The organism is Streptomyces sp. NPDC045287 (genome assembly GCF_056432325.1).
Genome location: NZ_JBWKJG010000002.1, coordinates 348102 through 578787 on the forward strand (window position 1 = coordinate 348102; position 230686 = coordinate 578787).

Annotated in this window: 190 protein-coding genes, 2 pseudogenes and 1 riboswitch (2 of these 193 only partly in view); of the genes and pseudogenes, 107 read left to right on the forward strand and 85 right to left on the reverse strand. The window is 73.9% G+C overall.

Features of this window, described 5'->3' with window-relative positions; all coding sequences use genetic code 11:
- The 3 genes from AC07D6_RS04750 to AC07D6_RS04760 form a co-directional block, all read left to right on the forward strand.
- Positions 1–1085, forward strand: partial view of a carboxylate-amine ligase gene (locus AC07D6_RS04750; RefSeq protein WP_479041973.1) — the 3' portion only. 79 nt of this gene lie to the left of the window's left edge; the window shows 1085 of its 1164 coding nt (coding positions 80–1164); its start codon lies beyond the left edge, outside the window; it ends in the stop codon at positions 1083–1085.
- Positions 1086–1283: 198 nt separating this feature from the next.
- Positions 1284–3071, forward strand: a complete 1788-nt coding sequence (locus AC07D6_RS04755) for an N-acetylglutaminylglutamine amidotransferase (protein WP_479041974.1) — start codon at positions 1284–1286, stop codon at positions 3069–3071.
- Positions 3044–5296, forward strand: coding sequence for a S9 family peptidase (locus AC07D6_RS04760; RefSeq protein WP_479041976.1), 2253 nt, complete (start codon positions 3044–3046; stop codon positions 5294–5296). The genes AC07D6_RS04755 and AC07D6_RS04760 overlap by 28 nt, the downstream gene beginning before the upstream one ends.
- 194 nt (positions 5297–5490) lie before the next feature.
- On the opposite strand, the gene AC07D6_RS04765 is transcribed toward AC07D6_RS04760, so the two are convergent.
- From AC07D6_RS04765 to AC07D6_RS04775, 3 genes are all read right to left on the reverse strand, one after another.
- Positions 5491–6231, reverse strand: a complete 741-nt coding sequence (locus AC07D6_RS04765) for a S1 family peptidase (protein WP_315877970.1) — start codon at positions 6229–6231, stop codon at positions 5491–5493.
- A gap of 954 nt (positions 6232–7185) precedes the next feature.
- Positions 7186–7914: a hypothetical protein gene (locus AC07D6_RS04770; protein WP_479041978.1), complete on the reverse strand. Its 729-nt coding sequence runs from the start codon at positions 7912–7914 to the stop codon at positions 7186–7188.
- Between the two features lie 249 nt (positions 7915–8163).
- Positions 8164–9246 carry an NADH:flavin oxidoreductase/NADH oxidase gene (locus tag AC07D6_RS04775; RefSeq protein ID WP_479041980.1) on the reverse strand — a complete coding sequence of 361 codons (1083 nt, stop codon included), beginning with the start codon at positions 9244–9246 and terminating at the stop codon, positions 8164–8166.
- 128 nt (positions 9247–9374) lie between these two features.
- On the opposite strand from AC07D6_RS04775, the gene AC07D6_RS04780 reads away from it, so the two are divergent.
- Positions 9375–9737, forward strand: coding sequence for an ArsR/SmtB family transcription factor (locus AC07D6_RS04780; RefSeq protein ID WP_315878006.1), 363 nt, complete (start codon positions 9375–9377; stop codon positions 9735–9737).
- A gap of 381 nt (positions 9738–10118) precedes the next feature.
- Positions 10119–10616, forward strand: coding sequence for an NUDIX hydrolase (locus AC07D6_RS04785; protein WP_315877967.1), 498 nt, complete (start codon positions 10119–10121; stop codon positions 10614–10616).
- On the opposite strand, the gene AC07D6_RS04790 is transcribed toward AC07D6_RS04785, so the two are convergent.
- Entirely contained in the window at positions 10613–12061 is a 1449-nt protein-coding gene (locus AC07D6_RS04790) for a sensor histidine kinase (protein WP_479041982.1), read from the reverse strand. The genes AC07D6_RS04785 and AC07D6_RS04790 overlap by 4 nt on opposite strands.
- Positions 12058–12723: a response regulator transcription factor gene (locus AC07D6_RS04795; protein WP_479041984.1), complete on the reverse strand. Its 666-nt coding sequence runs from the start codon at positions 12721–12723 to the stop codon at positions 12058–12060. The genes AC07D6_RS04790 and AC07D6_RS04795 overlap by 4 nt, the downstream gene beginning before the upstream one ends.
- Before the next feature lie 133 nt (positions 12724–12856).
- Here AC07D6_RS04795 and AC07D6_RS04800 point away from each other — a divergent pair, with 133 nt between their 5' ends.
- Complete coding sequence (locus AC07D6_RS04800) at positions 12857–13627, forward strand: PepSY domain-containing protein (protein WP_479041986.1); 771 nt, start codon at positions 12857–12859, stop codon at positions 13625–13627.
- A 221-nt stretch (positions 13628–13848) separates the two neighbouring features.
- Here AC07D6_RS04800 and AC07D6_RS04805 read toward each other — a convergent pair whose 3' ends face one another.
- The gene (locus tag AC07D6_RS04805; RefSeq protein ID WP_315877963.1) at positions 13849–15267 is read right to left on the reverse strand and encodes an MFS transporter; all 1419 of its coding nucleotides are present in this window, start codon (positions 15265–15267) and stop codon (positions 13849–13851) included.
- Positions 15268–15364: 97 nt separating this feature from the next.
- Here AC07D6_RS04805 and AC07D6_RS04810 point away from each other — a divergent pair.
- The 3 genes and pseudogenes from AC07D6_RS04810 to AC07D6_RS04820 all read left to right on the forward strand — a co-directional run.
- Positions 15365–15928, forward strand: a pseudogene (locus tag AC07D6_RS04810) (helix-turn-helix domain-containing protein); the annotation flags it as partial.
- Positions 15929–16239: 311 nt separating this feature from the next.
- Complete coding sequence (locus tag AC07D6_RS04815; RefSeq protein ID WP_479041988.1) at positions 16240–16737, forward strand: DUF2975 domain-containing protein; 498 nt, start codon at positions 16240–16242, stop codon at positions 16735–16737.
- Positions 16737–16958, forward strand: a complete 222-nt coding sequence (locus tag AC07D6_RS04820) for a helix-turn-helix domain-containing protein (protein WP_315877961.1) — start codon at positions 16737–16739, stop codon at positions 16956–16958. Before AC07D6_RS04815 ends, AC07D6_RS04820 begins: the two co-directional genes overlap by 1 nt.
- Before the next feature lie 490 nt (positions 16959–17448).
- Here AC07D6_RS04820 and AC07D6_RS04825 read toward each other — a convergent pair whose 3' ends face one another.
- The 7 genes from AC07D6_RS04825 to AC07D6_RS04855 all read right to left on the reverse strand — a co-directional run bounded on the left by AC07D6_RS04825 (position 17449) and on the right by AC07D6_RS04855 (position 25648).
- Entirely contained in the window at positions 17449–17688 is a 240-nt protein-coding gene (locus AC07D6_RS04825) for a hypothetical protein (protein ID WP_479041990.1), read from the reverse strand.
- Positions 17689–18351: 663 nt separating this feature from the next.
- On the reverse strand, positions 18352–20274 hold the full coding sequence (locus tag AC07D6_RS04830) for a protein-arginine deiminase domain-containing protein (RefSeq protein WP_479041992.1): 1923 nt from the start codon (positions 20272–20274) through the stop codon (positions 18352–18354).
- Between the two features lie 174 nt (positions 20275–20448).
- A complete protein-coding gene (locus AC07D6_RS04835) occupies positions 20449–20952 on the reverse strand; it encodes a metallophosphoesterase family protein (protein ID WP_315877958.1) in 504 nt (167 codons plus the stop codon).
- Between the two features lie 74 nt (positions 20953–21026).
- Positions 21027–22403 carry a GH1 family beta-glucosidase gene (locus AC07D6_RS04840; RefSeq protein ID WP_479041995.1) on the reverse strand — a complete coding sequence of 459 codons (1377 nt, stop codon included), beginning with the start codon at positions 22401–22403 and terminating at the stop codon, positions 21027–21029.
- Between the two features lie 50 nt (positions 22404–22453).
- Entirely contained in the window at positions 22454–23293 is an 840-nt protein-coding gene (locus AC07D6_RS04845) for a carbohydrate ABC transporter permease (RefSeq protein WP_315878005.1), read from the reverse strand.
- 28 nt (positions 23294–23321) lie between these two features.
- Complete coding sequence (locus tag AC07D6_RS04850) at positions 23322–24317, reverse strand: carbohydrate ABC transporter permease (protein WP_479042340.1); 996 nt, start codon at positions 24315–24317, stop codon at positions 23322–23324.
- A 14-nt stretch (positions 24318–24331) separates the two neighbouring features.
- Positions 24332–25648, reverse strand: coding sequence for an ABC transporter substrate-binding protein (locus AC07D6_RS04855; RefSeq protein ID WP_479041997.1), 1317 nt, complete (start codon positions 25646–25648; stop codon positions 24332–24334).
- 188 nt (positions 25649–25836) lie between these two features.
- Between AC07D6_RS04855 and AC07D6_RS04860 the strand changes: the two genes are divergently transcribed.
- Positions 25837–27159 carry an ROK family transcriptional regulator gene (locus AC07D6_RS04860; protein ID WP_479041999.1) on the forward strand — a complete coding sequence of 441 codons (1323 nt, stop codon included), beginning with the start codon at positions 25837–25839 and terminating at the stop codon, positions 27157–27159.
- A gap of 262 nt (positions 27160–27421) precedes the next feature.
- Here AC07D6_RS04860 and AC07D6_RS04865 read toward each other — a convergent pair whose 3' ends face one another.
- The 5 genes from AC07D6_RS04865 to AC07D6_RS04885 all read right to left on the reverse strand — a co-directional run bounded on the left by AC07D6_RS04865 (position 27422) and on the right by AC07D6_RS04885 (position 35958).
- On the reverse strand, positions 27422–29596 hold the full coding sequence (locus AC07D6_RS04865) for a discoidin domain-containing protein (protein ID WP_479042001.1): 2175 nt from the start codon (positions 29594–29596) through the stop codon (positions 27422–27424).
- A gap of 270 nt (positions 29597–29866) precedes the next feature.
- Positions 29867–32062, reverse strand: a complete 2196-nt coding sequence (locus AC07D6_RS04870; protein ID WP_479042003.1) for a discoidin domain-containing protein — start codon at positions 32060–32062, stop codon at positions 29867–29869.
- Positions 32063–32733: 671 nt separating this feature from the next.
- Positions 32734–33300: a DUF3558 family protein gene (locus tag AC07D6_RS04875; protein WP_315877952.1), complete on the reverse strand. Its 567-nt coding sequence runs from the start codon at positions 33298–33300 to the stop codon at positions 32734–32736.
- A 568-nt stretch (positions 33301–33868) separates the two neighbouring features.
- Entirely contained in the window at positions 33869–35359 is a 1491-nt protein-coding gene (locus AC07D6_RS04880; protein ID WP_479042342.1) for a SulP family inorganic anion transporter, read from the reverse strand.
- 5 nt (positions 35360–35364) lie between these two features.
- Positions 35365–35958, reverse strand: a complete 594-nt coding sequence (locus AC07D6_RS04885; RefSeq protein WP_479042005.1) for a carbonic anhydrase — start codon at positions 35956–35958, stop codon at positions 35365–35367.
- An 898-nt stretch (positions 35959–36856) separates the two neighbouring features.
- Between AC07D6_RS04885 and AC07D6_RS04890 the strand changes: the two genes are divergently transcribed.
- Together AC07D6_RS04890 and AC07D6_RS04895 are read left to right on the forward strand one after the other, a co-directional pair.
- Complete coding sequence (locus tag AC07D6_RS04890; RefSeq protein WP_479042007.1) at positions 36857–37696, forward strand: phosphotransferase; 840 nt, start codon at positions 36857–36859, stop codon at positions 37694–37696.
- Between the two features lie 1344 nt (positions 37697–39040).
- A complete protein-coding gene (locus AC07D6_RS04895; RefSeq protein WP_315877949.1) occupies positions 39041–39751 on the forward strand; it encodes a glycoside hydrolase family 11 protein in 711 nt (236 codons plus the stop codon).
- Positions 39752–40327: 576 nt separating this feature from the next.
- On the opposite strand, the gene AC07D6_RS04900 is transcribed toward AC07D6_RS04895, so the two are convergent.
- On the reverse strand, positions 40328–40549 hold the full coding sequence (locus tag AC07D6_RS04900; RefSeq protein WP_479042009.1) for a hypothetical protein: 222 nt from the start codon (positions 40547–40549) through the stop codon (positions 40328–40330).
- A gap of 157 nt (positions 40550–40706) precedes the next feature.
- Here AC07D6_RS04900 and AC07D6_RS04905 point away from each other — a divergent pair, with 157 nt between their 5' ends.
- Positions 40707–41633 carry an aminoglycoside phosphotransferase family protein gene (locus tag AC07D6_RS04905; RefSeq protein WP_479042011.1) on the forward strand — a complete coding sequence of 309 codons (927 nt, stop codon included), beginning with the start codon at positions 40707–40709 and terminating at the stop codon, positions 41631–41633.
- A gap of 269 nt (positions 41634–41902) precedes the next feature.
- Here AC07D6_RS04905 and AC07D6_RS04910 read toward each other — a convergent pair.
- Positions 41903–42046, reverse strand: a pseudogene (locus tag AC07D6_RS04910) (pirin family protein); the annotation flags it as partial.
- A 47-nt stretch (positions 42047–42093) separates the two neighbouring features.
- Here AC07D6_RS04910 and AC07D6_RS04915 point away from each other — a divergent pair.
- Positions 42094–42447: an SPDY domain-containing protein gene (locus AC07D6_RS04915; protein ID WP_479042013.1), complete on the forward strand. Its 354-nt coding sequence runs from the start codon at positions 42094–42096 to the stop codon at positions 42445–42447.
- A gap of 235 nt (positions 42448–42682) precedes the next feature.
- Here AC07D6_RS04915 and AC07D6_RS04920 read toward each other — a convergent pair whose 3' ends face one another.
- Together AC07D6_RS04920 and AC07D6_RS04925 are read right to left on the reverse strand one after the other, a co-directional pair.
- Complete coding sequence (locus AC07D6_RS04920; RefSeq protein ID WP_479042014.1) at positions 42683–43549, reverse strand: choice-of-anchor K domain-containing protein; 867 nt, start codon at positions 43547–43549, stop codon at positions 42683–42685.
- A 20-nt stretch (positions 43550–43569) separates the two neighbouring features.
- Positions 43570–44181 carry a hypothetical protein gene (locus AC07D6_RS04925; RefSeq protein WP_479042016.1) on the reverse strand — a complete coding sequence of 204 codons (612 nt, stop codon included), beginning with the start codon at positions 44179–44181 and terminating at the stop codon, positions 43570–43572.
- A 705-nt stretch (positions 44182–44886) separates the two neighbouring features.
- On the opposite strand from AC07D6_RS04925, the gene AC07D6_RS04930 reads away from it, so the two are divergent.
- From AC07D6_RS04930 to AC07D6_RS04955, 6 genes are all read left to right on the forward strand, one after another.
- The gene (locus AC07D6_RS04930) at positions 44887–46647 is read left to right on the forward strand and encodes an NHL repeat-containing protein (RefSeq protein WP_479042018.1); all 1761 of its coding nucleotides are present in this window, start codon (positions 44887–44889) and stop codon (positions 46645–46647) included.
- A 170-nt stretch (positions 46648–46817) separates the two neighbouring features.
- Complete coding sequence (locus tag AC07D6_RS04935; RefSeq protein WP_479042020.1) at positions 46818–47903, forward strand: hypothetical protein; 1086 nt, start codon at positions 46818–46820, stop codon at positions 47901–47903.
- The gene (locus AC07D6_RS04940; protein ID WP_479042022.1) at positions 47896–49548 is read left to right on the forward strand and encodes a polyprenyl synthetase family protein; all 1653 of its coding nucleotides are present in this window, start codon (positions 47896–47898) and stop codon (positions 49546–49548) included. The genes AC07D6_RS04935 and AC07D6_RS04940 overlap by 8 nt, the downstream gene beginning before the upstream one ends.
- A complete protein-coding gene (locus AC07D6_RS04945; RefSeq protein WP_479042024.1) occupies positions 49545–50258 on the forward strand; it encodes a hypothetical protein in 714 nt (237 codons plus the stop codon). The genes AC07D6_RS04940 and AC07D6_RS04945 overlap by 4 nt, the downstream gene beginning before the upstream one ends.
- Before the next feature lie 101 nt (positions 50259–50359).
- The gene (locus tag AC07D6_RS04950) at positions 50360–50830 is read left to right on the forward strand and encodes a hypothetical protein (RefSeq protein ID WP_479042026.1); all 471 of its coding nucleotides are present in this window, start codon (positions 50360–50362) and stop codon (positions 50828–50830) included.
- 169 nt (positions 50831–50999) lie between these two features.
- Entirely contained in the window at positions 51000–51332 is a 333-nt protein-coding gene (locus tag AC07D6_RS04955) for an integrase core domain-containing protein (RefSeq protein ID WP_479042028.1), read from the forward strand.
- A gap of 683 nt (positions 51333–52015) precedes the next feature.
- Here the strand turns inward: AC07D6_RS04955 and AC07D6_RS04960 are convergent.
- On the reverse strand, positions 52016–52999 hold the full coding sequence (locus AC07D6_RS04960; RefSeq protein ID WP_479042030.1) for a pirin family protein: 984 nt from the start codon (positions 52997–52999) through the stop codon (positions 52016–52018).
- A 467-nt stretch (positions 53000–53466) separates the two neighbouring features.
- Here AC07D6_RS04960 and AC07D6_RS04965 point away from each other — a divergent pair, with 467 nt between their 5' ends.
- Positions 53467–53589, forward strand: a complete 123-nt coding sequence (locus tag AC07D6_RS04965) for a hypothetical protein (RefSeq protein WP_479042032.1) — start codon at positions 53467–53469, stop codon at positions 53587–53589.
- A gap of 134 nt (positions 53590–53723) precedes the next feature.
- Positions 53724–54827, forward strand: a complete 1104-nt coding sequence (locus AC07D6_RS04970; protein ID WP_315877946.1) for an LLM class flavin-dependent oxidoreductase — start codon at positions 53724–53726, stop codon at positions 54825–54827.
- Between the two features lie 55 nt (positions 54828–54882).
- On the opposite strand, the gene AC07D6_RS04975 is transcribed toward AC07D6_RS04970, so the two are convergent.
- Complete coding sequence (locus tag AC07D6_RS04975; protein WP_479042034.1) at positions 54883–55401, reverse strand: NlpC/P60 family protein; 519 nt, start codon at positions 55399–55401, stop codon at positions 54883–54885.
- Positions 55402–55548: 147 nt separating this feature from the next.
- Between AC07D6_RS04975 and AC07D6_RS04980 the strand changes: the two genes are divergently transcribed.
- Positions 55549–56136: a TIGR03086 family metal-binding protein gene (locus tag AC07D6_RS04980; protein ID WP_479042036.1), complete on the forward strand. Its 588-nt coding sequence runs from the start codon at positions 55549–55551 to the stop codon at positions 56134–56136.
- Between the two features lie 175 nt (positions 56137–56311).
- Here AC07D6_RS04980 and AC07D6_RS04985 read toward each other — a convergent pair whose 3' ends face one another.
- Positions 56312–57820, reverse strand: coding sequence for an MFS transporter (locus tag AC07D6_RS04985; RefSeq protein WP_479042038.1), 1509 nt, complete (start codon positions 57818–57820; stop codon positions 56312–56314).
- A 226-nt stretch (positions 57821–58046) separates the two neighbouring features.
- Between AC07D6_RS04985 and lanKC the strand changes: the two genes are divergently transcribed.
- The 4 genes from lanKC to AC07D6_RS05005 all read left to right on the forward strand — a co-directional run bounded on the left by lanKC (position 58047) and on the right by AC07D6_RS05005 (position 64631).
- Positions 58047–60641 (forward strand): class III lanthionine synthetase LanKC, encoded by a 2595-nt coding sequence (gene lanKC, locus AC07D6_RS04990; protein WP_479042040.1) that lies wholly within the window; start codon positions 58047–58049, stop codon positions 60639–60641.
- 2 nt (positions 60642–60643) lie between these two features.
- Entirely contained in the window at positions 60644–60772 is a 129-nt protein-coding gene (ramS, locus tag AC07D6_RS04995) for a mycelium formation morphogenetic lantipeptide SapB (protein ID WP_058940762.1), read from the forward strand.
- A 290-nt stretch (positions 60773–61062) separates the two neighbouring features.
- Positions 61063–62817, forward strand: a complete 1755-nt coding sequence (locus tag AC07D6_RS05000; RefSeq protein WP_479042042.1) for an ABC transporter ATP-binding protein — start codon at positions 61063–61065, stop codon at positions 62815–62817.
- A complete protein-coding gene (locus AC07D6_RS05005; RefSeq protein ID WP_479042044.1) occupies positions 62814–64631 on the forward strand; it encodes an ATP-binding cassette domain-containing protein in 1818 nt (605 codons plus the stop codon). Before AC07D6_RS05000 ends, AC07D6_RS05005 begins: the two co-directional genes overlap by 4 nt.
- Positions 64632–64708: 77 nt before the next feature.
- Here the strand turns inward: AC07D6_RS05005 and AC07D6_RS05010 are convergent, their stop codons facing one another.
- Complete coding sequence (locus AC07D6_RS05010; protein ID WP_479042046.1) at positions 64709–65317, reverse strand: response regulator transcription factor; 609 nt, start codon at positions 65315–65317, stop codon at positions 64709–64711.
- Positions 65318–65726: 409 nt separating this feature from the next.
- Positions 65727–66236: a MarR family winged helix-turn-helix transcriptional regulator gene (locus AC07D6_RS05015; RefSeq protein ID WP_479042048.1), complete on the reverse strand. Its 510-nt coding sequence runs from the start codon at positions 66234–66236 to the stop codon at positions 65727–65729.
- Positions 66237–66656: 420 nt separating this feature from the next.
- On the opposite strand from AC07D6_RS05015, the gene AC07D6_RS05020 reads away from it, so the two are divergent.
- The 4 genes from AC07D6_RS05020 to AC07D6_RS05035 all read left to right on the forward strand — a co-directional run bounded on the left by AC07D6_RS05020 (position 66657) and on the right by AC07D6_RS05035 (position 76105).
- Complete coding sequence (locus tag AC07D6_RS05020; RefSeq protein WP_479042050.1) at positions 66657–70994, forward strand: HAMP domain-containing protein; 4338 nt, start codon at positions 66657–66659, stop codon at positions 70992–70994.
- Positions 70991–73477, forward strand: coding sequence for a SpoIIE family protein phosphatase (locus AC07D6_RS05025; RefSeq protein WP_479042052.1), 2487 nt, complete (start codon positions 70991–70993; stop codon positions 73475–73477). The genes AC07D6_RS05020 and AC07D6_RS05025 overlap by 4 nt, the downstream gene beginning before the upstream one ends.
- A gap of 347 nt (positions 73478–73824) precedes the next feature.
- Positions 73825–75012: a PP2C family protein-serine/threonine phosphatase gene (locus AC07D6_RS05030; protein WP_479042054.1), complete on the forward strand. Its 1188-nt coding sequence runs from the start codon at positions 73825–73827 to the stop codon at positions 75010–75012.
- 808 nt (positions 75013–75820) lie between these two features.
- Positions 75821–76105, forward strand: coding sequence for a hypothetical protein (locus AC07D6_RS05035; RefSeq protein WP_479042056.1), 285 nt, complete (start codon positions 75821–75823; stop codon positions 76103–76105).
- A gap of 165 nt (positions 76106–76270) precedes the next feature.
- On the opposite strand, the gene AC07D6_RS05040 is transcribed toward AC07D6_RS05035, so the two are convergent.
- Complete coding sequence (locus AC07D6_RS05040) at positions 76271–77887, reverse strand: family 20 glycosylhydrolase (RefSeq protein ID WP_479042058.1); 1617 nt, start codon at positions 77885–77887, stop codon at positions 76271–76273.
- A gap of 255 nt (positions 77888–78142) precedes the next feature.
- Here AC07D6_RS05040 and AC07D6_RS05045 point away from each other — a divergent pair, with 255 nt between their 5' ends.
- Both AC07D6_RS05045 and AC07D6_RS05050 read left to right on the forward strand, forming a co-directional pair.
- Positions 78143–79429: a glycoside hydrolase family 1 protein gene (locus AC07D6_RS05045; protein WP_479042061.1), complete on the forward strand. Its 1287-nt coding sequence runs from the start codon at positions 78143–78145 to the stop codon at positions 79427–79429.
- Positions 79430–79439: 10 nt separating this feature from the next.
- Positions 79440–80018, forward strand: coding sequence for a TetR/AcrR family transcriptional regulator (locus AC07D6_RS05050; protein WP_315877930.1), 579 nt, complete (start codon positions 79440–79442; stop codon positions 80016–80018).
- 93 nt (positions 80019–80111) lie between these two features.
- Here AC07D6_RS05050 and AC07D6_RS05055 read toward each other — a convergent pair whose 3' ends face one another.
- The gene (locus AC07D6_RS05055) at positions 80112–81335 is read right to left on the reverse strand and encodes a serine hydrolase domain-containing protein (RefSeq protein ID WP_479042063.1); all 1224 of its coding nucleotides are present in this window, start codon (positions 81333–81335) and stop codon (positions 80112–80114) included.
- Between the two features lies 1 nt (position 81336).
- Positions 81337–83628 carry a glycoside hydrolase family 3 C-terminal domain-containing protein gene (locus AC07D6_RS05060; RefSeq protein ID WP_479042065.1) on the reverse strand — a complete coding sequence of 764 codons (2292 nt, stop codon included), beginning with the start codon at positions 83626–83628 and terminating at the stop codon, positions 81337–81339.
- Positions 83629–83972: 344 nt separating this feature from the next.
- Here AC07D6_RS05060 and AC07D6_RS05065 point away from each other — a divergent pair, with 344 nt between their 5' ends.
- Entirely contained in the window at positions 83973–84947 is a 975-nt protein-coding gene (locus AC07D6_RS05065; RefSeq protein ID WP_315877927.1) for an SGNH/GDSL hydrolase family protein, read from the forward strand.
- On the opposite strand, the gene AC07D6_RS05070 is transcribed toward AC07D6_RS05065, so the two are convergent.
- Positions 84937–85596 (reverse strand): TetR/AcrR family transcriptional regulator, encoded by a 660-nt coding sequence (locus tag AC07D6_RS05070; RefSeq protein WP_479042067.1) that lies wholly within the window; start codon positions 85594–85596, stop codon positions 84937–84939. The two genes, AC07D6_RS05065 and AC07D6_RS05070, sit on opposite strands and share 11 nt — an antisense overlap.
- A 269-nt stretch (positions 85597–85865) precedes the next feature.
- Between AC07D6_RS05070 and AC07D6_RS05075 the strand changes: the two genes are divergently transcribed.
- The 5 genes from AC07D6_RS05075 to AC07D6_RS05095 all read left to right on the forward strand — a co-directional run bounded on the left by AC07D6_RS05075 (position 85866) and on the right by AC07D6_RS05095 (position 91482).
- Positions 85866–87395 carry an ABC transporter substrate-binding protein gene (locus AC07D6_RS05075; protein ID WP_315877925.1) on the forward strand — a complete coding sequence of 510 codons (1530 nt, stop codon included), beginning with the start codon at positions 85866–85868 and terminating at the stop codon, positions 87393–87395.
- 76 nt (positions 87396–87471) lie between these two features.
- Positions 87472–88413 carry an ABC transporter permease gene (locus AC07D6_RS05080; RefSeq protein WP_479042069.1) on the forward strand — a complete coding sequence of 314 codons (942 nt, stop codon included), beginning with the start codon at positions 87472–87474 and terminating at the stop codon, positions 88411–88413.
- Entirely contained in the window at positions 88410–90260 is a 1851-nt protein-coding gene (locus AC07D6_RS05085) for a dipeptide/oligopeptide/nickel ABC transporter permease/ATP-binding protein (protein WP_479042071.1), read from the forward strand. The genes AC07D6_RS05080 and AC07D6_RS05085 overlap by 4 nt, the downstream gene beginning before the upstream one ends.
- Complete coding sequence (locus AC07D6_RS05090; protein ID WP_315877922.1) at positions 90257–91138, forward strand: ABC transporter ATP-binding protein; 882 nt, start codon at positions 90257–90259, stop codon at positions 91136–91138. Before AC07D6_RS05085 ends, AC07D6_RS05090 begins: the two co-directional genes overlap by 4 nt.
- 68 nt (positions 91139–91206) lie before the next feature.
- Complete coding sequence (locus tag AC07D6_RS05095) at positions 91207–91482, forward strand: hypothetical protein (RefSeq protein ID WP_315877921.1); 276 nt, start codon at positions 91207–91209, stop codon at positions 91480–91482.
- A 147-nt stretch (positions 91483–91629) separates the two neighbouring features.
- Here the strand turns inward: AC07D6_RS05095 and AC07D6_RS05100 are convergent, their stop codons facing one another.
- From AC07D6_RS05100 to AC07D6_RS05135, 8 genes are all read right to left on the reverse strand, one after another.
- On the reverse strand, positions 91630–94635 hold the full coding sequence (locus AC07D6_RS05100) for a carbohydrate binding domain-containing protein (protein WP_479042073.1): 3006 nt from the start codon (positions 94633–94635) through the stop codon (positions 91630–91632).
- Between the two features lie 333 nt (positions 94636–94968).
- Positions 94969–95961 carry a phosphotransferase family protein gene (locus tag AC07D6_RS05105; RefSeq protein WP_479042075.1) on the reverse strand — a complete coding sequence of 331 codons (993 nt, stop codon included), beginning with the start codon at positions 95959–95961 and terminating at the stop codon, positions 94969–94971.
- Between the two features lie 105 nt (positions 95962–96066).
- Entirely contained in the window at positions 96067–96951 is an 885-nt protein-coding gene (locus AC07D6_RS05110; protein ID WP_479042076.1) for an LLM class flavin-dependent oxidoreductase, read from the reverse strand.
- 427 nt (positions 96952–97378) lie between these two features.
- Positions 97379–98707, reverse strand: a complete 1329-nt coding sequence (locus AC07D6_RS05115) for an APC family permease (protein ID WP_479042078.1) — start codon at positions 98705–98707, stop codon at positions 97379–97381.
- Between the two features lie 157 nt (positions 98708–98864).
- Positions 98865–99431 (reverse strand): VanZ family protein, encoded by a 567-nt coding sequence (locus AC07D6_RS05120; RefSeq protein ID WP_315877916.1) that lies wholly within the window; start codon positions 99429–99431, stop codon positions 98865–98867.
- 99 nt (positions 99432–99530) lie between these two features.
- Positions 99531–100751 (reverse strand): metal-dependent hydrolase family protein, encoded by a 1221-nt coding sequence (locus AC07D6_RS05125; RefSeq protein ID WP_479042080.1) that lies wholly within the window; start codon positions 100749–100751, stop codon positions 99531–99533.
- Positions 100752–100788: 37 nt separating this feature from the next.
- Complete coding sequence (locus AC07D6_RS05130) at positions 100789–102528, reverse strand: flavin monoamine oxidase family protein (protein ID WP_479042082.1); 1740 nt, start codon at positions 102526–102528, stop codon at positions 100789–100791.
- A 354-nt stretch (positions 102529–102882) separates the two neighbouring features.
- Positions 102883–103551 (reverse strand): hypothetical protein, encoded by a 669-nt coding sequence (locus AC07D6_RS05135; RefSeq protein ID WP_315877913.1) that lies wholly within the window; start codon positions 103549–103551, stop codon positions 102883–102885.
- A gap of 997 nt (positions 103552–104548) precedes the next feature.
- Between AC07D6_RS05135 and AC07D6_RS05140 the strand changes: the two genes are divergently transcribed.
- Entirely contained in the window at positions 104549–104953 is a 405-nt protein-coding gene (locus AC07D6_RS05140; RefSeq protein ID WP_479042084.1) for a response regulator transcription factor, read from the forward strand.
- Positions 104954–105111: 158 nt separating this feature from the next.
- Positions 105112–105525, forward strand: a complete 414-nt coding sequence (locus AC07D6_RS05145) for a hypothetical protein (RefSeq protein WP_479042086.1) — start codon at positions 105112–105114, stop codon at positions 105523–105525.
- A gap of 233 nt (positions 105526–105758) precedes the next feature.
- Here AC07D6_RS05145 and AC07D6_RS05150 read toward each other — a convergent pair whose 3' ends face one another.
- From AC07D6_RS05150 to AC07D6_RS05160, 3 genes are all read right to left on the reverse strand, one after another.
- Positions 105759–106808: an LLM class flavin-dependent oxidoreductase gene (locus AC07D6_RS05150; RefSeq protein ID WP_479042087.1), complete on the reverse strand. Its 1050-nt coding sequence runs from the start codon at positions 106806–106808 to the stop codon at positions 105759–105761.
- 76 nt (positions 106809–106884) lie between these two features.
- Positions 106885–107307 (reverse strand): DUF6003 family protein, encoded by a 423-nt coding sequence (locus AC07D6_RS05155; protein ID WP_479042089.1) that lies wholly within the window; start codon positions 107305–107307, stop codon positions 106885–106887.
- A 133-nt stretch (positions 107308–107440) separates the two neighbouring features.
- On the reverse strand, positions 107441–108688 hold the full coding sequence (locus AC07D6_RS05160; RefSeq protein WP_479042091.1) for an SLC13 family permease: 1248 nt from the start codon (positions 108686–108688) through the stop codon (positions 107441–107443).
- Positions 108689–108998: 310 nt separating this feature from the next.
- On the opposite strand from AC07D6_RS05160, the gene AC07D6_RS05165 reads away from it, so the two are divergent.
- On the forward strand, positions 108999–109448 hold the full coding sequence (locus tag AC07D6_RS05165) for an SRPBCC family protein (protein ID WP_315877908.1): 450 nt from the start codon (positions 108999–109001) through the stop codon (positions 109446–109448).
- A 110-nt stretch (positions 109449–109558) separates the two neighbouring features.
- On the opposite strand, the gene AC07D6_RS05170 is transcribed toward AC07D6_RS05165, so the two are convergent.
- Positions 109559–109816, reverse strand: coding sequence for an HU family DNA-binding protein (locus AC07D6_RS05170; protein ID WP_315877907.1), 258 nt, complete (start codon positions 109814–109816; stop codon positions 109559–109561).
- A 298-nt stretch (positions 109817–110114) separates the two neighbouring features.
- Between AC07D6_RS05170 and AC07D6_RS05175 the strand changes: the two genes are divergently transcribed.
- From AC07D6_RS05175 to AC07D6_RS05190, 4 genes are all read left to right on the forward strand, one after another.
- Positions 110115–110999 carry an alpha/beta fold hydrolase gene (locus tag AC07D6_RS05175; protein ID WP_479042093.1) on the forward strand — a complete coding sequence of 295 codons (885 nt, stop codon included), beginning with the start codon at positions 110115–110117 and terminating at the stop codon, positions 110997–110999.
- A 724-nt stretch (positions 111000–111723) separates the two neighbouring features.
- A complete protein-coding gene (locus AC07D6_RS05180; protein WP_479042095.1) occupies positions 111724–112821 on the forward strand; it encodes a helix-turn-helix domain-containing protein in 1098 nt (365 codons plus the stop codon).
- 125 nt (positions 112822–112946) lie between these two features.
- Positions 112947–113336 carry a hypothetical protein gene (locus tag AC07D6_RS05185; protein WP_479042097.1) on the forward strand — a complete coding sequence of 130 codons (390 nt, stop codon included), beginning with the start codon at positions 112947–112949 and terminating at the stop codon, positions 113334–113336.
- A gap of 168 nt (positions 113337–113504) precedes the next feature.
- Positions 113505–114320 (forward strand): SAM-dependent methyltransferase, encoded by an 816-nt coding sequence (locus AC07D6_RS05190; protein ID WP_315877903.1) that lies wholly within the window; start codon positions 113505–113507, stop codon positions 114318–114320.
- 40 nt (positions 114321–114360) lie between these two features.
- On the opposite strand, the gene AC07D6_RS05195 is transcribed toward AC07D6_RS05190, so the two are convergent.
- From AC07D6_RS05195 to AC07D6_RS05205, 3 genes are all read right to left on the reverse strand, one after another.
- On the reverse strand, positions 114361–115182 hold the full coding sequence (locus AC07D6_RS05195; RefSeq protein ID WP_315877902.1) for a helix-turn-helix domain-containing protein: 822 nt from the start codon (positions 115180–115182) through the stop codon (positions 114361–114363).
- Positions 115183–115392: 210 nt separating this feature from the next.
- Positions 115393–115629 (reverse strand): DUF397 domain-containing protein, encoded by a 237-nt coding sequence (locus AC07D6_RS05200; protein WP_315877901.1) that lies wholly within the window; start codon positions 115627–115629, stop codon positions 115393–115395.
- A gap of 1068 nt (positions 115630–116697) precedes the next feature.
- A complete protein-coding gene (locus tag AC07D6_RS05205) occupies positions 116698–118233 on the reverse strand; it encodes a hypothetical protein (RefSeq protein WP_315877900.1) in 1536 nt (511 codons plus the stop codon).
- Positions 118234–119074: 841 nt separating this feature from the next.
- Here AC07D6_RS05205 and AC07D6_RS05210 point away from each other — a divergent pair.
- The 10 genes from AC07D6_RS05210 to AC07D6_RS05255 all read left to right on the forward strand — a co-directional run bounded on the left by AC07D6_RS05210 (position 119075) and on the right by AC07D6_RS05255 (position 133069).
- The gene (locus AC07D6_RS05210; RefSeq protein WP_479042101.1) at positions 119075–120496 is read left to right on the forward strand and encodes a vanadium-dependent haloperoxidase; all 1422 of its coding nucleotides are present in this window, start codon (positions 119075–119077) and stop codon (positions 120494–120496) included.
- Positions 120497–120813: 317 nt separating this feature from the next.
- A complete protein-coding gene (locus tag AC07D6_RS05215; RefSeq protein ID WP_479042103.1) occupies positions 120814–121080 on the forward strand; it encodes a hypothetical protein in 267 nt (88 codons plus the stop codon).
- A 538-nt stretch (positions 121081–121618) separates the two neighbouring features.
- Positions 121619–122983 carry a hypothetical protein gene (locus AC07D6_RS05220; protein WP_479042105.1) on the forward strand — a complete coding sequence of 455 codons (1365 nt, stop codon included), beginning with the start codon at positions 121619–121621 and terminating at the stop codon, positions 122981–122983.
- A gap of 963 nt (positions 122984–123946) precedes the next feature.
- Positions 123947–126826, forward strand: a complete 2880-nt coding sequence (locus tag AC07D6_RS05225; RefSeq protein WP_479042107.1) for a beta-ketoacyl synthase N-terminal-like domain-containing protein — start codon at positions 123947–123949, stop codon at positions 126824–126826.
- Positions 126826–127986: an L-prolyl-[peptidyl-carrier protein] dehydrogenase gene (gene redW, locus AC07D6_RS05230; protein ID WP_315877895.1), complete on the forward strand. Its 1161-nt coding sequence runs from the start codon at positions 126826–126828 to the stop codon at positions 127984–127986. The genes AC07D6_RS05225 and redW overlap by 1 nt, the downstream gene beginning before the upstream one ends.
- 16 nt (positions 127987–128002) lie before the next feature.
- Positions 128003–128365, forward strand: coding sequence for a RedY protein (locus AC07D6_RS05235; protein ID WP_479042109.1), 363 nt, complete (start codon positions 128003–128005; stop codon positions 128363–128365).
- Entirely contained in the window at positions 128362–128622 is a 261-nt protein-coding gene (locus AC07D6_RS05240; RefSeq protein WP_479042110.1) for an acyl carrier protein, read from the forward strand. The genes AC07D6_RS05235 and AC07D6_RS05240 overlap by 4 nt, the downstream gene beginning before the upstream one ends.
- Positions 128619–130484 (forward strand): aminotransferase class I/II-fold pyridoxal phosphate-dependent enzyme, encoded by a 1866-nt coding sequence (locus tag AC07D6_RS05245; protein WP_479042112.1) that lies wholly within the window; start codon positions 128619–128621, stop codon positions 130482–130484. The genes AC07D6_RS05240 and AC07D6_RS05245 overlap by 4 nt, the downstream gene beginning before the upstream one ends.
- A gap of 28 nt (positions 130485–130512) precedes the next feature.
- Positions 130513–132129: a D-alanine--poly(phosphoribitol) ligase gene (locus tag AC07D6_RS05250; RefSeq protein ID WP_479042114.1), complete on the forward strand. Its 1617-nt coding sequence runs from the start codon at positions 130513–130515 to the stop codon at positions 132127–132129.
- Between the two features lie 232 nt (positions 132130–132361).
- Positions 132362–133069 carry a 4'-phosphopantetheinyl transferase family protein gene (locus AC07D6_RS05255; protein WP_479042116.1) on the forward strand — a complete coding sequence of 236 codons (708 nt, stop codon included), beginning with the start codon at positions 132362–132364 and terminating at the stop codon, positions 133067–133069.
- A 42-nt stretch (positions 133070–133111) separates the two neighbouring features.
- On the opposite strand, the gene AC07D6_RS05260 is transcribed toward AC07D6_RS05255, so the two are convergent.
- From AC07D6_RS05260 to AC07D6_RS05275, 4 genes are all read right to left on the reverse strand, one after another.
- Positions 133112–133867: a ZIP family metal transporter gene (locus tag AC07D6_RS05260; protein ID WP_479042117.1), complete on the reverse strand. Its 756-nt coding sequence runs from the start codon at positions 133865–133867 to the stop codon at positions 133112–133114.
- A 150-nt stretch (positions 133868–134017) separates the two neighbouring features.
- Complete coding sequence (locus AC07D6_RS05265; RefSeq protein WP_479042120.1) at positions 134018–134800, reverse strand: HD domain-containing protein; 783 nt, start codon at positions 134798–134800, stop codon at positions 134018–134020.
- 190 nt (positions 134801–134990) lie between these two features.
- Positions 134991–139610, reverse strand: coding sequence for a tetratricopeptide repeat protein (locus AC07D6_RS05270; RefSeq protein WP_479042122.1), 4620 nt, complete (start codon positions 139608–139610; stop codon positions 134991–134993).
- 51 nt (positions 139611–139661) lie between these two features.
- Complete coding sequence (locus AC07D6_RS05275) at positions 139662–140000, reverse strand: trypco2 family protein (protein WP_315877886.1); 339 nt, start codon at positions 139998–140000, stop codon at positions 139662–139664.
- A 1357-nt stretch (positions 140001–141357) separates the two neighbouring features.
- Between AC07D6_RS05275 and AC07D6_RS05280 the strand changes: the two genes are divergently transcribed.
- A complete protein-coding gene (locus AC07D6_RS05280) occupies positions 141358–142371 on the forward strand; it encodes an SGNH/GDSL hydrolase family protein (RefSeq protein ID WP_315877883.1) in 1014 nt (337 codons plus the stop codon).
- A 152-nt stretch (positions 142372–142523) separates the two neighbouring features.
- On the opposite strand, the gene AC07D6_RS05285 is transcribed toward AC07D6_RS05280, so the two are convergent.
- Together AC07D6_RS05285 and AC07D6_RS05290 are read right to left on the reverse strand one after the other, a co-directional pair.
- The gene (locus tag AC07D6_RS05285; RefSeq protein WP_479042125.1) at positions 142524–143468 is read right to left on the reverse strand and encodes an aminoglycoside phosphotransferase family protein; all 945 of its coding nucleotides are present in this window, start codon (positions 143466–143468) and stop codon (positions 142524–142526) included.
- A 230-nt stretch (positions 143469–143698) separates the two neighbouring features.
- Positions 143699–144670, reverse strand: coding sequence for a TIGR03557 family F420-dependent LLM class oxidoreductase (locus AC07D6_RS05290; protein ID WP_315877882.1), 972 nt, complete (start codon positions 144668–144670; stop codon positions 143699–143701).
- 220 nt (positions 144671–144890) lie between these two features.
- Here AC07D6_RS05290 and AC07D6_RS05295 point away from each other — a divergent pair, with 220 nt between their 5' ends.
- From AC07D6_RS05295 to AC07D6_RS05330, 8 genes are all read left to right on the forward strand, one after another.
- Entirely contained in the window at positions 144891–145355 is a 465-nt protein-coding gene (locus tag AC07D6_RS05295; protein ID WP_315877881.1) for an SRPBCC family protein, read from the forward strand.
- A 159-nt stretch (positions 145356–145514) separates the two neighbouring features.
- Complete coding sequence (locus AC07D6_RS05300; RefSeq protein WP_479042129.1) at positions 145515–145988, forward strand: MarR family winged helix-turn-helix transcriptional regulator; 474 nt, start codon at positions 145515–145517, stop codon at positions 145986–145988.
- 189 nt (positions 145989–146177) lie between these two features.
- A complete protein-coding gene (locus tag AC07D6_RS05305; protein ID WP_479042131.1) occupies positions 146178–147767 on the forward strand; it encodes an MFS transporter in 1590 nt (529 codons plus the stop codon).
- Positions 147768–147996: 229 nt separating this feature from the next.
- The gene (locus AC07D6_RS05310; protein ID WP_479042134.1) at positions 147997–149331 is read left to right on the forward strand and encodes a phytase; all 1335 of its coding nucleotides are present in this window, start codon (positions 147997–147999) and stop codon (positions 149329–149331) included.
- Between the two features lie 123 nt (positions 149332–149454).
- Entirely contained in the window at positions 149455–150024 is a 570-nt protein-coding gene (locus AC07D6_RS05315) for a GNAT family N-acetyltransferase (protein ID WP_315877877.1), read from the forward strand.
- Positions 150025–150155: 131 nt separating this feature from the next.
- The gene (locus tag AC07D6_RS05320; RefSeq protein WP_479042136.1) at positions 150156–150752 is read left to right on the forward strand and encodes a dihydrofolate reductase family protein; all 597 of its coding nucleotides are present in this window, start codon (positions 150156–150158) and stop codon (positions 150750–150752) included.
- A gap of 139 nt (positions 150753–150891) precedes the next feature.
- Positions 150892–151623 (forward strand): Type 1 glutamine amidotransferase-like domain-containing protein, encoded by a 732-nt coding sequence (locus tag AC07D6_RS05325; protein ID WP_479042139.1) that lies wholly within the window; start codon positions 150892–150894, stop codon positions 151621–151623.
- Between the two features lie 137 nt (positions 151624–151760).
- Positions 151761–152273: a putative immunity protein gene (locus AC07D6_RS05330; RefSeq protein WP_479042141.1), complete on the forward strand. Its 513-nt coding sequence runs from the start codon at positions 151761–151763 to the stop codon at positions 152271–152273.
- Positions 152274–152579: 306 nt separating this feature from the next.
- Here AC07D6_RS05330 and AC07D6_RS05335 read toward each other — a convergent pair whose 3' ends face one another.
- Complete coding sequence (locus AC07D6_RS05335) at positions 152580–153176, reverse strand: L,D-transpeptidase family protein (RefSeq protein ID WP_479042143.1); 597 nt, start codon at positions 153174–153176, stop codon at positions 152580–152582.
- 244 nt (positions 153177–153420) lie between these two features.
- Between AC07D6_RS05335 and AC07D6_RS05340 the strand changes: the two genes are divergently transcribed.
- Together AC07D6_RS05340 and AC07D6_RS05345 are read left to right on the forward strand one after the other, a co-directional pair.
- Positions 153421–154365 carry a peptidoglycan-binding protein gene (locus AC07D6_RS05340; protein ID WP_479042145.1) on the forward strand — a complete coding sequence of 315 codons (945 nt, stop codon included), beginning with the start codon at positions 153421–153423 and terminating at the stop codon, positions 154363–154365.
- Between the two features lie 326 nt (positions 154366–154691).
- Positions 154692–155201: a hypothetical protein gene (locus AC07D6_RS05345; RefSeq protein WP_315881675.1), complete on the forward strand. Its 510-nt coding sequence runs from the start codon at positions 154692–154694 to the stop codon at positions 155199–155201.
- A 28-nt stretch (positions 155202–155229) separates the two neighbouring features.
- Here the strand turns inward: AC07D6_RS05345 and AC07D6_RS05350 are convergent, their stop codons facing one another.
- Positions 155230–156027, reverse strand: coding sequence for an NAD(P)H-dependent oxidoreductase (locus tag AC07D6_RS05350; protein WP_479042147.1), 798 nt, complete (start codon positions 156025–156027; stop codon positions 155230–155232).
- A 98-nt stretch (positions 156028–156125) separates the two neighbouring features.
- Here AC07D6_RS05350 and AC07D6_RS05355 point away from each other — a divergent pair, with 98 nt between their 5' ends.
- On the forward strand, positions 156126–157106 hold the full coding sequence (locus AC07D6_RS05355) for a helix-turn-helix transcriptional regulator (RefSeq protein WP_479042149.1): 981 nt from the start codon (positions 156126–156128) through the stop codon (positions 157104–157106).
- A gap of 22 nt (positions 157107–157128) precedes the next feature.
- On the opposite strand, the gene AC07D6_RS05360 is transcribed toward AC07D6_RS05355, so the two are convergent.
- The gene (locus AC07D6_RS05360) at positions 157129–157620 is read right to left on the reverse strand and encodes a hypothetical protein (protein WP_479042152.1); all 492 of its coding nucleotides are present in this window, start codon (positions 157618–157620) and stop codon (positions 157129–157131) included.
- A 262-nt stretch (positions 157621–157882) separates the two neighbouring features.
- Between AC07D6_RS05360 and AC07D6_RS05365 the strand changes: the two genes are divergently transcribed.
- Positions 157883–158368 (forward strand): DUF6098 family protein, encoded by a 486-nt coding sequence (locus tag AC07D6_RS05365; RefSeq protein WP_479042155.1) that lies wholly within the window; start codon positions 157883–157885, stop codon positions 158366–158368.
- 85 nt (positions 158369–158453) lie between these two features.
- On the opposite strand, the gene AC07D6_RS05370 is transcribed toward AC07D6_RS05365, so the two are convergent.
- Both AC07D6_RS05370 and AC07D6_RS05375 read right to left on the reverse strand, forming a co-directional pair.
- Positions 158454–159284, reverse strand: a complete 831-nt coding sequence (locus AC07D6_RS05370; RefSeq protein ID WP_479042158.1) for an aldo/keto reductase — start codon at positions 159282–159284, stop codon at positions 158454–158456.
- Positions 159285–159561: 277 nt separating this feature from the next.
- Positions 159562–160608, reverse strand: coding sequence for a lactonase family protein (locus tag AC07D6_RS05375; RefSeq protein WP_479042161.1), 1047 nt, complete (start codon positions 160606–160608; stop codon positions 159562–159564).
- Positions 160609–160755: 147 nt separating this feature from the next.
- Here AC07D6_RS05375 and AC07D6_RS05380 point away from each other — a divergent pair, with 147 nt between their 5' ends.
- From AC07D6_RS05380 to AC07D6_RS05395, 4 genes are all read left to right on the forward strand, one after another.
- Positions 160756–161748, forward strand: coding sequence for an NAD-dependent epimerase/dehydratase family protein (locus AC07D6_RS05380; RefSeq protein ID WP_315881668.1), 993 nt, complete (start codon positions 160756–160758; stop codon positions 161746–161748).
- 617 nt (positions 161749–162365) lie between these two features.
- A riboswitch (cyclic di-AMP (ydaO/yuaA leader) is annotated at positions 162366–162527 on the forward strand.
- A 3-nt stretch (positions 162528–162530) separates the two neighbouring features.
- On the forward strand, positions 162531–163010 hold the full coding sequence (locus tag AC07D6_RS05385) for a C40 family peptidase (RefSeq protein WP_479042164.1): 480 nt from the start codon (positions 162531–162533) through the stop codon (positions 163008–163010).
- Positions 163011–163398: 388 nt separating this feature from the next.
- Complete coding sequence (locus tag AC07D6_RS05390) at positions 163399–163716, forward strand: alpha-amylase (RefSeq protein WP_315880909.1); 318 nt, start codon at positions 163399–163401, stop codon at positions 163714–163716.
- Positions 163717–163757: 41 nt separating this feature from the next.
- A complete protein-coding gene (locus AC07D6_RS05395; RefSeq protein ID WP_315880910.1) occupies positions 163758–164378 on the forward strand; it encodes an L-threonylcarbamoyladenylate synthase in 621 nt (206 codons plus the stop codon).
- Positions 164379–164791: 413 nt separating this feature from the next.
- Here the strand turns inward: AC07D6_RS05395 and AC07D6_RS05400 are convergent, their stop codons facing one another.
- Positions 164792–166111 carry a cation:proton antiporter gene (locus AC07D6_RS05400; RefSeq protein ID WP_315880911.1) on the reverse strand — a complete coding sequence of 440 codons (1320 nt, stop codon included), beginning with the start codon at positions 166109–166111 and terminating at the stop codon, positions 164792–164794.
- Between the two features lie 290 nt (positions 166112–166401).
- On the opposite strand from AC07D6_RS05400, the gene AC07D6_RS05405 reads away from it, so the two are divergent.
- The 10 genes from AC07D6_RS05405 to AC07D6_RS05450 all read left to right on the forward strand — a co-directional run bounded on the left by AC07D6_RS05405 (position 166402) and on the right by AC07D6_RS05450 (position 177763).
- Positions 166402–167088, forward strand: coding sequence for a lysophospholipid acyltransferase family protein (locus AC07D6_RS05405; RefSeq protein ID WP_479042167.1), 687 nt, complete (start codon positions 166402–166404; stop codon positions 167086–167088).
- A 648-nt stretch (positions 167089–167736) separates the two neighbouring features.
- Positions 167737–169170: a nitroreductase family protein gene (locus AC07D6_RS05410; protein ID WP_315880913.1), complete on the forward strand. Its 1434-nt coding sequence runs from the start codon at positions 167737–167739 to the stop codon at positions 169168–169170.
- A 5-nt stretch (positions 169171–169175) separates the two neighbouring features.
- The gene (locus AC07D6_RS05415; protein ID WP_479042172.1) at positions 169176–170615 is read left to right on the forward strand and encodes a class I adenylate-forming enzyme family protein; all 1440 of its coding nucleotides are present in this window, start codon (positions 169176–169178) and stop codon (positions 170613–170615) included.
- A 28-nt stretch (positions 170616–170643) separates the two neighbouring features.
- Entirely contained in the window at positions 170644–170907 is a 264-nt protein-coding gene (locus AC07D6_RS05420) for a phosphopantetheine-binding protein (protein WP_315880915.1), read from the forward strand.
- Positions 170900–171616 carry a dihydrodipicolinate reductase C-terminal domain-containing protein gene (locus AC07D6_RS05425; protein ID WP_479042175.1) on the forward strand — a complete coding sequence of 239 codons (717 nt, stop codon included), beginning with the start codon at positions 170900–170902 and terminating at the stop codon, positions 171614–171616. Before AC07D6_RS05420 ends, AC07D6_RS05425 begins: the two co-directional genes overlap by 8 nt.
- Positions 171613–172362 (forward strand): class II aldolase/adducin family protein, encoded by a 750-nt coding sequence (locus AC07D6_RS05430; protein WP_315880917.1) that lies wholly within the window; start codon positions 171613–171615, stop codon positions 172360–172362. Before AC07D6_RS05425 ends, AC07D6_RS05430 begins: the two co-directional genes overlap by 4 nt.
- 133 nt (positions 172363–172495) lie before the next feature.
- Positions 172496–173635 (forward strand): acyl-CoA dehydrogenase family protein, encoded by a 1140-nt coding sequence (locus AC07D6_RS05435; RefSeq protein ID WP_315880918.1) that lies wholly within the window; start codon positions 172496–172498, stop codon positions 173633–173635.
- A gap of 70 nt (positions 173636–173705) precedes the next feature.
- Positions 173706–175082, forward strand: coding sequence for a condensation domain-containing protein (locus tag AC07D6_RS05440; protein ID WP_479042179.1), 1377 nt, complete (start codon positions 173706–173708; stop codon positions 175080–175082).
- A gap of 2 nt (positions 175083–175084) precedes the next feature.
- Positions 175085–176239 carry a polysaccharide deacetylase family protein gene (locus tag AC07D6_RS05445; protein WP_479042181.1) on the forward strand — a complete coding sequence of 385 codons (1155 nt, stop codon included), beginning with the start codon at positions 175085–175087 and terminating at the stop codon, positions 176237–176239.
- 240 nt (positions 176240–176479) lie between these two features.
- A complete protein-coding gene (locus tag AC07D6_RS05450) occupies positions 176480–177763 on the forward strand; it encodes an MFS transporter (RefSeq protein WP_315880921.1) in 1284 nt (427 codons plus the stop codon).
- Between the two features lie 381 nt (positions 177764–178144).
- On the opposite strand, the gene AC07D6_RS05455 is transcribed toward AC07D6_RS05450, so the two are convergent.
- Both AC07D6_RS05455 and AC07D6_RS05460 read right to left on the reverse strand, forming a co-directional pair.
- Positions 178145–178738 carry a DinB family protein gene (locus tag AC07D6_RS05455; protein WP_479042183.1) on the reverse strand — a complete coding sequence of 198 codons (594 nt, stop codon included), beginning with the start codon at positions 178736–178738 and terminating at the stop codon, positions 178145–178147.
- A gap of 31 nt (positions 178739–178769) precedes the next feature.
- On the reverse strand, positions 178770–179861 hold the full coding sequence (locus tag AC07D6_RS05460) for a GNAT family N-acetyltransferase (protein WP_479042185.1): 1092 nt from the start codon (positions 179859–179861) through the stop codon (positions 178770–178772).
- Between the two features lie 238 nt (positions 179862–180099).
- Here AC07D6_RS05460 and AC07D6_RS05465 point away from each other — a divergent pair, with 238 nt between their 5' ends.
- Both AC07D6_RS05465 and AC07D6_RS05470 read left to right on the forward strand, forming a co-directional pair.
- A complete protein-coding gene (locus AC07D6_RS05465) occupies positions 180100–180669 on the forward strand; it encodes a TetR/AcrR family transcriptional regulator (RefSeq protein ID WP_479042188.1) in 570 nt (189 codons plus the stop codon).
- An 86-nt stretch (positions 180670–180755) separates the two neighbouring features.
- Positions 180756–181940 (forward strand): GDSL-type esterase/lipase family protein, encoded by a 1185-nt coding sequence (locus AC07D6_RS05470; RefSeq protein WP_479042190.1) that lies wholly within the window; start codon positions 180756–180758, stop codon positions 181938–181940.
- A gap of 589 nt (positions 181941–182529) precedes the next feature.
- Here AC07D6_RS05470 and AC07D6_RS05475 read toward each other — a convergent pair.
- Positions 182530–183117: a choice-of-anchor C family protein gene (locus AC07D6_RS05475; RefSeq protein WP_479042192.1), complete on the reverse strand. Its 588-nt coding sequence runs from the start codon at positions 183115–183117 to the stop codon at positions 182530–182532.
- A gap of 658 nt (positions 183118–183775) precedes the next feature.
- On the opposite strand from AC07D6_RS05475, the gene AC07D6_RS05480 reads away from it, so the two are divergent.
- Positions 183776–184165 carry a hypothetical protein gene (locus AC07D6_RS05480; protein ID WP_479042194.1) on the forward strand — a complete coding sequence of 130 codons (390 nt, stop codon included), beginning with the start codon at positions 183776–183778 and terminating at the stop codon, positions 184163–184165.
- Between the two features lie 114 nt (positions 184166–184279).
- Positions 184280–184753, forward strand: coding sequence for a hypothetical protein (locus AC07D6_RS05485; RefSeq protein WP_479042196.1), 474 nt, complete (start codon positions 184280–184282; stop codon positions 184751–184753).
- An 810-nt stretch (positions 184754–185563) separates the two neighbouring features.
- Here AC07D6_RS05485 and AC07D6_RS05490 read toward each other — a convergent pair.
- Both AC07D6_RS05490 and AC07D6_RS05495 read right to left on the reverse strand, forming a co-directional pair.
- Positions 185564–186862 carry an MFS transporter gene (locus AC07D6_RS05490; RefSeq protein ID WP_479042198.1) on the reverse strand — a complete coding sequence of 433 codons (1299 nt, stop codon included), beginning with the start codon at positions 186860–186862 and terminating at the stop codon, positions 185564–185566.
- 253 nt (positions 186863–187115) lie between these two features.
- The gene (locus tag AC07D6_RS05495) at positions 187116–187370 is read right to left on the reverse strand and encodes an EF-hand domain-containing protein (RefSeq protein ID WP_315880956.1); all 255 of its coding nucleotides are present in this window, start codon (positions 187368–187370) and stop codon (positions 187116–187118) included.
- A gap of 212 nt (positions 187371–187582) precedes the next feature.
- Here AC07D6_RS05495 and AC07D6_RS05500 point away from each other — a divergent pair, with 212 nt between their 5' ends.
- A complete protein-coding gene (locus tag AC07D6_RS05500; RefSeq protein WP_479042200.1) occupies positions 187583–188542 on the forward strand; it encodes a DUF389 domain-containing protein in 960 nt (319 codons plus the stop codon).
- A gap of 6 nt (positions 188543–188548) precedes the next feature.
- Here AC07D6_RS05500 and AC07D6_RS05505 read toward each other — a convergent pair whose 3' ends face one another.
- Positions 188549–189607: an aldo/keto reductase gene (locus AC07D6_RS05505; RefSeq protein ID WP_315880931.1), complete on the reverse strand. Its 1059-nt coding sequence runs from the start codon at positions 189605–189607 to the stop codon at positions 188549–188551.
- A 103-nt stretch (positions 189608–189710) separates the two neighbouring features.
- On the opposite strand from AC07D6_RS05505, the gene AC07D6_RS05510 reads away from it, so the two are divergent.
- On the forward strand, positions 189711–190328 hold the full coding sequence (locus tag AC07D6_RS05510; protein ID WP_479042203.1) for a TetR/AcrR family transcriptional regulator: 618 nt from the start codon (positions 189711–189713) through the stop codon (positions 190326–190328).
- Positions 190329–190622: 294 nt separating this feature from the next.
- Positions 190623–191207 carry a type 1 periplasmic-binding domain-containing protein gene (locus AC07D6_RS05515; protein WP_479042205.1) on the forward strand — a complete coding sequence of 195 codons (585 nt, stop codon included), beginning with the start codon at positions 190623–190625 and terminating at the stop codon, positions 191205–191207.
- A gap of 86 nt (positions 191208–191293) precedes the next feature.
- On the opposite strand, the gene AC07D6_RS05520 is transcribed toward AC07D6_RS05515, so the two are convergent.
- A complete protein-coding gene (locus AC07D6_RS05520; protein WP_479042207.1) occupies positions 191294–192457 on the reverse strand; it encodes a S8 family peptidase in 1164 nt (387 codons plus the stop codon).
- 442 nt (positions 192458–192899) lie between these two features.
- Between AC07D6_RS05520 and AC07D6_RS05525 the strand changes: the two genes are divergently transcribed.
- The 4 genes from AC07D6_RS05525 to metX all read left to right on the forward strand — a co-directional run bounded on the left by AC07D6_RS05525 (position 192900) and on the right by metX (position 197675).
- Positions 192900–193994 (forward strand): helix-turn-helix transcriptional regulator, encoded by a 1095-nt coding sequence (locus AC07D6_RS05525; protein WP_479042209.1) that lies wholly within the window; start codon positions 192900–192902, stop codon positions 193992–193994.
- A gap of 122 nt (positions 193995–194116) precedes the next feature.
- Positions 194117–194599 (forward strand): ATP-binding protein, encoded by a 483-nt coding sequence (locus AC07D6_RS05530; protein WP_315880957.1) that lies wholly within the window; start codon positions 194117–194119, stop codon positions 194597–194599.
- A 524-nt stretch (positions 194600–195123) separates the two neighbouring features.
- Positions 195124–196485 carry a bifunctional o-acetylhomoserine/o-acetylserine sulfhydrylase gene (locus AC07D6_RS05535; RefSeq protein ID WP_479042211.1) on the forward strand — a complete coding sequence of 454 codons (1362 nt, stop codon included), beginning with the start codon at positions 195124–195126 and terminating at the stop codon, positions 196483–196485.
- Positions 196482–197675 (forward strand): homoserine O-acetyltransferase MetX, encoded by a 1194-nt coding sequence (metX, locus tag AC07D6_RS05540; protein WP_479042346.1) that lies wholly within the window; start codon positions 196482–196484, stop codon positions 197673–197675. The genes AC07D6_RS05535 and metX overlap by 4 nt, the downstream gene beginning before the upstream one ends.
- 146 nt (positions 197676–197821) lie before the next feature.
- On the opposite strand, the gene AC07D6_RS05545 is transcribed toward metX, so the two are convergent.
- Positions 197822–198199: a hypothetical protein gene (locus AC07D6_RS05545; RefSeq protein ID WP_479042213.1), complete on the reverse strand. Its 378-nt coding sequence runs from the start codon at positions 198197–198199 to the stop codon at positions 197822–197824.
- An 805-nt stretch (positions 198200–199004) separates the two neighbouring features.
- Here AC07D6_RS05545 and AC07D6_RS05550 point away from each other — a divergent pair.
- A complete protein-coding gene (locus tag AC07D6_RS05550; protein ID WP_019330262.1) occupies positions 199005–199208 on the forward strand; it encodes a cold-shock protein in 204 nt (67 codons plus the stop codon).
- 559 nt (positions 199209–199767) lie between these two features.
- Here the strand turns inward: AC07D6_RS05550 and AC07D6_RS05555 are convergent.
- Positions 199768–200592 (reverse strand): PI-PLC domain-containing protein, encoded by an 825-nt coding sequence (locus AC07D6_RS05555; RefSeq protein WP_315880938.1) that lies wholly within the window; start codon positions 200590–200592, stop codon positions 199768–199770.
- Between the two features lie 375 nt (positions 200593–200967).
- On the opposite strand from AC07D6_RS05555, the gene AC07D6_RS05560 reads away from it, so the two are divergent.
- Positions 200968–201339 (forward strand): hypothetical protein, encoded by a 372-nt coding sequence (locus AC07D6_RS05560; protein WP_315880939.1) that lies wholly within the window; start codon positions 200968–200970, stop codon positions 201337–201339.
- A gap of 115 nt (positions 201340–201454) precedes the next feature.
- Here AC07D6_RS05560 and AC07D6_RS05565 read toward each other — a convergent pair whose 3' ends face one another.
- Together AC07D6_RS05565 and AC07D6_RS05570 are read right to left on the reverse strand one after the other, a co-directional pair.
- A complete protein-coding gene (locus AC07D6_RS05565) occupies positions 201455–201862 on the reverse strand; it encodes a hypothetical protein (protein ID WP_315880940.1) in 408 nt (135 codons plus the stop codon).
- Positions 201863–202017: 155 nt separating this feature from the next.
- Complete coding sequence (locus AC07D6_RS05570; RefSeq protein ID WP_479042216.1) at positions 202018–202362, reverse strand: alpha/beta fold hydrolase; 345 nt, start codon at positions 202360–202362, stop codon at positions 202018–202020.
- 201 nt (positions 202363–202563) lie between these two features.
- On the opposite strand from AC07D6_RS05570, the gene AC07D6_RS05575 reads away from it, so the two are divergent.
- Both AC07D6_RS05575 and AC07D6_RS05580 read left to right on the forward strand, forming a co-directional pair.
- Positions 202564–203328 (forward strand): CGNR zinc finger domain-containing protein, encoded by a 765-nt coding sequence (locus AC07D6_RS05575; RefSeq protein WP_479042349.1) that lies wholly within the window; start codon positions 202564–202566, stop codon positions 203326–203328.
- A gap of 70 nt (positions 203329–203398) precedes the next feature.
- Positions 203399–203677, forward strand: coding sequence for a hypothetical protein (locus tag AC07D6_RS05580; RefSeq protein WP_479042219.1), 279 nt, complete (start codon positions 203399–203401; stop codon positions 203675–203677).
- A gap of 579 nt (positions 203678–204256) precedes the next feature.
- Here AC07D6_RS05580 and AC07D6_RS05585 read toward each other — a convergent pair.
- Together AC07D6_RS05585 and AC07D6_RS05590 are read right to left on the reverse strand one after the other, a co-directional pair.
- The gene (locus AC07D6_RS05585; protein WP_479042221.1) at positions 204257–205039 is read right to left on the reverse strand and encodes a class II aldolase/adducin family protein; all 783 of its coding nucleotides are present in this window, start codon (positions 205037–205039) and stop codon (positions 204257–204259) included.
- An 80-nt stretch (positions 205040–205119) separates the two neighbouring features.
- On the reverse strand, positions 205120–206097 hold the full coding sequence (locus AC07D6_RS05590) for a phenylacetaldoxime dehydratase family protein (protein ID WP_315880945.1): 978 nt from the start codon (positions 206095–206097) through the stop codon (positions 205120–205122).
- 292 nt (positions 206098–206389) lie between these two features.
- Between AC07D6_RS05590 and AC07D6_RS05595 the strand changes: the two genes are divergently transcribed.
- Both AC07D6_RS05595 and AC07D6_RS05600 read left to right on the forward strand, forming a co-directional pair.
- Complete coding sequence (locus AC07D6_RS05595; protein ID WP_479042224.1) at positions 206390–207601, forward strand: ATP-grasp domain-containing protein; 1212 nt, start codon at positions 206390–206392, stop codon at positions 207599–207601.
- A 13-nt stretch (positions 207602–207614) separates the two neighbouring features.
- Positions 207615–209063, forward strand: coding sequence for an FAD/NAD(P)-binding protein (locus AC07D6_RS05600; RefSeq protein ID WP_479042226.1), 1449 nt, complete (start codon positions 207615–207617; stop codon positions 209061–209063).
- A 218-nt stretch (positions 209064–209281) separates the two neighbouring features.
- On the opposite strand, the gene AC07D6_RS05605 is transcribed toward AC07D6_RS05600, so the two are convergent.
- The 3 genes from AC07D6_RS05605 to AC07D6_RS05615 all read right to left on the reverse strand — a co-directional run bounded on the left by AC07D6_RS05605 (position 209282) and on the right by AC07D6_RS05615 (position 212379).
- A complete protein-coding gene (locus AC07D6_RS05605) occupies positions 209282–209941 on the reverse strand; it encodes a maltokinase N-terminal cap-like domain-containing protein (RefSeq protein WP_479042228.1) in 660 nt (219 codons plus the stop codon).
- Between the two features lie 116 nt (positions 209942–210057).
- Positions 210058–211695: a ribosomal protection-like ABC-F family protein gene (abc-f, locus tag AC07D6_RS05610; RefSeq protein WP_479042231.1), complete on the reverse strand. Its 1638-nt coding sequence runs from the start codon at positions 211693–211695 to the stop codon at positions 210058–210060.
- Between the two features lie 222 nt (positions 211696–211917).
- Entirely contained in the window at positions 211918–212379 is a 462-nt protein-coding gene (locus tag AC07D6_RS05615) for a cupin domain-containing protein (RefSeq protein ID WP_479042233.1), read from the reverse strand.
- 781 nt (positions 212380–213160) lie between these two features.
- Between AC07D6_RS05615 and AC07D6_RS05620 the strand changes: the two genes are divergently transcribed.
- From AC07D6_RS05620 to AC07D6_RS05635, 4 genes are all read left to right on the forward strand, one after another.
- On the forward strand, positions 213161–213475 hold the full coding sequence (locus AC07D6_RS05620) for a hypothetical protein (RefSeq protein ID WP_479042236.1): 315 nt from the start codon (positions 213161–213163) through the stop codon (positions 213473–213475).
- Between the two features lie 375 nt (positions 213476–213850).
- On the forward strand, positions 213851–214654 hold the full coding sequence (locus AC07D6_RS05625) for a pectate lyase (RefSeq protein WP_315880952.1): 804 nt from the start codon (positions 213851–213853) through the stop codon (positions 214652–214654).
- A gap of 249 nt (positions 214655–214903) precedes the next feature.
- Positions 214904–215038, forward strand: a complete 135-nt coding sequence (locus tag AC07D6_RS05630) for a hypothetical protein (protein ID WP_315880953.1) — start codon at positions 214904–214906, stop codon at positions 215036–215038.
- Positions 215035–216225: a phospholipase D-like domain-containing protein gene (locus AC07D6_RS05635; protein WP_479042240.1), complete on the forward strand. Its 1191-nt coding sequence runs from the start codon at positions 215035–215037 to the stop codon at positions 216223–216225. The genes AC07D6_RS05630 and AC07D6_RS05635 overlap by 4 nt, the downstream gene beginning before the upstream one ends.
- Positions 216226–216245: 20 nt before the next feature.
- Here AC07D6_RS05635 and AC07D6_RS05640 read toward each other — a convergent pair whose 3' ends face one another.
- Positions 216246–217097, reverse strand: coding sequence for an RNA polymerase sigma factor SigF (locus AC07D6_RS05640; protein ID WP_315880955.1), 852 nt, complete (start codon positions 217095–217097; stop codon positions 216246–216248).
- Positions 217098–217689: 592 nt separating this feature from the next.
- Between AC07D6_RS05640 and AC07D6_RS05645 the strand changes: the two genes are divergently transcribed.
- Both AC07D6_RS05645 and AC07D6_RS05650 read left to right on the forward strand, forming a co-directional pair.
- Positions 217690–218214, forward strand: a complete 525-nt coding sequence (locus AC07D6_RS05645; RefSeq protein ID WP_315881341.1) for a cysteine dioxygenase — start codon at positions 217690–217692, stop codon at positions 218212–218214.
- Positions 218211–218594 (forward strand): rhodanese-like domain-containing protein, encoded by a 384-nt coding sequence (locus AC07D6_RS05650; protein ID WP_315881342.1) that lies wholly within the window; start codon positions 218211–218213, stop codon positions 218592–218594. Before AC07D6_RS05645 ends, AC07D6_RS05650 begins: the two co-directional genes overlap by 4 nt.
- A 102-nt stretch (positions 218595–218696) precedes the next feature.
- On the opposite strand, the gene AC07D6_RS05655 is transcribed toward AC07D6_RS05650, so the two are convergent.
- From AC07D6_RS05655 to AC07D6_RS05700, 10 genes are all read right to left on the reverse strand, one after another.
- A complete protein-coding gene (locus AC07D6_RS05655; protein WP_479042245.1) occupies positions 218697–220382 on the reverse strand; it encodes a dipeptide ABC transporter ATP-binding protein in 1686 nt (561 codons plus the stop codon).
- Entirely contained in the window at positions 220379–221374 is a 996-nt protein-coding gene (locus tag AC07D6_RS05660; protein WP_479042248.1) for an ABC transporter permease, read from the reverse strand. Before AC07D6_RS05660 ends, AC07D6_RS05655 begins: the two co-directional genes overlap by 4 nt.
- Complete coding sequence (locus AC07D6_RS05665; protein ID WP_479042251.1) at positions 221371–222348, reverse strand: ABC transporter permease; 978 nt, start codon at positions 222346–222348, stop codon at positions 221371–221373. Before AC07D6_RS05665 ends, AC07D6_RS05660 begins: the two co-directional genes overlap by 4 nt.
- A complete protein-coding gene (locus AC07D6_RS05670) occupies positions 222348–224069 on the reverse strand; it encodes an ABC transporter substrate-binding protein (RefSeq protein ID WP_479042254.1) in 1722 nt (573 codons plus the stop codon). The genes AC07D6_RS05665 and AC07D6_RS05670 overlap by 1 nt, the downstream gene beginning before the upstream one ends.
- A 199-nt stretch (positions 224070–224268) precedes the next feature.
- The gene (locus AC07D6_RS05675; protein WP_479042257.1) at positions 224269–224361 is read right to left on the reverse strand and encodes an Ms4533A family Cys-rich leader peptide; all 93 of its coding nucleotides are present in this window, start codon (positions 224359–224361) and stop codon (positions 224269–224271) included.
- A 136-nt stretch (positions 224362–224497) separates the two neighbouring features.
- A complete protein-coding gene (locus tag AC07D6_RS05680; protein WP_479042260.1) occupies positions 224498–225430 on the reverse strand; it encodes a TauD/TfdA dioxygenase family protein in 933 nt (310 codons plus the stop codon).
- 146 nt (positions 225431–225576) lie between these two features.
- The gene (locus AC07D6_RS05685; protein ID WP_479042263.1) at positions 225577–226944 is read right to left on the reverse strand and encodes an LLM class flavin-dependent oxidoreductase; all 1368 of its coding nucleotides are present in this window, start codon (positions 226942–226944) and stop codon (positions 225577–225579) included.
- A 108-nt stretch (positions 226945–227052) separates the two neighbouring features.
- The gene (locus tag AC07D6_RS05690) at positions 227053–227970 is read right to left on the reverse strand and encodes an ABC transporter permease (RefSeq protein WP_479042265.1); all 918 of its coding nucleotides are present in this window, start codon (positions 227968–227970) and stop codon (positions 227053–227055) included.
- Positions 227967–228806: an ABC transporter ATP-binding protein gene (locus AC07D6_RS05695; RefSeq protein ID WP_479042267.1), complete on the reverse strand. Its 840-nt coding sequence runs from the start codon at positions 228804–228806 to the stop codon at positions 227967–227969. Before AC07D6_RS05695 ends, AC07D6_RS05690 begins: the two co-directional genes overlap by 4 nt.
- Positions 228807–228814: 8 nt before the next feature.
- A complete protein-coding gene (locus tag AC07D6_RS05700; RefSeq protein WP_479042270.1) occupies positions 228815–229888 on the reverse strand; it encodes an ABC transporter substrate-binding protein in 1074 nt (357 codons plus the stop codon).
- A gap of 663 nt (positions 229889–230551) precedes the next feature.
- Here AC07D6_RS05700 and AC07D6_RS05705 point away from each other — a divergent pair.
- Positions 230552–230686, forward strand: the 5' portion of a protein-coding gene (locus tag AC07D6_RS05705) for a hypothetical protein (RefSeq protein WP_479042273.1). 162 nt of this gene lie beyond the right edge of the window; 135 of the gene's 297 nt are visible here — the first part of the coding sequence; the start codon lies at positions 230552–230554; its stop codon lies beyond the right edge, outside the window.

Below are 230686 nucleotides of genomic sequence, written 5' to 3' on the forward strand. Positions count from 1 at the left end.
ACGTGCTCCAGGGCCTGCCGAAGCGGCGCTTCACCACGGAGCTGCTGCAGTCGATCGTCGAGTCGAACAGTGACGTCCACACCACGACGGACGCCCTCTGGGCCGACCTGATCCAGTCGCGGGCGCGGCTCGGCGGCAACGCCGCGGGCAACGGGCTGGCGGTGGTGGCGGCGGGCACCGTGCCGTTCGCGGGCAACGGCGCCGGCCGCGTGACGCCGGACCGCCGCTACCGGCACATGGTGTCGGAGTACCGGCAGATCGCCGACGAGCAGCTCATCTGCGGCACCCACGTGCACGTCGACGTCCCCGACCGCGACACCGCGGTCCGGATGATGTGCCTGATCTCGCCCTGGGCGCCCGTGCTGCTGGCGCTCTCCGCCAGCTCGCCCTTCTGGGCGGGCGCGGACACCGGCTACGCGAGCTGGCGCACCATGCTGTGGCAGCGCTGGCCCACCGCCGGCCCGGCGGGCTGCTTCTCCGACGCGGCCGCGTACGACGCCGCGGTCAACGAGTTGATCGCGTCCGGCGTGGTCACCGACCCGGGGATGATCTACTACGACCTCCGGCCCTCCGACCACCAGCCCACACTGGAGCTCCGCGTCTGCGACTCCTCCCCGAGCGCCGAGACGGTCGTCCTGATCGCGGCGGTCTTCCGGGCCCTGGTGATGCGGGCGACCGCGCGCATCGCCGCAGGCGGGTCCCCGCGGTGCGACGGCCGGCACGAGTGGCTGCGCGCGGCCACCTGGCGGGCGGCGCGCTCGGGCCTGGAGGGCGACCTGATCGACCCGGTGTCCCGCCGCCCGGCCCCCGCGGCCCGCGTCGTACGGACCATGCTGGCGCGTCTGCGCCCGGAGCTGGAGGAGTGCGGGGACTGGGAGACCGTGCGGGAGCTGACGGAGAAGGCCCTCGCCGACGGCAGCGCCGCACACCGGCTGCGCCGCGTCGCCGCCCGCGAGGACATGCTGGCCTGCGTCGACGAGCTGATCGCCCTGACGCGCGGCCCGGGCGGCCACGTGGCCCAGGCGGCCCCGAAGGCCGCCCGACAGAGCGTGCCCCGCGGTCCCGTGGAGCCCATCGGGGGCTGACCCGCGCCCGTGCCCGGCGGCGCCACGCGCCCCGGGCCGGGCCGTCCGCCACGGAACACGCATGAGAAACACGAGAAACACCAGAAGGAGGACCCACATGTGCGGCGACACCGCATTCGCCTGCCGCATGGACGCCCGCGCCTCACGGCCGCGCGGCGGCGAGGAGGACGAGGCGCTCCGCGCGGGAGGTGACACGCGATGTGCGGTCTGAGCGGCGAGATACGGTTCGACGGCGGACGCCCGGACCTGGACGCGGTACGGCGCATGAACGACCGGCTGGCACCGCGCGGCCCCGACGGCGAGGGCCTGTGGACACAGGGCCCCGTCGCCCTGGGCCACCGCCGGCTGAAGATCATCGACCTGTCCGACCGGGGCGCCCAGCCGATGTCCGACGGCGCGGACGGCCAGGTGACCGGCGTCTTCAACGGCTGCCTGTACAACTACCGGGAACTGCGGGCGGAACTGCGACGCCTGGGTCACCGCTTCGTGTCCACGTCGGACACGGAGGTGCTGATCAAGGCGTACCTCCAGTGGGGCACGGACTGCGTCGACCACTTCTACGGGATGTTCGCGTTCGCGCTCTTCGACCACCGCACCGGTCGGCTCGTCCTGGGCCGCGACCGGCTCGGCATCAAGCCCCTGTACCTGGCGACCGCCCCCGGACGGCTCCGGTTCGCCTCGTCCCTGCCGGCCCTCCTCGCCGCCGGCGGGGTGGACACCTCGATCGACCCGGTCGCCCTCCACCAGTACCTGACCTGGCACGCGACCGTCGCCGCGCCCCGCACGATCCTCACCGGCGTGAGCAAGCTCCCCCCGGCCACGGTCCGCGTGATCGAGCCGGACGGCACCCACCGCGACCACCGCTACTGGCAGCCGTCGTACACGCGCCGCCCGGAGCACGAGGGGATGAGCCCCGACGAATGGCGGGACGCCGTGCTGGAGGCGCTGCGCGTCGCCGTGCGGCGCCGCATGGTCGCCGACGTCCCCGTGGGCGTGCTGCTCTCCGGCGGCCTGGACTCCAGCCTGGTCGTGGCGCTCCTCGCCGACGAGGGGCAGCGCGACCTGGCGACGTTCAGCGTCGGCTTCGAGTCGGCCGGCGGCGAGGAGGGCGACGAGTTCCGCTACTCCCGGCTGATGGCCGAGCAGTTCGCCACCGACCACCACGAGCTGATGGTGCCCTCCACCGAGGTGTCGGACGCGCTGGACGCGGCCGTCGCGGCGATGTCCGAGCCCATGGTGAGCCATGACGTGATCGCCTTCCACCTGCTGTCGCGGCAGGTCGCCGAGCACGTCAAGGTGGTGCAGAGCGGCCAGGGCGCGGACGAGGTCTTCGCCGGCTACCACTGGTACCCGCGCCTCGCGGTGCCCGAGCGGAACAAGGCGCCGGAGGCGTACGCGGAGGCGTACTTCGACCGCACGCACGCCGATCTGGCCCGCATCGTCCAACCGCACCTGCTGCCCGACGAGGACGTGTCGCAGCGGTTCGTGCGCGACCACATGGCGGCGCCCGGCGCGCAGACCGCCCTCGACGCCGCCCTGCGGCTGGACACCCACGTCATGCTCGTCGACGACCCCGTCAAGCGCGTCGACAACATGACCATGGACTGGGGCCTGGAGGCCCGGGTACCGTTCCTCGACCACGAGCTGGTCGAGCTGGCCGCGGCCTGTCCGCCCGAGCTGAAGCTCGCCCACGGCGGCAAGGGCGTGCTCAAGGAGGCCGGCCGCAAGTTGCTGCCCGCCGAGGTGGTGGACCGGCCCAAGGGGTACTTCCCCGTACCCGCGATCAAGCACATGGCCGGTCCGGTCCTCGACCGGGTGCGCGACGCGCTGAGCGCCCCCGAGGCCGCGGCCCGCGGCGTCTTCCGCGAGGAGTACGTGGCGGAGCTCCTCGCCGCACCCGACGAGCACCGTACGAGGCGAGGGGCGAACGGCCTGTGGCAGGTAGCGCTGCTGGAGCTATGGCTGCAGAAGCACGGCATCAGCTGACGGGTCCCCGGAGGGACGGCCACGACATCCCAGTCGCGGCCCCCTCGGCCGTGCCCCTGGCACCGGCCGAAGGGGCCCGGGACGAACCGGTCAGGCTCACCGCCCACGGCTGCTGGTACCCGTCGGCCGACCCCTACGGGGCGCGGGTCGCGTTCATCTGCGACCGCGGCGGGGTGCCGCAGCTGTGGACCGGGCCGGTGGACGGCGAGGAGGCGCACCTCCTCGACGCCGGGCCCGACCCCGTGTCCGAGGTGTCGTGGTCGCCGGACGGCCGGTGGATCGCCTACACGACCCGGCCGGGCGGCGGCGAGCACTCCCGGGTGCTGTGCGTACGCCCCGACGGCACCGGGCGCCGCGTCCTCGCGGGCGCGGAGCCCGGCACCTCCGCCTACCTGGGGTGCTGGCTCCACGACGGCTCCGCCGTCGCGGTCACCGTCGCCGCGCCGGCCGTGACCGGCCCGGCGACGGCCGCCCCCGGCGCCGCCCCGCCCGGGGAGCCGGCCGAACCGGGGGAGCCGCAGACCGTGGGGCCGGCCGCGGGCTGGAGCGAACGCGACGGCCACGCCGTCCTGCTGGGCGGCACGCACCGCGGCGACGTCGACCCCGCCTTCCGCGCCCCCGGCGCCACCCCGTTCGGCGGGGCGCCGCTGCCGGGAACCGGGCACGCCGCACCGGGCGCGCCGTCCCCCGGGGCGCCCACGGTGCGGGCGGGCAACGGACTGGCGGCGTACCTGATCGACCCCGACGGGGTGGCGGCGCCCGTGCTGGTGGCCGTCGAGGGGACGGCCGCCACGCTGCGCGTCTGCGACGTCAGCCGCGACGGCCGGCTGGCGGTGCTGCGGCGCGGGCCCCGCAACCGGCGGGAGGCCGTCGTGGTCCGCCTGGCGGACCTCCGGGCGGCGGCGGCCGTACCGGTCGCCGACGGCGATCCGTGGGTCGGCGCGTTCTCACCGGACGGGAGCCGGCTCTGGCTCCGCAGCGACGCCGACCGGGAGTTCGCCGCCCTGCTGGGCGCGGACCTGGCGCCCGACGGGAGCATCGCCCGGCTGTCGGTGGCCGCCGAGCGCGCCGGTGTCGATCTGGAACTCCTCGCGGTGGCCCACGAGGGCCGCGGCGCCTTCCTGGCGTGGAACGACGGAGGGGTGAGCGAACTGGAGTTCCGGCCCCTTCCGGGGGCCGCCCCGAACGCCCCGGACGCCGCCGCTCCCGCGACGGAGGCGGGGCGGGCCGTACCGCTGCCCCACGAGGTCGCCACCCGGGTCGTGCCCGCCGGTACCGGCGGGGCGGCGATCGCCCTGAGCGGTTCGCGGCGGCGCCCCGGGATCTGGTGGCTGCCCGGGGCCGGGGCCCCGCTCATGACGTCGTGGTCCTCCCGCGACGAGGACGCGGTGCCGCCCGGCCGCCGCCCCACGCGGCCGGTCCGGCACCGGTTCACCGCGCGCGACGGGATGCCGCTGAGCGGCTGGTACTACCGCGCGCCGGGCCGGGCCCCCACCTGGCCGGCCCCCTGCGTCATCCACCTGCACGGCGGCCCCGAGGAGCAGGAACGCCCCGTGCTCGACCCGCTGTACCACGAGCTGCTGGGCCGCGGCTTCGACGTCTTCGCGCCGGACGTGCGCGGTTCGTCGGGCCACGGGCGGACCTTCGTGGACGCCGACCTCGGCACGGGCCGGTTCGCCGCGATCGAGGACGTCGCCGACTGCGCCGCGCACGCCGTGCTCGCCGGTCCGGCGGACCCGTCGCGGCTGGCGGTGATGGGCCGCTCGTACGGCGGATACCTCGTCATGGCTTCCCTGGTGTGGCACCCGGAGCTGTTCCGCACGGGCGTGGCCGTGTGCGGCATGTCCGACTTCCAGTCGTTCTTCGCCGGTACGGAGCCCTGGATCGCCGAGTCGGCCGCGCACAAGTACGGCCATCCGGAACGGGACCGCGACCTGCTGCGGTCGCTGTCGCCGCTGCACCGGGTGGACGCCCTGCGCGTGCCGGTGCTGGCAGTCCACGGCGAGTACGACACGAACGTGCCGCCCGGCGAGTCGGAGCAGTTCGTACGGGCGGCCAGGGAGCGGGGGATCGCCGCCGAGCTGCTGACGCTCCGCGACGAGGGCCACGAGTTCCAGCGGGCCGACAACAGGCGCCTGTTCCGTCGTACCGCGGCCGACTGGCTGGAACGCCACCTCATCGGTGGAGGCGCCGGGGCGGCGCCCTTCGGCCAGGGCGAGGACTGACCGGGACGGTCCCCGGCCGGTGCCCGCGCGGGGTCACGGGGCGCCTGCCCCGCGCTTCCCGCGGGCCGAGGCGGACCGACACGGCCCGGCACCGACGCGGCCGAGCCGTGCCGGTGCCGGGCCGGCGGGGCGCCGTGCGCCCCTGCCCCCCTCCTCCGCGCGGGCGGTCACCGCGCGGAGGAGGAGAGGGGCGGTCACACGCCCGCGATGCTCTGGATCCAGGAGCGGTACGCGGTCACGTTCGTGTACGCGGTGGTGGTCTGCCGGTCGCTGGTCGAGGCGACGCCGACCTGGACGCCGTTGGCCATCATCGGGCCGCCGGAGTCGCCGCCCGCCGTGATGCCGTCGCCGCGGCGGGCACAGATGGCCGAGCCGTTGTAGGCGTCGCGGCAGCCGCCGCTCACGATGACGTTGGCGACCTTCAGGTACTGCGACTGGCAGTTGGCCTCGGAGCCGCACTGGGACGTCGCTCCCCAGCCGTACACCTGGACGGTCTGGTTCACCGACACCGAGCCGGGCTGGCCGAGGCGGGCGTACGTGCCCGCCACCGAGCGGTCCAGCCTGACCAGGGACAGGTCCGAGGACGCGTGGTTGTGGATGCTCACACCGTTGGCCAGCGTGCCGCCGCTGCTCTGGTCGAGGCTGCCGATGCGGAAGGACAGGCCGCCGCCGCTCACGCAGTGCTTGGCGGTCAGGATCCAGGTCGGGGCGATGATCGTGGCGCTACAGGTCTGCCGGCCGTTGGAGAACAGCCGGGCCGCCCAGGGGGCGTTGCTGGCGTAACCGCCGCCGATGATGGGCTGGACGGAGGCGGCCTCGGACACCGAGGCCGGCGCACTGCCGGCAGTCGTCGTCTGCGCCGTCGCCGTGGGGGCGAGCCCCAGTACCGCCAGCGCGGCGGTCGCGAGCGCGGGTATCAGCCTGCTTGTTCGCACGTTGGTCTCCCTTGTGTGGGGGTTGTCGCGTCCTTCATGAGGACTCCGCTGCATAGGTATGCAGCTAGTGGGTGCGCGCGGCGGTCGGGTGAACCTGTCGCGTGCATGCCATGTGCGGCTGGGGCGAATCTGGCAGACGAGTCGCCGCTCACGCAAGGGGTCGGCGGCGGGAAGTGCCCCGGAGGTTCGGTGAGAGCAGGTAACGCTTCGTCAATTGCGCAAGTAAAACCGCCCTTTGCTGGGAGAGGGAAGGGGTCGGACGGGACGGTTCCGGCGAGGTGCCGCCCCTCCCGTGGTGCCGCCCGCAGATCGCCGCACCGGCGCGATGTGCTCGCTGGAGCCCTTCAGGAGGCCATTGGTGCAGCCGGCGGCGATGCGCGTAGACATGCGGTTTAGGGCATAGTAAAGAGAAAAGGAATGGTCTGGACCTTTATGCGGAGAAAGGCTGCTCCCGCCGGGAATCCGTAGGCCCGCCGCCATGGGCGGGCGGCCTCCGGCACACCGCGGGGCGCGGACGGAGGATGCCGGAGCGTCAGGGTCGGTCGGCGGGGTGAAGGTGCTGTTCGGGTACCTCCTCGCCCCCTCGCGCAGTCCGCGGAGCGGAGCGCGCTGCCCCAGCTGTACGCGGCCACGGCCCCGGACGTCTCGGGTGGCGACTTCCACGGGCCGCACGGCACGGCCGAACTGCGCGGCGGGCCCGCCCGGGTGCGGCTGTCGCCCGCGGCGGCCGACGGTGGGACCGGCCGCCGCCTGTGGGAGCTGTCGGAGCGCCTGACCGGCGTGCGGTTCGCGTTGCCCGCCGCGTCCCGAAGCTCCGTAGCGGAGTCCGGCGGCCCGGGGGAGCGGCGTCTCGGAGGGGGCGCCCCGGAGGGCGGCGGCCGGCGCGTCAGCCGGACGCGCGGCCCCGGTGACCCCGAGGGCCCGAAGGCGCGGGGGAAGACGCCGGTGAACGCGTCAGTCGACGGCGTCGCCGGGCGCCACCCGGTGCGCCTCCAGCTCCGGGGAGGCCAGCAGGTCGGTTATCAGCGCCTCCGACCCGCCGACGTACGTGCTCACCAGGTCCACGTCGCCCCCCAGGCACCAGGCGCGGTCCTCCGGCCACCACAGGTCGGGCAGCTCGGCGAACTCGTCCAGGGTCACCGGGGAGACGACTTCGGCCAGTGTTCCGGCGAGCAGCACCTCCTCCCGGCCGGGCGTCTGGAAGGACGGCACCGGGTCGAAGTCCCATCGTCCGTAGCCGTTCCACAGGCCGTACCAGCAACGGTCGGGCGTCCGCGTGTGCCGGGCGAGGACCGGGATGAGGGCCCGGGCCACATCGGGCGGAGTCGGCCCTTCCGCCGGATGCTCGTCCCAGACGCCGGGCAGGCCGGAACCGGAGGTGTCCCGGTGGTCGCGGTCCACCCCGATCAACTGGTGCCAGCGCGTGTCCGGCGCCACTTCGCGCCCGTACGCCGCGGCCACCGTCGACCACCGCACCGGCCGGTCGCCCAGGGAGGCGGGGTGCAGCACGCGGGCGTACGCGGCGAACCCGGCCGCGGCGACACCGGCCACCGTCCCGAACTCGCCCACCCCGGGACCGCCGGCGGCGAGCCAGCGGGCCGGACCGAGGTCCTCGGTCCGCACGCGCAGGCGTCCGTAGAGCTCGGGGGTGGGGTCGCGGTGCACCGGGGGGAAATCGTCCATCCGCACAGTGTGCACGGCCGGCGGCCCCTGCCCCACCCGGCGGCCGAACGGGGCGGGGGCACCCGCCCGAGACGGGACCGCGGACCGGGTCCTCCTCGCGGGTCCGCGGCCCGCTCCCGGGGTACGGCGTCTCCCGGGGTACGGGCATCTTCCGGGATACGGCGTCTCTCGGCGTACGGGCATTTCCCGGTACGGCGTCCCTCGGCGTACGGCGGCGTCCTGACGGCGCCGCGACGCCGTCGGCCGGGGTCAGACCGCGCGGTGGTACTGGTCCGGCACGTGCACGTCGCCACCGAGCGCGCGCGCCGCGTGCCGCGCCCAGGACGGGTTGCGCAGCAGCTCGCGGCCGAGCAGCACCGCGTCCGCCTCCCCGTTGGCGACGATCTTCTCCGCCTGCTCGGCCTCGGTGATCAGCCCGACCGCGGCGACCGGCAGCCCCGTCTCCGCCTTCACGCGCGCCGCGAACGGCACCTGGTAGCCCGGGCCGACCGGGATGCGCACGTGCGGCGCGTTTCCGCCGGTCGACACGTCGAGCAGGTCCACGCCGTGCTCCTTGAGCAGGGCGGCGAACCGCACCGTGTCGTCGGCCGTCCAGCCCTCCCCCTCCTCCAGCCAGTCGGTGGCCGAGATGCGGAAGAACACCGGCAGTTCCCCGGGCCACACCTCCCGCACCGCGTCGACGACCTCCAGGGCGAAGCGCGCGCGGTTCTCGAAGGAGCCGCCGTACGCGTCGGTCCGGCGGTTGCTGTGCGGGGAGAGGAACTCGCCGATCAGGTAGCCGTGCGCACCGTGGATCTCGACGACCTCGAAGCCCGCGTCGAGGGCGCGCCGCGCCGCCGCCGCGAACTGCCCGACGACCGCCCGGATCTGGTCCCGGGACAGCTCCTCGGGCACCGGGTGGCCCTCGTCGAAGGGCACCGCGCTCGGGGCGACCGGCTGCCATCCGTGCTCGTCCGCACCGACCGGGGCGCCGCCCTTCCACGGACGGTCGGTGGACGCCTTGCGCCCGGCGTGGGCGATCTGGAGGCCCGGGACCGTCCCCTGGCCCTTGAGGAAGCCGGTGATCCGGCGCAGTGCCTCGACCTGGGTGTCGTTCCAGATGCCGAGGTCGTACGGGCTGATCCGGCCCTCGGGGGAGACGGCGGTCGCCTCCAGCAGGATCAGGCCGGTACCGCCGGTGGCGCGGGCCGCGTAGTGGGCGAAGTGCCAGTCGTTCGCCACGCCCGCGTGCGGGCCGGTCGCCTCGGCGCTGTACTGGCACATCGGCGCCATCCAGACGCGGTTGGGGACGGTCAGCGACCGCAGGGTGCGGGGTTCGAACAGTGCGCTCACGGCGGACTCCATTCGGGCGGTACGGGTGTACGACTCGTACGGTAACCCTCGTAGTACGTCGTCTGTCAAAATACGAGGGACTTCGTACAATGGGGGCATCCGACGAGTCTGGAGCCCCCGTGACACCCGTGCCCCGCGCGTCCGCCGCGACCAGCCCGCGCGAGCTCGCGCACCCCGCGCGCGACGAGATCCGCCTCGAAGGCGTCCTCCACGCGCTCTCCGACCCGATGCGGCTGCGCGTGGTGCGCGAACTGGCCGCGGCGGACGCGGAGGTCGCCTGCTCGCACGTCGAGCTGCCCGTCACGAAGTCGACCTGCACCCACCACTTCCGCGTCCTGCGCGAGGCCGGCGTCATCCGCCAGACCTACCGCGGCACGGCCAAGATGAACGGCCTGCGCCGCGACGACCTGGACGCCCTCTTCCCGGGCCTCCTGGACGCCGTCCTCGCCGCCGCCGGGGCGCAGGCCGCCCGTCGTCCCACCGGCTCGTAGCGGGGCGGCGGGGGCGGGGAGCTGGGGAGCCCGGGCGGACCGGAGGGCGACGGGCCGTGCCCCGCACACCGCGCCGCCGCGCCGCGTCGTGCCGCCCCGCTACGACCGACCCCGTACGGCCCGGGGCCGGGAAACTGCTCGGGGTACGCCCCAGGACCCGGGCGGCAGCAGGAGCGGCGGGACGAGGACCGGGAAGGGGACGCGGAACCGGACCGGAAGGGCCCCGCCCCCTCGGCTCGCGATCCCGCGTGATCCCGTCAGGGCCTCGCGTACGGACGGGCGGCCTTCGCCGGAGACGCGCCGGGGGCCGGTGGCCGCGGCGGGCGAACCGGCCCGTCCGGCGGGGGCCGGCGGTCCCGCCCCGGGACCTACAGTGGGGCCATGTCACGCGACCAGCACCGCATCGCCGTCGACGGCGGCGTCGAGTTCCCCGTGCCCCGCGACGGCGAGACGTGGGCGGTGGGGGCGGTGATCGTCAACGGGGACGGCCGCGCCTTCGCCCAGAGGCGCGGCCCGGACCGGAGGCTCTTCCCCGACTGCTGGGACATCGTCGGCGGGCACGTGGAGCCGGGCGAGTCCCTGCTGGAGGCCCTGGCCCGGGAGGTGGCGGAGGAGACCGGCTGGCGGCCCCGCCGGATACGGCGCCTGCTCGGCGTCACCACCTGGACCGGCGACGACGGGGTGACGCGGCACGAGGCCGACTACCTCGTCGAGGTCGACGGCGACCTGGACCGCCCCGCCCTGGAGTGGCCCGAGCACACCGCCCACGCCTGGTTCGGCCCCGAAGACCTGCCCCGCCTCAAGGAGAACCGGGGCCCGGGCGAGTACCTGGTCCACGACCTGATCGCCCGGGTGCTGAGCGACCGTCCGCGCGCCTAGACCCGCCCCGGACCCGCCGCCCGGGGCAGGGACAGGACGAACCGCGCGCCCCCGCCCTCCTCCGCGCCGACGGTGATCGTGCCGCCGTGGCGACCGGCCACGTCACGGGCGATGGCCAGTCCGAGCCCGGCGCCGCCGTCGTCGCGGCTGCGGGCGTCGTCCAGGCGCACGAACCGTTCGAAGATCCGCTCGCGGTCCTCCTCCGGCACGCCCGCCCCGTCGTCGGACACGACGACCTCGACCCGGTCCGCCGTGCCCCGGACCGACGCGGTGACCGAAGCGGCCGCGTGCCGCTGCGCGTTGTCGAGGAGGTTGGCGAGGACCCTGCGCAGCTGACCGGGCGACCCGGTCACCTCGCAGCCCTCCCCGCGCACCGCCACGGTGACGGGGACGCGGTCGCCGCGGCGCTGCGCCACCTCCTCCCGGAGCAGCGCCGCCAGGTCCACGCGCCTCGTCGCGGGCCGTTCGCCGGCGTCCAGCCTCGCCAGCAGGAGCAGGTCGGTGGCGAGCTGCTGGAGGCGTTCGGTGTCCTCGACCGCGCCCCCCAGGTCGAGCAGCTCCGGGTGCGCCGCACCCACTTCCAGCTGGGTGCGCAACGACGCGATGGGGCTGCGCAGTTCGTGCGAGGCGTCCGCGACGAACCGGCGCTGCCGCTCCACGGAGGCTTCGAGCGCCGCGAGCGTCTCGTTCGTCGTGCGGGCCAGCCGCGCGACCTCGTCCCGCGAACCGGGCTCGGGCACCCGGTGGGAGAGGTCCTCGGACGCGGTGATCGCGGCCATCTCCCTGCGGATCGCCTCGACGGGCCGCAGCGCCCGGCGCGTGACCAACCACGTCACCGTTCCGACCACGCCGAGCAGCACCGGCAGCCCGACGAGCATCGCGGTGCGCACCGTCTCCACCGCGTTCCGCTCGGTCGCCAGCGGCGCCCCCGCGTGGACGGTGTAGGTCCGCTGTTCGCCGCCGGAGGCGACCTCCACCGCGGCGAACCGGTACGCGGCCCGCCGCCCGTCGACGGTGGCGCTGCCGGAGGTGAAGCGGGGCGGGTCGGCGGAGACCTCGCCGCGGGCCGGCGTGCCGTCGTCGTCCTCGTCCCGGTCCCCGCCGTCCTCGCCGTCGGGGGAGGACGCGGGCGACGGGACGGGCGTGACCGCCCCGCTCGACGTCCCGGAGATCGCCTCCAGGCCCTCGCTGACCGCGACCACGCGGCCGCCCTCCTCGACGACCTGGACCGGACGGTCACCGTCGTCGGGGAGGTCCAGCCGGTTCGGCGGCCGGTCGAGGGCGAGCTGGGCGGCGACCTCGCGCGCGGCGATCTCGGCCTGCAACCCTGCTTGGTCGAGCAGGTTCGAGCGGAGCACCTGGAGCAGCACCGCACCGGCCGCCACCAGCGCGACGGCGACGACGAGGGTGGCTCCGAGCGCCGCCCGGGCGCGGACCGACCTCATGGGGTCGCCACCAGCCGGTACCCGGCACCGCGAGCGGTCTGGATGCGGTGCGCGCCGAGCTTGCGGCGCAGGGCGGAGACGTAGACCTCGACGATGTTCGGATCGCCCTCGTACGCGAAGTCCCACACGTGCGCCATGATCTCCGGCTTGCCGACGACCTCGCCCGCGCGACGGGCCAGCTGTTCCAGTACGGCGAACTCCTTCGCCGTCAGCGCCACCTCGTCGTCGCCGAGGAACACCCGGCGGGCGGCCGTGTCGACGCGCAGGTCCCCGACGCCGAGCGCCGGCGAGGCCGCGCTCCGGCCGCGGCGCCGCAGCAGGGCCCTGACCCGGGCGACGAGCACCACGTACGAGAAGGGCTTGGTCAGGTAGTCGTCGGCGCCGGTGTCCAGGCCCTCCGCCTCGTCGTACTCGCCGTCCTTGGCGGTGAGCATCAGGATCGGCACGTCGTTCCCGGCGGCGCGCAGGGCCGCGCAGACTCGGTAGCCGTTCATGCCGGGGAGCATGATGTCGAGCACCAGGAGGTCGTACGCGGTCTCGGTGGCGAGGTGGAGCCCTTCGCGCCCGTCGTGGACGACGTCCACGGCGTAGCCCTCAGCCCTCAGCCCCCCGGCGAGGGACGCCGCGAGCCGCTTCTCGTCCTCCACGATCAACAACCTCATGGGCCCAGGGTGGCAGACCGAAGCTGAAGAGCCCTTCAGGTGGCTTCAGGCTGCCTTCAGCGTCCGGCGGCCAGAGTGGACACCGTCATCGGCGAACGGCACGAACCGTGTCCGGTACGGAGGAGGAACATCCATGAAGCGCAATCTCGTCATCGCCACGCTGGCGGCGGCCGCCCTGGTCGGCGGCGGTGCGTACACGGCCGTGGCGGCGGTCGGCGGCGACGCGACCCCGTCACTGCGGACGGCGGCGGAGGCGGTGGGAGTCCACGACGGAGACGACGCCGAAGACGCCGAAGACGCCGACAACACCGACAACACCGACGACGCCGAGGCCGACGACCGCGCTGACTCCGGTGACCGCGACGACTCCGGCGACGAGGCCGACCGTGACCACCGCGACGACGACCGCGACGACGACCGGGCGGTCCCGGCGGGTTCGGTCACGGCCGCGCAGGCGATCGCCGCCGCGCTGGAGTCCACGCCGGGCGTGGTGGCGTCGGCCGAGCTGGACGACGACGCCACCCACTGGGAGGTCGAGGTCCTGGGGAAGGGCGACCGGACGCACGAGCTGCGGGTGGACGCCTCGAAGGCGACCGTGACCTCCGGGGACGACCGGGACGACGACGGCACGGACGACGACCGGTCGGAGCGCGCCGCGCTGCGCGCGGCCGGGGTGAACGCCGCGCAGGCGACGGCCGAGGCGCTCAAGTCCCACGCCGGTGCCACGGTGACCTCGGTCGACTTCGACGACGACGGCGGGTGGAAGGTGGAGCTGCGGAACGCGGACGGGACGGAGAGGGAGACGACGGTCGACGCCGAGGTGCCGGGAGCGGCCGGATCGGCCGGGACGGCGCGCACCCCCGCCGCCGCGGACGACGAGGCGGATGACGCCGCGGACGACTGATCGCGTGCTCCCGGCGCCGGCCCCCGGCCCCCGGACGGCCGTCTCCGACCGCCGTCCCCGAGAAGGAACACCCTCTGCGGGGCGGGGCGGCGCCGCCCGCCCCGGGCCGCGCCGTACCGGCCGCGGCCCCCGTGGACGGACCGGTTCCGGCGAGGTCCCCGTACGGGCGGGTGTTCAGCCGGCCGGGCGGGACGGCGGGGCGTCGCGGTGGGCCGTGCGGCTCACCGCCCCGCCGGCGGTACGGGCCGGGGGGCGTCCTTCCCCGGCCGGGACGCGTGGGCCACGAGGAACAGGAGCACCCCGCAGGCGGCGACCAGGAACCAGCCCGGGCGGGACGCGTGGGCGAGCGCCTCCGGGCCGCTCCCCGCGACGAGGCCGCCGGCGGCGGCGACGCCGAGCGCGGCGCCGCACTGGCGCGCGGTGGACGTGATCGCTCCGGCCACGCCGGCACGGGCGGGAGGCAGGCCGTTCACCGCGGTGTTGGTGAGCGGGGCGTTGGCGAAGCCGAACCCGATGCCGATCAGCAGGTACGCCAGCAGGAGGAGCGGCACGCTCGTGTGCTGGTCGAGCCGGACCAGGCAGAGTCCGCCCACCGTGAGGAAGGCACCGGCCAGGAGGAGGGGCGGTCGCGGTCCGGTGCGGCCCACCAGGTGGCCGGACCAGGGCGCGCAGACGGTCGCCCCCACGGCCATGGGCAGGGTCGCCACCCCGGTGGCCAGTGCCGTCCAACCCCGGGCGTGCTGCAGGTAGAAGGTGTTGAGCAGCAGCGTCACGTTCAGCGCGACGAAGACCGCCACGGCGCCCAGGACCGCAGCGCTGAACGCCGGTCGACGGAAGAGGCGCGGGTCCATCAGCGGCTCGCGGCGGCGGGACCCGACCCACACGAACCCGGCCGCCGCCGCGAGGGCGAACGCGTACGCGGCGAGTGCCGCGGGCGACGTCCAGCCGATGTGCGGGCCCTCGATGAGCACCCCGACCGAGGCCCCGACGGCCACGGCCAGCAGGGCCTGCCCCGGAAGGTCGAGCCGCGGCGCCCGCCGGGCCCGGGACTCCGGTACGAACACCGCGCTGAGCACGAGGGCGACCGCGACGACCGGCACGTTGATCCAGAACACCGACCGCCAGCCGAACCCCGCGATGAGGGCGCCGCCCGCGACGGGACCGGCCGCCATGCTCAGCCCGAAGACCGACGCCCAGACGCCGATCGCCCGCGCCCGCTCCTTCGGGTCGGGCATCGCGTTCACCACGATCGCGAGGGCCACGGGGCTGAGCATCGACGCGCCGATTCCCTGGGCGGCCCGGGCCGCGACGAGCACGCCCACCGAAGGGGCCACCGCGCAGGCCAGCGAGGCCGCGCCGAACACGACCAGCCCCGCCCGGAACACCCGTCGCCGGCCCCACCGGTCCGCGAGCGCCCCGGAGGAGACCAGCAGGCCCGCCAGGACGAGGGTGTAGGCGTCCACGGTCCATTCGAGGGCGCGGGTCCCGGCTCCCAGGCCGCTCCCGATCGCCGGCAGGCCGACGTTGACGATGGTGGTGTCCAACCCCACCAGGAACATGCTCAGGCAGCAGACGGCCAGCACCGTCCAGCGTCTGCGCGCGCTGAGGAGGGGCTGAGCGGGGAGAGTCGTCGTGACCACGGTCCACCTCGTACGTCCGGGAGTATGTGCCCGGCCATGCTCGGACCGGGCGGCACCCGTCGCCCACCGGTCTTGCGGAAACCGCAAACTGGTCGCCATGGACGCGGAGATCGAACAGATAATTGACGGCATCGGGCCACGGCTGCGCACCCTGCGCAAGGACCGCGGGATCACGCTGGAGGCGCTCGCGGCGACGACGGGCATCTCGGTGAGCACCCTGTCCCGCCTGGAAACGGGCCGGCGGCGACCGACCCTGGACCTGCTCATCCCGCTCGCTCGCGCCCACCGCGTCGCGCTCGACCAGCTGGTCGCCGCGCCGGCCACCGGCGACCCCCGGGTGCACCTCACGCCCTTCCACCAGGGGCGCAAGGGCGTGGTGGTGCCCCTGACGCAGTACCCGGGCCGGGTGCAGGTCTACAAGCAGGTGTTGGCGCCCCGCGAGCCGAGGCTGGTGACCCACGACGGCCACGTGTGGTTCTACGTCCTCGCGGGCGAACTGCGGCTGCTCCTGGGGGAGGAGGAACTCACCCTCCGCCCGGGGGAGGTGGCCGAGTTCGACGCCAGGGAACCGCACTGGTTCGGCCCGGCGGGCACGGGGGTGGTGGAGATCCTGCACCTGTTCGGACCGCGGGGCGACCAGGCCGTCGTCCGTACGAGACCGTCCGCGCCGCCCGGTGCCGCCCCGGCGGACGAGGCGATCGAGGCAACCGAGGTGACGGAGGTGACGGATACAACAGACACGACGGATGCGACGGATACAACGGACACGACGGAGGTGACGGACACGACGGAGGTGACGGACACGACCCCATCGCCGGCCGTCTCCTGACGCCCGCGCCGGTCACGCCCGCGCCGGTCACGCGCGCACGCGGTCACGAGCCGGTACCGGATTCCCGCCCGGACGCCCCCAGCCTTGCTGCGCCTATCGAATATCGATAGATTTCCATCGCTGCTCGATCGAAGGAGAGATGAATGGGAAACCTACCGGTGTTCGCGCTGCGCGCCGTGCTCGTGGCGCTGCTCGCGGGGTCGCTGTTCGTGCAGTCGGTGATGGTGCCGCTGCTGGCCGTCGACTTGGAGGAGGTCGGCGGGGACCTCGGGCACCTGCGCGTCCCGATCGTCGTGATCGTGCTCCTGGGGATCGTGGCGGCCCAGGTCGTCCTGGTCTGCGTGTGGCGGCTGGTGACGATGGTGCGGCGCGGAACCGTGTTCTCCCACGCGGCCTTCCGGTACGTGCACATCGTGATCGGCGCGATGGTGGCGGCCGCCCTCCTGGTGTTCGCGCTGGGGGTCGTCCTGGCGCTGGGCGAGGCCGTCGCCCCCGGCGTGGTGCTGCTCGTCGGCGGGGTGGGCGTGGCCGTGCTGGGGGTGGCGCTCGTCGTGCTGGTGCTGCGGATGCTGCTCGCCCAGGCCGTCGCGCGCGACGCCGAGGCGGCGCGGATGCAGGCCGAGCTGGAAGAGGTCATCTGATGCCGATCGCCGTCGACATCGACGTGATGCTGGCCAAGCGGAAGATGTCCGTGGGCGAGCTCGCGGAACGCGTCGGCATCACCCCCGCCAACCTGGCGGTGCTCAAGAACGGTCGCGCCAAGGCGGTGCGCTTCGCGACGCTCGCCGCGCTCTGCGAAGCGCTCGACTGCCAGCCCGGGGACCTGCTGCGTTGGGAGGCCGGGGACGCGGCCGACGGCTGAGACCGTCGCCGGGGCACCGAGCACCAGGACGACACGCACCGTGTCGGCGCCCCCGACCCCGGGGTCGCACCGCTCAGCCGCTTCCGCCGGGCCGGGGCCGTCCTCGGCCCGGCCCCGTACCCCCGCGTCCCGCACCCGCGTCAGGGCGGTCGGGCGGCGCGGGCCCTCGCGGCCGGCCCGGAGGCAGCGGCCCGTCCCGTGCGCCCGGACCACGTCCGGCCCACCGCGGACATCACGTCCAGCGGAGGGCACGCCAACTCCCGTAGGACGGCGGGTCGTTCATCCGGGGGCGTCGCAGGGGGCCGGCCGCGGCGGGCGCCGCGCCGTGTCATGAGGACGACCTTCGGGGCAGGGCTCGTGGGGCCTCACGCCACGGGAGGAGCAAGCCGCTCGGGGCCCGTCCGCCCGCGCACGGGACACCGGCCGGCCCCCGCGGGAACCGGCCGGCGTCGTGCGTCGGGGACGGACCGCTCCCCGCCCCGCCCGCCGGTCAGTGGATGTGGTAGCGGCCCTGGGCGTGGACGTGCACCGTGGCCCTCTTCCCGGCGATGAGCTGCACGTACTTCGTCTGCCCCGTCCCGTTGCGCCACACCGTGGCGGTGTGGGCGCCGGGATTCAGCCAGCCGGAGCACTCGAAGTCGATGCCTCCCCCGAACGGCTCGGCGCAGAAGCGGACCTGCTTGCCGCCGGAGGAGACGAGGTCCACGTCGAGCCGCTGACCCGGGTGCACGGTGAGCTTGCCCGAGCAGCCCGTGTAGGCCGGGCCCCCGGTGATGAGGCAGTCGAGCGGGTGGGTCGCCGCCCGGGCCGGGGTGGCCGAGGCGAAGGCGCCCGGCCACGACGAGGACGGTGAGGGCCGCCAGCAGTCCCTTGTGCCGCCGTCCCGCCGGACGGGCGCGGCGTGCGGGCTTGGGCGACGTCGTGCTCGTGTTCATGCTTCTTCCTCCAGGTTTCTCCGGACCGGCCCGCCGGTGTCCGTACGCGGGCGCCGCGGGCACGGCGGCACGCACGTGCCCCGGGACGGGGCCGTCGTGTCTGTCGTGTGCGCCGGTGCCCGTGCCGCTCCGGAGGTGATCGGGCTCCGGCGGCCGTGCGGGAGGCTCCCCTCGGACGGGGGCCGGTGGGTGGACGAACCGCTGTGAGCGCGGCGAGCCCGTCGGGGCCGGCCGCCGTAGCGGTGACCACCATGGGAACAGGCCGCCGGGGCACCGGCAAGCGGGTCCCGCACGCTTCCCGCAGGACGGGATCCCGGAGCGTCCGACCTGCGGGGACACGTCCGTCCCGGGACGGGAGCAGGCCGGGGGACGGCCTCTGGCGGCCCGGTCCACGGCGGCCCCGGTCCACGGCGGACTCGCCGTGGAGCGGGGCGGAACGGGTGTGCGGACGGCCGGTCCTACCGCTTCCACCAGGCGGCGGAGGCGTCGCGCAGGGTGTTGGTGCCGCAGTGCACCTCGCCCATGCCGAGGTGGTACGTCTCCCAGTCGTCGATGTACGAGACCTTCAGCCCGGCGCGGGTGTACGCGGCGGTGACGGCGGCCGTGAAGAGGTCCTCGCCCCCGACGACCGGCCCCCACTGCTTCGGGGCCAGGTAGCGGTCCCGGCCCAACAGCACCCCGTTGACCGCGCCGGGCACGTACGCGCTCGTCATCACGGCCCGCCCCGGCCCCGCCGCGCGCCCGCCCCCGCGTGCGAGCCGCTTCTGCTGCCCGTACTCGCCGACCGCCTCCGGCACGTCCCCCGCGCCCAGGCGCGTCAGCCGCGGCACCCGCTCCCCGCGTTCGCCGTGTTCCGTACCGCGGGTGTACAGCGCGGGAACGCGTACGACCTCGGCGTCCGTCACGCCCGTCTCGCGCTTGAGGACCTCCAGGTTGGCCCTGATGCGCTGCGCGGCCATCGTGTTGTCGGCCACCAGCCACTTCGAGGCGAGCGCCTGGTCGATGGTCTCCCGGGGCGCGGGCAGGTCCTTGCTGCCGGGCACGGAGAACATCCGCGCCGTGCCGTGCCCGGCCCTCTGCGCGTCCCGCAGCAGCCGCAGCCCCGCCTCCGGGTCCGCGATGCCGATCCTCCAGCCGCGCGGCGTGCCCGGCGCCGGCAGGAACTGCACGAACTCGTCGACGTGCCCCACGTGCAGCCAGGACGTGTCCAGGAGCAACGGGTCCTGGAAGCCCTGGGCCCCCAGCAGTGCGCGCATGGCCCGCGCGGGCTTGGAGCCGTCGTCCTTGCGCTCGCCCATGACGATGCGCCCGGCGGGGAAGGAACGCCCGGCGTGAGTGTACGGCGGGACGGTCTCCAGGTTGCCCATCGAGTTCAGGGTCCACTCCTCCGACTCGCGGACCCCCGAGACCTGGACCACGCCGACGCCCCTGCCGCGCAGCCTCTCGAACAGCTCCCGGCCGGCCGCCCGGTCCGGCTGGGCCGAGCGCAGCATCACGCGGATCACCTGGCGGCGGCCACCGGGGCCGGCCATGCTCACGTACCCGGGCTCGACGAAGTCCTGCGCCCAGACGTCCTGGTACCTGTCGAAGGTGAACAGCGGGGCGGTGATGCCGGCGGCCGTCGCCTCCGCCGCCAGTCCCCGCACGAACGCCTGCTGTCGCCGCGCGTAGGCGTCCGTGCCCGCGACCCTGGTGACCAACAGTTGCTGGGCGGCCTGGAGGTGATGGTGGGTGAGCAGCGGGGCCACGCGGAGCGTGACGTCGTCCGAGGTGGTCGTGCCGCGGGAGGTGACGGTGAGGCGCAGGACGGCGCGACCGCCCCAGCGGGCGTGGTCGCGTACGACGTCGGTGGTCTCCACGCCGAACTCCGCACCGGCCCTGAGTTCCGCCGCCGTCAGGCGGGTGGCGGCGTCGACCCGCACCCACCCGCCGGCCCGCCTGAGGAACACCCGGGTGTTCCTGGCGCCGCCGACGACCCGCAGCGTGCCGCTCGCCGACGGGGACAGGCCCCTCATCGGCACGGAGCGCACCCGGGCCAGGTCGGCGGCGTCGGCGGCACCGTTCACCCTGGTGTCGGAGGCGTCGTTGCAGGCGGCGAGCTGCGCGTCCGACAGCGGCCTGCCGCCCGGGCCCGACGTCGGGCACCGCCTCGTGTCGTCGTCGATGTTGGGCAGGACGACCGCGCCCCGGGTCTGCGTCCAGGTGTCCTCCCCCGCGTTGTCCGTCGCCCCCGCGACGTCCACCCGCCCGTCCCGGTCCACGTCCGCCCGCAGGTCCGCCCGCGGCGGTTCGGCGGCGAGGACCGGCGTGGCCGGCGCCAGGATGGCCGCGATGACCGATACGGCGAGTGCCGCGCCTCGTATGTGGCTCGTCGTGCGCACCGTGTGCCCTTCGTGAGAGTCGATGTTCCGAGCCGGTAGAGGGCATCTGGCGCGCGTGCGTTGCGCGGGACGTGCGGGGGGCCGCGATTCGGCCGGATCCCGCCGTGGGGGCGTCACGGCGGGATCCGGGCGCGGCGGCGTGCGCGTGCCGCGCGCGGCGGGCGGGGCCCGGGCTCACACGGCGTGCGGCAGTCGGTGGAGGCGGACCTCGGCGAGTCGGCCGGCCGACAGCCGTGCCGTCATGTACGTGCGGTGCGGCTGGCGCCGCCGGTCGGTCGGCGAACCGGGGTTCAGCAGCCGCAACCGGTCGCCGGCCGGGGAGTCCCAGGGGATGTGGCTGTGGCCGAAGACGAGCACGTCCACGTCGGGGAACCGTTCGGCGCAGCGCCGCTCGCGCCCCCGCGCCGGGCCGGTCTCGTGCACCACGGCGAACCGCAGCCCCTCCAGTTCGGCGTACGCCACCTCCGGGAGCCGGGCCCGCAGGTCCGGGCCGTCGTTGTTGCCGTACACCGCGACCAGCCGCCGGGCACGCGCCCGCAGGAGGTCCAGCGTGGCCGTGTCCACCCAGTCGCCCGCGTGGAACACGACGTCCACGCGGGGCACCAGGTCGAGGAGTTCGCCGGGCAGCGCCTTGGCGCGCGCCGGCACGTGCGTGTCGGACATCAGCAGCAGTTCCACCCGGCCGACGGTAGCGGGCCGCCGGACCGCCGTCCGGAGGACGCGCGGCACCGGGCGCCGGCCACCGCCGCCCGTCACTTCCGCGGGGCTCCGGCCGGCGCGTGGGCCTGTCGGTGGGCACGGATGATGTCCGCGTACCGGCGGCCGCTCGACTTGACGGTGCGGGCCTGGGTCGCGTAGTCGACGTGGACGAGTCCGAAGCGCTTGTCGTAGCCGTAGGCCCACTCGAAGTTGTCGAGCAGGGACCAGGCGTAGTAGCCGGCGAGCGGGGCGCCCTTGCGCACGGCGCGGGCGCAGGCGCTCAGGTGCTGTTCCAGGTAGCGGGTCCGCTCGGGGTCGTCGACGGTGCCGTCGGGGCCGACGGCGTCGGGGAAGGCGGAGCCGTTCTCGGTGACGTACAGCCGCCGGACGCCGTAGTCGTCGGTCAGCCGCATCAGGAACGCCTCCAGGCCGTCGGCGTCGATCTGCCAGTCCATGCCGGTGCGGGGCACGCCGGGCAGGCGGACCTCGCGGGCGTGGGGGACGGGGCCGGCCGGGTCGTCGGCGACCGTGACGGGGAAGTAGTAGTTGAGGCCGTGCCAGTCGAGCGGGACGGCCATCGTCGCCGGGTCGCCGGGGCGCTCCGGCAGCGCGACGCCGTAGAGCTCGCGCATGTCGGCGGGGAAGCCCCGGCCGTACACCGGGTCGAGCCACCAGCGGTTGGTGTGGCCGTCCATGCGGGTGGCCGCCGCGATGTCCTCCGGCCGGGTGGAGGCGGGATCCACCGTCGAGTGGTTGGTCACGAGCCCGACCCGGGCGCCCGGCGCCGCCGCGCGGATCGCCTGCGCGGCCAGGCCGTGACCGAGGAGCAGGTGGTACGAGGCGTGCACGGCGGCGGTCAGGTCGGTGAGGCCGGGGGCCATCCTGCCCTCCAGGTGGCCGATCCACCCGGAGCACAGCGGTTCGTTCAAGGTGGCCCAACGGGTGACCCGGTCGCCCAGCCGCCCGGCGACGGCGGAGGCGTAGACGGCGAGGTGTTCGGCCGTGTCGCGGACGGTCCAGCCGCCGCGGTCCTGGAGGGCCTGGGGGAGGTCCCAGTGGTAGAGGGTGATGTTGGGCGTGATGCCGGCGTCGAGGAGGCCGTCGACGAGGCGGTCGTAGAAGTCGAGGCCGGCCGCGTTGACGGGCCCGTCGCCGCCGGGGACGACGCGGGGCCAGGCGACGGACATCCGGTAGGCGTCGGTGCCGAGCTCCTTCATGAGGGCGATGTCCCCGGGCCACCGGTGGTAGTGGTCGCAGGCGTCGTCGCCGTGGTCGCCGTTGTCGGTCCTTCCCGGCGTGTGGGAGAAGGTGTCCCAGATCGACGGTGCCCGGCCGTCCTCGGCGACGGCGCCCTCGATCTGGTAGGCGGATGTGGCCGTGCCCCAGACGAAGTCGGGGGGGAAGGCGGCGAGGTCTATCGGATCGGACACAGAGAACCTCTCTGGAGTGATCGGAGGGGAGGGGCGGGGAAGGCGGGCCGCTACTTGACGGCACCTGCGGTCAGGCCGGTGACGAGGTAGCGCTGCAGGAGGAGGAAGCCGGCGACGACGGGCAGGCTCACGACCAGGGAGGCGGCCATGACCTGGTTCCAGTAGACGTCGTTCTGCGTGGCGTAGCCCTGGAGGCCGACGGCGAGGGTGCGGGTCGTGTCGTTGGTCATGACGGAGGCGAAGAGGACCTCGCCCCACGCCGTCATGAAGGCGTACACGGCGACGGCCACGATGCCGGGGACCGCCGCGGGCACGATGACCCGGAAGAGGGCGCCGAGCGGCCCGCAGCCGTCCACCTTGGCCGCCTCGTCGAGGTCCCTGGGCACCGAGTCGAAGTACCCGATCAGCATCCAGATGGAGAAGGGCAAGGAGAAGGTGAGGTAGGTGAGGATCAGGCCGCCGCGGGAGCCGAAGAGGGCGATGCCGGTGGCGTTGCCGATGTTGACGTAGATGAGGAACAGCGGCAGCAGGAACAGGATGCCGGGGAACATCTGCGTCGAGAGCACCGTGACCGTGAAGACCCGCTTGCCGCGGAAGGAGTAGCGGCTGACCGCGTAGGCCGCGAACACGGCGATCGTGACGGAGCAGACGGTCGCCGCCCCGGCCACGACCAGGGAGTTCACGAAGTAGTCGGCCAGCGGAACGGTCTTCCAGATGTCGACGTACGGGCGGACGGTGAGGCCGGAGGGGATCCACTGGAACGCGCCCGACACGTCCTGGAGCGGCTTGAGCGAGCTGGAGGCCATGACGTACACCGGCAGCAGCACGAAGGCGGTGAGGAGCGTCAGGAAGATCCGCCGGCTCCACAGGAAGGAGCGCGGGGCGGCCATCGGGGAGCGGACCCGGCGCCGGGACCGACTAGGCATCGGTGGCCTTCCTTCCACGGGAGGTGATCAGGAGGTAGGCGCCCGTCACCACGAGCAGGAACAGCAGCAGGAGGACCGACATGGCGGAGCCCGCTCCGAAGTTCCAGGTCTGGAACGAGGACTGGTAGATGTGCAGGGAGACGAGGTCCGCGGACTCCGGCGCCGCCTTGCCGAAGAGGACGAAGGGGGTGTTGAAGTCGTTGAAGGTCCACAGGAACAGCACCAGCACGAGGACCTGGTTGACCGGGCGCAGCGCCGGCAGGGTGATGCGGCGGATCTGCTGCCAGGTCCCGGCCCCGTCGAGGGCGGCGGCTTCGTAGACCTCCCGGGGGATGTTCTGCAGCCCGGCCATGATGATCAGGAAGGCGAAGGGCCAGCCCTTCCACACCGACACCACGAGCAGGGTGACGAAGCTGTTGTCGCCGATCAGCCAGAACGGCGGGCTGTCGGTGAGGCCGAGCTGGTCGTGCAGGACGTGGTTGACCAGCCCGTTGTCGCGCTGGAACATGAACGCCCAGGTGATGACGGCGGCGTAGACGGGCAGGGCGTACGGGACGAGGAAGAGCGTGCGCAGGAAGCCCCGGCCGCGGAAGTCCTCCTGTAGGAAGAGGGCGGCGGCCGTCCCGAGCAACCAGCACGACCCGACCGAGAACAGGGTGAACAGGCACGTGGTGGTGAAGGACTTCAGCAGCGCCTCGCCCACGGGGGCGTTGAAGTCGACCGCGAGGGAGTAGTTGTCGAACCCGGCCCAGGGAGCGGCGCCCCAGTCGCGGATGTGGAACTGGGTGAGCTCCTTGAAGCTGACGACGATGCCGATCACCATCGGCACCAGGTGGACCAGGAGTTCGAGCAGCAGGGCGGGGAGCAGCAGGAGGTACGGCAGGCCGATGCGGCGCAGCCGCCCGGAGCGGCGCGTGCGCGGCGCCGCTCCGGGCGGGGCCTTCCGTGCCGTCCGCCCGTCTGCGCCGGGGGCAGCGGTGAGGGTCATCGAGGTGTCCGCGCTCACTTCCGGGGCATCTGCTGCTGGGCCTTTTCGAGCTTGGCCCGTACCGAATCGGTGGTCACCGGCCGGCCCGCGGCGGCGTCGGCGAAGAGTTCCTTGACGGCGGTGCCGACGACGGTCTCGAACTGCGATTCCTCGGGGACCTGGGGGAGTGCGGTGGCGCTGGTCGCCAGGGTCTCGCGCAGGACGGCGAAGGCCGGGGTGCTGAAGGCGGGGTCCTGCTGGGCGGTCTTGACCGGCGGGATGGAGCCGTACGCCTTGTTGAGGATGACCTGCTCCTCGTCGCTGGTCATGAACTTGACGAACTTCTTGGCGCCGTCGATGTTCTTGGTGTTCTTGAAGACGGCCATGTTGATGCCGGCGACCATGGAGTTGGTGGCGGTGCCCGGGCCGGGCTTGCCGGACCGCACCGGGGCGGGCGCCACCCCCCACTCGTCCTCGTCCATGCCCTGGGAAGCGAAGGTGGCCGACGCGGTCTGCCACAGGACCATGGCCGTCTTGTCCTTGGCGAAGTCGCTCAGGGACTGGTTCTGGGCGTACTCCGCGTTGCCCGGCGCGATGATCTTGTCCTTGGCCATCAGGTCGACGTACTGCTTCACGGCGGCCACGGCGCCGTCGGAGGTGAAGTCGGCCTTGCCGTCGGGGGTGAAGAAGTCCGCGCCGTGCTGCTTGCCGAGGACGAAGACCTGGTGGATGTTGTTGGAGGGGTTCGAGCCCTCGGCGCCCAGCCCCCACGTGCCGTTCCCGGACAGCCTCTTCCCCGTTTCGACCACCTCCGCCCAGGTGGCCGGCGGCTTGGTGATGCCGGCGTCGGCGAACATCTTCTTGTTGTAGTAGAGCGCGTAGGTCATGGAGTACAGCGGTACGGCGGCGGGGTCCTGGCCCGGGGCGCCGGTGGAGCCGAGGGCGGAGTCCGTGAACCGGTCCCTGCCGCCGATCGCCTCGAAGTTCTCCGCGTCCCAGGGCAGTAGGGCGCCGCTCGACTGGAGGGAGGCGCTCCACGTGTTGCCGATGTTGAGGACGTCGGGGCCCTGCCCGGAGGTGGTCGCGGTGAGGATGCGGTTGAGGAGGTCCCCCCACGGCACCACCTCCAGCTTCACCTCGATGCCGGTCTCCTTCTCGAACTTGTCGAGCTCGGGCTGGAGGACCTTCTTGTCGACCTCCAGGTTGGCGCCCTGGTTCGAGGCCCAGTACGTGAGCGTCTTCGGCCGCTCGTTGGAGCCCTCCGAGCCGGACGACCCCCCGCCGCAGGCCGCTGCGGTGAGGACGAGCGAGAGGGTGACGGCGCCGACGGCTGCGGCTCTGATTCTGCGCATGGCTCCAGGGGCCTTCCGGGGAGTTGACGGGCTTCGCCTGCGGGGAGGGGACCGGAGCGGCGTCCCCCGTTCGACCCCACGACCCGTCACGGCTTAATTTAGAGTGTGAGTTAATACTCAAGTGAAGTGTGCGTCAAGGGCCCTGTCCCAGGTAAGTTGCGGAAGGACAACGGAGACGAGGGGGCAGGGTGAAGGTGCGCAGCGGACGTACTGTGCGTGACCTGCGGCGGGAGAACCGCGCGTCGGTATTGCAACGGTTGTATTTCGACGGGCCCCTGAGTCGCCTCTCGCTCGGCCCGGCCACCGGCCTGAGCTCGGGCTCGGTGAGCAACGTGGTGGCCGAGCTGGTCGCCGAGGGCCTGGTGGAGGAGGCCGGCAGCGTCGGCTCGGCCGGCGGTCGCCCCCGAACGCTCCTGCGCGTCAGCGCGCACAGCGGCTACCTGATCGGCGTGGACATCGGTGAGACGCGCGTACGGATCGAGCTCTTCGACCTGGCCCTTTCCGAACTCGCGCGAGTGGAGAGGCCGTTGGAGACCGAGGAGCCGCGCCGCGTCGACCGCTACGACGTCGGTGCCGTCGTCGGCCACCTGCGCGAGGGCATCCCCGACGTCCTGAGCCGGGCCGGCATCCCGGCGGAACGGCTGCTGGGCGTCGGCATCGGGGTGCCGGGCATCGTCGCCGGGAGCGCCGAGGGCGGGGCCGTGGTGCACGGCCAGACCATCGGCTGGGACGCCGTCCCGCTGGAGCGGCTGCTGCGCGAGTCCCGGCTGCTGCCCGAGACCGTGCCGTACTGCATCGACAACGGTGCCAAGACGCTCGGCCAGGCGGAGATGTGGTTCGGTGCCGGACGGGGCGCGCAGAACGCGGTGGTGGTCCTCTTCGGCTCCGGTGTCGGCGCGTGCGTCGTCACCGACGACATGCGCTCCGGCCGGGCCGTGGAGTGGGGGCACCTGACCGTACGGGTCCGGGGCCGCCGCTGCCGCTGCGGCGCCCGGGGCTGCCTGGAGGCGTACGCCGGGGCGGAAGCGCTCTTGGAGCGCTGGTCCGAGGCGGGCGGGCGGCCACCGGCCGGCGCGGACGAGGAGACCGCGCTGACGGCCATGCTCGCCGCCGCCCACCCCGCCCCCGGAGCCGACGGAACGACGCCACCGGCCGATGCGACCGCTCTGGCCGTCCTGGAGGAGACCGCCGAGTACCTCGGCGCCGGCTTCTCCGCCCTGATCAACCTGTTCCAGCCCGAACGGATCCTGGTCGGCGGCTGGGCGGGCCTCCAGCTCGGCCGGCGCTTCCTCGACTCCGTGAGGACCCACGCCGCTTCGTACGCGCTGACGTACCCGGCCGACCGCGTGGAGATCGACCTGGGCACCCTCGGCCCGGACGCCGTCACGGTCGGAGCCGCGGTCCTGCCGCTCACCGCCTTCTTCGCCCGCGGCGGCCGGCGCGCCGAGGCGGACCCGCAGGAGCGCGGCCCCGCGTGGCAGGCGAGTCTGCGGGAACGGGCGGCGCGGTGAGGACCCCGGCCGGCGATCGCCTGCCGTTCGGCCGCCACCCCCCGGAGCTCCCGCCGATCTCCCCGCCGAGCCGGTGCGGCCCCCGCTCCGTGGACCGGGCGCGCTCCTCCTCCGGCCGGTGGCGCGGGGCGCGGGACCCCACCCCCATGGAGGCTCCCGGCCGTGCCGCGCCGCCTCGCGGAGGGCCCCCGGCCCGCGGACGGGTGGCGGTGACCCGGCAGGGGGTTGGGCGGCGCCCCCTGCCGGAGTCCCGGTGCGGCTGTCAGCTGTAGACGCCGAACTCGTGGAGCGAGTAACCCCAGCCCGTCCCACGGGCCGTCAGGTGGAGCCGGACGTACCGCGCGGTCGCCGCGACGTCGATGGTGTCGACGTCGCCGTTGCCGGTGGTCGTCGTGTGGACCGTGCGCCAGGCGTTTCCGTCGTCGGACAGCTGGACCTCGTAGGACTTGGCGTAGGCCGGGTCCCAGACCAGTTGGAGCGTGCGGAGGGTGGTGGGGGCGCCGAGGTCGACGCGGATCCACTGCGGATCGCTCCAGTCGCTGGCCCAGCGCGTGTCGGCCCTGCCGTCCGTCGCCTTGGCGGGCTCGCAGGGGCAGTCGCCGTACGACGCCTGGAAGGAGGAGGCGGTGGTCGGCTTGTTCAGCGCCACGTTGGTCCCGGAGACCGGCGGGGCGACGACCCGGACCGACCTGGTCTCGATGCCGGCGTTCCCGCGGCCGTCCTCGGCCCGGACGTACACCTTCCACACGCCCGGCTTCTCGGGCGCGGTGACGGCGAAGGTGCCGTTGCCGGTGGGCCGCCACCGGGCCTCGACGAGGCGCTTGTCGCCGCTCGCGTAGGTGCCGCTGAGGAAGACCTTGTACGCGACCGGGTCACCGTCCGGGTCACGCACGTCGGCACGCACGGTGAACTCACCGCCCGCGGGGGCCGAGGAGGCGGGGGTGACGGCCATGTTCGTGATGACCGGGGGCGTGTTGTCGCCGCCGGTCGACCCGGCGTACGCCTTCTTGACGGCGTAGTACGACAGGCGCTTGAGGCCGTCGGGCAGGAGGTTGAACCAGACGCCGCCGAAGTCGTGCTCGATGCCGTAGTGGAAGAGGGTGGCACCGAGCGCCACGCCCCGGTGGCCGGTGACGCAGTCCCACGCCTTGGCGTAGCCGTCGGCCTTCTGCACGTCGGTCGGTTCGTCGGGGACGCCGTTGGCGTCGTCGGGGACCTCCCACTCACCGGCGGGGCCGCCCTCGGTGATGAGGTAGGGCTTGGTGTACCCGCCCTGCCGCCAGTCCTCCTGGACGCCGCAGACGCCGCCGTAGGAGTTCACGGCGTACAGGTCGAGGTCCGGGGCGTTGCGCTCGTAGTACGGCCAGGCGCCGGTCCAGGCGTCGGTCGAGGTGACGGGGTGGTCCGGGTCGATGGAGTGGATCCGCTCGGCGACGTCGTTGACGAAGGAGGCGTAGGCGTTGCGCTGGGCCTCCAGCTCGGTGCCGCTGTAACAGTTCTGCAGGCCGAGCACCGATTCGTTGCCGACGTTCCACATCAGCGTGGCCGGGTGCGACTTGTAGGTCTCCACCCACTTCGCGAACTCCGTCAGCGCGGTGCTCTTGTACGCCGAGTCGGTCACGTAGTTCACGCAGCCGCCGCTGCCCGGGCCGCCGCCCGGCTGGAGCCAGAAGCCGTTGATCACCCGGATGCCGTTCGCCGCCGCCGCGTCCAGCAGCGGCTTGGTGGAGCCGTCCGTGCCCCAGGTGCGGATCGTGTTGGCGCCCATGGACTTCACGTCCGGCATGTACCGGGGCGCGTCGGCGATGGCCGGACCCCAGGTCAGCCCCTTGACCGTGTACGGCTGCCCGGCGACGGTGAGCCGCCAGTCCCCCTGGGAGCCGGTCACCCGGACCGGTCCTCCCACGGGGGGCGGGACGGTGCCGTCCGTGTTCCCGTAGACCTGGAACTCCCACAGGGAGTAGCCGTAGCCCCCGGACCGTTCCGTTCCCAGCACGCGCACGTAACGGCCGGAACCGGAGAGGGCGAGGTCGTCCGTGCCGCCGTCGCCGCCGGTCACGGCCCTCAGCGTCCGCCAGTCCGTGCCGTTGTCGGACGCCTGGACCTGGTAGCTCCTGCCGTACGCGGCTTCCCACGTCAGCACGGCGCGGCTGAGGTTCGCGACACGGCCGAGGTCGACCTGCAACCACTGCGGGTCGCTCCACCGGCTGGCCCAGCGGGTGCCCGTGAGGTCGCCGTCGACGGCCGCCGACGCGGCGTACGCGTCGCCCTCCTGTGACGAGGCGGTGGCGGGCCTGCCCTGCGACAGCAGGGTGTCCGCCGCCCGGGCGGGCGGGGCGGCGAGGCCGAGCGACGACGCCACCAGCGCGCCGAGGGCCAGCAGGGGCAGGCCGGTGCGGCGGTGGGCCGGTGCGGGTGGGGAGGGGGGTCTGGTCACATCTGCTCCTCGCGGGTGGGAGTGCTGGGCGGGGGGAGCGCTCTCCAGGGGTTCCCCGCCCCCCGTTCGGCGCGTGGCCGCGGCCTGCCGCCCGGTTCGGGACGGCCGGTCGCCCACGGGCACCACGGGGGTGGGGGACGCGCCCGGTCCGGGCACCGGGCCTCGGCCGGGGGAGCGGCCCCTCCGGGCCGGGCCCCGGGGATGCCACCCGGCTCGGAGGGGAGTCACCGCCGGGACGCCGGACCGTCCGGCCCGCCGGCGGACGGAGCGTCAGGGGAAGGACACGAGGGTGGACGGCACGGTCGAGGTTCCGGCGGGGACCGTGGACGCTCCGGTGTCGTTGATGACGTGGTTGTAGTGGCCCATCCCGCCGAGGGACACCACCAGCAGGCTGTGGAACCTCACGCCCGGCTTGACCGGGGTCTTGAAGCCGTGGTGCTGGCGGATGGACGGGTCCACGTTGTAGTTGCAGTAGCTGCCCAGGCCCCACGCCTCGTGGGTGTCGACCGAGTCGTCGACCTGGTAGGCGGCGTACCCCTGGGTGGAACCGTTCTGGATGGCGGCCTGGTTGGGTGCGTCGTACGCCTTCTCGTTCTGGTAGAAGATCGTGCGGCCGCGCTCGCCGTACCACTCGACGTCGTACTTGTTGAAGTGCTCGACGAACAGGCCGGTGGCCAGCACGTCGTCGCCGTTGACGCGGACGCCGTAGTCGGCGCGGTTGGTCTCCCAGCCGACGCCCTCGCCGTGGTCGGCGCGCCACACCCAGGTGTGGTCGATGATCGTGTCGTCGCTGTTGACGACCATGCTGGTGGTGGCCCTGCCCGCGCCGGCGCCGCCGATGCGGAGGTAGACGTCCTGGACGGTGGTGGGGTTGGCGGCGTGGTCGGCGGAGGCTCCCTGCGGGCCGACCTCCAGCAGCGTCGGGGAGTTGACCGGGCCGGCGTCGATGAGGAAACCGGCCAGCCGCACGCCGTCGACGTCGGCGACCCTCATCGCGGTCACCCCGTTGTCGGGGATGATCGTGGCCAGGCCGAGGCCCAGGACGATGGTGTTCGCCCGGTCGACGTTGATGGTCCGGTCCACGTGGTAGACGCCCGGGGTGAACAGCAGGTGCAGCCCCTGGGCGAGTGCGGCGTTCATCGTGGCCGCGGTCGTGCCCGGCTTGACGACGTAGAACCGGCTCAGCGGGATCGACTCGCCCTGCGGGGCGCCGTTCGCCCAGGTGGTGCCGCGCGCGTTGGTGCGCTTGGCCGGCGCGAAGACCTTGTACTCGCCGCCGTCCAGGTAGAGGAACGGCTTCTCGCGGGAGATGGGGGTGGTGTTCAGGGTGGTGTAGCGGGGCTCGGGGAAGCTGGTCGCCGGGGCGCCCTCGACGCCGGAGAAGACCTGGTTCCACACGGAGTTGGACCAGCCGCCGATGGCGCTGTCGCGGGTGTACCACTGCTGCTGCGAGTAGTTGCCGACCTGGCCGTCGATCTTCGAGTCGGCGATGTAGCCGCCGCTGGCCCAGCCGTAGCCGTTCGGCGCGAGGTTCAGCCCGCCCTTGACGTGCATGCGGCGGAAGGACGCGGCCTGCGAGACGGCCCACCGGTTGGTGCCGCTCACCGGGTTCAGCGCCAGGTTCTCCGCTGCCCGCCAGAAGTTCTGCGTGGCGTTGCCGTTGAACCAGCCCGCGTCGACCGTCACGTCGCCGTTGATGGTCGTGTCGCCGGGCCGCAGGCCGAGCCCCGCGATCTGGGTGTAGAAGCCTATCTGCGCGTTGAGGCCGTTGTACGTGCCCGGCTTGAAGAGGAACGCGTGCCGGCCGCTGCCGAACTGCGCGGACTCCTGCTGCCGGAACACCTCGTCCAGCTTGGCCTGGATGCCCGGCGTCGAAGGGTCGAAGACGTGCACGTTCGGGCCGAGGTCGCCCCCGCCGGGCAGTTGCGGGCCTCCGGTGCCGCTCTCGCCGTACACCTTGAACTCCCAGAGCGAATAGCCGTACTGGGTGCCGCGGGCGGTGCCGTACATCCGTAGGTAACGGGCCTCGCCCGCCACGGCGATGGTGTCCGCGCCGCCGTCGCCGGTGGTGGTCTGGTAGGCCGTCGACCAGTCGGAGCCGTTGGTGGAGAGCTCGACGCGGTAGCCCTTGCCGTACGCCGCCTCCCAGTCCAGGACGACCTGGCTCACCCGGGCGGTCGCGCCGAGGTCGACGCGGATCCACTGCGGGTCGGAGTGGGCGCTGGACCAGCGGGTGCCGGCGTTGCCGTCGACGGCGTCGGCGGCCGGGGTGCCGCCGTGCTCCTGGCTGGAGGCGGTGACCGGCTTGCCCTGGGACAGCAGTACGGGCGCGGCCTCGGCCTCCTGGGCGGGGGCGAAGGCGAGGAGGGTGGCGGCGAGAGCGGCGACCAGCGCGCCGACGACACCCCGGCGCACGGGTCTGCGGGGTGCCGGTGGCGCCACGGACGGTATGCCGGCTGAGGGCATGGGGGGCTCCTTGGGAAGGGGAAGGGGAACGAGGCGGGAGAGCGCTCTCCGAAACCTTGCCCGTAACGACATGGGTGGTCAAGGGATCTGTCACCACTTAACTTTCGTCTTTCATTAAGTGCCGGTCGAGAGCTCGGCCCTCCTCTCCGGGGCGGAGCGGGGGCTGCCGCGGCACTACGCGACGGTGGGCGGGGCGCCTCGGTGACCAGGTCGGCCCGCGCGTGCTCGACGGCCTTCGCGGCGGCCGGGCCCGCGATGGTGGCCCGGTGCCTCCTGTACGGCCACGCCACAGCCGCAGCCGGATCGGCGGGGACCCGAGACGCCGTAGGGCCGTCCGCGTCCCGGGGAACCCCGCGTACCCGGGCGGCGAGCCCCGCTCGGTCGCCCGGGCCCGGTTCCGCGACGCCTCCGGGCCGACCCCGGGTCAGGCGGCCGACCCGGTCGTCGCTTCGGGGCGCACCCGGTACGGCGCGACCGCGTCCGCCCCGGACGCCGGCGGGCAGCGCTTCACGACCACGAGATGCCCGTTCGCGGGCCCTCGAGAGCCGGCGTCTCGTGTGTCCGGGGCCAGGGGGCAGGGATCGACGACCGAGCGGCCCCACCGTCAGGACACAGCCCCACCCCGGTGCGCCGGGAACTCCGGCAGGACGAGAGGGGCGCCCCCTTCCCGATCAGGTCGACGGGTCGAGCCGTTGGAGCTTGGAGACGATCAGCTTGCTGAACGCGGTGGCGATCCCGCAGACGTCCTCGGGGGCGCGGGACGCGGTCCGCCTGACCACGGTGCTGAAGGAGCCGCTGGAGCCGGCGACGATGAAGTCCTCGTCGGAACCGACGGTGACGTTCTGGTAGCAGGACTCCTCGTCGGCGGTCTGGACGGCGGAGTAGCCGGCCACCTCGATCCGCCGAGCGCCCGGCTCGTTCGCCTTCCCCTTCCGCGCCGCGTCACGGGGATACGGAATCCAACTCACCTGGACACCTGTGGAGACCAGCCAGTAGCACGACTCGGCAGGGCCCTCGGACAGGTCGATCTCGCGACCGGGCAGCTCGATCCCGTAGGCGGCGCGCTCCTCGTCGCTGAGCAGGGCGCACGAGGACAGGGCGTACCTGCTCAGGGCTTGCGTCAGATCGCTCGGGCCGGGAGACGGGGCAGGGGACGATGACTCCGGGGGCGGGGGACCGGAAGAGGAGCAGCCGACCAGCAGGACCAGCATCGTGAGCAGGGCCGCCGTTGGGGCCACGCGTCGTTTCCCTGAACTGGGGGACATGCGCCGGAGGTTAGCGTCCGGGCAGGGGGAGGGGGTCCCGAACGGCCGAACCCGCCGTGTGTTCCCCCGGGGCCGGCCCTCGGAACGTACCGGAACGGGGACCGGCGGAAACTCGTCGACCTCGGTTCCGGCGCGGTGACGAGCACTCCACCGGGTACGGGACGCGCTCGCGGACGGCGCGCGAACACGCGTGGGCGATCCGGGGCGCCTGCGGTCACCGGGACTTCGCCGCGAGCGAGGAGGGGCCGCGGGGGTTCCCGGCCGCGCAGGCGCGGTCGCCGCCGGAGGGGCCGCCGGCCCCGCCCGACGGGGCGGGGGTGCGGCCGGTGAACGACCGGGTGCCGCTGCTCGGGGCCACGGCACGGCCAGGGGCCGTGGTTCGCCCGGAGGACGAACGACCGATCGCGCGCCGCGTACGTCCGGGTCGCCGCCGGGTCGCCGGGCACCGTCGTGCCGGAGGCGGCCCACGCCGCTTCCGCCGGCGCGGACAGGCGGGCCGGGCGGTACGAGGAGGCGCGTACCGCCCGGCCGCTGGGCGTCGTCAGACGTTCGCCGTGGCCTTCTCGGCAGCGGGCTTCAGCGGTTCGGTGGCCTCCACCGGTTGCGCACCGACCGCGCTGTGCCGCTGGGCCCAGTTCTCCAAGGCCGTGCGGCAGGCGTGGTCGAGGTGGTGCAGGCCGGACAGATCCAGCTCCGCGCGCCGGTCCGGCGGCAGGTTCTCCAGGCTGTCGAGGATCTTCGGCAGCCGCAGGAAGGTCGCGTTGCCCGTCAGGTGGACCTGGAGGGGGCCGGTGCCCTTGTCGACGACCTCCAGCTTGATGTGCGAGGCGTCCCAGGCGGCCTTGACCACGGCCAGCGCGAGGCCGATGAGCACCCCCTCGAACATGTTGACCGCGACGATCGACACGGCGGTGACGACCAGGATGAGCGCCTCGCCCTTGTATCCCCGCCACAGCGCCGCGATCTGGCGGAAGGGGATCAGCTTCCAGCCCGCGTGCACCAGGATGCCGGCGAGGGCGGGAAGCGGGATCAGGGCCAGGGCGGCCGGCATCGCGGCGGCGAACAGCAGCAGCCACACACCGTGCAGCACCCGCGACGCCTTGGTCTTCGCGCCCGCGCTGACGTTGGCCGAACTGCGGACGATCACCGCGGTCATCGGCAGCGCACCGAGCAGACCGCACACGGTGTTGCCCGCGCCCTGGGCGACCATCTCCTTGTCGTACTGCGTGCGCGGACCGTCGTGCAGCCGGTCCACGGCCGCCGCGCTGAACAGCGACTCGGCCGAGGCGATCAGCGCGAAGGCGACGATGGTGCCCCAGATGGCCGGGGTGGCCAGTTCGCCGAAGGCGTCGGCCCCGGGCGGCTGGATGACGCCGAGCAGACCCTCCACCTCCACCGTGGCGACCGGCAGGCTCAGGGCGAGGGTGGCGACCGTCGCCAGGACGACCGCGGCGAGGGCACCCGGCACGGACTGCGCCGCCTTCGGCAGCTTCTTCCACAGCACGACGACGGCGATGGTGCCCGCGCCGATCGCGAGCGAGGCCAGGGCCTCGGTGCTGCCGAGCGCGTCGGCGAACGCTCCGGGCAGGCCCGTGATCTTGCCGACGCCGGTCTCCGGGGCCTTCAGGCCCGCCGCCGCGTAGACCTGCCCGGCGATGATCACCAGGCCGATGCCGCAGAGCATGCCCTCGACGACCGAGACGGAGATCGCCCGGAACCAGCGGCCCACCTTGAGGAAGCCCATGGCGAGCTGGAGCACCCCGGCGACCAGCACGATCACGCCGAGCGTGCCCACGCCGAACTCGCTGACGGCCTCGAAGACGATCACGGTCAGACCCGCGGCCGGACCCGACACCTGGAGGCTGCTGCCGGGCATGAGGCCGGTGAGGATGCCGCCCACGATGCCGGTGACGAGTCCGAGCTCCGCCGGGACGCCGGAAGCGACCGCCACGCCGACGCACAGCGGCACGGCGACCAGGAAGACGACGATGGAGGCGAGGAAGTCCTGCCGTAAGTGGGGGAACTTGGACAGCACGGTCACCAGCTCCCCTGCAGCGCCTCGAACGAGCCGGACTCCGTGCGGTGTTCCCGCACGATCCCGGTGTGGACCTCGTAGTACCAACCGTGCAGGTGGAGTCCACCCGCCTTGAGGCCCTGCTCGACGCACGGGTAGGAGCGCAACCGCTCCAACTGCGCCAGCACGTGGTTCTGCACGGCCTCGGCGACCGTCGGATCGTGTCTGTCGGAGCACTTCGGCTCGTCCGCGGCGTGCGCGAGCCAGTCGCGCACGGCCGGGACGGTGGACAGGTCGTCACGGCGCACCACGGCGCCGACCGCGCCGCAGTGGGAGTGGCCGCACACCACGACGTGCTTGACGCCGAGCACCCGTACGGCGTACTCGATCGTGGCCTTCTCACCGGCGGGCGAGACGGAGCCGTACGGCGGGACGATGTTGCCCGCGGTGCGCAGCTCGAAGAGCTCGCCGGGCTTGGCGCCCGTGATCAGGGCCGGTACGACCCGGGAGTCGGAGCAGGTGATGAACAGGACTTCCGGTGACTGGCCCTCGGCGAGGTGGGCGAACTCCTCAGGGCGTTGTCCGAACATTCGGGCGTTGTCGATGAGGGGCTGCATGGTGTGGTGTCTCCTCCTGGCGCGCCGTGGGGTGCGCGTCGGACTTACAGGGCAGGGTGGGGGCTACTGCTCAGCAGCGGAACACCCGGGGAACGGCCGGCGGGTGGGCTGACACCCATCCCGACGTGCCGTGATACGCATGGCCGGCCCGCACGTGGCTCGGGTGTTCGCCACCGGGGCGGTCCGGACATGACTCGGGTGTCTGCCATCGGAGGCGGTCCGGTGCTTCGCGGACGCACCCGACGGCACCGTGCCGACGGCCGGTGTCCCGGCGACCGGTGGGGTCCCGGAAGGCGGCGGAGCCCTGTCGGGTGAGGGGCTCGTCGGCGCAGTACCTGTCCAGATGACTGGTTTCAGTGCGCTGGATGTGGGCTTCGACCTGACGCGCTGCACGCGTGGGCGCGGACGGCCCAGTGAGGGGGGAGGAACCGCAGGGTGGGACGGGGGCGGGAGCAAGACCGCTACCCGGGACGTCGCACCTCGCAGCACCCTCTCCCCTCAAGACAGTCCACCGCCCTTTACGTTCACCAAAGATCGGTCAACGGCAGGTCAAGAAAACCTTAACTCGGCAAAGCCGCTTGCCGTGTTAACGGGATGTTTCCAAGTGGAGGAAGCCTGAAAAGTAAAGTAAAGTTGGCGTGAATTTTTCTGACTTCAACATTTCATGACGGTCTGCCGGCAGGCTCGACGGAGTCGGCGGGCCAGAACCCGCCGGTCGCGCGTGGGCTGAGCGCCGTCGAGGTCGGGGACGGCCGGCGGTTTCGCCGCGGCCCGGTCGCAGACGCGCGGTGAGCCGTACCGGGATGCGTGGTGTCCCTGATGCCAGAGTCGCGGCCTGGCGAAGGGGAACGCATGAAGGGCCCCTCAGGGTCGGGCCGGTGCTCGTAGAGTCCGGTGGGTGGAGGACGTGACGGGGCTTCTCGATCCAGTGTGGGGTGCGGTCCGGCAGGAGGTGGTCGGCCTCGGGCTGTCGGGTGCGCGGGTCTTGCGGGTGCTCGACGCGGAGGGGCATCCGGTCGCCTTCGTCAAGCTGGTCGATGAACGGGCCCGCCACCTCGTCGACGACCTCGCGGCCGAGGCCGCCCGTCTCGCATGGCTGGGGCGGCTGGGTGTGCCGGTGCCCGAGGTGCTGGGCACCGGGGTGGACGAGGGAGAGTCCTGGCTCGCGACGCGGGCGCTGCCCGGTCGCCCGGCCTCCGATTCCTGGTCCGCCGGGGAACGAAACGCCGTGGTCGACCTCCTCGCCGGCGCCGCCCGCGAACTGCACGCCACGCCCGTGGACGAGGCCCCCTTCGACCGCTCCGCCTCGACCGTGCTCGTGGAGGCCCGGGCGCGGGTGGCCTCCGGGCTGGTCGACCGGTCGTGGGCCATCGCTGGCAAGAGGGGCCCTGCGGCCCGGACGGTCCTGGGAAAGCTGGAGGGCGCGGTCGCCGCCCTCGGCGACGGGCGGCTCGTGGTGTCCCATGGCGACTTCTGCCTGCCCAACGTGCTGGTCGCGGGATCCGATGCGGCGTTCGTGGACGTCGGCCGGGCCGGCCTCGCGGATCCGCACTCCGACCTGGCGGACATGGTGCGCAGCCTGCGCAGCCCGATGAACCCCCAGTTCGGTCCCGCCTCGGCGGACAGGTTCCTGGACGCCTACGGCCGCGACGGCATCGATCCCGAGCGGCTCCGGCTGCACGACCTGCTGGAGAGCTTCTTCTGGCCCGTCCCCGAGGCGCTCACCACCGAGAACTGACCGGACCACGAGCCGCCTCGTCCGAGCCGTCCCCACCCTCCGTCCGACCGGCTCAGACCGAGGGCGGAAAAGGGCCCAGGTCCTGTTTCCCCGTCTGTTCCCCCGCCGTCTCAGCGGGACGTCCGGAAGCGCCGGGGCGGGTAGCGGACCACCGGCGTGCCCCTCCACCTACCGATCGTTGCAGAACGAGGTCGTGGTGTCGGCGGGTGATCTGCGACGGTCCGGGAGGGGGCAGGCGGTCGGGAGTGTGCGGACCGTGTTCGTCCCGGCTCGCACAACCTGCGCAAGCGCTGGGCCGCCCTACCGGATGTCGAGATCGGTACGACGGCCTCGGTGATTGTGCGGGCACACGGGCGGAAAGTGGGCATCCGATGTTTTCGTGGGTGCGTGACGTGGGCCGTGTCGAGGTGTCGGGCAGCGCTGCTGATCTGCTGTTTCCCAGGCTCGTGCGAGAGCGCGGATGCGAGGCCCGACCTCGCATGGGCGGGAGTGCAACGCCTCGACGCTCATGTGACGCTCGACCTGATGGTACGTCAGGTGGATGGGCGCTGCTGGTCTGCCGGATGCCGGTACCTCGGCTCGGCCCGCCCTGTACCCGGCTGGTCGGGCCTTCGACGGGGCCGGCGGCCGTCGAGGGCGGGAGCGGGTAGGGCTGTTGAGGGCGGGGTGAGGTAGCCGCCAGGGGCCGGGAGAGTCGCGGCGAGGTGGGCGCCGAAGTCGATGCTCCATGTTGTGCCGCCGAGAGGCGGGACGACGGCGACGGCCTCGTCGGTGCCGTTCCTGGCGTGGCCGTTGTCGCGCCGCAACGTGGTCGACCTCACCTCCGGCACCAACCAGGCCACCGCGAAGCGACCGTCGCGGGGGTCGGCGGCGGTGCGGCGAAGGCCGGGGGGATGCCGTCCGGACGCGGTGGAGCGAGGTCGGACCTGCTGCGGCAGGGAGAAGGTGGCGTGTCCGGTGGGGGCCGCCGCAGTCGTCTCCACACCCGATCGAAAGTTTCGAAAGTCGCGCACACGCTTGCGTTACGTCCCTTCCCGATCTCATTCCAGCCCTCGCGACGGTTCGCGTGAGAGATGGCTTGACCAGCGAAGGCGTACTCGTTACGCCTTCTTCAGGCGAAGGAAACATTTCCGAAAGACTGTCGAAACCATTGACAGGAACATGGCACTTTTCGAAAACTGTGGCCACCGAACGACAGGAGACCGTCGTTCCCTTCGCGCCATGGCAGCGGGGACGGCGGTCGGTCGTTGCGGCACGGCGACGGGAGCCCCCCGCCGTGTTCCACGCAGGACCGCGGGCAGCAGAAGCCGCCCGCCCCCCCACCAGCCTTCATCGGGAGGACGCATGCAGCGGGACCAGATTCAGCAGAACCCCACTCCCCCCAGCGGCTTGAGCCGACGAGGCTTCCTCGGCGGCGCGGGCACCGTCGCGCTCGCCACCGCGTCCGGACTGCTGCTGCCCGGCACCGCCCACGCCGCCACCACCATCACCACCAACCAGACCGGCTACGACGGCATGTACTACTCGTTCTGGACCGACGGCGGCGGCTCCGTCTCCATGACGCTCAACGGCGGCGGCAGCTACAGCACCCGGTGGACCAACTGCGGCAACTTCGTCGCCGGCAAGGGCTGGAGCACCGGCGGACGCAGGACGGTCCGCTACACCGGCTACTTCAACCCGTCGGGCAACGGCTACGGCTGCCTCTACGGCTGGACGTCGAACCCGCTGGTGGAGTACTACATCGTCGACAACTGGGGCAGCTACCGGCCCACCGGCCAGTACAAGGGCACCGTTTACAGCGACGGCGGCACGTACGACATCTACAAGACGACGCGGTACAACGCCCCCTCCGTCGAGGGCACCCGCACCTTCGACCAGTACTGGAGCGTCCGGCAGTCGAAGGTGACCAGCGGCTCCGGCACCATCACCACCGGCAACCACTTCGACGCCTGGGCGCGCGCGGGCATGAACCTGGGCCAGTTCAGGTACTACATGATCATGGCCACGGAGGGCTACCAGAGCAGCGGAAGCTCGAACATCACGGTCAGCGGCTGACCCCTGCCCGGCGAACAACCGGCTGCGGGCCCCGCCCTCGTGGCGGGTCCCGCAGCCGTGACGAACCCGCCACCGCGGTGGGGCGCCCCCGGCCGCTGGGGGAGGGCCCACCGGTTCGACGACCAGCACCCCCACACGGCGACCCCATCGCCCGGGCACCTCCACGGGAGCTCTGGACGTACCACGGCCGCAGCAGTGGTGACGCTGACGGAGACGGCACTCCCGACACCGCTGGCGCCGAACCGGCCTCCCGCGGGAACCATGGCCGACAGGTTGTCACCACGGGGACCGTAAAACGTGTGGGTCTGTTCCGTAGTCGGTGGTGACGCGGTTCGAGGCCGATGCCTCCGTCACGGGGATCTACCGGATTCGCATCGCTCCGGAGCGGCGCAGGAGTCCGCCGCCCTTCCCTCGGGCGCGACAGAGCACGTCATCGTCCCTACCGGCATGGCGCGCGTCGGTGGGCTCACCGACCCGGACCTGATCGGCCCCGTCGTGCACGGCACTTGGGCCGCTGACGTTCCGCACCTGTACCAGGCACCCGCCGGAGACGTCGAGACCCTGCTTGATCGAGCGTCACTCCTTCCGGACCGCCCGCGGTGCCGGTCGCTCGGCGTCCTCGCCGTGAGGGCGGCCGTCGAACCCACCGGACACCTCCACCCGGCCGCACCCCGCCTCCCTCACCATCCGCCGCAGCCCCACCGCGCTGTACACGAACCACACCGGAGCGGCCCGCGTCACCCGCTCACCCCGGACCAGCACCCGGTCGCTGCGCAACCGCGCCCGGTCGTCCGGCACGGTGTCGCTCCGCCCCAGTAGGACATCGCCCCGCTGGCCTGTGATGAGCTGGTGCGGAACAACGGTGGTGAACGGCCGCAACGGCACCTCGGCCGTCCGCAGCCGGCGAGGCCGCCCACTTTCCCCCAGTCGATACGGCCGTTGAAGGAGACCCGATATGAGCACGGCGAGAGCGGTCGAGGTCCCCACGCCCCTGGCGGCGTCATACGCCAGAACCTTCGGGACGGAAGGCAGGGCCTGGATCGCCGCACTGCCCGCGCTCGCGGCAGACCTCCTGGAACGCTGGGAGCTGAAACGGGACGGCGAGGCCGGAGCCGGGGAAGCCTCGCTGGTACTGCCGGTGCTGCGCGAAGACGGCACGCGCGCGGTCCTCAAACTCCAGATGCCCAGGCAGGAGACCACCGCCGCGCTCATCGGGCTGCGCAGATGGAACGGTGAGGGGATGGTGCGGCTGCTCGACCACGATCCCGAGAGCAGCGCCATGCTGTTGGAGCGGCTGGACGGTGCCCGCACACTGACCTCGATCGAGGACGACGACGTCGCGATGACCATCCTCGCCCGGCTCCAGGCGCGGTTGGTCCGCGTCCCCGCGCCGCGGGAACTGCGGACCCTCGGTGACATCGCCACCGAGATGCTGCAGCGGGTTCCGCACGCGGTCACGGCTCTGACCGACCCCGCAGACCGGCAACTCCTGCGCGGCTGGGCGTCGGCCGTGGCCGAACTGGTCAACGAACCCGGCGACCGCATGCTGCACTGGGACCTGCACTACGACAACGTCCTCGCCGCGGAGCGCGAGCCGTGGCTCGCCATCGATCCCGAACCTCTCGCCGGAGACCCCGGCTTCGACCTGTGGCCGGCCTTGGACAGCCGATGGGACGACGTCGTCGCGAAGGGCGACCCTTCGCGCGTGGTGCGGCGCCGCTTCGACCTGCTCACCGAGGTCCTCGACCTGGACCGCGCCCGTGCGACCGGCTGGACGCTGGGACGGCTGCTGCAGAACTCGCTGTGGGACATCGACGACGGCGTGACCACGCTCGCACCGTCTTCCATCGCCATTGCGCAGTCCCTGCTGAACCGTTCCTGACCCCCGTTGAGAAGTGAAGACCCACGACCGGTGACCGCACCGTTCGCGCGTACGGCATCGCCGTCGCGCAGGCACCCGAGGACCGCCTGGGAGTGCCGTTCCGGCGGGGCCGGCGCGAAGGGGCTGTACGTCGTTCGAATCGCCGAGGCACGGGTCCGCACCCTCCTCGGGTCCCCCGCCCCGCCCGCGTCAGAGGTGATGGCAGCGGGAGGGGCGACGCGGACGTCCGTGTTCACCCCGGGGCATCGCCCCAGGTCGGTGCGGTTCCTGCGCGGCTTCAGGGGCACGGAGGGCAGTGTGGGGGCGGGCAGTGGGGAACCGTCGTAGCCGTGCACCGTGCCGAAGCGGGAGCCGTTCTCCCAGTCCTCGCGGGCCCGCACGATGTCCTCGTGGGACCGGCCGATGAAGTTCCACCGAGAACCGCCCGGACCCCGCGCACGGCTACGCCGGACCGCAGGCGGTGTTCGACGCGCTGGCCGGCCACGGCTGGGTTTGCGACATCGACAGCCCCACCGTCGTGTCCGACCCCCGCCTGTCCACCAGCGTGACCCTGAACGCCCTTCCCGAGGAGGGCATTCAGGACGGGGACCCCCGCGTTCTCGACCCCGACGCCGACGCCGACGTGACCGGTTGGCAGGCGTGGTGCGAACCCCGGATGGGCGGCGGCTTCCTGTGGGCCGCGACCTTCTCCGCAAGCGTCCCGCACGACCTCGTCGCCGCCTTCGCCGCCTCCCTGGCCTCCCCTACACCGGTCCTGCGCCACACCCTGTCCCAGGACAGCGAGGACCAGCTCACCCTTCGGCCGACTGTCTGATGCGCCGAGGCCGGATCCCCCGCTGCGTCCGGCTCATCGGACTACCCCTTTCCTGCCGGACGCCTGCTGCCTGCGGTGCGGCCACGCACTTTCTTCGACCGTGATGACGAGACCCCCACAAGTTTCTGATCAGTACTCGACCGTGGGACATCTCGTTCACCCTCGTCCGGATACCGTCAGGCACCGGTGCGGCCGAAGCGGCCGCACCGGTACCTGACGGGCCGACGAGGCCCGTTCACGGCGTGCCGGTCTTGTTGAACCCCTTGTCGAGGTAGGGCTGCTGGTCCACGACGAAGCCGTCGTCCGCGACCAGGCGGGCGATGCCGCCCTGGTCCCGCCAGACCTCCCCGGAGGAGCCGAAGGAGAAGCCGCCGAACTGCTGGTGGGTCTCGTTGGTGTAGACCCGGTAGCGCTGGCCGGGCTGGATGACCGTCCCCGGGGGGAAGGGGAAGGAGCGCCCGGTGGGTTTGCTCTCCACGGCCCATCCGGTCAGGTCCTGGGGCGCGGCACCCCGGTTGAAGACCTCGACGTATTCGTCGGGCTGGCCCGGGCCGGTGCCCAGGTAGCGCAGGTCGGAGATGATCACGTCGGGCTCGTCGAGCGTGAACATGCAGACGACTTCGGCGAAGTTGATGCCGCCTTCCGGGCTGCGGAACTGCCGGACGATCTGGCCGTTGCGCTTGAAACCGCTCAGGACCGCCCGGTACTGCTTGCCGTTGATCGTGAGGGGCTGGGGGTGGACGAAGGTCTGCAGGTCGACCAGGTCGTCGTCCGCGGGGCTGCTACCCGTGTTGTTGGGCGTTTCGTCGTGATGGAAGGTGAAGCCGAGGTCGGTCGTGCTGCCGTCCTCGAACATGACGCTGATGGTGAGCTGGACGTCGAACTGGCTCGGGTTGACGACGGTGGGGACGTTGCGGTGCACGAAGGTGCCGATGACGAACTCGGTGCCGTCGAGCTGGACGTCCGCGGCGGCGCCACGGAACTGGTACCCGCTCTGCGAGTTGTTGCTGCCCCACCTGATGTCCGCGGTGCCCAGGCCGTTGACCGGCGAGACGGCCGGATTGGTGGACGGGAAGACGCCGGAGGTGACGACGGTGGTCATGGTGTCCGACCCCTGCCCTCTCAGTCCTCGTCCTCGATGACCTCGGCCTTGAGCTTGGCCGGCGGCGCGGTGCCGATCTGGGCGGTGCCGTCGGTGCGGCGGCCGGGACCTGCGCCCTCGACGGCTTCGAGGCCGCAGGTGTAGGCGATGCAGTCCTTGTCCTCGTCGTTCGTGTTCAGGTGCACGTGGTAGGTGAAGGTCAGCGTGCGCCCGTCGTCGCTGACCGCGGCCCGGACGGGGGGCAGGTTGCCGCCTGTCGTCTGGTCCATGCGCTTGTACTGGGCGCCCACCACGCCGTTCCAGCGGAATCCGGTGGGGGCGGTGAAGACGTGTTCGCGTTCGCCGGCGTCGACGGTCTCGCTCCAGTTCGGCGTGCGGACGCAGATGTTGATGGAGGTGCCGAGGCCGCCGGGGGCGTCCTCGACGCCGCCTTCCTGCCACACCACGAGGTCCAGTTTCTGCGCCCGGCCCTGCTCGTACCCCCAGTCGTAGCCGTTCGCGTACTGGTCCTTCTCACCCCGTGTGCCGTCGCGCGGCGGGTCGGCGTACGGGCGTCCGGCGAGGGCGTCGGCGCGTCCCTGGTCCTCCCCCCGCTTGTAGGCTTCCTTCCTGGACTGCACGTCGGCGGTCATCTCCGCGTCCTCCTGGGGCTGTGGTCGAAGCGTGCGACGGAAAAGACGTCCTGGCGCGGGCCGCCCCGCGCGGCGGGTGGCGCCCCGCACCGCGTACCGTGCGGTTCGCCGAACGCGGGACGCCCTGGAAGCGGTGTCCGGAAGACGGAGGGCAGGACGCCGCCTGTGGCTTCGGGCGGGGCGTCGGACGGAAATGACGGCGTGCACCGGACCGTCATCCAGATCCATCGTTGGCCCGCGCCCAGGGGTGATATGCCGTCGTACCCCCGTTCACGAGTGCCGGATCGTTTCTGCGTCACTTGTTCGAGTGAAGTCGAGGCGTACGGGGTTCAAGGGCGCGGAGTGCGGCAGGTCCGTGTCCGGCTGAGGGCACCGGATCCCCTGCTGTCCGCTCCGGCGGGCCCCGTCGCCGTGCGTCCCTCGCGGCTCCTTCCGCTCGACTCCTTCCGCTTGGTTCCTCCCCCGTGTGGGTGGAGCGCTCGGTGCGCTGCTCCTGCGGGACTGACCCAGCCGGTATGCAGGGGAAATGCCAACGACCGCTCGGAAGGAGACGGACATGCGGGAGACCTGGCCGTGGAAGTGGGGGGCGCGGGGCACCATCGAGGTCCGGCCGTGCCCGTACCGGGCGGTGACGGCGTGACGGCGAAGGCCGCGGCGCGGCAGCGGAAACCTGTCCCCTCGGCCGCGGGCGGACCGTTGAACACCGTGGCGGGCAACGGCACCGCCGGATTCTCCGGGGACGGCGGGCCCGCACCGGAGGGGCGGTTGGCGTTCCCCGCAGACGTGGCGGTGGGGGGCGGGGCGGTCCTCGTCGCCGACCACGCCAACCACCGGGTCCGCCGGATCGACGGCTCCGGCACCCTGACGACGGTCGCCGGAGACGGGCTGCGGGGCTTCGCGGGGGACGGCGGGGACGCGGTGCGGGCCCGTCTGGGTTTTCCGTCCGCACTCGCGGTCGCCCCGGACGGAGGCGTGCTCGTCGCCGACGAGATGAACCACCGGGTCCGCCGGATCGCGCCCTCGGGGGCCATCGACACCATCGCGGGAGACGGCACCCGCGGCGGTGGCGACGGCGGCGGCAACGGCGACGGTGGCCCCGCCGTCCGTGCCCGGCTGGACGCCCCGTGCGCCCTGGCCGTGGACGGCGCCGGATCGCTGTACATCGGGGAAGCGGGCAGCCCCAGGGTGCGCAGGATCAGCGGCGACGGCGTCATCAGCACGGTCGTCGCGGCATCCGGACGTTCCGGCGGCTCCGGTGCGGCCGACGCAGGTGAGACGTTCCAGCCCGCGGGCCTGGCGGTCGACGCGGCCGGGCAGTTGTACATCGCCGACCCGGCGGGCCGACGGGTGCTGGTGCTGGGCACGGACGGGACGCTTCGGGTACTGGCGGGTCCGCCGGGCGGGGGCGGCGACGCCACGGCCGTCGACTGGAGCGCCCCGTGCGCGGTGGCGGTCGACGGCCAAGGGGCGGTCTACGTCGCCGACCTGAACGGACACCGGGTGTGGCGGCTGGCCGACGGAGTGGCCGGGGTCGTCGTAGGGCCGGACCCGGCGATCGACGAGACGGCCGGATCCGGTGCCGCGGCCGATGCCGCCGTCGATGCCGTCGCCGGTGTCGCGCTGGCCTATCCGTGTGGCCTGGCCGTGGATCCGGCCGGGCGGCTGCTCGTGGTGGACAACTTCCACCACCGGATCGTGGCTCTGCCCCTCACCACGGCTCCCTCCCCGACGGTCGAGCGGGAACCGGGCGAGAAGCCGCGACCGGAGCCAAAGCCGAAGCCGCGACCGAAACCGCGGCCGAAACCGAAACCGCGACCGGAGCCGACACCCGAATCGGAGCCGACACCGGAGCCAGAGCCGCGACCGGAACCGGAGCCGACACCTGAACGGAGACCGGAACCGGAGCCGACACCCGAACCGAAGCCGAAACCGGAGCCGAAACCGGAGCCGAAACCGGAGCCGACACCCGAACCGAAGCCGAAACCGGACCGTGGAACCGACACCGCGCAGGCCGGCGACGGCGCTGCCGAGGCCACGACCGCCGCGCGACTGCTGGTCCGCCAGGAGGTCGGCGTGGAGGCCCCGCGCGGCGGAAGTGAACTGCTGCACGTACGGGTCTCCTCCACCGACCCCTGGGCCCCGGGACGGGTGGAACACCACTTCACGGCCCCGACGGGATTCGTCTTCGACGGCCGGGTGACCTGCACGTACTACCGCGAGGACCGCACGGTGCTCCCCGGTGGGGAACCAGCGGTGACCGTGCGGGACGACGGCCGAACGCTGACCGTCACGGACGAGCCCCGCCTGAACGCTCCCGGCCACCCGGCGGCGGCCCTGGTCTACACGCTCGGCGTCCGGTCGCCGGCGGACGCCGAGCCGGGCCGGTACACCGACGGACGGGCGGTGATCTCGGGCCAGCCGGAAGTGCGCCTGAAGGCAAGCGTTCTCGGAGACGACGAGGAGTAGCGGGAGCACGCGCGGGGCCGTGAGCCGCCCATGGCGGGCCATCCGCCAGGGGCGGCTCTTGGCGTACGCACACTCCGCATGCGGGAGTAAAGGTTTCTGCACCCCCGAGTCACCCATTCGAAGGTTCACAGATCGCGACAAATCGGAATCAGTGGGTTAGCGTTCGAACCGTGTCCACGCCCACCCTCCCGAGGCTCGGGCTTCCGGGCCCCTTCCCGCGTGCCCCGCTCACCCATCCGCTCGACCGCAGATGGCTGCACTACGCGTTCCTGTCCCGGTGCGGTCGACAAGCCCTGATCGCCAACCTGTCCGTTCTGGGGTCCTCCAGCGGCACGGTCCTCGCGGACCCGGGCGCCCCGGCCACCGGCCGGCGCAGCGGCACCGGTACGGCGGCCGAGGGACAGCACATGGCGATCCTCCTCGTCTACCAGGAGGGGTACGGCTGGAGCGCGACGCAGTTCAACGCCGAGCAGCCCGAACTGCCCTGGTCGGCCTTCCGGCTACCGCATCCGCACGGTGAGCCCGGCGTGTTCCGGGTGGCGGCCCGGTCCGCGGCGCCGGCGATCGACGTACGGCTGACCCGGACCAGCAGACCGTGCACCTCGCAGTGCGCGCCGTTCGGTGAGGACGAGCACCTGCGGTGGCAGTCGGAGCCCGGCGTCCTGGGCACCGGCACCCTGCGGCACGACGACGGCACGACCACGGAGACGGACCTGCTGGGCTACCACGAACGAGTACGCGGCCGCTGGTCCTGGCCCACGCTCGGCGGCTGGGTGTTCGGGTTCGTCAACGACCCTTCCGGACCGGCCGATGCCGCCCCGCCCTCGGCGGTGGTCTTCACCCTGCTCCAGCCCGCGCGTCCGGCGGACGCGGCCAACGGGTCGGTGATGCTGTGGCACGAGGGACGCATGATCCGCCACTTCCCGCGGCGCAACCTGCAAGTCGCGGTCAGCGGCAGCCTGGACCGCGACCGGGTGGCGATGGTGCCACCGCTGGCGGACGTACTGGGCACCCCGCCGATGGCCGCGGTGCCCGGCCGGCTGCTGATCACCGCCCGGCTCGGTGACGACCGCCTCGTCCTCGACTTCCGTTCGGACACGGCGGGCCGCATCGCCAACCCGTCGGAGACGAGCCTGCACCCGTTCAGCGTGCACGAAACCCTCGGCCCGTGCACCGTGGAAGGCCGCATCGGCGGGCGCCGCATCGGGTTCCACACCAAGGGCATCGTGGAGTTCGCCGGTGGTGCCCGTGACTGAGACCCTGCCCGCGTTCACGGGCGCCCGGCTGCTGGACGAGACCGTCGCCGCCCTGTCCGACCGGGCGCCGGCCATCCTCGCCGCCGCCGCCGACCAACTGCGCGGCATCCGGCTCGGCCTGCACTTCAACGACGGCAGCCACGCCACCCTCACCGCACGGCACAGCCGGGTCCTCGTCACCCAGGACCGCTGCCCCGACCCCGATGTCGAGGTCGTCTTCGACAACCGGGCCATGAACCTGCTGTTCGACCTGCAGCGCCCACCCGTCGATCAGGTCCTCCCCGACAGCCTCGACGTCCGCGGCTCCCGCGACGACACCCTCGCCGTGTGGCGTGCCTTCACCCTGCTGTCCCAGCGCGCGGCCGGCCTGCGCAGCATGCAGGAACTCTGGGGCGCCTACCGCGAACAGGCCCCCCACCTGTGGGGCAGCGCGGCGCCCGCCGTCCCGCGGCCGGCTGCCGACCCGGTCGACTGGACGGCGCTGGACTTCCTCGCCCGACGCTCCCCCGAGGACCCACCCGCACCGCTCGCGCTGATCGGCGACACCACCGTCAGGGCGCCGCGGCTGCTGTGGGACGGCCGCACCAGCACCAGCTGGTCGCTGGAGGACACCGTCCGCGACGCGGACCTGATGGACACCATGCGCCGGTGCCGGGCCCGCACCAACGAGGAGATCGAACGGCTGCTGCCGGACCGCGAACCGCGCGCCGAGCTGTACGACCTCATGCGCTCCTACCCCACCCGGCAGGGCAAGGGCCTGCGGCCCACCCTGACCATCGCCACCTGTGCCGCCTTCGGCGGGCGCCCCGACGACGCCGTACGCGCCGCCGCCGCGCTGGAGCTGTTCCACAACGGCTTCCTCGTCCACGACGACATCGCCGACGAGTCCACTCACCGGCGCGGCCTGCCGACCATGCACGAGGAGCACGGCCCGGGTCTGGCGGTCAACGCCGGCGACGGCCTGAACCTGCTGGCCGTCGACGCCGTCCTGTCCAACCTCGAAACACTCGGCCTGGTCCGCACCCTCGGCCTCATTCACGAGGCGATGCACATGTGCCGGGAGTCCATCGAAGGCCAGGCCATGGAGCTGGGATGGATCCGCCACGAGGTCGTCCCCGAGACCGACGACGCCTACTTCACGATGAGCACGAAGAAGACCGGCTGGTACACCTGCATCAGCCCGTGCCGCATCGGAGCCGTCTGCGCCGGTGTCACCGACCCGGCCGTGCTGGGCCGGTTCGACGAGGCGTTCCGCCTGATCGGCATCGCCTTCCAGATCCAGGACGACATCCTGAACCTGGTCGGCGAGGAGGCCCTCTACGGCAAGGAACCCCTCGGCGACCTGCTCGAAGGCAAACGCACGGTGATGCTGATCCACCTCTTCCGCACCGCGCACACCCACGAGCGCCCCCGCCTCCTCGACGTCCTGCGGCAGCGCCGCACCGACAAGACCCAGCAGCACGCCGAGGAACTCCTCGCCGCCATGCGACGGCACGGTTCCATCGAGTACGCCACCGACCTCGCCGACCGGCTCGCCGCCGAAGGCATCGCCCGCTTCGAAGAGGACCTCCAGATCATCCCCGAGAACGAAGGCAAAGCCGTCCTGCGGCAGATCGCCCACTACGTCACCTCAAGGCCACTGTGACCACCACGACCCCACCCCCGCCGGTCGACCCGACCACCACCGGCCCGCTGACCCCGACCGACCACCGCGCCCTGGCCTTCCTCGGCCAGACCAACCACTGCCTGCGCCAGTGCCTGTGCACCCTGGCCCGGCACGGCGTCGCGCTGCGCCGCCACGCCCCCGAGCGCGCCCGACTGCTCCTCGACACGATCCGGCCCTGGCCCTTCTACAAAGGCGGCCAGTTCCTCTTCGACCTGATGGAGTGGGAAGACCTCATGGTCGACGGCGACCCCCCGCCCCTGATGCCCACCGAGCGGATCGTCTCCACCTGCTCCCTGCCCGTCCAGTGGATCGCCGCCGCCACCGCGGAGACCCCCGACGCGATGAGAATCGTCCCCGGCCAGCGCACCGCCGCCGCTCTCGGCCTCCCCCTGCGCCTGCTGGTCACCACCGCCCGCACCGCCTTCCTGGGGGCCGCGCAGGACCTCACCGACCTGCTCGGCGCACCCACCGTCCAGGACGGGACCCAGACCGGGACCGAAGCCGGGACCCAGGACGACACCGGACACGCCTCCGCTCCGGAACCCGGCGCGGAGGCCGATGCCGAGCTGCCCCCCTTGGAGGCGGGGTTCTACCTCTACGAGGACATCGCCCTCGGCGCCCTCACCGTCCTCGGCCCGCTCCTGGCCGACCACGCACCGACGACACCGCCCCACCCGCCCGGCCCATGACGTCCGTCACCGTCCCGGCGACCGTGAGCGGGCCCGGTCCCCGAGCCCGCGACCAGCGGGACCGCCCTCGCGGACACCACCCATCCACAGAAGGGAAAACCATGGCCACGCAGACCCAGGCCCCCGTCGAACCGGGATCCGAGAACAAGCTGTACGTCCTCCAGCAGGGCATCGTCGAGGACGCACCGGGAGGGGTGCCGGCCCACCTCAGCTTCGGCATCCTCAGCACCGTCCCGAACCCGGTGAACCCCGGCGACATCACCTTCACCCTGAAGGCACCCACGGGCTTCGCGTTCACCGGCTGGCTCTCCTGGTCCTACCACGACGCCAACACGCTCCAGGCGAAGGGCAACCTGAAGACCATCCAGGGCACCCTCGGCGACGGAGGCCGCACACTGACCTTCACCCACAACCCGTACCTGTCCACCAACCAGGAGGCCCTCGGCTACGCGGCCCAGGTCACCGCCGTCGACGGCGCGGCGCCGGGCCGCTACACCGACGGCCAACTCAAGGTGGGAGCCGCCAACCCGGTCAAGCTCAAGGGCCGCGTCCTCGACCCCGACGAGGACTGACGTCCCCCTGACGGACCGCCCCGTCGGCGGCTTCCGGCACCCGCCCGGCACCGCCGACGGGGCGTGTGGTGCACGCATCCCCCGTAAGGAGACCGTCTTCGTCCTGGACGCCCCGGAGATGGCCCTCTGGCCACGCGACCGCGGCCAACGGCCCGTTCAGCCAGGCGAGTTGATCCATCACTCCGGCGCCGGGGCGCAGTGCACATCGTTCAAGCCCGCCGAGCACCTGGACGCCGCCGGCATCGCGGCGAGCATCGGATCCGTCGGTGACGCGTACGACAACGCCCTGATGGAGTCCACGATCGGCCTGTTCAAAACCGAGTTGACCAAGCCGCAGCGGCCCTGGAAGGCGCTCTCCCAGGTCGAGTTGGCCACCGCCGAGTGGGTCGACTGGTGCAACCACCGAAGACTCCACGGTGAGACAGGCCACGTTCCGCCCGTCGAATACGAAGCCAACTACTACACCGAACTCACGGAACCCCAGGTCACAACCACAGTCTGAGATCTTTACCGAAACCGGGGCGGTTCAGCCGACCCGTCCGGAGGGGTTCGCCTGCTGCCTCGCCGACATGCCTGCGGCGTACTGGCCGCGCGCCGAACTGGTCCCGTCGGCGACGGCGCCGTCAAGCCACCGCTCGCCGTTGCCGGTACCACGGCCGCTCTCCACTCACGAACCCGCGGTGGCTGGCGCCGCGTCAGTGCGATGCACTCACAAACACGCCTTCGGCCAGGACCGGCAGCGAAGGGGAACTGGAGCACCGGCCATTGGGCAGGGGGTTGGAACGTGCTTACCGGCCTATCGTGTTGCCCTCATGAGGTCGATGGCGGTTTTGTATGCCTCCGACAATATTGTGGTCGAGGTGGGGACGGCGCCTGCCCGGCCTCTCGATGTCGTGGCGCTCGGACGCGTCACGCGGCGGAGTCGCCCCCGGTCGTCGCGCCGCCTTTCCCGCGGTGCCGGTCCGCGGCGGGCTGAGACGCGGGGCGCCCCCCGGCGTGCTACCTGACGCCCCATCAGGAAAGTCGGCATTGGGTCGGCATTGGGTCTGCCAGACGCTGCTACACGTGGCCCTACGTTCGGATCACCGAGGCGCGGGTCCGTACGCTCCCCGGGTCTCCCGCCCCACCCGCGTCAGGGGCGGTGGCGGCGGGAGGGGCGATATGGACGTCCGTGTTCACCCCGGGTCATCGCTCCAGGTCGGTGCGGTTCCTGCGTGGCTTCAGGGGCACGGAGGGCAGTGTGGGAGCGGGCAGCGGGGGGCCGTCGTAGCCGTGCACCGTGCCGAAGCGGGAGCCGTTCTCCCAGTCCTCGCGGGCCCGCACGATGTCCTCGTGGGACCGGCCGATGAAGTTCCACCACATGACGATCTCCTCCCGGAACGGCGGCCCGCCCAGGAGGATCAGCCGCGCGGCCCCGGGGGCCTCGTTCGTGAGGGTCAGCGTCGTACGGCCGGGGGCGGCGTAGCCCAGTTCGGTCGGCCGCAGGAGCGTTCCGTCGAGACGGACGTCGCCGGCGTCGACGAGTACGCCGTGCTCGAACGCGGCGTCGACGTCCAGGACGACCGTGGCGCCCGGGGCCACGGACAGTTCGGCGCCCAGCAAGGGGGTGAAGGTGCGCACCGGCGAGGTGGCGCCCGCGAGCGTGCCGAGGAAGACGCGGGCCTCGCCGCCGTCCAGTGCTACCGGGGCGGGCACGTGGTGCTGGAAGTCACGGGCCGCGTCGCGGTGCCGTTCGGGCAGCGCCACCCACAGTTGCACGCCGTGCAGCAGCGTGGTGCGGGGCGTCGACACCTCCGAGTGGCTGATCCCGTGGCCGCCGGTCATCAGGTTCAGCTCCCCGGGCCTGACGAAGGCGTGGCTGCCGAGGCTGTCACGGTGCTCGATCTCGCCGGTGAAGAGCCAGCTCACCGTCTGCAGGCCGGTGTGCGGGTGGGGGGCGACGTCCATGCCGCCGGTTTGCGCGACGTCGTCCGGGCCGTAGTGGTCGGCGAAGCACCACGCCCCGATGAGCGTGCGGGCACGCTGGGGAAGGGTGCGCCGTACCGTCATCGCGCGCGGGCCGCCGAGGGGCACGCTGCGTGCCGTCAGGACCTCCACGCCGGGCCGTGGCGGTTCGGCCGCCTCCGCCCCGCAGACCAGCTCGGCGGGGCGCGTTTCCGTGTTGCTCACCGTCGGATTCCTCCCGCACCAAAGAATGTTCGATTTTCAACATCTACGTGATGATGATAGGACCCATCATGGCCGTTGGCGCGACGAAGGGGACGGACGTGGGGCAGGAGGCGGGGGTGGGGGCGGCGAGGGCCGGCCTGGCCGGCGCGGCACCGGGCCGGATCCTGGTCGGGTCCGTCGGCCTCGGGGTGTCGCGGCTCGAAGGGCGCGCGTGCCGCCTCCGTCCGCACATCCGCACGAGCCCGCACGTCCGCACATCGGTACGAGCCCGCGCATCCGCACGTTCGTGCGCCTCCGTACCTCCGCGCCGGCCCGCGCGTCCGTGCGGGTGCGCGGGCGCGTCGCCCGTCGGGCGCGGCCTCGGCCCCGCCCACCTCGCGGAAGTGCGCCGCGCTCGCTCCGGCGGAGACCGAGACGCCCCCGGCGCGCGCGGCGCGCGGAGCCCCGTGCGCGCCGGGACGGGATCCGTGCCGACGGGCGAGGGGATACCGGCCGTGATCTGGGCGGCGATCGCCGCCGACGCCTCCCACCGGCTCTCCGCCCCGGGCGGGCGGCTCCTACGCCTGGCTGCCGCGGGCGCGGCCCCGTGACAGGCTGGACCGTGGCGCGGCCTGGGGATCGCGTCAGGCGACCGCTCTGACCTGCGCGGAAGGGTGGGGAATCGGCGGGGGAGCCGTACCGTTGAGGCTTGTAGTTGAATTTACAACTAAAGGAAGTGGTCCACATGCAGTTCGGCATCTTCACGGTCGGCGACGTGACGCCCGACCCGACCAACGGGCGCACCCCGACCGAGCACGAGCGGATCAAGGCCACGATCGCCATAGCCCGCAAGGCCGAGGAGGTGGGGTTGGACGTGTTCGCGACCGGCGAGCACCACAACCCGCCCTTCGTGCCGTCCTCTCCCACCACGCTTCTCGGGTACCTCGCCGCCGTCACCGACCGGATCACCCTGTCCACCTCGACGACGCTGATCACCACCAACGACCCCGTGAAGATCGCCGAGGACTACGCCTACCTGCAGCACATCGCCGACGGCCGCGTCGACCTGATGATGGGCCGCGGCAACACCGCCCCGGTCTACCCGTGGTTCGGCAAGGACATCCGGCAGGGCATCCCGCTGGCGATCGAGAACTACGCGCTCCTCCACCGGCTCTGGCGGGAGGACGTGGTGGACTGGGAGGGCAGGTTCCGCACGCCGCTGCAGGGCTTCACCGCCACTCCGCGCCCGCTGGACGGCGTCCCGCCGTTCGTGTGGCACGGCTCGATCCGCTCCCCGGAGATCGCCGAACAGGCCGCCTACTACGGTGACGGCTTCTTCCACAACAACATCTTCTGGCCCATGTCCCACACGAAGCAGATGGTCGAGCTGTACCGGCAGCGGTTCGCGCACCACGGCCACGGCACCCCCGAACAGGCCATCGTGGGCCTCGGCGGCCAGGTCTACATGCGCAGGAACTCGCAGGACGCCGTACGGGAGTTCCGCCCGTACTTCGACAACGCGCCGGTCTACGGCCACGGCCCGTCGCTCGAGGAGTTCACCGAGCAGACACCGCTCACCGTCGGGTCCCCGCAGCAGGTGATCGAACGCACCCTCGGCTTCCGCGACGCGGTCGGCGACTACCAGCGCCAACTGTTCCTGATGGACCACGCGGGTCTGCCGTTGAAGACGGTGCTCGAACAGATCGACATCCTCGGCGAGGAGGTCGTCCCGGTGCTGCGCAAGGAGTTCGCGAGCATGCGCCCGCCCGGCGTACCGGAGACCGCGCCGGTCCACCCGGCCGTCGCCGCCCGCGGAACCGGCGCCGGGGAACACCGCCCGGAGCGGTGAGCCGCCGGGGGCGGCGTACCGGACCGGACGCGCACGCGGCGCCGCCCCCCGCGGATCAGGCCGTCGCCGTCCCGGGGCCGAACCGGGCCGCCTGCATGCGCCGGGCGGCGGCGGCCGCGTCCCCCACGGCGCTCCAGTCCCTGGGCCGGCACCCCTGGAAGACGCGCTGGACCGGCGTCCACCCGATCCACCGGGGAGCGTCCCAGCCCGGGGGTACGCCCAGGTCCTGGACGTCCAGGTAGTGGTCGATCCTCACGCGGTCCCAGGCGTGGATGACCCGGCCGTCGCCGAGGCTCAGGCCCACGTGGCCCCAGTTCCGCCGCCGGCCGAACAGCTCGCCGTTCGTGTCGTAGAAGGCGAAGGCCCCGATCGGAGGCGTACCGGTGTTGTCCTGCGCCGCGTACAGCTCGGCGGACTCGCGGGCGAAGTCGCCGCCGAAGACCTCCAGGTGGTTGGACCTCTCGTAGGCGTCCTCCACGAAGGCGAGGCACCGCGAGGCGTACGAGGTCTCCCCGAGGTGCCCCCTCGCCCAGGCGACGGCGTTCTCCACGCAGGTCTGCCAGTCGTGTTCCACGCAACTCCCTCGACGTTCGAACGGACGGCCTCGAAGAGTAGTCCCGAACGGGCGTGCGGCGGGAAGGGTTTTCCGCGGAGCGGGCGCCTGCGGCCGGTGTCGGGCTTCTCCAAGACACCACGGCCCACCCGTGATTACGGTTGCCCCATGACGAACTCCCTCAGTGATCTGCTCCGTACGGCGGCGGACCGCTCCCTGCCGGTCATACGCGCCGTCCCGGACGAGCACCTCACCGCCCCGACGCCGTGCAGCGAGTACGACGTGCGCGGACTCCTCGACCACCTGTTCCAGGTCGTGGTCAACTTCCAGTTGCTCGCGGCGAAGAAGGACGCCGACTTCTCCGCCGAGCCGGAGGACGTGACCCGGCGCGCGGACTGGCGTGACGCCTTCGCCGCCGAGACCTCCGCGCTCGTGGACGCGTGGGCGGCGCCCGGCGCCGAGGACGGCACGACGGGGGCGATGGACCTGCCGGCACCGGTGGTCGGACGCATGGTCCTCGCCGACCTCGTCGTGCACGCCTGGGACCTGGCGCGTGCCACCGGACAGGAGTACACGCCCGACCCGGTCGTGGTCGACGACGTGCTGACGGCGCTCCGGGACCTGGCGCCGACCGGGCGGAAGATGGGCGCTTTCGGCGAGGAGCACCCGCTGCCCGACGGCGGCGCCGGGGCGTCCGCCTGGGACCGGCTGCTCGCGCTGTCCGGACGCGACCCGCAGTGGACCCGCCCGGAATGAGGCCGCGGGACGGCCGCGGGTGACCGCTGAGGGCGGTCTCCCCGCCCGGCTGTGGGCGGTCTCCCCGCCCGGCTGAGGGCGGACTCCCCGCCCGTACGACGGCCACCCGCGCCGCCGCCGGTCCCCGCCGCCCGGGTGCGGCGGGGACCGGCGGCCCGTTCCTCCCGTACCGGGGTCAGGGCCGCAGCGGCGCCGGGCCGGCGGCCGGGGCGCCGCCCCCCGCCGGCGGCGAGTCGTGGACGGAGAGCGGGGTGGCGATGTCCTCCAGGGACTTGCGCTCGGCGGACACGGCGAAGAAGAGGGCGACCAGGCCGCCCACCACCATCACGGCGGCCCCGAGGCAGAAGGCGAGCACGGTGTCGGCGACCACACCGCTCTCGGTGAGGCTCGCGAAGATCAGCGGCCCGGAGATGCCGCCGGCCGCCGTACCGACGGCGTAGAAGAACGCGATGGCCATGGCGCGGGTCTCCATGGGGAAGATCTCGCTCACCGTCAGGTAGGCGGAACTGGCGCCCGCCGACGCGAAGAACAGGACCACGCACCAGCACGCCGTCAGCGTCGTCGCGGTGAGGTGGCCCTGGCCGAACAGCCACGCGGTGACGAACAGCAGGGCACCGGAGAGCAGGTACGTCCCGGCGATCATCGGGCGCCTGCCCCAGGTGTCGAAGAACCGCCCCAGCAGCAGCGGGCCGAGGAAGTTGCCCAGCGCGATCACCGCGAAGAAGTACCCCGTGGACTCGCTGGGGACGTCGTAGAAGGTCGCCAGGATGGCGCCGAAACCGAAGGTGATGGCGTTGTAGAGGAACGCCTGCCCGATGAAGAGGGCCAGGCCCAGCACGGCGCGGCGGGGATAGGTGCGCACCAGCGTCCGGGCGATCCGGCCGAAGCCGACGCTGTGCCGCTGCTTGATCGTGATCGAGCCCGCGGGCTCCGGCAGCGGCTTGCCGGTGTCCCGTTCCACCTGCTCCTCCACGTCGGCGACGATCCGCTCGGCGTCTTCGGCGCGGCCGTGGATGAACATCCAGCGCGGGCTTTCGGGGACGTGCCGCCGGACGAGCAGGACGCCCAGGCCGAGGACCACGCCGAGGCCGAACGACACCCGCCAGCCGACGTCCTTGGGCAGGATGTCGGTGTCCAGCAGGACGACGGAGAGCAGCGAGCCGCCCATGGCGCCGAGCCAGAAGCTGCCGTTGATGATGAGGTCCACCCGGCCCCGGTACGCGCTGGGGATCAGCTCGTCGATGGCGGAGTTGATGGCCGCGTACTCACCGCCGATGCCCATGCCGGTGAGGAAGCGGAAGAGGAAGAACCACCACGACGAGTACGACAGGGCCGTCAACGCTGTTGCGCCCAGGTAGACGGCCAGGGTGATCAGGAACAGCTTCTTGCGGCCGTAGCGGTCGGTGAGCCAGCCGAAGAGCAGGGCGCCGAAGCAGGCCCCCGCGACGTAGAGGGCCGCGGCGACGCCGGTCACCTGGGCGCTGCTGATGGCCAGCCCGCTCCCCTCCTCCGAGAGGCGGCCGGCCATGTTGCCCACGATGGTGACCTCGAGCCCGTCGAGGATCCACACGGTGCCCAGCCCGATCACGATCATCCAGTGCCACCGCGACCACGGCAGCCGGTCCAGACGGGCTGGCACCTGGGTTGTGACGGTCCCGTTCTGCGACTGGCCGTCTTGTGTCATGGGTCACCTCCGCGGAGTGAGAAGCCGCATCCGCGTACCCCTGGCCGCTCCCCGAAAACGGCCGGGACGACCGAAGGGGCGGTGGCCCGCGGAGGGCCGGGCCGCGCCCCGGATCGAACAGAGATTACTCATGCGTTCCGCACGCCTCATTGCTGACAGCTGTGACTGTTGGCCACCCCTCCCGAGGTGACAACGTCTTCCTCGTCGCCGAAACGAGGGAGTGGGTGTGATCAAGGGATACGCCACCTTCTGCGACGCGGACCGCCACTTCTACGACGCGCCCCACCGGCTGTCCGCCGCAGGCCAGGGATCCAGGGGAGCGCTGTACGAGGCGGCGCTGGCCCCCGTGCCGGAGGGCTGGCAGCAGCACCGTCGCGGTGACTGGCTGGCGCTGCGCCCCGTGGAACGGGAACTCCCCCCGCAGGGCTGGAAGATCCACGTGTCGGCGTGCCTGGACAACGCGGAAACGATTCTGTCCCGGGTGCGGGAGTACTGCCTCGCCCACCGCGTCGCCTTCAAGTTCGTCCCGAGTCGCTACCTGCTGCACAACCGCAACGCGAAGTACGCCGACCGCGCGGCGAGCGGCAAGTTCATCACCGTCTACCCCGTCGACGACGACCACTGCCACCGCGTCGCCCGGGACCTGGACGCCCTGCTCGCCGGTGAGGACGGCCCGTACATCCTCAGCGACCTGCGCTGGGGCGACGGCCCGGTCTACGTCCGGTACGGCAGCTTCACCCAGCGCCACTGCTACGACGAGGCGGGCGAACTCCGCCCCGCCGTCGAGGACCCCGACGGCCGGCTCGTACCGGACCTGCGCGGCCCGGTCTTCCAGACGCCGTCCTGGGTGACCGTGCCCGACTTCCTCCAGCCGCACCTGGCCGCCCGGCACGCCGTCACCGTCTCCGACATCCCGTACGCCATCGAACGCGCCCTGCACTTCTCCAACGGGGGCGGCGTGTACGTCGCCCGCGACACCCGTACCGGCGAGCGCGTCGTGCTCAAGGAGGCCCGGCCGCACGCCGGCCTGGCGGCGGACGGCGCCGACGCGGTGACCCGACTGCGCCGCGAACACGACGCCCTGGAACGCCTCTCCGGACTGGCCTGCACACCCGAGGTGCGCGACACCTTCGTCCTGGGCGACCACCACTTCCTGGCCATGGAGTACGTCGAGGGCAAGCCCCTCAACACGTTCTTCGCCCGCCGCCACCCCCTGATCGAAGCCGACCCGTCACCGGAGGCGCTCGCCGACTACACCCAATGGGCGCTGAGGATCCACCGGCTGGTCGAGGAGGCCGTCGAGGCGGTCCACGCGCGGGGAGTGGTCTTCAACGACCTCCACCTGTTCAACATCATGGTCTCCGAGGACGAGTCGTCCGTCGTCCTGCTCGACTTCGAGGCCGCCGCGCACATCGACGAGGGCCGCCGCCAGACCGTCGCCAACCCGGCCTTCGTCGCCCCCGCCGACCGGCGCGGCTTCGACGTCGACCGCTACGCCCTGGCCTGCCTGCGCCTCGCCCTGTTCCTGCCGCTCACCAGCCTCCTCCCGCTCGACCCCGCCAAGGCCCGGCACCTCGCCGACATCGCCGCCGCCCACTTCCCGGTACCGCGCGACTTCCTCGACGAGGCCGTCGCCGAGATCCTCAAGGGGAGCCCCGGGAACGGCGCCCCGGACGGCCCCTACCTGCCGGTCGAGCCCGGGGACTGGCCCCGCAGCCGCGACTCCCTGGTGCGCGCCATCACCGCGTCGGCCACGCCCGACCGGGACGACCGGTTCTTCCCCGGCGACATCGCCCAGTTCGCCACGGCGGGCGGCGGCCTGACCCTGGGGTACGGCACGGCCGGCGTCCTGTACGCCCTGGCCGCGACGGGGGCGCCGGTCCACGCGGAAGCCGAGGAGTGGCTCCTCGAACACACCAAGGAACCCCCCTCCGGAAGCCCCGCCGGGCTGTACGACGGCCTGTCCGGCATCGCCTGGACCCTCGACCGCCTCGGTCACCGGGCCCGCGCCCTCGAACTGGCCGAATTCACCCTGGCCCGCCCGTGGGAGGGCATCGCCCCCGACCTGCACAGCGGCCTGGCCGGCCTCGGGCTGGCCCTCGACGCCCTCGGCATGCCGGACGCCGCCCTGCGCTGCGCCGACCTCGTCTCCGCCGCGCTGCCCGGTATCTCCCGCGCCGGGCTGTTGTACGGCGCCTCCGGACCGGCCCTGCTCTTCCTGCGCCTCTACGAACGCACCGGCGACACCGCGCTGCTGGACCTCGCGGCCGACGCCCTCCGCCGGGACCTGGACCGCTGCGTCCGCGGCGCCGGCGGCACCCTCCAGGTGGACGAGGGCTGGCGGACGATGCCCTACCTGGGCGCGGGCAGCGTCGGCATCGGCATGGTGCTCGACGACTACGCGGCCCACCGCGCCGACGAACGCTTCGAACAGGCGCGCGGCGAGATCGTCCGGGCGGCCCAGGCCACCTTCTACGCCCAGCCCGGCCTGTTCCGGGGCGCGGCGGGCATGGTGCTCCACCTGAGCCGCACCACGGTGCCGGGACCCGGCACCCGCGAACCCGACGTACGCCGCCAGATCGACGCCCTCGCCCGGCACGCCGTGCCGTACCAGGGGCACCTGGCCTTCCCCGGTGAGCAGATGATGCGGCTGTCCATGGATCTCGCCACGGGCACCGCCGGCTGTCTGCTGGCCCTCGGCAGCGCCGCGACCGGCGGTCGCGCGCACCTGCCGTTCCTCCCGCCGCTCCGGCGGCCCCAGAGCCGGTCCCGGTCAGGGACCGTGAAAGAGCACATCGTCCCCATGAAGGAAAGGAACTGATCATGACGCTTCTCGACCTGCAGTCGATGGAGACCCCGAAGGAAGAGGCCACGGGCGACGTCGCCACCGGCAGCCGGGCCAGCCTGCTGCTCTGCGGTGACAGCAGCCTGAGCGTCACCACCTGCAACTGACGCGGCTCCGGCCCCGGGCGGCTTCTCCCGCCCGGGGCCGGACCCCGTCCCGCTCTTCCCTCCCGGCGTGGCCTCCCGGCGCGGCCCTCCCGAGCCCGCCGGCCGGTGCCGTCCACCCGCCGGTGCCGTCCACCCGCCGGTACCGTCCGCCGCCGTCCCCGCCGATCGAGCCGCCCGGCCCGTCGACGCCGCCCGCTGCCGGGACCCGGACAGCCGCACCGCGCGGACCCGAACCGGCGAAAGGCCCCCGGGGCCCGCCCCGGGAGCAGCGTAGGAAGGACCCGCCCAGCATGCCGGCCACGCGCACGGCGACCTCCGACCCGGCGCACAACGCCGACCGGGCACTCCTCGCGGCCACCCGGCACAGCGCGGGGCACGCCGCCGCGATCCTGGTCTGCTCCCTCGCCTCGGCCGCCGCCGCCCTCGCCGAGCCCGCCGTCCTCGGCCACACCCTGGACCTGCTGCTCGCCCGCGACGCCCGCGCGCCGCGCTGGGCCGCCCTCTGCGCGGCGCTCATCACGGCCGACCTGCTCCTCGACGCGGCCGTCGCCCAACTCACCGGCGTCACCAACGCCCGGACGACCGCCTGGCTCCGCACCCGCGCCCTGGACCGGCTGCTGCGCGCGGCGCCGCACCACGCCGCCCGCTTCGCCCCCGGCGACCTGGCGACCCGGCTCACCGCCAACGCCGCGGAGGCCGGCACCGTGCCCGCCACCGCCGCGGCCACCGCCGCGTCGGTCCTCCCGCCCCTGGGCGCGCTGGCCGCCCTGTTCCTCATCGACTGGCGGACCGCCGCCGCCTTCCTCGCCGGTGTGCCGCTCCTGTGGATGCTGCTGCGGGCCTTCGCCGCGCACTCCTCCGACAGCGTCGCGCGCTACCAGGCCGCGCAGGCCCGGATCGCCGACCGCCTCGTCGAGGCCCTCACCGGGGCGGGAACCGTCGCCGCCGCCGGAACCGCCGCCCGGGAGCGCCGCCGGGTGCTCGCCCCGCTGCCCGAACTCGCCGAGGAGGGGCGGCGGATGTGGCGGGTGTACGGCTCCGCCGTCGCCCGCGGCGGTGTGCTGCTGCCGATGCTGGTCTGCCTCGTGCTCGCGGTCGGCGGCCTGCGCCTCGCCTCCGGGGCCATCGGCGTCGGCGACCTGCTGGCGGTGTCCCGGTACGCGGCGCTCGCGGCGGGCGTGGGCGCGGTCGCGGGACTGCTGGGGGCGCTGGTCCGCGGCCGCGGCGCCGCGCGCCGCGCGGCGGAGCCGCTGACCCTGCCGCCGCTGGCTCACGGGAACGGCGGCCTCCCCCCGGACGGCCCCGGCACGCTGGAACTGCGCGGCGTCACCGTCGTGCGGGACGGGACGCCCGTGCTGCGGGACGTCGACGTGGTGCTCCCGGGCGGCGCCCGGGTGGCCGTGGTGGGCCGTTCGGGGGCGGGCAAGTCGGTGTTCGCGGCCGTCGCGGGGCGCCTCACCGACCCCGACGAGGGCGAGGTGCTGCTGGACGGCGTACGCCTGGACGCCGTCGACGAGCGGACGCTGCGCGGGGAGGTCGGCTACGCCTTCGCCCGGCCCGCCCTGTTCGGCGCGACGGTCGCGCAGGCCCTCGCCTTCGGCCCGTACGCGCCGCCCGGCCCGGCGCTGCGGGCGGCGGCGCGGGCGGCCGGCGCCGACGGCTTCGTCCGGCGGCTGCCCGGCGGCTACGACACCCCGGTCGCGCGGGCGCCGCTGTCCGGGGGCGAACTGCAACGCCTCGGTCTCGCCCGGGCGTTCGCCCACGCCGGGCGGCTGCTCATCCTGGACGACGCCACGTCGAGCCTGGACACCGTCACGGAACGGGAGGTCGAGCGGGCGCTGGCCCGGGAGGTCCGGCCCGGCACCCGGCTCGTCGTCGCGCACCGGCTTTCCTCGGCGGCCCGCGCCGACCTGGTCGTGTGGCTGGACGGGGGCCGCGTACGGGCGGTGGGCCCGCACCCGGAGCTGTGGGAGGACCCGGCGTACCGCGCGGTGTTCGCCGCCGCGGCGGACGGGACCGCGCGGGACGGCGGGGGCACCCGGTGAGCGGCCACCGGACACCGCACCGCGTCCTGCCCCAGGCCCGGCGCTTCCTGCGCGCCAGGAAGCGGACCCTCCTCGCCCTCGCGGGCTGGTCCCTGCTGGAGTCCGCGCACACCTTCCTCACCGGCTACGGCGTGGCCCGCGCCCTGGACGACGGCTTCCTCGCCGGCCGCACCGGCACCGGCCTGCTGTGGCTGGCCGTCGCCGCGCTCGCGGCGCCGCTCGGCGGCGTCGCCGTGCGCGGCGTGTTCGGCGGGCTCGCCGGTCTGGTGGAGCCGCTGCGGGACGGGCTGGTCCGCCGGGCCGTGTCCCAGGCCCTGGCCTCGGCGGTGTCGAGTCCGGCCCGGCCGGACGCGGCCGCCGCCGACAGCGCGGCGGTCTCCCGCCTCGTCCACCAGACGGAGATGGCCCGGGACAGCTTCGCCGGGCTGGTCCTCACCACCCGCTCCTTCCTCTTCACCGCGTTCGGCGCGCTCCTCGGCATGGCGACGCTCGCCCCCGCGCTGCTGCTCGTCGTCCTCCCCCCGCTGCTCCTCGGGCTCGTGCTGTTCCTCGCCACGCTCGCCCCGATGGCCGCGGTCCAACGCGCCTTCCTGGACACGGACGAGGCGCTGTCGGGCCGGGTGGGCGAGGTCGGTGCGGGGTTCCGGGACGTGGTGGCGTGCGGCGGCGTGCGCCGGGTCGCCGAGGACGTGGGGCGGCTCGTCACCGCCGAGGAGCGCCTGGCGCGCCGGCTCGCCCGCTGGGCGGGCGTCCGCACCCTCGCCCTCGGCGCGGCGGGGCGGCTGCCGGTCGTCGCCCTGGTGGCCGCGACGCCGTGGCTGCTGGACCGGGGGGTGACCGCCGGGGCCCTGCTGGGCGCGCTCACCTACCTCGTCCAGTCGCTCCTGCCCGCCCTGCACGCGCTGATGAGCGCGCTGGGCGCCGCGGGGACGCGGCTGCTCGTCGTACTGGACCGGTTCGGCACCGCCACGCCGCCGCTGCCGGGCGACGGCCCCGTGCCGGACCGCACCCCCGAGGGCCCAGGGGCCGCGCCGCCGCCCGCGTCCCGCGGGACCGGCGCCGGGGCGGTCCCGGTGCGGGCCGCCCGCCCGCGGCCGGCCGCCGTCGAACTGCGGGGCGTCACCTTCGCCTACGGGCCCCGGGCCCGGCCGGTGGTCGACGGCCTGGACCTCGTGGTCGAGCCGGGGGAGCACCTCGCGGTGGTGGGGCCCAGCGGGATCGGGAAGTCCACCCTCCTCGCCCTCCTCGCCGGGCTGCTCGTCCCGGCGGGCGGAACCGCCCTGGTGGCCGGAGCCCCCGCCCGCCCCGCCGGACCTCCGGGACCGCCGGGGCCGGACCCGCGCCGCGCCCTGCTGCCCCAGCGGGCGCACGTCTTCAGCGGCACGGTCCGCGAGAACCTCTGCTACCTGCGGCCCGACGCCACGGACGCCGAGGTCGAGGAGGCCGTCGAGGCCCTGCGGCTGGGCCCGCTGGTGCAGAGGCTCGGCGGCCCGGACGCCCCGGTGGACCCCCGGGGCGTCTCCCAGGGGGAGCGGCAGCACCTGGCGCTGGGCCGCGCCCACCTCTCGCCCGCCCCGCTGCTCCTCCTGGACGAGGCGACCTGCCACCTCGACCCGGAGACGGAGGAACACGCGGAGCGCGCGCTCGCGGCCCGCCCCGGCACGCTCATCGTCGTCGCCCACCGGCTGTCGTCGGCCCTGCGGGCGGACCGCGTCCTGGTGCTGGACGGCACGCGCGCGGCCTGCGCCCCGCACGAGGCGCTCCTGGGCGCGTCGGCTCTCTACCGCGACCTCGTGGGCGTCTCCCCGCCCTGAGCCCGCCGGGGCCGCGCGCACGAGGACCTCGACGCCGACCGGGACGCCGCCGCCCCGAGCCCGCCGGGGCGGCGCGCCTACACCCACCCCGCGCGCTGCGATATCCGTATCGCGTCGATCCGGTTGCGGGCGCCGACCTTGCGGGTGGCCGACGCCATGTAGTTCCGCACGGTCCCGTTCGACAGGTGCAGGCCCCGGGCGATCTCGGCGATCGACTCACCCTCGGCCGCCCGGGCCAGCACGCTGAGCTCACGAGCCGTCAGTGGTACGCGGGACGCCTCCAGAAAGCCGAAGGCGAGCGATTCGTCGACGAATCGCTCGCCTTTCGCCACCTGGCGGATGGCCCGCACGAGCCGGCATGGGGAGCCGTCCTTGTCGACGTACCCCAGCGCCCGCGCCTCGAAGGCCTTGCGCAGTGCCCCCGGTCTCTCGGCGGTGGCGAGCACCACGAGGCGCGTGCGCGCGCCCGTGCCCGTCACCGGGCCCTCCCACCCGCCCTCCAGGAGGGTGGCGGCGCCCGGACAGTCGAGGTCGACCACGCAGACGTCCGGGCGTAAGCCCTCCTCCTGCCGCCATGCCGTGCGCCAGCACGCGGCGAAGACGTCGAACGACCCCTCCGCCTTGAGCAGGGCCATGAGCGCGGAGCGCAACAGGCCGACGCTGTGCAGGATCAAGACCCTGGTCATGTGAAATCCCCTCCGGTGATCGCCGGCCCTCGCCGGCCGCACGCGTGCCGCGCACGCGCATGCCATCCCCGCGACTGCCCCGCCGAAAGGCGCGGGAACATCGCTGAGGGATGTACGGAGGCACACGGCGGAGCTCACCCGGCGCACTCCCGCTCTCGTGTGCGCGGGCGTGCGCCCCCTGTCCGCCCCCCACCGGTACCGGCCGGCGGCACCGCGGCGCGGAGGGCCCCGCCGGCCCCCTCACGGTCCCGCGGCGTCCCGATGCCCGACGGTCCGCCCCGCGTCCGGGTGCCCGAGCCGTCGACGAGCCCGCCGCAGCCGCCGGGGGTCCCGCCGGCGGCCTCCCCGGCCGGTCGCGGTGGCCCGGACGCGGCGGGCCGCCCCGTCCGGGGGAGCGCTCCGGCCCGGCTCAGGCGGACTCCGCGTCCCTCAGCGCGGGCTCCCGCAGCCCGACGGGCCGGACGCCCTCCAGCGAGGCGCGGAAACCGTGGAGGCCCTCCAGCAGCGACGCGCGGGCCGACGGCTGCATGGCGGCGACGGCCGCGGTGAGCACCTCCTCGCGGCGGGTCCGCAGACCGTTGAGGTAGGCCCTCGCCGGCTTCGTCAGACGCAGCTCCAGCTCCCGGCGGCTGACCGAGCTCGGGAACCGCTCGACGAAGCCCAGGGCCTCGAGCCGGTCGCACAGGCGGCTCACCGACGAGGGGGCCGAGCCGAGCAGCTCGCTGAGCGTGCGGAGGTTGATCCCGTCCTCCCGCTCCAGCGCGTACAGCACCCTCAGCTGGGTCGCCGAGACGGGGGCGGGGGAGACCATCTCGCGGCCGTGCTCCCAGAGGATCTCCAGCAGTTCGATGACCTCGCCCGCCGCCCGGGCGGCGGCACTGCCGGAACCGTGCGCGGATGATGGGGGATTCGCGTTCATCAGTGCACTCCCGATCACACGTAGTCGGCTCAAGGCGCCGGCCCCGCACCGCAATGCTCAGGAGGGGAACGCACTGCGCGCGGCGCACCATCGACCACGGGGCGCTTGCCCGCGGTGCCACCATATCTTTCCGCCATTTGACCTCCCAAGGACGCGGCCCCCCGCCCCGGCGCGGCGCCGCGCCCGCATCTCCGCCCCGTCCCCGGCGCCGCGCTCCGCGCCCGCGTCTCCCGCCCCGTCGGGCGGTCCCCGCGCGCGCTCGGGACGCCGGAACGCGGTCGGGTTCCCCGGGCGCCCACCGGGCGGACCGTCCGGTTCCCGGAGCGGGCGTTGGGCACGATAGGCTGGCGACATTTGCCGTATGACAAAGGTTCGCGGGGGCATCCTGTCGGGCCGAGGCGAGCGCTAACGAGGATGGTCATGGCTGAGACGGTCGAGAACCCCCGCCCTGTGCCGCGGTCGCGTACGCGTCAGGCCGGCGCGGTCGGCGAACCGGAGCTGCGGAGATTGCTGGCCGGTCTGACGGCGGTACGGGACGGCGACTTCGGAACGCGCCTGCCGGAGGGCGCGGACGGCCTCCTCGGTGAGATCGCCACCGTCTTCAACGGCATGGTCGACCAGCTCGCGCTGTTCACCTCCGAGGTGACCCGGGTCGCCCGCGAGGTGGGCACGGAGGGGACACTGGGCGGCCAGGCGGTGGTGCCGGGGGTGTCCGGCACCTGGGCGGACCTGACCGACTCCGTCAACGCCATGGCGGGCAACCTCACGACCCAGGTGCGGGACATCGCGCAGGTGGCGACGGCGGTGGCCAAGGGCGACCTGTCGAAGAAGATCGACGTCGACGCGCGGGGCGAGATCCTCGAACTCAAGACGACCATCAACACGATGGTCGACCAGCTCTCCTCCTTCGCCGCCGAGGTGACGCGCGTCGCCCGTGAGGTGGGCACCGAGGGCCGGCTGGGCGGGCAGGCCGACGTCAAGGGCGTCTCCGGCACCTGGCGCGACCTGACCGACTCGGTGAACTTCATGGCGGGCAACCTCACCGCCCAGGTCCGGTCGATCGCGCAGGTGGCGACGGCGGTGGCCAAGGGCGACCTGTCGCAGAAGATCGACGTCGACGCCCGGGGCGAGATCCTCGCCCTGAAGAACACCATCAACACGATGGTCGACCAGCTCTCCGCGTTCGCGGACGAGGTGACGCGCGTCGCCCGTGAGGTGGGTACCGAGGGTCGGCTGGGCGGGCAGGCCGACGTCAAGGGCGTCTCCGGCACCTGGAAGGACCTCACCGAGTCCGTCAACGTCATGGCGGACAACCTCACCGCCCAGGTCCGGTCCATCGCCGAGGTCACCACCGCCGTGGCGCGGGGCGACCTGTCGCAGAAGATCCGGGTGGACGCGCGCGGCGAGATCCTCGCCCTGAAGGAGACCATCAACACGATGGTCGACCAGCTCTCCGCGTTCGCGGACGAGGTGACGCGCGTCGCCCGCGAGGTCGGCACCGAGGGCAACCTCGGCGGCCAGGCGACCGTCCGGGGCGTGTCGGGCACCTGGAAGGACCTCACCGACAACGTCAACGTGATGGCGTCCAACCTCACGGGACAGGTGCGGTCGATCGCGCAGGTGGCGACGGCGGTGGCCAAGGGCGACCTGTCGCAGAAGATCACGGTCGAGGCCAAGGGCGAGGTCGCCGCGCTGGCGGGGGTCATCAACACGATGGTCGACACCCTCTCCGCGTTCGCGGACGAGGTGACGCGCGTCGCCCGCGAGGTCGGCACCGAGGGCATGCTCGGCGGCCAGGCGCGGGTGCCGAACGTCGCCGGCACCTGGAAGGACCTCACCGACAACGTCAACTCGATGGCGAACAACCTGACCGGCCAGGTCCGCAACATCGCCCTCGTCACGACCGCCGTCGCCAACGGCGACCTGTCGAAGAAGATCGACGTCGACGCGCGCGGCGAGATCCTCGAACTCAAGACGACCATCAACACGATGGTCGACCAGCTCTCCTCCTTCGCCGCCGAGGTGACCCGCGTCGCCCGCGAGGTCGGCAGCGAGGGCCGGCTCGGCGGCCAGGCCGAGGTGGAGGGCGTCTCCGGCACCTGGAAGCGCCTGACGGAGAACGTCAACGAGCTGGCGGGCAACCTCACCCGGCAGGTCCGCGCCATCGCCGAGGTCGCCAGCGCCGTCGCCGAGGGCGATCTGACGCGCTCCATCACCGTCGAGGCGTCCGGCGAGGTGGCCCAGCTCAAGGACAACATCAACGCGATGGTGGAGTCCCTGCGCGAGACGACGCGCACCAACCAGGAGCAGGACTGGCTCAAGACGAGCCTCGCCCACATCTCGGGCCTGATGCAGGGGCACCGGGACCTCGCCACCGTGGCCGGGCTGGTCATGGAGGAGCTGACACCGCTCGTGTCGGCCCAGTACGGCGCCTTCTACCTGGCGGACGACACGGCCGAGGGCACGGAGCTGCGGCTCGTCGGCTCGTACGGCCGTCCGGTGGGCGAGAAGCTCCCCGACCGCTTCCGCCTGGGCGAGGCCCTGGTGGGCCAGGCCGCCCGGAGCCGGCGCACCATCGTCGCCGAGGGCGTCCCCGGCCAGTACATCAGCATCACCTGCGGCCTGGGGGAGATGGCGCCGGGCAGCGTGATCGTCCTGCCGATCATGGTGGAGGACCAGGTCCTCGGCGTCATCGAGATGGCGTCGTTCACCCCCTTCACCGCGGTCCACCGCGACTTCCTCGAGCAGCTGATGGAGATGCTCGGCGTCAACGTCAACACGATCGTCGCCAACGCGCGCACCGACGAGCTCCTGGAGGAGTCCCAGCGGCTGGCGTCGGAGCTCCAGGCGCGCTCCGAGGAGCTCCAGGTCCAGCAGGAGGAGCTGCAGCGCTCCAACGCGGAGCTGGAGGAGAAGGCGGCGCTCCTCGCCGACCGCAACCGCGACATCGAACGCAAGAACCTGGAGATCGAGCAGGCCCGTCAGGAACTGGAGGCGCGGGCCCAGCAGCTGTCCCTCGCGTCGAAGTACAAGTCCGAGTTCCTGGCCAACATGAGCCACGAACTGCGCACCCCGCTCAACAGCCTCCTCATCCTCGCCCAGCTCCTCGCCCAGAACCCCACGCGCAACCTGACGCCGAAGCAGGTCGAGTACGCGGGCATCATCCACTCGGCCGGCTCCGACCTGCTCCAGTTGATCAACGACATCCTGGACCTGTCCAAGGTCGAGGCGGGGAAAATGGACATCAACCCCGAACGGGTCCCGCTGCGCAGGCTCCTCGACTACGTCGAGGCGACGTTCCGGCCCATGACCACGCAGAAGGGCCTCGACTTCGCCATCACCACCGCGCCCGGGGTCCCCACCGACCTGCTGACCGACGACTCGCGGCTGCGCCAGATCCTGCGCAACCTGCTGTCCAACGCGGTGAAGTTCACCGAGCACGGCAGCGTCGAACTGCTCATCGAGCCGGCCTCCGACGGCGAGGTCCCCGTCTCCGTCTCCCGGGGACACGGCCCCGTGGCCGCCTTCCGGGTCAAGGACACCGGCATCGGCATCCCGGAGGAGCAGCTGGAGAGCATCTTCGGCGCCTTCCAGCAGGCCGACGGCACCACCAGCCGCAAGTACGGCGGAACCGGCCTCGGCCTGTCCATCAGCCGGGAGATCGCGCACCTCCTCGGCGGTGCCGTCACCGCGGAGAGCGTGCCGGGCCAGGGCAGCACCTTCACCCTGTACCTGCCGGTGGCGCGTACGGACTTCCCCACCGACCCCGACGCAGCTCCCCGCCGCGCCGAACTGGAGGAGGCCGAGCGGTCCGAGCAGCCGCCGGGCGGGGCCCGGCGCGTCCTCGCCTCCCCGCCGCCGCGCCCGACGCGCCGGCTGCTGGTGATCGAGGAGCGGCCGCACGGCCTGCTGTCCCTCGTCGCCGAGAGCGCCGTCGCCGAGGTCAGCGGCGGGAACGCACGACCCGGTGACGGCGTGGACATCGAGGTCATGGCCGCCGTCGGCGCTCAGGAGGCCGCCACGGCCCTCGCCGCCGAGCCGTTCCACTGCGTCGTGCTGGAGCTGGACATGGCCGACGGCGAGGCCCTGCGGTTCCTGGACGCCATGGACGGCGACGCGGCGCTGCGCACCGTGCCGGTCCTCGCCCACACCAACCGCCGCCACGACAGCGCCCAGGAGCTGACCCTGCGGCGGCGGGCGGGCAGCCGCCCGCTGGAGCTCCTGTCCAGCCTCGACGAACTCCGCGAGCGCATCGCCCTGCACCTGTCCGCGGAGCAGCCGGGCGACGTGGTGGTGCCCCTGGTCCGGACGGAGGAGCCGGCCCACCAGGCACCCCTCCAGGAGGTCGACGGCGCGCTGGGGGGCCGCACGGTCCTCGTCGTGGACGACGACGCCCGCAACCTCTACGCGTTGAGCGGCATCCTCGAACTCCACGGCCTGCGGGTGCTGCACGCGGAGAACGGCCGCAAGAGCATCGAGACGCTGCGCGAGCACCCCGAGATCGACCTCGTCCTGATGGACGTGATGATGCCGGAGATGGACGGGTACGCGGCGACCGCCGAGATCCGCCGCATGCCGGAGTACGTGGACCTGCCCGTCATCGCGGTCACCGCGAAGGCGATGCCGGGGGACCGGGAGAAGAGCATCATGGCGGGCGCCAGCGACTACGTCACCAAGCCGGTCGACGCCCACGACCTCATCGCCCGCGTGCGCCACTGGATGCACGCCCGGACCGGCGGGGCGGAGTCGGTGCGATGACCACCTCCGACACGAGGAGCGGCGCCGGCGCGCCGGACGCGGCGGACCCCTCCAGCGCGGTGGCGAACCGCGCCGGGAGCGAGGCCGCGAAGCACCTGGTGCCGTCCGCCAGGACCCTGTCCCCGGAGAGCCGCACGGAACAGGACACCACGGTGGGCCGGCTGGCCGCGACCGTGGAGCGCCTGCGGGAGGAGGTGCGCGCCGCCCAGGCGGCCGCCGACGGCCGGGCGCTGATCGAGCTCGCGAAGGGCGTGCTGATCGAGCGGCTGCGGTGCGGGCCGGCGCAGGCGGCCCGGCAGCTCTCCGAGCTCGCCGAACAGGCCGGCGTGGCGCCGCTGGAACTGGCGGCCGACATCGTCAACCAGGCCGCCCGGGACCACGTGGCCGAGGTCGTCGACGCCTTCGTCCGGCGCACCGGCGGCGAGGCGGTCCCGCAGGACGACGCCGACGTGTCCGTCGCCGTGCGGCTGCGCACGGCGGAGAGCGCCGCGCTGGCCGCCGGGGACACGCAACGGATGGTCGAGTCCCTGCTGGAGCACGCGCTGGTGCCGCTCGGCGCGACGGGCGCCGCCGTCTGGACGGCCGGCCCGGACGGCTCCCTCACCCTCTCCGGCCACGCCGGGTTCAGCCTGGAGGAGGCGGGTCGCTGGTGGTACGTGCCCCCGGGCGTGGCGACCGTGGCCCGGCAGGCGCTCGACGGCCGGGAGACGGTGTGGATCACCTCCCTGGCCGACTCGGGCGTCCCCTCCATCGGCCGTGCCGAGTACCCGCAGGGCGGTCGCGTGGCCATGCCCGCCGGTACGGGCGGCCGGATCCACGGCGTACTGGAGATCTGCTGGCCCGCCCCGCTCGGACCGCAGCCGCAGCCCGTCGTACGGCAGTTGGAGGCGCTCGCCGAGCTGTGCGCGCACACGCTGGAGACCCTCCCGGCCTCGTCGGCGTACCCCTCCGCGGTCTCGCGGGAGCTCGCCGACGTGTCGGAGCTGGTGGACCTGTCCGACGGGCTGTACGACCCGGCGCTGGTCCTCACCCCGCACCTGGACGCGGAGGGGCGGCTCGTCGACTTCCGCATCCGCCACATCAACCACCACTTCCAGGACCCGGCCGGCCGCCCGCGCAGCGCGGTGACCGGCGCGCTGCTGCTGGAGGCCTACCCCATGGCCGCCGGGGAGAGCGACCTGTTCGGCAAGGTGGAGCGCGTCTACGCCACCGGTGAGCCGTTCCGGGCGCGGCGGACGACGCTGACCGCGCTCGTCGACCAGGTCCCCCTCGCGGTGTTCGCGGACATCAGCGTCAGCCGGCACGGTGGCGGGATCCTCCTCATCTGGCGCATCGAGGACGAGACCGCGCGCCTCGCCCGCCTGCTGCAGCACGCCCAGCGCCTGGGCCGCGTCGGCGGGTTCGAGGAGGACCTGACGACCGGTGAGATCACCTGGAACGGCCAGCTGTTCTCGCTGTACGGCCGGCCGCAGGCCGAGGGGCCCGTGTCGCTCCAGGAGCTGGCCTCCTACGCGCACCCGGACGACGGGGTGGCGATCGGCCGGTTCCTGCGGGCGGTCCTGCACAACGGCCGGCCCGACACCGTGGCGTTCCGGCTGCGGCGCCCCGACGGCGTCACCCGGCACATCCGGGTCATCGCCGAGCCCGTCCTCGACACCGACGACCGCCTGATCGCGGTCCGCGGCGCGTACCAGGACATCTCGTCGCAGCACTGGACCGAGGTGGCGCTCGCCGCGACGCGCGACCAGCTCGCCCAGACCGAGCAGGAGGCGGCCGAGCGCAACCGGCTGGCGCTGCAGCTCCAGCACGCCATCATGCCCCCCACCCGCTCCCCGCTCGACGTGCCGGGCCTCGACGTCGCCGTGCGGTACCGGCCCGCCGAATCGGAGTCGCTGGTCGGCGGCGACTGGTACGACACGGTCGTCCTGCCGTCGAAGCACATCCTGCTCTGCGTCGGCGACGTCGCGGGCCACGGCATCGAGGCGGCCACGGGCATGGTGGTGCTGCGCAACGCGCTGCGCGGGCTCGCGGTCACCGGGGCCGGTCCCGCCCAGCTGCTGTCCTGGCTCAACATGGTGGCCCACCACCTCACGGAGCAGGTCACGGCCACCGCGGTGTGCGGCGTGTACGACCCGGCGACGCGGGTGCTGCGCTGGGCGCGGGCCGGGCACCTCCCGCCCGTCCTGGTGCGCGCGGAGGCGGCCGAGCCGTTGCCGATGCCCCAGGGCCTGCTCCTGGGGGCGCTCTCGGAAGCCGAGTACGAGGAGTGCGAGGTCACCCTCGAACCGGGCGACTCCCTGCTCATGTACACCGACGGCCTCGTCGAGAGGCGCGACACCGCCGTGCAGGACTCGCTCACCCAGCTGCTGACCACGGCGAGGGGCTCGGCGCCGTCGCTGGGGCACCGTCTGGACCGGCTGCTGACGCACAGCCGCTCCGACACGGACGACGACACGTGTCTGATCGGCATCCACATCGAGTGAGGGAGAGCCGGTCCCGCGGCGGGCCGGGGGACCGGTGTTCCGAGCGGGCCGGGGGCCCGGAGCGCCCCCGGCCGGTCCGCGGGGCCCGGCGGACGGCGCCGGGCCCGTCCGCGGTCCCCGTCCCACTCGGAACGCCGGGCGGGAGACAGGGGAACGAGCCGGTAGGCACGGGGCCGGCCACGACGATTGCCGCTCGGCAACTGTTTCCGCCTGGCTAAACTCTGGGCGGGCCCGGTGCCGCACGGCCTTCCCCGCGGCACCGGTGACGCCGTCGTGTGCCGGTGCCCGGCCCCCTGCCGACGGCGGAACGGCCTTTCCGTTCGGGAACGCACGAGAAGACGGACGACGTGGAAAAGATCGCTGCCCTGGAGCGGGACCTGCGCCGCGCCGCGCCGCACACCCTGCTCGAGGTCGTGAGGGCCGCCCTCGCGGAGCAGTACGGGGCCCGGGACGTGAACCTGTGGCTGGTGGACTACGGCATGCGGTCGCTGCAGGCCGTCGGGAGCCCTCCGTGGACGACGGAGCCGGTGCCCGTCCACGGCAGCCCCCAGGGCCGGGCGTTCGGCGCGCAGGAACCGCACGTCGTGGGCGGCGGGGCGGCGGGGCCCGTGGAGGTCCACCTGCCCGTCACGATCCGCGGCGACCGCCTGGGCGTCCTGTCCCTGGAGCTCCCCGGGCGCGGTGACGTGCGCGCCGTCCTGCCGGAGTTGCAGCGGGTCTGCGACGCCCTGGGCCACGAGATCCTCGTCGCCGAACGCGACACCGACCTGTACGTCCTGGCACGGCGGGCCACCCGGCTCACCCTCGCCGCGGAGATGCAGTGGCAGCTCCTGCCGGGTCGTTCGTGCACCCGCCCCGAGTTCTCGCTCGGCGCGCAACTGGAGCCCGCGTACGCCGTCTTCGGGGACAACTACGACTGGTCCGTCTCCGCCGAGCACCTGACCCTGACGGTCACCAACGGCATGGGGGAGGGGACCGACGCCGCCCTGCTGACCAACCTCGCCGTGAACGCGCTGCGCAACGCCCGGCGCGCCGGACTCGACCTCGTCGGGCAGGCGGTCCTGGCCGACCAGGCGGTCTACGCCCAGTACCGGGGCCGCGCGCACGTGTCGGTGCTGCTCCTGCGTTTCGCCCTGGCCACCGGTGAGGTGGAGGCGGTGGACGCGGGCTCGCCCCGGCTGTGGCGCCTGCGCGGCGGCACGGTCGAGGCGCACCCCTTCGAGGCGCAGCTGCCGCTCGGCATGTTCGAGGACACGGTGTACACACCGGAGCGCTTCACCGTCCTCCCCGGCGACCGGCTGCTGTTCGCCGGCGACGGGGTGTACGACGCCCTCTCGGACGCGGGGGAGCGGTACGGGGACCGGGCCCTGCCGCGCGCCGTCGCCGCCACGCGCCTCCTGCCCCCGGCCCAGGTCCCGGGCGCCGTGCTGCGCGACCTCTCGGAGCACCGCGGCGAGCCGCCGCTGGACGACGACGCCCTCGTGGTGTGCCTCGACTGGTACGGGCGGCCGGGGGCCGGGAACACCGCCGGCTGACCGCGCGGACCGCGGAAGGGGAGGCCGCGCCCGACCGGGCCCCGGCCGCCCGGTGGGCCCGCCCGGCCCCGGGCCACCGGGTGTCGCTTGTCATACGGCCCCTGCATTGGGGTGATGTGCCAGAACTTTTTCCCGGTGCGGCGGGTTACACGGTGTGCCGAATCGCGCAGAAGATGCGCGGGACCGCCCGGGAGCACGGCCGGGCCTTGGTTCGGCATTTCAGAGGGAAACTCCCAGCCTCTGGAGCCGCGGTGCCAGTCTGCTGTTTCCGATCCTTCTCACGGACAGGCTGGCGCCGCTTCTTCGTCCGTGCCGCCGCCTTTTCCTCCCGGCGCGCCGGCGAACACGCCGCTCTTGCGGCGGCGTGATTCCCTTCGTTTGCCGCCGTTCGGTTCCCGCCTGTTCGCGAGCACGTCGGCGATTCGGTCCGGCGCTCGCCGTACGCGGAAGGGAAATGCGGCGTCCCGGCCCCCTGCGGCTCTCCTGGCACGTGGGACGTGTCTTCCGCGGCGAACGATTTCCTCGGCCGTTCGGTGTTGCCGTGCCGAGTGGAACAGCGAAACCGAGCGAACGGGCCGGAACCGACACCACTCGGTTGGAGCAATACTCCCGAAGGTCGGGCTTCGTTTATTGATCGGTGATGCCGGAATGTGGCAATAATGCTCTGCCGGATCAGTGCTGTGACGGCAGGCATGACCACGGTGCGGCATTGTGGGCGGACTCGGCTGAATGCTCAGTCGTGCAGGTTCTCCTACTCCACCGGCGAAACAAAATGAAAAACCTCTCACATCAGAAGGAAAAGAGAAGGATGAAGCTCAAGAGTGCCCTCGCCTGCACGTTCGCCGCTATGGCTGTCGCCGGTGGTGCCGCCGGAACCGCGCAGGCGGCCGAGGACGACACGTCGAAGATCGACAACAGCATGCAGATCGCGAGCTGCGACACCATCGAGGTCATCGACATCCCGATCGCCTCGGCCGCCAACAACACCGTCGACTGCTCCGACTACATCTCGGACAAGGAGAGCAAGTCGGTGCACATCGTCGACGAGGAGAACGCCCACGCCACCTCGCTGCTCCTCAAGCGCCTCCGCTGATCGCGCGGCTCGCCCGCCTCGCCCCTTGAGGTGGTACCGAGCAGTTCACCACGCCCAGCCGCCCCGAGACCCTGTCCGGGGCGGCTGGACGTTTGGGCGGGTGCGGGGCCGAGGGTGCGACGCGCGCGGCGGGTGCGCGGACCCGGGACGGCCGGGGCGCCCCGGTCACGGCCAGGGGATCTCCGTGGAGGCCAGGTAGGCGAGCCCCCGCTCCCGCCAGAGCCGCCCGTGGCGGGCGAGGCGGACCCGGTGGTCCTCCCACTCGGGTGCCCGGCCGGTCCACGCGCTCTCCGCGAGGGACGCGAGGCGCGGCAGCAGCAGGGTGGTCAGGTCGTCCAACCCCGTGATCGACTCGCCGAAGAGCGTCATCTCGATCCCCGCGATCCGCGCGTCGGGAATCCCGTGGGAGGCCGGGTCCCACGCGGCGGCGTGCCGGACGCCGCGCGGCCGGTAGAGGGGGAACCCGAGGCGGGCGGCGCTTTCGGCCTGGTCGGGCGGTGCCACGTCCGGGGCGTAGGGGCGGTCCAGGTAGAGGTGGGACTGCGGGGACAGAAGGACGCGTCCGCCCCCCTCGACGACGCGGGCGACGTCGTGGTCGGCCGGGGCGAAGAACGTCTTGAGGGCCCTGACGAGCTCGACGGTGTGGCCGGCCGCGAGCAGTTCGGGCCGGCGGGCGAGCTCCTCCTCCGTGTCGGGCAGGTCCATCATCGGCACGTCCACCCAGAACTGGGCGATGTCGTCCGGGGTGATCCCGGCGCGCGAGGACTCCTGCCAGGCCAGCGGCCGTTTGCCCGCCGCCCGCACCAGGGCGCGCAGTTCGCGCACCGCGAGGGCGAAGCTCTCCGGGGTCGCCCCGACGGCCTCGTCCCCGCCGATGTGCACGAACGGGCCGACGGTCGTCCGGCACACGTCGGCGAGGATCGAGGCGACGGCGTCCCGTGTGGTCGGGTCGGCGAGGTCCAGCGGGGGGACGAAGGGGAACCGGCCCGCCAGGCCCTCCGGCGCGGGTGCGTCCGGCAGCCCCGGCAGGGCCTCGCGCAGGGCGGCGCAGTGGCCCGGCAGGTCGATCTCGGGGACGACGGTCACGAAGCGCTCGGCCGCGTACTCCTGAAGGGCGCGGTACTCCTCGACGGTGTAGAACGCCCGCGGCGTGCCGTCCGCCCCGGCCGCGGTCAGCGCGGGGACGGCCGGGGTCTGCAGGCGCCAGCCCTCGTTGTCCGTCAGGTGCAGGTGGAGCACGTTCAGCTTGTAGAGCGCCGCGAGGTCGATGACGCGCCGCAGCTCGTCGGGGGTGAGGTGACCGCGCGCCGGGTCGAGCATCAGGCCGCGCCACGCGTGGCGCGGCGCGTCCGCCAGCTCCTGTCGGGGCAGCCGGCCCTCGGACGCGGCGATGAGCTGGACCGCCGTGGTGGCGGCGCGGAACACCCCCTCGGGGGTGGCGGCCCGGCAGGTGACGGCGTGTTCGGTGACCGTGAGGCGGTAGGACTCGTCCGCCGGCTCCGAAAGGCCGCGCGGGGAGACGCCCACGGGGGTGCGGTGCGGCGCCGACGGTGTCGCGTCGAGCGCGAGCACGAGGGTGGCGGGGCCGCAGTCGGGGGCGCCGCCGTCCGCGTCCGGCAGCAGGCGGTCCCCCAGGTGGGGTGCCAGCAGCGCGCGCACCGTGCCGGCGACCGCGGTGAGCCGGTCGTCGGCGGCGCGGATCCGCCAGTCTCCGGCGACGTGCGGGCCTTCGCGGCCGGCTGCCGCTGTCTGCCGTGCGGGACGGGGAACGACGGCGTTCATGATCTCCTCCACCGGGCTGACGAGGGGCCGGATCCCGGCCCGTGCGCGCACCGGCCCCGAGGGCCCGGCGCCTTCGTCAGGTCGGCGCCGGCCCCGGGGCGGCGGGCCGCGTCCGGAGCGGCGCTCACGCCGCCGCCTCTTCTGCCGGACCGGATCCGCCTGTACGCTAACACGAAAACCGATCAATGAACGCTTTTTGTGGAGTCGCTGGCAGGCCGTCCGCCGCACCGGCTCCGAGGCGGAAGGAGCCCCCGTATGACGCCCTCGACCGGGCCCGGTCTCACGCTGCCCGACGGCTTCCTCATGGGAGCGTCCACCTCTCCCCACCAGGTCGAGGGGAACAACGTCTCCAGCGACTGGTGGGCCATCGAGAACCGGCCGGGCAGCTTCGTCGCCGAGCCCAGCGGAGACGCGGCCGACAGCTTCCACCGCTGGCCGGAGGACATGGACCTGCTGAGCGAACTGGGTTTCAACGCCTACCGGTTCGGCATCGAGTGGGCCCGCATCGAGCCCGAGCGCGGGCGGGTGTCGCGTGCCGCCGTCGAGCACTACCGCGCCATGGTGCGCGGGGCCCTGGAGCGCGGGCTCACCCCGGTGGTGACGCTGCACCACTTCACCTGCCCGCGGTGGTTCAGCGAGCTCGGCGGCTGGTCGTCGCCCGAGTCGACCGACCTCTTCGCCGCCTACGCGAAGGTGGCCGCGGACGTCCTCGGGGCGGGGGTCCGCCACGTGGTCACGATCAACGAGCCGAACATGATCGCGCTGATGCACACCCTGATGCGCCGCGCCGCCCGGAAGGAGGGAGACCCCGCCGCGGCGGGCGGGGAGCACACGGGCGCCGCGGCCTTCGAGCCCGGCTCCCTCGAACCGGACGCCGAGGTGACCCGGGCGCTGATCCGGGCCCACCGGGCCGCCTTCGCGGTCCTGAAGGAGGCCGACCCCGCGCTGCGGATCGGCTGGACCGTCGCCAACCAGGTCTACCAGGCCGAACCGGGCGCGGAGGAGGTCGCCGCCGCGTACGCCCGGACCCGTGAGGACGTGTTCCTGGAGGCCGCCCGCGAGGACGACTGGATCGGCGTCCAGGCGTACACCCGCCACCGGATCGGCCCGGACGGCCCGCTCCCCGTGCCGGAAGGCGCCGCCACCACGCTGACCGGCTGGGAGGTCTACCCCGAGGCGCTGGGCGAGGCGGTGCGGTACACGGCCCGCGTGGTCGGCCCGCACGTCCCCGTCCTGGTCACCGAGAACGGCATCGCCACCGACGACGACGACCTGCGCGTCACGTACACCGAGGGCGCGCTGGCGAGCCTGGCCGCGGCCATGCGCGACGGCGTCGACGTGCGCGGTTACCTGCACTGGAGCGCCCTGGACAACTACGAGTGGGGCTCCTACCGGCCGACCTTCGGACTCATCGCGGTCGACCCGCGCACCTTCGCCCGCACGCCCAAGGAGTCGGCCCGCTGGCTGGGCTCCCTGGCCCGCGCCGGACGCATCCCCGGCGGTGCGGCGGCCGTGCCCGGCGGCGGTCCCTCCGCGGGATAGGCTGGCGGACATGGCGAAACGGGGCCCGTACGAGAAGGGCGAGGCGAAGCGCACCGAGATCCTGCACGCGGCTCTGGAGACGTTCGCGGCCGAGGGGTACCGGGGCACCTCGCTGCGCAAGGTGGCCGCCAAGTGCAACCTCAGCCTGCCCGGCCTGATGCACTACTTCGACTCCAAGGAGGACCTGCTCACGCAGGTGCTGCGGATGCGCGACGAGACCGCGCGGATGCGGCAGGACGAGCGCACCAGCCCCGAGAGCTACCGGGAGATCATCCGGGAGAGCGCGAAGACCCCCGGCCTGGTGGAGCTGTTCGTCTCCATGGCGGCGGCGGCCAGCGACCCCGGCCACCCGGCGCACGAGCACTTCGCCGAGCGCTATCCGCTGCTGCGGGAGCGGGTCGCCGCGTTCGCCAGGAAGCGGATGGAGGAGGGGCGGATGAGCACCGTCGTTCCCCCCGAGCGCCTGGCGGTCCTGCTGCTCGCCGTGGCCGACGGCATCCAGTTGCAGTGGCTCATCGACCGGTCGACGGACATGGAGCAGCCGATCGACGACATCATGCGGCTCCTCGACCCGGAACGGGAGACCTGACCCGGAGGGCGCGGGGAGGGCGGACCGCGGAAGCGAAGGGGCGGGAGCCGGTCCGGTACCGGCCCCCGCCCCTCCTTCCCGCGTCGGACGGCGTCACCCCCGGGCGGGGAGGCCCGCCGCCTCCCTGACGGCCGCCGTCCACCGCACCCAGCGCGGATCGGGCCCCGACGAGGGCTCCCAGGACATCGCCGTACAGACGTAGCCGACCGCGAGTCCGCTCTCCGGGTGGGCCATGCCGAGGCGCCCGCCCGCTCCGGCGTGGCCGAAGGAGCCCTCCCCCAGCAGGGGTTCGCCGGGGCGGGGCAGTTCGAAGCCGAGACCGAAGCGGGAGCGGTCGGGACCGTCGAGCCGGTCCAGCGGCGCGGGCTGCGGCAGGTGGTCGGTGTGCGGGGCGCGCGCCCGGTCCACGGTGGGACCGGACAGCAGCCGCACGCCGTCGACCGGGCCGATGAGCGCCGCGTACAGCCGGGAGAGGGAGCGGGCGTTGCCGATGCCGCCCGCCGCGGGGAACTCGCCGGCCCTGCCCCGGCGCGTGCCGAACGCCTCGATCGCCGCGCCCAGTTCGGCAACCGACGCCCGCAGCGCGATGGCCAGGCGGTCGTCCTCGGCGAGCCCGAGGCCGGCGACCGCCGCCGCGACCCGCTCGGCCGTGGGCGGCTCCCGGACGGCGAACTGCGGCGCGAAGCGGTGCTCCTCCCGCTGCGGCAGCCCCATCCACAGGTCCAGTCCCAGTCGTCCGGCCACCTCCCGGGCGAAGAACCGGCCGATGCTCGTCCCCGTCACCCGGCGGACGACCTCGCCGACCAGGTGGCCGTAGGTGAGGGCGTGGTAGAGGTACGCCGTCCCGGGCTCCCACAGCGGCGGCATCGCCGCGAGGGCGCGGGTGCGCGCGTCCCAGTCGAGGAGGCCGGACACCCCGACGCCCGCGGCCCCGTCGGCGAAGGCGGGCAGTCCCGCACGGTGGGCGAGCAGGTCGGCCACCGTCGTGCCCGCCTTGCCCGCCGCCGCGAACTCCGGCCAGTACCGCGCGACGGGCGCCTCCAGGTCCAGGGCGCCGCGTTCGCTCAGTAGGTGGGCGCAGACGGCGGCCATCCCCTTCGACGCGGACATCAGCACGCCGACCGCGTCGGGGCCGAACGGCCGCCCGGCCGTCGCCGCCGGGCCCGCGGACCACAGGTCCACGACCAGCCTGCCGTGGTGGTGGACGGCCAACTGGGCGGCGCCGGGATCGTCCGCCTGCCCCTGCGCGAAGGCGTCCCGTACGCCCTCCCAACCGGGCAGCGCGCTCCCGCCCACCGCGGCGGCCCCGGCCGTCACGTCACTCGCCCCGGCCGTCGTCGTCGGCGGCGGCGACGGCGGCGGCCAGTTCGTCCACGTCCTCGGGGGAGACGGGGCTCTGCGGGAACTCGGAGATCACGTCGAGCGGCATGCCGGCGAGGAACCGCCGCATCACCGGGTCGTCCATGGCGCTCGGCCCCGTCCTGCCCGCCGCGGCCCGGGCGAACCTCTCCCCCAGCAGCGGCCCGCCCACGGGGTGCCGCAACCACTCCGCGAGCGTGTGGCGCCCGCTCAGGCGGAGGCGCGAGGGGTCGCCGGCGACGGTGAGCACGGCCGACAGCCGGATGTCACGCGAGGAGGAGCCGACGTCGATGCGGTAGTCGCCTTCCTCGACCCGCCAGCGGCCCTCGCGTTCGCTGTAGTACGCGAGGTCCTCGCGCGCCAGCTCCACCACCACCTCCCGGCTCTCACCGGGGGAGAGGGACACGGAGACGAAGCCGCGCAGCTCCCTCGGCGGCCGGGCGACCGCGGAGGCGGCCGGTCCGCCGCTGTACACCTGGACGACCTCGCGCCCCGCGCGCCCGCCGGTGTTGGTGACGGTGACCGCCACGGTGAACGCCGCGCCGTCCTCCCGCCGGTCCACGCGCATCCCGGAGTACGCGAAGGTGGTGTACGACAGTCCGTGGCCGAAGGGGAAGGCGACCTCGCAGCGGCGGGCGTCGTAACCGCGGTACCCGACGAAGACGCCCTCGCCGTAGCGGACCCGGCCCTCCTCGCCGGGGAAGGACAGGTGGCTGGGCGAGTCCTCCAGGCGCAGCGGGACGGTCTCGGCCAGCTTGCCGGACGGGTTGACCGCCCCGAACAGCACCCGGGCGAGCGCGCCGCCGCCGGCCTGGCCGAGCAACCAGCCCTCCACCAGGGCGGGTACCCGCTCGTGCCAGGGCGCGGTGCGCACCACGCCGCCGTTGGAGAGCACCACGCACACCCGGGGGTTGGCCTCCCGGACGCGCTCCAGCAGGCGCAGCTGGACGGGCGGCAGGTCGATGTGGTCGCGGTCGAAGCCCTCCGACTCGTCCTGGGCGGGAAGCCCGAGGAACAGCACCACCGTGTCGCTCGCGGACGCGAGCCGTACGGCTTCGGCGACCAGGGGCTCCTCCCCGTCCGCCGGCGCGGCGCCCGGGAGCGCGTAGCCCGCGGCGAAGTCCACGCGGGCGCCGTCGGCGAGCTCCCGCAGGCGGTCCAGGGGCGTGTCGAGGAGGGTCGGCGTCACCTGGGAGCTGCCCGCGCCCTGGTAGCGCGGGGTGCGGGCCAGTTCGCCGATGACCGCGACGGTGCCGGAGGCGGGGTCGAGGGGCAGGAGGTCCGAGTCGTTCTTCAGGAGCACGACGCACCGGTCCGCGGCCTCCCCGGCGAGCCGGTGGTGCTCCGCGACCGGTACCTCGCGCCTCTCGGGCGCGCCGTCCGCCGCGCGCCGGGCGAAGCGGACGAGGCGTTCCACCGCCGCGTCGAGCACCGACTCGTCGAGGTCGCCTCCGGTCACGGCGGCGACGACCTCGCGGTCGGTGCGCCCGCCCGTGCCCGGCATCTGGAGGTCGAGTCCGGCGCGCAGCGCGGCGACCCGGTCGCGCACGGCGCCCCAGTCGGACATGACGATGCCGTCGAAGCCCCACTCGGAGCGCAGGACGTCCGTGAGCAGGCGGGTGTTCTCGCAGAGAGGGACGCCGTTGACGCCGTTGTAGGAGGCCATGACGGACCAGGGGCGGTCCCGGCGGACGATGCGCTCGAAGGCCCTCAGGTAGATCTCGCGCAGCGGGCGCTCGTCGACGTCGGCGCTGACGCGCATGCGGTCGGTCTCCTGGTTGTTGGCGGCGTAGTGCTTGAGGGCCGCCCCCACGCCCGCCTCCTGCAACCCGCGGACCATCGCCCCGCCCATCTCGGCGGAGAGGAGCGGGTCCTCCGAGAAGTACTCGAAGTTGCGCCCGCACAGCGGTGACCGCTTGATGTTGATGCCGGGTCCGAGCACGACGCGGACGCCGTGGGAGGCCGCCTCCGCGGCGATCGCGCCGGCGACGCGGCGGGCGAGTTCCGGGTCCCAGCTGCTGCCGAGTGCCACGGCGGGCGGGAAGCAGGTGGCGGGGGCGGCGCTGTGCAGGTCGACCTGGCCGCCGTCGCCGCTCTCCTTGGGCAGCCGCAGCCCGTGGGGCCCGTCGGACATGGTGACCGCCGGCACGCCGGCGGAGGCGATGGCCGTGGTGACGAAGTCACCGGCGCCGCTGGTCAGTGACGCCCTGTCGGCGAGGGAGAGCCGGGGCGGTGGGGGCTGCTGGGTCATACGGCGCACCTATCGGGGTCTCGTGGGGCGGGCGGGACCGGACCGGCGCCCGACCGTGGGCGGCGGGCCCGTCCCTGACGGCGTGAAGGGCGTCCGGCCGGTGCGGGCGGACCGTGCCGACGGCCGAGCGATCCAAAAACCGTAAGATGATCGGTTTTCGCTGTCAAGGGTGGCTACCTGCCGGTAGTTACGAGATGGCATCGGTCGACTTACCTCCGTGCGATCCCTTGACGACCAGAAACCGATCAACTTACGGTTTTCGCGCTCGAGCGGCGCCGCTCCGGGACAGCGACCGGGTCCCGCAGCCGCCTCCTTTCCACTCGCCCACGAAACGAGGAACGGCCATGCCCCCATCCGGACAGTCCGCCACCCCGCCCCCCGGACGGCGGATCCTCCGCACCGCGCCTCCGGGCGGGACCGGTGCCCCCCGCCGTGCGGTGCGCGCCGGGGTCGCGGCCGCGGCGGCCGTCGCCGTGCTGGCCGGCACGGCCGCGGGCGCCGCGGCGAGCCCCGTGGCGGAGCGCTCCGCCGGGCACGCCTCCGCGCGCGCCGCCGAAGAGGTGCACTACGTCGCGCTCGGCGACTCCTTCAGTGCGGGCCCCGGCATCCCCGAGCAGACCGACGCGGTCTGCGGGCGCTCGTCGAACAACTACCCGGCCCTGGTGGCCCGTACGGTCGGCGCGGCCTCGTTCACCGACGTGACCTGCTCGGGCGCCGCCACCAGCCACATGGCGAACCCGCAGGAGTCGGTCCCGCCGCAGCTCGACGCGCTGCGCCCCGACACGACGCTGGTCACCCTCGGCATCGGCGGCAACGACCTCGACCTGGTGGGCGTCATCACTCGCTGCGTGCTCCTGGGATACGTGGCGCCGTACGGCTCGCCCTGCAAGCAGAGCTACACCCTCTTCGGCACCGACGAGATCGGCTCCCGCGTCAACGCCACGGCACCGAAGATCGAAGCGGTGCTCAAGGAGATCCGCGTCCGGTCCCCGAAGGCGAAGGTGCTCCTGGTGGGCTACCCGGCGCTCTTCCCCGACGACGGCACGGCGTGCCGGGAGACCGTCGCGCTCGCCAAGGGCGACTTCCCCTGGATCCGGGACAAGGAGAAGCACCTCAACGCGATGCTCGCGCAGCAGGCCGGCCTCCAGGGCGCCACCTACGTCGACACCTACGGGCCGTCGATCGGGCACGACGTGTGCAAGCCCGCCGGCGTCCGCTGGATCGAGCCGGAGGACACGGCGGAGGCGGCCGGGTTCCACCCCAACGCAGCCGGGCACCGGAGCGCGGCCGATGCGGTGCTCGCGTCGCTCAGCCGCTGACACCGGCTCCCCCCGCACCGTCCCCGGGGAGGAACCCGAGGCCGCGCAGGAAGTCGCGCACCACCTCCTCCATCACCACGGCTTCCGGTTCCAGCAGCCACTGCGTCTGAAGGCCGTCCATCAGCGCCAGCAACTGCCGGGCCACGGTCTGCGGGGCGCTGCGCGCGGGTGCGCCGGCCTCGGCCTGCAGGGCCTCGACCAGTACGGTCACCTCCTCCCGGAGGACGCGGTAGCGCTCCTTGAAGTAGTGGTGGGCGGGGTGCCCGGGATCGGTGGCCTCGGCGGACAGCTTCGCGTAGAGCCCGACGACGCCCGGGGTTCCGCTGTTGCGCGCGACCAGGCCGACCAGCCGGCGCAACCGTTCCCCCGGGCCGGGTTCGGGGGTGCCCGGCCGGACGATGCCGGGGAAGACCGACTGGGCGTCGATCCTGTCGCGGCGGCTCAGCACCTCGATGAGCACGGCCTCCTTGCCCGGGAAGTGGTGCAGCAGTCCGGCGTGGGTCAGCCCCGCGTGCGCGGCGATGTCGCGCAACGACACCGCGTTGAAGCCCGAGCGGGAGAACAGCTCGGTGGCGGAGTCGAGGATGCGGGCCCGTGTGCGCTCGCCCTTCGACGGGCGGCGCGGGGCGCTCGCGGACGGTTCGCTCACTTCGATGGCCTCCTGCCGTCGGCGGACCGGCACACGCCGCCCGGCGCGTGTCCGGTCGCGCGGGCCCGCGCGCGGCGTCCACTGTCCCGCGTCGGTGCGCGGAGCCCGGGAGACGGCCGTGAGGGCGTCCCCGACTCCCCGCCAACCGGAACCTACCAGTTGGTAATTCCACCGCCGGAAAAACCTACCAAGTGGTTGGTTCCGGTTGTAAGCTCACCGCCAATCTCGCCCGGGGGCCCTTCCCCGGCCCTCCAGACGGAGCGAACCTCATGAGCAGAACCATCCGAACCGGGGCCGTCGCCGCCTGCGTGGCCGCGACCCTCACCCTCGCGGGATGCGCCGACCCGGGCGCCAAGAGCACCGGCTCCTCGACGCTGAACGTGGCGACCCTGACCCTCCCCCAGAGCTTCGACCCGGCCGTCGCGGTCGGCAGCGCCCTGCCGTTCTTCCAGGCCACGTACGACACCCTCGTCAAGCGCGAGCCGAACGGCGACTTCAGCCCGATGCTCGCCACCGAGTGGAAGTACAACGGCGACCGCACCGAGCTCGGCCTCACCCTGCGCGAGGACGTGAAGTTCGCCGACGGCACCGCCTTCGACGCGGCCGCGGTCAAGGCGAACATGGAGCGCTTCAAGAAGGGCGGCGGCGCCAACGCGAAGTGGCTGAAGGACCTCCAGGAGGTCCGGGTCGTCGACCCCTCCCACGTGACGCTGAAGCTCGCGCAGGCCAACCCCGCGATGCTCTTCTACCTGAGCGACGCGGCCGGCCTGATGGCGAACCCGGCGAAGTTCGGGCAGGCCGACAGCCTCAAGACGACCCCCGACGGCACCGGCCCCTACCGCCTCGTCAAGGAGAAGACGACGGTCGGCACCAAGTGGGTCTACGCGCGCAACGCCGACTACTGGGGCGAACGGCTCCCGTACGAGAACCTCACGATCAGCTACTTCGACAACGAGACCGCGATCGTCAACGGCCTCAAGACCGGTCAGGTGAACGCGGCCCTCCTCCAGACCGCCGACCAGCAGGTCAGCATCGAGTCCGACCCCAGGATGAAGACGACGAAGCAGGAGTTCGACTTCCAGGGGCTGCTGCTCTTCGACCGCGGCGGGAAGCTGACGCCGGCCCTGAAGGACCCCCGCGTCCGCCAGGCGCTGAACCTCGCGATCGACCGCGAGACCATGCTCGGCGCCATCCGCCAGAACCGGGGCGAGGTCACCTCCCAGGTCTTCGGGCCCGGCACCCGGGGGTACGACGAGAAGCTGGACACGTACTACTCCCACGACCCGGCCAAGGCCAAGAAGCTCCTCGCGGAGGCGGGCTACGGCAAGGGCTTCACGCTGAAGCTGCCCCGCATCGCCGCGATCGTCAACGACGCCCTCGCCGCGTCGCTCGCCACCGACTTCAAGGCCGTCGGCGTCACCCTCGTCTGGGACGAGCTGGACGGAGGCTCGGCGATCCGGAAGGTGTTCGCCGACCGCGCCTACTCGGGCATGGTCATGAACATGGGCCAGTCCACCTCCGACTGGGTGGTCGTCGACGAGCTGGTCACGCCCGGCTCCTTCAACATGTTCGGCACCGCGGACGCCACCACGCAGAAGCTGGTCCCCGCGATCCAGACCGGTACCGACGCACAGGCGGAGCAGGCCGCGCGCGAGCTCAACGCCCACCTCGTGAAGGAGGGCTGGTTCGTGCCCTTCTACCGGATGACGTACCTGCACGTCTCGGACGGCACGGTGAAGATCACCCCGCAGTCCGGCATGGCCGTCCCGTCGATCTACAACTACGCCCCCGTCAAGTGAGGCCACGCCGGGGGGAGGAGCGCGCGGAAGCCCGCGCGGTTCTCCCCCCGGCGGCCGGTCACGGATACCGAGTGCCATGCTGAACTTCATCGCCCGCAGGATCGCGGCGGGAGCCCTGCTCCTGGTCGTCATCTCCTTCCTCTCGTACCTGCTGCTGTCGATCCCCGGCACGGACGTCGGCAGGCAACTCCTGGGCCAGGGCGCCGACCAGGCGGCCGTCGACGCCAAGAACGCCTCCCTCGGGCTGGACCGGCCGGTCCTGGAGCAGTACGCCGACTGGCTCGCCCACGCCGTGCGCGGCGACCTCGGCACCTCCTGGTTCACCAGCGAGGACGTCACCCAGGCCGTGGCGGGCCGACTGCCGGTCACCGCGAGCCTGATGCTGGGCGTCACCCTCGTCACCGCCGCCGTGTCGTTCCTGCTCGGCGTCTGGGCGGGGGTCCGGCGCGGCGCGGTCGACCGCTTCGTCCAGGTCCTCGGCGTCGTGGGCTACGCGCTCCCCGGCTTCCTCGTGACGCTGGTCATGGTGCTGGTCTTCGCGGTCCACCTGAACTGGTTCCCCGCCATCGGGTACGTCGCGCTCACCGAGTCGCCCGGCGGCTGGCTGTCCACCATCACCCTGCCCGTCCTGTCCCTGTCGGTGGCGTCCGTGGCCGGGGTCTCCCAGCAGGTGCGCGGCGCGGTGATCGACGTACTGCGGCAGGACTACGTCCGCACCCTGCGCGCCCGCGGCCTCCCCCCGTCCCGGATCGTGTTCCGGCACGTCCTGCGCAACGCGTCGGCGCCCGCCCTGTCGGTCCTCGGCATGCAGTTCGTGGGCCTGCTCGGCGGTGCCGTGATCGTGGAGCAGATCTTCGGCCTCCCCGGCATCGGCAGCATGACCGTCACCTACACCACCCGCGGCGACATCCCCGTGATCATGGCGCTCGTCATGCTCACCGTGATCGGCGTCGTACTGATCAACCTTCTGGTCGACATCATGATCGGCTGGCTCAACCCGAAGGCGAGAGTCGCATGAGCGAGAACCTCCCGGCCGACGCTCCCACCGCGACCCGCCCGGAGCCCTCCGGCGCACCGCTCCACGACCCCGGCGCCCAGGCGCCGCCCGCCCGCCGCGGCACCCTCCTCCGACGGCTCCTGCGCAACCCCCTCGGGGTGCTCTCCGCCGGCGTCCTGCTGCTCCTGCTCGTCGCCGTCGCCCTGGCCCCGCTGCTCGCGCCGCAGGCCCCCGACGCCTCCTCGCTCGGCGACGCCTTCGCCGCCCCCAGCGGCGCGCACCCGATGGGAATGGACTCCGCGGGCCGCGACATCCTCTCCCGCATCCTCCACGGGGGCCGCAACACCCTGGGCGGGGCGCTCATAGCCCTCGGGATCGCCCTCGCCCTCGGGGTGCCCTCCGGTCTGTACGCGGGCTACCGCGGCGGCTGGTTCGACTCGGTCGCCAACTGGGCCGTGAACCTCGTCATGGCGCTGCCCGCCATGGTCGTGCTCCTCGCCTCGCGCGCCATCCTCGGCCCCGACGTCTGGGCCCTGATGATCGTGCTCGGTGTCCTCGCGGCCCCGAGCTTCTTCCGCCTCGTCCGCGGCATCGTCGCGGGCGTCCGCGCGGAGCTCTACGTCGACGCCGCGAAGGTGTCCGGACTGTCCGACCTCCGCATCGTCGCCCGGCACGTCCTGACGGTGGTGCGCGGTCCCGTCATCATCCAGGTGGCACTCGTCGCCGGCGTCGCCATCGCGCTCCAGGCCGGCCTGGAGTTCCTCGGCGTCGGCGGCGGATCGGCCCCGACGTGGGGTGCGATGCTCAACGAGGCGTTCCAGAACATCCAGCGGGCGCCGCTGCTGCTGTTGTGGCCGGGCCTCGCCCTCGGCCTGACCAACGGCGCCCTCGTCCTGCTCGCCGGAGCCCTGCGCGACGGGCTGGAGGACCGCACCGGGGAAGCGGCCGGGACCCGCCGGAGCCGGCGCCGCACGACCGCCGCGGCCCCCGCCGTCGCGGCCCCCGCCGCCGGGGATGCCGCGGCGGACCGCTCCGCGCTGCTCTCGGTGCGCGGCCTCACCGTCGCCTACGCCCAGCCGGACGGCACCGACAAGGAGGTCGTGCACGGCGTCGACATCGACGTGCGGGCCGGTGAGATCGTGGGGCTCGTCGGCGAGTCCGGCTCCGGGAAGACCCAGTCCGCCTTCGCCGTGCTCGGCATCCTCCCCGACGGCGGGCGGGTCAGCGGCGGCAGCGTCACCATCAAGGGACAGGAGGTCGTCGGCCTGCCCGAACGCGCTCGTCGCGCTCTTCGCGGCGGCACCGTGGCCTACGTCCCGCAGGAACCCATGAGCAACCTCGACCCCTCCTTCACCATCGGCAGCCAGCTCGTGGAACCCATGCGCCACACCCTCGGCATCTCCCGGAGGGAGGCCGCCCGCCGCGCCGTCGACCTGCTGCGCCTGGTGGAGATCCCCCACCCCGAGCGCACCCTGCGCCTGTACCCCCACGAGATATCGGGAGGCATGGCCCAACGCGTCCTCATCGCCGGCGCCATGTCCTGCGACCCCGAACTCCTCATCGCCGACGAGCCCACCACCGCGCTCGACGTACGCGTCCAGGCCGAGGTGCTCGACCTGTTGCGCCGCCTGCAGAAGGACCGCGGCCTCGGCGTGCTCCTGGTCACCCACGACCTCGGTGTCGTGGCGGACCTCTGCGACCGCGTCGCCGTCATGAACACCGGCAGGATCGTGGAGACCGGCACCACCGAGCAGGTCCTCCACGCCCCCCGGGACGCCTACACCCGGGCCCTGCTCGGCGCCGTCCTGGACGAAGCCCCGACCCGGGCCCCCTGGCAGCCGCGAGAGGCGAGGAGCACCACCGCATGACCCCCACCGAAGCCACCGTCGCCGAGGACGCCCTGCTCAGCGTCCGGGACCTGCGGGTCTCCTTCCCCGGCAAGGGCCGGCGCGCCCCGCGCGCCGAGGTCCTCAAGGGCGTCTCGCTCGACATCCGGCCGGGTGAGACCCTCGGCCTGGTCGGCGAGTCCGGCTCGGGCAAGACCACCATCGGCCGCGCGGTCCTCGGGCTCGTCCCCGTCGACTCGGGCACCGTCACCTTCGCCGGGGAACGCATCGACCGGGCCGGCCGCGCCCGCCGCCGCGAGCTGGGCCGCGACCTCCAGGTCGTCTTCCAGGACCCCTACACCTCGCTGAACCCCTCCCTCACCGTCGGGGACACCCTCGCCGAGCCCCTGCTCGGCCACGGGATGAGCGCCAAGCAGGCCCGGGACCGGGTCGGCGACCTGCTCGCCCGCGTCCACCTCCCCGCCGACGCGGCGGCCCGCCTGCCCCGCGAGTTCTCCGGCGGCCAGCGCCAGCGCGTGGCGATCGCCCGCGCGCTCGCCCTGCGCCCCCGGCTCGTCATCTGCGACGAACCGGTGTCCGCGCTCGACCTCACCACCCGCAGGACCGTCCTCGACCTCTTCCTGGAGATCCAGGAGGAGACCGGGGTCGCCTACCTCTTCGTCACGCACGACCTGTCGGTCGTGCGGTTCATGAGCCACCGGGTGGCGGTGATCCACCACGGGAACATCGTGGAAACGGGCGACGCCCGCGCCCTCACCACCGAGCCGCGGCACGACTACACCCGGGCCCTGTTGCTCTCCGCCCCCGTGGCGGACGTCGACCGACAGCGCCGCCGCAGGGAGGCCGCGCGGCGCCTCGTCGGGCCGCCGGCGGCCGACGAGCGGCCGGCCGGCGGCTGACGGCCGCCACCGGCGGCGCGGCCCCGGGCGGGCCCGCGCTGTCGGTGGCGGCTGGGAACCTGGAAGGCATGGACAGGGACGAGGAACTGCTGCGCGGCCGGGTCTACGGCCAGGACCACGACGACCCCCGCCCGGGCCCGCGGCCCGGACGCGCCTACGCCGAACTGGTCGGCGGGCCCCTGGACGGCCTGCTGCTCGACATCACCGGCTGGTCGCCGCAGGAGACCGGCACCGGTGTCGCGCTCCCGACCGAGCTCGGGAGGTTCGGGTCCGGCGGGCGGGCCCTGTACGACCCGCGCCCCGACGACCCGCGCCGCTGGGACTGGTCCGGTGACGCCCCCTGACCCCGGTCGGCGCGCGCTCGTGCCGCCCGTTTCCCGGGGCGCGACTGAGGCCGTGGCCCCGGGGCCGGCGGTGCCCGACGGGGCCCGGCGGTGCGACGGGGCCGGCGGCGTCCGCCGCCGGCCCCGTGCTCCCGAACCCCCGCCGGACTACTTCAGGTAGGGGCCGGCGGCCCCGATCCTGCCGGGGCCGTTGAGGACGTAGACCCGCAGGTTGCCCTTGCCGGGCGCGGCCACGGTGAGCGTGCCGCCGGTGACGACCCGGGTGTCGCCGGTCACCGCGTCGGTGTAGGTGCCGTTGGGGATGCCGGTGTAGGTGGCGCCGTGGGTGACGGTGACCAGCGCGAAGCTGTCGGTGCCACCGGCGGTGTAGCGCCGCTTGAACGCCATCTCGCCCTGGATGCCCTGGGTCGAGTACTGGCCCGTCTGCAGGGCGGGCACGGCCCGGCGGATCTGGTTCAGCCGCTGCACGTGCTTGACCAGCGGCTTCTGGAGCGTGGTGGCGACCTGGCCGGTGGCGGAGTCGACCTTGGAGAAGTCGGACGCCTTCACGTCGCCGGCGACGTGGTCGCCGTAGTAGGCGCGGCCCGTGGTGGCGAGCGGACAGGTGGGCCCGCAGTCGATCTTCTTGCCGGCCTGGAACTCGATCTCCGATCCGTAGTAGAGGGTGGGGATGCCGCGGAAGGTCCACATCAGGGACATGTTCTCGGCCCAGGCGTCGGTGCCGCCCGCGTAGCGTTCGCTGCCCTTGTTGGGGCCGTAGTCGTGGCTGTCGACGTAGACGACGTTGTACGTGGCGTCGTTGTAGCTGTCGTCGGAGTCCTTGCCGTTGTGGAAGGCGTTCACCGCGTCGCCGAAGTTCATGTGCATGCGCATGTCGATGACGTGCATGCCGGAGAACCTGCTGTGGTCCGGGGCGTGGTACGCGTTGCCGTCGAGGAACGCGTTGGTGGACGTGGGCTGGTTCGCCGTGCCGGCCTGCTGCTCGTGGTCGTACATCTCCAGCGCGGCCCTGGCGTCGTCGGCGCTGTACTCCTTGCGCTCCTTCCAGGTGAAGAACTGCGCGGAGTGGTTGACGGAGCCGCGGTTCCACTTGTCGTTGACGAAGGCGGCGACCTCGCCGAAGACGAAGAAGTTCTTCGCGGCCTCGGCGCCGTGCCGCTGGGTGACGCGCTCCTGGATGGCGGGCAGGAAGCGGCGGTTCCAGGTGGTGCGCGGGATGTGGACGGCCGTGTCGACGCGGAAGCCGTCGACCCCCATGTCGATGTACTTGTTGTAGGCGCCGATCAGGTGGTTCTGCACCTGCGGGTCCTCGGTGTTGAAGTCGGCGAGGTCGTCGTGGAGCCAGCAGGAGCGGGAGTCCTCGCCCTCCCAGTTGCCGATCCAACAGTTGTGGTACAGCGACTTCGGGAACATGCCGGAGGTCGGGCTCGGCCACTGGCAGTTGTAGATGGTGTAGCCCTCGGGGCTCTTGGCGCCGGTGGGCTTGCCCCAGTTGACGCAGGTGTTCCCGGCGGGCTCCGCGGTGGACCACAGGTCGCCGTTGTAGTAGGACTTCCCGGTCTTCGGGTCGACGGTCAGCCCGTCGTACTCGAAGCCGGCCTGCTTCTCGTCGTAGTACCAGCTCCACTGGCTGTCGCGCACGCCGTGGACGGTGGGGACGAACAGGCCCTTGGCGCCCCAACGGGAGGAGTGGTTGTAGACGACGTCCTGGTAGATCTTCATGCCCTTGGCGTGGGCGGCGTTGATCAGGTCCTGGTAGGAGGCGCCGGCGGACTCCAGGCGGGGGTCGACCTTGTAGAAGTCCCAGCCGTGGTAGCCGTGGTAGTCGTAGTCCGAGCGGTTGAGGACGACCGGGGTGATCCACACGGCGGAGAAGCCGAGCCCCTTGATGTAGTCCAGCTTCTGGACCAGGCCCTTGAAGTCGCCGCGGAACATCGGGTCGTTGTGGGCGGCGTTGCCCGACTTCGCGTGTTGGCTCCCGCCGCGGTTGTTGCCCGTGTCGCCGTCGTTGAACCGGGCGGTCAGGACGAAGTAGATCGGGTCCTTGCGCGGATCGGTGCCCAGCGGCTTGCCGGCCGCCGGGGTCGGGGGCTTCTCCCCGGTGGTCGCCGTCGCGGCGGCGGAGGCGGCGGAGAGGTTGCCGGCCGCGTCCGCGGCCCTGACGGTGTACGCGTAGGCGGTCTTCTCCTCCAGGTTCGCGTCGGAGAAGACGGTGGAGCCGACGTCGGTCACGACGGTGCCCCTGGTTCCGCCGGTCCGGGTGACCTGGTACTTGGTGACGCCCCTGTCGTCGGTGGACGGCTCCCAGGTCAGCACGACGGACACCCCGTCGGCCTTCGCGGCGACCCCGGCCGGGACGGTCGGCGCCTTCGTGTCGGGCGTCTCGCCGGCACAGGGGTCGCCGGCGTTCGGGGTGACGGTGTTGTCCACGACGGTGGTGCGGCCGGTGGGCAGGGTGTAGTCGGCGCCCTTGTTGTTGTCCCAGACGCCGTTGCCGTTGTTGAACGCGGCCTTCATCGAGGTCGCGGTGCCGAGGTCGACCTCCTTCTTCCACCAGCCGGTGCACGCCACCTGCATGCCGATGCCGGGCACGGCGGTCCAGGAGCCGCCGGCGGGCTGGTAGTGGAGGTTGGCGGTGGTCCAGCCGAGGGTCCGGGTGGAGTAGTAGACGGTGGCCTTGTTCCCGTCACCCGGCGTGGGGGTGGGGGTCGGGGTCGGGCCGGTGCCGGCGCACGGGTCGGAGTGGGCGACCACGCCGTCCTTGACGGTGATGCTGCCTGTGCCGAGGGCGTAGTCCTTGCCCGCGTTGTTGTCCCAGGTGCCCGAGCCGTTGGTGAAGGTGGCCCGCAGGCCCTGAGCGGTGCCCAGGGCGACGGTCTTCTTCACCCAGTCGGTGCAGGCGGTCTCCATCCTCACGCCCGGCACCGTGGTCCAGGAGCCGCCGTCGGGCGCGTAGTGCAGGTGGTACTGGGTCCAGTTCTTCGTCTTCGTGTAGTAGAAGACGGTGGCCGTGCTGTCGGCCGCCGCGACCGGCGCGGTCGAGGGGGAGGGGGAGGGGGCACCGGGTACGGCGGCCACCAGTGCCAGGATGCCGCTGACGGCCACCGCGGCGGCCAGGGGCCGTCCGGGCAGGCGTGTGGGGGTGCGTCTCATGGGGGTCTCCGGGGAAGGGCCGCGGCGAGCCGCGGCGGCTGGCGCTCCAGGCGCGTGTGACGGCGCCTGTCCGGCCGCCTTCCCTGACGCGCCTCAGGGACAGGTACGGGGGGAGCCGTACTGGAAGGGCGAACGGAAACTTGCTGAAACCTCTTACGAGAACGGGAAGTTACCCGCGCACGCGGAAGGCGTAAAGAGGTGGGACGGGAAAGGGGGCCGGGGGTGCCGGATCGTCCGCCCGGGGGGCCGCCCCTTCCGGAATCCGGACGCGCGCGACGGGGCGGCCGGTGCGCCGGGCGCGCCCCTTCCGGTACCGACCCCGGCGGGGGCCGCCTATCCCAGGGCGCGCAGGCGGTCGAAGGCGCCCGCGAGGAGGCCGCGGCAGAAGGCGAGGTGGTCGGAGCCGTAACCGCGGGGGCCGCACTCGACGACGAGCAGCAGGCCCAGGTAGAGGTGGTAGAGGGCGAGCCGGTGGCGGAGGGCGGGGGTGAAGTCGAGGGAGCCGCCGGCGCCGGTGTAGCCGGCCGCGAGGTCGCTGTCCGGGCCGGTGTCGCCGCCGAAGGACAGGGAGACCAGTTCGGCGGCGGGATCGCCCCAGAAGGCCCGTTCGTGGTCGATGAGCCCGGTGATCAGGTGGCGCTCCCCCTCGCCGGCGGGGGCGACGAAGACGTTGCCCGGCCACAGGTCGAAGTGGACCAGCCGGGGTTCGGTGACCTCGTCGAGCGCGTGACCGCCCTCGGCCACCGCCGCCCGTACGTCGGCGGGCGACAGGCCGAGCGGGGACCGCCAGCGCTCGGCGTCCTCCAGGAGCGCCTCCACCATGGCGCTGAAGGCCGTGCGCCAGTCGGGGGCGGACAGCGCGGACTCGGCGGCCGGGTAGCCGAACCGGCCGTCCTCCGGGGTCAGGGTGTGCAGGCGCGCGGCGATCGCTCCCAGCTCGCGGCGCAGGGCCGCCTCCGCGGCGGGCGGCAGACGGGCGCCGGCCTTGTCCCACGGCACGCCGTCCAGCAGGGAGAGGACGAGGAACTCCCCGTCCGCGTACAGCAGGTCGGGCGTCGGCACGCCCTTTCCCGGGAGGGCCGCGATCCGCCGGTAGACCATGGCCTCGGTCGCCATGATGCCGCGCTCGTACCGCAGGACCGCCGCGTCGGCGGGCGGAGCGAGTTTGACGACGGCGGGACGGCCGTCGTCGAGCACCACCCGGTAGGCGGTGTTGAACCAGCCGTCGGCCAACTCCGCTTCCAGGCGGCACCCGATGCCGGTGGAAGCCCGCAGCAGCGCGTCGAGCGCGTCGGGGGAGAGGTGGCGCTTGGTCTGGCTGCGCATGGGCACGCTTTCGGGTCCGGTGATGGGAGCGCTCCCATCATGGCGGCGCGTCCCCGCCGGGTCCAGCGGCCCGGCGGGGGAGGGGCGGGGAGCGGCGGGCTCGCGTCAGCGACCCAGCGCCGCCAGTGCCGCCCGCACCTGCTCCAGGGGGTCGTCGCCGACCGGGCGGAGCACCACCGTGTCGGCGCCCGCGTCCCACAGGGACTGGACGCGGGCGGCGGCGGACCGAGGGGTGCCGGAGGCGAGGAAGACGTCTTCGGGCGGGATCCCCAACCAGTCGGAGTACTCGGCGCGCACGGGGGCCGTCGCCGCGGCGATCCGGTCCGGGGCGTCCTCCGCGACGCAGAGGTGGGTGAAGACGATCAACTGGTGGGTCGTGGGGGCGGCGGACGAGGACGCGCGGCCCGCCGCGATGTGGATGAGGGCGGCACGGACGGCGTCCGGGCCCTGCCCTTCGGCCATGATCGTGCCGTCGGCGCAGCGGCCGGAGAGCTCCAGGGAGCGGGGGCGTACGACGCCGGTGACGACGGGCGGGGGCTCGGCCGGCGGGTGGACCAGGCGCACCCCGTCGATGCGGACGGCGCGCCCGTCGACGTGCGCGGACTCGCCGCGCAGCAGCGTGCGCACCGCGGTGACGGTCTCCCCGAGCAGCGCCAGCTTGGTGGGGGTCGCCGCCCCGACCTGGGCCATCCACTCCGGGACGCCGTGGCCGACGCCCGCGACGAGGCGGCCGGGGAAGACCCGCGCCAGCGTGGCGAGTTCCATGGCGAGCAGGGCGGGGTTGCGCAGCGGCGCGGGCATGATGCCGATGCCGACCCGCAGCCGGTCGGTGGCCGTGAGCGCCAGGGCGGCGGAGGAGACGGCCCCGGCCCAGGCGAGGTCCTCGACGACCCAGAGGTCGTCCACGCCGAGGCTCTCCGCCTCGCGCGCGAAGTCCCTCAGTTCCTCCGGATGCTGGTCCCTGTCGAACATCACACCGATTCGGCTCATCGGAGCAGTATCGTCGGGCGCCCCGAAGTGGATCAAGCAGATTTCGGCCGGAGCGGCCCGCCGCCGGGACTCCCCGGACCGTCCGGCCGGGCGGTCCCCACGGTCGGGCGGTCCTCGCGGTCGGGCGGTCCTCGCGGTCGGGGCCCGGAGACCGCGGCCCGGCGCTCCTGCGCCACCGCCGTCCGGCGGCGCCCTCCTGCCCCGTGCCGACCCCACGCCCCGTGCCGACCCCACGCCCCGGGCCGGCCCCACGCGCCCCGGGCGCCGGCCCTTTGCCGCCCCGCGACGGCGACCGCTTCGTACGGGAGCCGGTGGACGGTGCCGGCGGCGTGCCGTCCCGGTGCGCGCGAACCGGCGGAACCCGGCGGCTACCCGCGCGCCCCGGACCCGCGCCCCGTCGTCCCGTACGGCCCGGCCTGCCCGGTGGTTACCCGCGCGAGCTCCGGTCCCGCGCCGCGCGTCCGGTGCCGCGCCGTGCCGCGACGACCGCGCCCAGCACCAGGCCCGTGCCGAGGACGACCAGCCCGCGCAGCCACACCGCGGCTTCGATCCGGGTGGCCAGCAGGACGCAGGAGGCGGCGCCGAGCACGGGCAGCACGGTCGGGACCCGGAAGTGGTCCGATCCGCCCGGGTCGCGGCGCAGCGCGAGGACCGCGGTGTTGACCGCGAAGAAGACCACGAGGAGCAGCAGGACCAGCGTGGAGGCGAGCGTGGCGACGCTGCCGGTGAGGGCCAGCAGCGCCGACAGGCCGGTCGTCGCCGCGATCGCGACCCAGGGGGTGCGGCGCCCGGGCAGCACCCTGGTGAGGACGCCGGGCAGCAGGCCGTCGCGGGCCATGCCGTACGTCAGGCGCGAGGACATGATCCCGGTGAGCAGCGCGCCGTTGGCGACGGCCACGAGCGCGATGGCGCTGAACAGCCACTCCGGCACCCCGCCCGCGGCCCTGACCACTTCGAGGAGGGGCCCGCTGGACCCGGCGAGCGTGTCCGTCGGGACGGCGGCGGACGCGGCGACACCCACCAGGACGTACGCCGCACCGGCCGTGACGAGCGCGGCGAACAGGGCGCGCGGGTAGGAGCGCCGGGGGTCCTGGGTCTCCTCGGCGACGTTCACGGAGGTCTCGAAGCCGACGAACGAGTAGTACGCCAGCACCGCGCCGCTCAGGACGGCCGCCGCGGCGCCCCGGTCCGCCGTCCCCAACTGGACGAGCCGGCCGGGGTCCCCCTCGCCCCGCACCAGGAGCCAGGCCCCGAGCACGACGATGACCGCCAGGCCGCCGACCTCGATGACGGTGGCGACGACGTTCGCGCGGGTCGACTCGCGGATGCCCCGGGCGTTGAGCAGGGCCAGCGCCACCAGGAACAGCACGGCCACCGGACCGACGGGAACCGGGACGAACACCGCCAGGTAGTCGCCCGCGAAGCCCCGGGCGAGCGCGGCCACCGACACGATCCCGGCGGCGAGCATGCAGAACCCGGCGAGGAACCCGGCGAACGGCCCGTAGGCGCGGGTCACGTAGTGCGCGGCCCCGCCGGAGCGCGGGTACTTCGTCGCGAGCTCGGCGTACGAGGCCGCCGTGAGCAGCGCCAGGACGAGCGCGACGGTCAGCGGCACCCACACGGCCCCGCCCGAGTCGGCGGCGATCTGGCCGATGAGGACGTACACGCCCGCGCCCAGGACGTCACCGAGGATGAAGAAGTAGAGCAGGCGCGTGGTCAGGGCCCGCTTGAGGGGTTGATCGTTTTCGGTCGGCATGACGCTCCGCTTTCCCTGCTCAGGGCGGTGACACGCGCGTCGGGCGGGCACTCCCGCCCCTTTGGCGGTGGGCGGGCGCGGCGGTGCCGGAGGGAACCCGTACCCGGGCCGGTGCCGGAGCGCGGCGTGCGGCGCGGCGGCCGGGAGGCACCGCCCGTCAGGCGGCGCGCCGGGTGAACCGGTGCCACCAGTGCCGGCGCCGGGGGTGGACGGCGCGGCCCAGCCTCCGGCCGAGCAGCAGGTACCCCAGCAGCGCCCCGGTGCTGTTGAGGATCACGTCGTCGACGTCGAAGGCCCGCCCGGTGATCAGCGCGCCCTGTACCAGCTCCACCAGCGTCATCACGACGGCGGTCGCCGCCACCACCCGCAGCAGGCCGCGCGCACGCGGCGCCAGCACGGGCAGCAGCAGCCCGAACGGCACGCCCAGCGCGATGTTCCCGCCGAGTTGCTTGACCGTGTCACGGAAGGCGGGCTGTGCGAGGTACTGGCGGATGGAATCGCCGGGGCGCAGGTTGCTGTGCGTCAGCCGCTCGGAGGCGAGGGACGGTTCCAGCGTCAACCGGGCCAGCACCACCGCGAACCCCACCATGAACACGAAGGCCACCAGCATGGCCGCGACGCGGGCGCCCCGCGGCCACGTGGGACCGGCGGGCCCCGCTCCGGGGTCGGGGGCCGCCTCTTGCCCCACCTGCTCGGCCGTGTCCCGCCGGACCCTCCACGCCATCACCGGCCCCCTCTCCGGGCTCTGCCTCCAGGGCCTTCGGCTACCCCCGGTACGGGGCCGCACACGCCCCGCCGGGCCGGCGCCGGCGAGTGCCGGGGGTCAGACCTCCCGGTGGCGGACGACGCCGTCCTTCATCACGAACCGGACGCGCCCGGTGGCGGTGATGTCCTGGAACGGATCGCCGTGGAGGGCGATCAGATCGGCGGTCGCCCCGGGGGCGATCCGGCCGAGGTCGGGCCGCCCCAGGAGGTCGGCGGCGACGGTGGTGGCGGCGCGCAGCGCCCGCAGGGCGGTGAACCCGTGGGCCAGCAGGGTGGGGAACTCGCGCCAGTTGTCGGCGTGGGGGAACATGCCGGCGTCGGTGCCGAAGGCCACCGCGACCCCGGAGCGGGCCGGCCGCCGCAACCCGGCGCGGAGCGCGGGGGCGTACGCGCGGTACCGGGCGCGCATGGCCGGCGAGCCGCTCCAGAAGCCGTCGTCGTCCAGCCGGTCCAGGAAGTACGTCTGCACGTACTGGGTGGGAACGAGGTGGACCCCCTCCCGTTCCATCAGTTCGTACGCGGCGTCGGTCGCCAGGCAGGCGTGCTCGACGCTCCGGACCCCCGCGTTCACCGCCCGGGTGACGGCCTCGTCGTTGAAGGCGTGGGTGGCGCACGGCAGGCCGAGGTCCCGGGCGGTCGCCACCAGGGTGGTCACCTCGGCTTGCGAGTAGGCCGTGCTCGACGGGGCGTCGGCCGGTGAGGAGAAGCCGCCGCTGCCCGCGAACTTGATCCAGTCCGCCCCGGCCCGCGCCTGCTCCCGCACCGCGCGCCGGATCTCCTCCGGACCGTCGGCGACGGTGCCGATCTGGACGCCGTAGCGCTGACTGAGGTCGGGTCGCTTGTCGCCGTGGCCCGAGCGGGGCGACAGGATGTTGGGCGCCGCGAGCACGCGCGGCCCCTCGACCAGCCCGTCCTCCACGGCCCGCGCCAGCGACACGTTCAGCGGCAGGTGCGCCCCGCCGAGGTCCCGCACGGTGGTGAACCCGCCCGTGAGCAGGGCGCGGAGCGCGGGCACGGCGGTGAGGACCTGGTAGCCGACCGGCGCGGTCTCCGCCGCCTCGTCCAGCAGGTGGACGTGGCAGTCGATGAAGCCGGGCGTGAGGGTGCAGCTGGGGAGGTCCACGGTGAGGGCGCCGGCCGGCGGGGGGACGCGGTCGCCGATCTCGGCGACGCGCCCGTCCCGTACGAGGACGCGCGGGCCGGCCACGGGAGCGTCGCCGACCGCGTCCCAGACCCGGTCCGGTCGCAACAGGACGTCTCGGTGCGGATGCTCGCTCATGGAAACCTTTCGACGGGGGCTCGCGGGGGAGCGGCGGCTACGGATCGAAGGTGAGGGGCGTGTAGTCGGGTTCGCCCCAGACGTCACCGGGTCCGGGGTTCCCCGGCTCGTGGCGACCGCCGAGCAGGCGCAGCACGCCCCACGCGGCGTTGATCCCCGAGGCCAGCGCGTGGTCGAGCCAGCCCGGCGACCAACTCGTGTCGTCACCGGCGAGGAAGAGGGCGTTTCGCGGTTCGCCCGGTACCGCGGGCTCCCCGGCGAAGTCCTTCATGAAGTGGGCGAACAGGTCGCGCACGTACGGGGCTTCGCCCGGGCGGGAGAAGCGGCACAGCCCGCGGAAGTGGGGTTCGTTCTCCCACGAGATCGTCACGGCCTCCGCCGTGTCCGCGCGGCGCGCGAGCTCGGGGGCGACGTCGGGGTGGATGCGGGCGAGGTCGCGGACGAAGAGGCGCACCCGGTCGCGGGGGCCGGAGGGGGAGACCTTCACGGCGTCCTGCGCCCAGGTGAAGGAGAGGTCGAGCACCGCCCGGCGACCGCCTTCCCCGCGCGGCGGGCCGTAGTCGACGGTGTAGGCGGCGCGCGGCAGCCGGTCGGTGAGGGTCACGCCGTCGAGGGAGGTGCCCTCCCAGAACGGGTGGTCCAGGACCAGGGCCGTCTTGGAGGAGGGCCAGTAGCTGAGCCGGCGGACGGCGCGCCACAGGCGCGGACCCAGCGGGGACCGCCCCGGGGCGGTGGACCGGAGCTCCACGTTCGTCTCCAGCAGGTGTAGCTGCGGGGTGAAGACGGCCGCGGCGAACCGTTCGGCGCGGCCGTCGGCGCTGTGCACGACGACGCCGCGGTCGCGGTCCTCCTCCACCTCCACCACGGTCACGGCGGGCCGCGGCGCGCCCCCGTTGATCTCTTCGAGGCTGGTGGGCCGGCCGCCGGGGGAGGGGGACCGGTGGGTCCAGAACCCCTCGGCCAGGGCGCTGATCCCCTCGCGGGGGTAGTACTGGGTGCCCCCCTCCGTGCAGAGCAGCAGCCGGAGGACCTCCACCATGCTGAGGTCGAAGAAGCTGTCCCAGGCGGCGGGGCCGACCCCGGCGGTGCCCAGCAGGCGGGCCTGGTCGTGGGTGAGCCCGGCTCCGTCGGGGTCCCGCAGGAAGCGGTAGAAGGTCCACTGTTCGTACTCCCGCACCAACCGCGTCCAGCGGGCGCGCAGCGAGGCCAGGTCACGTGCCGCGACGTCGCGCTGCACCTGCTGCAGGCCGATGCGGGTGAGGGCCTGCCGCCACCGTGTGTGGCCGCGGCGGAAGCCGTCGTCCAGGTCGTGGAGGTCGGTGATCTCCTCGACGGGGTACCGCTTGCCGTCGACGTCCCACACGGTCACCGGGGTGGTGCCCTTGGCGTAGTTCTCGCGGAAGGGCTCCCAGTGCATGCCGAAGGCGTCGGCGTACTGGCGGAGGAGCCGGGCGGAGTCGGGGAAGCGCATGCAGCCGAGCTCCACGACGGCGCTGTCCGCGGGGTCCAGCCGGCGGCTGTACATGCGTCCGCCCAGCCGGCGTCCGCCGGGCCCGTCCTCGCTGCGCTCCGCCTCGTACAGCACGGGCCGGCAACCGGCCCGCATCAGCTCGTAGGCGGCCACGAGTCCGCTGCCGCCGGCGCCGATGACGGCCACGGGGGTGCCGAGCGCCGTCTCGGGGAGACGGCCGACCCGCCGGTCACCGGCGACGTGGGCGGCGTAGTCGAAGGGGAAGTCGACCTGCAGGTCGCAGGCGGGTGGGGGCGTGGAGTCCATGGCGCTCAGCGCTCCTCGTCGTGCAACGTCTTGCCGCGTCTCGCCGCGGTCCGGGCGGGCGGGGGTCGGTCGGGCGGGGGCGGTTCGGGCCAACGGGCGGGGCCGGGGGCCGGGGTGGGGTGCGCGGCGGCGTGCCGGCCGGCGGTCTCCGGGAGGCGCCCGGCCCCCGCCGGTCGGCTCCGGGCGCGTCCGGCCCCCGGCACGGGGGTGCGGGGCGGAAGCCCGGTGGACCTCCGGCCCCCGCCCGGGCGCCGGGCCACCACGGTCGAGTGCCCGGTCCCGAACGGGCGGCGCCGCGGCAGTCGGCCGCCGTGTGGTCGGGGGCCCACCCGTGCGCCCGGGCCGCCCGGCCCCTCAGTGGTCCGGGTGTCCCGTGCCCGAGGCCACGGACCGCCACCAGGCCCTCAGGGCCGGTTCCATCCGCACCGCGCTCCGGGCGATCCACTCCTCGCGCTCGCCCCGCGCCAGCCCGTGGTCGATGACCTCCAGAACACCGTCCGCGACCTCCGGCGGATTGTGGCGGTAGGCGTCGACGTAGTCGACGATCTCCCCCGGCACGTCGGGGAGTTCCCGCAGGACGTCGCCGAGCGCGGCGCAGGTGTTGCACCACAGGGTGAAGTCCGTGCGGGCCAGCAGGGCGGCCTCCGCCGCCCCGGCGTGGAGCGCCACCCAGGAGATGAACTCGGTGAACCGGCGCACCGGTTCGGCGACCGGCGCGGTGCGCATCTCGTCCGCGGACAGGCCCACGGAGGCGGCGGCGCCGGAGACCATCCGGTGCCGCGCCTTCATGAGCTCGTGGGACACGAAGGCGAAGAAGCCGCCGGGCACCTCGTGCGGGTAGCGGGAGAGCAGGAGGCCGTAGGCGGTGAACTCCGCCTCCTGCGACTGGAACTCGGCCAGGGCGAACCGCCTCAGATGCGCCTTCTCGATCTTCCCTTCGCGGGCCAGGGCGATCAGCTCGTTGCTCCGGACGTGGTCGGCGACGTTCGCGCCGACCGCGTCGATGAACTCCGTGGCTGCCATGGGGAATCCTCCTCGGGGATCAGGGGTGCGGGGTGCGGGGTACGGGCGGGGGTGGAGCGACGGCGGGGGCGGCGGCGTCCTCCCGGGGACCGGCCGTCGCGACGCGCTCCCCGGTGAGCGGCGGCGGCCCCTTCCCGTCGCGCCGCTCCCGTCCCTTCCGCGCACCGTGCGCGGCGGTCGTGGGAGTCGGCTGCGGAACGACGCCCTCGCCGGTTCGCGCCACGGGCGCGGGCGGACGGGCCGGCGGGGTCCCTCCCGGGCCGGTTCCCCGGGAGGGTGGGCACGGGACTCGTCCACCTGACCCGGACCGCTCGCCACGGGACGGGGAGGGGCGCCCGCCACGCCACCGCGAGAACGTTTCCGTCCCTTCTCTTTCCGCGCTTCGAAGGCTTCCGGGGAAATCGCGGAGAAAAGCGGCAGTGGATGCGGCACGACCCGTCCCTCTTCGTTCGTGCTGAACAAAACGACCCGTCACGGATAGCCCGTGGAGGGATCTGCATGCCCGCGCCGCGGCGGTACCTTCGGGCTGGTCCTCCCGGGAAAAGCACGGCTGCGTGCGTTTTCGGCGGGTCCGCCCGTGCCGATTCGGCTTCCCGCCGTCCCGTGTCCGCGCCGCGTACCGCCTGGTCCCTTGAGACCGATACGAAGGGGCAGGAACCCGTCGTCGGAACGACACGGGCGGAAGATTCCCCGCCGCCCTTGCCCAGCGCTTTTCCCTCTGTCATCACACGCGCCACACGAGTGGCACCGCATCCCTGTGGACGCTGCGGGGACGTCGAGGGGGAGGCCCCGGAAAACTTCCGGGCGAGCGTGTCCGGCTGTTGCTTCGTTGCGGCCGGAGGGGGTATCACGGCGTAAAGACGGCGGCGCACCCCCCACTCCGCCATCCGCGCGATCCCACCAGGAAAGAAAGCGATCTTCCCCCATGCCAGATCCACACAGACAGACGGATGGAGATCACGCGCACGTGTGCTCCGATTGTCTCGGGTGCGACCTGTTGTCTTCCCTCCAGGAGATCATTCACATCCTGGTCAGGATGGAGCAGGGAAAGAGCTGCGAACACGAAACCGAAGCGACCGGTCGTGAACTCCCCTGCGCATCGGGCCGGGAAAGCGGAAAACGCGGCGGGGGAGCGCCCTGGGACCGGCTCACCGATCGGGAAAAGCAAGCGGTGGAATTGCTGATGACCGGAGCGTCCAACCGCATCATCGCGAAGAGGATGGGTCTCTCCGAGCGCACGGTCAAGAATCACCTGCAGTCCGCCTACCGGAAGTTACGGGTGCACAGCCGCTCGGAGGCGATACTGAAGCTGCTGGGCCCGGCCGACCGGCGCCGCGCCCCCGCGCCCCCGGATCCCGGCGAGCGCGCCGGGAGCCCTTCCCCGCCGCCGGACGGCGACTGAGGGCCGTCCCGGGTCGGCCGTCCTGCGGCCAGAGCGCTGAACGGGCCGGCGTGCCGCGGCGGAACCGCGAAGGGAACGGGTGAGTACTCGTACTCATGTGCGATGCCGTTGTGTCCCGGCAGACTTCGGGGCCCGTGACGGATCGACGAGGAGTGACGATGAGAACGACGAGGAAGGCCCGGGCCGTGACGGCGCTGGCGGCCCTGGTGCTGACGGGCGCGGTGGCGGGGCCCGCCGCCGCGTCGACCGGTGCCCTGCTGCCCCACCCCGGTCCGGAGGGCCTCGTGTGGGTGGGGGAACGCGTCGGAGACGGCGGAGTGGCCTCGGGGGGCGCCTGGGAGGGGCTGCCGACCGTACTCACGGTGGCGTGCGAGGGCGGCGACGTACGGGTGGTGATGGAGTCGCAGGGGACGGAGGTCGCCGCGTTCACGGTCGCCTGCCCGGCCGGGACCACCGGGGTGGGCTCGGTGGCCATGGACGCCGGAGTGGTCCGCTCGGGGTCCTTCTTCGTCTCCGTCGACGCCTCGACGGAGACGGTCCGGTGGGCGCTGACCGTGACGCAGCCCGAGTAGCGTCCGCCGGGCCCGGCCGTCCGCCCGCGAAGCCCCCGCGGTCCGCCGGAGCTCCGCGCGGCGGGACGGCCCCGGCCGGTGCGCGCGCCCCCGCCGACCTCCGCGCCGGCACCGCCGGCACCCCCGTCACCGTGGGAGCGGACCGCGGGCGGTGATTCGCCGGCCGGGCGTCCGCCCCTCCCCGGGGGCGGCCCGTACCGGGCCGGCGGCGCCGCTGCCGGGCCCCGGGCCGGTCAGGCGAAGACGGGCATGATCTGCTCGTGGACGAGGCGCAGTTGGGTGTCGACGTCCGCCACCCCGTCCAGGTCCCTGCCGGTGAACGCGTGCACCAGCCGGCGGTCGGTGACGGCGCAGATGACGTGGTTCACCCCGCTGGGGGCGATCTGGGTGCGGATCTTCTCCGCGCACTCGGCCGGGGTGCCCGCGACGGACAGCCGTTCGGCGACCTCCGGCGTGGTGAGCTCGATGCCCCTGGCCAGGTCGCCCCCGGCGATCGCCCGGATCACGGGCTCCAGCTCGGCGGGGTCGACCCCGTTGCGGCGCAGTTGCTCCTCCGGCATGGAGGAGGCGTAGATCCCCACCATGCTGCGGGCCGCCTCCTTGGCCCGCGCGGAGTCGGGCCCGGTGGCGAACACGACCCAGGCGCCGATGTCCAGGGAGCGCCAGTCCTTGCCCGCCCGCTCGGCCCCCGCCCTGATGTGGCGAACGGCGTACTCGTAGGCTTCCGCGGTGTAGCTCAGCGCGTGATGGCACCCGTCGGACAGCTCGCCCGCCGCCTCGAAGGACCTGGGCCCGCGCATCGCGCCCAGTTTGAGGGGCACCCGCCGCTGGACGGGCCGGGCGAAGGTGAACAGCCCCTCGTACGTGTAGAACTCGCCGTGATGGGTGATGGTGCCTTCGTCCAGCAGCGTCCGCACCACGTGCAGCGCTTCCTTGACCCGGGACAGGGGGCGGGTGCGGGCCCAGTCGATGCCGTACTGGGCGAGCAGCCCGAAGTTGCCGCTGGACAGCACGGCTTCCGCGCGCCCCCCGGAGAGCTCGTCGAGCGTGGCCAGCGCCTGCGCGATCAACGTCGGCTCCCGCAGGGTGACCGGGGAGACGCTCGGCCCCAGACGGATGTTCCGGGTCTGCCCGGCGGCGACGGCGAACAGCAGCCACAGGTCCTTGTGCCACGTCTCGTCGGCGGCGTAGCAGGCGTGGAAGCCGAGCTCGTCGGCGAGCCTGATGGAGGCCAGCGAATCCTGCAGGGGATAGTCGGGCAGCAGCGCGTAACTGAACTTCACGGGCGTCTCTCCGTTCGTCCTCGGTCGAGCGGTCAACGAGCCGGTGCCCAGCCCGGTCGCGCGGCGGGTCGCCGCGTCACCGCGCGGCAGCCGCCACGGTCGCGAGGTCCTCGCCGGTCAGCTCCACGATGCGCTCCAGGGGCACGCCGGCCGCCACCGCCCGGCCGAGCAGGGCGTCGCGGCCGTCCGCGCTCTCCCGGTAGGCCAGGAGCTGCCGCTCGACGTCGGCGAGCGCCTCCGGGGCGCCGTGGTGCCGCAGCCGGCTCAGCTCCTCGTCGCTCAGCGGGACCGGCAGCCGCTCCGCCTGCTCCGGAATGGCCGCCGTCTCCTCCGGCGGCACCAGCCGCAGCCGCGGGGATGTGACCGTGACGCCGTACGCGTCGAGCCACGCCCGTACGGCGGGGGTCTCCAGGCACGCCAGGTCGCCGACGGAGGTCGGCGGCACACCGAGCGGCGGCGTCGTGTCGTCCAGCAGGAACAGGTAGGCGTCGTCGGTCACCTGCGGCTCCTTCGGGGGCAGTGGTGAGGGCGGTCGTGGTCCTCCTACCCCATCACGGCCCGATCATCGTCGGCGGGAGCCGCGCGGGCGCACGGGCCCGGTCGGGCGCGGACGCGGGCCGCGCGGGCCCCGGTCAGGTGCCGACGAGCGCCAGCGACGCCCACAGGGCGAGGGTCGAGGCGAGCAGGGCGGCGGGGACGGTGAGCAGGCCGAGAAGGGTGAACTCCCCCAGTTCGACGCCGTGGCCGTGGTGGTGGGCGATGCGCCGCCACAGCAGGGTGGCCAGGGAGCCCGCGTAGGTGAGGTTGGGGCCGATGTTGACGCCCAGGAGGACGGCCAGGACCGCGCCGGGGCCGGAGGGCGCGGCCAGCGGGACGAGGGCGAGGACGGCCGGCAGGTTGTTGATCAGGTTCGCGAGCAGCGCGGCGAGCGCGGCGGTGCCGAGCAGCGCGGGCAGCGAGGTGCCGTCGGGCAGTACGGCGCCGAGGGCGGGGCCGAGCCCGTTGTCGACCACGGCCCGTACGACGATGCCGAGGGCGAGGACGAAGGCGAGGAACGGCAGGGCGGCGGAGCGCACGATCGCGGTCGGGGTCGTGCGGCGCCGGGCCAGGGCACGGACGGCCATCACCGCCGCGCCGGACGCCGCGACCCAGGCCGGGTCGACACCGGCCGCGGAGGCCGCCGCGAACCCGCCCAGCGTCGCCGCCACGGTCACCAGCGCGAACAGCGGCAGCTCCGGCGCCTCCCGCCCCTCCACCGGCTCGGCGGGCGCGTCGAGGTCGGCGGCGAAGAAACGGCGGAAGACGGCGTACTCGACCGCGATGGCGGCCAGCCACGGCAACAGCATCAGCAGCGCGAAGCGGGTGAAGGTCAGGCCCGTGGCGGTGAAGGCGAGCAGGTTCGTCAGGTTCGACACCGGCAACAGCAGGGAGGCGGTGTTGGACAGGTGGGCGCTCGCGTAGACGTGGGGCCCGGGTCGGGCGCCCATGCGGGCGGCGGTGGCGAAGACCACCGGGGTCAGCAGGACGACGGTGGCGTCCAGGCTGAGCGCGGCGGTGATCAGCGAGGCGAGGAAGAAGACCGCACCGAGGAGCCGGCGCGGGCGGCGGTGGGCCCAACGGGCCATCCAGGTCCCGCAGGCGTGGAAGAGGCCCTCGTCGTCGCAGAGCTTGGCGAGCACCAGGACCGCGGCCAGGAACCCGATCACCGGCCCGAGCCGGGCCGCCTCCTCCCGCACGGCGTCCGGCCCGATCGCGCCGGTGGCGACCACCAGGGCGGCGGCGGGTACCGCGAAGGCCGCCTCCGGCCAGCGGAAGGGACGAACCACGGCGCAGACCAGCACCACGACCAACGCGGCGACGGACAGGGATTCGAGCAGCATGTCTCCGATCATCCGGGCCGCCCCACCGGCCCCGGCCGCCACCCCCGCCCCGCACGGCCCGGGCCGGGGCAGGCGGAGCGGCCGGGCCCCGGCGGCCCGCACGGCACCCCCTCCGGGACATGGGGCCCCCGGCGGGAGCCGGCCCCTCCCTGGGCGCCGCCCGGTCCGCCCGGCCCGTTCGGCCCGACGCGTCGGGGAAGGCCCCTTCGGACGTCATGACATCCGGGGACGGGGGTACACGCCAGTCTCCGGCAAACGGAACCCGCGGCTCCCGGGCAGGGGCCGCGCCGACCCAGAGGAGGACTTCCCCATGTCGCAGGTCGAGGAATCCGTCACGGTCAACGTCCCGGTCCGCACCGCGTACGACCAGTGGACCCAGTTCGAGACCTTCCCCCAGTTCATGGAGGGCGTGGAACGGATCGAGCAGCGCACCGACACCCTCACTCACTGGACCACCAAGGTGAACGGGGTGGAGAGGTCGTTCGACGCCGAGATCACCGAGCAGATCCCCGACGAGCGGGTGGCCTGGACGACCGTGGACGGCGACGTGAAGCAGGCCGGCGTCGTCACCTTCCACCGCATCGACGACACCACCACCAAGGTCATGCTCCAGATGGACTTCGACCCCGACGGCTTCGCGGAGACGGTCGGCGACAAGCTCGGCTTCGTCAAGCGGCGGGTCACCGGTGACCTGGAGCGGTTCAAGACCTTCATCGAGAGCCGTGGCACCGAGACCGGCGCGTGGCGCGGCGAGGTCTGACCCGCCGCGCGCCCGCAGCGCCGCCGCGCCCGCCCGCACGCCGGGCGGGCGCGGCGGCGCGTGCGGACACCCGCACGCCGGGACGGCGGACGTCCCGCCTCACGGGCGGGTCAGCCGACGTCGCCGTTGAGGTACTCCGTCAGCGCCTGCCCGGGCCGCAGGACCGCCGTCCCGTCCTCGACGTGGAAACTGCCGAAGCCCATGAGGCTGACGGCCTGGTCCCGCCGGAGCGCTTCGGCCAGGGTCCCGGCTTCGGTGACCGTTCCGAACAGGGCCTCCAGCACCCGCCCGACGTCGTCGGCCGAGACCTGCCCGCCGTGCTCCGCCGCCTTGCGGGCCGTTGCCTCCGCCAGCGCTGACCTGTCCACGAGCAGCTCCAAGATGCGACACCGGGTGGTGGGGTGGCCGCGACCGCCGGGGCGGCCGGGCCCTTCGACGCTAACGGCGGAACCGCCCGGCGCGCACGGCCGGAGGCCGCGCGGCACGGCCGAACGGAGCACCCGGGCACCGGGTCGGCGTCACCGGGCGGGCCGCGCGGGCGTCGTCCACCGCTCCGCCCCGCCGAGGGGGACGCGATCCGCGCCCCCTCGTCCGTCGCCGCACCGCCGGCCGTGTGGACGTGGTGATCCGGGGCAGACGGCGGGCAGGCCGACACGAGGGGGTCAGGTGTTCGACGACTTCACGCTGGCGCGACGCGAGGGGGACGGGGCCCGGTTACGGGTGCGCTACGGCGGCAGCGGCCCGGCGGTGCTGCTCCTGCACGGCCACCCGCGCACCCACGCGACCTGGCATCGCGTCGCCCCGCTGCTGGTCGCCGCCGGCCACACGGTGGTCTGCCCCGACCTGCGCGGCTACGGCCGGTCCTCCAAGCCCCCGACCGACCCGGAGCACCGCCCGTACTCTAAGCGCGCCATGGCCGGGGACTGCCTGGCGCTGATGCGCGGCCTGGGGCACGAGCGGTTCGCCGTCGTCGGCCACGACCGCGGCGCGTACGTCGCCACCCGCCTCGCCCTCGACCACCCGGAAGCCGTCCTCGCGGTGAGCGTGCTCGACGCCGTGCCCATCGGGGAGGCGCTGCGGCGCTGCGACGCGACGTTCGCCGCGAGCTGGTGGCACTGGTTCTTCCTCGGGCAGACCGCCAAGCCCGCCGAACGGGTCATCAACGCCGATCCGGACGCCTGGTACAAGGCCACCCCGGAGCAGATGGGAGCCGAGGCGTACGAGGACTACCGCCGCGCCGTCCACGACCCGGCCACCGTGCACGCCATGTGCGAGGACTACCGGGCCGGCCTGGGCGTCGACCGGGAGCACGACGACGCCGACCGCCGGGCCGGCCGGCGCATCGCCTGCCCGGTGCAGGTCCTCTGGGCGACCCGCGACGACATGGTCGACCTCTACGGCGACGTGCTGGGCGTGTGGCGCGACTGGGCGGGAGGCCGGTTGGAGGGAGGCCCGATCGAATCCGGCCACCACATCGCCGAAGAGGCGCCCGAGGCGCTCGTCCACGAGCTGTGCCGGTTCTGGCGGGCCGGGGCGGGGAGCCGGGCGTGACCGGGCGGAACGGAGCCGGGCCCGCGCGGCCGGTCGCCGCCTCCGCCGACCCCGCGCAGGGGCGCCCTCCCGGTGAAGTGCTGCCGGGGAACTGAAATTGCACCCTGTTATTGCAACTCGCAATAGCACAGCCCCAGAGTCATGTCACGTTTCTTTGACGTATGCCACATTAGGAACTGACGTACAGAAAGACAGTCGCTGAGACGACAGTCAACCGGCAAAGAGGGTTTGCGTCCGATCAAAATCGATCATTCGTTGAAATGCCCGTGCGCGTGGGAGTGCCGATCTCGGAACGCGCGTTCGACACTCGACAAGGGGCGGCCGAAGCGGGACCCCGGACCAACACCCCTGCGCGTGGCGAAAGAGTGAAGCGAAGCGGTACGTTCATCAGCGCCAAGAGGAGGGGCCGGGCCCGCGCATCCGCCGACCGGCACCCCGGGCCCTCCGTTGACCGGCCCGCTCGTCCAAGGAGGTCCCTTGTGGAAGCCGCGTCGTTCCGGCTCCCGCACGGGGAGGCCGGCGGGGCGTGACAGCGGCGGGGGAGCCGGCGGCTCGCACCGGCGCCGTGCCCGGGACGTCACGCTCTCTCCCGACGTGCTCGCGCCGCCACCGGCGGCCCCCGTGACGCCTGTCCGACGCGCACCGTCCGCCGGACGATCGTTCGCCGCCCCCGGAGCGATCAGGGTTCGGGCATCCGTGCAGGGCGAAGTCCTGAGGGAGGACCATGGGCAACACATCCCCGACGCCGACGACCTGCCTGCACTGCCGGGCACCCCTCCCGCGGACGGCGGGACCCGGCCGGCCGCGTGCCTACTGCGACCGGAACTGCCGGCGCCGCGCCCAGCGCCGGCGGCGCCAGGAAGGCGGCGCACGCCGCCCCGGGCACCACTTCCCCGCGGCGCTGGGCATCGCCCAGGACCTGCAGACCGCGGTGGCACGCCTCCTGGAGGTGGAGCACGCGCACGAGGACCTCGCCGGTCTGCTCGCCCAGGTGCGCCACATCGGCGCCGAACTGGACCACTACGCCGCCGCGGCCGTCAGCGACGCCCGCTCCCGGGGAGCCGACTGGGACGAGGTGGCCCGGGCGGCGTGCCAGAGCCGGTCGACGGTCCGGGCCCGCTGGGGCGAGGCGGTCGTCGACCGGCTTTTCCGCAACCGGGCGCAGGAGCGCTCCGCGCGCCCCGGCCGAACGCCGGCGCCACCCGCGGCCCGCCACGAACTCCTCGCGCACACCGGGGCGCCCGCACCCGACGCCGCCCAGGTCGCCCGGCGCGCCTCGCGGAAGGTCGCTTCCGCGCTGTCGTTCCTCCACCGGCACAGCGCCCTGTCCGTCGAGGACGTCGCCGAGCGGACGGGCCTGTCACCGTCGTACGTCTCCGGGGTCCTCTCCGGCGAGCGGCTGCCCCCGTGGACGGCCGTGCGGCTCCTGGCCGAGGTGTTCGGCGCCGACCCCACCGACCTGCGACCGCTGTGGGAAGCGGGCCGGGGCCTCGCCCGACCGACCGGACCACCGCTGCGCGAAGCGGTGGCGCGCCTGTCCGGCGCGCTGCGCGGCACGTACCTGGCGGCCGGCTGCCCACCGTACGAACGCGTCGCCCGCGCGAGTGCCGGCCTCCTCCGGGCCGACACGGTCGAGAACGCCCTCACCGGACGCACGGTGCCCTGCTGGGAGACGACGAGCGCGCTGCTGACCGCCCTGCACGCCCCGCCGGGAGACCTGCGCGGCCTGTGGGAGGACGTCGACCACGCCTTCCTCGTCTGCCTGGCGGCCCCGCCGCACGACGGCCCCCTGCCGGACCACCTCACCCACCCGGACGCATAACGCCCCGTCCCCCCCCAGGAGCCCTCTTGCTCCGTGCCAGAGGACGAAACGCCATGGTCCCGAGCCACCTAGCACATGACCGGAGGGGCAAGCCGGATCTCGGCCAACCACCGTCCCCCCGCGTCGTGACGATCTCCCTCCCGGTCGAGTACACCGCCTTCTGCCTGCTCTACCAGAACGCCTACCACCGGTACGCCGCCCAGCGGTTGCGGGACGTTGCGACCGCACGGGCCTGCGTCGAAGGCGCCCTGGGCGAGCTGGTCACCATCTGGCCCTCCGTCCTCAGCAGCGCGCGCCCCTCCGCCGTCGCCTGGAGGGTCCTGTGCACCTGGGTGAACCGCGCCGTGGGCGGCGGCAGGGGCACCCCGCTGCCGGCACCCGTCGCGGACGCCGTGCTCCTGCGCGACGAGCTCCACTTCCCCAAGGCAAAGATCGCGGCCGTCATGGGGCTGGACGAGGCCGCCGTCACCGCGCACCTGCGCACCGCGGCCCGCATGGCGTCGGGAAAGCCCTGACGCGCGCCGCCGGACCGGCCGCACCGGCGCGGCCGTGCCCGGATCCTGACCGAAACGCCGTCCGCAGAACGGGTACCGCGGCCCGGGACCTACCCCGTCCCCTCACCGCGTCCCTAGCATTGGCCCCTTCCTGCCGAAGCTCCAACCGATCGACGCGGCGAGGTCCGGATGCGCGGGGAACCGCTGAGCCCGAAAGACATCGACGTCACCACCCCCAGTGTCGCGCGCATGTACGACTACCTGCTGGGTGGCGACGACAACTACGACTCGGACAGAAAGGCGTGCGAGGCCCTCCTCGCGGAACTGCCCAGTACGCGCGAACTCGCCCTGAACAACAGGCTGTTCCTCCAGCGCGTCGTGCGCCACCTGGCCGCGGAGCGCGGCATCGACCAGTTCATCGACCACGGCTCGGGCCTTCCCACCCGGGACAACGTGCACGAGGTCGCCCAGCGGGTCCACCCGGAGGCGTCCGTCGTCTACGTCGACAACGACCCGATCGTGCTCGCCCACGGACGCGCCCTGCTCGCGACGAACCGGCACACGACGGTCCTCCAGGCCGACATGCGGGACACCGACTCCATCTTCGAACACCCGCGAACGCGCCGGCTCATCGACTTCTCACGGCCGGTCGCCGCCCTGTTCGTCTCGGTCCTGCACTGCCTCCCCGACGCGGACGACCCCGCGGGCCTGGTCCGCGACGTGATCCGGAGGCTCGCCCCGGGAAGCTGCCTGGTCATCTGCCAACTCGTCAGCGAGCACCCGCGCGTACGGGCCTTCGTCACCGACTTCATGCACCGCACCACCCAGGGGAACTGGGGCCGGGTCCGGGAGGAGGACGAGGTCCGCGCCTACTTCCAGGGGCTCGACGTCATCGACCCGCCCGGGCTCGTCGAGGTCTCCACGTGGCTGCCGGACAACGATCTCGCACCCCGGCAGAAGACCTTCGAATGGAAGGAGTGGGGGGGAGTGGGCATCGTGCCGTGACGCGCCCGGCGCGGCTCGCCGCCGGGGCGCGCGGCGGCGGTCACAGCAGGTTCTTCATCTCCTCGAGCGACTGCTCGGGGGTCAGGGCGCACGCCGCCAGCCGGTCCAACTGCATCTGGTACTTCTTGACGTGCTGGGGGTCCTGGCTGAACACCGAACCGATCAGGTGCTCGATGTAGACGGAGCTGGCCAGGTCGGACCGGGCGAACTTCAGGTGCGTGACGTTGTTGCCCAGCGGAACCTGCTGCGTCGCGGCCATCCGCGCGATCTGCAGGACGATGCCGGGATGGTCCGCGCAGCTGACCAGGTACTCGATCTGGGCGCGCAGGGCCGCGGGGTCGCCGAAGTCGCGCAGCAGGACGGACTCGTCGATGAGCGCCCACAGCACGGGCCCGTCCGGTTCCCACAGGTGCTGCTTGCGCGCGTTGCGCAGCTCGGCACGCCGGTCGACCTCGCTGGGCAGCAGGTCCGGATGCTCCAGCCGGATGACGGCGCGGGCGTAGTCGGGGGTCTGCAGCAGGCCGGGCACGTAGAAGTGCTCGTAGGTGCGGATGCGTTCGGCGGCCCCCTCCAGGGCCAGGAGCGGCTGGAAGAAGTCCGCCGCGACGTCGCTCCACGTCTTCCACCACTCGGGTCGGTGGCAGAGGCGGACCAGGGCCATGAACTCGTCGACGTGCTCGGGGTCGCGGACCCGGTACAGGTCCAGCAGGCTCAGCGCCTCGGCCTCCCGGCAGGCCGCCTGGCCCGTCTCCACACGGCTGGTCCGGAACTTCGAGATGCCCAGCGCCCGCTCCACGTCCCGGGGGAGCAGCTTCGCCTGCTCGCGCAGACGGCGGAGCTTGTTGCCCACGATCAGCTTCACCGCGGTGGGGTGCTCCTCGACCCGCCCCAGCGGACCGACCAACGGCTGCCGCCGTTCGGGCGGCCATGCCGCCGGCCGTATGCGGGGAGAGGACCGGACTGGTTCGGCTGCTCCCACGGGCGGGACTCCTTTCGCGCGCACCGGTTACGGAGCGCCAGTATCTCGCCGTGAGAAGCAGCCGAAACGAATGATCTGCTTTCTAGCCGGTTTTCAGTCGACTACGAAATCGAACTCGCCGTCCTTGATCCCGGCGAAGAACGCCTCCACCTCCCCGCGGGTGTAGACCAGCGCGGGTCCTTCGGGGTAGCGCGAGTTCCTGACCGCCATGCCGCCCCCCGGCAGGGCCGCGATCTCCGCGCAGTTGCCCGAACCGTTGCTGTACTTGCTCTTCTTCCAGACAACACCCGGAATCAGATTCGCCGCCACGCCGTTCTCGACGCCCTTCATCGCAGGATCCCCTCGCTCTGGTACCAGTGGTTCCAACCCCCGCGACCGTCATGCGCAATCTCGTCTGCAATTGCACGGCGGGGTGGACGGGAGACACTACTCTCAGCCACGCGAAGCGGCCGGGGCGTTCGAAGAGAACGCCTCACGGGGGCGTGAGCAGTGGTGACGGCGGCAGAGGGCGAAACCGCGGAAGACGGCAGCGGGGGTAGGAATACGGCCCGGTACGCAGGCGCGTTTGAATGGCCGGTTCGGGACTCTCGAACGAGTGATTGGATGCGAGGGCTCGAACTGGGCACCCACCCGACCGGATTCACCGCCCGCGCACTCGACCCGTCTCCCCGGAGCACGGGACGGGCCCGGCACTGCTGTGGCGCTGTCCGCGCCGGTGGAACCCGCTCGACCTCGGCCCCACGGCGACCCCCGTCGTCAGCGAGCCGGACACCGACGCCGTGCGCCACCCCTCCGGAGAGCCGCGCCCGCCGGCCGGAGGTCTTCGTCTCCGGCGACGAACTCGTCCGCTCCGTCACCGACACGGACCCCCGGCCGCCCCGCCGGAGGGACGACGGCCTCCCGGCCGACGAGGGACGCGGCCTCCACGTCGTGACGGTCCCGAGCACCTCCCGGGGCCGGAGCCCCGCACCCCTCCCGGGAGAGACCGTGTGGGCGGGCCCCTCCGGGGCCGGCCCGCGGCGCCGCGATGAGACGGGCCCCGCACGGGCGGGGGCGGACCGGCGCGCGACCGATGCCCCGGCGGACCGGGAGCGCCGCCACCGCCGTCGAGCTCCACGCCCCGGCCGGGCCCGGAACGAACCGCCGGCACGGGGAGCCGTGTTCCCCCCACCCGTCCGGAGGGGCGGTCCGGGGGCGCCGCGCGTGGCGTCCCACCTGCGGTGGGGACCGGGAGGAGCACGGCGGGCGACCGCGCATCCCCGACACCGCGTACGAGATGCGTGAGGCGTCGGCGCGCGTTTTCCCGCCGGGCGGCGCGGTGGCCGGCGCGCCGCGTGGCACCGGGCCGCGCCGGGCGGGCCGCCCGCGCCCCGGAGGACTCCCGGGCGGTGACGCGTCTCAGGGCTTCGCCGACGGCGACACGAGCACGCGGAAGTCCGGCCGGCGCGGCAGATCGGGCAGCGGGTGGGAGGGCCAGCCGCGCGCGTACGCGGGGGCCGGACGGCCGTGGGACAGCAGCACGGCGACCGGCTGCCGCAGGGCCGTCCGCGCGAGGCCCGCCGGGGTGATGCTCGCGTCGGGGCCGCCCGGCTGCCGGGAGGCGCAGCCCGCGCGGTACGCCAGGCGGACGGCCTCCTCGCCGGTCACGACGCACGGCGGCCGCACCCCGTGCGCCCGCAGCACGGCGACGATCCGCGCATGCGTCACCGTGTCGGCGCGCACCCGCCGCGTCACCGAACCGAGCACCGTGTACTGCACGAGCAGGTGTCCGGCGAGCGCGAGCGCGCACAGGCCGACCAGGGCGGGCCGCCAGGCGGTGCGGAGGCGCACGAGCCGCACCAGGAGCACGGCGACCGGCAGGGCCAGCAGGGCGTAGGCGGGGAGCAGGAAGCGGGGCGCGGCGTAGTCGACGGTGAACAGGTACGGCAGCGCGAGCACCAGCCCGGTGACGGCGGCCGCGTTCACGGCGGTGCGGTGGGGGGTGCGGACGGCCGCCCGCACACCGCCCGCGACCAGCAGGGGCAGGGCCAGGAACCACAGCGCGGTGACCGGATGCCGCCACGGCACGTCGCACGGGCGGCACAACGTACGGCCGCCCAGCGCCCGGACGTGGTCGTCCACCGCGACGTACCAGCCCAGGCCGCCCTGGATCTCCCCAGCCCGCCGCAACCGCGCCGCGAGGCCGCCGTAGCGCACGTACGCCTCGACCAGCCACTCGGCGCCACCCGCGAGCGCGCCCGCGGCGAGCACGCACAGCAGCACCGGCCGCCGCCACGCACGCACCAGCAGGGAGGCCCCGGCCAGCGGGAGGACGAGCCACACGGCGTCCGGCGGGCGCATCAGCGCCACCCACCCCACCGCGACGCCCAGGCCCACGAGAGCCCGGGAGTCACCCGGGTCACGGACCGCGCGCAGGAAGAAGCCCGCCGCGGCCAGGGCACCGTAGGCCACCCACAGGTTCGGCATCGCCTGCGGCCCGTAGTACAGCGTGAACCACAGGGTCGCGAACAGCGCCCCCGCCAACGCGAGGACCGGCGCCGGGAGCAGCGCGCGCCATGCCCGCAGGGCGAGGAACAGGCCGACGCCGGACAGCACGGCCAGCCACACCCGCAACGCGCCCGTCGAGGTGGTGACGGCCGCGACGGGCGCGGCGAGGAAGGTGATGCCGCGGGCGCGCGGCGCGCTGAAGAACGCCGCCGGCCCCTGCCGGCCGACCTGACTGACGTACACGGTCTCGTCCCAGCCCAGCCCCAGGCCCGGCGCCACCAGCGTCAACTGCGCCGTCACGAACACCGCCGCCACGGCGGCCGGCCACAGCCGGGCGCCGGCGGGCCCGCCGCCCGAACGTGGCCGCGCGTCGTGCCGTCCGGTGTGCGGCAGGCCGGCCGGACCGTGGTCGGGCGGGGAACCGGGCAGCAGACGGGATTCCCGCATGGCATGACCTCACCGGTACCGGGCCGGGACCGTCCCGGCCCTCCTGCTCCCACCCTGAGCGCGCCGGACGCCGTTCACCACGCAGGCGCTCCATCCGGCCCAACGCCCCCGGACCGCCGTTCCCGCCACCACTTCCCGGACCGCCGCTCCCGCCCCCGGACCACCACCCCCGCCGCCCCCGGATCGTCGTTCCCACCCCCGGACCGCCGTTCCCGCCACCCATTCCCGGACCGGCCGTCCGGCACGGTTCGGGGCCGTGACCGGTCCTCGCCCGCGCGTCCACGTGCCGGATTCCCTCTCCTGCGACTTTTCCGCCGAACCGGCAGAACATCCGTGATTTCCCCTCACACCCGCACGCCTTGAAATGAGCGATTCTTCTCCCGTGGTCTCCGGAATGGGACGCTCCTCTATGTGATTCCGGCCAGGGGCGCACGCGGTCGTTGACAGGATTTGTCGAATACGGCGACCATCCCACCCGAACGCGCGTTCCAGGGGGCATCGTGACCGGATCCGCATCGGAAGGGCGGACGCCGCCGATTCGACGTGCGGCGTTCAGCCGCGACCGCCCCGGCACCATCCGGACCGCCGCACGGGAGCGCGCACCGCGAACACCTTCGTAAAGGAGCGGGAATTGCGTCACAGAAATCCGGCCGGCGCCCACGGCGAGGGTGCCGGCCCCCTCGTGTCCACCCCGGCCCCGCCGAATCCGCCCGCTTTCCGGCGACGCCGGTGGGCCCGGTCCGCGGCGGCCCTTCCCGTGGCTTTCGCGGCCCTCTTCGCCTCCTCGTCGCTTCCCTCCCCCCAGGCCGCGGCCGCACCGCGGCCATCGGCGCGGGCGACGGTGACGGTCGACAAGGACCACGTCATCTACTGGAACAAGGTGTTGCTGCGGACGTTCCGCCAGGTGACCGGTGCGAGCGCGGCACCGACCGAGCTGGCCCGCGCGAGCGCCATGGTCCACACGGCGATCTACGACGCGGCCAATTCCGCGAAGTGCGTACGGGCCGTGGGGTGCCTCGGGGAGCCGTACCTCGTCAAGGTTCCGCTCCGGGCGGGGTCGGCCCCCGATGTCGACACCGCGATCGACTACGCCGCCTTCCGCGTCCTGACGGACGTGTGGCCCGCGTTCGACTTCACGGCGGACCTCGACGCGGCCCAGGCGGCCCTTCCCCCGACCGTCACGGACACCGCGCGCGCGGACGGCGCCGACGTCGGCACCCGGGCGGCCGAGGCCATGATCCAGGCCCGGGTGGGCGACGGCGCCGGCGCCGCCACCGTGTACCCCGGGAGCACCCAGCCCGGTTTCTGGCGGCCCACGGGTTCGGGCGCGGCCGTCACGCCGGGCTGGGGCCGGGTGAGGCCGTTCGCGGTGCCGGCGGTCGACCAGGTCCTGCCCCCGCTCCCGGCGGGCAGGACGTCGATGCCCGAGCTCCTGGCCAGTCCCGAGTACGCCGCCCAGGTGAACGAGGTGAAGCGGCTCGGCGGGACCACGTCCTCGGCGCGCACGCCCGACCAGACCACGGCGGCCTTCTTCTGGGCCAACGACCTCGACGGGACGTACAAGCCCATCGGGCAGATCTTCGCGAACACCCAGACCGTCGTCGCCCAGAACAAGCTGCAGACGTCGGGAACGGCCAAGCTGTTCGCCCTGCTCTCCCTCGCGCTCGCCGACGCCGGAGTCGCCGCGTGGCACGCCAAGTACGAGACACCGATCGACCTGTGGCGCCCGGAGAGCGCCATCAACCTGGACGACGACGGCAACGCCGAAACCGCCGCGGACCCGTCCTGGCGCCCCCTGTCGAAGGACCGCGGAGGCCAGAGCTTCAGCCCGCCGTTCCCCGCCTACGTCTCCGGGCACGCGACGTTCGCCGGAGCCTGGGCGAAGGTCATGTCCTTCTGGTTCCGCGGGGACGCGATGACCTTCGACGCCGGTACGGAGGACCCCCACGCCCAAGGGGTCATCCGCCGGTTCGGCAGCTTCTCGTCGGCCGCCCGCGAGAACGCCCTCGCGCGCCTCTGGCTCGGGGTCCACTACCGCTGGGACGCCGAGCAGGGACTGGCCACCGGTGACAAGGTCGCCGACCACGTGACCACCCATCACCTCGGCATGAACACCGCCACCGACTGGGTGTCGTTCGGAACCGCGTACAACAAGGACACCTGCCCGGCGCAGGGGCAGAAGCTGATCGACGAGCACAGGTGGTCGCAGTACCGGTGCGACGTCCTCGCCGACGGGGCCACCTTCCGGCTGTCGGTGAAGTGACCGCGCCGACGGGGCGCGGCCACCCCGCCGCGCCCCGGGGCGAGCCCGGAGGAACGGCGGACCCCGGCGTGCGGGGGCGGCGACCCGCCGTCCGCGCGCCCGCCCGACGTACGGCCGGCCACCGCCGCCGGGCGGGACGACGCCCCGTCCCGCGGCGCCGTGTTGCCCGTGGTACGGCGGTTCCACAGGGGACGCGCGGAGGTAAGCAGAGGTAAAGCGGGACTCAGCGGCTGGTCATGACGGGGCCAACCCCGCCTTCCGGCCCCACCGGTCGGGTATTGCTTCCTGTGGGTGAGTTTCGGCCAGAGGGGGCGTTCATGGACGAACGGCGGGACCAACCGGCAGCACGGTGCGCGGCGGCCGACGCGAAGGATCGGACGCCCTGCGAGGGGCCCCTGGTCGCGGCCACCATCATCGCCGCGGACGGTTCGGAGATCACCGGGTGCGTACGGCACAGCGCCCGGCGGCTCGCGAGCATGGACGGGGCCCGGCTGCACCCCATGGCCGCCCTGCTGCCGTGGGCGGTGGACATATACTGCCGCGCGGCCGAACTGCCGCCGTTCGCCTGGCAGGTCGGCCTGTAACGGTCCGCCGCGCGGAGAGCGGGTCTCTTCGCGGCCCGGCGGGAGGACGCGGTGGCCCGCCCGGCTCCGGAAGGACCCGCGGGGTCCGCGGTCGACGGTGGTGCGAACGCCGCACGCGGCGGCCCCAGGGCCGCGCGCACCGGCGTTCGTACCCCCGGTCGTGGAGCGACGCGCCCGGGCGCCACCCGGGCCGTGCCGGCACCGCGGGTCGAAGGGGGCACCGCCGTGTCGAACAGGCCGGTGGCGGGGCGCGCCGGGTGGGCGAGGACACCCGCAGCTCCCGGAGCCCCTGTGAGCCCGGGGCCGCGGCGCCCCCGCGCCCGGGGCGGCGACCGCCGCGCGCCAGTTCGCTCGCGCACGACCCGAAGATCCGAAATAACCGCCGATCCGGATCAATAAGCCGACCGACTTGCACCCGGAAGCAAACCACGGAAAGTCCGTCTCGCCGAAGGAAAACGGTGCGGCGCGACCTTGACTCGACACCCAGGTTCATATACATGTTTTTGTGCCGTGGCTTGGGGCTGGCTGGGGAGCGGGTGTGGGCGGCTTGGAGTCAGGAATATCCAAAAATGAATTCGGAATACTGCGCTCCCTGATCAAGGAGGCGGGCTGGAGCGGCGAGGATTTCGCGAAGGCGGTCAACTCCGTCGGTGCGGAGGCAGGACTCGCGCTTCGGTACAGCCGGGCATCGGTGTCCCAGTGGACCGCGGGGGGCCGGCCCCGCCCCCCGGTCCCGCACGTCATCGCCGAAGCGCTCTCCCGGCGCTTGGGGAGGGCGGTGACGGCGGCGGACATCGGATGGGACGACGCCCTCGGCCGCTGGGGCGATCGGAGCCTGCCGGAGCGGTTGGCCGAGCTGGCCGCGGCCGCCGGATCGGATCGGGACGCCGCGAGCAGGGTGGCGGTGTACCACCTCGCCGCGCTGGAGGACGTGGGCTGGCGCGGCGCGCGGGACCGCCCGCTCGGCGCCGGGGGGCAGGCGGGGCCGCTGGGCAGGGAAGAGCTCGAAGTGGCCGCCATCATGGTGCGGCTGCTCTCCGAAGCCGACCGCATCTACGGAGCGGGCCCCTTCAAGAGCGCGGCCAGCGGGTACCTGGCACAGATGGTCGGACTGTGGCTGCGGGCCCCCGTGGACGAAGGGCTGCGCACCGGATTCCTGGCTGTGGCGAGTCAACTCGCGCGCTTGAGCGGTTTCATGAGCTTCGACGACGAGGCACACGGTGCGGCGCAGCGGTTCTACCGCGTCTCGCTCGACCTGGCAGTCGAGAGCAACCGTCCGGACGAGTACGCCTGGACCTTGCGCAGAATGAGCGGACAGGCGCATTCGCTCGGCCATTTCCGATCGGCGATGAACCTTGCGAAATCCGCTTCCGAACTGCGCATACCCCCCGCGGGAAGAGCTTCGGTCCTGAGCCAGGTCGCAATAGCGCTGGCCGCCACGGGAGAACGCGCACAAGCCCTGCGGGAGATCCGCAGGGCAGAAAACCTGGTCGCCCAGGAGGACGCGTTGCCGACCTCCCGGGAGACGAGGGAGATCCGTGAATACCACTACGGTGTCTTCGTCTTCGACAGGGCGGTCCTGCTCAGCCACCTGGGCGACTGGGAGGGGGCCGTGGAAAACCTCAGGGAGTCGTTGCAGTACTGGTCCCTCACGGAGAGAAGGTCTCGCGCCATCGTCCTGTCCCGGCTGGCCGAACTGCAACTGAGGCAGGGGCACCTGGAACAGGCTGTCGTGACCTGGCATTCCTTCCTCGACCACTACCCCTCGCTGAACAGCAGACGGCTGCACCGCGGTATGGACAACATGCGGACCCACCTGGCCGCTTTCGGCAGGAACCCGACGGCGAAGGAACTGCTCCGCCGGGCCGCCCACGTGACGAGGACCTCCTCGAACTCCGGGTGAGAGCCCGCCGGACGACGCGTTCCGCGTCACCGGCGCCGTACGCGCCGCGGGCCGTGCGGCGCCGCTCCGCCCCCCGGCGCCCTCTACGCGTCCGCGGCACGTCCGGTGAGCCCCGCCGGCCCCGCGTCGCGCCGTGCCCGGCATCCCACCCCGTACGAGGCCGCCGAGCGCGCCCCGGGTCCGCGCACCGCGCCGCGCGCACCGCCACCGGGAGGACGCAGCCACTTCGACAACACGTCCTGCTCCTCACGGCCCCGGTCCTCACGGCCCCGCTCCTCACGGGCTCTGCCCGGCCGCGCCCGTGACCTGACCGCCCCCCGCACGCGACGGACGCGGGGTTCCGGTGGGGACCGTACCCCTTCGTGAGCCCCGGGCGAGCGGGTCCTCGCCCGGGGCGCGTACGGCGTCGGCCCCCGCCGGAACACGCCCTTCGCCCTCCACCCACCGGGCGCGCCGTCGCCCGCCCCCGCGCCCTCGGGGCCGCCCCGCATGCGCGAGCGGAAAGTCTCAGCGGCACGTGACTCCGTCAAGATCCCTTCCAAAATGGACAGTCTCCCGGCAAGAGACTGTGGCATCACGCGGGCGCCTCAGGTATCCAGAAGGAGAGCGAGCCTCCGGCGGAGCCCCGGCGCCGGAGCACGACAGGAATCGCAGGGCATCCCGGGGCGGGCCGTGAACGGATCGGCCTCCTGACGGTGCCGTCCGGCGAATCCGATGGCGCGGGACGCGGCACCTTCGACCCGTCAGACCGCCGAAGGCGGTCCGTCTCCGCTCGCGCGTGCGCCCCTTCCCTCCGGTCAGGATCCGGGAGCGGACGGACGTGTCACCGACATGGGAGCACCGGAGGCGTGTCGGTGGAACCTCGACACGCCGAAGGGCGCGTGACCGCGAACGGACGCGGACCGGCCTCGTTGTGCGAGGCCGTTCGCCCAGGCAGGCACGGACGTACGAGAGGAACAGCCCATGGCACAGACGAAGGCGCGGGAAAACCCCTCCGATTCCGGTCCCGATCCGTCGGAACCCGTCGCCGTGGTGGGGATATCCGCTGTCTACCCTTCGGCGCAGAGCACCGAGGACTACTGGGACCTCATCAGGGAGACATCGCCGCAGTGCGCGTGCGAGGGCCCCGGCTTCCCCGAGGACCCACTGCGGAACCACCGCGGGAAACGCGTGCCGGACGGCTCCTGTGCCGGGGGCGGCCTCGACGGTCTCGACGTCGACCCCGCTCGTTTCGGAATCCCTCCCGCCCAGGCCCGCTCCATGGCCCGCATGCAGATCCTCATGCTGGAGGCGGCGAGGCGGTGCATGGAGGACGCCGGCCGCACGGATCGGGCACTGCCCGGTGATCGGACCGACGTCGTCGTCGGTACCTGTCTCGGGTTCGACCGCCACTACGCCAACGCGTTGCGCGTCGAGGGGGTGCGGTACGCCGACGAACTGGTACGGGGGTGCGCCGCCGCAGGGCGGGAACCCGCCGGGCAGGCGGTGCGGGAGGCGCGCGGGGCGCTGCTGCGGCACTTCGGGGGATCGGCCCACGACCGGGTGGGCGAGATGGCCAGTACCATCCCGGCCCGCATCGCGACGGCCTTCGGGCTCCACGGGCGCGCCGTCGTGTGCGAGGCCGCCGACGCCACGTCGTTCGTCGCACTGGCACACGCCATCACCTGTCTGCGGGACGGTGGTTCGGATGCCTCCCTGGTGGTGACCGGGCAACGCCGGGAGAGCGGATTCCTCCCCCACGCCCTGAGGACCAAGGGGCTGCTCGACCCGTGTTCCAGCCCCTTCTCGGCGCGCGGCCGGGGCTTCGCCCCGGGTGAGGGGGTCGGCGCGTTGCTGCTCAAACGCCTGTCCTCCGCCCTCCGGGACGGAGACCGCGTCTACGCCACGATCCGGAGCTGCGTGCTGAGGCAGGACGCGCGTCCGGGGCCCTTCCGCCGAACGGCATCGGCGGAGCACTGGGAGGAGACCCTCCGCGCGGCGTACCGTGCCGCCTCGATCCCCGCCGACTCCGTCCAGTACCTGGAGTGCGCCGGCTGCGGTGCGGCACACGAGACGGAAGCCGAGGTGGCCGGAGCGGGCGGGGTGCTCGGGCGGTCCGCCGGGCGCCCCGTAGTGGTCGGGAGCGCGCGGGACAGGCTCGGCCACACACTGGCCAACGCCGGTCTGGCCAGTGTCTCCAAGGTGGCCTTGGCCCTGTACCACCGCACGCTCCCGCCCTACTGGAGCCACGGGCGAACGCCCGAAATCGACTTCCGCGGAACTCCGTTCCGCGTACCCCGCCGTGCGGAGGAGTGGCCCGCGGACGACCGCGGCACCCCGCGCCGAGCAGCCGTGAACGGCTCCTCCGTGACGGGCGTGCTGTGCCACCTGGTCATGGAGGAGCACCGCCGGGACGAAACGCGCCCCGTCGCCCCTTCCTCACTTCCGCCCCGGCGGAAGCGGACGGCGGCCGGTGGCGCGGAACCGATCGCGGTCCTCGCCCACGGCGGGTACTTCGCGGGTGCCGCCGACGCCGACGCGTTCTGGCGCACGACCCTCTCGGGCCGCGACGGGATCGGCCCCGCCCCCGAGGCGCTCCTGAACAGGGAGCTGTACCACGCACCCGGGAAGCTCAGCCTGACGCACACCTACACGGACAGGGTCGCCCCCGTCGCGGTTCCCACCGCGCCGCCCCCCGGCCTGGACATCGACCCCCGCCGGTACGCGGAACTGGACGGGGCGCAGCGCACCGTCCTGGCCGTCGCGGGGGAGTTGTTCTCCCGCTACGACACGTCCGCGCTGGACGGCCCGGGCCTGATCGCCGTGGGCAGCAACCTCAGCCTGCGGAGGGAGCGCCGGGCCAACAGCGCACTGGCGGTCGAGGAGGTGGAGTCGGCCGTCGCCGGACTCCCGTTCCTCGCGGACCTCCCCGAGGACGAGCGGAAAGCACTGCGGGAAAAGGTCCGCGAGGACTTCGCCGCACTGGACGGCCTGTGGTCCCCGACCCTGCTCGACAGCAGCCTGGCCAGTGGCGGAGCGGCGCTCGTGGCACACGAGTTCGGCCTCGAAGCGGTCCCCCTGGCGGTCGAAGCGGCCTGCGCCTCCTCGTTGGCCGCGTTGGACGTCGCGATCGGCGCCCTGCGCCGCAACGCCGTCGACTACGCGGTGGCCGGCGGGGTCGAACTGCCGTGCAACGTCCTCGACCTCGTCCTGTGCTCGTCCCTCAGGCTCCTCTCCCACGACAGGATCAGGCCGTTCGACGCGGCCGCCGACGGGTTCACCCCGGGGGACGGCTGTGCGCTGTTCCTCCTCAAGCGGTACGCGGACGCACGCCGCGCCGGAGACCGGATCCTGGGCGTCATCAGGGGCATCGGCGCGTCCAGCGACGCCAGGTCCCTGATCGCGCCGGACGCCGCAGGCCAGTCCACGGCCATGCGGCGGGCGTTCGAGCAGGTCGACTTCGCCCCCGAGGCGGTCGACTACCTGGAGGCCCACGGCACCGGCACCGAGCTGGGTGACCGCACCGAGATCGCGGCGGTGACCGAGGTCTACGCCGCACCGGGACGCCGTCCGCTGGCGATCGGCTCCGCCAAGTCCTTCTTCGGCCACACCTTCGCCGCGGCCGGCAGCGCCGGACTGCTGCGCGCCCTGCACGCCGTACGCACCGCGACGCTCCCTCCCAACGCCGGTCTGCGGACCGTCAACCCGGCGCTCGACCTCGCCGCGATCCCGGCCACCGTCTCCTGCGAGGCGTCACCGTGGCCGGCCGTGCCCGGTCGGCCGCGGCGCGCCGCGGTGAGTTCCTTCGGCACCGGGGGCATCAACTACCACCTGCTCGTCGAGGAGCACCGGGAAGAACGCTGATGGACTTCGCATTCGACGCACAGACCCATGAGATGTGCGAGACGATCAAAGATTTCGCGCGGGACAGGCTGGTGGGGCCGGACGCCTTCGACCCCGACGACTTCCGTCGGCGCTGGCGCCTCGCCGGTGAACAAGGAGCCCTGGGAACCGTGGTTCCCGGCGCGTACGGAGGACTGGGCCAGGGAGCCGTCACCGCGGCCGCGGTCATGGAGGCGCTCGGGTACGGCTGCACGGACACGGGGTTCGTCTTCTCCCTGGGGGCGCACCTGTTCGCCTGCCTCACGCCGATCGTCGACTTCGGCACCGAGGAACAGAAACGGCAGTGGCTCCCCCCGCTGTGCTCCGGCGAGCGGATAGCGGCGCACGGCATCACCGAGCCGGAGGCCGGTTCGGACACCCTGGGCATGCGGACCCGTGCCGAGCGCCACAACGACGTCTACGTCCTCAACGGAAGCAAGTCCTTCACGACCAACGCGCCGGTGGCCGACGTCTTCGTCGTGCAGGCGGTGACCCGCCCCGGAGGCGGCTGCTTCGGCCTGACCTCCTTCATCGTCGAGGCCGACACACCGGGACTGACGGTGGGCCGGTGCTACGAGAAGACGGGGTTGCGCGGCTCGCCCATGGCGGACGTGCACTTCGACGACTGCGTGGTCCCGGCACATCGGATGCTCGGCCCGGAGGGCGGCGGGTTCGGTGTCTTCACGACCTCGATGGCGTGGGAACGCACGTGTCTGTTCGCCCTCTACCTCGGCACCATGCGGCGCACCCTGGAGGCGTCGATCGCCCACGCCAACGAGCGGCGGCAGTTCGGCACCGCGATCGGCGGCTTCCAAGCGGTGAGCCACCGCATCGTCGACATGACGCTCCGCCTCGAATCGGCGCGCCTGGTGCTCTACCGCGCCGCCTGGGGCCTGGACCGCGGCAGCACCGACGAGGTCGCACCGGCTCTGGCCAAGCTCGCGGTCAGCGAGGCGGCGGTGCAGGTCGGCCTGGACGCCGTACGGATCCAAGGCGGCCTCGGCGTCCTCCACGGCCAGTCCGAGACCGCGCTCCGTGACGCCCTTCCGGCCCGGATCTTCTCCGGCACCAACGAGATCCAGAAGAACAACATCGCGCGTGCGATGGGGCTGAGGGGAAAGCCCGCCCGCAGGCGGAAATGAATCATCGAGGAGAAAAATGGATGTAGTGGTCCATCGTATAAGGCTCCGGGAAGACACCGACGCGGGCGTCTTCGAGGAGTGGGTCAGGGAGACCGACTACGCCTCCTGCCGGGAACTGCCCAGCGTGGTCTCGTTCAGCGTGCAGAGGATCACGGGAAGCACCGCGGAAGAACCTCGTGCGCATTACTTCGAAGTCATCGCGGTGACCAGCGGACCGGAGTTCGAACGGGACACGAAGACCGAGACCTTCCGTCGCCTGGCCGATGAGTTCGACGTCATGGCCGAAGTGGTGGGGGAGTGGTCGGGGGAACGGATCGAACCCGGATACGCCGCCGACCGGGCCGACGCGAACGAGGAACCGCCCCGGGGGAACGCATGACCATCGAGGAGCACCTGATCGCCTACATCGCCGACGCCTGGCTGGACGGCGACCCCGACGGGCTCGACGGGAAATCCCCCCTCATCGACCTCAACATCGTGGATTCCTCGGGAATCTTTGAGCTGGTGCACCACCTGCAGGCCGAGTACCGGATCACGGTGCCGCTGCGCGAAGTCTCACCGGACAACTTCCGGAACGTCGAAACGATCGCCGCCCTGGTCGCACGTCTGCGAGAGGAAGGAAAGAACCGGATATGACGAACACCTCCGAACCGCGGGAAGACATGCCCCACCTCAGTCGACGGGTCCTGGACGTCATCGCGTCCCACACCCTTTACGACAGGTCCCGGCTCACGCCGGACAGCACCCTGGAAGGCGACCTCGGCATCGACTCGGTCATGCGGGAGGAGATCCTCGCGTCCGTCAAGGAGCGGCTGAACCTGCCCTCGGACCTGCCGTCGGACCTGTCGACCATCCAGGAGGTGCTCGACGCCGCGGCGGACGCCGCACAGGGGGCACCGGACGCCGCAGTCGACCCGGCGCCGGCCCCGGGCGCCCCGCCCGACCGTCCCGGGAGCCTCCACGACGCGGTCGTCGACACGATCCTCCGCCACACCCACTACCGGAGGCACCAGCTCGACCTCGACGCCGACTTCGAAAGCGAGCTCGGCCTCGACTCCGTGACCCTCGCCTCCGTCGTGGAGGAGGTCTCCGCCTCCTTCCGCCTCCCGGACACCGCGACGAGCGCCGTGACCACACGGACCATGCGGGAACTCGTCGCCGCGCTGGACGCCTGCCGAACCGGCGCGCCCGCCTCCCCCGCGCCGGCGGGGACACGGCCGGAGACGGCGGGTGACGGCCGGGACGACCGCTCCATGAAGGACTTCCGGGAGAAGCGCGACCCCGACCTGTTCGCCAAGGCCCGCGACTTCGGCGCGCACCTCCGCGAGCGGCGGAAGGAACAGCTCTACTGGTACGGCATGCCCGCCCACTCGCGGTCCGGCAGCCGCACCGTCATCTTCGACGAACTGGCCGGCCGCAAACGCGAGTTCCTCATGTTCGCCTCGAACAACTACCTCGGCCTGGCCACCCACCCCCGGGTGGTGGACGCCATCTGCGACGCCACCCGCGCCTACGGGGCCACCCACACCGGATCGCGCATCATCGGCGGCACCCACCACCTCCACAAGGAACTGGAGCGCCGCCTCGCCGCCTTCAAGCAGCGCCCCGCCTGCATCGTGTATCCCGGCGGGTACTCCGCCAACCTCGGAGCCATATCGGCCCTGGCGAAGCACTACGACGCGGTCGTCATCGACAAGCTGAACCACATGAGCATCGCCGACGGCTGCAAACTGTCGGGGGCCGTCCGCCGGATCTACCAGCACAACGACATGGCCGACCTGGAACGCGTCCTGGAGCGCTGCGCCGAGGAAGCGGCGGGAAAGCTGATCGTGACCGACGGCGTGTTCAGCATGCACGGCGACATCTGCGACCTCCCCGGGATCCTGGCCCTCGCCCGGAAGTACGGAGCCAGGATCCTGCTCGACGACGCCCACGCCACAGGTGTCCTCGGGAGCCGCGGCGCGGGAACCGCGGAGCACTTCGGCCTGAAAGGGCAGGTGGACCTCGAACTCGGCACGATGAGCAAGGCCCTGGCGGGCATGGGCGGGTTCGTCGTCGGAGAGGAGGACGTGGTCGAGTACCTGCGTTTCTACTCGAACTCCTACGTCTTCGCAGCCAACATCCCCGCCGGTGTCGCGGCCGGCCTCATCGCCTCCCTCGACGTCATCGAGTCGGAACCCGAGCGGATCGAGCGGCTGTGGCTCAACATCCACACCCTGCGCGCCGGGCTCCTCGACGCGGGCTTCGACCTGGAGAACAGCGAGAGCGCGATCCTCCCCATCGTCATAGGAGACGAGCGCAGGGCCCTGGAGATGGGCCGGGCCGTACGCGCCCGCGGCCTGTTCTGTCAGACCGTCGTCTTCCCCGGCGTCCCGCTCGGCGACGCCAGGCTGCGCATCAGCGTGACCTCGGAACACACGCAAGAGGACCTGGCCGAAGCGGTCGGCATCTTCACGGAAGCCGGCCGTGAGACCGGTGTCCTGCCTCCCGCGGCGTGAGCGGAAGCGGAGCATCGAGGAGACCGGTATGAAGCCGAACAGCGAGAGCACCACCACCCCCTCCCCGCTGGTCCGCCCGCTGCGGGACCTGTCCCCGGAGCAGGCGTCGAGGCCGGCGTTCGTGGGCGCGCGGCCCGTCACCTACGGAGAGCTCGCCGGGAGGGTCCACGCACTGGCCCACCACCTGCGCGACCTGGGCGCCGACCGTGGCACCCGCGTCGCGATCTGGATGGACAAGCGTCCCGAGTACGCCGAGGGGATGCTCGCCGCCCTGCACGCGGGCTGCGTCTACGTCCCGTTGGACGGCCGGCAGCCGCAGGCCCGGGTCCGAACCATCCTGGCGGACGCCGAACCACTGGTGCTCCTCACCGACCACCACCACCTGGCGAGCCTCGCGGAGGACCCCCTGCCCCCTTCCGTCGAAACCGTCGTCGTCACGGGCCCGGGACGGACCGGCGCCCCCACGGCAGGCTCCGCCCGCGTCCGTGCCTGGGACGCCCTCACCCCGCCCGGACCCGACCGGGACACGGCGCTGCCCGAGCCGGAGCCCTCCGACATCGCCGCGCTGCTCTACACCTCCGGGTCGACCGGCGTCCCCAAGGGGGTGAAGATCTCCCACCGGAACCTGGCCAACTTCATCACCTGGGCACAGGGGGAGTTCGACGTCGGCGCCGACGACGTCTTCGCCAACCATGCCTCCTTCAGCTTCGACCTCAGCACCTTCGACCTGTTCGTCGCCCTGTCGGTCGGCGCGGCCGTGTGGATCGTCGAGGACGCGCAGACGCGGGACGTCGCGGCGCTGGCGGCCGGCATCCGGGAGTACGGCGTCACCGTCTGGTACTCGGTGCCCTCGATCCTGCACCTCCTGGTGGCGTCGGGCGCGCTCACCCCGGAGACCACCGCCGGCCTGCGGTACGTCCTCTTCGCAGGTGAGGTCTTCCCCCTTCCGCAACTGCGGGCACTCGCGGAGCGACTGCCCGCGGACACGGCGCTGTACAACCTGTACGGGCCGACCGAGACCAACGTGTGCACCTACCACCGGGTCCGGCCCGAGGACGTGGAACGCGACGCGCCCCTGCCCATCGGCAGGCCGATCACCGGCGTCCGGCTGTCGATCGTCGACGAGGCCGGCCGGCCGGTCGAAGGCCCGGGCGCCTGCGGGGAACTGGTCGTCGCGGGGGACTGCGTCACGCCCGGGTACTGGCGCAGGGAGTCGGAACCGGCCGCCGCACTGCACCGCCAGGGCCGCCACGCCACGGGGGACATCGTCGCCCGCGAGGACGGGGTGTTCGTCTACCAGGGGCGCAAGGACCGCATGGTCAAGCTCTCCGGCTACCGGGTCGAGCTCGGCGAGGTCGAACACGCCGCCCTGCGGCACCCCGCACTCGCCGAAGCGGCGGCCGTGGTGGAGGGAGAGGGCCCCGCCGCCCGGCTCGTCCTCTTCTACACCCTGCGCGCCGACGCCCCGAAACCGGGCCTGCTGGACCTCAAACGGCACTGCGCGCGGCACCTGCCCGTGTACATGCTGCCCGAAGCGGCCAGGTGCCTGGAGACGCTGCCCCGCAACGCCAACGGGAAGACCGACTACCGGCTGCTGAGCGGCACGGGCGTCGAACCGCGCGGTCACGCGGGGAAACGGCCATGAGATGAGGAAGGACCCCATCCCGTGCCACGGGTCGGGCACGCCCCGCGGGGAAAGGGGCGGACCGCCGGGAAGCGGGCCGGCGCGCGGGGGCACAGCGGCCGGCACCGGCACGCGGGCCGCGCCGGAGGACGCAAGGGTCGAAGATCCCGCGACCACCGTCGCCGGGGAACTGGAGCTGTGCCCCGCCCGGGCCCCCCACACGGTCCACGCGGGGCGGCTCACCCTCACGGCGGTGTCCCTCACCTGGCTGCGGGGGCTCGGCCCCGACGAGCGGAACGCCTTGCGCGCCCGTCATCTGGCCGCATCCGAGTCCGGCCTCGATCCGGATCCGCACGGGCCCGCCCGGGGGCTGGAGCGGTTCGCGGGGAGACTCGCGGTCAAGGTCGCCGTACGGTCCTGGCACGTCAGGCACACGGGCACCCGCATGAGGACGCGGGACGTCCGCGTCGACACCGTCCGGAGCGGCCTGCGGAGGGGAAAGCCCTTCGTCAACGCACCCGTCGGGGTCAACCTGTCGCATTCCGGGGAGTTCGCCGTGGCCGCCTGCGGGCCCGGCGCAGTCGGCATCGACCTGGAGCGCAACCGCGCCATGGGACCGCACCTCACCTCCCTCCTCGCCTTCGACGGCGACACGGAGGGCGGGGGGCCGGGCCATCGGCTGCGGACCATGCCGCTGCCGCTGCGCTGGGCCTGCAAGGAGGCCGTACTCAAGTACCTCGGCTTCGGTCTCCGGTTCGGCGCGCGGGAAGTACGCCTCACCGACTGGCGCGCCGACGACCGTTTCACCTGGGCCCCCGGCCCTCTGCTGGCGCCCTACACGCCCCTCCTCGGGGAGGGGGTGGAGAGCTGGGCCCACGACGACGTGGGCGGCTACTCCCTGGCACTGGTGTGGCGTCGGCCCCCCGGCCCGCAGGAGCACCCCGCGGACCGGGGGCGGTGAGACGCCCGGGCGCGTCCCGCCGGCCTCCGGCGGGCACCGCCGCTACGCGTGGGACAGGACGAACGACGTCAGGAAACCGCACACGGTGATCACACCGATGGCCAGGTGGGCTTCCTCGAACGCCTCCGGGATCATCGTGTCGGCGATCATCGCGAGGACCGCCCCGGCCGCGACCGCGGTCACGGCGGCGACCACCGCGGTCGACAGGGCGCCCACCACCGTGTAACCGAGCAGGGACGAGACGGCGCTCGCGGCCGTGATGGAGCCCCACACGCCGAAGACGTACCCCGGTCCGCGGCCCGCCCTCCGCATGCCCGCGGCGCTCGACAGGCCCTCGGGCACGTTGCTGATGAACACGGCCGCGACCGTCACCAGGCTCACCGCGCCGCCGTCGAGGAGGCTCACCCCGATGACCGCGGACTCCGGCACCCCGTCCAGCAGGGCGCCGAGGGCCAGGGCCGCGCCCGATCCCGCCACCTGCCGCTCCGAGGGCTGGCCCCGCAGGTGCCCGGACCGCTTGCGGTGCCGCGCGCCGCGCCGGGCGAGCCACACGTTCCCGGCGGTGTACGCGAGGGCGCCCGCCACGGTCCCTCCGGCGGCGGGCGCGAGGCCGCCCTGCTCGTACGCCTCGCCGACGAGCTCGAAGGACACGGCGGAGATCAGCACACCGGCGCCGAACGCCATCACGGAAGCGATCAGCCACCGCGGCACCCGCACCGCGTACCCCACCACCGCGCCCACCAGCAGGGCCGAACCGGCGAGCAGGCCCCAGCCCGCCGCCACCAGAGCATCGATCATGATCACCCGTCTACCCGCGCGGACGGCGCCCTCACGCGCCCCCGGCGCTCACGCCTTCGAGCCGCCACCGACTGCCGTACGGCCGCCGGGCGCGTCCACCGGCCCGACCGCGTCGCGCGCACCGGTTCCCCGCCCGCCGGCAGGGCCCCGCTACAGGAAGTTGTTGGGCCAGATGATCGTGCGCCACATGTGCGCGACGGGCGAACCGTCGAAGCCGAGGCCCTGCTCGGGCTGGCGGAAGTGCCGGCCGATGACGTCCTCGAACTCGCCGACGTCGATGTCCTCGTCGCTGTCGAAGGTGTAGAGGTCGTTGAGGGTGACCAGGCGCGCGGTCATGTACCAGCGGTGCGCGCGCACGTGCCGGTACGCCTCGCGGACGTGGTCCGGCGGGCTGTACCGGGCGCCGAAGAACGTGCGGTACGCCTCGGGGTAGTCGTAGCCGACGGCCGGATCGGGAAAGAACCGCAGGATCTCGTGCTGGCGGATCGCCCAGGCGACCTCCTCGGTCACGTACGGCTCCACCATCTGCGCGCCCCAGTGCCCGTGGTGGCTGCGCAACAGGCCGCCGACGGCGATGTCGTGCAGGAGGCACGCCAGGACCACGGTCTCGTCCAGCCCCTGTTCGCGGGCGCGGCGGGCGCTGTGCAGCATGTGCCGGGCGGTGAAGGGCTCGAGGCGCAGCCGGAAGAAGTCGGCCAGCGAAGGCCGCTGCGGCATCCGGGGCAGGGCGGGGTTGTCGCCCATCATGAAGACCCGCCCGGGACGGAGCCGCTCCAGCAGGTCGTGCCCGGTGGAGTGGAGGGCGGTGCCCATCGTGGCCACCGGGGGCAGGGCGGTCATCCGCACCAGCCCCTCCTGGCCGTGCCGCTGCCCGGCAGGGGGAGGGATCTCCGGGCCCGGCCCGGCGGGCACCCGGTCGACGGCGATGCTCACGTGCTCGGCGCTCCTTACCGCACCACTCCCCGGCCCGGTCTGCCGGGGACGTCCGGGGCAGGAACGACGCCCTCCGCGGCCCGGTCACTCCGGTACCCGCCATTCGGGTGAACGCGGTCATGGGCGCCCTCACGCGTGCAGCCGGTCGCCGAAGGCGTTCTCGCGGATGGAGAGCCGCTCGCGGGCGCCCTCACGCGTGCAGCCGGTCGTGGACCTCCCGCGCTTCGGCGGCCCTCCGGGCCACGGCCAGCGGCTGCTCCCGCGCGAGCGCGCGGAACAGGGCCACGGCCTCGGTGGAGTCGGCGCGGGCCGCGGCGGAGGGCCCGTCCGCCGCCAGCCGGGAGCGCGCGGAGGCGGCGAGGGCGTTCGCCAGCACTTCACGATGGGCGTGCGGGTCCTGGGAGGTGAGGAGGCGCGCGCGTCGGACCGCGTCGTCCGCGGCCTCCACGGCTTCCCGCGCGCGTCCGGTCACGGCGAACCCCCGCGCCTGCTCCGCGAGGGAGTCGGCCAGCGCGGAGGCCAGGAAGGGGAGGGCGTCGACGTGGCGGCGCAGGACGTCCACGGCGCGCCCGTTCGCCACGACCCCTTCCGCCTCCCTGCCCGGTACCGTCACCGCGTACGTTCCGAAAGCGGTCAGCGCCCCGGCGAGCAGCAGCTCCGCCGAGGGGTCCTCCGGCAGGGCCTCGCAGAAGCCGACGACCTCGGCGAGCAGGGACAGGGCCGCCCCGGCACGGGCGGTGTCCGAGGCCGCCGCCTCGGACCGCAGCAGGGCGCGGTGCAGCAGGGCGTTGCCCGCCGCGAAGTCGGCGGGCGGCGGTTCGACACCGGTACGGGCGACCGTGACCGCCTCTTCGACGGCTGACAGCGCCCCCGGCAGGTCACCGGCGCGCCACAGCAGGCCGGCCTGCCGCACGAGCGCGCCGGAGAGGTCGGCCCGAAGGCCCGGGGGGTCCGACGCGTGGTGCGCGCGGAGCGCGGCGAGGGCGTCCTGCGCGGGGGCCAGGGCGTCCGGCCAGCGGCCGCGTGCCTCCAGCAGTTCGGCGTGGAGGGCATCGGCGCGGGCCAGGGCGAGCCGGGTGGTGTCGTCGCCCCGGCGCAGGTGGTCGGCGCGCCGGTGCGCGCGCGCCTCGTCGGCGGCCGCCGACGCCTCCGCCGTGCGGCCGAGCAGCCACAGTTGCCGCGCGTACGCTTCGAGGGCCTCGGCCTGCTCGGCCCGGTGGCGGTCGGGGTCCCGCCGGACCCAGCGGTCCTTGATGTCCAGCGCCTCGCGCGAGCGCCGGACCGACTCCTCCCGCTCCCCGGAGAACCACAGCAGGGCGGCGGTGCCCGACAGGACGGCCCACAGGTCGGTCTCGTAGCGGGAGGGCGCCTCGACGCTGAGCGTGCGCAACCGGGCCAGGGCCTCCTCGCCCGCGTGGCGCGCCCCCTCGAAGTCCCCCAGGTCGCTGTGGCACCGGAAGGCGGTCAGCCAGTTCCTGAGCATCGGCTCGGCGAAGGCCGCCGGGAGGTCCCCCTCCGCCGCGCCGTTGAGCTCCATGGCCTCCTGGACCGTCTCCAGGGCCTTGCGCGGGTCGCCGAGCAGGACGTAGGCGCCCGCCAGGTTGTTGAGGCAGGTGGCGAGGTCCGGGAGGTGGGCGCCCGGCGCGGTCCTGAACAGGTCCCGGAGGATCCCCACCGCCTCCCGCAGGCAGTCGGCCGCCCGTGCCGTGTCCCGCCCTCCGTCCTCGGACTTCAGCGTGCCCGCGAGAGTGGTGAGGGACATGGCCAGGTGGCCGCGGAAGCCGCCCGGTTCGCGCTCGGCGAGCTCGCGGTACCCGTGGACGCTCTGCTGCGCGACGCGGTGCGCCCGGCGGCGGTAGCCGTTGGCCTGGCGCTTCAGCGCCAGGGTGTTGAGGGCGAGCGCCAGGCCGGGGGTGTGGACGTGCGGCTGCTCGTCGGCCAGTTCGCGGTAGAGCCGTACCGACTCCTCGGCGGCGTCGAGCGCTTCGGCGCGGTGTCCGAGGTTGTCGAGGTCGATGGCCAGGCTGTTGAGGGCGGAGGCGAGGTCGGCCAGGTAGGCCCGGGGGCGTGCCTTGGCCAGGCGGCGGCGGATGGTGACGGACTCGCGGATCTTCTCCAGGGCCTCGCGGGGGAGTCCGGCCAGTTGCGCCGCGGAGGAGGCGGTGGCGAGGACCAGGGCGAGTCCCGGCAGGTGGGCGTCGGGGGCGTCGGCGGCGAGCTGCCGCTGCATCTCGACCGCCCTGCGGACCGCCGCCAGGGCGACGTCGCGGCGGCCGGAGCCCATCGCGACGATGGCCCGGTTGTTCAGGTGGTTCACCAGGAGGGGGGTGTGGGCCGTCGGGTCGTCGCGCCAGACGGCCTCGCAGAGCTCCCCGCTCTCCTCGCACACGCGCCACGCGGTGTCGTGGTCGCCGAGGGCGCCCGCGGCCAGCATCAGCGTGTCCAGGGCCTTCACCAGGTCCACGCGGCTCGCGGGGTCGTCGGGGCGGAGCGCGGCGCGCAGCAGGTCCGCGCCCTCCACCGCGGCCTGGTACGCCTCCCGCCGGCGTTCCGCGGCGGTGAGGAAGATGGACGCGTTGACGCGGCAGGCTCCCCGTTCGGCCCGGTGGCGCGGGTGGTCCGCCGGGATCTCCCGCCACAGGCCGTGGGCCTCCTCCACCGCCCTGAGGCTCTCCTCCCGCTCGCCCATGGACGACAGGCGTTTGGACAGCTCCCGCAGGGCGACGGCGAGTCCGGGGCGGGCCGCCGGGTCGGCGGCGGCCCGCAGCCGGTGGACGTCGACGATGCGCCGGTGCAGGCGGAGCGCCCAGGGGGCCAGCAGATGGGTGCTGGGCGGTACGGCGGCGGCCAGCTCCTCGAGTTCGCCGAGTTCCGCGCCGGGGCGGTCGACGAGGGCCCGCAGCACGGACAGCAGGGGCGCCGGCTCCTCCAGCCGGGGGGCCAGGGCGACGGCCGCCGGGCCGAGCACCGCCGGGTGGCGCAGGCACCAGTCGGTCAGCTCCCCGGTGCCGGGGCCGGCGTGCCGTACGGACGCCCGGGTGACCAGGGTGAGGAACCGGGTGGCCTGGGCGGGGGTCGCGGTCGGCAGCAGGGCGTCGACCAGGTCCGGGTGGTCGCGGAAGCGCTCGCCCACCAGCCGTTCGGCGAGCCGGTCGGGGCGCAGGTGCCCGACGGCGTCACCGTCGGTGGGCAGCGCGGTCCTGATCCAGGCGTGCACGGCACGGGCACCGGCGGCCGTGCCGTCGCCGAGCACCCGGCCGAGGACGGCCGCGGTCTCGTGCCGCCCGTGCGGGCCCAGGGCCACGACGGCGGCCACCGCGTCCTCCAGCACGCCCCACAGCAGGGGAGGGCAGAGCCGGTGGGCCCTGGCGGTGCCGAGCCAGTGCGCCCGCTCGTGCTCCAGGAGCCGCTTCTCGACGGCCGAGGCGTCACCCGTGGTGGCCGCGACGCCCTGTGCCGCGTCCAGGAGGTGCACCAGGGCGGTCATGTGCAGGGTCAGCGGGGAGCCGGAAGCGCTGTGGGGGGCGGGCCGCGGGATGCGTTTGGCGAGCTTCTTCCACCGGCGCTTCCCGGAGCCGGGGAGGGCCGCCAGCCCGGCGGCCAGGGCCCGGGCGGCGGCGAGGTGGTCGTCGGGGCCGGCCGGCGGCAGCTCCGGGAGCTCACGGACCAGCGCGGTCGACAGCACCGATCCGCGGTGCAGCGAGTCCCCGGCGACCTCCTCGAGCCATCCGCCGGCCGAGCGGGCGAGGAGGACCGCCTTGACCGGTGCCTCGCGGTACCGCGAGGCGAATTCCAGGACGGAACGCGTCTCCTCGACGCGGCCGTCCGCGCCGTCGACCACCACCATCAGCGGCAGCCCGGGCGCACGGGTGCGGGCGTCCATCCGCTCACCGGGCCGCAGCCACAGGAAGGACCACTTCGCCCCGAGGCGGCGGGAGAGTTCCACCACGAGCCGTGTCTTGCCCCGGCCGCCGGGGGCGTGGACCACCGCCACCTCGCCGTCGGCCCGTTCCGCCCACGCGGCGAGCGCGCTCAGCTCCTCCTCCCGGCCGTGGAAGGGCACGATCGCCCGGCCCGGATGCAGCAGCTCCACCGCCGACCGGGGGGCGTGCCGCGTCCCGGCGTGGTGGTCGGGGTCGGCGAGAGCCGCGTACTCGACGGGCTGGGGGACATGGGGGCCGGGCGCCCCGTACCGCTCGAGCGCGGCGAGGAACGTGCCGTCGCGCAGGAGGGTGACGGCGCGTTCCGCCTCCAGCCGCGCGGGAACGCGGTCGGGCACGTCCCTGACGACGACGCCCACCACGAAGTCGCCGCACAGCACGGCCGCTCCCGACATCCCCCGCCAGGACGAGTCGTCGGGCCCCCGGTCGCGGAAGGTGGTGCAGTCCAGTACGTACATGCCGCCGACCAGACCGCTGAGCGGGCTGATCTTCCCTTCGGCCTGCTCCGACTCCCGGCAGCGCTCCTCGGAGTGCGGGAAGCCGGTGGCCCGCCACAGGACGGATTCGCCGTCCCCGACGATCCGGCCCCACAGCGTCCGGCCGGGCGGGGCGGGCTCCCAATCCTCCGCGGAGACGCGCACCAGCGCGGCGTCCGTACCGGACCGGTCGTTCCCGGTGGGGTCCTCCGGCGTCCCCCGCCACACGACGTGTCCCGGGTGGTCGGTGAACTCCCCGGCGCGGGAGACCGCGACGGGCGAGCCGACGGCGGCCACGGCGTGCGCCGCCGTCAGGACCAGGCGCGGGGCGATCTCGTAGCCGGCGGCCCATCCGCCCGCCGCCGCCACCCGTACGACGCGGTTACCGCTCATCGGCCGTCCGTGCTCCCGGGCCGCTCCCGCCGGGGCGGGAGGACCGCCCCGTCACCGGGCCCGCCGGGCACGGACCTCGTCCTCCGGTGCCTCGCCGCCGGGCAGGTCCCGGTCCTGCGCGGAGATCCTCACCGGACCGCCGCCGCGGCGCGGTGTGAGCGTCACCATGATCCGATGGCTGCGGCCGCGTGCCGCGGCGCCCTCGGCGTCCGCGGTGACGACCCACGCGCGGAAGCCTGCCTTGGCCCGGGCCTCCTGGCGGAGCTCGACGAGGAACTCCATCTCGATCGGGCCGACGTCGAAGGTGACCTCCCGGCCCTCGCCGCGCCGCACGGCCTCCATGAGGTCGTCGCGCAACGCGGCGACGGCGTCCCCGAGTCCAATGTCCATACAGTCCCCCCACGGTTTCCGCGCGGCTCCGGAACCTCGCCGTGCGCGCCCTCCGCCAGGTGTCCTGCCGGAGGGAACAGACTGTAGCCAAGCGGCAGTTGCCCTGTCCGGCGGATCGGGAAGGCCGGGCCGCCGGACCCGTTCCACCGGACGGGGAGCGCGTCGGGCGCGGGGCACCGGGGGCCGCACCGGGGCCGCGGCTCCCCGGCGGGCGGCGCGGGCACCGGACGCCGACCGGCCCGTACGAGGACGGGGTCGCCGGGCACGGCGCGGGCCCGGCGGCGGGCGCGGTGCCCCGCGGGCGACGGTGGTCCGGTCCGTGCCGGTGAACACCGTTCGTTCGGTGATCTCACCGCGCGTGGGCGACCGGGCGCGCGCCGGGGCGCGGCTCCTGGTTGGGGAAGAGTCCGACCTCGCGGGCCCGCACGCGGAGCGGACCGGCGCCCGCCGGCTCTCGGAACTTTCGCCGTCCACTCCTTGAGCCGGGGGAACGGCCCGACGTCCCCCCGGCGGCGACCGGCGCAGGTCGACGCGGGTACGCCGGGGACGCCGGGAGCGAAGTCGACGAGGTCCGCCCGGTCGGCCGGCGGTCCCTCCGCGGGGCGGCGGTGTTCGCGGACCCTGTCGCCTCTGTCGACCGCGGCGGCCGGCGGGGCGATCCCGGTCGGCTTCGCCTCGAACCGGTCGGCGAAGCGCGTCACGCGGAGCGAGCGGTCGGGCAAGGGGACGAGGTCCGTCCTGACCACCGGCGACGGCCAGAGCCCGTCGAGGCCGTGCGGTCGGTAGAGGGCGACGGCCGGCCGCACCAGGTTGTGGTGGGAGGACGTGCGGCCCGCTCCGGTGAGGGCCGCGTCGCAGCACCGGCACTGCTCGCCGTCGTGGCACTCCGGTCGGTGCGGCAGGACGACCACGTCCGCGCCGGCCCCCGTGAGGCGCGGGCGCCTGCCGGGACGGGTGGCGAACGGCACTCCGGAGGGGACGACGCCCCTGGACGGGTACAGGGGGTCGAACCCGGCCGGTGGGGCGAAGGGTTCGAGTCCCTCGTCCTGGCCGGCCGTCGCGGAACCGCTCGGGCCCGTCGGTCCGGGCCCGCCCCCTGCCCAGCGGCACAGTCCGCCGTCGGCCCGTTCGACGGCGAGCGCCCCCCGGGCGGTCCACCGGCGGGACACCGGGCGAGGGCGCCCCGCCGGGGCGGGGACGCGGGGCCGGGCGTGTGGCGGTGCCCGGCCGGCGCCGGCGTACGCCGAACACCCCATGTGGGTGACAGGGGTACGGACGTGGACGTTCGGGGTGAAGGGTACGGATGTCGACGCAGACCCCGCCATCCCGCGGAGCGGGACCCCCGGAAGGAGCCTCCGTGCGAAAGAGCCTGTCCGCGCGCCGGCGCGCCGCCGCCCTCCTGCCGCTCGTCGTGATGAGCCTGGGGGCGTGGACGCACGCGCCCGTCCGGCCGCCCAACCCCGTGCACCTGCGGGCGGTGTTCCTCGGCGACGCGTACACCGCCGGGTACGGCATCGCGCCCGTCGACGGCAACGCCCTGCTGTGCGTACGGGCGACGGACAACGTGCCGGCCGTCATGGTGGACCAGTTGGCCGATCAGGCGGTGGAGGTGCAGGTGCAGGCCGACGTGTCCTGCGCGGGGGCGCGCCTCAACCACGTGTGGGAGCCGCAGGACCTGGGCGGCGGGCTCACGGCCGAACCGCAGAAGAGGGCGCTGCGCAAGGACACCCAGCTCGTCGTCGGAAGCCTGGGGGCCGACACGGTGGGACTCGGCCCGATCCTGAAGCAGTGCTCGGCGCGGCTGCGCGGGAACGAGGGGGCGCTGATGCCCGCCACGGCGGTGGACACGGCGTCACCCGCGGCGGACTGCCGCGCCTTCTTCGAAAAGGGCGCGGGGGCCACCTGGTTGAAGGAGCGGTTCGCCGTGGCCGCGACCGACCTCGACAAGCTGTTCTCGGAGATCCGCAGCGAGTCCCCGGACGCGAGGGCCGTGCTCGTCGGCTACCCGAGGCTCGTCCCGGAGGACACGACCACGTGCCGGGCGGCCGTACCGGGGGGTACGGAGAAGCCGCTCGCCGACGTCCCCGAGAACGCGCTGTCCTTCCTCGACAAGAAGGTCCAGGTCCCGCTGAACGACCTCATGAAGGCCAAGGCCGCCGCGAACGGGGCCCACTTCGTCGACCTCTACGCCCACACCGAGCCCCTCACCGCCTGCGCCGGCCTGGAACGCGGCATCGGCGCCCTGTTGGAGCCGTCGGCGGTGACGCTGCTCCACCAGCCCCTGCCGTGGTTCCTGCACCCGAACGAGACGGGCCGCGACACGTACGGGGACGTGGCCGCCAAGGACATCGCGAAGCTGTACGTGAAGTGAGGCCGTACGCGAAGGAAGGCCCGGCTCGGCGGCGTACGCGCACGACGGCCCCGGGTGCCGCCGAGCCGGACCGTGCCGGACGGTCCCTCCCGAAGGCGTCCGGGCCCGGGGCCACCGGTCACGGGGCCGTCCCCGTACGCCCGCTCAGGAGCTCAGGAGCTCAGGAGCGCGCGGGCGATGGCGGCCTGCGGCCCGTCGAGCGAGGTGGCGCCGTCCTTGATGTGCCAGAGCGCGTTCTGGAGGACGCGGGCGAGGGTCCAGGCGGTGGCCCGCCGGCGGTCGAGGCCGAGCACCTCGGTCATCAGGTGGAAGCGGCGGCGCACGGCCGCGGAGACGTCCCCGGTGCGGATGACGTCGTCCCAGCGGTTGTACAGGGCGGGCAGGAGCTCGAAGCAGGGGTCGCCGGCGAGGGGCTTGGGGTCGATGGCGACCCAGCCGGCCCGTCCGCGCGTCGGCGACCCGGGCAGCGGGGCGAGGACGTTGGCGTAGTGGAGGTCCCAGTGCAGGAGGCGGTCGCCGGGCTCGTCCAGCACCTCCCGCGTCGCGGCGGCGCAGGTGGCGAGGAGGCGCCGCTCGTCCGGGTCGGTCAGGCGGTCCGCGCCGCGGGGGAGCCGGTCGAGCAGGGCGCGCGCGAGGTCGGCCAGCCGCGGCAGGCCCTGCGGGGCCGGGGTCGCGACCAGGTGGGCGAGGAGCTCCGACAGGTCCCGCAGGGCCCGGATGTCGTCCGGGACCGTCTCCAGCGACCGGGAGGCGTCGAGGCGCTCCAGGAGCATGGTCCCCGTACCGGGGTCGTGGTCCAGCAGGTCGACGGCGTGGCGGTTGCCCCAGGCGCGCAGGGCGAGGGGCTCGCCGCGGGTCTCCTCGTCCACGGGCTGGAGCTTGAGGACGGCGGGCGTCCCGTCCGGCCGCAGGACCGGGAGGACCAGGGCGACGACCCCGTGCGCGGCGGGGCCGTCGGGCCGCAGGTCCCAGTGGTCCAGGAACCGCTCGGCCAGCCCGGGCAGCGCGCCGATCCACCTCCGCCAGGCGTCCCCGGGCAGCGACGCGGCCAGCGCGGCGGGGACCCGGACCCGGTCGTGTGCCCGGCCGGCGGTCACCGCGCCCCCACCGGTCCCGGCCGCTCGCGCTCTCCGGCCGGTCGCGTCCTCGCGGCGCCGGGGGGCGCGGGCGCCGGGACGGCGGCGCCGTCGTACGGTCGCTGATCGCGCATCCCGCGATTCTCGCCGCCGCTCCGCCACCGGACAATCGGATATTCTTCCGGGCCTCCCGTCGCCGGTCGGTGCCAGCCGCTCCGGGGCCGGTCCCCTTCGGCGCGCCCGTGCCGTGTCTAGGCGCCGCCCGGCTTCAGTCCGCGCAGCCGGGAGTCCAGCTCGCGCCGGTAGAAGTCGATGAAGCCGTCCGGGTCGGGCCCCGCGTTCTGCATGACCAGCCGGTCGAACCCGGCGTCGACGTACCCCTGCGCCATCTCCACGTACCGTTCCGGGTCGTTGCCGCAGGCGAAGGCGCTCAGGATGTCCTCCTCGCGGACGGTGGTCGTGGCGGCGTCGAAGTTCACCGGGTTGGGGAGCTCGCTCATCACCTTCCAGCCGGTCACCGCCCACCGCGACGTCTCCAGCGCCGCCCGCACGGCGGTCTTCTCGTCGGGGGCCCAGGCCATGGGCACCTCCGCGTAGCGGGGCCCGTCGCCCCCGGCGTCCCGGTACCCCTGGACGATCTCCGGCTTGGCCTCGGTGGCGAACAGCGCGTCTCCCAGCTCGGCCGCCACCCGCGTCGAGTCGGGTCCGCTCGCCGCCACGGCGAGGAGCGGCGGCGACGGCGGCAGGTCGAAGACGCGGGCGTCCTCCAGCCGCAGGTGCTTCCCCTCGTACGAGCGGTACCCGCCGCTCCACAGCAGCCGGATGATCTCCAGGGCCTCGCGGAGCATCTCGTGGCGCGTGGCGACCGCCGGGTAGCCCTCGCCGACGATGTGCTCGTTCAGCCGCTCGCCCGAGCCGACGCCGAGCACGAACCGCCCCTCCGACAGCAGTGCCAGCGTCGCCGCGGCCTGCGCGATGACCGCCGGGTGGTACCGCATCGTCGGGCACGTCACCCCGGTGGCCAGGCCGATCCGGCTCGTCTTCGCCGCGATCGTGCCGAGTACGGTCCAGGCGAACGGGGAGTGCCCCTGGTTGTCCAGCCACGGATGGAAGTGGTCGCTGATCTCGACGAAGTCGAACCCGGCCTCCTCGGCCAGGACAGCCTGCCTCACCAGCTCGCCCGGTGCGAACGCCTCCGCCGCGAGCTTGTACCCGATCTCCATACGACACCCCTGAGCGTGGATCCGTGCGGTCCGCGCAGAGGTACCCCGCGAGCCGGACCCCTAACAGTCCCCGCCCCCCGAACGGGGTACCCCGCGCCGCCTCCCGCTCCGGCCGGTCCGGTGCGCGCGTGCATGATCCGGGGCGAGCGGGTACCCGCTCACCGGTGCCGAGCGCGGCGCGTGCCCCTCGCGCCACCGCCACGAGACCAAGGAGTGACTGATGAGCAAGGTGAAGGAGACCGTCGAGGTCGAGGTGCCGGTCCGCACCGCGTACAACCAGTGGACCCAGTTCGAGGAGTTCCCGAACTTCATGGAGGGCGTCGAAGAGGTCAGGCAGGTCGACGACCGGCACAACCACTGGACGACGAAGATCGGCGGCGTCCGCCGCGAGTTCGACACCGAGATCATCGACCAGCTCCCCGACGAGCGCATCGCCTGGCGGACGGTGAGCGGCGACACCCAGCAGAAGGGCGTCGTCAGCTTCCAGCGCGTCGACGAGACGCACACGCGCGTGGAGCTGGTGATGGACGTCGAACCGACCGGCCTCGCCGAGAAGGCCGCCGACCTGACCGGCACGATCGACCGCCGCGTCAAGGGCGACATGCGCCGGTTCAAGGAGTACATCGAGACGCGGGGCGGCGAGTCCGGCGCCTGGCGCGGTCGCGTCAGGCCGGGCGACGCCTGACCGGCGGCCGGGGCACCGGCCACCAGGCGGAAGGGACCGCGTACCGCGCGGTCCCTTCCGCCGTCGGGGCCCTTTCCCCAGCCTCTTCGAGGTCCCCTCCGCCGCCCTCGGGGCATAGGTACGTTGACATAGCTATCTCATAAGACCTATTCTTGGGGAATGCCCGATCCCCGCGCGTCCGCTCCGGACACCGACCGCCTGGCCTCCGTGCTGGCGGAGTGCCTTCCGGAGCTGAACCGCGCCCTGGAGCGCCGGATCGCCCAGGACATCCGGCACCCCAAGCCGGCCGAGGGGCAGCTCGCGCTGCTCCGCTTCGTCATGCGCCACGAGGGCGCCACGGTGCGCGAGGCGGCCGACGCCCTCCTCATGCGGCCGAACAACGTCAGCGCCCTCGTCTCCCAGCTCACCGAGGCCGGTCTGCTGGAGCGGCGGCGCGACGCGGCCGACAAGCGGATCGCGCACCTCCACCCGACGCCCCGGGCCCGGCGCGAGCTGGCGGAGGTCCAACGCCTCCGCAACGCGCACGTCGCCCGCGCGCTGCAGTTCCTCACCGACGGGGAGATGGACGCCCTCGGCTCCGCCGTGGGCGCGCTCACGTCGCTGACGCACCACCTCCACCCCGCGGCCGAGTAGTCCCGCCGCCTCCACCGGAGGTTCCCGACCGCACGCACGGACGCCCCTCCGCCTCCGTGCGCGCGGCGCTTGCCCCTGCGCGCCGCCGTGCCGCCTCCCGTGCCGCCGTGCCGCGCGCCCGTGCCGCCGACGGTCCGCCGCGGCGCGCCGTCCATCCGTACCGCCACGTTCCGAGGACTCCGCATCCCCATGTCCGCAACACCCGTAGCCGCTTCCGCCCCGCCCGCCGCGTCCCCAGGGGCCGCCGGCGCCACGGGGCGGCGCGCCAACCCCTGGCTGACCCTGCTCGCCGTCGCCTTCGGCCTGTTCATGGTCCAGCTCGACGGGGCCGTCGTCGCCATCGCCAACCCCGAGATCGGCCGCACCCTCCACGCGTCCACCGCGGACCTCCAGTGGGTCACCAACGCCTACCTCCTGGCCCTCGCGGCGACCCTGATCCTCGGCGGCAAGCTCGGCGACCGCTTCGGCCGGCGCACGTACTACGTCGTCGGCATCGTCGGCTTCACCCTCGCCTCGGTGGCCATCGGCCTGGCCGGCTCGATCGAGGGCGTGATCGCCTTCCGCGCCGCGCAGGGCTTCTTCGGCGGCCTCCTCATGCCCAACACGCTCGGTCTGCTGCGGGCGGTCTTCCCGCCCCGGAAGTTCGGCATGGCCGTGGGCATCTGGGCCATGGTCTCGGCCGTGTCGACCGCGCTCGGCCCCATCGTCGGCGGCCTCCTCGTCGAACACGTCTCGTGGGAGTCGGTCTTCTTCGTCAACGCGCCCATCGGCGTGATCGCGCTGCTCGTCAGCGCCGCCGTCCTCCCCGAGAGCAAGAACCCCGGCGGGCGCCACCGCTTCGACGTGCCCGGCGTCGTCCTGCTCGCCCTCGGACTGCTCTCCGCCGTCTTCGGCGTCGTCAAGGGCGAGACCTGGGGATGGACCTCGCCCGGCACCCTGGGCGCCGTCGCCGCCGGCGTCCTGCTCCTCGTGGTCTTCGGCTGGTACGAGACGCGCGTCGAGCACCCGCTGCTGCCGATGCGGCTGTTTTGCAACCGCGCGCTGACCGTCGGAACGGTCGTCACCGCGCTGAACTTCTTCGTCCTGCTCGGCGTGATCTTCTTCGTGATGCTCTACCTGCAGAACGTCCGCGGCTACTCGCCCGTCGAGGCCGGAGTGCGCACGCTGCCGCTGAGCCTCGCCTCGCTCGTCGCCTCCCCGCTCGGGGCGATGCTGACGGGCCGCTTCGGGCCCCGGCTCACCATGCCGCTGGGCATGCTGCTCCAGGCCGCCGCCACGTTCGGCATGCTCACCTGGGACACGGCCTCCTCGTACGCCACGATGTGGCCGCCGTTCGTCGCGCTCGGCCTCGGCGTCGGCATGGTCCTGTCCGCGTCGTCCGACGCCATCGTGGGCCAGGCGCCCGTCAGGGACAGCGGCGTGGCGGGCGGGCTCCAGGCGACCGCCCTGCAGGTCGGCGGCGCGCTCGGCACGTCGGTCCTCGTGTCGCTCATCAGCAGCCGGGTCGGTTCCACGCTCACCGGGGAGCTGACGCGCGCCGGGGTTCCGGCGGAGCTCGCCGGGCGGCTGGAGGAGGCGAAGGACGCCGTGGCGATGGGCGTGTCGCCCGTCTCCGCCGGCATGCCGGCCCAGGTGAGGGCCGCGGTCGTGGAGGGGAGCGGCCAGGCGTTCATGGGCGGCGTGCACACCGCGGTGATCGTCACCGGCGTGCTGTGCCTCGTCGGCGCCGCCGTCGCGGCGGCCGGACTGCGGCCCCGTACCGGTGCCGCGGAGGGCTGACGGAGGACTGGGGGCGCCCGCGCGGTCGCGGCGGGCGCCCCCGTGGCGTACCCGGGGGTCGCGGAGCGGTCGCGCGGCGCCCTTCCGGTGCCGCGGCGCCGGCCGGCCCGCCACGGCGCCGCCGCTTCACGACGGGCCGAACACCCGACACCGCGTGTTCGCGGCGCGGTCCGGCCCCCTTCGGCGGGGTGTAACCCGGCGGCTTCCGCGCCGCCCGACGATCTTGCGGATGCACACCCCCGACACGGAGGAGACGTACGTGACCGTCCGCCGATCCGCCCTTCCGGCCACCGCCGCGCTGCTGCTGTGCACGGCCCTGGCCAGTTCGGTCGTACCCGCCCACGCGGCGACCGCCGCGGAGTCGCTGCCCGCCGTCACCGCCCGGGCCGAGACGGCCCCCCTCCACGACGACGACCAGGGCGGGAACGCCGACGCCGACGACCCCGCGATCTGGCGCAACGCCGCCGCCCCGGACCGCAGCCTCGTCATCGCCACCGCCAAGGAGGGCGGGCTGCGCGTCTACGACCTCGACGCCCGCCAGGTCCAGTCGCTCCCCGCGCCGCCGCCGGCCGGCCCCGACGACGCCCCCGGCCGCTTCAACAACGTCGACCTCGTGCACGGCACGGCCCTGGCCGGCGCCCGCTCCGACCTCGCCGTCGTCAGTGACCGCGGCCACGACCGCCTCCGCGTCTACCGCATCGACCGCGACAACCCGGCCGGTCCGCTCACCGACGTCACCGACCCGCAGGCCGCCCCGATCTTCTCCACCGACCAGGAGGAGATCAACGAGCAGGACACCGCCTACGGCCTCGCCACCTGGACCGACCCGACCACCCGCCGCTCCTACGCGCTGGTCAGCCGCAACAACCGCACCACGGTCGCCCTGCTGGAGCTGGTCGCCCGCACCAACGGCACGGTCGGCTACCGCAAGGTCCGCACGCTGGACCTGCCCGCCACGTTCCGCCTCCCCGACGGCACCTCCTGGTCCCCGTGCGGCGAGCCCGGTGAACTCCCGCAGGTCGAGGGCATGGTCGTCGACCCCGCGAACGGCACCCTGTACGCCGGCCAGGAGGACGTCGGCATCTGGCGGGTGCGCGCCGACCTCACCGGCACGCCCGTGCTGATCGACAAGGTCCGCGAGTACGGCGTCCCGGCGGCGTACGACGAGGAGAGCGACGAGTGCTCGCCCACCGCCCCCGACCCGGGTCACGGCGGTGAGCACCTCGCGGCCGACGTGGAGGGCCTGACCCTGCTGACGGAGGCGGACGGCGACGGCTACGTCCTCGCCTCCAGCCAGGGCGACGACACCTTCGCCCTGTACGACCGCGAACTGGCCGACGATAACGAGTACGAGGCCGGCTTCCGCGTCGCCGCCTCCTCCGTCCTCGACGGCGCCGAGGAGTGCGACGGCGCCGCCGTGCTGAACGCCCCGCTCGGCCGCAAGTACCCCAACGGCCTGCTCGTCGTCCAGGACGGCGACGACACCCCCTCCGTCGACGACCGCGACGCCACCGGCTTCAAGTTCGTCGACCTCGCGCAGGTCATGGACGTCGTCGACGACTGACCCCGCACCCGGTCCGCCCGGTCCGCGCCGGCTCGCGCCCCGGCGCGGACCGGGCGCGTACCCGTGGCACCGACCATGAGAAGATCCGTGCGCCAAGCGCCGCCGCTCACATGGAAGGTGACGATGTACGCGATGCCCCTGGGGGACGACGGCGCCGAACTGGCCCCGCTCGAACCCCCGCAGGCCGAGGAGTTCCTCGCCCACATCGACCGGGGCCGGGAGTTCATCGGCCGGTTCAACGCCCTCCCCGACGTCGTGACCGACCTGGAGTCGAGCAGGGCGTTCCTCCAGGCGTACGCGGAGAAGGCCGCGTCCGACACGGGGCGGATCCACGGCATCCGGGCGGACGGCACCCTCGTCGGCGCCGTCGTCCTGCGCCGGATGGACCTCCGGCAGGGCACCGCCGAGGCGGGCTGCTGGCTGGAGCCGGCGGCGACCGGCAGGGGACTGGTGACCCGCGCCGCCCGCGCGGTCATCGACTGGGCCGTCGAGGAGCGGGGCGTCCACCGCGTGGAGTGGTGGGTCTCCTCCGGCAACGCGCCCAGCATCGCCGTCGCCCGGCGCCTCGGGATGACGAGGGAGGCCGTGCTCAGGGAGAGCCACCCGTACCGGGGCGAGCGGCACGACGAGGAGGTCTGGGCCGTCCTCGCCCCCGAGTGGCGCGCCGCCCGCGCGGCCCGGCGAACCCCCTGAACGCCCCGGTACGACCCCCGTACGACTGTGTGAGCCACATCACCCCGTGCGGTGGGGCGGGGCCGATGAGTTTACCGGGGCACGGCGGTCTCCCTTGCCGTAACCCCGTGGTGAGCAAAGGAAAGAGTCACATGCGCATCGTGATCAGCGAGTTCGTCAGCCTCGACGGCGTGGTGCAGGCCCCGGGCGGCCCCGAGGAGGACACCGACGGCGGCTTCGCCCACGGCGGCTGGTCGCACCCGTTCTTCGACCCGGAGGTCGTGGGCGGCGCGTTCGACGACGCGCTGGGGAAGGCCGACGCGCTGCTGCTCGGACGTCGTACGTGGCGGGCGATGGCCGGTGCCTGGCCGGAGCGGGCGGGCGACCCGTTCGCCGACCGGATGAACTCCCTCCGCAAGTACGTCGTGACCCGGACCCTCGGCGACTCCGACCTGACGTGGGAGAACACCACGCGCGTCCCGGGCGACGAGGCCGTCGCCCGCGTCCGCGAGCTCCGCGGGACCGAGGGCGGCGACCTGCTCGTCATGGGCAGCCCCACCCTCGTCCGCACCCTGCTGGACGAGGACCTGGTCGACGAACTCCGGCTGATGATCATGCCGGTGATCCTCGGCGGCGGGAAGTCCCTCTTCCCCGGCAACGGCCGGATGCGCAGGCTGGAGCTGGTCTCCACGACCACCAGCGGCACCGGCGTGCACGTGTGCACCTACCGTCCCGCCGCCGGGGCGTAGGCCGACGGGCCGCGGCACCGGCGGGGCGGTGCCGCGCCGCACCGAACCCCGGTGCGCCCTTCTGCTTGCGGGGGAAGGCCGTCGCACGGCATCGTCCCCTCCGAAGCCGCAGAACCGTCCTGCACCCCGAGGAGGGCCCGTGCCCGTCGCCGCCCCGCAGCACCGTCTCGCCCTGCTCGGAGGGGGCTTCTCCATCGACGACGACGGGGTGCTGGACGACTGGGTCCTCGGCCACGCCCGCACCCCGCGGCCCAAGGTGTGCTTCCTGCCGACGGCGAGCGGCGACGCCGCCGTCTACGTCGACAAGTTCCTCGCCGCCTTCGGCGACCGCCCCGACCTCGTCCCGTCCGTGCTGCCGCTGTTCCGCAGGGAACTCGACGACGACGCCCTGCGCGCGTTCCTCCTGTCGCAGGACGTCGTCTACGTGGGCGGCGGCAACACCGCGAACCTCCTGGCGGTGTGGCGCGTCCACGGCGTGGACCGGCTGCTGCGCGAGGCGTACGACCGGGGGACGCTGCTCTGCGGGATCAGCGCGGGCGCCAACTGCTGGGCGGAGGGTTCCCACACCGACTCCTTCGGACCCCTCACCCACCTGCCGGACGGCCTTAGCCTGCTGCCCGGTTCCGTCTGCCCGCACTACGACACCGAACCCGGCCGCCGCCCCTCCTACCGGGCGGCCGTGGCCGCCGGGAACCTGCCGGGCGGATGGGCGGTGGAGGACGGCGCCGCGGCCCTCTTCACGGGAGGGGAGCTGACGGAGGCGGTGACCCGCGCCCCGGAGGCGGGCCTGTACCGGGTCGACCCGGACGGCCGCGGGGGACTGACCGAACGGCGGGTCCCGTGCCGCCTCCTGGAGCCGTCCCGGCGGTGACGCGAACGGCACCGCACCGGCCCCGCCGGCCGGCGCGACGCACGCCGCGCCCGACCGGACCACCCGGGCCGCCCCCCCGTGACGGCCCGCGTCGCCCGCGCGGCGGGTCGCGCCACCCGGTGGGAGAATGCGGCCCCGTGAAGAGAGAACCCGGCCCCCTGACCCTGAGCGAGGACGACCGGCGGGTCGTGGCCGTCTGGGCGGCCGACTGCGCCGAGCGGACCCTGCCCCTGTTCGAAGCGCGCGCCCCGCACGACACCCGGCCCCGGGACGCCGTCGACGGCGCCCGGGCCTTCGCGCGCGGAGAACTGCGCGTCGGACGGCTCCGCGCCCTCGCGGCCGCCGCGCACGCCGCCGCCCGGGAGGTGGGCGAACCCGCCGCGGAGGCGGCCGCGCGGGCCGCCGGGCACGCGGCGGCCGTCGCGCACATGGCGTCCCACGCGCGGGGCGTCGCGTACGCCGCGAAGGCCGCCGGGCTGGCCGCGCCCGACGACCCGGACGCGACCGCCGACGAGGCCCGCCGGCAGCGCGAGCGCACCACCCCGGACGTGCGGCGCGTACTGCGCCGCCTGCCGCCCGCGCAGGAGGGCGGCGGCCTGCTCGGCGCCCTCGTCCGCGACCTCCACGCCCACGCCGCGGCCACCCCGTGACGGCCCGGGCGCCGGGCGCGCCGTCCGGTCGGGCCGGGGCGCCGTCGGAGCCGGGTGGTACGGGGCGGCCGGGTCCTGTGCGGCGCGGCCCCGTCCGGCGGCGCGGGCGAGGCGCCGCACGCCGGTGCCCGCCGCGTCGGGGCGGACACCGGTCGGCTCGGCGGCCTCCACGACCAACCGGGCGGCCCCGGCCCGCCGTGTCCGTCCGCCCTGCCCCTTCCACCCCGTCCGCCCCGTACGCCGCGCCCCGTCCGCCGCGTGCCGCGGGTGCCGCCCCGCCGGGCGGGCGGCACCCGCGGCCGGGGGTCAGCGGACCGTCAGCCGCTTGGGTGCCGAGCCCTGCCCGAGGACACCGAACAGCTTCTTGATGTCCTGCGGCGAGAGCTTGACGCACCCGGCGGACTTGTAGTCCTTCACCCCGTCCCACCGCTGCCCCTCGGCCTGCCCCTGGCCGCCGTCGCGCGTCATCTCGCTGTGGATGAACAGCTCCGTGCGGGGGGTCCTGCCGTCCTTGCACGTCTTGTCGCTCAGCGGGATCGCGTAGCCCTTGATGACCCGGCCGTTGTACCGGGTGGTGCGCGCCCCGACGGAGTACGTGCCCGCCGGCAGCCACCCCTTCGAGCGGGCGCACTCGTCCCGGCCCTGCGGGTGGCTCGCGCCGAGGCCCGAGCCCGCGCGGAAGACGGCCACCGTCCGGCCGTCCCGCACCACGGACAGGCGCGAGTTCGTCGGGTCGCCGGAGTTCCGCGCGAAGGTCAGGGTGGTGGTGGCCGCCGCGGCCTCGCCGGGCCGCGCGGGGACGGCCAGCCCGTCCGGTGCGGTGACGACGGCCCCGGCCAGCAGGCCGGCGACGCCGACGCCGATCGCGGCGGACCGGAAACCGAGGTAGGACATCACGGACATGGGTGGTCACTCCTTCGAGGGTTCTCTACGAGCCGTGCCCCCGACCGGGGGACGGCCTCCCGCACGGGGACGGTCCCGTGGAAACCGCGGGGACCGGGCGGTGCGGGCCGCCGGGAACCCACGATGGGGCTCCCGGCGGGCCCCGGGAAGCGGCACCGGCGGTGTCCCCGATGCGGAATCATGCATGCACCCATGCACGGCTGTGACGTGCGCTCATGCACGCTGGTGAAGCTCGGGAGGGCACATGGCGGAGGCGCCGCCGAACGGGACGGCGGACGGGGCGGGCCGGGAGCTGTCGGCGCTGCTGCGGACGTGGTGGGAGGACTCCGCGCGCACAGGACGGCGGAAACCGACCCAGGCGTCGCTCGCCCGGCAGGTCGGCGTCACCCAGACGACCCTGTCGCGGTACCTCAACCCCGCCCATCCGCTGGCGGCGCCCCCCGACGCCGTACGGACGCTCCACGCCGTTCTCGGCGCCCCGCCGGACGGCCTGGAGGCCGCTCTCCTGCTCGCCCGGAGCGCCCGCGCCGTCCAGCGACCCGCCGGGGACCCCGACCCGCGGCCAGGCGGCCTGACCGGCCCGCGACCGGACCGGCACGCCGCCGAACCCGGTCCGCGCACGGCGCCGCCGAGACGCGGCACCGTCCGGCGCGCCCTCCTCGTCGCCGCGGTGACGGGGGCCGTCCTCATCGCCGGCTGGACGGCGAGCCGCGCGGCCCTGGACCCGGGCACCGGCCACGGGGTCCGTCCGGCGGCCGCGCCGCCCCGCCCGGAGGCCCCCCGCTGGCCGCTGATCCGCAAGGGAGAGACGTCCTCCCTCACCTGGACCGTCCAGCGCCTGCTCAGGGCACACGGACACACCCTGCGCGCGGACGGCGTCTTCGGCCCGGAGACCCACGCGCAGGTCGTCGCCTTCCAGGAGCGCAACGGCCTCCAGCCGGACGGGAAGGTCGGACGCCACACCTGGCGGATGCTGGTCCTGCCCGCCGCCCCGGGGGACCGGGGCCCACAGGTGGAGGCGGTCCAGGACCTCCTGCACCGGGCCGGGCACCCCGCCGACATCACCGGCGCCTACACCGCCGCCACGCGGCAGATGGTGCGGGACTTCCAGCGCCGGCACGGCCTGCCCGCCACCGGCGCGGTCGACGAGGAGACCTGGCGGTCCCTCACCACGGCACCGCCCGCCTGACGCGGCCGTGTCCCGCCCCGCGCCACCGGCGGCCGGCGGCGGGCGGCGGGCGGGGGACCGGGGGCGGGGCACGGAAGGGCGGTACGGGCGCGGGCGGGCGTCGTCCGGCCCCCGCCGATCGCCGTCGAGCTCCCGCGCGGGAAGCGCGGGTCCCGTGCCCCGTACGAGGACGCCGGAGCGGTCGCCGCCGTTCAGAGCGCCGGAACCGGCCCGCCCCGGCGCGGCTCCGCGTACCGGCGGGACGCCTCCGGGTGCGCGAGGAATGATCTTGAAGCTAGGATCACCCCACGTTCTTGGAACGCCCATGACACGCGAAGGGTCTCCACATGCGCATTTCCCCGTCCCGGGCGCCCCGCGCCCGGCGCACCGCACTGGGCGCCGCCGGGGCCGTCGCGGCCCTGCTGCTCGCCGCCACCCCCGCCACGGCCGAGGACGCCGTGGCCGACGCCCCGGAGTGGACCGTCGCCCAGGGCGCGGACCAGGGCGAGGCCACCACCGGCACCCAGACCCCGATGGCGTCCTCCTCCCTGCCGCCGGACAGCTGGTGCGTCGCCACGTACGGCTCCAAGGTCTGCTTCCAGCACGACGGCGACGTCATCTGGGTCCTGGACACCGCGTCCGACGGCATGTCCGCGATCGGCGGCGTCTACACCGACTACGGCCGGGCCCCCGAGGCGTGCCGCAACAAGTCCGGCTACAACCGCTGGGTGAAGTGCGACAAGGACTACGCCGAGTCCGGCAACGTCCGCCTGCGCGCCCTGCGCTACGACGGCGACACCGGCAAGTACTACCAGCCGGAGGCGTACTCGCGCTGGCTCCCGGTCGACGGGAGCTGACGGCCCGCCCGTCCCGCCCGGCCGCCGCTCAGTCGGCCGGGCGGAGGTGGAGGTCGAGACCGCTCGTCCCCGGCGCCTCCGCGCCCGGCAGCAGCCTCATGTCGCGGTCGTAGTCACCTCCGGCGAGCGCCCGGAACGCGACGGGTTCGTCCGTGAACAGCGCGTCGAGCCGCCGCGCGTACGCCTGGCGCGCCGCCGCGAAGGCATCCTCCGGCAGGTCGTTCGCCCCGTACACGGCGAACGGCTCCAACGGCTCCATGCCCGTGAACCAGAACACGCCGTGCTGGATCGGGTGGAGGACGTCCGCGAGCCGCCCGTGGACGCCCCGGTCGGAGAACGCCGTCCCGCGCGCGCCCGCCGTCACCGACAGCAGCGCGCGGCGCCCCGCCAGGGCGGCTCCGCCGCCGTAGGGCGGAGGGACCTCGGGGCCGTACGCGAACCCGCAGCTGAAGACCCGGTCGATCCAACCCTTCAGGATCGCGGGCATCGAGAACCACCAGAGGGGGAACTGCAGGACCACCGCGTCCGACCAGCGGACCTTCTCCTGCTCGGCAGCCACGTCCGGCGTCAGCCGCCCCGCGAGCGTGGCCCGCTGCGAGGCGCCCATCACGTCCAGCCTCCCGCCCGCGGGATGTTCGGGGAAGTCGTCGGCGTCCACCGTCGCCTTCCACTTCATGGCGTACAGATCGGAGACCCGCACCTCGTGCCCCGCCGCCCGCAGGTGGTCGACCGCGAAGGCGGTCAGGGCGGCGGTGAGCGAACGGGGCTCGGGGTGGGCGGTGACGACGAGGATCTTCTTGCGCTGCCGCGCGGTGGTTTCGGTCATGCCCCCACGCTCTCCCGTCCGCGGTCCGGCAGCCAGGACCCTGTACGACCGAGGGAACGCCGATCCTGGTACCCGCGGTACCACGCATACTTGTCCCCATGAAGATCGCGGACCGGACGCAGCGCACGGACGGCGCCGACGACGGCATCCCCTCGGAGGACGGCATCCCCTCCGGCGCCGTCCCCTCCGGCGCCGTCGCCTCCGGCGGCGGGGCCGGAGGGATCGGCGACCCGCGGCGGGCGCTGGGCGGGTTCCTCCGGGCCCGCCGGGCCCGCGTCGCCCCCGAACACGTCGGCCTGGCCGGCGGAGGCCGCCGTCGGGTGCGCGGGCTGCGCCGGGAGGAGCTGGCCCAGCTCGCCGGGATCAGCGTGGACTACTACGTACGCCTCGAACAGGGCCGGGCCACCCAGCCGTCCCCCGAGGTCCTCGACTCGCTCGCCAGGGCCCTGCGCCTCGACGCGGCGGAGCGCAGGCACCTCGCCACCCTCGCCGCCGACCGGCGCGGCCCCGCACCCGCCACCCGGGTCGGCCCCGTGCTGCGGCGGCTCCTGGACGCGGTGGAGGGACTGCCCGCCTTCGTGACCGATCCCCGCCTCGACGTGGTCGCCTGGAACGGCCTCGGCGCCGAACTGATCGGCGGTCTGGCCGACCCCGGTCGCCGCGACCGGAACAACGGCCGGTACCTCTTCCTCGATCCCGCGTCGAGGGACGTCTTCCCCGACTGGGAGGAGCGGGCGGCGGAGGCCGTGGGCCAGTTGCGGGTCTCCACCGGCCGCTACCCGGAGGACGGGCGGCTGGCCGCGCTCATCACGGAACTCTCCTCGTACAGCGCCGACTTCCGGCGGATCTGGGCCTCCGGCGAGGTCATGATGTGCGGCGCCGGACGCAAGCGGCTGCGGCACCCCGTGGCCGGCACGCTCACCCTCGACTACGAGACGCTGCACGTGCCGGCCGCGCCCGGCGAGACCGGACTCGTCGTGCACGTGTTCAGCGCCGAGGAGGGCGGACCCGACGCCGCCGCCCTCGCCCGGCTCGCGACGGCCGTGCGCGAGGCGCCCGGCCCGCGCCGCGCCGGGTGAGGGCGGCGGGCACGCCGCGGGGTTAGGAGCCGGAGCCCTCAAGCTGGTCGGCGAAGGCGCGCAGGGCGTCCGCCAGCTCTTTCTTGGTGGGCAGCTGGTCGACCTTCTGGTTCAGCTCGGTGATCCGCCGGTCGATCTCCGCCAGGTTCGGCGGCACGGACGGGGACGGCGAGGCGCCGCCGGTCGGCGGGGTGCCGGTCGGCCCGCCGGTCGGTTCCCCGCCGGTCCCGCCCGAGCCGCCGCCGATCCAGCCGCCCGTGGCGCTGCCGGTGTCCCCGCTGCCCTCCGTGACGCCGGCCGATCCGCTGCCGCCGGTGTCCCCGTCGCCTCCGGTGGCACCGCTCGACCCGCTGCCGCCGGTGTCCCCGCTGCCCTCCGTGACGCCGACCGACCCGCTGCCGCCCGTGCCGCCCGTGGAGTCATCGACCGGCGTCGGGGTGGCGGACGTGCTCGACGGAGGCGCCGGGGTCTCGTCCGTGCCGGCCGCGAGGGCGGCGCCGACGCTGAGGGCCACCAGGGCCGCCGCTCCTGCGACGGCGGCCGAGAGCCGCCGGACCCGTGTGCGACGTGAGGCGGGTGAGGCGTGAGGGTTCTGTGAGTTTCCCATGGGGGGACGCTAACGGGCGCCGCCCACCGGACGGGCGGCTTCCGCCGTTCTCCCGATCATCCGCACCGGACGGCCGGAGCGTTCCGACCTGCGTCGACCGACACGAGGAGTCATCCTGTTACGGGTGGGTACGCGCGTTTGGTCCCGCACGACGAGGAGGATGAACCACATGGACGACACCGCAGCGGCGCCGACCCGCAGAACGGCCCCCGACGGCGTCACGGAGCTGCCGACCGTCAGCAGCCTGGCGGAGCTGGCCGACCTCGTGGAGCGGCACGGCCGACTCTTCGTCCGCTGGTCACGGGGTCCGGCCCGGGACATGGAGGAGACCCGCAGCGTGGACCACCTGACCGGTATCCCCATGCCGGGCCTGTCGGCGAACCCGCTCCAGATCGAGAGCTGGTGGGAGGACCGCCCCGTACGGCTCTGGGTGGCCCGCCGCCTGTACGACTACTGCCACCTGCGCCAGGAGCGGGACGGCGACGTGCGCCCCTGGGCCCTGCGCGGCCACGAGGTGGCCCGGGGCCCGGACAACGAGCCGCTGCTCAGCGACGTGGAACCGGTCTGCTGGATCGACCTGGCGGTGCTCCACGAGGCGGAGGAGGAGGTGGCGCGCCAGCGCGGCTCCTGGGGCCCCATGAACCGCAAGGTCTGACCGGGCGGCCCCGCATGCCCCGTGTGCCCGCACGGGAGGGAGGCGCGGCCGCACCCGCGACCGCGCCCCCCTCCCGTGCCGTGCGTCAGGCGCCGAAGACGGCCGGGTCCGGCCCGAGCCGCCGGCCCTCGTCGAGCGCCGCGAACGCCGCCATGTCCTCCGCGTCGAGCTCGAAGTCGAAGACGTCGATGTTCTCCCGGATCCGCGACGGCGTCACGGACTTCGGGATCACCACGTTGCCGAGCTGGAGGTGCCAGCGCAGCACGACCTGCGCCGGCGTGCGGCCGTGCTTGCGGGCGACGGCCGCGACGGCCGGCACCTCCAGCAGGCCGCGGCCCTGGCCCAGCGGCGACCACGCCTCGGTCGCGATGCCGTGCCGGGCGTGGAAGGCGCGGGACTCCGCCTGGGCGAGCTGGGGGTGCAGCTCGATCTGGTTCACGGCGGGCACGACGGAGGTGGCGTCCATCAGCCGCTCCAGGTGCTCGGGCAGGAAGTTGGACACGCCGATGGCACGGGCGCGGCCGTCCGCGAGGATCTTCTCGAGCGCCTTGTACGTGTCGACGTACGCGTCCCGCGCCGGCATCGGCCAGTGGATCAGGTACAGGTCCACGTAGTCGAGGCCGAGCCGCTCCAGGGAGGCGTCGAAGGCGCGGAGCGCCGAATCGTACCCCTGCTCGCTGTTCCACAGCTTCGTGGTGACGAACAGCTCCTCGCGGGGGAGCCCGGACGCCGTGACGGCCTGTCCGGTGCCGCGCTCGTTCTCGTACACGGCGGCGGTGTCGATGCTCCGGTAGCCGGCTTCGAGGGCGGTGCCCACCGCCTTCGCCGCCTCGGCGTCCGGCACCTGCCAGACACCGAAGCCGAGCTGCGGCATGGTGACACCGTTGTTCAGGGTCAGGGAGGGGACCTTGCTCACGAGCGGTCGATCCTTACGTCGTTCGGTAGGTACTCCAGGTATCAACAGTCACACGGCGCGACGGCATTCCCGTGCTTGCACGCGGACCCCCTCGCGCCGCGGGCGCCCCGCACCGACGGGCCTCGGGCCGTCGCGGAGCGTCCTCGATCCCCCTGCCCCGAGTGGCCGCGGCACACACGGCGCGCAGGGGGGCCCGGCCGCCGAGCGAGGCGTCCGGTGCCCGCCCGCTCCCGGGTGGTTCCGCTCGGCCCCGGCCGGCCCGGGGCCCCGGACCGGCTCAGGAGAAGACGACGCACGCGGCGGCGGGCACCTCCACCGAGCCGCAGCGGCGCAGCCGCCCGTCCAGCGGGTCCGCGTCGAACCACGTCACGTCCCCGGACCACTCGTTCGCCACGTACAGCCTGCGCCCCGAGGGGTCGGCGACGAGGTCGCGCGGCCAGCTCCCGCCGCACCCCACGCTCCCCGCGGGCCGCGGCTTCTCCGCCCCGTCCTCCAGGGACAGCGTGACGAGCGTGTCGGAGCCCCGCACCGCCGCCCGGAGGAACCGCCCGTCCGCCGAGACCGCGGGCACCGACGGGTAGGCCCGTACGTCCTCGGGGCCGCCGCCGTCGACCGCGACCTCCGACAGCGGCTCCAGCCACCCGGACGCCGCCTCCCAGCGGCACATGGTCACCTGCGGCTCCAGCTCGTGCAGGACGTACACGACCGCGCCGCCCGGGTGGAACGCCAGGTGCCGGGGTCCCGACCCGACGCGGAGCCCCACCTCCCCGTGCACGCGGAGCGCCCCGCTCTCCGCGTCGAGCGCGCAGACCCGCACCGAGTCGGTCCCCAGGTCCGTGGTGAGCACCCACCGGCCGCTCGGGTCGGGCACCACCTGGTGGGCGTGCGGCCCCTCCTGCCGGTCCCGGTCCGGACCGGAGCCGTGGTGGGAGAGGACGACGGCCGGTCCGGCGATGCCGCCGCCGGCGTCCAGGGGCAGGCTGCTGACGCTCCCGGACCGGTAGTTGGCGGTCAGCAGCCGGCGTCCGGCGACGCTCAGGTGCGTGGGGCCGGAGGCGTCCACCGGGACCGGCCGGCCGAGCGGGGTCAGCTCGGGGCCCGCCGCCCGGAAGGCGGCGACCGCGCCGGATTCCGTCTCGCTCACCGCGTACAGCACCCCGGTGCCCCGGTCGAGCGCGAGCCACGACGGATCGACGAGCGCGTCGGTGGCCGCGACCGGCGTCAGCGCCCCGCTCGCCGGATCCACGGCGGCGACGGTGATGCCGCGCCCGCCGCCCGAGGTGAACGAACCGATGTACGCCCAGGACCCGCCACTCTGCTCCATTTTTGTCCCTTTCGTCGTATTCGTGCCTACGTGGTACGCCAACGACCACCGCCCCGGGGAGTCACCGCCTCCGCCCCGCACGGAACCCGGATGCGCCGACGGCGAACCGCTCTGGCCGCCCGGGCCCCGTACTGCTTGAGTGGCGGAATGGAGATCTTGATATTGGGCGGAACGGCCTGGCTCGGCAGGGAGCTGTCCCGGCAGGCGCTCGGGCGCGGCCACCGGGTGACGTGCCTCGCGCGCGGCGAGAGCGGGCGGGTCGCGGACGGCGCGGCGCTCGTCGCCGCCGACCGCCGCGACCCCGACGCGTACGCGCCGCTGCTCGACCGCGCGTGGGACGCGGTCGTCGAGGTGTCCTGGCAGCCGGGCTTCGTCCGGCGGGCGCTCGCCGCGCTCGCAGGCAGGGCCCGGCACTGGACGTACGTCTCCTCCGTCAGCGCGTACGCCTCCCACGCCGAGATCGGCGCCGACGAGTCCGCGCCGCTCCTCGCCCCGACCGACCGGGACGAGGTCGACCGCTCGGCGTACGGCGGGGCGAAGGCCGCCTGCGAGCAGGCGTCGACGGCCGCCGCGGGCGACCGGCTCCTCATCGCCCGTGCCGGGCTCATCGGCGGCCCGGGCGACCACAGCGGGCGCTCCGGCTACTGGGCGGCCCGCGCCGCACGCGACCCGCGAGGACCGCTGCTGGTCCCGGACACGCCGGACCTGCCGACCCAGACCGTCGACGTACGGGACCTCTCCGCGTGGCTGCTCGACGCCGCCGAGGCGGGCACCACCGGCACGTACGACGCGGTCGGCCCCGTCGTCCCCTTCCGCGAGTGGATCGGGCTGTCCCGCGACGTCGCGGGGCACACGGGCCCGGTCGTCACGGCCGACTCGGCCTGGCTCCTCGCGCACGGCGTGGCCGAGTACATGGGCCCCGAGTCGCTGCCGATGTGGCTGGTCGAGCCCGGCTGTGAGGGCTGGTCAGCCCGGGACGGCTCCGCGGCGCGCGCGGCGGGCCTGCGCCACCGGCCCCGTGCGGAGCTGCTGGCCGACACCCTCCGCTGGGAGCGCGGGCAGGGCCTGGACCGCCCGCGTCGCGCGGGCCTCAGCGCCCGGCGCGAGGACGAACTGCTGGCCGCCCTCGCCCGGACCTGACGTCACCGACCCGTTCGACGGCTCCCCGTGCGGCTCCCGGTCGCCCTCGCTCGGACCTGGCGGCGCCTCGGACGCGCCGAAGCGGCGGAGCCCGGGTGCGGAACACCGTCCCCCCGCGGGGCCCGCCGCGCGCCGGGCGGGCCCCGCGGCCACCGCGTCCGGCCGGGGAGCGGAGAACGGCACGGAGGGCCGCTCCGCCGCCCCCGGAGGGAGGGTTGACCACCCGGTGGCCGGTCACGGCAGGTGCCCGCCCGCCGCGCCCTCCAGCGGCTCGCCCGGGGTGGCGACGGGCTCCCCGGTCGCGGCGGAACGCCCAAGTGGCCGCCGGTGGACCGGACCTGAAGACCGCCCATATCGCGCCGGTGGGACAGGGTCTGGAGGCCGTGGTCCGTGCGCGCGCCCACGCCCCGCGCCGTCCGCCGCACACCCCCCGGACGCGCCCCCGTAACCCCTCGGCAACTCGCCACACATGGATTCCGCCAACGGTGAGGAGTCTCACAAAATGCCGATTCCGTTCGGAAATCCCTCCCTTCATGGGTCAAGATCCCTGTCGACGACAAGCCCTCGCCGCCGTGGCGAGGCGGTCCGGGTGGACGCCGAGTCCTGCCGCCGTCCGGATCTGGTCGACACGAAGTGAATCGGCAGGAGTGGAGGACCCAGCAGTACCGGGACGTGCGCACCACCGGCCGTCCCTTGGGGTGAAGCCGCGTCAGCGGCCGGGCAACTTCGCCTGCCCGAACCCGACAGGTCATCCTTCGCAGGCGGATGACGAAGGGTTGCGCATGTCCGCGCAGAATCACGTTCCGTCCGTGCTGTCCCGAACCGGCACCGTCTCGGCCCTGACCATCGCCGCCCTCGCCGGCACCCTGCTGGCACCGGGCGCCGCCCCCGACGCACAGGCGGCGGGCCCCGCGTACGCGATGAAGGCCCTCAACGTGGCGGCCTCCAAGAAGGGTTCCCCGTACAAGTACGGAGCCGCGGGCCCGTCCCGGTTCGACTGCTCCGGCCTGACGCTGTACGCGTACAAGCAGGCCGGCAAGACCCTGCCGCGCACCGCGCAGCAGCAGTACAACCGCACGCGCCACATCTCGGCCTCCACCCTCCAAAAGGGTGACCTGGTCTTCTTCCACTCCGGCGGCCGCGTCTACCACGTCGGCGTCTACGCCGGGAGCAACCGGATCTGGCACGCCCCGAAGGCGGGTTCGGTGGTGAAGCTGGAGCGGATCTGGACCAAGAAGGTCCTCTACGGCCGGGTGCGCTGACGCCGGCCGTCGGCCCCGCTCCGGACTTCTCGTCACTCCCGTGTGCCGCCGTCCCCGCCTGCCCGGGCGGGGACGGCGGCACACCGCCGGGGGCTCCGCCTCGGCGGGCCCGTCGACCCACCGAGGCGGTGGGGCCCGCGCGCCGGAGCGGCCGGTACGGCGGGCGGGCGCCCGGCGGGCGCGGCCGGAGCGGCGGCCCCGACGGCGAACGCGAAGGCCGCGAGCGTGCGGTGACCCCCGGTCACACGGGCCCGGTCCCCGCCGCCCCGGGATCCGCCGAGGACGTTGCGGCATCGGTTACGAAGCCGCTACACCCCGTTAACTCGGGGGATTTCACAGGCCATAGCCTGAGGGGCGTCACCTCCCCTTCCCGAGAGGAACGAGCTCCATGAAGGCACGTATGGCACGGATGGCCGCGACCGCCGGACTCGGCGCGTTGCTGACGGCGGGCACGGCCCTGGCGCACCCCGCCGCCGCGTCCGTCCCGTCGGCCGACGCGCAGCCGGCACCGTCGTGCGTCACCTACTGGCAGAGCTGGCGCTACGCACAGGTGGCGAACGACTGCACGACCGCCGTGGACGTCAAGGTGGTCTACCAGGACGGCGCGGAGGGGGTCTGCCACACCGCGCAGCCCGCCACGACGACCACGGTCGGCGAGGGCTACACGGGCACGCACGGCCACGTCGACCGCATCGCGCTCTGCTGAGCCTGACCGCCACCCGCCCGACGCCGCGTTAGGCTCGTCGGATGGCGAAGTACTTCGATGTGCACCCCGACGACCCGCAGCGCCGCGTCATCGGCAACGTGGCCGAGATGATCCGCTCCGGCGCCCTCGTCGCATACCCCACGGACTCCTGCTACGCGCTGGGGTGCAAGCTGGGGAACCGCGAGGGCCTGGCGCGGATCCGCAGCATCCGCGACCTGGACGACCGCCACCACTTCACCCTCGTCTGCCAGAACTTCGCCCAGCTCGGCCAGTTCGTGCACATCGACAACGACGTCTTCCGTGCGCTGAAGGCCGCGACCCCCGGGCGCTACACCTTCATCCTCCCCGCGACGAAGGAGGTGCCCCGCCAGTTGCAGCACCCGAAGAAGAAGACCGTCGGGGTGCGCATCCCCGACCACACGGCGACCCAGGCCCTCCTCGCCGACCTGGGCGAACCGCTCGTGTCGAGCACGCTGCTGCTGCCGGGGGAGGAGGAGCCGATGACGCAGGGCTGGGAGATCAAGGACCGGCTCGACCACGTCCTCGACGCCGTCCTCGACTCGGGCGACTGCGGCACGGCGCCGACCACGGTCGTCGACTTCTCCGGCGGCGCACCGGAGATCGTCCGCCGGGGCGCCGGGGACACGTCCCGCTTCGAGTAGCCACCGGCCGGGCGCTTCGCCGGCGGGGAGGCGGACCCGCCCCGGCCGGGCAGGGGGAGCCCTTGCGGAACCCGCGGGGGAGTCCTCGCGGGGTCCGCGGCGGCAGCGGCGCCGCGGGCCTCCTCACCGCCGCGGGCACCCCGACCGCCGCGTCCCCGCTCCCGGGGCCCGGGTGGCCGCGGCGCCGGTCGCGGCGTACCCGCCCTCCCGCGTCGACGCCCCGCGTACCGCACCGCCCCTCCCGTACGGCCCCGCCCCCGACCGCCCACCGGCGGCGGTGGCGCGCCTGGCCGTCGGCGCCCCGTGCCCCACCCGGGCCGTGGCGGTCGCGGCGAGGGCCGCGTGACGGTGCCGTACCGACGCCCCGCCCCGCGGTGGCGCGGTCGCTGACGCCGTTTGGCCCCGATGGGGTGTCAAAGCCGCTCGTGGGCGACGTCGTCGTCGCCGGGCCGCCCGCCGCGGTGCCTGCGCCGGGCCTTGAGCAGCCGCATCCGGTCGAGGCGCGAGATGACGGGCGAGGCGCTGACGCCGTGCACGACGACGGAGGCGAGGACGGTGAAGGTCACGACGGCCCAGAGCTCCCCCGCCGGGACGTGGAAGCCCTCCACGCCGAGGGCGTACGCGAGGTAGAACAGCGACCCGATGCCCCGGATGCCGAAGAACGCGGTCACGGCGCGCTCCCGAGGACCGGCGGCGGTGCCGAGCTGCGCCACCCAGCCGGTCAGGGGCCGGACGGCGAGGAGCAGCAGCAGGCCGACGAGGGCGCCCTGCCAGGTCAGCGGGGCGAGGGCGCCCTGGGCGACGAAGGCGCCGAGCAGGAAGAGCAGCCCGGCGGTCATGAGCCGTTCGACCTGCTCGACGAAGTCGTGCAGCACCGTGTGGTAGCCGTGGGCGCGCTCGGCGGCCCGGATCCGGCACGCGGTGACGAACACGGCGAGGAAGCCGTACCCGTGGGCGAGTTCCGTGACCCCGTACGCGAGGAAGGTGGCGCCCAGGGCGACGAACCCGTCGCGGTGCTCGGACAGCCGCATCGACTCCCAGCCGGTGCGGAAGAACAGCCAGCCGAGCAGCCTGCCCACGGCGAGCCCTGCCAGGACGCCGACGACGCACTTGTAGACCACGTCGCCCAGCAGCCACTGCCCGACCCACGCGCCGGACAGCCCCGTACCGGCCGCCGCGGCCAGCGCCACCGCCGCCATGACGACGGGGAAGGCGAGCCCGTCGTTGATCCCGGCCTCACTGGTCAGGGCGAACCGCACCTCGTCCTCGTCGTGCTCGGACTCGGTGGGCGCGCCGACCCGCACCTCGGAGGCGAGCACCGGGTCGGTGGGCGAGAGCACGGCGGCGAGCAGCAGCGCGGCGGCGGGCGGCCAGTCCAGCAGCCACCAGGCGAGCAGGCCGGTCACCGCGATGGTCAGCGGCATCGTCACGCCCAGCAGTCGCCACGACGCCTGCCACTGCCGCCACCCCACGGGCCGGTTCAGGGCCAGACCGGCACCCATGAGCGAGACGATGACGCACACCTCGGTGAGGTGCTCGACCCAGATCCGGTCGCCCACCGGATCGACCTCGGGCAGCGGCAGCGGCGACGCCTGGAGGACCATCCCGCACAGCAGGAAGACGAGCGGCATGGACAGCGGCCGTCCGGCCACGAGCCGTGGCAGCACGGCGGCGGCGAGCGCACCGGCCCCGAACAACGTGAAGAAGAAATCACCCGAGCTCACCGCAGACATGTGCCCCTCACGCCCCACCAGTACGCCCCCTGCTCAAGCGGCACACCAGGGCGGGCCGGGCCCCCGTCCTCAGCCTCCGCCTCTGCCTCCGTGGGGGCCTCCGCCTCTGCCTCCGTGGGGAGAGGACCGGCAGGGCCCTACAGGCCCGTGCCGGAGGGCATCCGCCCCCGTGGGGGAGAGGCCCCTGCCCGGGTGCGCACGTCTGCTCGAATTGAGTACGGGTGCTCAGTCCCCGCCGCCGCCCGGCCGGCGACGATGACGGCCGACACCGCCGCAACCGGGAGACCCGCATGCTCAGCCGCCTCGCCCACGCCCTGGTCCCTGCCTTCGGCCGCCTCTCGGTGACCGCCGACCACGACGCGGACCTCGCACCGGGCAGCATCCTCGCCGCCAACCACACCTCGCTCGCCGACCCCGCCATCGTGCTCGCCGCGCTGCGCCGCCTCGGCGCCCGGCCGGTCGTCATGGCGACCGCGGGGCTGTGGAGGGTCCCCGTGCTCGGCCGCGCACTCACCCGCGAGGGCCACATCCCCGTGCACCGGGGCGACCGCCGCGCCGCACACGCCCTCGACCTGGCGGAGGCCGCCCTCCGCCGGGGACGGCTCGTCCTCATCTACGCCGAAGGGGGGATTCCCGCGCACGGGGGCACCGCCGAGGCCGCACCCGGCCCCTTCCGCAGCGGCCTGTCCCGCCTGGCCGAACGCACCGGCGCGCCGGTCGTCCCCGTGGGTCAGGCGGGAGCCCGCCGGGTCGCCTCCGGCACCCCGGCCGGGCAACTGGTGGGCGTCCTCAGCGCCCCGCTCCGCCGCCCCGCCCTGCACGTCCACGTGGGCGCCCCGCTGACGCTGACCGGCGACCGCGCCACGGGCACCGCCCGGGCGCACGCGGCGGTGACGGCCGCCTGGCGCACGGCGGCCACCCTTCTCGACGGGCCCCGGCCCCAGGGCCCCGAGGCGGTCCGCGCGTACCGCGCCTGATCGGGCCGGGCCCGCCGGCCGTCCCGGAGCGGGGCGAGCGGGGCGCCTGCGGGCCACGGGACTTTTGGGCTCCGAGACCGGCGGGGCCGCCGTGTCCGCCGCTCCCTCATGCCCCTTCCCGGTGCCCGGCGCCGTCCCCGGCCTCGCACTCACCGGCCCACCGTTCAGAATCAGCCATTCCGCTTTGGTGTCCGATTTACAGCATTCACTCAGTTGGTTGGGATTTATTAAACAGCTTTGTTTCATTGGTCTTGACCAATGCCCGAGGTGCTTGGCATGCTGGCGAAGACCGTAACCGATCATGCATTCCCGCGATGCGGGGAGCTCAATCGGATACGTGCCACATTCTGAGACAGGGGGCCGAAAAGGGAAGCGCTCGCCGTGATCGGCGCAGCAATGTGGATGTCAAGTGGCCACCTCGCCCGTCTCGTGACCCGAGAAAGCATCAGTCCTGCTCAAAGGTGGCAGCGCATCCTGCAAGAGGATCGCTGCGACTGTAAATGCTATGCCCCTCGCATTCCTCCATGGTGCATGAGGCCCGCGAAATCGGCGCGGAGGGCACCGCCTGCCTCATGAATATCCCGTGGACTGCCGGAGAATAGGAGGTTAGCGTCAGACGTGCAAGGAAAACTGATCACACAAAAACCCGTGTCAGTCGCATACGCGCCCGAGCGCGATTCCTCGGGCCACGCCGTCGACCTGTGGGCCCGGGTGGCCCTGCCGGCAGCGTCTCCCGAGCCGCCCGCCGAGCCCGTGGCCGCCCCCGGCCTGCGTCGTGCCCTGTCCCTGCTGGAGGAAGGCGTACTGACCAGCCGCGCCAACCGCTCCTGCGGCTCGTACGTGGCGCGGGCGGTGCCGTCGGCCGGAGCCGTGTACCCGTACGAGTTCGCCGTCCTCGTCATGGAGGACGGCGTGCCGACGGCCTTCCGGATCGACGCCGACCGCCGTACCTGTGCCCGGCTGGCCGCCGGGTCCCGCGTCACCGCCGCGCTGGACGCGTCCACGCTGGCCGTCCCGGAAGACGGCGGAGCGCTGGTGGTCACGCTCACCCGCCCCTGGCTCTCGATGCGCAAGTACGGCGACCGCGGGTACCTGTACACGCAGCTCGACGCGGGGCACGCGGCCGGGAACCTCGTACTGGCCGCGGCCGGCCGTGGCGCCACGGGGGCGCTACGGCTCCGCTTCCCGAGGGAGTCCCTCTCGGAACTGCTGGAGGCGGGCGAGAACTGCCGGGAGATCCACTCCGCGACCCTGGTGCCGGCCGGCCCGGCCGACGAGGCGTGGACCCGCTGGACCGTGCACGACGACACCGATCGGGAGCTGCGCGGACCCACCTGGCGGTCGTGGCTGGAGAGCACCTGCTGGGACTCCCTCGCCGCGTGGCCCGGGCACTTCGGCCCCCCCGCCCCCCAGGGCGCGCCCGCACCGCTCGCCCGCATCCGCACCGGCCGGCCACTGCCCGCCGGGCAAAGCGGTCTGGGTGCCCCGTCCACCTGGCCGGAACTGATCGGGACGCGGGTCTCCAGCAAGGCGTTCACGGGCGAACCCGTCTCCGCCGCCGCCGTCTGGCAGGCGGTCTCGGCCCTGTCGACGCCGTGGGAGACCGACCTTCCCGACGCCTCGCCGCTGTCCGCGACCCTGGTCCTGCGGTCGACGACGGAACCCGAGCAGGACGCGGTGTACCGGCTGGGCACCGGTGAGCGGCAGCCGGGACGGCTGCCGTCCACCGACGAGGTGGCCCGTGCCTGCATGCAGCAGCGCGCCCTCGCCGGGGCCGCCGCCATCCTGCTGCTGCACGTGCCGCGCACCTCGCTCGCCGGGGCCGGCTCGGCCGCCGACGCCGAGAACCTGCGCGAACTCGCCTTCCGCTGCGGTGCCCTGGGGCAGCTGCTCTACCTGGGCGCGAACCGCGCGGCGGTCGGGGTGACCGCCATCGGCGGCTTCGACACGCCGCTGTGGCGCACGCTGGCGGGGCTGCCGGAGGACGACGAGATCCTGTACGCCCTGCTGCTCGGCCACCCGGACGACTCGGGCGTCAAGTTCGACCGGCTTGCCATGGCGCACGCCCAGAACGAGCGGTGAGCCCGATGCCCCCCGTCCTTCCCGACCTCCTCACCGACGTCCTCGCCCGCCACGGCGATCGCGTCGCGGTCACCGACGCCGACGGTTCGCTCGGATACGCCGAACTCGCCGACCGGGCCCGTGCCGCGGCGGACAGGCTCGCCCGGTGCGACGTGCGCAGCGAGCGGCTGCGGGTGGGCCTGTACGCCACCAACTCCGTCGACTACGTGGTCGGTTACCTGGCGACGCTGTTCGCCGGCGCGGTGCCCTTCCTGGCCGACTCGGCCTTCGGCCCGTTCGACCTCTCCCGGATCGCCGAGGACTGCGGGCTGGACCTGCTGATCCACGCCCCGGACGCCGATGTCCGGGCCGTCGTGGACGAGACCCTCACGGACGACGGAGAGTTCGGCGCCCTCGCGGTCAGCCGGGTGCGCCGGTACGACACCCCCCGCCCGCGGCTGCTGGACGACACCGAGGTGTGCCGTTTCACGTCCGGCTCCACCGGCCGGCCCAACTGCATCGAGTTCTCCGGCGCGGCCGTGTCCGCGGCGGCCGCCAACTGGGTGAAGGGCACCGGCCTCGCGGCCGAGGACCGGATCGCCTGTTTCGCCGCGCTCTCCAACGGCCTGGCCTTCAACACCTCGCTGCTGGCGGCCTTCCTGCCGGGCGCCTCGCTGCACCTGTCGCACGGCCTGCCCACCGCCTCCCGGGTCGTGCGGCTCCTGGAGAGCACCGCCGCCACGCGGCTGGTGGCGTTCCCGGCGCTGTACGAGTCGATCGTGCGGCGCTCCCCGAAGGAAGGCTTCGCCACCGTCCGGACCGCGATCTCCTCCGGCGCCCCGCTGCGCGACACCGTGCGCGAGGAGTTCACCCGGCTCACCGGCGTACCGATCCACAACTACTACGGGGTCGCCGAGGCCGGACCGCTGACGTACGCCGCCGACGGGACCGGCAGCGGGCTCGGAGCCCCCCTGCCCGGTGTGCGCCTGCTCGCGGAGGAGCAGGGCATCCGGGTCAGGAGCGAGTCGATGGGCTCGCGCTACCTCAACGCCCCCGGCGTGTTCGAGGAGCGCGTCGACGACGAGGGCTACTACCACACCGGCGACCAGGGCCGCCTGCTCGACGGCACGCTCCACCTGACCGGGCGGACGAGCCGGCTGGTCAACGTGGGCGGGCGCAAGATCGACCCGATCGAGATCGCCGAAGTGCTGCGCGCGGCCTCCGGGGTGCTGGACGCGGTGGCCTTCGAGGCCGAGAACCAGCACGGCGAACCGGCCCTGGCCGCCGTCGTCGCCGTCGAACCCGGCGTGACCGCGCAGACCCTGCGCACGCACTGCGCGGCGACGCTCCCTTCGTTCAAGGTGCCCGGAATCCTCCGCCTGGTGGACCGCATACCGGCGAACTCGATCGGCAAGCCGTCCGTCGAACACCTGCGGCGCATGCTCAGCGCCCCCCAGGACAACTGAATCCCCCTTCGAGACACAGGAATCACCCATGGACAGCAGCGCGCTCCGTACCAAGATCCTCGACCTCGCCATCGCGGCGGGGGACGGCAGCGTCACCGCCGCCGAACTCGCCGGTGCCAACTACTCGCTGCGCGACGTCGGCTACACCTCGCTCTCCTACATGCGCCTGATCGACAGCATCGAGAACGAGATCGGTGTCTACCTGGACCCGGAGGCCGCCATCGAGCACTACGAGACCATCGATTCCGTCACGGCCCTGGTGATCGCCAGCGGAACAGGCGCCGATGCCTGAGACACCCGTGAGCGACGGTCCCACGATCGGGATCGTCGGCCTCGGGCGGCTCGGCTCGGCACTGCGGTCGGTCTGCCGGGCCAACGGCACGAGGGTCACCCTCACCGCCTCCCGCCGCGACGGCTGGTCCGTCGAGGCGGTGCCCGAGGTGCTCGTCGACGCCAGCGCACCCGAGGCGCACACCGAAGTCCTCGCCTACTGCGCCGCCCACCGGGTACCGCTCGTCGCCTGCGTCTCCAACCTGACGGACACCCAGTGGAAGGCGCTGGAGGAACTGGCCGGAGCGGTACCGGTGGTCCGGGCCACCAACCTCTCCTTCGCCCACTACCTCCAGGTCCGTGTCACCGAGTTCACCGCCGCCCTCACCACGGGCCGGTACGGCCCGACCACCACCGTCCGGGAGCGGCACCCGCTCGGCAAGGCGCACCGGCCGAGCGCCACCGCGCTGGCGCTGGCGGACACCTGGGCCGGAGCGAGCGGCCGGGCCGTGGCCGACATCGCCGACGAGCGCGCCGGGCTGCCGGTCAGCGAACACGAGGTGACCCACACCTGGGACGGCGAGTCGTTGCACGTGCGGCACCACGTCGGCAGTTGGACGGTGCCGGCCCGGGGCGCGCTGGCCGCCGCCGAATGGGCCCGCGCCGCATCCCCCGGCCTGGTCACCATGCGCACCGTCTACGACGACCTGACAGCTAGGAGCACGGCATGACCACCGATGAACCGCAGCCGCTGAACCCGGCCGAACGTCGGCTCGTCCTCCAGGTGGCGATCGGCGCCCGGATGCTCTCCCTCGACGGGCACGACGACTTCAACCAGGGGCAGATCTCCGCCCGGATGCCCGGCCGGGACGAGTTCTTCATCAAGGGGGCGTTGGTCGGCTTCGACGAGGCCACCCCGGCGGACGTGGTCCGCTGCTCGGTGGACCACACCCTGCCCGCGCCGCCGCTGGCGCCGCCGGAACTGCCGCTGCACCAGGCCATCTACCGGGCCCGCCCGGACGTCAACGGCATCGTCCACAGCCACGCCCCGTACACCCTGCTGTTCGGTGCCACCGACCTGCCGATGCGCCCGATCTCGCACGACGGCGCCTACTTCCGCGACCGGATCGGCCTGTTCACCGAGACCAGCAACACCGTCCTGGACATCGGAACCGGCGAGCACATCGCCAAGGACCTCGGCGAGCACCCGGCCGTCCTGCTGCGCAACCACGGCGGCGTGATCGTCGGCAAGAGCGTGCGGCACGCCTCCGTCTTCGCCCAGGTGTTGGAACGGGCCTGCCGCCTCCAGTTGACCGCCGAGGGCACCGGCGTTCCGTACGCCTGGTCCACCGAGCAGGACGTGGCCGCCAAGCAGGACTTCATCTACGCCGACCTCTCCGTCCGCTCGTACTGGGACTACGCCGTCCGCCGGGTCGGCCGGCACTGGCCGGAGACCACCGACTGGGGCCGTGGCTGACCGCACCACCCGAACGGTCTCCACCGGTGGAGGACCCGTCACCACGGAGCAGGCGGGCCGCCGCGCCCTCGCGGGACGAGGGCGGGCGACGCCTGCTCCACTCACCACACCCGACACCCACGGAGGTCGTCCCATGAAGGTCCAGCGCATCCTGCCCACGGAGGAGGCGGCCGACCTGCTCGGCCTGGTCCGGGAGATCGCGGCCGGCGAACTCGCGCCCCGCGTCGCCGAGTTCGAAGCGGCCCACGAGTTCCCCCGGGAGGTCGTGCGCACCCTGGGCAAGGCCGGGCTGCTGAGCCTGCCGTACCCCGAGGAGTACGGCGGTGGCGGACAGCCGTACGAGGTCTACCTCCAGGCGCTGGAGGAGATCGCCTACCACTGGTTCGCGGTGGCCGAGGCGGTCAACGTGCACAACCTCGCCTGCTTCGGCACCGCCACCTACGGCACCCCGGCCCAGCGCGAGGAGCTGCTGCCCGGCATGCTGAGCGGCGAACTGCTGGGCGCGTACTGCCTGTCCGAGGCGGAGGCCGGTTCAGACGCGGCCTCGCTCACCACCCGGGCGGTGCGGGAGGGCGACGGCTACCGCATCACGGGCACCAAGTCCTGGGTCACCCACGCCGGTCACGCGGACTTCTACAACGTGTTCAGCCGCACCGGCGGGCCGGGGGCCCGGGGGCTGTCCTGCCTGGTGGTCCCCGGCGGCACGCCGGGCATGGTGGTGCACGAGCCGGAGCGGAAGCTCGGCGTCTGGTCCAACCCCACCGCCCAGGTCGTCTTCGACGACGTCCGGGTGCCGGCCGGGCGGCTGATCGGCCGCGAGGGCAAGGGCTTCCTGATCGCGATGGGCGCACTGGACTGCGGCCGGCTGGGCATCGCGGCCTGCGCGGTCGGCATCGCCCAGGCCGCCGCCGACTACGCCGTGCGGTACGCGAAGGAACGCCGCCAGTTCGGGCAGCGGATCATCTCCTTCCAGGGCGTCGGCTTCATGCTCGCCGACATGGCCACGCAGATCGCCGCGGCACGGGCGCTCACCCTGGCCGCCGCCCGCCTGAAGGACGCCGGCCTGCCGTACTCCCTGGAGGCGGCGAAGGCGAAGCTGTTCGCCACCGACATGGCGATGAAGGTGACCACCGACGCGGTGCAGGTCCTCGGCGGCGCCGGTTACGTCTCCGACCATCCCGTGGAGCGCTGGATGCGCGAGGCCAAGCTGCTGCAGATCGTCGAGGGCACCAACCAGATCCAGCGCATGGTCATCTCGCAGGGCCTGGACTAGCCGCCCCGGCGCGTCCAGCCCGATGTCAGCAGGTGCCGTACGCGGCAACCGAAGGGAAGGTGTGGAACAGATGACCACGGTCGAGGAGCGGACCATCAGACTGGACTCCGCGAGGGCCGGGACGGGCCCGGCCACCTGGGGGCAGCGGGCGATCTGGGGCGTCGTCACCCGGCTCGGCGACGACGCCCCCAGGTACAACCTGCGGCTCGACCTCCCCCTCGCCCCGCCCCGCCCCGCCTCCCGCGTGCTCGCGGACCTGGCGGAGCTGCTCCGGATGCACGACAGCCTGCACACCAGGCTCCTGCCGGACGGCGAGGACGGGCTGGAGCAGGTCGTGGACGGGACCGGCGAACTTCCGGTGGAGGTCCGGGAGTGCTCCGCGGCAACGGCCCCGGCGGTCGGCGAGGCCCTGATGGAGGAACTGGCGGGGCGCCCCTTCGACCACGCGCGGGAGTGGCCGTTCAGGGTCGGCCTCGTGGAGTGCGAGGGGCTGGTCCACCGGCTGGTGCTGGCGGCGTCGCACACCGCGATGGACCTGTGGGGGGAGGGCCGGATGCTCCGCGACCTGCGGTTGATCGAATCGGGGCGGTCCGCCGAGTCGCTGCTCCTGGAGCGCCCCGCCCTCCAGCCCCTGGAGGCCGCGGCGCTCCAGGCGTCGCCGCTCGGCCGCCGCCGGGACGAGGCCGCCCGGCGCTACTGGTGCGAGCGGCTCACCGCCGGCCCCCGGCGGATCTTCCTGGACCCCGCGGCGCCGGAACTCGCGGTGACCGATCCGGGCCGGCTGTTCCCCAACGCGCTGCTGCGCTCGCCCGCGCTGGCGGTCGCCGTCGAACGGGTGGCGGCGGCGCTGGCGGTGAGCGACGCCGCGGTGCTGCTGGGGGCGGCCTCCCACCAACTGGCCAAGATGTCCGGGAGCAGCGACGTCCTGTTCCAGGTGGTGGTGAGCAACCGCTTCCAGCCGGCCGCCGCCGAGTCGGTCAGCACGATGGCGCAGGAGGCCGTGTTCCTCCTCACGGACGCGGACAAGGACTTCGAGGACGCGGTACGGCGGACGCGGTCCGTCTCGTTCAGCGCGTTCCGCCACGCCGGGTACGACAAGTGGGCGCTGGACCGGGAGGTGGCGCGGCTGGTCGAACGCGGCGAGGCGGCCGACCACTCGTGCTGGTGGAACGACACCCGGGACCCGGCCGACGGGCCGTTCGACGCGGTCGAGCGGCCGCGGGCCGCGCTGGGCGAGCTGGTCGGCCGGACCGAACTGAGCTGGCCGACGGAGTTCCTGCCCCGTGCGAACGTCTCCGTGGCGGTGGACGTGCTGACCGCCCCGGGCGCCCTGGAACTCGCCATGACCGCCGACCCGGCAGTCCTCACCCGCGAGGGGATGGAGCGCTTCCTGCGCGGAGTCGAGGAATCGGTGGTCGCCGAGGCGATCGCCCTGGGGGACGGATGACCATGCGGTACGCGGGAATCGCCTGGACGGGCACGGGCTATCAGGTCGAGGTCCTCGACGGCGCGGGGCGCCGGGTGGCGGAGCCGAGCAGGTGGGGCGCCGCCCAGGTCGCCGAACTCATCGCCCGGCTGCGGGACCTGGGCGAGGAGGAACCGCTGGCCGTGGTGATCGACAGCACCAACGGCCTGCTCGACGGGCCGATGACGGCGGCGGGCCTGGAGGTCTACCGCGCCGACCCCTGGCTGCTGCCGCCCCGGCCGCGGTTCGGTTCCGTCCCGGCCGGCCGACTGGCGGAGCAGGCCCGCAGCGCGCCCGGCGCCCTGGCCCGGGTGACCGCCGAGGGGGGCAGCCTGACCGGCCGCGCCGACGAGTACTTCGAAGGCGTGCGGCGCAGCGAGCCGATGCAGGCCGCGCTGACGGCGGCCGGACGCTGCTTCGAGCACGGCCGCCGGGACACGCCGCGGGTCGCGCTGACCTTCGACGACGGCCCCGACCCGGTGCAGACCCGCCGGATCCTGGAGATCCTGGACCGCTACGGCGTCCGGGCGACCTTCTTCTGCGTCGGCCACCACGTCGCGGCGCTGCCCGACGAGGTGCGCCGGATCGCCGCGGCCGGCCACGAACTCGGCAACCACTCCTGGTCGCACCCCTTCCTGCCCGACCTGACACCGGACGAACTGCGCGAGCAGATCGACCGGACGGCGGAGGCGGTGGCCCGGGTGACCGGCGAGGCCCCGACACGGTTCCGCCCGCCGTACGGCGCGCTGAGCCCGGAGGTGCTGGCCGCGCTGGAGGGGCATCCGGCGACCCTGACGCTGTGGGACGTGGACTCCCGCGACTGGGCCAGGCCGGGGCCGGAGCGGATCGCCGCGACCGTCCTGGAGGCCGCCGGACCGGGGTCGGTGGTGCTGATGCACGAGGGCGCCGGCGATCGCGGCCAGACCGTGCGGGCCCTTCCGTCGATCATCGAGGGCCTGCTCGGACGCGGCCTGGAACCGGTCACCGTGGGAGAACTGATCGCGTCGCCCGCCCGGGCCGGGACCGGCGGACGGTCGGCGGCGAGTCCGCCGGACGGCTTCGACCCCCGCCTCGAACCGGCTGCCGCCCCCGAGGCGTTCCGGCGGACCGGCGACGACCCGCCGCGCGGCGCGGGGTGAGACGCCGAGCCGTCCGGCGTTCCCGCCGGGCGCGGGGCGGCCCTCGGCGGGGCGGGGGAGGCAACCGGTCGTCCCGATGCGCGTCGCGGACCGCGAGCCGCGGACCGCGACCGCTTCACCACGGCCCGCGGCCCGCAGCTCACGGACCGGACGGCCACCGCGCCCGCGCCACCCGGCGCCGACGGCGAGCGGCCACTCGACCACGAAGATCACGACCTACCGCTGGAGTATGGAAAAGTCATGAAAGAACGCTCGGCAGACCACACGGCGGCGGTGGCGTCTTCGCAGATCCAGGACCGGCCCGGCGAGGCGCCGCCGACCGGACAACCGGCGATCTGGTCCCGCAACTTCCAGTACTACTTCACCGCCCGCAGCGCGGGCCTGCTCGGCTGGGCCATGCTGCCCGTCGCGGTCTCGGCCGGGTTGCTCAGCGCCGGGTACGGCCTGAGCACGGCGGGGAACGCGATGGCCTTCCTGGTGGGCCCGTTCGCCGGGCTGGTGCTGTTCGGCGGGGTGCTCGCGGACCGCTTCACCGCCCGCCGGCTGATGATCGCCGCGGACCTGGCCAACCTCACCGCCCACGTGCTGCTCGCCTTCCTCTTCCTCCAGGGCATCGACCACCTCTGGCACCTGTACGCGCTGTTGGTGGTGGCCGGTGTCGCCAACGCGATGTTCCAGCCGGGCGCCTCCTCGACCGTCCCGCTGGTGGCCCGGGACGTGCAGGGCGCCAACGGGGTGCTGCGCATCTCCGAGGCGCTCACCGCGCTGGGCGGCCCCGCGCTGGCCGGTGTGCTGGTCGGACTCGGCGCCACCGGTTGGGTGATGGTGATCTCCGCCGTCGCCTACGGGACCAGTGCGGCCTGTCTGCTCGCGCTCCGGCTGGGGGTGGTGCCCGCGCCGCCGGCCGGTGAGAGCCTGTGGCGCAACCTGGTGGTCGGGTGGCAGGAGGTCCGCAGCCGCAGCTGGCTCTGGGGCGTGATGGTGATCTGGATGTTCTTCGCCGTGTTCTCCTGGGGGCCGCAGTTGTCGATCACCGCCGGGGTGATCGTGCCCGAGCACGGAGCCACCGCCTTCGGCCTGCTCAACTGCGCGTTCGGCGCGGGCACCGTGGCCGGTGGTCTGCTGGCCCTGCGCTACAAGCCCGAGCGGCCGCTCGCCGCCGGGGCCGTGGCGATGCTGGCCTACCCGCTCTACCCGCTCGGCATCGTGCTCGACTGGCCGGTCTGGCTGCTCGCCGTCGCCCAGGTCGCGGTCGGGGTCGGCATCACCTTCTGGGGCGTCATGTGGGCCACCAGCGTGCAGACCCAGGTGCCGGGCGAGATGCTCAACCGCGTCCACGCCTACGAGGTCGCCGGCTCCGTGGGCATGTTCCCGGTCGGCAGCGCGCTGGCCGGTCCGGCCGCCGGGGCGTTCGGTACCGATCAGGTGCTCCTGGTGGGCGTCGTGTTCGCCCTCTTCACCGCCGCCGCCCTGCTGGCCGCCCGCCCGATCCGCACCCTGGGCCGGGTGCCGAACCGCGCCTGAGCGGTGCGGCGGAGGGGCGCCGACACCGACCCCGACCGGCGGTGCGCGGGCCCGGACGCGGTGCGGGTCCAGCGTGGTGCGGCGCCCGGAAGGTCACGGGCGGCCCCGTCAGGACCGGGTGAGGACCGGGCCCGGTCCGGCCGCGGACGCGCACGGCCGAACCGGCGGGCGCGCCGTCCTCGCGGCAGGGAGTCGGGGACGGGCCGGGGCCGCCCCCGTCGCCCGCGCCCCCGGGCGCGCAGCCGGCCCCACCGGGGCGGTGGGAACCGCCGACGCGGAACGGGGACCGGCGCGGCGCGGGTGACCGCGGGGGATGCTTCCGCCGCTCCGGCCGTCCCGGCGCCCCGGCCGCTGCGCCCGCGGCACCGGGGCCGCCGTGACTCACACGTCCCGGCCGGCTTCCCGAGCCACCCGCTCCAGCCGGTTCCGCTGGTCCTCCCACCACGCCGGGTCGACCGGCGCCATGCTGTCGTTGCCCTCGTTCATCCCGACGGCGCCGTCCATGAGCTCCCGGAGGATGTCGGCGTGACCGGCGTGCCGGTGCGTGTCGGCGATCACCCGCGTCACGGCGTGATGCAGCGTCACCTCGTCCCTGCCGCTCGGCCACCACGGCACCCTGCCGGTCGTGTCCAGCGCCAGCGCGTCGATCGTCGCGTCCGAGTGCGCCCACGCCCGGCGGTAGAGGCCCACGACGAACTCGCGTGACTCCTCGGCGGTGGCCCACATGTCCGCGTTGGGCTCGGCACCGTCTTCGAGCCAGGGCAGCGGCTCGCCGGACGGCCGGCCGAAGGTGTCGCCGAGGTAGCCCAGTTCCACGCCGGCCACGTGCTTCACCAGGCCCAGGAGGTTGGTGCCGGTCGGCGTCAGCGGGCGGCGGACGTCGTACTCCGAGAGCCCTTCGAGCTTCCACAGCAGGGCGTCGCGGGCGGACTGCAGGGAGAAGCGGAGATCGGTCTTGGGATCCGATGTGGTCATGGGGCCATCCTGCTGCCCGCGTGGTCTTCGGTCACCGGATTTCGCCCTGCTCCCCCGTGATCGGGCGCCGGGGCAGGACGTAGCGGACGCTGTCGTCGGTGGAACCGGCCGGTGTGAACCCGGCCCGGGTGACGACGGCGTGCGAGGGGGCGTTGCCGTGGTCGACGGTGGCGCGCAGTACCTTCGCCTCCGGGTGGGTGAAGGCCCAGTCGACCAGGGCGCGCAGCGCCTCCGTGGCGTAGCCGTGGCCGCGCGCGGACTCCACGATGTCGTAGCCGATCTCGGCCTCGCCGTCGGCGTCCGGGGCGGCGTGGAAGCCGATGCCGCCCACGGCGCGCCGGTCGGAGGCGCGGACGATGGCGTACGTGCCCCAACCCGGCCGGTACGTGCCGGCCTCGCGCGCCCGCACCACCAGGCCCCCGGCGAACCGCGTGCCCTCCTCCGGGCCCCCCTCGGCCCAGGCGAAGCCGCCGCTGCCGCCGCCGTGCAGATCGGCCGCGACCACGGGGGACACCTCGCACAGGACGAGCCGCTCGGAGCGGATCGGGTCGGCGTACCAGCGCCAGGCCCCCGGGCGGGGCAGACCGTCGAGTTCACCGCGGCCGGTGGCCCACAGCAGCGTTCTCCAGGGGTCGCCTCCGCGCGGGGCCTGCGGGAAGAGCCGCTCCAGCACCCGGGCGCACAGGTGCCCGGGCGGCTGCCAGCCGTGCGCGCCGAGGGCGTCGAGGATGTCCCGGGTGTGCACCAGCGCCTCGACGACGCCCATGGCCGCGAAGCCGTCGCCGCCCGCGTCGCCGTACGGGTGCCAGGCGCGCACGTCGGGGGGCGTCCTGAGGACGGCGGCGGAGAGCAGCCCGCCGGTGGCCTCCAGGACGCGGACCAGGCCCTCGGGGGTGGCGCCCGGTCCGGCGACGATGTCGAAGGGGGCGTACCCGTCGGTCGCGCGGCCCGTCAGTTGGGTGGCGTAGCCCACGAAGTCGCTCGCGATGTGGACGGCGGTGTCGAAGCAGCTCCACTCCAGCCCGGCCGCCGGAACGGACCAGTCCCGGCCCGTCACGTCGCGGAGCGCGGAGGCGGTGGCGGTGACCGCCTCGTCGATGTCGTGTGGGCCCATGATCGTCATGGGGACGACCCTAGGGTCCCGTTCCCGAAGGCACCAAGGGTTTTGCAGACGCGGAGCGGGGCCCGCCCACGCCCCCGAACGCCCCTGGCACAGCCGTGCTCGCCACCGGGGGCGGGCCCGGCCGTGCCGCACCCCACCCGGCGTCGGACGCCCCTCGCCTACAGGATGTGGTAGCTTACCTAAAGATATTAGGTAAGAGGTTAATGGCTGATGCATCCGGCCGAAGGAAGGGAAGGAAATGGTCCGCGCGGGACTGACCGCGGAACGCCTGGCGCAGGCGGGCGCGGAGCTGGCCGACGAGGTCGGCTTCGACCAGGTGACCGTCTCGGCGATCGCCAGGCGGTTCGACGTCAAGGTCGCGAGCCTGTACTCGCACGTGAAGAACTCCCAGGACCTCAAGACCAGGATCGCCCTGCTCGCCCTGGAGGAACTCGCCGACCGGGGCGCCGCGGCGCTGGCCGGGCGGGCCGGCAAGGACGCCTTGGCCGCCTTCGCGAACGTCTACCGCGACTACGCCCGGGAGCACCCCGGCCGCTACGCCGCCGCCCAGATGCGCCTCGACCCGGCGGTGGCCGCCGTCAGCGCGGGCGGCAGGCACGCGCGGATGACCCGGGCCATCCTGCGCGGCTACGACCTGGCGGAGCCGGACCAGACGCACGCGGTCCGGCTGCTGGGCAGTGTCTTCCACGGCTACGTCAGCCTGGAGGCGGCAGGAGGGTTCAGCCACAGCGCCCCCGACCCGCAGGAGACCTGGCCGAGGATCATCGACGCCCTCGACGCGCTGCTGCGGAACTGGCCCGCGGCATGACCGGGGCCGCTCCCGGACCCGGGGCGCGCCCGCCCGCGTACCGGCCCAGCCGAACGCACCGCACACGTCACCGACAGGTGGAGACCATGCACACCCAGGACGACCGGATCACCACCCCCGTCACCGCGGACCTCCTGCGGGGCGCCCTCGAAGTGGAACGCACCGAGCGCGGTGTGCTGCCGCACCGCCTGCCCGCCTGGGCCCGCGCCCAGTGCGCCGACGGCCAACTGGCCATGGCCGAGGCCCAGCCCTCCGGCGTACGCCTGGCCTTCCGCACCGGGGCCACCGCCGTCGAGCTGGACGCAGTACCCACCAAACGGGTCTACGTGGGCGCCCCGCCCCGCCCGGACGGCGTGTACGAGCTGCTCGTCGACGGCCGCCCGGCCGGCCGGGCCAGCGTGGAGGGCGGCGACACCCTGACCATCGACATGACCACCGGGACCGTCGAGCACCGGCCCGGGCAGCCCGGCACCCTCCGCTTCACCGGCCTGCCCGACGGCACGAAGGACGTCGAGATCTGGCTGCCGCACGACGAGACCACCGAACTCGTCGCCCTGCGCACCGACGCGCCCGTCGAACCCGCGCCGGACAGCGGCCGCAGGGTGTGGCTGCACCACGGGAGTTCGATCAGCCAGGGCTCCGACGCCGCGACCCCCACCACCACCTGGCCCGCGCTCGCCGCCTCCCTCGGAGGCGTGGAACTGGTCAACCTGGGCCTGGGCGGCAGCGCCCTGCTCGACCCGTTCACCGCCCGCGTGCTCCGCGACACACCCGCCGACCTGATCAGCGTCAAGATCGGCATCAACCTGGTCAACACCGACCTGATGCGCCTGCGCGCCTTCACCCCCGCGGTCCACGGCTTCCTCGACACCATCCGCGAAGGCCACCCGACCACGCCGCTGCTGGTCGTCTCGCCCCTCCTGTGCCCCCTCCACGAGGACACCCCCGGCCCCAGCGCCCCCGACTTCAGCAGCCTGAGCACCGGGCGGTTGCGGTTCCGCGCCATGGGCGACCCGGCGGAACGCGCGAGCGGGAAACTCACCCTGGGCGTCATCCGGGACGAGCTGGCCCGCATCGTGGAGCAGCGGGCGGCCCGGGACCCGAACCTGCACCACCTCGACGGCCGCGCCCTCTACGGAGAGGCGGACTTCGCGGAGCTCCCGCTGCCCGACGGGCTCCACCCGGACGCCGCCACCCACCGCCGCGTCGGTGAACGCTTCGCCGGGCTGGTCTTCGCCGACGGCGGCGCCTTCGCCCACCGCAGCGCCTGAGACCGGGCCCCGCCCTCCGCCCCGAGCCCGGCGAGACGGGACGGCGCCCGTCCCGTACGCCGGGCGGTCCACCGGCGCGGACCCGGGGCCGGAGCGTGGTGCCGCTGCTCCACCGCGCCGTACCGCCGCGTCGTGCACGACCGGGCCGCCGTCGGACCGCATGACGGCCCCGGCGCCGGGGGAGGTGGGCGTCCGCCCCGGCAGCGGCACCCGCCCGGCCGCCTACGGCACGGGAGGGGCGTCGTGGCCCCCACCCGGGGCACGGAGCCGTCCTTTCCCCGCAGGCATCCCCCGCCGCAGCCGTGGGCCCGCCGCTCCTGCCCGCGGCGACCGCGCTTCCGCGCGCGGGAGCCCTGTGGGGACGCCGGCGTCCTGCGCCGGGGCGTCGGTGAAGCGGCCCCCGGCCGCGGGCACCCGGCGCGGGCAGGCCGGGACGCCGGACCGGTGGCGGGATCCCGTGGCGCGACCGCGCCGCGGGCGCCGGACGGCCCGGAGGCCGTGCCGGTCGGACGTCTCCGACCGGCACGGCCTCCGGCGTTCGCGTGGGAGCGTCGTCACCGGGCCGTGAGGGCCCCGGCGACCGCCTCGCCTAGCAACAGCACGCGCAGCACGTGTCGACCCGTACGTCGTCGACGACCGGGCCGTACGCGCCCGGCACCGTGCTGGTGAACCCGAGCGTCGTCGTCGGCCCGTTGGCCACGAACGTCACCTGCCGGGTCACGTAGCCCATGGCGGCGCGCGTCTTGCCCGTGGAGTCGAACGAGAAGTCCTGGAAGTTCTGCCCGTCGACCAGGACCCGGCCCGTCTTCACCGCAGGGCCGCCCTCCGGGTTCGCGGCCAGCGAGTAGGTGACGGTGTACTCCTTCCCCGCGGTCGTCGTGAAGGTCTGCGACACCGTTCCGGGCCGTGTGGCGTTGAGGTCGACGGACTGGTCCCCTTCGGCGGCCTGCCAGAACCCGGCACCGATGAGGTCCACCGCCCCGCTGGTGACCCTCCACGGTCCGATGGACTGGCCGCCGGAGAGCGTCGTGAACGAGTTCGCCGGGGCGGTCGGGTATTCGAAGCTGCCGTCGTCGAACCGGCTCGCTGCCGAGGCCGGAGAGGCCAGTGCCATGGCCGTTCCGGCCGTGAGTAACCCGGCCAGGGCAACAGTGGCGAAGGAGCGCGAAACCACCATGAGTACCTCCTGGGAGTGGTGACGTTCCGGTGGAGCATGGCCAAGGCTCCTGCCTGGACGGGAGGGAGGAGAAGGGCCGCGCCCCGGCGTGCGGAGGCGGTCGTCGGACCTCGTGGTGCGCGGGCGCCGGGGCGTTCCGGCGCGAGCCGGTGGATCAGTGCGCACACCGGCGTGCGCACCCGTCACGACGGGATGGCGCGATCGGGACGCGGGTGCCGACCCTCGAACTCGCCCTTCCGACACGCCTCAGCGGTCGCGTGACGGATCGCTCGGGGCTTCCCCTCCCGAGGCGGAGGCGTGGCGAAGGCGCCCCACGGGGCCACGGCCCGCCCGACGCGCCGGCCTCGTTCCTCGGCCTCGAAGAGCGGCTGGACGCGGTCCCACCGCTCGGCGGCCGTCCTGAACTCGTCGTACGTGCCGCTCACCGCCCGCCCTCCCGCCCCGGTGCGCCCCCGGGACCCGGCGCCGTCGGTACAGGGGCGGGTCCGGCATTCCGCCGAAGCCTCGTGCGCGGGCGGTCGTCGCCGCCACCGGCAGGCGTGTTCCCGCCGCGTCCGCCGGGGCCGTTCCCCCTCCGCGTACCGGCGCCGGAACCACCAGCCGTCCACCCGCGTCCCCGCTACCGAAACACCGCCCCCTCACACCACGGGAGTCACCGTTGTCCCTGCGCCGAGCCCTCGCCACCTGCACCGCCGCGACCGCTCTCGCCGCTCTCACCGCCGTGGCCGTGCCCGCCACGGCGGAAGCGTCGGTGATCCAGATATGCGGCGTGCGGTCCAACGGCGTCCTGTGGTGCGGCAACAACGCCCCCACCTCGATCCGCAACTACCCCCACACCACGGACAGCTGGCAGGTCGACACCCTGCGCACCACGTACAGCTGGTTCAACTGCTGGACCACGGGTTCGCTGCACGCGGGCGGCAACCGCACCTGGTACAAGACCACGGGCGACGACCACGGCGCCTCGGGCTTCGTCCCGGCCGCCGCGGTCCACACGTCCTCCTCCTTCGACGCCGACCCCTCGGCGCACGGTCTGCGCCGCTGCTGACGGCGCACCGCCGTTCGCCCACCCGTCAGTCACCGGCCGTTCGCCCTCACCCGTCACGGTGGCCGAGGGGGCGTTTTGCCCCCCGGGGGCCCGGCGCGCGGGCACTGTGGCCCCATGCGAACGCACCGGCTCGTGCCCGCCGTCCTGGCCACCGTGCTCGCGCTCGCCGGATGCGTGTCCGTGCAGGGCGGCCCGCCCACCCCGCCCGTGCCGGGGAAGTCACCGGCCGGGAGCCGCCCGCCCGCACCGGCGTCCCCGACACCGCCCGCCCCGCGTGAGGAACTGGCCGGCACGGACCCGGTCCCGGGCGCGGCGACCCCGCGCCGTACGGCCACCGGCCGGGGCGCCGCACCGACCGGCGCGCCGCCCCGGAGGCTCGGGCCGAAGGACCACCGGGCGGACCCGCCGGGGCGGGCGCGGCGGACCGGGGCCGGGGAACCGGAGCGCGGCGGGCGGGGGAGGAAGCCGTCGATCACGGTGCCCCGGCCCGCGCCGCGGCAGACCGTCCGGATGCGCGACCTGTGCCAGGCGGCGCGCGGCACCGTGGACCGTTCCCTCGCCGACCTGTGCCACCGTGCCTACGGCTGACACGCGTCGGTGCGCGCTCCCGCGTCCGCGGTTTTACGGTCCGGGCCCCGGCCGCCGGCTCGGAGGGGGGAGTGGCCGGGGTCGTGAAAGGGGTTGGCCCCGCCACCGGGACAGGAGGGTGGCGGGGCCGGGTGCCCGGCGCCGGTCGGGGGGTGTCGACGCGCGAGCTCGGGTCGAACTCCTGGTGCCCCCGATCGGTACGGGTATGCGGCCCGGTACCGAGGAAATTCCGGCGACCGCTCCGCCGCCCGATCAGGCGCTCGGCCGCGGCCGTGCGCGGGCCGCCCCGACCGGGGAAGCCACGTCGCCGTGGCCCCGACCGCCGAGCCCACGGCTGGGGGAGACGCGTCTTCCCGCGCGAGGACGTACGCGGAGAGGGCGGCGCGGACCGTGTCGTGTGGAGGCGGTGGGGACGACCGCCCCGAGGCCGGGCGCGTGCCGGCAGGGTGCCGGACACCCGCGCCGACCCGGTAGGGGCGCGGGCGCCCCGCGCGCGGCACGGTCTCACGAAGGCCCCCCGCCCGCGAGGCCGGCGGGTTACCGGCCTGCGGTGCGGGAAGCGGCCGAACGGCTCGGGGCGTCCGGCCGTCCACTGCGGCGGGCGGGACGGTCGTGCGCCGCGGCCGTCTCCACCGCTGTCCCGGCACGCGCCCCCGCGCGGCGGGCGCGGCGGTGGCATGAGCGACGGACGTGTACCGGCCCCGCACCGGAGCGGGCTCCTCGCCGCGCACCGCGGGCGGCGCGACCCCTCCGCGCGACCCGGCCCCGGCGGCGCGCGTCCCGGCGGAGGCGGGGCCGGGGCCGCGCGGGTCACGCCTGCGGGGTCCGGGCGTCGTAGCGGAGGAAACCGGGGCGGGCGAGGGCCAGGAAGCCCACGGCGACCACGCACGCGACACCCCCGGCGACCACGGCGGCGGACGGTGAGAAGAGGTCACCGGCCGTCCCGGCCAGGAAGTCGCCGGCCCGGGGGCCACCCGCGACCACGACGATGAAGACGCCCTGCAGACGGCCGCGCATGTCGTCGGGGACGGCCGCCTGGAGCACCGTGGAGCGGAAGACCATCGAGACGGTGTCCGCGCAGCCGGCGACGGCGAGGAAGGCCAGGCCCAGCCAGAGGTGGCGGGTCAGGCCGAACACGGCGATCGCGGCCCCCCACGAGGCGACGGCCAGGACGATGGCCAGGCCGTGGCGGTGGACGCGGCCCAGCCAGCCGGAGAAGACGCCGCCGAGGAGGGCGCCGACGGCGGGCGCGGCGACGAGCAGGCCGGTCGTCCGGGCGTCGCCCCCGTACGACAGCACGGCCATCGCCGGGAACAGCGCCCGCGGGTGGGCGAGGACCATCGCGCAGAAGTCGGTGTAGAACGTCATGCGCACGTTCGGCCGGGTGGCCAGGAACCGCAGCCCGTCCAGGACGGACGGCCGCTTCGCCCCCTCGGTGCGGTGCGGCGGCATCGCGGGCAGCCGCCACATCGCGTACAGGGCGGCGCCGAAGGCGACGGCGTCGATCAGGTAGGCGGCCTCGTACCCCCACGCCCCGACGACGAGCCCGCCCAGCATGGGGCCGATCAGGGACCCGGAGGTCGTCGTCATCGACGACAGGGCGTTGGCCGCCGGGAGCTGCTCCTTCGGGAGGAGGCGGGGGATCATCGCGCTGCGGGCGGGCGAGTTGACCGCCCCGCAGACCGCCTGCAGGGCCACCACCGCGTAGAGGAACCACACCCGGTGGAACCCGGCGACGGCGCCGGCGGCCAGCACCGCGGAGAGCGCGGCCAGCCCGACCGCGCTGACCAGGCCGAGGAGCCGGCGGTCGACCGCGTCCGCCACAGCGCCCCCGTACAGCCCGAACGCGACGAGCGGGACGAGCGTGAACAGGCCGACCAGACCCACGGAGAAGCTGGATCCCGTCAGTTCGTAGACGTGGAGGGATATCGCGAGGGTGGTCATCCCCTGGCCGGTCCAGGAGATCGTGTTGCCGATCCACAGCCGTCGGTAGTCCGGGCTGGTGCGCAGCGGCGTCAGGTCGGCGAGTACGCGTCGCCGCGGCGCGGCCGGCGCAGTCGGCGGGTCGTCGGTCCCGTGCGCGGTGCCGGCTCCGGAGGTCTCGTTCATCGCGGCGCCCACGGGGCGCGGGGGAGTGGGGCGTGGTGGGGTCGCATGGAGCGCAGTATAGGAGCGCAGCGATTTGCGCTCCTTACGATTCGGCTGTCACCGGTCGAGGGTCCGAGCGGTGGCGGGGCCCTCGCCCCGGGCGCTCCGCGGCACCCCGGGGCAGCCGCGTCACGCCGAAGCGCGCCGGCCGATGCCCCCCGCGAGCGGTTCGCGGAGTACGGACGGCCGCTCCCCGGGGCCGCCCCGCCGGGGGTCAGCGCCATCCGAAACGGCGGTCGACCACCGCCGCGAACTCCTCCAGGGTCAGTACGGCGTCCCCGTTCTGGTCCGCGCTGTCGAACAGCGCGGAGGACGCCTCGGCGTCCCCCACGCCCCAGAAGGGCAGATCACCCGCCGCGGCCAGGGTCGGCCCCTTCGTCCGCAAGGCCTTGATCACCTCTTCGCGGGTCAGCGTCCCGTCGTGGTCGAGGTCGAGCGCCTCGAACAGCTTCCGGGCCTTGTCACTGATCACGTCGGTCTCGTCCCCTTCGTTCGCGGGTGGGCGGCCCGCCCGCTCGCCCGCGAAGACGCGTCCCGCCCCGCGGGGGTTGCCCCGGAGTCGTGCCCGGCGCGGCGGCGCCGTCCGGCCCCGAACGCGTCGCCCCCGCGCCCGTACGATGTGGCGCGCGGGCCGGCCGCCGGGTGCGGCGGGTGTCGCCACGGAAACACGGAGGAGACACTGTGCTGCATCTGCGGGTCATCGTGCCGGCCGACCGGACCGACGACATCGTACGGCTCGTGGAGGGGACGGTCGGCTGCACACACCTCGCGGTGCTGCCGGGCGCCGCCCGCGACCCCGCGGGCGACGTGGTCATGTTCGACGTGGCGCGCGAGGTCGGCGACGGGCTGATCGACGAACTGCGCGCGAGGGGCCTCGCCGAGAACGGCGCGATCGCCGTCGAGAACGTCGACCTGCTCCTGTCGAAAAGGGCCGACGAGGCGGAGGAGGAGGCCCCGGGCGAGGGCGCGGACGCGGTGCTGTGGGAACAGCTGGCCGGAGCGACGCACGAGGAGTCCACGCTGTCCGTCACCTACATCGCCTTCCTGGCGCTGGCCACGATGATCGCCGCGTGCGGTGTGGTGCTGGACAACGCGATCCTGATCGTGGGCGCGATGGCGGTCGGGCCGGAGTTCGGCCCGCTCGCCGGGTTCTGCACGGCGCTGGTGCGGCGCGCCCCGCGGCTGGCGTGGCGGTCGCTGACGGCCCTCCTCGTCGGTTTCGCCGCGGCCATGGCGATCACGGTGCTGTTCAGCCTCTTCATGGACGCCGTCGGGTTGTTCTCCGTGGAACGGCTGGACGGCGAGCGGCCGAACACGGGCTTCATCTACGCGCCGGACTGGTTCTCCTTCGTCGTCGCCGTGCTGGCGGGCGCGGCGGGGACGCTGTCGCTGACGTCGTCGAAGGCGGGCGCGCTGGTCGGGGTGGCGATCTCGGTGACGACGGTCCCGGCGGCGGCGAACGCGGCGGTCGCCCTGTCGTACGGCGAGCTCGGCCAGACCCGCGGGTCGACGGAGCAGCTGCTGCTGAACCTGCTCGGCATCGTCGTCGCCGGCACGCTGACGCTGCTCGTCCAGAAGGCCCTCTGGGCGCGGCGCGCGGAGCGCCCCTCCCGCCGGCAGCGGTTCCGCCGCCGGGCGTGAGCCGCCTCACGCGCCGGGAGCGGGGGCGACCGTGCCCACCGGCGGGTTGAGGCGGGCGAAGCCCTCCTGGCGGTGGTAGGGGAAGTACGGGTACGGGGCCGTCCGGCTGCTCGCGGCGTCGAGCCTCGCCATGTGCTCGGGCGCGAGCGTCCAGCCGACGGCACCGAGGTTCTGGCGGAGCTGCTCCTCGTTGCGGGCGCCGATGATGACGGAGGACACGGTCGGCCGCTGCAGCAGCCAGTTGATGGCGATCTGCGGCACGGTCCTGCCGGTCTCCCGGGCGATCTCGTCGAGGGCGTCGACCACGCGGTAGAGGTGCTCGTCCTCGACCGGGGGCCCGTAGTCCGCCGTGTCGTGCAGGCGGCTGCCGGCGGGCAGCGGCCCGCCGCGGCGGATCCTGCCCGTCAGCCGTCCCCAGCCGAGGGGGCTCCAGACGAGGGCCCCGAGTCCCTGGTCGAGCCCGAGGGGCATCAGCTCCCACTCGTAGTCGCGGCCGACGAGCGAGTAGTACACCTGGTGTGCGACGTAGCGCGGGTGGCCGTACCTCTCCGCCACGGCCAGGGACTTCATCGCCTGCCAGCCGGAGAAGTTGGAGATCCCGAGGTAGCGGACCTTTCCCGCCCGTACCAGGTCATCCAGGGCGGAGAGGACCTCCTCGACGGGCGTGCCGGCGTCGAAGGCGTGCAGCTGGAACAGGTCGATGTGGTCGGTGCCCAGCCGGCGCAGGGCGTCCTCGCACGCGGTGATCAGGCGCGAGCGGGAGGAACCCGCGTCGCCCGGCCCGTCGCCCATCGGCAGGCCGGTCTTGGTGGACACGATCACCCGGTCCCTGCGGCCCCTGATCGCCTCGCCCAGCACTTCCTCGGACGCGCCCCCGGAGTAGACGTCGGCCGTGTCGAACATCGTGAGCCCGGCGTCGAGGCAGATGTCCACGAGGCGCCGCGCCTCCCGCGCGTCGGTGTTCCCCCACGCCCCGAAGAGCGGTCCCCGGCCGCCGAAGGTGCCCGCGCCGAAGCTCAGTGCGGGGACCTTGAGCCCGGACGCGCCCAGTCGCCTGTACTCCATCGTTGCTCCTCCCTCACCCGCAGACCCTTAACGGGTCTGTGGTCCCGTTTGCCTGGTCGCTACCATAGCGGCTGTGAGCGACTAAGGGAACAGGAGTTCCGTTATGGAGTTTGACGACGCGGATCCGGGGACCGTCCGCCCGGGAGGGCGCACGGCACGCGTACGGGCAGCGGTGCTGCGGGCGGCGGGGGACGCCCTGGCGGAGCGGGGGTTCGCGCACCTCGACCTCGCCGACGTCGCACGCCGCGCCGGTGTGGGCAAGACGACCGTCTACCGCCGCTGGGGAACGGTGACGGGCCTCGTGGCCGATCTGCTGGTGGACATGGCCGAGCAGTCGCTGCCCCGGACCGAGACCGGTTCGCTGCTCGGCGACCTGCGGGCCAACGCCCGGCTGGTGTGGCGGACGTTGACCGACCCGCGGCAAGGGGCGCTGTTCAAGGCGGTGATCGCCGCCGCCACCTGCGACGCGAAGACGGCCGAGGCCCTGCACCGCTTCTACGACGTCCGCGTCCGGGAGTGGGCCCCGTGCGTCCAGCAGGCCGTCGACCGGGGCGAAGTGCCCGCGGGAACCGACCCGTACGAGGTGATCAGGGCCGTCTCCGCGCCTCTCTACTACCGCCTGCTGACCAGCGGCGAACGCCTCGACGAGGCCGCCGCCGACCGGTCCGCCGCGGCCGCCGCGGCCGCGGCGCGCGCGGGGGCGTACCTGCGGGACCGGTAGGGCCGGTGGGCTGGCAGGATCGGTGGGGCTGGTAGGACCGGTGGGGTCGCTCGTGCCGGTGGGGTCGCTCGTGCCGGTGGACGGCGGCGGGCCTCGTGGGGGTGCGCGAGGCCGGGGCGCCCACGCGGATGCCTCCGGGCCCGTGCAACCGACGGGCTCGTCGAGGTGTTCGTAAAGACGTGGGGTGAACCAAGCCGGTATCACCCGGGCGGCACCGCTCCCGCCTCCGCGCGGCCCCGGCCCCGGGGCGTCGTCGGGGACGGCCCGCTCCCCGACGACGGAAAGGCCCCTCCGATGCAACCCGACCACCGTACCGAGGCCGTTGACTCGCCGCTCGTCGATCCGGCCGAGCGGGAGCTGCACGGGGAACCGCCCCGCCCCGCTCCGCACACGACGGCCGAACTGGACGCGCTGACCGGCCTCCTCACGGCCCCGCGGTCCCGGACGGCGACCGTCGTGGTCGGCCACAGCAGGGACACGGCCTCCTCGCAGTCCGCCGCGGCCTTCACCGAGGCGTGGGAGGCGGGCGGCGGTACGGTCCTCGCCGTGGCCGACTGGCCCGAGACGGCGGCCTCGTGGCTGCGGGCGGCCCGCCGGATGACCGCGGAGACCCCCGACGCCTGGGTGATGGCCGCGGCCGTGCCGGGCTTCGTCCAACTGGCCCGGCGGCTGCGGCACAGCACCTCGTGGGAGCCGTCCCGCACCTACTGCTTCGGTTCGCTGTGCGACCCGCGCGTTTTGGCCCTGGCCGGCCCCGGAGTCCTGCACGGACTGCGCGGCGCGAGCGCCGACGGCGGCACGTGGGAGGTCCGCGGTGGCTGGGTCACCAGGTTTCCGGCCCGGCGGGACGACGACCGGGCCCGGTCAGCAGCACGCTGACCGGACCCGGTGTCACAACGCCACCCCTGTCCGAGGGGAAGTCCCCCCGGACGCGCCGGAGGCGGGACGGAGAGGAGGAGTGGGGTTCAGAGCGAGGACTTGAACAGCAGGCGGTTCGGAGTGCCGCTGACGTTGCCGCCGATCACGTTCGTGGTGCTGTTGCTGATCAGCCAGTTGTTGACGGTGGCACTGGAGGCGTCACCGTAGGCCGACTTGTAGAGGGCCGCCACACCGCTGACGTGCGGCGAGGCCATCGAAGTGCCGCTCATCGCCGTGGAGCCGCCACCGGCACGGGCCGAGGTGATGCTCACTCCGGGGGCGTACAGGTCGGTGCAGTTGCCGTAGTTGCTGAAGCTCGCCTTGCGGTCGGAGGAGTCGGACGCGGCGACCGTGATGGTGCCCGAGGCGCTGGCCGGGGACACGTTGCAGGCGTCCTGGTTCTCGTTGCCGGCCGCGACGGCCAGGTGGACACCGGAGTTGGTCAGGGCGGTCGCGGCGTTGTTCAGCGCCGCGGAGTAGCCGCCACCCAGCGAGGCGTTGGCCACGGCCGGCTTGACGGCGTTCTGCCGGACCCAGTCGAAGCCCGCGATGATGCCGGAGAACGAACCGGAGCCCTGACAGTCGAGCACGCGCACACCGCGCAGTTGGACGCCCTTGGCCACGCCGTACGTGGTGCCGCCGACGGTACCGGCGACGTGCGTGCCGTGGCCGTTGCAGTCCTGGCCGTTGCCGCCGAAGGCGTCGAAGACGTTGCGGGCGCGCCCGCCGAAGTCGGCGTGGGCCGTGTCGATGCCCGTGTCGATGATGTACGCCGTCACGCCCGAGCCGTTGCGCGTGTAGGTGTACGCGCCGTCACGGCCGCTGCGCTGGTCCACGCGGTCCAGGCCCCAAGGGGCGTTGGTCTGCGTGGCCGTGGCGCTGACCTTCTGGTCCTCCTCGATCGACAGGACGCGGGAGTCGCGCCGGAGCGCCTCCAACTGGCCGGCGTTCAGGTCCGCGGCGAAACCGTTGAGGACCTTCCGGTACAGGTGGCGCGTCGTGACCGACTCGTCCTCGGCGAGACCGGCCGGGTCGGCCCCGGCCTTGAGGGTCACGATGTAACGGCCCTTGATCTCCTGCGCGGCGGGAGCCTCGGCCACCTTCAGCAGCGGGGCGGGCGTCGGTTCGGCCGCGGAGGCGGCGGTACCGACGGTGGGGGACAGGGCCAGGGGGAAGGCCAGGGCGAGGGCGCCGATGTGACTTCTGCGCATGGGGAAGCGAACACCTCATCGTGTTTCCGGCCGGGGGCGTCGCCCCGGCCGGTGCGTGGGGGTGCGCCACCGAAACCGTGCGGGCACCTGCGGTGACCGGTCGGCTGGGGATGGTGGCGCGCGGGGCGGAACAGCGCGGCACGACGGCGGGCGCCGTGCGGCCGTGGTGCGGGGCAGAACATCGGGACGGGCATGTCGAGGACCCGTCCGCCCGGCCCTCCCGTTCCTCGTGACGGGACGGCCGGCACGCGCCGGGCCACGGCCGCGGGAAGGGGTCTCCGCCCCACGGACCGAAGCGATTTCTCGGCGCGGCGAAGAACATACCGACGGTAATGGCGGGTTGACCACGGCCGAATCAGGCATGACCGCCGGCGGACACGGAGGGGACGGAGAGGTTCCCGACCATGGTCAAAGTCCGACCTGCGGCCCTATGGTCCTGCCCATGTCACCGAAGACCCCCCGCCGGCCCCCCGAAGGGCCGCCCGAAACACCGGCGTGCACGCCGGAGGCGTACCGGGGAGAGCCGGCCGACGAGCACGGCACGGCCCCGGCCGCGGCCCGCGCCGCCTACGAGGTGCTCCTCCAGCGGACGGCACAGCCCCGGGAGCCCCGCACGGTCGGCGCGCGGGACCGGGCACCCGGCGACGCGGGGACGCTGCCCGGGGACGTACGGCGCTGGCTCGCCGAGCGGCGGCTGCTCGATGAAACGCGCCAGCAGGCGCGGTCGCCCCAACGGGCGCTGCACGAGTTGATCGCCGAACACCGGTCGCGGATCGACCGGTACCGGGAGGAGCTCCACCGCGGCCTGGAAGCCGTCGACGACGTCCTGAGACTGCTCCCGGGCATGGCGCCCACCAGACGGGAGACCGTGGAGGCGGAGTTCTTCGACGACCGCGCCAGGCTGCGCAAGCGGATGGAGGACCTGGACGCCCTGTGCCGGGCGCAGGTCCTCGGCATGCGCACCAGCTTCCCCGGGCGGGAGGTCCTGGAAGAGGGCGTCGAATCGGACCTGCGGCTGCTGGAACGCGGCGTCGACCTGCGCCTGCTGGTGGCCGCGCCGGCCCTGCGGCGCACCGGCGTCGCGCAGTACCTCTCCGTACTGATGGAGCACGGCGCCCGGGTGCGCGTGGCCTCGACCGTCCCGCTCCACCTGAACGTCTTCGACCGGGCCGTGACCGTCATGGCCGTCGGGACCGCGGACGGGCAGGACGAGACCTCGGGCGACGTCATCCTGCACAGCACACGGCTCGCCGACTCCTTCGTCCGGGTCTTCGACCACCACTGGGCCACCGGGCACCCGGCGGCGTCGAGGGTGAGGCGCCCCGGCACCGGCGGGGCACCGGAGGACTACTCACCGAGGGAGCGCGAAGTGCTGGCCCTGCTCGCCGCCGGCGCGAAGGACGAGGCGATCGCCCGCAGACTGGGCTGCTCGGAACGGACCCTGCGCCGTCTGCTGACCTCGCTGGTGGCCAAGCTCGGCGCCGACAGCCGCTTCGCGGCGGGCGTGCAGGCGGTCCGGCTGGGCCTCCTGGACTGAGGCGGCGGCCCCGCGGCGCGGGCCGGGCCGGACCGGTCCGCCACTTCTCGCAGAACAGGGAGGTGTGAGAGGTGGAGGCGCCGGGTAGACGCGGGTTCGTGAACGGGGGAGCGAGGATGGACATGGTGAAGTCGGCACACGGTGCCCAGGGTCAGGCGGCGCCGACGGCGCACACGATACGGACGACCGTCGCCCTGGAAGGCGGCACCGCCTGCATCGCGCAAGGGCGCGACGCCGCGGCGGATTTCCTCACCCGGGTCCAGGCCGAGCACGGCCTGCCCGTGTCGCTGCGTGCGATGCACCTCACGCAGCTGGTGGTGAGCGAGCTGGTCACCAACGCCCACAAGTACGCCCCCGGGCCCGCGCTGCTGGACCTGCGGATCGTCGGGGACACGGTGGAGGTGGCGGTGTGGGACAGCGATCCGGTGCTGCCCGTGGCCCGCGCCGCCGACCCGGGCAGGGTCGGGCAGCACGGGCTGGAGATCGTGATGGCGGTGGCCCAGGGCTTCGAGGTCCAGCGGGAGCCCGTCGGCAAGCGGATCACCGTACGCGTCGCCCTGCCCGACGACCCCGACGGGGACGTCTCCGGGCGGAACCCGCAGTAGCCCCGCCCCGACCGTCTGCGGCGCGGGGCCCGGCCGCGGCGGCGGACCCGGCGGCGGGCGGACCCGCCGCGCCCCCGCCCTCGCCGCGCCCGGGAAGGCCCGGTGTCGCGGCGCTGTCGTGAAGCCGGTGTTGCCCCCGTGATAAAAGCCCGTTGCCAAGGGCGGTCCAGCCCACCGCGGCGCTGGTGCGCGCCGCCCCGCCGTGGTTGCCTGAACCCATGACCGTACTCGTGACCCGCCGCCACGTGGACTACGCGCGCGTCACGACCACGGGCTGTCGCACCGGCCGCTGACCGGACGTCACGGTCCCCGGTGACCCCCCTCGCCGTTCCGGCACCCCGCTCCGCCCCGCCCCGCTCCGGGGCGCGGCCCGCGGCACCGCGGTGACCCCTCCCGCTCCGTGGCGCGTCCCGTCGTACGACCGCGTCCGCGCGCCCGTACGCCGCGCCCCGAGCCCGCTCCAGCCCGGCCCCGTCCCGCCCCGCACCCGCGCGCCATGCGCCATGCGCCGACGAAGGAAGACCATGAGCCAGCCGATCGACGCCGTCACCGCCGGACACACCCCGGACGACGAGAACACCGGACCCGACACCTCCGCGTGGTCCTTCGAGACCAAGCAGCTCCACGCCGGCGCCGCCCCCGACCCGACGACCGGCGCACGGGCGGTGCCGATCTACCAGACCACCTCGTTCGTCTTCCGCGACACCCGGCACGCCGCCGACCTGTTCTCGCTGGCGGAGCCCGGCAACATCTACACCCGCATCCACAACCCCACGCAGGACGTCTTCGAGCAGCGCGTCGCCGCGCTCGAAGGCGGCGTCGCCGCCGTGGCGCTCGCCTCCGGCCAGGCCGCGGAGACCCTGGCCATCCTCAACGTCGCGGGCGCGGGCGACCACATCGTCTCCAGCACCTCCCTGTACGGCGGCACCTACAACCTCTTCCGGCACACGCTTCCCCGGTTCGGCATCGAGGTGTCCTTCGTCGACGACCCCGACGACCCCGACGCGTGGCGGTCCGCCATCCGGCCCGGCACCAAGGCCCTGTTCGCCGAGGCCCTCGGCAACCCCCGCGGCAACGTCCTGGACGTCCGCGCGGTCGCCGACGTCGCCCACGAGGCCGGCGTCCCGCTCATCGTGGACAACACGGTCCCCACCCCGTACCTGCTGCGGCCGATCGAGCACGGGGCCGACGTCGTCGTCCACTCGGCGACCAAGTTCCTCGGCGGGCACGGCACCACCATCGGCGGCGTCGTGGTGGACGGCGGCACCTTCGACTTCGGCGCGCACCCCGAGCGCTTCCCCGGCTTCAGCGAACCGGACCCCAGCTACCACGGCCTGCGGTACTGGCCGGCCCTCGGAGCCGGCGCCTACGCCGTCAAACTGCGCGTACAGCTACTGCGGGACCTCGGGCCCGCCATCGCCCCCCACTCGGCGTTCCTGCTGCTCCAGGGCGTCGAGACGCTGAGCCTGCGCGTCGAGCGCCACTCCGCCAACGCCCAGGCGCTGGCGGAGTGGCTGGAGCAGCGGGACGAGGTCGCCGCCGTCCACTACCCGGGGCTCCCCTCCAACCGCTGGTACGAGGCGGGGCGGCGCTACCTGCCGCGCGGCGCGGGCGCCGTCCTCTCCTTCGAGCTGCGGGACGGCGCCGAGGCGGGCAAGCGCTTCGTCGACGCCGTCGAACTCTTCAGCCACCTCGCCAACATCGGCGACGTGCGCAGCCTCATCATCCACCCGGCCTCCACCACCCACAGCCAGCTCGACCCCGAACAGCTCGCGGCGACCGGGACGGCCCCCGGCCTGGTGCGCCTGTCGGTCGGCATCGAGAACCTCGCCGACCTCAAGGCGGACCTGGAGGCGGGCTTCCGCGCGGCGAAGGGCGCGTCCTGACCGCCACCCGCGCGACCGCCCCCGGGTCCGCGCTCCCTCCCGCCACCGGTGCGTGGCGGGAGGGCGACCCGCCGGGACGCCGCCGCTGGCACCACCGGGAAGGACCCCTCCACCTGGAGGGCGGCGGCCGACTGCCCGGCGTCCGACTGGCGTACGAGACCTGGGGGCGGCTCGCGCCCGACCGCTCCAACGCGGTGCTCGTCCTGCACGCGCTGACCGGTGACAGCCACGTCGCGGGCCCGGCCGCGCCCGGCCATCCCACACCGGGCTGGTGGGACGGGCTGGTCGGACCGGGCCGCGCCCTGGACACCGACCGCTGGTTCGTGGTGGCCCCCAACGTCCTGGGAGGCTGCCAGGGCAGTACGGGCCCCGCCGCACCGCGACCGGACGGGCGCCCCTGGGGAGGCGCCTTCCCCCGGCTGACGCAGCGCGACCAGGTGCGGGCCGAGGCGGGCCTCGCGGACGCGCTGGGCATCGACCGCTGGGCGCTCGTCCTCGGCGGGTCCATGGGCGGGATGCGGGCACTGGAGTGGGCCGTGTCGCACCCCGGCCGCGTGGACGCCCTGCTGCTGCTCGCCTGCCCGGCGGCGGCGAGCGCGGACCAGATCGCGTGGACCTCCGCCCAACTCCACGCGATCCGCGCCGACCCGCACTGGCGGGGCGGCGACTACCACGACGCCGGACCCGGCCGGGGGCCGCACGCGGGCCTCGGCGCGGCGCGCCGCATCGCGCACGTCACGTACCGCGCCGCGGCCGAGCTGGAGGCCCGCTTCGGCAACCGGCCGCAGGGCGGGGAGGACCCCCGGCACGGCGGCCGGTACCAGGTGGAGTCCTACCTCGACCACCAGGCCGCCAAGCTGGTCCGCCGCTTCGACGCCGCCAGCTACGTCGTGCTGGCCGAGGCGATGAACGCCCACGACGTGGGCCGCGGGCGGGGCGGCGTCGCCGCCGCCCTGCGCCGGGTCCGGGCCAGGACCCTCGTGGCGGGCGTCGACTCCGACCGGCTCTTCCCCCTGGCGCAGCAGGGGGGACTGGCGGCCGGGATACCGTCGGCGGACGACGTGCGGGTGATCGCGTCGCCGTACGGACACGACGGCTTCCTGCTGGAGACGGAACAGATCGCCGCCCTGGTGGGCGAGCTCCTCCACGGCGCCGGGGTTCCGGACGACCGCCACCGGCTCCTGTCCTGACGGGGGAGCCGCCCTCTCCGCCCCCCTGGACCGGACCCTGCGCCACGGCGCGCCCCCGGCACGGCCGGAGCCCCCCGGCACGGGCTGGGGGGCTCAGTGAGAGGGGAGGCGCCGGTACGCCGGACGGGGGCGCACCGCAGGGCCGTTCAGAGGCGGCCGCCCGTCAGCCGGGTGACGGGGCCGTAGGTGCGCCGGACGGACCTGCGCCCACCGGCGTAGGCGCTGACCGCCACCGCCGTCGCGGCCGCCGCGACTCCGCCCGCGGTGACCGGATTGGCCTTGAGGAGGCCCAGCGCCGGCACTGCGGCCTTGCGCCACACGACGCCGACCGTGGACGTCAGTGCCTGCGCCGGGTTCGCGAGCGCGCTCATCGTCTCCTGGCGGGCCCCGTCGGCGCGGTTGGTGACGGTGCGGGCCGCGCGGCGGACCGTCCTCGTGGCCGTGCCGGTGGCACCGGCCTTCCCGTTGGCCGACCCCGTGCCCGTGGTCGGGCCCTTGCTCTTGTTCTTGTCCGTTTCGCTCATGCAGTGCGCGTAACCCGTCTTCCGCCGTGAAAACCGTTCCGAACGACGAGACTTGAAGAAGCCGGGCAGACACCCCGCAGGTCACCGGACTCCTCCGGCCGGTCCCTTCCGGCCACCTGACCGATCGGCGCACCCCCTGGGGACGCGGCCGGTGCCGGGGTGCCCCCCCCACGGCCCGGTCCGCGGTACGGGACGCGGCGCGCGGCGAGGCCGGGCGGCCCTCGCGGGCCGCGGATCTCCCGACGCCCCTCCCCGCGGGCAGCGGCCCCTGCCCGCCCCGTCGTCGAGGGCGGCCCCGGGACGGACCGACCGTGCTCCGCGGGAAGTAGGCCGCAGGACGTAGGCCATTGGGAGGGGGCGCCTGTTCGGGGCGCGCGGCGGCACGCTTCGGCGGCGGTACGGCAGCACCCGCGCCCGGGCCGCGCAGGGCCCGCCCGCGTACGCGCCGTCCCCGGGACACCAGCCTCTGACCTGGCCTTTCACCCGTTCGCAGCCGTGGCCGCCACCTCCTTCGGGCGCCTGTGACCCCGCGCTTCCCCCCGCTCGGGGGACCCGGGACGACGCGGCGGACGGCACCGCCGCGGGGCCCACCGGTGGGGGCTCCGCGGCGACGCGACCGCGAACCGTGGGCAGTTGCTCTCTGGTGATGAGCGTTTTCGCGGTGTAGCGTCATGGGCAGATGTCGTGGTTCGCAGTTCCTGCCCACGCCGAGGCGTGGGCTTCTTGCTGTGCAGTGCCTGAGAACCAGGGCGATCACCTCCGGGCTCGCGCGGTGCGGGCCCGATATCGACTGAGAGGCATGAGCATGGCCAGCGGAACCGTGAAGTGGTTCAACTCCGAGAAGGGCTTCGGATTCATCGCGCAGGACGGCGGCGGTCCGGACGTCTTCGCGCACTACTCCAACATCAACGCCACCGGCTACCGCGAGCTTCAGGAGGGCCAGGCGGTGACCTTCGACATCACGCAGGGCCAGAAGGGCCCGCAGGCGGAGAACATCACCCCCGCCTGATCCGCCGGTCAGGCGATCACGACAGGGCCCCCGGAGCACCCGCTCCGGGGGCCCTGCCCCGTTCCGCCGCGGCACCACGGTCCGGCCCCCGGCGCCCGCCCGGAAGCTCCGAGGGCGGCGGCCCAGGGCCGGCGGACGCGGGGACGGCCCGGCGCGCCGGCCGGGACCGGGGCCGACGCCGACACGTTCGCGTACGCCACGGACCGCGCCCGCGCCGGGGGAGCGGTGACCGTCCCGGCGGCGGCCTTCCGCGGCGGCCTCGGCGGCCCGCTGGTCACCGGGGCGGTGGGCCGGAAGGCGGCCGGCGAGGCGCACCTCGCGTACGGACCGGACAGGCGCCCCGCCGCCGGGACGCGCCGGGGGAGGGACGGCCCGCGCGCCCGCTGCCCGGCGACAGCCGACTCCTGCGTGATCCGGTCTTCCTGGGACGGTCCGCGCGTCCGCTGCCCGACGGCCCGCGTACCGCTGCCCGACGGCCCGCGTACCGCTGCCCGACGGCCCGCGTACCGCTGCCCGGACGGCCCGCGCACCGCGGTGACGGACCGTCAGCCCCGCAACGTCAGACGCACTTCCCGTCCAGCCAGGTCGTGAAGTCCTTCGTCCACGAGGTGGCCATCCGCGCCGGCGCCGTGGTGGAGCCGAGCCGTGCCAACTCCGCCTGCCACGACGCGTGGTTGCCGGAAGCCGCCGGAGGCGGCTCCTCCCAGCCGATCCCGTCGACCCAGGAAGGGCGGCCCGTGAGCGCGGCGGCGAGCCCCGCCTCCCTGACGCGCTTGTCGAGCTCCGGCTTGAGCGCGGCGTCGTGCGTGTAGATCATGATCTCCTGTGAGGAGATCCGCTCCGAGATGGGCGCGATGACCTCCTTCCACGCCGTCTCGCGGATGGCCGGGTCACTGTTGAGCAGGGACTGTTTGGCCTCGCCCTTGAGTTCCACCAGAGGGACCAGGCGCATGGACCTGGCGCTGTCGAGCCACTCGCGGAAGGTGTAGACGGTCTCCCCGGTGTACGGGCCGCGGGTGATCGTGCGGCCCTTGAGCTGTTCGGTTCCGGTCGCCCACCAGAGCTCCGTGATCGGCTTGCGGGTGCCGGTCAGCCCGTTGGTCGTGGTGTTGTGCCACATCACGCCCTTGGTGCCGTTCTTGGTGAGCTGGAGGTCGGCCTCCACCCCGCCCGCCCCCCAAGCCTTCTGTGCCGCCAGGCCCTTCGGATGGTTCGGCTGGCGTATCTGGTCACGCTCCCAGGGGTTCTCCCCGGTCGGGTAGCCGCCGTGCCCGAAGACCGTCGGGCAGACGGGCAGCGCGGTCGCCCCCGCGGGGCTCACCTGCGCGGTGCCGACCAGCAGCGCCGCCGAAACGGCGGCCGTCGTCCATGTCCTGGGCCTCATCGGATCCCACCTCGTCTTCCTCCCGGCGCGCACGGGCACGCCTGTGCCGTGTCCCCGGCCGCGGTCGGCGGCCGAAGCGGCACCTCCCGTCCCGTGGCGCGTGGAGCGGCGCGGGAAGGGAGGTGCCGCCGCAGCATACGAGGAGAGCGAGTGGGCCGTGCGCCCGTGTCCCCGTGGCAGCGACCGTGTTCCCCGTGGCAACGGTCCGTCCGGCCACTGGCCCCGCCACCCGGGGCGCGGCCCCGGCCGGCCGCCGTCGTGCCCCGCGCCGTTCGCCGGCCGGCCGCCGAGGCACCGGAAGCGGGCCGCCGGCTCTCGACGGCCGCCGCCTCCGCCGCCCCGTATGAGCGAGGACGCGGCGGGTAGGCGGGCAACATGCCGGATTCAGCCGAGAACGTGGTGGCCGTGGTGGTCGAGGAAGCGATGAGCGTACGCGAAGAGTTGGGCGGCACGGTGACGGAGGCCGTCGAGGGAGCCCGGGGCGGGTTGTCGGCCATCGCCGCAGGAGGCGCGTGCGGTCTGCTCGCGGCGCTGACCGCGCACGCGGCCCTCCAGGAGCGGCTGGCCCGGGCGTGGTCGCCGGAGGTCGCCGCGGGGGCGCTGACCCTGGCGTACGCCACCGGCGCCTCGGCGCTCTTCCGGTACGGCCGGGTCAGGTTGCGCCGGGCGCGGGAGGCGTCCCGCGAGGCCCTGGAGGTGTCCCGCGAGGCGGTGGCGCGCACGGCGGAGGAGTTGGCGCGCGGCTGAGCCGTACCCCGGGCGACGGGCCGGGGCGCGGCGGCGGGCCCCGGACACACGGACGCCTCCCCGGTCGAACCGGTGGAGGCGTCCGCGTGTGCGCGCCGGGTGGCGTGCGGGGGGGTCAGCGCACCCAGACGTCGATGACCGGGGAGACGGCCCGCCTGCCGCTGTCGACCAGGCGCAGCTTGTTGTGGCCCTTCATGCCGAGCACGACGCGCATGTTGTACATCGACCGGGAGTTGGTGTTCATCGACGCGGGGAGGGTGGCCCAGCCGCCGCCGCGCACCTTCTGCTGGAGGGTGACCCGGCTGCCGGGCGGCACGTTCCTCGCGACACCGCGGACCCGGAACTGCTGCCAGGCGCGCACGTTCTTCGCGGATGCCTGGGCCGAGAAGGCCGTGGCGGCCGAGGCGGCCGGTTGGTGCCGTGCGGGGGACGGCGAGGCGACGGCCATCGCCGCGCCGACCGAACCGGCCACCACGGCCGCCACGGCGATTCCGGCACCCCGGGTACGTACGGACTGACGCATGCTCTGTCTCCCAGGTGAGGAAGGGGGAAGGACTCATCGGAAACGTAAGCACATGAGGAGATAACCGGATTGTTCGACACGAAGTAAGGAGATCGGTGTACCCCGTCCAGCCGCGTGGCTTCCGGCCCGGCGGGCGGTTCGTGCGTGACGCGGCGTCATGTCGGCGGTGAGGGGCCTCGTGTACGGGCGGGCCAGGCCCAGGACCGGTCGAGGAAGCCGGCGACGAGCGGGGCGATCTCCGGGAGGTGGTCCTCCAGGGCGAAGTGGCCGGCGGGGAGGGGGTGCGGTTCGGGGTCGGGTACGTCGCGCAGGTAGGCGCGGGCGCCGGACCCGGTGAAGAACGGGTCGCCGGTGCCCCGGATGATCAGCGTCGGCGGGCGGTGCTCCCGCGGCCACGCCTGCCGGTCCGGGTGGGCGGCGAGGTTGCTCTTGTCGTCGTAGGCGAGCGCCAGTTGGGCCTGCTTGTGGCCGGGCCGGTCCAGGACTGGTCCAGCAGCCACCCTTCCGGGGCGACCGGCGCGGGATCGGCGGTGCCTCCCTCGTACTGGGCGCGTGGCGGCCGGGGTGAACAGGTCGAGGACCGCGGCTTCGGCGCCGGGGGTCTGGGGCGTGAGCGCGGTGAACTCGCGGGCCGCTTCGGACAGGCCCTCCCGGTAGGCGTTGCCGTTTCGCACGACGAGGCCGGCGACTCGTTCGGGGCGGTGAAGGGCGAGGCGGAAGCCGTCCGGGGCGTCGAAGCCGAAGACGTACACCGCGTACCGGGACAGGTCGAGCCGCTCGGTGAAGCCCTCGACGACGCCGGCCAACCGCTCGAAGGAGTACGCGAAGCCGTCCGGGACCACACCGAGGCGGCCGTACGCGCCCTGCTGCGCGGGGCCGAGCCCTCCGCGGCGGCCCTGCGCGGGCTCACCGGTGCCCCGCGCGCCGCGCCCGCCGCCCGGGAACTCGCCTGGGACGGCGCCGCGGTCACCGCCGCGTCCCGCCGTTTTGGCCCGCTCGGCGTGCGTCTCGCCGCCCAACTGGCCGAGGCCGCCGCCGACCTGCTCACCGACCCCATGATCGGCCGGCTCAAGGAGCGCGGGGCCGACGACTGCGTGATGCTCTTCCTGCCCGCGCACCCCCGCCGCCGCTGGTGCTCCGCCGGACGCTGCGGCAACCGTGCCCGCGTCGCGCCCGTTACTACCGGCGCCACGGAAAGCCCGCCGACGGCGAGGGGCGACCGGGGGAGGGGCGTGGCGCCGCGCCCGGTACGGCACGCCGTGACGGCGTCCGGAAGGGCGGTCTCCCGTCGGCCGCGAGGGGTTGCCCGTGGGCGTGTGCGGAGGGGTGGGGGCGCCACCTGCTTGGAGCAATGCCTTCCCGGGCGGCGCTTCGTTTACCGCTTGAGGGTGTGCGCGAATCCGGCGCTTCGCGGACAGGGGCGTCCGTGGCGATGGGCTGTTCCGCGCACCCGCGCGGGCGGGTGATCGGCCGTGCACCCCTTTTATCTATTTGTCGACGCGCCGACATGAAATGACTTCGGAAGGCAAGAGAACCATGAAGCTCAAGAACGCCCTCGCCTGCACGTTCGCCGCTCTGGCCGTCGTCGGTGGTGCCACCGGGACCGCGCAGGCGGCCGACGACGACACGTCGAAGATCGACAACAGCACGCAGGTCCTCAGCTGCAGCGTCGTCGAGGTCCTCGACCAGCCGAACCTCGCGGCCGCCGACGGTTACATCGACTGTTCCGAGACCGTCGAGGAGAAGGCCGAGTCGGCGCACGTGGTGGGCACGGTGGGCGAGGTGCTCCTCCCCCGTCACCACGAGGACCGTTGATCGCACCGGTGGGCGACGCGCGTGGCGCGGATCCGCTCGGGGCGTTCCCCCCTGCCGTGCCCGGCACCCCGGAGTGGTCGCGGGCGCGGCCGTGGAGCGCGTGCCGGGGCCGTGGCGCGTCGGGCGCACGCCCGGGAAGACGCCCCGGAACCGACCGCCGCGGAGGGACCGGACGCGGACCGGCCGCTCAGGGCCAGCCTCGGTCGCGGGGATGCCGGCGGGCCTGACGTCCGTCGCCGAATCCGTAAGCGCCCGCCCACGGGCCGTCACCGGCCGGCCGGGCCTCTCCGACGCGCGCCTCCACCCCGTGGCCGGGCGGCCTGACATGCCACTGAGACGGGGAGGCGCCCGGCCGCCGGGGCGTGGCTCGACCGGCAGGCCCGCGGTGACCCGGCCCGGAGGGGAGAACCGCCGGCCCCGACCCAGCAAGGGTCGGGCCCGCTGGACCACGCGCGGGAAGACGAACCCGAACGCTTTCGACGCCACCTTCGGCGGTCGGCTCTCCGCGGTCCGCCAGTACCTCTCGACCCCTGTCGCGCCGTTCGTTCGACAGGCCCGTTCTCGCCGGTCTTGAGGGTGTCACTCGTCGAGCAGCTCGGGGTGTTCGTGGGTGATCTCCTCCCACAGGAGCTCGAAGCTGAAGCGGGCGAGCTCGGGGGCACCGAAGCCTTCGGCCGCGGCGAGGGCCTGTTCGTGGGTGAAGGGTTGGGGGGTTCCGGCTGCCGATGCGAGGAGCTGGACGCGGGCGCAGGTCTCGTAGGTGAAGAACCAGTGCACGGCCTCTTCGATCGATGCGCCGACGGTGACGAGGCCGTGGTGCTTGAGGAGGAGGACCCGGCGGTCGCCGAGCTTGTGGGCCATGTCGCGGCCCTGGGCCAGGGTGACGGAAGGGCCCTCGTAGTCCTCGTAGAGGACCTGCTGCTGGTAGAAGGCGGCTGATTCCTGGTCCAGGGGAATCAGGAGCTGGTTGAGGGAGCCCAACGCGCGGGAGTGCACGGTGTGGCCGTGGGCGACGGCGGTGACGTCGGGGCGCCGTTTGTGGATGGGCGAGTGGACGACGAAGGCGCTGGTGTTGAGCCGGTGGTGGCCCTCCACCACGGTCCCGGTGCCATCGACGCAGATCAGGTCGGCGACGCGGAGGCGGTTGAAGGAGAGACCGAAGGGATTGACCCAGAAGTGATCAGGGTGTTCGGGATCACGCACGGAGAGGTGGCCGGAGATGCCTTCCCCGTACCCGTACTTGCCGAAGAGGCGCAGGGCCGCGGTCAGGCGCTGTTTGCGGTGGCGGCGTTCGTCGGCGGGCGAGGCGAAGACGGGTGGGTCGGGGATGGGCAGGCCGGTGTCGGATTCATGGTCTGTCACGAGTGGGGTCCTTTCGCTGAACGGGGTGGGGCAGGTGCTGGACGAGGACCCGGGAGGCGAAGCGGCGGACCTTGGACGTCTCATTCGTGGGGGGAGAGGCCGAGTGGCAGCAACCCGGTGGTCGGATGGCATCCGACATAGCGGGCCCGTACGGAACCCGGCGGCAGCACGCTCACCTCGTGCCACAGGGCGATGTCCAGGGGGCTCTGTTCCTCCTGGAGCATGGAGAAGAACGACCGGTATATCCGCAGGTGTGTTTCGTGGTGATGGGTCCACGACAGAAGATGATCGAGCGAAACGAACCAGGCCACGGTGCACGCTCGGTCCAGCGGGTGTCCATCCATATCCTGCTCGGATATTTCCCGCGTGCATATGCAACCGGTTTCCGGGTGCTCGCCGAGGTAGGTGACGCCTTTCTTCATGACCGGCTGGACTTTTTGCAGGAAGCGTTCGCGGAAAACGCTGCTCCCTGACCAGTCCTGGGCGGTGCGGATGAGGCAGATTCCCCCTTCCACGACCACATCCACGGTGCTGTCGTGGACCCCGAGCGCGGCACCACGGGTCGGCGGTACCGAGGCTTTCCGCATGCGGTCGCGCGCGGACCCCCAGTAGTCGTGCAGTTCGGTCGATTCCTGATCGAGGATTTCCGCCAGGCCGCTAGTGGGATACTGCTCCTGCTGGTGGGTGTGCAGGGTTTCGGTGGATTCAACGGGTATCAGTGCCTCTTCCCACCACCAGCCTGCTCCCTGGACCGGAGAGGAGTGTTTCCCCTCGGCGACCCACGAGCGATGACGGGCCGGCTCGAGCCAGTAGGCGAACCACATGGTGTTCGTCAGTCCCGAGGAATCCGTGAACGATCCCCGATTGACGACATCCGGCCGGTTGGCGGACTGAAACCTCTCACGCATTTCAGCCGCCGCCCTCTCGTGTATCGCACCAGAGGCGGACTGAACACCGTACTGACCCATCACGTAGCCCGTGCACCCCGACGGGAAGACCCCGGTGAACGCGGGAAAGCGAGGAGTGTGCTGGGGAGGGGCAGAGGAATTCTTCGTCATGGCCACATCCTTGGTGCGAGACTTCGTCGGGGCTTTGACCAGGAGTGGGAGGGGCCGAGGGTCTGGAGCAGGACCCCGATCCATTGTAGCGTGTTTTCACGATTCGGCATTTTCTGGACCGGTGCCGGTTGTATTGATCTGCTCCGATCGCGTCTTACCGGGCGCGGGAATAGTCTGAGTGCGGCCGAGACGTGCCCGTCGGCCCGGACTTCGACTCGTGATGCGGGCGGCCGGTCCGGGCGGCCGGTCCAAGCGGAGATCGATAGGCGGAGGTGCGCTGATGATTGCCCTCGTGAACCCTGTCTCGAGCGGGGTTTTCCTGTCGGCGGCCCTCCGGGAGCGCGGCGAGGAGTGTGCGCTCGTCTACGACGGGCACTTCGCCGCGGAAGCCGGGAGCGGCGGTCCCGGCCGGCGTGTGGTCCACCGGGACGTGCACAGCACCGCCCGCCTACTGCGCGACCTGCGGGTCCGGCACGTCGTTCCCGGAAGCGAGGCCGGCGTCGACCTCGCCCACCGCCTCGCCGAGCACCTGGACCTTCCGCGCAACGACGACGCGACGGCCTCGGCACGGCGTGACAAGGCGCAGATGGTGAAGGCCCTGGGCGACGCCGGCCTCCAGGTGCCCCGGCAGGCCCTCGTCACCACCCGGGATGACCTGGTCCGCGCCCTCGATCACGTGGGACTGCCGGCTGTCGTCAAGCCCCCCGCCAGTTCCGGGAGCGACGGGTGCAGGATCTGCCGTACGGAACGGGAGGCCGTCGAGCACTTCACGGCGGTCCACGGTCGCTCCAACCTGATCGGCAAGGTCAACGAGGCAGTGCTCGTACAGGAGTACCTTCCCGGTACCCAGTACGTCGTCGCCACGGTGAGCATGGACGGACAGCACCATCTCCACGAACTGTCGCGCAGCCGCATCGACGAACGCGGCGGTACCCCGACGCGGCGCCACACGATCAGTTGCCACCGTCTCGGGTCCGAGGAACGCCGCCTGGTCGCCTACGTGTGCGCGTGCCTGGACGCCCTCGGGATCCGGCGCGGCGCGGCCAACACGGACGTGCGCCTCACGGAGGCCGGGCCCCGGATCATCGAGGTGAACGCCCGGATCCTCGGGCCGACCCTTCACCCGGATCCCTACTTCATAGCCTTCGGATCGAGTCAGCAGCACCTCCTGGTCGAGAGCCTGCTGGCTCCCGCCGACTTCCGACGGCGCCTGCGTCTGGGGTACGCCCCGCCGAACGTGATGGGGAAGGCGTTCCTGCGCAGCTTCGGCTCGGGTGTCCTGCGCGGCATCCCGGGGCTGGAGGCCGTCCGCCGCCTGCCGGGTTTTCACAGCGTCACGTCCCTGCCCGAAGTCGGGAGCACGGTCGAGGACCACGCTCTCACCACGGGAACCACGGGCATCGTGTACTTCGTCCACGAGGACGAGCCCGTGGTCGAGAAGTCCCTCGCCGTTCTGGTGGGGATGGAGGACGCGGGCACGCTTTTCGACATCGCCGCGGTGTGACCCGGAGGCACCGGTGGTGCTCCGCGACGTCGCCGTGGTGGGAGCCGGTGCGACCGGTACGGCAGCGGTGGTCAACCTGGTCCGGTCCGGCGTCGCCCAGCGCATCGACGTCTTCGAACCGGGCGCGATCGGCCACGGGGACGCCTTCTCCTCGACGGACCCGGCGCTCCTGTGCAACACCTCGGCCGACAGCATGTCGCTGGACGCCGGGCGTCCCGGTGACTTCGTCGACTACCTGCACGGACTCGGCATGCCCGTCGCGCCGCAGGACTGCGTTCCGCGGTACCTGTTCGCGCAGTACTGCCGGGACCGGTACCTGGGCCTGCGCTCGGAAGCCTCGACACGCGGGGTACGGCTCCGTCACCACCGGGACAAGGTGGCCTCCGTCGCGGGCGCGGGGCCGGGTTACGCCCTCCTCACCGAGGGCGGGACCGAATGGCCGGCCGACGCCGTGATGCTCTGCATGGGAGTGGACGCCTGGACCCCGCCGGTCGTCCGGCCGTTTTGGTGCCACCCGGGGGTGGTGCCGGCCTCGGCCCTGGGCTCGACGAGCACCTTGCCCCGCGACGCACGTGTCCTGGTCCTGGGAAGCCGACTGTCCGCGGTCGACGCGGTGATCCTGCTCGGCCGTTCCGGCTGCCGTGTCCAGGTGGCTTCGCCGTCGGGCACCCTGCCCTCCGTGAGGACCCGGATGTACCCCTCGGACAGGGGATCGCTCACCGCCCTGGCGGGACACCCCTGGGTGGGGACGACGGACGCGGCGCAGGCCGACCGGTTCGTCGCCGGCCTGGTCCGTGGCCTGGCCGGTCACGGCCGTCCCCACCTGCGCGACCAACTGTCCCTGGCGGACGACCCGGTGGAACGCCTGCGCGCGGAGATCGCCATCGCGGAGGAAGGACACAACTTCTGGCAGGAGCTGACCGTCGAATTCATCGCGCTGACCAATGAGTGGCTGCTCCGGCAACCGCCGGCGGCGTGGCAGGACTTCTGGGAAATCGTGGAAGGCGTCCTCGACCGCTACATCTCGGCCATGCCGGTGGGCAACGCGAAGAAGCTCCTGTCACTGGCGGACGCCGGACGCCTCGAGGTGCGCGGGCGCCGGCCGGCCGAGCTGTTCCGGACGGGCGGCCGGTGGGCCATGACGTGGCAGGACGGCTCGTGTGATCGCTTCGACGCCGTCGTCTACGCCACCGGTTACCGTCCGCCCGCCCTGCGGTGTTCGGGCGGCAGGCTCCTCCTGGGAGAACGCCGGCGGGGAGCGCCGCCCGCGGTGTCGGCCGATCTGCGCGTGGACCTCGGGCGGGATGCGGACGAGCGCGTGTTCGCGGTGGGACAGTGCTCCGCGACCCGGGTGCCGCTCGTGCACGGGGTGGTCGCCGTCGTCCCCCAGATCTCCCACGTCATGCGCCAGTTGCGGGCGCTCCCGGCAGGGGGCCGCCGCGGCGTCAGCGACGACGGGTGAGCCGACGGCGGGGCCCTGGCCCAGGGCCGGGTGGTCGCTCGGGCACGGGCTTCGCTCCGTGCCCCACATCCCGGCACACACATTCCGAACAACTGGCCCGTACGACGACGAGTACCGCGAACGAGCAAGGGCGAACCGAGAGCGGCCAGGCCCGCGCCCGCCGCGCGTCATCCGACGACACCCCCGGACCGGCACCCCACCGGCCGGAACGGAACCGCCTAGCCCTGGGGGTTGGTGTGGAGCACGGCGAACAGGCCCCGGACCCGGGTGCCGTCCGGCAGGTGCCAGGGGCCGGCGACGTGGCCGATCGCGGCCCGCGACAGAACGGGCGGGCCGTCCGGGGCGGGGCTCAGGACCCGGTGCAGGCGGAGGGTCATGCCGCGCGCGACGTCCAGCGTGGTGCCCTCCCGGTCGTCGTCGGCGGTGACGCGGTCCGCGAGGAGGGGGCCGTCACCCGTGTAGGAGCGGGTGACCTCGGGGTCGGGCGTGTCGCTGGTGTCCTGGTCCTGTGCCTGGACGCGGGCCTCGACGAGGGCGAGCAGCTGGGCGACCAGCACCGGGTCGTGGCAGCCGTCGTAGACCCAGCGCCGCCCCAGCACCCCGTGCTCCAGCGTGCCGACGAGGGCGTGCTCCGCCCCGTCGAGCGGGGCACCGCGATATGTGAGAGGCAGCAGGTACGCGACCGGCCGGGCCCCTGACGTGTCGGTGGCCACGATGAACTCGATCCCGACCTCACCCTGCGGGTCGTCCAGCCGGAAGCCGCCGGCCTTCACCAGCTCCGGTTTCCCCGCGCCGCCGTACCACGGCCGGGTGGGCAGCCAGGAGGTGAGCAGTTCGAGCTTGGTCGGCTTGAGGGCGGTGTGGTGAATGACGGCCATGTCGGAGTCCCTTCCCTTTGAGCGGATACGAGCCCTCACATCCTCCCTCCGCGCGGCACCGATCACACGGAACGCCCGCCGCCACCGGGAGCGGCGGGCGCGGCGCCCCGGGGCGGTCAGGCGGCCGTCCGGCCCGCCCGCAGCTCCAGGCGGTCGCCGGTGAAGCCGCTGCGGAACCGGCGGTCGTGCGAGACGGCCACCACGGCGCCCTCGTACCGCGCCAGTGCCTCTTCGAGGTCCTCGACGAGGCCCGGCGCGACATGGTTGGTGGGCTCGTCCAGGACCAGCAGGTCCGCCGGGCGGGCCACCAGTCGGGCCAGTTCCAGCCGTCGCTGCTGGCCGGCCGAGAGGGAGGCGACCGGCACGTCGAGGTCGTCCTCGCGGAACAGCCCGAGTGCCAGCAACTCGTCGGCGTACTCCTCCGCGGGCCCGGGGCGGCCCGCCGCGTACGCCGCCAGCAGGGGCTCGCGCGACGGTGCGGCGGGCAGTTCCTGCGGCAGGTAACCGACCGCGGCGGTGCCGCGCACCGTGCCGGTGTCCGGGCGCAGGTCACCGGCGAGGACCCGCAGGAGCGTCGTCTTGCCGGCGCCGTTGGGACCGGACACCAGCAGGCGCTGGCCGGCCTCGACCCGCAACCCCGGCAGACGCAGCCGGTTCCCCACGACGACGTCCGTGAGCTCGGCGACGACGCCGCCCGTCGTCCCACCCGGCGTTCCAGTCGGCGTTCCGGTCGCGAGACGCGCCGTGAACCGCAGCGGTTCGGGCGGTGCCGGCACCGGGGCCCGGCGCAACTGCTCCAGCCGTACGCGGGCGGCGCGCACCTGCCCGGACAACTTCGCCTCGGAGGAGCGGCGGTGCTTGCCGAAGCCCTGCCGAGGGTCCTTGCCCGTGACGGCGAGCCGCTGCCCGGCGGCCTCGACCAGCGCCTCCGTACGGGCCAGCTCGTCCCGCCACTCCTCGTACTCCCGCACCCGGCGGCGGTGGGCGGCGGCCTTCGCGGCGCGGTACCCGTTCCAGCCGCCGCCGTGGCGGTGGACGGCGCGCGAGTCCCGGTCGACCTCCAGGAGCGCCGTCGCGACCTCCTCCAGGAAGACCCTGTCGTGGGTCACCGCCAGCACGGTTCCGCGGTGGGCGCGCAGTCGCTCCTGCAACCACCGCACGGCGTCGAGGTCCAGGTGGTTGGTCGGCTCGTCCAGCAGGAGCAGCTCGGCCCCCGAGGCGAGGGCGCAGGCCAGCGCCAGGCGGGACCGCTCGCCGCCCGACAGGGACCCGAGCGTCCGGTCCCGCGCGAGCCGGTCCGCGCCGAGCCCGTACAGCGAGGCGTCCACGCGGGCGTCCGCCTCGTACCCGCCGCGCTCCTCGTAGGCGGCCAGCAGGTCGCCGTACGCGTCGAGCTGTTCGGGTGTCGCGTCGGCGAGGGCGGCCTCGGCCCGCCGGATCCGCCGCTCCAGTGCGCGGAGGTCGGCGAGGGAGGCGTCGACGGCGTCCTGCACGGTGCGGGACGGCGCGAGTGCGAGGGTCTGGGAGAGGTGGCCGACGCCACCGGCGAAATCGACCGTGATGTCACCGGTGTCGGGCCGTTCGATGCCGGCGAGGAGCCGCAGCAGTGTCGACTTCCCGGATCCGTTCTCCCCGATGACGCCGATCCGCTCGCCGGGACGGACGGAGAAGGAGACCTGGTCGAGGACGGTCCGTACGCCGTACGTCTTGGAGACGTCCTTGACGGACAGCTGAGAGGGGGCGCGGTCGCGCATGGTTCTTTCCCTGAGTGGAGGCGTGGGCGCAGGCCGGGGTTCACGGACCTGGGGGAGGGGACGGCGGTGCCGACGCGCCGGCCTGCGGGCCGGTGGTCACCGCGTGTCCGCGCCCGGAATCAGAGAAAGAAGTAGAACGAACCCACGGGCCCGAGTGTACGGGGCGCGGCCCGCCGGGGGCGAAGGAGTTTCCGGGGCGGCGGCGCGGTCGGCGGGCGCGGCTCAGGGCAGGAACGGGGCGAGCTCCGCACGCAGCGCGGGCAGGTGGGCGAAGTCCTCGCGCACGGCGAACCGGTGGTCGGCGTGGTCGAACCCGGGGGTGACGACCTCCGCCACCAGGGCGTGGGCGGCCCCGCCGACGAGCCGGGAGCCCTTCCACACCCGGCCGGGGACGGCGAGGAAGTGCCGGTCGCCGGCCCGCAGGGTGACCCGTTCGAGGACGCCGTCCGGGGTGAGGGTCACGTACTCGACGGGTCCCCCGTCGAGGAGGAAGTGGAGGATGTCGCTGCGGTTGCGGTGCAGGCGTCCGCACGGTTCGTCGCGTGTGAGCAGGTAGTGGATGGAGGTCGCCGTCGGGCGCGGCCCCCCGGCCGTGCGCGTGGTGTGGGGGCTGGTGTAGATCCGCCGGAAGAACCCGCCCTCGGGGTGCGCTTCCAGGCCCAGTCGGTGTCTCCAGTCCGGCACCGTCGCCTCCCTCTCCTCGGGTGCGGGCCACCCTACGCAACTCCGGCCGGGGAGCCCCGTTGCCGCCCGCGCCCGGTGGGTCGTCCGCCGCCCCGCCCCCGCCGGGGGCGTCGTACGCGGTTCGGCCGGTGGGGTGCTTCGTCCGGGGGCTCGGGGGAGGGAGGCCGCGTACGGACGGCCGGGCCTCGCGGGGCGCCGCACGCCGGCTGACCGGGTGACCTGCGGTGCGGCGGTGCGGGGCGTGACCGCCGACGGGGTGCGGGGGGTGGCGCGGGGCGGGCTGGTGTCGGCACGACCACACGTCCGGAGGGACCCCGAGGGGGTGAGGGCGGGGCCCGTTCCGCGCGGGCAAGGCGCCCGCATCCCTGTGGGTCCCCCGTCGGGCGGGGCGGGACAGCCGCCGGTCCGGGCACGGGACCGGGCCGGAAGGACCGGGCCGAAAAGGCGTTCCCGTGGGCGCGGAGGTGAGGGTGACGGGCTTCACACCGTTCCCGGAACACCGGGAGGTGGTTCACCGTTCATCTATGTGTGGGTACGGAGGGGACTGTGTCCCCGGGCCTCATCCCTCGCCCATGGGGAAGATCGTTCGGCTGAAGCCCCATGGAGCTCTTCGCCGAGAGGCGACCGCCCTTCGTACCCGCCTCCGTGCCGCCCCGGCTGGTTTCCCCCCGACCAGCCGGGGCTTCTTCGTGCTCCCGCCCGGCCGCGGGCCCGCCGGCCCGTCGCCGGGCGGGCCGCCGTACGGGTCGCATAACCCGCTCTTCCTGGGTAGCCGCACGACATGGCAACACGACAGAAGCACTACGCGGTCGCCGCCTCCGGACAGTGGACCGAGGACGAGGAGGGGCGCCGGCGCAGGCTGCCCGCAGGGGAGGTCCACGCGTGGGAACCCGGCCGGAACGAAACCGTGTGCGGACTCTCGCTCAGCCGCTCGCTGCTGACCCGTTTCCCCCACGTGTCCTGGATCGACACGATGCCCGAGTCCGGGGGCGCGGCCGACCGGGTCCAGCGCCTGTGCCACCGGTGCGCCGCGGTCGCCGGACGCCGGGGCGCGGACGCGCGTCCCCGGTGGCAGCGCACCAACCCCCGGCCCTGACCACCCGCGACGGCCGCTTGCGAGATGTCTTGCGCGAAGCGTTGACTAGAAAGCGCTTGCCCTCTACCTTCCGTTCAAGAATGTGATTCACCCCCACACCGTAGGGCAACGGGAGTGAGGTGAAAGTACGGGAATGACCCACTGGGACGGCGTCATCCCGTACGGCCTGTTCCGCATGGTGAACGGCGTTCAGGGAGAGGAGCGTGTCTCCTTGTGTACCGGACGGCCTGCGTCGTGGCGGGTGCGGTGTACCGCGCCGCGGCGGCTCGCCACCCCGTCAGGGGCCGGTGTGCTCGGTACCGCGTGCTCGACCCGCCACTGGGGCCCGTTCTCCGTACCCGGAAGTCCTCTTGAACACGAAGAAGGAGCCGCACTGTGAGTTCCGTGACACGACCGCGCCACCGCCGGCGCGCGGTGGGCAGCGCCTTGGCCACACTGGCCCTCTCGGTTGGCATGCTCATGACCGGCGGGGCGTCGCCGGCCAGCGCCGCCACCTGGCCCACCCCCAACGGCAGCGAGCCCGTCGCCTCCACCATCTCGATCTCCGGTACCAAGGACTACGGGATGAAGCGCCTCTACGGCACGGGCGACCTGGGCTCCGGGAGCCAGGACGAGGACCAGGGGCCGATCCTGCAGCTCGCCGCCGGTGCCGTGCTGAAGAACGTCATCATCGGCTCTCCCGCCGCGGACGGCATCCACTGCCTGGGCAGCTGCACGCTGCAGAACGTCTGGTGGGAGGACGTCGGCGAGGACGCGGCGACGTTCCGCGGCACCTCCTCGTCGAGCGTCTACACCGTCACCGGGGGAGGCGCGAAGTCGGCCAGCGACAAGGTGTTCCAGTTCAACGGCGCCGGAACGCTCAACGTGTCGAACTTCGCGGTCAAGGACTTCGGCACCTTCATCCGCTCCTGCGGCAACTGCAAGACGCAGTACAAGCGGACGATCAACCTCAACACCATCGAGGTGGGTTGGAAGGGCAGCAGGATCGTCGGCATCAACACGAACTACGGCGATTCGGCGACGCTGAGGAACATCACCATCGTCGGCGACACCGACCGGAAGATCGTCCCGTGCCAGAAGTACATCGGCAACAACACCGGTGCGGAGCCGAAGACGAACGGCAGCGGCCCCGACGGGACCTACTGCAAGTACACGGCGGCCGACATCACCTACAGGTGACCGCCCGGCGGTAGGGAGCCGCACCGCGCACCGCCGCGCGAGGCGCCGCGCGACGCCTCGCACGGCCGGGCCGGGGCAGCCGTGTTCGGAACCGTCCCCGCAGGGTCGCCCTGCGGGGACGGTTCGTTCCGGGCGGTGCCACCGGCGGTGACGCCGACACCGGGGCCGAACCGCCTCCGTACGGGGACTAGGCTTCCGACGTCGGCCCGCCGCCCACCGGCGGGTGCCGCCCAGAGAGGTACAGAACCGATGTCCGAGCACTTTGGCGCCCGGCACGCCGCCTGCGTGTCCACGCCCGAGGCCGCCGCGCCCGCCGGTGTCGCGTCCGCCCGCGACGCGATCGGCGGTCCACTCGCCGCCCGCACCCCGGGGGACGTCATATGACCCCCCTCTCCGACGTCGCCACCGCCGACAGCGAGGAGCGCAAGCAGCGGCTCAGGCGACGGCTGGAGCGGTTGATCGGCGTGGCCGCCACCGAGGGGAACGAACTCGTGGCGCTGCGCAACGGCGACGAGATCTTCCCCGCGATGCTGAAGGCCATCCGCACCGCCCGGCACACCGTCGACATGATGACGTTCGTGTACTGGCGGGGGGAGATCGCCAGGGAATTCGCCGCGGCACTCGCCGAACGCGCCCGCGCCGGGATCCGGGTGCGGCTGCTGCTCGACGGCTTCGGCGCCAGGCTGATAGAGACGGACCTGCTCGACGACATGGAGGCGGCCGGCGTGCAGGTCGCCTGGTTCCGCAAACCGGTGTGGCTCTCGCCGTTCAAGCAGAACCACCGCTGCCACCGGAAGGCGCTCGTCGTCGACGAGCACACCGCCTACACGGGCGGCGTCGGCATCGCCGAGGAATGGTGCGGCGACGCCCGCAACCCCGGCGAGTGGCGCGACACGCACGTGCAGGTCCGCGGGCCGGCCGTGGACGGCATCGCCGCGGCGTTCGCCCAGAACTGGGCCGAGTGCCACGACGACCTGTACGACGAGCGCGACCGCTTCACCGAGCACGCCCAGTACGGCACGTCGGTCGTCCAGGTCGTCCGCGGGTCGGCGAGCATCGGCTGGCAGGACATGCAGACCCTCATCCGGGTCATGCTCACCTCGGCCGAGGAGCGCTTCCGCCTGGCCACCGCCTACTTCGCGCCGGACCAGTACTTCATCGACCTGCTCCGCGCCACCGCGCGCCGGGGCGTACGGGTGGAGATCCTGCTGCCCGGCCCGTACACCGACCAGCGCGCCTGCCGGCTCGCCGGCCAGGCCCACTACACCGATCTGCTGGAAGCCGGCGTGGAGATCCTGCAGTACCAGCCGACGATGATGCACGCCAAGGTCATCACCGTGGACCGGGTGGCGTCGCTGATCGGCTCGACGAACTTCAACCGCCGCTCCATGGACCACGACGAGGAGGTCATGCTCGCCGTGCTCGACGAGGAGTTCACCGCCACCCTCGACGGCCACTTCGACGAGGACCTCACCCGCAGCGTGGCCGTCGACCTCTCCCGTTGGAAGCGACGCGCCGCCTTCCAGCGGCTGCGGGAGGCGGCGGTCACTCCGATCCGGAGGTTCTTGTAGCGGGCCCGTGGCCCGCGCGGTCAGCGCGTGGTCAGCATGCCCTCGCGCAGGCGCTTGAGGGTGCGGGACAGCAGGCGTGACACGTGCATCTGCGAGCAGCCGAGCTGTTCGCCGATCTGAGCCTGGGTGAGTTCCTCCACGAACCGCAGGTGGAGGATCCGCCGGTCGCGCTCGTCGAGTTGGGCGATCAGCGGGGCGAGGGACTGGAAGTCCTCCACCAGCTCCATGGCGGGGTCCTCGGTGCCGATGAAGTCGGCCAGCGCGGTCTCGCCGCTCTCGTCACCGCTGATGGCGGCGTCCAGGGAGGAGGAGTTGTAGCCGTTCGACGCGAGCCGGGCCTCGATGACCTCCTCCTCGGACAGGTTCATCAGCTCGGCGAGCTCCTTGACGGTGGGCGTGCGTCCCAGCCGGGTGCGCAGCTCCTCGGTGGCCCGCGCGAGCTCGACGCGCGCTTCCTGCAGGCGGCGCGGCACGTGCACGGCCCACGAGGTGTCGCGGAAGAACCGCTTGATCTCGCCGACGATGTACGGCACGGCGAACGTGGTGAACTCCACCTCGCGGGAGAGCTCGAACCGGTCGATCGCCTTGATGAGGCCGATCATTCCCACCTGGACGATGTCGTCCATCTCGTCGCTGCGGCTGCGGAACCGGCCCGCCGCGTACCGGACGAGGGACATGTTCATCTCGATGAGCGTGTTGCGCGCGTACTGGTACTCGCGCGTGCCCTCCTCCAGGACCGCGAGCTGTTCGAGGAACAGCTTCGTCAGCGCCCGGGCGTCCTTCGGCGGGACGTTCCGGGGGTCCGCCACCTCCGGCAGCGTGGCGATACCGCTGATGGCCCTCGTGCTCGTGTCGGTCGTCGCCACCGTCATCGTCCCCTCCTCAGTACACGGATTCTTCTCGGCCCTGCATGGGCCGACGTGGCGCGCCTACCCACAAGTCCCTCCCTCATGCTCTTCAATGTTTTTCGAAAAGGTGAGCGGGTGCGTGAGGCGGGTGCCCCCGGTCTCCCTCACGGGTCCGCGCCGCCAGAGTCCCGAGAAACCGGTGGGCAAAGCGCCATGAATCCTCCTTTACTTCTTCGTGTTGCTCAGGCGCCGGAGAGGAGGAGGGCCCCCAGGACGAGAGCGGCGCCGTCCGTCGGTTCCCGCCGTGGTCGGTGGGCGCGGTTCCGGCGGACCCTGCCGGGGCGCGCCCCCGCCACCGCCCGGCCGCCGACGGGGCGTCCCGGCGGCGGGGGCGCGCAGAGAGGCGACACGCCGACCACCTTGACCCGTGGCGCGTCCGGCTGAGAACCTGCTGCGCATGCCGACCAGCAGGCGCTTTTTCGCGCGGCACCACGTGGACCTCGTCCGCGTGGCCAGTGCGCTGTGTCGTAGCGGCCGTCCCTGACGGTCGCGCCCCCGGTGTTCCGAGGCGCGGCTCCTTCTCCGTACCGCCCGCCTCCACACCCAGGGAACCCCCATGTTCGTCGTGCCGTCCCCCGGCGCCCCCGCGCCCGCCTCCCCGTCTCCCGCGCCCGCCGCCCCCTCTCCCGGTCCCGTACGGCTCGGGGAGCTCGTGGAGCGGATCGCGGCGCGCGCGGAGCTGTGGCTCCCGTACGTACGCTTCGAAAGCCCCGACCGGTACTACACGCGCCTGGAGCGCACCGCCACCCACGAGGTGTGGCTGCTCACCTGGCTGCCCCGGCAGGGCACCGAGATCCACGGGCACGGCGGCTCCAAGGGGGCGTTCACCGTGGTGCGCGGGGAGCTGACCGAACGGGTCTTCCCGCCGACGTCGTACCCGGTGCACCCGGTGCCGCGGCGGCTGGCGGCGGGAGCGGTGCGGGCGTTCGGACCGCGCCACGTCCACCAGGTGACGAACGAGGGACCCGTGCCGGCGGTGAGCATCCACGCCTACGCGCCGTCGCTGACCAGCATGGCGTACTACCGGCAGCTGCCCGACGGGCGGCTGGTGACCGACCGCGTCGAGGAGGTGGACGGATGACCGGCATCGACCGGCATCTCGCCGAGGTACGGGCCGGACTCGACCGGCTGGGGCCGAAGGAGGCGTGGAGGGCCGTGAGGGACGACGGGGCGCTGCTCGTCGACACGAGGCCCGAGGCGACGCGCCGCGCGGAGGGCGGCATCCCGGGCGCCCTGGTCATCGAGCGCAACCACCTGGAGTGGCGGTGCGACCCGGCCAGCGAGGGGGCGCTGCCGCAGGCCACGTCCACGGGGATCCGGTGGATCGTGTTCTGCGACGAGGGGTACGCCTCCTCGCTGGCCGCCGCCTCCCTGCGGACCATCGGGCTGTCCCGGGCCACCGACCTCGTCGGCGGGTTCCGCGCGTGGCGGGCGGCGGGGCTTCCCGTGGCCCCCGGGTGACCACGCGCCGCACGCGGGGGCGGGGCCGGACGTGCGGCGCGCCGGCCGCGTCCGGGCGGCCGGCCCCCACCGGCCGGGGCGGCCCGGCCGGCGGAGGCGCCCTCACGCCCCCACCGCGTCGAGCGCGGCGGCCCGGCGGCCCGCCCGCCGGGCCGCCGCCTCGACCGGGTCGAGGACGGGGACCGCGGCAAGCAGCGCCTTCGTGTACGGGTGCCGGGGCGCGTCGTACACCGTGTCCGGCGGGCCCTGCTCGACCACCGCTCCCCGCCGCATCACCGCCACCCGGTCACTGGCCTGCCGCACCACCGCCAGGTCGTGCGCGATCAGGACCAGCGCCAGGCCCAACTCCCGCTGGAGGTCCGCCAGCAGCTCCAGGACCTGCGCCTGCGTCGTCACGTCCAGCGCGGAGACCGGCTCGTCGCACACGACGAGGCGCGGCTCGGGCGCCAGGGCGCGGGCGATGCCGACGCGCTGCCGCTGGCCGCCGCTGAGCTCGTGCGGGTAGCGGCCGTACCAGCCGGGATCGAGCCCGACCCGCTCCAGCAGGCCGCGCACCCTCCCGGTGACCTCCCGGTCGGTGAGCGCGCCGCCGACCCGCAGCGGATCGGCGACGGACTCGCCGATCGACCGGCGGGGGTTGAGCGACGAGGCCGGGTCCTGGAAGACCATCTGGAGCCCGCTGCGCACGCCCGTCACCTCCTCGCCCCGGAAGCGGACGGACCCGCCGCTCGGCTCCAGCAGTCCGACCAGCATGCGCCCGAGGGTCGTCTTGCCGCTGCCGGACTCCCCGACGACGCCCAGCGTCTCGCCCGCCGCGACCGTCAGGGACACGCCGTCCACGCCCACGGTCCGCCGTCGCCCCCGCCCGAACTCCTTGCGCACGTCCACGGCTTCGAGGAGCACGTCCCCGCCCGACGTGCCCCCGCCGGACGCGTCCCCACCGGGTGCGGACCCGCGCGGCGGGCGCGCCGCCACGACGGAGGCGCGCGAGGTCTCCAGGCGGGGGACCGAGGCGAGCAACCGGCGGGTGTACGGGTGCTCCGGCGCCCCCAGGACCCGCTCGACCGGCCCCTGCTCGACCGCGGCGCCGCCCCGCATCACCAGGACACGGTCCACGCTCCCCGCGACGACCCCCAGGTCGTGGGAGACCAGCACCAGGCCGGCGCCGGTCCCCTCCCGCACCTCGTGCAGCAGGTCGAGGATCTGCGCCTGCACGGTGACGTCCAGGGCGGTCGTCGGCTCGTCCGCCACGATGAGCCGGGGCTCGCACACCAGGGCCATGGCGATGAGCGCGCGCTGCCGCATGCCGCCGCTGAACTCGTGGGGCCTCGACCGCGCCCTGCGGGCCGCGTCGGGGATGCCGACCCGTTCCAGCGCGGCGACCGCACGCTCCCGGGCCGCGCGCCGCGACGAACCGGGGAAGTGGACGCGGCGCACCTCGGCGATCTGGTCGCCGACCGCCTGGTACGGGTCGAGCGCCGACAGCGGGTCCTGGAAGACCATGGCGGCGACCCCGCCCCGCAGCCGCCTGAGCCCCCGCCCGGTCACCGATCCCACGTCCACGCCGCCGACCCGCACCGCGCCGCCCAGCCGGGCGCCGGTCCCGCGGTGCAGCCCCAGCAATGCGCCGGCGACCGTGCTCTTGCCGGAACCGGACTCGCCGACCAGGCCCAGCGCCTCCCCGGGCGCGAGGCGCAGGGACACGCCGTCCACGGCCCGTACGAAGCCGCCGTCACCGGTGGGGAAGTCGACCGTCAGGTCCTGTACGTCGAGGAGGGAGGAGGTCACGACAGGGCCACCCTTCGGTCGGCGAGCGTGTACAGCACGTCCGCGACGGCGTTGGCGAGGACCACCGCCGCCCCGATCACCAGGACGACTCCGACGACCACCGGGAGGTCCACGGAGCGGACGCCCTCGATCAGCAGCCGCCCCAGGCCCGGCAGGCCGAAGAGGGACTCGGTGATCATCGCGCCGCCCATCATCGAGCCGAGGTCCAGCGCCGACAGGGCGATGACCGGGGGCAGGGCCCCGCGCAGCGCGTGCCGCGTCACGACGGCGCGCTCCCCGAGCCCGTAGGCGCGGAAGGTGCGGATGTGGTCCTCGGCGAGGGTTTCGAGCGTCGACGAGCGGGTCAGCCGGGCGTACTTGGCGGACTCGAACAACCCGAGCGTCAGCCACGGCAGCAGCATGTTCCACGCCCACTGCTCGGGGTCCTGCGTCAGCGGCACGTACGACGGGAACGGCAGCCACTGGAGGTGGGCGCAGACCGCCATGAGCAGCAGCAGGCCCAGGACGAACACCGGCGTGCCGGTGCCGGCGAGGGTGAGGACCGTCAGGACGCGCTCGACGGGCCCGCCGCGCCGCAGCGCCGACACCAGCCCCGTGCCGACGCCCAGCAGCAGCCACACCGCCATCGCGCCGAGGGCCAGGGAGGCGGTGGCGGGCAGACCCGCCGCGATGAGCGCCGTGACGGGCTGGTCGTTGCGGTGCGACAACCCCAGGCAGGGCGCCGCGCAGGGCAGCGGGGACCCGGCGGCCGAGTACTCCCGCCCGGCGACGACACCCCGCAGGAAGTGCAGGTACTGCGCGTGCACCGGCTCGTTCAGCCCCAGGAGCTCACGGACCTGGGCGACCTGCGCCGGGGTGCAGCGCTCACCGCAGGCCAGCCGGGCGGGGTCGCCGGGCACCAGGTAGAACAGCGCGTACAGCGCCGCCGACAGCACGAGCAGCACCACCAGGGCGCCCGCCAGGCGCTTGAGGACGAAACGGGTGACGGTCACGGGTTCCTCCTCTTCCCCGCGCGTCCGGCGTCCCTGCCCAGGCGGCTCGCCCCGCGCGGGTCGAGGGCCGCCCGCACGGCGTCGCCGAGCACGGTGAAGGCGAGGACGGTGACGAGCAGCAGCCCGGACGGGAGCAGCACGTACATCGGGTCGGCGCGGAACCACGTGCTCGCGGTCGACAGCATCTGCCCCCACGACGGGGTGGGTGGGCGCACCCCGATCCCGAGGAACGACAAGGACGCCTCCGCCACGATGTTCCCCGGCAGCAGCAGCGCCGCGTACGTGATGACGGGGGCCGCGAGCGACGGCAGCAGCTCGCGCCGGGCGACCCGCCACCGGCCCGCGCCGCCCAGCCGGGCCGCCGCGACGAAGTCCAGGCCCTTCAGGGCGAGGGTCTGGGCCCGTACGACGCGGGAGACACCGCCCCAGCCCAGCGCGCCCAGCACCAGGACGAGCAGCAGCGGACGCGGGAAGTCCGGCGGGACGACCGTGGTCAGCGCGATCGCCAGGACCAGCGCGGGCAGGGCCACCATGACGTCGGTGACGCGGCCGAGCAGGTGGTCGGCCCACCGGCCGCCGAGTGCGGCGGCCAGCCCGACCGCCACGCCGGCCGCCACCTGCACGGCCGTCGCGCCGACGGCCACCAGCAGGGAGACGCGCGCCCCGTACAGCAGCCGGGCGAACAGGTCGCGCCCGGTGCCCGGTTCGACGCCGAGCCAGTGGTCGGCCCCGGCCCCGCCGAAGGCCCCCACGGGGGCCCCGCCGCTCGCCGAGTCGATCAGGTCGTCGTGGTACGTGTAAGGGTCCTGGCCGGCCGCCGCGGTGAGCAGCGGCGCGGCCAGCGCGGCGGCCACCAGGGCCGCCAGGACCGCGCCGGCGGCGAGCGCGGCCGGCCGGCCGCGCAGCCTCCGCCATACGGCGCGGGCCCCGGGCGGCGGGGCCGTCGGGGCCACCACCGTGTCGTGCGTGGGCATTACCTGACCGCCACCTGCGAGATGTCCAGGACGCCGGTCCAGTCGCTGATGACGACGTTCTCGATGTCCTTGCCGACGAGCCGCCGGTAGACGGGGTGGTACAGGGGGACGGTCAGTGCCCGCTCACCGATCTTCTTGTCGAGCGCGCCCCAGCGCGCGGCCGCCGCGTCGAGGTCCGTCAGACGGCCGATCTCGTCGAACTCCTTGTTGATCGCGGGGTCGTCGAGCTGCGCGTGGTTGAAGTTGGCGCCGTCCTTGACGATCTGCCGCCCGTCGAAGATCGGGGCGAGGAAGGGGTACCCGGCGGGCCAGTCGGCGCCCCAGCGGGTGATGAAGAAGCCCGGCGTGCGGGCGGCGTCCCAGCGCCGCTCGTCGTACGCGTTCTTCTCCAGGCCCTCCAGCCTGACCTCGATGCCGGCCTTCTCCAGGGACTGCTGGACGGCGGCGGCGACCTTCGAGCCGATCTCGCCCTCATCGGTGGCGTGGGTGAGCGTGACCGTCAGGCCGTCCTTGTGGCCGGCCTTCGCGAGGACCTCCCTGGCCTTGCGCGGGTTGCCGTTCTCCCCGGCCGGGAAGTGGTCGTACGGCGTGTGGCCGAACGCCTTCTGCTCCGGCAGGAAGGTGGTGGCGGCCTCGGCGAGCGAGCTGCCGCCCACCGCGTTGACGACGCTGCGGCGGCCGATGGCGTACGCGATGGCCTGCCGCACCTCGGGCCGGTCGAAGGGCTTCACGGACGGGTTGAAGGCGAGGTAGGTGGTGTAGCCGAAGTGACCGACGCCGACGCGTGCCTTCAGCTCCTCGTCCTGGCCGATGCGGGCGAGCTCGGCGGGGCCGAGGTTGGTGTCCGTGGTGATCGCCCGGGCGTCGTCGCCGGAGCTGGTGGCGAGCCGCTGGTTGATCACCGCGGGGTCCAGCCCGGACCGCACGTCGATCGTGTCCGGGTACGCCTTGCGCTGGTCGTCCAGCTTCTCCGACCAGTGCGGGTTGCGCTCCAGTTCCAGCCGCCGGCCGTCGTCGGTGTTCCTCACCACCTTGTACGGGCCCGAGGAGACGGGGTGCTCCTCGTACCTCACCCCGGTGTCCTTCGCCTTCGGCACGGGCGCGAACTGGGTCTGCGTCGCCACGTAGGGGAAGTCGCCGACCGGCTTCCTCAGGCGGAAGACGATGGTCCGGTCGTCGGGGGTCTCGATCGAGTCGAGGGTCTTCTTCCCCTTGCCGTAGGGGCCCTGGTACGTGTCGCCGCCTATCAGCCACTCCCGCAGGTAGGGGGCCCCGCCGGAGAGTTCGGCGGCGAAGGAGCGCTCGACGCCGTACTTGACGTCGGCGGAGGTGATGGGCGACCCGTCCTCGAACTTCAGCCCCTCCTTGAGTCTGTACGTCCAGACGGTCGCGTTCTCGCTGGGGGTGCCCAGGTCGGTGGCGAGGTCCGGCACGACCTCGGTGCCCTCGGCCCCGGCCGCCCGTTTGCGCGTGGTGAGCGTGCGGAACACCAGCGAGGGGACGTTCCCGCCGCCGGAGGTGTAGAGGCGCGCGGGGTCGAAGTCCTCCTGCGGGCTGGAGTTGAGGACGAGGAGCGCGCCGCCCTTGGCGGGCCCGTTCCCGCTCGCCCCGCCGCCGGAGGCCGCCGGGTCCTTCGGGCCGCACGCGGCCAGGGTGCCCGTGGCGGCCAGGGCGGCGGCAGCGGCCACGGTACGGCGGGACAACGGACCGAACATGCGCATGGGAGGTGCCTTTCGGGGTGTGGGGTGCCGTCGGAAGGCAGCGCGGCGGCGCCCACGAAGGGGTGGGCGCGCGGCAGGGATCAGAAACGCGGGAGAACCGCTGAGCCTGCGAGTCCGCGCTGACGGCACGGCGAAGCGAGGGAGAGTGCCTGCGTCGGGGTCCGGGCGCCGGGCGGACGGCCGCGGCGGAACCGGTGGCTCAGCGACAGTCGATGTCGGAGACCGCGAGCATGTGCACACCGATGAGCACCAGCCGGAAGGCGGTGTGCTCGGAATGGTGGTGGCGCGGCATGCGCCACAGCCTGTACGAAGTCGTCCGAACACTCAACCGGATTCCACGGCTTGGGATGTGACGTCTCGACAGGTGATCACCGGGGCCCCGGTCCGGGTCGCGGACCGGGGCCTTCGGCAGCCGTGGGCGGGGCCGGTCAGGCCGCCACGGGCGTGTAGTGGGCCGCGTCGTCGCCCTCGACGACGTAGCTGGGTGTGCCGTCGACCCCGACGGGGACGTCCCCGGCGACGGTGACGCGGTGCAGCAGCCGGGGCAGGTCCCCGTAGTCGTCGGGGGCGTAGTGCTGGGTGATGCGGTTGTCGAACAGCACCAGGTCTCCGGGGTTCCAGGCGATCCGCACCAGGTTCTCGGGCCGGGTGACGTACGACTGGAGGAGCCGCAGCAGGTCCCGCGACTCCGACGGCCCGAACCCTACGAGGCTCTGGGCGAACCCGCCGATGAACAGCCCCCGTTCGCCGCTCTCCGGGTGGACGCGCACGACCGGGTGGGCGGTGCGGTAGCGGCGGGAGACGAACTGCCTGCGGTGTTCGGCGGCCTTGGCGTTCTTCGGTTCGGCGTAGTCGTACGCGTTGGTGTGCACCGCCCACAGCCGGTCGGCGAACTCGCGTAGCGGCTCCGGCAGGTCCTGGTAGGCGGCGGCCGCGTTGGCGATCAGTGTGTTGCCGCCGTAGGGCGGGACGACGAGGGCGCGGAGGGTGGACGCCTTGGGGGGCGTACGGACGAAGGTGACGTCCGTGTGCCAGTGGTTGGCGCGGATGCCCTCGCCCCCGTCCACCGGCAGGACCTCCGGCCGCCCCTCGACGGACGGCACGGTGGGATGGGCGGTGGTCAGCTCGCCGAAGAGGGAGGCGAAGCGGAGCTGCCCGTCGTCGTCGAGGTGCTGGCCGCGGAAGACGAGGGCCTTGTGCTCCAGCAGGGCGTCGCCGATTCCGGCGACGACCGCGGGATCGAGGTCCTCGGCCAGGTCCAGGCCGTGGATCTCGGCGCCGATCCGGCCGCCGATCCGGCGGATCTCGAAGCCGGCCGGCGGGGTGTGCGAGGCCGGTGCGGCGGGTGTGGTGGTGGTCATGTCGGCGTGGTCCTTCCAGGAGGTGACGGGAGGGATGGGTGGGTGGCCGCCGCGGGCGGCGGCCCGGCGGCGGGGGCGGGTGCCGGGTGGTCCGGCGGGTGCGGGTGCGGGTTCGCCGGGGCCGCCGGGACCGCCGTGGTGCCCGGTCAGGCGGGCTCCCCGGCCGCGACGGACTGCCGGGGCCGACCGGCGCGGGAGACGGCCGGCCTCGGCAGCCCGTAGTGCTCGCGCAGCGTCCGCCCGGTGTACTCGGTGCGGAACAGTCCGCGTGCCTGGAGGATCGGCACGACCTGGTCGACGAAGTGGTCCAGTCCGCCGGGCAGATGGGGCGGCATGACGTTGAACCCGTCGGCCGCGCCCTGGGTGAACCACTCCTCGAGCCGGTCCGCGATCTGCTCGGCGGTCCCGGCGACGACCCAGTGGCCGCGCCCGCCGCCGAGCCGGGCTATCAGTTCCCGCAGGGTGAGCCCGTCCCGCCGGGCGAGGTCGGCGACGAGCGTGAAGCGGCTCCTGTTGCCGTTGATGTCCCGCTCGTCCGGCAGCTCGGGCAGGGGCCCGTCCAGCGGCAGCCCGGTCAGGTCGGTGCCGAGCATCCCGGAGAGCTGCGCCAGGCCGTACTCGGGCACCTGGAGGTCGGTGAGCTCCTGTTCCAGGGCGCGGGCCTCCGCCTCGGTCGAGCCGATGACGGGGCAGATGCCGGGCAGGACCTTCACGTCGTCCCCGGACCGGCCGTGGCGGGCCGCCCGGCTCTTGAGGTCCTTGGAGAACGCCTGCGCGTCGGAGAGGGTCTGCTGCGCGGTGAACACCGCCTCGGCGTGCCGGGCCGCGAACTCCCTGCCGTCCTCCGACGAGCCCGCCTGCACCAGCAGCGGGCGGCCCTGCGGGGAGCGCGGCACGTTCAGGGGGCCGCGCACCCGGAAGTGCGTTCCCCGGTGGTCGACGGGCCGGATCCGGTCGGTGTCCGCGTAGACGCCGCCCTCGCGGTCGAGGACGATCGCGTCGTCCTCCCAGCTGTCCCACAGCTTGACGGCGACCTCGACGAACTCCCGCGCCCGCTCGTAGCGCAGGGAGTGTTCCAGGTGTTCGTCGCGGCCGAAGTTGCGGGCCTCGTCGACGGAGCCGGACGTCACGATGTTCCAACCGGCCCGGCCGCCGCTGAGGTGGTCGAGGGAGGCGAACGCCCGGGCCGTGGTGAACGGCTCGTTGAACGTGGTAGAGACGGTCGCGATGAGACCGATCCGCTCGGTGGCGGTGGCCAGCGCCGACAGGAGCGTGAGCGGCTCGAAGCCGCCCAGCGCGTTGTACCGGGCGTTGCCCCACAGGGCGAGGCCGTCGGCCAGGAACACCGAGTCGAGCAGCCCGCGCTCGGCGGTTCGGGCCAGCTCCTGGAAGTACGTCGGGTCGGTGATCCGCTCCGGGGTGGTGAGGGGGTGCCGCCAGGCGGCGTCGTGGTGGCCGGCGTTCATCAGGAACGCGTTCAGGTGCAGTTGGCGGCGGGGTGGTGATGCGGGCATGGCGATGTCCTGGGTGGTGGGAGGGACGAGCGGAGGAGTCCACGAGCGGGACGGGAGCGCGTCGGCGCGCGACGGAGCAGGCCGGTGCGGGGAGGGCGGGCCCGGCGGTCAGCCGCGCGCGGGGACCCGCCAGGAGCTGAGGCGCCGCTCCAGGGCGACGAGGAGCTGGTTGAAGACCACGCCGATCGCGGAGATCGTGACGATCCCGGCGTACATCTGCGGGATGGCGAAGTTGTACTGCGAGGCGTTGATCAGGTAGCCGAGTCCCGCCTTGGCCCCGATCATCTCGGCCGCGACCAGCACCAGGATCGACACGGCGCCCGCGAGCCTGACGCCGGTGAACACCGCCGGCACGGACGCCGGAAGGATCACCTTCTGGAACAGCCGTACGGGGGACAGGTCCAGCGACCGGGCCAGCCGGAGCAGGGTCGGGTCCACGGACCGCACCGCGCTGATCGTGCTCAGCAGGACCGGCCAGGCGCAGGCGTACACGACGATCGAGATCTTGGACGTCTCACCGATGCCGAGCAGCAGCACGAACACCGGCAGCAGCGCGAGGGCGGCGGTGTTCCGGAAGACCTCCAGCAGCGGTCCGAGCAGATCCGCCACCGGCCGGTACCAGCCGATCAGCAGGCCGAGGGGCACGGCCAGCGCGACCGCGATCCCGAACCCGCTGAGGGAACGGGTGAGACTGGCCCGCGCGTGGTCGGCGAGCTGCCCGTCGCCGGCGAGCTGCCACCACGCCCCGGCCACCTCGGTGAACGGCGGCAGGAACGTCCGGTCGACCAGGCCCAGGCGGGGCGCGGTCTCCCACAGCAGGAGCAGCGCGACGACGGCCGCCGACGAGGTGCCCGCCCTCACCAGTCCGTACGCCAGCCGCCGGGCCGCCCACCGCGGCGACCCGCGGCGCGTCGCCGCCGGAGCCGGAGCCGGGGTCGGGACCGGGTCGGGGGAGGGGGCGGCGGCCTTCGGGGGCGCCACGGGACGGGCGGCGAGACCGGTGCCGGCCTCGGTCACGGGGTTCATACGGCGACTCCTTCTCTCTCCTCCTGCTGCGCCCTGGACACCTCGTCGCGCAGCAGCGACCAGATCTGGTGCCGGTAGCGCGCGAAGTCGGGACTGGAACGCGGATCGTCACCACGCGTCGGGGCGGGCAGGTCGATCGGTACGACCTCCTTGACCCGGCCGGGCCGGGAGGTCATCACGGCCACCCGCTGCCCCAGGCGCACCGCCTCGTCGATGCCGTGGGTGATGAAGACGACCGTCTTGCCCGTGCGCCGCCAGATGCGCAGCAGTTCGTCCTGGAGGGACTCCCGCGTCTGGGCGTCCAGCGCCGCGAACGGCTCGTCCATCAGCAGCACGCCGGGGTCGTGGGCCAGGCTGCGCGCGATGGCGACCCGCTGCCGCATCCCGCCCGACAGCTCGTGCGGATGCCTCCCCTCGAACCCGCTCAGGCCCACCAGGTCGAGGAACTCGCGCGCCCGCTCGACCCGTTCGCGCCGCGGCACACCGGTGGCCTCCAACCCGAACTCGACGTTGCCCTGGGCGGTGCGCCACGGCAGCAGCGCGTACTGCTGGAACACGATGCCCCGGTCCAGGCCGGGCCCGGTGACGGGCGAGCCGTCGAGGAGGATGCGGCCCGACGTGGGCCGGGACAGGCCGCCGAGCAGGTCCAGCAGGGACGACTTGCCGCACCCGCTGGGTCCCACCACGACGAGGAACTCGCCGTCGCCCACGGTCAGGTCGACACCGTCGAGGGCGGTGACCACCGACCGCACGCCGTTTCGGCCCCTGACGGGGAACTCCTTCCCGACCCCGTCGAACACGATCTTGGCCGTGTGTGCGGCCGCGGAACCCGCCATGGTCGCCGTCACCTCCCGCTCGTCGTGGCCGCGGCGGACGCCGCCGGGGGCGCGGGGGACGCGGCCGCGTTGTAGTCGTTGGTGTAGAGGGAGTCGAGGCGGACCCGGGCGCGGTCGACGTCGCCGCGCTCGGCCAGCCAGTCGATCCAGAGTCGGAACTCCTCGTCCGTGATGCGCCCGCCGGGTTCGGCCACGCCGTACGACTTCCAGTAGCGCAGGATGTCGGCGTCCTCGTTCCGCTCCTTCTTCCGCCTCTGGACGATCTCCGTCATCCGCGCGACGACCTCGTCGCGCGGGGCGTTGCGGGACCAGTCGAGCGCCCGGCCCACACCGGTGACGAACGTCCGGGCCGTGTCCGGGTTCCGCTCGACGAAGAGCCTGGTCATGACGTACGTCCCGGCGCTGAAGGAGCCCAGGAGCCGGTGGTCGGTGAACAGCGGCCGCAGCCCTCCCGCGGCCAGGGCCTTGTCCCGCAGCACACCGCCGAGCACGGCCACGTCGATCTGCCGCTGCCGCAGGGACTGCTCGGTGTTCACCGGCGGCACGACGAGGGCCTCGACCTTGTCGGCGTCCGCCGGGGACACCCCGCCGCGCTGGAGGTAGATGTCGAGCATGGCCTCGGAGTGCGCGCCGAGGGTGTTCATGCCGACCTTCTTGCCGATGAGGTCGCGGGCGGACCGGATCGGGCTGTCGGCGCGTACGTAGAAGCCGTTGAAGGCGTCCTCGTCGGATCCGTAGTAGCTGATGACGGCCTTGATGGGGGCGCCGCTCGCGGCGAGCTTCACCACCGCTCCGTTGAAGGCGCCGCCGAAGTCGGTCTGGCCGGTGGCCGCCGACTGGATGTCCTGCGGCCCGCTGATGGTGTTGCCGACCCACTCCAGCCGCACGTCCTCGAGGTAGCCGAGGTCCTGGGCGAGTTCGGCGGGGGTGACCTGGCCGGCCCACCCCTGGTAGCGGAGCGTCCTGGTGCCGTTCCCGCCGGAGGACCCGCCGCCCACGGCCGTGCCGCAGCCGACCGTGACCGCCGAGAGCCCGAGCAGGGTGAGGAACCGGCGTCGGTTCGCCGGGGACAACGTACTCATCGGAACGTCCTGTTCAAAGGAGGCGGGCAGGGCGGGAAAAGGGCTCAGGAGACGGCGGGCGCCGGACGCTCCTGACCGGCGGGGCGGCGGACGCCGGGCGCGGGGGAGCACCGGGCGCGGGGCGGAGAACACCCCGGTGAACGCCGGTGCGTGCCGGCGGAGACGGGGAGGGGGACTGGCGAAAGGCACCGACGGAGGGGGAACGGTGGACGCGCCGGCGCCGCTGCCGAACCGTCGGGCCGCACGGCGGCGCCGAGGGATGTCCGGCGGGCTACGGCGAGCCCGCCTGCGGGACGCCTAACAGCCGCGGAAGGGGAACGCACAGAGGGCGCTGGCGTGCCGTCGGAGATCGACGTGCAGCCGCGCGGCGAAGTTCGCTGACTGGCTCACGTCCACGAGGCTGGCAGCGCGATTCGGCCACGTCAATGCGGGAAACAGGCCCGTCACACAGACCGGTTCCCCCGCCACGCCGCCGCAGCACGTCGTTCACGAACCGCGGTACCGTGCCGCCCCCCGGCCCGTGGCGGAGGCCCGCACACCGCCCGCGAGACCGCGCGGACACGGACCGGGACACGGCGCGGCGCCCTGGTCGCGACCGCTCCGGCGTGAGCGGCGGGCGAAGGGGCAGTCGATACTTGGGGAGACCGCCACTGGAGGGGATGCGTGATTCCGTCGAAGACGCGGGCCCGGCTGCGGGCCGTGGAACAGCAGCTGTCCGACCCGCCCCCGGCGCGGCTCGACGGGCAGACCGCGATCCCCCTGGTGTGGCGGCAGGAGACGCTGTGGGACGAGCGCGCG

Excerpts from the sequence above, each read along its gene's own strand:
- AC07D6_RS04950 (WP_479042026.1), top strand. The coding sequence starts at position 50,360 with ATGGCCACGCAGACCCAGGCCCCCGTCGAACCGGGATCCGAGAACAAG.
- AC07D6_RS05465 (WP_479042188.1), top strand. The coding sequence starts at position 180,100 with ATGGTCCGCGCGGGACTGACCGCGGAACGCCTGGCGCAGGCGGGCGCG.
- AC07D6_RS05095 (WP_315877921.1), top strand. The coding sequence starts at position 91,207 with ATGGACAGGGACGAGGAACTGCTGCGCGGCCGGGTCTACGGCCAGGAC.
- AC07D6_RS05115 (WP_479042078.1), bottom strand. The coding sequence starts at position 98,707 with ATGCCGACCGAAAACGATCAACCCCTCAAGCGGGCCCTGACCACGCGC.
- AC07D6_RS05385 (WP_479042164.1), top strand. The coding sequence starts at position 162,531 with ATGTCCGCGCAGAATCACGTTCCGTCCGTGCTGTCCCGAACCGGCACC.
- AC07D6_RS04920 (WP_479042014.1), bottom strand. The coding sequence starts at position 43,549 with ATGACCACCGTCGTCACCTCCGGCGTCTTCCCGTCCACCAATCCGGCC.
- AC07D6_RS04980 (WP_479042036.1), top strand. The coding sequence starts at position 55,549 with ATGACGAACTCCCTCAGTGATCTGCTCCGTACGGCGGCGGACCGCTCC.
- AC07D6_RS04795 (WP_479041984.1), bottom strand. The coding sequence starts at position 12,723 with ATGAGGTTGTTGATCGTGGAGGACGAGAAGCGGCTCGCGGCGTCCCTC.
- AC07D6_RS05415 (WP_479042172.1), top strand. The coding sequence starts at position 169,176 with ATGCCCCCCGTCCTTCCCGACCTCCTCACCGACGTCCTCGCCCGCCAC.
- AC07D6_RS05295 (WP_315877881.1), top strand. The coding sequence starts at position 144,891 with ATGAGCAAGGTGAAGGAGACCGTCGAGGTCGAGGTGCCGGTCCGCACC.
- AC07D6_RS05560 (WP_315880939.1), top strand. The coding sequence starts at position 200,968 with ATGCCGGATTCAGCCGAGAACGTGGTGGCCGTGGTGGTCGAGGAAGCG.
- AC07D6_RS05530 (WP_315880957.1), top strand. The coding sequence starts at position 194,117 with ATGGTGAAGTCGGCACACGGTGCCCAGGGTCAGGCGGCGCCGACGGCG.
- AC07D6_RS05430 (WP_315880917.1), top strand. The coding sequence starts at position 171,613 with ATGACCACCGATGAACCGCAGCCGCTGAACCCGGCCGAACGTCGGCTC.
- AC07D6_RS05020 (WP_479042050.1), top strand. The coding sequence starts at position 66,657 with ATGGCTGAGACGGTCGAGAACCCCCGCCCTGTGCCGCGGTCGCGTACG.
- AC07D6_RS05400 (WP_315880911.1), bottom strand. The coding sequence starts at position 166,111 with ATGTCTGCGGTGAGCTCGGGTGATTTCTTCTTCACGTTGTTCGGGGCC.
- AC07D6_RS05315 (WP_315877877.1), top strand. The coding sequence starts at position 149,455 with ATGTACGCGATGCCCCTGGGGGACGACGGCGCCGAACTGGCCCCGCTC.
- AC07D6_RS05510 (WP_479042203.1), top strand. The coding sequence starts at position 189,711 with ATGGAGTTTGACGACGCGGATCCGGGGACCGTCCGCCCGGGAGGGCGC.
- AC07D6_RS05670 (WP_479042254.1), bottom strand. The coding sequence starts at position 224,069 with ATGCGCATGTTCGGTCCGTTGTCCCGCCGTACCGTGGCCGCTGCCGCC.
- AC07D6_RS04770 (WP_479041978.1), bottom strand. The coding sequence starts at position 7,914 with ATGGACGATTTCCCCCCGGTGCACCGCGACCCCACCCCCGAGCTCTAC.
- AC07D6_RS05100 (WP_479042073.1), bottom strand. The coding sequence starts at position 94,635 with ATGAGACGCACCCCCACACGCCTGCCCGGACGGCCCCTGGCCGCCGCG.
- AC07D6_RS05640 (WP_315880955.1), bottom strand. The coding sequence starts at position 217,097 with ATGACGGTGGCGACGACCGACACGAGCACGAGGGCCATCAGCGGTATC.
- AC07D6_RS05445 (WP_479042181.1), top strand. The coding sequence starts at position 175,085 with ATGCGGTACGCGGGAATCGCCTGGACGGGCACGGGCTATCAGGTCGAG.
- AC07D6_RS05365 (WP_479042155.1), top strand. The coding sequence starts at position 157,883 with ATGGACGACACCGCAGCGGCGCCGACCCGCAGAACGGCCCCCGACGGC.
- AC07D6_RS05645 (WP_315881341.1), top strand. The coding sequence starts at position 217,690 with ATGTTCGTCGTGCCGTCCCCCGGCGCCCCCGCGCCCGCCTCCCCGTCT.
- AC07D6_RS05320 (WP_479042136.1), top strand. The coding sequence starts at position 150,156 with ATGCGCATCGTGATCAGCGAGTTCGTCAGCCTCGACGGCGTGGTGCAG.
- AC07D6_RS05245 (WP_479042112.1), top strand. The coding sequence starts at position 128,619 with ATGACGAACACCTCCGAACCGCGGGAAGACATGCCCCACCTCAGTCGA.
- AC07D6_RS05180 (WP_479042095.1), top strand. The coding sequence starts at position 111,724 with ATGGGCAACACATCCCCGACGCCGACGACCTGCCTGCACTGCCGGGCA.
- AC07D6_RS05680 (WP_479042260.1), bottom strand. The coding sequence starts at position 225,430 with ATGACCACCACCACACCCGCCGCACCGGCCTCGCACACCCCGCCGGCC.
- AC07D6_RS04885 (WP_479042005.1), bottom strand. The coding sequence starts at position 35,958 with ATGCAGCCCCTCATCGACAACGCCCGAATGTTCGGACAACGCCCTGAG.
- ramS (WP_058940762.1), top strand. The coding sequence starts at position 60,644 with ATGACGCTTCTCGACCTGCAGTCGATGGAGACCCCGAAGGAAGAGGCC.
- AC07D6_RS05250 (WP_479042114.1), top strand. The coding sequence starts at position 130,513 with ATGAAGCCGAACAGCGAGAGCACCACCACCCCCTCCCCGCTGGTCCGC.
- AC07D6_RS05565 (WP_315880940.1), bottom strand. The coding sequence starts at position 201,862 with ATGCGTCAGTCCGTACGTACCCGGGGTGCCGGAATCGCCGTGGCGGCC.
- AC07D6_RS05515 (WP_479042205.1), top strand. The coding sequence starts at position 190,623 with ATGCAACCCGACCACCGTACCGAGGCCGTTGACTCGCCGCTCGTCGAT.
- AC07D6_RS05015 (WP_479042048.1), bottom strand. The coding sequence starts at position 66,236 with ATGAACGCGAATCCCCCATCATCCGCGCACGGTTCCGGCAGTGCCGCC.
- AC07D6_RS05035 (WP_479042056.1), top strand. The coding sequence starts at position 75,821 with ATGAAGCTCAAGAGTGCCCTCGCCTGCACGTTCGCCGCTATGGCTGTC.
- AC07D6_RS05260 (WP_479042117.1), bottom strand. The coding sequence starts at position 133,867 with ATGATCGATGCTCTGGTGGCGGCGGGCTGGGGCCTGCTCGCCGGTTCG.
- AC07D6_RS05000 (WP_479042042.1), top strand. The coding sequence starts at position 61,063 with ATGCCGGCCACGCGCACGGCGACCTCCGACCCGGCGCACAACGCCGAC.
- AC07D6_RS05460 (WP_479042185.1), bottom strand. The coding sequence starts at position 179,861 with ATGACGATCATGGGCCCACACGACATCGACGAGGCGGTCACCGCCACC.
- AC07D6_RS04895 (WP_315877949.1), top strand. The coding sequence starts at position 39,041 with ATGCAGCGGGACCAGATTCAGCAGAACCCCACTCCCCCCAGCGGCTTG.
- AC07D6_RS05060 (WP_479042065.1), bottom strand. The coding sequence starts at position 83,628 with ATGACCCAGCAGCCCCCACCGCCCCGGCTCTCCCTCGCCGACAGGGCG.
- AC07D6_RS05525 (WP_479042209.1), top strand. The coding sequence starts at position 192,900 with ATGTCACCGAAGACCCCCCGCCGGCCCCCCGAAGGGCCGCCCGAAACA.
- AC07D6_RS05605 (WP_479042228.1), bottom strand. The coding sequence starts at position 209,941 with ATGGCCGTCATTCACCACACCGCCCTCAAGCCGACCAAGCTCGAACTG.
- AC07D6_RS05080 (WP_479042069.1), top strand. The coding sequence starts at position 87,472 with ATGCTGAACTTCATCGCCCGCAGGATCGCGGCGGGAGCCCTGCTCCTG.
- AC07D6_RS04785 (WP_315877967.1), top strand. The coding sequence starts at position 10,119 with ATGTCACGCGACCAGCACCGCATCGCCGTCGACGGCGGCGTCGAGTTC.
- AC07D6_RS04820 (WP_315877961.1), top strand. The coding sequence starts at position 16,737 with ATGCCGATCGCCGTCGACATCGACGTGATGCTGGCCAAGCGGAAGATG.
- AC07D6_RS05335 (WP_479042143.1), bottom strand. The coding sequence starts at position 153,176 with ATGTCCGTGATGTCCTACCTCGGTTTCCGGTCCGCCGCGATCGGCGTC.
- AC07D6_RS05545 (WP_479042213.1), bottom strand. The coding sequence starts at position 198,199 with ATGAGCGAAACGGACAAGAACAAGAGCAAGGGCCCGACCACGGGCACG.
- AC07D6_RS05390 (WP_315880909.1), top strand. The coding sequence starts at position 163,399 with ATGAAGGCACGTATGGCACGGATGGCCGCGACCGCCGGACTCGGCGCG.
- AC07D6_RS05650 (WP_315881342.1), top strand. The coding sequence starts at position 218,211 with ATGACCGGCATCGACCGGCATCTCGCCGAGGTACGGGCCGGACTCGAC.
- AC07D6_RS05420 (WP_315880915.1), top strand. The coding sequence starts at position 170,644 with ATGGACAGCAGCGCGCTCCGTACCAAGATCCTCGACCTCGCCATCGCG.
- AC07D6_RS04905 (WP_479042011.1), top strand. The coding sequence starts at position 40,707 with ATGAGCACGGCGAGAGCGGTCGAGGTCCCCACGCCCCTGGCGGCGTCA.
- AC07D6_RS04760 (WP_479041976.1), top strand. The coding sequence starts at position 3,044 with ATGGCTGCAGAAGCACGGCATCAGCTGACGGGTCCCCGGAGGGACGGC.
- AC07D6_RS05675 (WP_479042257.1), bottom strand. The coding sequence starts at position 224,361 with ATGCCGCGCCACCACCATTCCGAGCACACCGCCTTCCGGCTGGTGCTC.
- AC07D6_RS05160 (WP_479042091.1), bottom strand. The coding sequence starts at position 108,688 with ATGCTGCTCGAATCCCTGTCCGTCGCCGCGTTGGTCGTGGTGCTGGTC.
- AC07D6_RS05475 (WP_479042192.1), bottom strand. The coding sequence starts at position 183,117 with ATGGTGGTTTCGCGCTCCTTCGCCACTGTTGCCCTGGCCGGGTTACTC.
- AC07D6_RS04755 (WP_479041974.1), top strand. The coding sequence starts at position 1,284 with ATGTGCGGTCTGAGCGGCGAGATACGGTTCGACGGCGGACGCCCGGAC.
- AC07D6_RS05105 (WP_479042075.1), bottom strand. The coding sequence starts at position 95,961 with ATGCGCAGCCAGACCAAGCGCCACCTCTCCCCCGACGCGCTCGACGCG.
- AC07D6_RS05635 (WP_479042240.1), top strand. The coding sequence starts at position 215,035 with ATGACCCCCCTCTCCGACGTCGCCACCGCCGACAGCGAGGAGCGCAAG.
- AC07D6_RS05040 (WP_479042058.1), bottom strand. The coding sequence starts at position 77,887 with ATGAACGCCGTCGTTCCCCGTCCCGCACGGCAGACAGCGGCAGCCGGC.
- AC07D6_RS05665 (WP_479042251.1), bottom strand. The coding sequence starts at position 222,348 with ATGCCCACGCACGACACGGTGGTGGCCCCGACGGCCCCGCCGCCCGGG.
- AC07D6_RS05580 (WP_479042219.1), top strand. The coding sequence starts at position 203,399 with ATGAAGCTCAAGAACGCCCTCGCCTGCACGTTCGCCGCTCTGGCCGTC.
- AC07D6_RS04815 (WP_479041988.1), top strand. The coding sequence starts at position 16,240 with ATGGGAAACCTACCGGTGTTCGCGCTGCGCGCCGTGCTCGTGGCGCTG.
- redW (WP_315877895.1), top strand. The coding sequence starts at position 126,826 with ATGGACTTCGCATTCGACGCACAGACCCATGAGATGTGCGAGACGATC.
- AC07D6_RS05425 (WP_479042175.1), top strand. The coding sequence starts at position 170,900 with ATGCCTGAGACACCCGTGAGCGACGGTCCCACGATCGGGATCGTCGGC.
- AC07D6_RS05700 (WP_479042270.1), bottom strand. The coding sequence starts at position 229,888 with ATGAGTACGTTGTCCCCGGCGAACCGACGCCGGTTCCTCACCCTGCTC.
- AC07D6_RS04855 (WP_479041997.1), bottom strand. The coding sequence starts at position 25,648 with ATGCGCAGAATCAGAGCCGCAGCCGTCGGCGCCGTCACCCTCTCGCTC.
- AC07D6_RS05120 (WP_315877916.1), bottom strand. The coding sequence starts at position 99,431 with ATGGCGTGGAGGGTCCGGCGGGACACGGCCGAGCAGGTGGGGCAAGAG.
- AC07D6_RS05045 (WP_479042061.1), top strand. The coding sequence starts at position 78,143 with ATGACGCCCTCGACCGGGCCCGGTCTCACGCTGCCCGACGGCTTCCTC.
- AC07D6_RS05435 (WP_315880918.1), top strand. The coding sequence starts at position 172,496 with ATGAAGGTCCAGCGCATCCTGCCCACGGAGGAGGCGGCCGACCTGCTC.
- AC07D6_RS05190 (WP_315877903.1), top strand. The coding sequence starts at position 113,505 with ATGCGCGGGGAACCGCTGAGCCCGAAAGACATCGACGTCACCACCCCC.
- AC07D6_RS05405 (WP_479042167.1), top strand. The coding sequence starts at position 166,402 with ATGCTCAGCCGCCTCGCCCACGCCCTGGTCCCTGCCTTCGGCCGCCTC.
- AC07D6_RS05505 (WP_315880931.1), bottom strand. The coding sequence starts at position 189,607 with ATGGAGTACAGGCGACTGGGCGCGTCCGGGCTCAAGGTCCCCGCACTG.
- AC07D6_RS04845 (WP_315878005.1), bottom strand. The coding sequence starts at position 23,293 with ATGGCCGCCCCGCGCTCCTTCCTGTGGAGCCGGCGGATCTTCCTGACG.
- AC07D6_RS05380 (WP_315881668.1), top strand. The coding sequence starts at position 160,756 with ATGGAGATCTTGATATTGGGCGGAACGGCCTGGCTCGGCAGGGAGCTG.
- AC07D6_RS05485 (WP_479042196.1), top strand. The coding sequence starts at position 184,280 with ATGCGAACGCACCGGCTCGTGCCCGCCGTCCTGGCCACCGTGCTCGCG.
- AC07D6_RS05695 (WP_479042267.1), bottom strand. The coding sequence starts at position 228,806 with ATGGCGGGTTCCGCGGCCGCACACACGGCCAAGATCGTGTTCGACGGG.
- AC07D6_RS04800 (WP_479041986.1), top strand. The coding sequence starts at position 12,857 with ATGAAGCGCAATCTCGTCATCGCCACGCTGGCGGCGGCCGCCCTGGTC.
- AC07D6_RS05550 (WP_019330262.1), top strand. The coding sequence starts at position 199,005 with ATGGCCAGCGGAACCGTGAAGTGGTTCAACTCCGAGAAGGGCTTCGGA.
- AC07D6_RS05470 (WP_479042190.1), top strand. The coding sequence starts at position 180,756 with ATGCACACCCAGGACGACCGGATCACCACCCCCGTCACCGCGGACCTC.
- AC07D6_RS04790 (WP_479041982.1), bottom strand. The coding sequence starts at position 12,061 with ATGAGGTCGGTCCGCGCCCGGGCGGCGCTCGGAGCCACCCTCGTCGTC.
- AC07D6_RS05205 (WP_315877900.1), bottom strand. The coding sequence starts at position 118,233 with ATGCGGGAATCCCGTCTGCTGCCCGGTTCCCCGCCCGACCACGGTCCG.
- AC07D6_RS05690 (WP_479042265.1), bottom strand. The coding sequence starts at position 227,970 with ATGAACCCCGTGACCGAGGCCGGCACCGGTCTCGCCGCCCGTCCCGTG.
- AC07D6_RS05065 (WP_315877927.1), top strand. The coding sequence starts at position 83,973 with ATGCCCCCATCCGGACAGTCCGCCACCCCGCCCCCCGGACGGCGGATC.
- AC07D6_RS05010 (WP_479042046.1), bottom strand. The coding sequence starts at position 65,317 with ATGACCAGGGTCTTGATCCTGCACAGCGTCGGCCTGTTGCGCTCCGCG.
- AC07D6_RS05125 (WP_479042080.1), bottom strand. The coding sequence starts at position 100,751 with ATGAGCGAGCATCCGCACCGAGACGTCCTGTTGCGACCGGACCGGGTC.
- AC07D6_RS05085 (WP_479042071.1), top strand. The coding sequence starts at position 88,410 with ATGAGCGAGAACCTCCCGGCCGACGCTCCCACCGCGACCCGCCCGGAG.
- AC07D6_RS05590 (WP_315880945.1), bottom strand. The coding sequence starts at position 206,097 with ATGACGAAGAATTCCTCTGCCCCTCCCCAGCACACTCCTCGCTTTCCC.
- AC07D6_RS05165 (WP_315877908.1), top strand. The coding sequence starts at position 108,999 with ATGTCGCAGGTCGAGGAATCCGTCACGGTCAACGTCCCGGTCCGCACC.
- AC07D6_RS05685 (WP_479042263.1), bottom strand. The coding sequence starts at position 226,944 with ATGCCCGCATCACCACCCCGCCGCCAACTGCACCTGAACGCGTTCCTG.
- AC07D6_RS05075 (WP_315877925.1), top strand. The coding sequence starts at position 85,866 with ATGAGCAGAACCATCCGAACCGGGGCCGTCGCCGCCTGCGTGGCCGCG.
- AC07D6_RS05490 (WP_479042198.1), bottom strand. The coding sequence starts at position 186,862 with ATGAACGAGACCTCCGGAGCCGGCACCGCGCACGGGACCGACGACCCG.
- AC07D6_RS05395 (WP_315880910.1), top strand. The coding sequence starts at position 163,758 with ATGGCGAAGTACTTCGATGTGCACCCCGACGACCCGCAGCGCCGCGTC.
- AC07D6_RS05620 (WP_479042236.1), top strand. The coding sequence starts at position 213,161 with ATGGCAACACGACAGAAGCACTACGCGGTCGCCGCCTCCGGACAGTGG.
- AC07D6_RS05440 (WP_479042179.1), top strand. The coding sequence starts at position 173,706 with ATGACCACGGTCGAGGAGCGGACCATCAGACTGGACTCCGCGAGGGCC.
- AC07D6_RS05350 (WP_479042147.1), bottom strand. The coding sequence starts at position 156,027 with ATGACCGAAACCACCGCGCGGCAGCGCAAGAAGATCCTCGTCGTCACC.
- AC07D6_RS05225 (WP_479042107.1), top strand. The coding sequence starts at position 123,947 with ATGGCACAGACGAAGGCGCGGGAAAACCCCTCCGATTCCGGTCCCGAT.
- AC07D6_RS05110 (WP_479042076.1), bottom strand. The coding sequence starts at position 96,951 with ATGAGCCGAATCGGTGTGATGTTCGACAGGGACCAGCATCCGGAGGAA.
- AC07D6_RS05630 (WP_315880953.1), top strand. The coding sequence starts at position 214,904 with ATGTCCGAGCACTTTGGCGCCCGGCACGCCGCCTGCGTGTCCACGCCC.
- AC07D6_RS05090 (WP_315877922.1), top strand. The coding sequence starts at position 90,257 with ATGACCCCCACCGAAGCCACCGTCGCCGAGGACGCCCTGCTCAGCGTC.
- AC07D6_RS04985 (WP_479042038.1), bottom strand. The coding sequence starts at position 57,820 with ATGACACAAGACGGCCAGTCGCAGAACGGGACCGTCACAACCCAGGTG.
- AC07D6_RS05270 (WP_479042122.1), bottom strand. The coding sequence starts at position 139,610 with ATGAGCGGTAACCGCGTCGTACGGGTGGCGGCGGCGGGCGGATGGGCC.
- AC07D6_RS04970 (WP_315877946.1), top strand. The coding sequence starts at position 53,724 with ATGCAGTTCGGCATCTTCACGGTCGGCGACGTGACGCCCGACCCGACC.
- AC07D6_RS05025 (WP_479042052.1), top strand. The coding sequence starts at position 70,991 with ATGACCACCTCCGACACGAGGAGCGGCGCCGGCGCGCCGGACGCGGCG.
- AC07D6_RS05305 (WP_479042131.1), top strand. The coding sequence starts at position 146,178 with ATGTCCGCAACACCCGTAGCCGCTTCCGCCCCGCCCGCCGCGTCCCCA.
- AC07D6_RS05375 (WP_479042161.1), bottom strand. The coding sequence starts at position 160,608 with ATGGAGCAGAGTGGCGGGTCCTGGGCGTACATCGGTTCGTTCACCTCG.
- AC07D6_RS05345 (WP_315881675.1), top strand. The coding sequence starts at position 154,692 with ATGCGCATTTCCCCGTCCCGGGCGCCCCGCGCCCGGCGCACCGCACTG.
- AC07D6_RS05240 (WP_479042110.1), top strand. The coding sequence starts at position 128,362 with ATGACCATCGAGGAGCACCTGATCGCCTACATCGCCGACGCCTGGCTG.
- AC07D6_RS05340 (WP_479042145.1), top strand. The coding sequence starts at position 153,421 with ATGGCGGAGGCGCCGCCGAACGGGACGGCGGACGGGGCGGGCCGGGAG.
- AC07D6_RS05275 (WP_315877886.1), bottom strand. The coding sequence starts at position 140,000 with ATGGACATTGGACTCGGGGACGCCGTCGCCGCGTTGCGCGACGACCTC.
- AC07D6_RS05520 (WP_479042207.1), bottom strand. The coding sequence starts at position 192,457 with ATGCGCAGAAGTCACATCGGCGCCCTCGCCCTGGCCTTCCCCCTGGCC.
- abc-f (WP_479042231.1), bottom strand. The coding sequence starts at position 211,695 with ATGCGCGACCGCGCCCCCTCTCAGCTGTCCGTCAAGGACGTCTCCAAG.
- AC07D6_RS05300 (WP_479042129.1), top strand. The coding sequence starts at position 145,515 with ATGCCCGATCCCCGCGCGTCCGCTCCGGACACCGACCGCCTGGCCTCC.
- AC07D6_RS05050 (WP_315877930.1), top strand. The coding sequence starts at position 79,440 with ATGGCGAAACGGGGCCCGTACGAGAAGGGCGAGGCGAAGCGCACCGAG.
- AC07D6_RS04925 (WP_479042016.1), bottom strand. The coding sequence starts at position 44,181 with ATGACCGCCGACGTGCAGTCCAGGAAGGAAGCCTACAAGCGGGGGGAG.
- AC07D6_RS05535 (WP_479042211.1), top strand. The coding sequence starts at position 195,124 with ATGAGCCAGCCGATCGACGCCGTCACCGCCGGACACACCCCGGACGAC.
- AC07D6_RS05200 (WP_315877901.1), bottom strand. The coding sequence starts at position 115,629 with ATGAAGGGCGTCGAGAACGGCGTGGCGGCGAATCTGATTCCGGGTGTT.
- AC07D6_RS05215 (WP_479042103.1), top strand. The coding sequence starts at position 120,814 with ATGGACGAACGGCGGGACCAACCGGCAGCACGGTGCGCGGCGGCCGAC.
- AC07D6_RS05450 (WP_315880921.1), top strand. The coding sequence starts at position 176,480 with ATGAAAGAACGCTCGGCAGACCACACGGCGGCGGTGGCGTCTTCGCAG.
- AC07D6_RS05235 (WP_479042109.1), top strand. The coding sequence starts at position 128,003 with ATGGATGTAGTGGTCCATCGTATAAGGCTCCGGGAAGACACCGACGCG.
- AC07D6_RS05145 (WP_479042086.1), top strand. The coding sequence starts at position 105,112 with ATGAGAACGACGAGGAAGGCCCGGGCCGTGACGGCGCTGGCGGCCCTG.
- AC07D6_RS05555 (WP_315880938.1), bottom strand. The coding sequence starts at position 200,592 with ATGAGGCCCAGGACATGGACGACGGCCGCCGTTTCGGCGGCGCTGCTG.
- AC07D6_RS05455 (WP_479042183.1), bottom strand. The coding sequence starts at position 178,738 with ATGACCACATCGGATCCCAAGACCGATCTCCGCTTCTCCCTGCAGTCC.
- AC07D6_RS05135 (WP_315877913.1), bottom strand. The coding sequence starts at position 103,551 with ATGGCAGCCACGGAGTTCATCGACGCGGTCGGCGCGAACGTCGCCGAC.
- AC07D6_RS04850 (WP_479042340.1), bottom strand. The coding sequence starts at position 24,317 with ATGACCCTCACCGCTGCCCCCGGCGCAGACGGGCGGACGGCACGGAAG.
- AC07D6_RS04870 (WP_479042003.1), bottom strand. The coding sequence starts at position 32,062 with ATGCCCTCAGCCGGCATACCGTCCGTGGCGCCACCGGCACCCCGCAGA.
- AC07D6_RS05310 (WP_479042134.1), top strand. The coding sequence starts at position 147,997 with ATGCACACCCCCGACACGGAGGAGACGTACGTGACCGTCCGCCGATCC.
- AC07D6_RS05130 (WP_479042082.1), bottom strand. The coding sequence starts at position 102,528 with ATGGACTCCACGCCCCCACCCGCCTGCGACCTGCAGGTCGACTTCCCC.
- AC07D6_RS05355 (WP_479042149.1), top strand. The coding sequence starts at position 156,126 with ATGAAGATCGCGGACCGGACGCAGCGCACGGACGGCGCCGACGACGGC.
- AC07D6_RS05290 (WP_315877882.1), bottom strand. The coding sequence starts at position 144,670 with ATGGAGATCGGGTACAAGCTCGCGGCGGAGGCGTTCGCACCGGGCGAG.